The sequence below is a fragment of the Bacillus sp. RZ2MS9 genome (assembly GCF_001816185.2).
Classification (GTDB): Bacteria; Bacillota; Bacilli; order Bacillales; family Bacillaceae_G; genus Bacillus_A; species Bacillus_A cereus.
Window position 1 is genome coordinate 3,578,405 of record NZ_CP049978.1, and the last position, 230,686, is coordinate 3,809,090.

Sequence of the window (230,686 nt, forward strand, 5' to 3'; positions counted from 1 at the left end):
AGGTACATTTGTCACATCAAATTCCGCACGACGGTTAGTCGCAGAAGTACCAATTGGCATATTTCTATCCCCAAAACTTCCAACTGTATCTAAATTTCCTAAATAATTATTTACCTGTGAAGCAAAAAAGTTGTTTATTAAATTATTAGGTCCTGAAAGTCCAGTACCATTTAAGTTAAATCTATCACCTGTCGCATCTGTATCACCATTAATTGCCATTGTAAATACACGAGCAGTAACCGGCGATACAGCTGGAGTGATGAAATTTGAAATCGTCGCTGTCTCACCCAATGTAGAAATAAGTAAACCAGTATATAAACTAACATTCCTGACAGGATATAAATTATCACGATACACAACAACTAATGCCCATCCTACTCCTGTCCCTTGCGCTGGTGGATTTGCCGTTGGTATTCTCTCTACAAAATAATCTCCTGTTGCTCGGTTCGAAAGTCCCTGTAAAATACTTGTTACATTTGCAGTACGTGTATAAATGGTACCTTGAAATGTGCCGCTTGATCTAGTCTCTCCCCATGTTGGAACACTCGTAATTGTATGGATAACTCCATCTGGCGTTTGAAGAGTAGGCATATTATTATTTACCACTGTCTCTGTCACAGTTGCACTCAATGTTCCTTGCCATACTAGCATTGCAAAGTCTACAGTTGCTGTTGCTGGTACATCTGTTAATGAAGGATTAAGCCTTGCCCAAGAACCATTTAATGTCCAATCATTTGTCGTTCCTGCAAAAGTTAATGGATCTGCCGAAGAAGGAACTCCTGCAAAGCTTAAACTTGTATCTCTTGTTATTAATGCATTGTACTGATAAGCCGTCGCTATTGTAATACCACGCATACCAACTGTATTCCCTGTGTGTGCCATAAATAAAGAGTCCGTTTTCGTATATGTTTGTACAAAAGCCAATAATTCCACTTCCCTTCCATATAAAATAAATATTTATTCGCTATTTCATTTAATGCGAACAAGGAAAAAAAGTTACATTTGTATACGTAACGCAAAGAATAATTTAGGCAAAAAAAAAGCCTTTGCCTATTCCTATCCATATAAATTTGAATAGGATGCAATGACGAATTTATTTTATACTAATATTTTCACATAGTATTGTTTCTGGATGATAAAATAATACTGTTTGTAAATATTCTATTCCTTGACCGGATTGAAATTTATACAGAAAGGACGAATCGAATGGCAATAGCAACAATAGGAAGTCGTTTAACCTATACAATCGTTGTCCAAAATACTGGAACACTTCCTGCCCAAAACGTTACATTTACAGACCCCATACCAGCTGGCACCACTTTCGTTCCAAACAGTGTAACTGTTAATGGTACTCCAACAGCCGGCGATCCTTCAACTGGAATTCCTATTAATAATATTCCTGCTGGTGGTTCTGTTACAATTACTTTTCAAGTAGATGTAACAAGTATTCCTACCCCACCTGTCGCCAGTAACGTAGCATCATTTGGATACGAATTTCAACCTGCACCTAACGCAACCACTATCACACGTACAACAACAAGCAATATAGTTGATACAGATATTTTCACAGCTAATGTCGCATTAACAAAAGCAGTAGATAAAACAATTGCTACGATCGGTGATACGATTACGTATACAATTACTGCTACAAATGAGGCTCCATTAGCCGCTAATAATGTTATCATTACAGACACACCTCCTGCCGGCACATCGTTCGTACCGGGTAGCGTTACAGTGAATGGTACTCCTACTACGGATAATCCTGCTACTGGAATAAATGTAGGAACGATTGCTGCAAACGGGAATGCTACAATTACGTTTCAAGTTCGAGTTAATACTCTCCCTACACCAAACCCTATTCCAAATAGTGCAACTTCAAGCTTTCAATATAATCCACCAAACCAACCACCAATTAACAGAAACTCTACAAGTAATATAGTCGAAACACAAATTAATGCTCCTATCATTAATCCGGCTAAAAGTGCAAACCAACAAATTGTGAATATCGGTGACATCATTACGTATACGATTACTGTCCCAAATAACGGTAATATTTCAGCAACAAATGTTTCTATCACCGATCCTATCCCTACTGGCACCACTTTTATTCCAAACAGTGTTACAGTTAATGGAGCGACACAATCTGGTGTAACACCAACAAATATTCCGCTAGGTACGATTCCTGCTGGTCAAACTACAACTGTCACATTTCAAGTTCAAGTCACTTCTCTTCCGGCTAACGGAACGATTACTAACGAAGCAAATATAACATTTACATCGCAACCAAACCCGTCTGAACCCCCAACGACTACTACGACAACACCACCTCCAACAACTACTTCTGTACAAACTGCAATTGTAAATCCAACAAAAACTGCTAGTCCACAAATTGCTGATATTGGTGATATTATTACGTATACAATTACTGTACCGAATACAGGAAACATCGCTGCGACGAACGTTATTGTAACTGATCCAATTCCAAATGGTACTACATTTATTCCGAATAGCGTCACAATTAACGGCACTTCACAACCAGGTGTAAATCCTGCTGGCGGTATACAAATCGGAACAATCGCTGCTGGTACAAATGCTATAGTTACATTCCAAGTTCAAGTTACCTCTCTCCCAGAGAATGGCTTAATCCGAAATATCGGAACGACAACATTTACGTATCAACCCGATCCAACAAAACCACCTATTACAACAACAGCCCCTACACCACCTACTACTACTCCTGTTAATACCGCTATTACAAATCCTGTTAAAACGGTGGATAAAACTGCTGTTGATATCGGTGATATTATTACGTATACGATTACATTTACTAATGATGGTACAATCCCTGCTACGAATGTAGTTTTTAATGATACAATTCCTGCTGGGACAACATTCATTCCGAATAGCGTAGTCTTAAATAATGCTCCCGTTCCAAATTCAAATCCAGCACTAGGAATTCCAGTTGGAACAATTAATCCTGGTGAAACGAAAACACTCTCGTTCCAAGTTCTTGTTACACAAGTACCTGCTGGCGGTGTTATTACAAACGAAGCTTCAACGACATATACGTATCAGCCAGATCCAACAAGGCCTCCTGTTACAACAACTGAACCGACAGCACCTACTACAGTCACTGTTAATACCGCTACAGTTAATCCTACAAAATCTGCTAATCGTACTTTTGTTGACATTGGTGATATTATTACGTATACAATTAGTTTACAAAATAACGGCACTGTTTCCTCAACGAATATTGTACTAACCGATCCTATTCCAAACGGTACAACATTTATTCCAAATAGCGTCACGATTGATGGTGTCTCACAACCTAACAGTAACCCTGAAAACGGTATATCAATCGGCACTTTAATTCCAAATCAGGCAAAAACAATTACATTCCAAGTTCAAGTTACAAGTGTGCCACCAAATGGCCTTATAGAAAATCAGGGTATTGTATCATTTAATCATATTGTTAATCCAAATGAACCCCCTGTTACAAAAACGACCCCAACTCCTAAAACAGAAACTCAAGTTGGCACTGTTGTTACTACGCCTACAAAATCTGCAGACAAACAAGTTGCTGATATAGGAGATACAATTACCTATACGGTAACTTTTATAAATAATGGGACAGTTCCAGCTACAAATGTAGTCGTTACAGACCCTACACCTAACGGGACTATTTTCGTTCCAAATAGCGTTACGATTGATGGCGTTTCAAATCCTGGCTCCGATCCAGAACTCGGAATACAACTTGGCACTATTTCTGTCGGGGAAACAAAAACAATCACCTACCAAGTGGTCGTTACAAATTTACCACCTGACGGGATAATTAGAAACCAAGCATCCTTCACTTATCAATATCAACCGAATCCGAGTGAGCCTCCCGTTACAACAACTACTACGACTCCAAGTGTGAACATCCCAATTAACAATCCAAATCCGACGACTACAAAATCTGCCGATCGACAAATTGCCGATATAGGAGATACGATTACTTTTACTGTAACATTCCAAAATAGAGGAACTGTACCCGCTACAAACGTTATCGTAAAAGATACACTTCCATCTGGTGTTTCATTCGTTCTAGGTAGCGTTGTTGTGAATGGAACATCAGAACTTGGAGAAAATTCTGAAATCGGCATACCAGTTGGCACTGTAAATCCTGGTCAAAGTATTACAATTACGTTCCAAGGTGTAGTAAATAGCATCCCGCCCGGGGGAATCATTAGAAATCAAGCAAATATAACATTCACATATGAGCAAAATCCGAATGAACCTCCTGTTACGACAACTATTACAACTCCTGAAACAGAAACGGCAGTTAATACTGCAACACTAAATCCACAAAAAACAGTAGATCGTTCCTTTGTTGCATTAAATGATATCATTACCTATACGCTCTCATTTCAAAACACCGGTACTGTCCCTGCTACGAATATAACAGTAGTGGATTCTATCCCTGCTGGTACTATATTAGTTCCAGACAGTGTTACGATTAATGGTATTCCTCAACCAGGATCCAATCCAGCATCTGGAATTTCACTTGGAACTTTAGCACCATCCGAACGAGCGACCATTACTTTCCAAGTACGAGTAGTAAACATCCCTGCTAGTGGAGAAATACGCAATCAAGGAAGTGCAACATTTAATTATCAACCGGATCCAAACTTACCTCCAGTCACAAAAACAGAAACGACTCCCGAAACAACGACTCCTATTCAAACTGTAGTCATAAGCCCTACTAAAACCGCAAATCTTACGTTTGCAGAAATTGGTGATATCGTAACTTATACTGTCACTTTTACAAACCAAGGAACTATACCTGCTACAGGTGTAACAGTTACAGACTCTTTGCCACCTGGTACAACTTTTATTACTGATAGTGTTACAGTAAATACTATCCCTCAACCTGGTGTAAGCCCCCTTACAGGCATTTCTGTCGGTACTGTTAACCCTGGGGAAACCGTCACAGTTACGTTCCAAGTACAAATAAATGCTATTCCACCTAACGGGAAAATAGAAAATACGGCAGTTGTAACCTATATTTCTCAACCTAATCCTAGTGAACCACCTATTACAACGACGGAAACAACTCCTACTGTTACTTTACCGGTTCATACCGCTAACCCGAATCCGCAAAAAACAGTAGACCGTGAGTCTGCAAGTATTGGTGATACGCTCACTTATACGATAACCCTTCAAAATACTGGAAACATCCCTGCAACCAATGTTATTATTACTGATTCTATCCCTACTGGAACTACATTTATCCTTGGTAGCGTTACGATTAATGGTATTCCACAACCTAATTTGAACCCTGAAACAGGAATCCCGATTGGCACATTAAACCCTAGACAAATAGTGACTGTTACTTTAGAAGTACAAGTAACTACTCTACCACCAAATGGAATTATCTCAAATGAAGCAAATGTCACTTACACATCTCAACCAGATCCTACTCTTCCGCCTATTACAACAACCACACCTACTCCAATTGCAGAAACAATTGTACAAAATGCAGAGTTAGAGTCAACTAAAACAGTAGATTTATCAGTTGCTAACATTGGAGATGCACTCACGTATACAATCACGCTTGAAAACATCGGAAATATTCCTATGACAAATGTATCTGTCATTGATCCACCACCAGTAGGTACACAATTTATTGTGGATTCCGTTACAGTAAATGGTATTTCACAACCAGGTATTGATCCAAGTATTGGAATATCTATCGGTACAATACAACCGAATCAAATAGTAACCATCACATTCCAAGTAACGATTACAAATATACCGCCTAACGGGGTTGTTACAAATGTTGGTTCAGTCAACTTTACATCTCAACCTAATCCAAATGAACCTCCTATTACAGAAACAGAGACAACACCACCAGTTAATACTGAAATCATTAATAGTATTATTAATCCATCGAAAACAGCTGATCGAAACAACGTTGATATAGGTGATATTATTACGTACACCGTTACCTTCCAAAACTTACAAACTGTACAACTGACAGACATCGTTTTTACAGACCCCATCCCAACAGGTACTACTTTCATTCCAAATAGCGTTACAATTAATGGTGTACCAACTAGTAATCTTGACCCAGCTCTTGGCATCCCTCTGGGCACATTAAACCCTAGTCAATCAGTTGTTTTAACATTCCAAGTTCGCGTTGTTTCCATACCACCTAACGGAATTATTGTAAATGAAGCTACTATCACCTACACATTCCAACCTAATCCTGGAGAACCACCAGTAACAGTAACTACTCCAACGCCCCCTACTACTACAAATGTCAACACAGCAACAACGAATCCTACAAAATCCGCTGATAAAGTATTTGCTTTATTAGGTGACACAATCACTTATACAATCTCCTTACAAAATACAGGAACTGTCCCTGCCACGAATGTACTTGTAACCGATCCTATTCCAGTTGGTACTACTTTCATTCCAAATAGTGTAATGATTAATGACGTGCCACAACCAGGTACCGTCCCTAGTTCTGGAATTCTTATCGGTACATTAGAACCTAACACCTCGGCCGTCGTAACTTTCCAAGTTCAAGTAACTTCGATACCGCCGACAGGTTTTATTGAAAATGAAGGGACCGTTTCATTCCAATATCAACCAGATCCTACTAGACCACCTGTATCTGTTACTACGCCTACACCTACTACAAAGACCCAAGTAAGTGAAGTTACCACTAATCCTAACAAACAAGCTAGCCCTCAAGTTATTAATCTTGGTGATACTGTCACATATACAATTACATTCCAAAATGTCGGGAATATTAATGCGACAGATGTTATTATTACAGACCCTACTCCTGCAGGTACTACTTTCATTCCGAATAGCGTTACGATTAATGGCGTCTCTTCGCCTGGAGAAAATCCAAATAATGGTGTCAACGTCGGAACTGTTACTCCAGGACAAATTATTACGTTAACTTATCAAGTTACTGTAACTGCACTCCCGCCAGACGGTATTATTAAAAACATAGCAACTGTCACTTACACATTCCAGCCAAACCCTAGCGAACCCCCTATTACCATTACAGATCCTACACCAACTGTTGAAGTATCCGTTATTACACCTACACCTAATCCAAATAAACTAGCAGACAAACAAATTGTAGATATAAATGAAATCATAACGTATACTGTAACCTTCCAAAATCGTGGATCAGTCCCTGCAACTTCCGTTATCATTACCGATCCATTAGTAAATGGGCTAACATTTATTCCAGGTACCGTTATAATAAATGGTATTCTGGATCTTGGAGCAAATCCTGTAGCGGGTATACCTGTAGGTACAGTCAATCCGAACGATACAATTACGGTTCAATTCCAAGCAAGAGTAACAAGTGTACCACCTGGTGGTATCATTCGAAATCAAGCAACTGTTACTTTCACATATGAACCATTTCCTGGTGAACCTCCTATTACCATTACAGACCCTACTCCAATTAACACAACGAATGTAAAGACAGCTATATTAAATCCACAAAAAAGAGCTACGCCGGAAACAGTTACACTAGGTGATATTATTACGTATACGATTTCACTCCAAAATACAGGTACCATTCCTGCTAATAATATTGTTGTAACTGATACAATTCCTGTCGGTACTTCGTTCATTGAAGATAGTGTTACTATTAACAATGTGCAGCAACCAACCGCAAATCCGTCCACAGGCATCCCGATTTCAACACTTGCTCCTTCTGAATCCGCAACGATTTCTTTCCGTGTCCTAGTTACTTCAATTCCACCAAGCGGAGAAATTCAAAACCAAGGTAACGTTTCCTTCCAGTATCAACCTGATCCTACTAAGCCACCTGTATCCGTTACTACACCTACTCCTACTACAATTACCCCTGTAAACGTTGGGACTATCAATCCGATAAAAACCGCTGATAAATCCATCGTTTCAGTAGGTGATACGATTACATTTACTATCACATTCCAAAATGAAGGTACGATTCCTGTTACTGACATTTCTGTTACAGACTCACTTCCTGTCGGCACATCATTCATTCCAAATAGTGTCACAATTAATAACATTCCCGTTCCAAACACAAATCCATCCACAGGCATCCCCGTCGGAACTCTTAATCCAACAGAATCAGTAACTATTTCATTCCAAGTACAGGTTATTACACTTCCAGCTAATAGAATGATTACAAATATCGCTTCCATTACGTACACTTCTCAACCTGATCCGACTAGACCACCTATCACAACAACGACAACAACACCACCAATTACGATAGAAGTAAACCCTAATGAGCCAAACACATTTATTAAGACTGCGAATGTAAATCGTGTAGAACTCGGTGACTTCATCACATATACACTTACCTTTACTAACAATGGCGCTACTCCTGCAAATAATGTACTCATTACTGATTCACTGCCTCCCGAAGTTACTTTCTATCCGAATTCAGTAACAGTAAACGGAGTAATACGTCCTGGAACTAACCCAACTATCGGTATTATTATTGGAACTGTTAATCCAGGTGAATCCGTTGATGTTCGGTTTATCGTTCAAGTAACAGCAGAACCACGAGACGGTCTCATTCGCAATACCGCTCGCATTCGCTATACACTACGACCTGACCCTACTAAACCACCAATTTCCGTTGACGAAACTTCAGACCCAAACATCATTACGTTTATCGGTCCATTCGTATCACCAAATTTAAATTGTTTTTTTGATGGCACACGGTTTATACGCCGAGGCTGGGACAGTGAGTGTTAGCACTATAAATAAAAAGACAGCGTCAAAAACGCTGTCTTTTTATTTGGTACATATACAGTTTTTAAGTTAGCTTCATATCTTTTTCATTATAAAAACCATCTTCTTTTTCCATTTCCTTCTGTAATTTCGTAAAGGAACGATACATTGCAATTCTCCATGACACAATCATCGCAAACGCAAGTAAGAAGAACATGCCACTAAGTTGTCCTAAATCAAGAGATTGACTTAAGTAGGTTTTAAATACAATCCGCACTACAAGTAATCCAATTAATATGAAAACAAAGGCTTTTGAACGCTTCAAATAAATCTCTTGTCCTCTAATTTCAAATTTAGATGTTTTAATAAGAAAAATAGAGAAAATCAAACCGACACCAATTGCTTCTAACATTTCTGCTGGAGTTAATCGAAATTCAGGAAAAACATACATCAATGCACCCGTACTCATAAAAAATGGTGGAAGTATAATTTTTTTCAATGTTGCAGGTTTCTTAGCTGCTTTTAAACGAATAAACATCGCACCGACAGCCATACAAACAGCAACGATACTTGATAAAAGAACTATGTTCATATTTTCTCATCCTTTTTTGTGGCTATATGCAAAATATACTTTCATTATATGCTTTTCCGTTAGTATTTCCAACATTTTCGCAGAATAATACTAAAAACCAGTAAAACCACCAAATAAACTTGAGAAATATACGATAATTTTCGTCATCCAGTTAAAGTATAGGAAGACACCCATAACAATCATAATATATCCTCCGACTTTCATGAAGGCCATACTATTTCTTTTAATCCAAGACATTTTCGTAATAAAGAATGACAGTACGAAAAACGGGATTGCAAATCCAAGTATGTAAGCAATCATATATATCATTGCTGATTCTGGATTTGTTGCTGCTAATCCAATTACAGACACTAGAATTGGTCCGGTACATGGCGTCCACCCTGCTGCAAAAGCTAATCCGATTAGTACTGATCCAAAATAGCCACTTGGACGATTTTTAAATGTAAATTTACGGTCTTGCATTAAAAATTTCGGCTTAAACACCCCGACAATAATTAAGCCGAACACGATGATAAATATACCACCTAACTGTCTGATTAAATCTTTATAGTCAGTAAAGATTCCTCCAATAAAACTTGTACCAAATCCAATTGCAATAAATATAATTGAAAATCCAAGTAAGAAAAACGCTGTATGTATCATACTTCTTTTGCGAAGCATTGCATTTTCTTCTTTCAATTCAGAAACCGACATACCTGTTATGTACGATAAAAATGCCGGATAAAGCGGTAAGCAACATGGGGAAATAAATGATAAGAACCCGGCGCCAAACGCTAAAAAAATACTAATATCTTGCATCATTCCACTCCTCTCCCTAAATATTGTAACAAAAACACATAAAAATACTATGAACAATTCGTGAAATCACTTTTACAACGTGGCAATAAGAAAAACCGCACTTCCTCACAGTTTCTAATAAAACGTTTTCATTTCCTTCTATTATATAGAAAAAACCCAAATGGATTATAAAACTCCTTTAATTGTTATTACCATAACAAAGGTAACATAGTTTCTCAAATAATTAGCACGTTACTAGTACGTCTATATACATATTGGTTTAAAAAATATTTTTTTCAAATGCTATCTCTATACAATGCAAAGTTTATTTTATAATACTTCTACTATTAAAAATTTCAAGATTATGCATAAATATCATACTTTTATTATTATTCTATAAAATGTCATACTTTTCTTTCATTTGACCCTTTATTTCTAATTTTGTATACTTCCCTCTAGTTATATATTTTCGATACGGAACAACTTCATATAGATGGGAGGAATTTTTCATGCTTCGTTATTCTCTTTTAGTTTTATTAGGAGCGTGTAGTTATGGAATTTTAGCTATTTTTGTTAAGCTTGCATATGCAGAAGGATTTTCACTTGGAGAGGTAATTGGCAGCCAATATTTGTTCGGTTGGATTATTTTGCTTGCTATTACACTTCTATTTTCTAGCCATCGCGTTCCTTTAAAGCAAGCATTACTTTTATTCGTTGCAGGAACATCTGCAAGTTTTACCGGAATTTTTTATTATGCTTCATTAAAAACTGTACCAGCTTCTATTGCAATTATTCTTTTATTCCAATTCGTTTGGGTCGGAATTATCATTGAAGCAGTCGCAACAAAAACATTACCTTCAAGAGAAAAAGTTATTTCTGTTATTTTCTTACTTGTAGGGACATTTTTATCAAGTGGTTTACTTGAACAATCAGTAGGTGCTTTCGATACGACTGGGGTCATTTTAGGTTTATTATCTGCTGTTACATTCGCAACATACATTTTCGTAAGCGGAAAAGTTGCTGTTGAAGTACCTTCATTACCGCGCGGTGTTCTCTTAATGACTGGTGCTTTAACTTTAGTCATGATTGTATTCCCACCAACATTTATTTTTAATGGTGCCATTTCTCAAGGTCTTTGGAAATACGGTTTAGGATTAGGAACATTTAGTATCGTTATTCCATCTATTGCCTTTACAATCGGGATTCCAAAAATCGGTTCTGGCTTAGCGACTATTCTTGGTGCAGCGGAACTACCAGTTACAACAATTATGTCAGTATTCGTTTTAAAAGAGGCTGTACTATCTTCACAATGGTTCGGTGTATCACTTATATTAATTGGGATTGCAATCCCGCAAATTGCATACGCAATGCGTGGACGTTATCGTAAACATCATACGCATAAAAAAGTCGCAGCATAAAGTGAAACTTTAATTAGTTGAACCAATCGGGCTTTTATGGGATAAACGAGAGAGGATTTTCATTTGAGAATCCTCTCTTTTATTGTTGTATACTTATGATAAATATTTTGCTGAAGAAAGAAGGCATACTACATGGTATCTATTTCAAATCAACTAAAAGAAAAACTTATTTCCATCCGTCGACATTTACATGAGTATCCAGAACTATCATATGAAGAGTTCGAAACAACAAAAGCAATAAAAAATTGGTTAGAAGAAAAAAACATTACTATCATTGATTCCAATTTAGAAACAGGAATTATCGCTGAAGTGTCTGGTAATAAAAACGGACCAATTGTAGCAGTTCGTGCTGATATTGATGCCCTTCCTATTCAAGAAGAAACACATTTGTCCTATGCATCTAAAGTACGAGGGAAAATGCATGCTTGTGGACACGATTTTCATACAGCTGCTATTTTAGGTACTGCTTTCTTATTAAAAGAAAGAGAATCTTCCCTAAATGGAACGGTTCGCTTCATATTCCAACCAGCTGAAGAAAGTAGTAATGGCGCTTGCAAAGTTATTGATGCTGGACATTTACGTAATGTGCAAGCGATTTTCGGCATGCATAATAAACCTGATTTACCAGTAGGTACAATTGGCATTAAAGATGGTCCACTGATGGCCGGAGTTGATCGATTTGAAATTGAAATTCACGGAGTTGGTACACACGCGGCTGTACCAGATGCTGGAGTAGATCCTATTGTCGCATCCTCTCAAATTGTGATGGCACTGCAAACAATTGTAAGCCGAAATATAAGTTCATCTCATAATGCAGTTGTTAGTGTTACAAATATTCATGCAGGAAATACGTGGAACGTGATTCCTGAAAAAGCTACGTTAGAAGGAACGATTCGCACATTCCAAGCTGAAACACGTGAAAAGATTCCAGCACTCATGGAGCGTATTATTAAAGGTGTATCTGATGCATTAGGTGTAAAAACGAAATTCTGTTTTTATTCAGGTCCTCCTGCTGTTCACAACGATAAAGCTCTTACAGACTTATCTACTCAAGTTGCCACAAAGATGAATCTTAATATCATCTCGCCTAGTCCGTCAATGGCTGGAGAAGATTTCTCATTTTACCAACAGGAAATACCAGGTTCATTCGTCTTTATGGGAACGAGCGGTACACATGAATGGCATCATCCTGCTTTTACAATTAATGAAGAGGCACTGCCTATAAGTGCAGAATACTTTGCTTTACTAGCCGAAAGAGCACTTAAACAATTCTCATAAAAAAAGCCGTTCAAAGTGCATCTCAGCACCCTGAACGGCTTTTCTTATTAAGTTAAATCACGTTTTAAAAACACAGTATATGAAATACATAAAAATACGAACAAATAAAGTAACAACATACATGATGCAAACGGGAATGTTACTCCATCAATAAAACTTCCATTCTTTGAAATACTATATAAATCTGTGTTTGCTGGCAATAAATATTTCGCCCAGTTATATCTAGTGGCTGCTAATAGCGCAATATTGCCTGATAAAGCAAGGAATAGTGAAATACCAATTGCACCTCCACTAGATCTTGTTAACACAGAAATCATAAATGCAAACGATGCGTACACAACCGTTGGTAACCACGATAAAACATAATATTTACTTGCTTCTACAAAAATGTTTTGTTTTATTATATTTCCATCTTGGAAAATAAACTCACTCCATGCAGGCTGTTGGAATTTATAAATAACAAGTCCACATAAAGCGGAGAAGATCATATTAAATATAAATAATAAAGCTGCAAATATAACAATTGCTAAAAATTTTGCTGTTAAAATTTTAAAGCGACTCGCTGGTCGTATCGTTAAAAATTTATATGTTCCCCAGCTATATTCATTCGCAAAAATTGTACTTGCATACACGAGGATAAATGGGAGCAAAATTGGAAATACGATAAAACCTGTATCTCTCATGAAAGAAAGTGGAGAACTGCTTGCCGGTGCTGTATCCGTATCTAAATGCTTCATCTTAAGCTGGTATTCTTTTACAAGCTCATCCCCTGATTTTTCTGCTAAAATAGCTTCTTTTTTCATGCCAAGCTTTTTCTCAATTTCTACAGTTCGTTCTGTATAATCTACTTTCCATCCTTTTGTTTCCGGTTCAAAATACTTTACCGTAACCCATCCTAATCCGATTATTAATACTGCAATAACTGCAAATGGAATAATCGTTCGCTTCCGCTTAAATATTTTATACAGTTCGTTATATACTAAATTAAACAATATCTTTTCCCCCTGTTAATTCTAAAAATTGCTCTTCTAACGTTTTTCTTTCTTCATATACACGATACACTTGAATATTTTTCTCAAGCAATGTACGAATAACATTTGGGATTTCTTCATCTTTTACATTAATAAGTAATTCATTATCTTTTACTAAAACATCATGCCCTAATATTTCTGCTGCTTTATTCGCATCATCTACACGTATACGGATCGTCTCCATCTCTTCGCTTTGGCTATGCTGAATATTTTGCGTAGCCACATATTCCCCGTGCTGAATAATGATAACTCTGTCACACATTAATTCAACTTCTGAAAGTAAGTGACTTGATACAAGTACAGCTTTTCCTTGTTCATGTGCAATTTTTTTTATGTACATTCTCATTTCATGTATTCCACTAGGGTCTAATCCATTTGTCGGTTCATCTAGTATCAACACGTCTGGATCGTGAATAAGTGCCTGAGCGATTCCTAAACGTTGTCTCATGCCGAGTGAATACGCTTTTACTTTGCGATCAATTACTTGTCCCATCCCTAACAATTTCACTACTTCATCGATACGTTCTTCGGTCACATTACCATTCATTCGTCCGAAATATGTTAAATTTTCATAGCCGCTCAAAAAAGGATAAAATTCAGGTGTCTCAATTACCGCTCCAATTTTCGCAGCTGTTTTTTCGAATTGCTGTTTCACAGATTGACCATCAATCCATACTTCACCTTCTGTCATACGGATCATACCAACCATCATTCTCATTAAAGTCGTTTTTCCAGCACCGTTTGGTCCGAGTAAACCGACAACCTCGCCTTTTTTCACTTCAAAACTAATATTTTGTACAAGTGTCTTTGATCCGATTCGCTTCGTTAACCGATCGACTTTTACAATTGATTGTTCATTTGTCATTCTATACAACCTTTCCTTCCCATTCTTTGTCAGGTCTTTTCACTGTAACATGATTATTTTTATGTGTAAAATAGAAAAAAGCATGATTTCTCATGCCCTTTCTTTAAACCGCAACGAATTTTCATCTTTTAAATTTCGAACAAATCGATAACATTGCATCATCGATATTAAAACGACAGTCATCATAATTACACTAATAATTACAACTGCATATATTGTAATTGGCGCACTATTTATTCCTTGTATCCCTGCGATTTTCATAAAGATAACCGTGAATAATTTCAAAAATAGCATCCCATTAATTAATCCAAAAACAAATGCTGCTCCATAAATGAATAATTGCTCCTGACATAATACACATAGTACCTCTTTTCTTTTCATATTTTCTTCTACATAAGATATAAACTCCTCCCTCCTCACATGCAAAAGGGAGTACATCATTTTATATGTAGTAAAAATACATATGAAAATTAGTACAATAAAAAGTGTGTAAAAGTACATTTGAAATACAAATGCATTCCCTACTTTCAAAATAGCTCCTTCATTAAATTGTAACGATATCACAAAAAACAAAATCATAGTACTCATAGCAATCCACATAAATTGCTTCATCCTTTTGGTAGCAAATGTTATAATATTTTTTCTCGCTAACCGACATAAAGACATAAAATTCTTCCCCTACCTTATTACATACGCATTCTATACTACTAGTGTATAAAAATATGACATTTTAAACATCGCACTACAATCGGAATTTCTTCTAAGTCTTTAGTCCTAGAAAATGAAATGATAAAAAATCACATTTAGAATATAATTGTAAAAAGGAGGAGGTTGCATGCGTATAAAATTACTATCAATCTTGTGTTTATTATTACTCACAAGTTGTAGCCAAATAAAAAACAATGAAGTTGCCATTGTTGAGCCATACAAATTAACAAAAGAGCAAGCTTCTATTTTACAAATGACTCCTTTTCAAGAAGGAAATAGCATATTTTATAACGTTACGCTTAAAAATGATAAAGATGAAATAAATGCTACAATTGATTATTATAACAATGGTAAGAAAACAAAAGAAATTGCTAATATAGCTACCTCACATTTTTCAAAAAAGAAAGTAAAGCTTTCTTTTTTACCACCACATTTCCAATTTGATAAAGATATACAAGAAAAAAGGCAGTGGTATCTGAATATTGAAGGTGGTTCAACACTTGTTCCTGAAGAAGCGCCACCAAGCGTAAATAGCTCTGCAACTACTACAATCCAATCTATAAAAAATTTAAAATACAATCAAAAAACAACTTTAGCTGCTGTAATCCAAACCAGTCAAGAAACTGTAAGCGTCCCTACAATTGACGAAGAAAAGGGTATTGATTTACTCTTAAAAGAAAATGAACACGTTTATCTATTTAGTATCGAGCTAAAAAAAGAACAATAAAGCGGAAATGCAACTTAAGTTGCATTTCCGCTTTATTGTTTAATAAGGTGTACTTTTATGGATTTGAATCAAATCCATTTTCTGTTACTACTATTACTCATCTTCTACTTCTATTCTATTACTCATCTTCTACTTCTATTCTTTTCTTCTCTCTTGCAATTTTTAAAAACTCTAGCAGCTCTGGATTACTATTCATTTTTTTGTAAGCCACTGACATTTCTGCAACGAAATTAGAATCATATAACTCTTTATATACAACTTCTGTTTTATATAACTTATTTGCCGACACGGGTATTACTGTAATTCCAATCCCTGCTGCTACAAGCCCCATAACTGTTTGATACTCTGTTGCTTCTTGTACAATACGTGGACTAAATCCAACTTCTCTACAAAGAGATAAAATTGTATCATACAAAGCTGGCCATACTGGTCTCGTAATAAATACAAACGGCTCATCTCGTAAATCTTCTATATGTATTTCATCTTTCTCTGCAAGTGGATGTGCCTTTGGTAAACACAAAGTGCAAGATAACCTTTGAATTGGCTCTAATTCTAATAATTGCGTTGGAATTGGTGGACGTAAAAAGCCAATATCGATACGGTTATCATGAAGTGCATGAACTTGATCTGGTGTTGACAATTCATGTAATGCAACAGACACTCTCGGAAATTTCTTTCTATATTCCCTAACAATTGATGGTAAAATATCATATATCGCCGCACCTACAAAACCAATTGAAAGTGATCCTACTTCTCCCCTTTGTGCACTTTGTGCAACTTCTACTGCTTTTTCAATTTGTTCAAACGCCTTTTTTACTTCTTTTAAAAACATTTCTCCTGCTTCTGTTAGTTCAACCTTTCTTTTCGTTCTTGAAAATAATGTAACTCCCATTTCTTTTTCTAATTGCTGTATTTGTTGACTAAGTGGTGGTTGTGTCATTTGTAAACGAGCAGCCGCCCGTCCAAAGTGTAACTCTTCTGCCACAACAACAAAATATTGCAAATGCCGTAATTCCATTTTTGGACACCCTTTTCACTTTCGATTAATATGTCTTATATATTAATAACATATAATTTATATATTAGACAAATATTTTGAATGAACGTATAGTAGAAATTGTTAATTCTTTTTTACAATTTTTATGTAACAAAAGAAAGAGGTGGTTACTGTATGAAATGGTGGAAGTTAAGCGGACAAATTTTATTACTATTTTGTTTCGCTTGGACAGGTGAATGGATTGCAAAACAGGCACACCTCCCAGTTCCAGGAAGTATAATCGGTATTTTCTTATTATTAATTTCATTAAAATTTAACCTAGTTAAAAAAGAATGGATACAGGACGGAGCAGATTTTTTATTAAAAGAACTTATTTTATTTTTCATCCCTTCTGCAGTCGCTGTCATACGTTACAGAGATACACTAACACAATATGGAATCGATCTCATTTTAATTATTATGATTAGCACTCTTTGCGTTACCTTAGTTACAGGACTTTTAACAGAATTGCTACTAAAGCGGAAAGGATCAACGCAATGATCGGATTTCTTTGTTTACTATTAACACTATTCACATATTGGCTATCAAAAAAAATGTATCAACGCTGGAATTGGAGTCTACTTTCTCCTCTTCTCGTCTGTCCCATTATTTTAATTGCTTTATTGCTCGGATTAGATACACCTTATGAAACATATGAATCTGGTGGTCATTGGTTAACTGAATTATTAAAACCCGCAACAGTTGCTTTTGCATGGCCAATCTATAAATACTTTGATTTATTAAAGAAACATGGAATGGCTATCTTACTTAATGTCATTGTCGGTTCGTTTTTATCAGTCATTACTTCAGCACTACTAGCAAATTATTTTCAAATTGATTCATCACTAGAACATAGTTTAGCGCCACATATCGTAACAACACCAATCGCAATGGCTATTTCAGAAATGATTGGTGGCATGTCACAATTAACTGCTGTATTTGTCGTTTTAACTGCCTTAACAGGAGCATTGCTCGGTCCTTCTCTCATACGTATTTGCCGTATTAAAACAGCAATCGCAAAAGGTATTATGTTAGGAACAAGCGCAAATGGAACCGGTACATCAAAAGCATTCGAAATCGGTCCTGTGGAAGGAACAATTGCAAGTTTATCTATGCTTTTAACAGCAGGCGCTAGTTTAGTTATCGTTCCGCTTTTCTTGTCTTGGATACATTAAAGAAGCAAGTATTTACATACTTGTTTCTTTATCTATATATTGGCACAGCAATTCATAATCCTCTGGAAAAGCTAAACACAATTGTTCAACTTCATGTATCCCTTTCCAAGCAATTTCATGTATTAACTCATCAGGATCTTGGATTTTCATATTACCGCCTATTTGTTTAACAAAATAATAATGGACATACACTGGAACACCGTATGTAATACCCTCTTTTTCATATATTTTATTTACAACTTCCACATTGTAACCTGTTTCTTCCCAAACTTCCCTAATACAACATTCTTCTAGTGTCTCTCCCTTTTCAAGTCCTCCACTTGGGACAGACCACCTTTTTTCTTCTCCCTCTTTGCCCTGCAGTACCATTAAAACTTCCTTTCTTTCATTTACACATACCGCTGCACTACCTATCCATCTCTCCATAAACATCCCTCCCCTACTAAAATTCGCCCTCTTTTTTATTTTCCCCTTGAAAAAAAGAGGAAAAAAATAAAACAATGACGAAAGATTACATCAACTTCATAGGCAATCCCTTCTTAGAAATTAAAACTGGAAGGATGAAAATATGATTTCTAATTATGTTGTGGAATGTGTCTTTTGTGAAGAAAATCGAAAGCCTCGCCAAGCTATTGTCACAGTTCCCGCCACTACTCAGCTACTAGCCATTGAAAAAGTGCGTGCGGAATGCAAACGTCGCTTCGGAAAAACTGTATTATTACAAACAGAAATTAAAGAAAAAATTGTTTTTGAACAAAAAGAAAGCTGACCATCAATTGGTCAGCTTTCTTATCCGATCATATTTTCACATGAAGATTAGGGGCATCCTCTTTAAGGATCGGGATTTTCCCATTATGTACGTTCCATAATGGTCATCGAACAATATATTTCTATACAATTAACTATTGAATAGAATAGGGCAAAACTTGTTCGCATTTTTAGAAAAGGGATAGGGATATAATTCAAGTAGTACTTCGAATACTCGAACTTTACACTCATAATATTAAAACAAATCCTTTTATATGGGAAATATGAATTACCTACATAATTCATTCGTAAAATATATTAATAGTTTGCTATATTAATTTTATCCCGCTATTTGTAAGCAGTAACCCCCTACTTATTATAATTTCACCTTATTCCATCAATAGCATACATCCAGCTAAAACCGGTGTCATAATCATCGAAAACCTCAAAAGCATTCGCGGTGCATAATTTGTAAACTTCGCGCCAATATATGCCCCTAACATGGTCCCGATTAATACTTGCAATAACAATATATAATCTAAATATCCTTCCGAACTATATCCTAGCCCACCTCCAATTGCAATCGGTAATATAACAAGCATCGTTGTCCCTACAGATTGCTGAATCGTTAGTCTCAATAGAACCATTAATCCAAGCTGAATAAACGGTGCAGAACCAATCCCAAATGAACCAGCCATCATTCCAGTAACTAATCCAAGGCATATACATTTCAACAAGTAGTTCATGGAAAACTCTTTATGCTTATATAAAGATGACTGTTCTTTGTTTTGGAACATAATTAATTTAATAAACATAAAAATTGCCGATAAAAATAACATCCCAGCTGTAAACCAATGAAGAAGATGTGCTGGTATAAGTGAACCAAATTTAGAACCAATATAAGAGCCAATTGCGCCAAATCCTCCAACAATCCCGCCTATAATAAATGCAACATTGCCTTCACGGTAATGACTGACAACACCTGATAATGTCGTAAATGCCATTGCAGTTAAAGATGTTGCAAGAGCAACATGAATAGGAATATGAAATACTAAAGTGAGTATCGCGATAATAAACCCAGCTCCTCCAGCTCCAACAAATCCTAATAAAATACCCATTACTAACATTGTTATAATAATTGCCACAGACTTTCCCTCCAGTAACACAATTATCCATCATATTTATCCTTACATACAAATAAAAAGCATCCTAGACGGATGCTTTTTATTTCAAAAATATGTACTTAATCTTGATTAATCAAAATAACCGCTGGACCAGCGACCACTACTCCAGCTACTTCTATTTTTTCAAATTCCTTTACTGTAATAGATATAACTCCTTCTCTTTCCATCAATTCTTTACTCAGGACATCAGTCGGGATTGCTTTCACCGTCTTACCTCCTTTTCATTTATACAATATGATAAAGTAAAACTTTAATGAGTGGGGTTTTTGTCCGTACTTATTAATTATTACCCCTCACCAATCGGACTAATAATCACCCAATGCATCTATATATATGCATCACCTCCGCTTTCATTCCTTATTCCACTCAAAAACCTTCTCCCCCTTCCGTGACATATTGAAAAATAAAAAAGAAGCTATAACATATAGCTTCCCTCTACGTTTCTTTAATCTTTATGCACCGTATATTCCATGACTTTTCCATCTCTATCAAATTGGAAAACAAGCTGTTCGCTATCTATTGGAATAAAGCCACGTTCAGTCCCAAGATAATACAAAGTGGTAACTCCTTCTTCCCCACTTCTCGTTTCCGTTGGAGCTCCTAACAATTGTATAATTTCTTCATTTGATTTCCCTATTAATTTATATTTTTGTAATAGATCATCTACCATATATACCCGCTTATCTGCATGATTTAACCATCTATTTTGATTAAACTTTGATGTATATTCATTTACACTTAGTTGTACAGTGCACACTATTAATGGTATGAGTGCTACTATTAAAACCCCCACCATTTGCTTCTTTTCTTCATTACGATTTTTAGAAACATATAAAATAGCCCTTTGAATCATGACTAATAAAACAAATGGTATGAATACTACAAAAATGCTCCTTACACTTAAGGGTATATGGACCATATCAATGACGAATATAAATAGAATGTACATTACTATATACAAACAAAAATAGACATACAAAATGCCACGTAGCATAGCGTTCAGAAAGATCTCCCCTTTTAACTCACTATATAATTCATCCGGCTAATCATTTCTCGAATCTGTTCTAATTCTTGCACTGTATATACTACTTTCCCTGCTAAGATTTCATTTCTGAAGAACGTTACAATTTGCTCCCGATTTTTTAATCTAGGTGTTTCCTCACTAGAAAGATCTATTATTTCTTTTCCATTTTCATTATAAAAATATACAACTGGTTTTACCTTTTCTTTTATACTATTAGCCTGCATTTCTTTCAAACAATTGTATAAAATTTGAGATAGTTTCTTCGCCTTATATACTGGATTTCCTTCATTTTTCACTTGTATAGTTGACGAATCTTTACCTACTATATATTCAAATGTCTCTTCTTTTTCAACTTCTTGTTGATACTTACCCATTTCATCAATCATAAATGAATATATACCAGCATTTTCTTTCGTTAAACCATGAATTAATTTCTCTTCCCATTCTTTCGTCTCAAGTAGATAAATACCAGTTTTGCACAAGATGAGATGATGGATTCGATTATCGTTTATTTCACTATTATTTTTAATAAAAACATTTGGCATGATTTGAATTTCAGCATCTAATATGATGCCTTGCTCTATGAATCCTCGCTTCATATAATGTAATGTTTCGTACGTATTCATTTCAGCACCGTTTTTAGTATATTCTCGTAAATTTGCAATTAATTTTTGAAACATATGTATTTCGTTATTATGTTTATTTTGTATTTCACTACGTTCTTTACTATGCTGCATAGCTAATTGATTTTTCATCATACGCATATTTTCAATTTCTCTATTTGCACTTACTTGTAAATCATTGTATTTTTTCTGTTCCATATTTTTTAAATTATTTTGTTGTTCTTTATGCTCTATCACTGTAGCTGCAATTTCATTTTTATACGTTTCAATCGCTTGTTTCTTTTCAAATTCTACTTGCTGACTCTCTGATTCTAACTGTTTATTTTTATAAAACAGCACAAATGCTACAGCTAATAATATTAAAATCGCACCTATTAGCACATAATTCATATTTTTACTCCTTTATTTCATTTTCGATTATTTTTTATAAATATATCTACTATAGTATACTATGGTTTCGATATAGACTTTGTAAAAGTTGTATATTTTTAATAAAAGGCACCTCTGACGGGGCACCTTTTATTTTCACTCTATTGTACACCATACTGAATATAACTCGGATCGTAGTATATCCATTGATTTGTCCCTAAGCAAAGCCATCCATCTTGCTTACTCCACACTCGATACGATTCACCCTGATGTAACTGTCTTATAACATTTCCATTTAATGATGGAGCATCACGCAAATTTACATTATCACCAGTAATAGTCGCCACATAATGTTTATACTGAATATAACTCGGATCATTATATACCCACTGATTTGTCCCTAAACAAAGCCATCCATCTTGTTCTCCCCAAACTTCATATGTTTCGCCACGATTCAATTGGCGAATTACACTAGACTGTAAAGATGGTCCACTTCTCAAATTCACATTATCTCCATTAATTATAGCAACCCCGTACACTGGAGTTGCATTATTAGGCGGGGAAACATTACCTCCACCACTTGCTCCATTCCCTTTTAAAGCTTCTAATGAAACTGCAGCTGATACATCACAATTTCCTACGCCTGAAATTTGTCCAGAATCTGTGTACTGCCACGCTGTCCACGCTGTCCATCCACCAGCATCAGCAGGCGGTGTACTCGAGTATTTAGCAATCCAAAGCGGTATATCACTTAATCCGCTAATGCCGAATTCATTAATATACCAAACTCCTGTATATAACATTACATCTTTTCCAGTAGCCTGTTTCACATAATTTATAAAGCTTCTTGCCCAATTTGATATAGCGTTACCAGTTAAATTACTGTTGCTCGGATCTGTTGGTGATTCTAAATCCAGAACTGGCATTAAGTCTGTCTGGTTACTTTGTAATATACTCACAAAATATTTCGCCTCTGAAATTGCATCATTTTGTTCTGGACGTGCAAAATGGTATGCACCAATTAATACATTCGCACTTCGGGCTCCTTGTACATTTTTAGTAAAAGTAGGATCAATGTAGTTTACACCTTCTGTCGCTTTTGCATACGCTGCTGGAATTCCAGATGCCTTCACTGCATTCCAATCAATATTCCCTTCCCAATGAGACACATCAATAAACGTAACATTTGAACTTGATCTGTTTTGCATATAAAATCTCCTATCAATTTTTTTACTTCGTATACATACAATATGTACAAGTTTCATAAGAGGACACGACATTTATGCTATAGAAACAAAGAGTAAACATATTTTGTATACAAAATAAAAAAGACCTTGTATTACAAGGCCTTTTGCAAACTCACTTTATTTTGTAGCAAGTACATATTATAATACAAACCTTGCTCACTTAGTAATTCTTGATGTGTTCCTCTTTCTACTATCTCTCCATCATGCATCACAAAAATTTGATCTGCATCTTGAATTGTAGATAACCTATGCGCAATGGCTATCGTCGTTCTACCTTTTCGCATTTGTTGCAACGCTGTTTGAATAGCCTCTTCTGTTTCTGTATCGATATTAGCTGTTGCTTCATCTAATACTAATACTTTCGGATTCGTTGCTATCGTTCTAGCAAAAGCAATTAATTGTCGTTGACCGCTTGAAAATGCTGCACCTCTTTCTACTACTTCTGTTTCATACTGTTTTGGTAACTTTTCAATAAACGTATTCGCTTGCACAAATCGAGCAGCTTCTTTTACTTCTTCATCCGTAATTTCTTCATTATACATACGAATATTTTGCTTTACATTTCCAGCAAATAAAAATGCATCTTGCAATACGAGTCCTATTTTCTTTCTAATTTCTCGTTCTTCAAATTTTTCTAAATCTACACCGTCTATTACAATATTTCCTGACTTAATATTATAAAATCGCATTAACAAATTCATAATCGTACTTTTTCCGCTACCAGTATGCCCAACAAAAGCAACCGTTTGCCCTTGTTTCACGTGAAATGATACATTTTTTAAAACGTCACGCTTTCCATCATATGAAAAAGTAACATTTTTAAATTCAATATCCCCATCCACGACTTGAGGATTCTCATTGCCTTTTTGAACCGGTGCTAAATCTTTCTCGTCCATTAAATGAAATACACGTGATGACGAAACAAGTGCCTGTTGGAAAAAGGACAATTTCATCATCATCTCATTTACAGGTTGGAAGAAACGATGTATATAGTTAACAAAAGCATATAAAACTCCTACTTCAACAGGGCTCTTTAAAGCATCAATCCCAAATAAACCTAGTACTAACGCAATAGCTACAATATGCACTAAATCCGTAGCTGGTCGTAAAAGTAATGCGTCTAACTTCAAAGTACGTCGCCCTGCACTATAATGTTTATTATTCACTTCTTCAAACTCTTTTCTCATACGTTTTTCTTGTCTGAACACTTGAACAATATTCATTCCTTGTATGGACTCGTTCAACTTTGCATTTAACACGCTTAGTTGATTACGTACTTCTAAATAAAAAGCTGCACTTTTCCGGCGATATAATACCATAATCGCAAACATTATCGGAATTAATACGAGAGAAAATAGCGCTAATTTTACATCTAATAAAAACATCGCTACTAAAATACCTACTAAAAAGACTACATTTTTCACAAATGTTGATAATACACTAACATAAAAATCTTTAATCGCTTCCGTATCATTTGTTATACGCGATACAAGTGTACCAATCGGCGTACGATCAAAGAAACTTAATGACAGCTTTTGAACATGTTCATATACTTCAACTCGCATATCTTGAACAATCTTAAAAGCAATGTTCTGAAAGTACAATAGATTTAAATACGTAAATAATACTTTTAATAAATGAGCAACTATGTAAATTACAAATAAAGTAACGAGCGCTGATCGTTCAAAATCCCGCGGTACTAGGTGTTCATCGAGGAATTGTTTAATTAAAAAAGGACCCATCATTTCCGTTACTGTCGCACCAACTAAAAAGATAAATGCTAAAGATAGCAACCCTTTATATGGCTTCATATAGGAAAGTAATCTACTTAAATCACTTCGCTTCTTCTCTACCATCATACGCCTCCTTTCTCGACTAAAGCTTCTAATTGCTGGCTTTCATACATTTCCTTATACCAGCCGTTTTCCTTCATTAATTCCTCATGTGTACCTCTTTGTACAATTCTACCTTCATCAACAACAAGAATAAGATTGGCATGCTGAATTGCACTTAATCGGTGTGCAGTAATAATCGTCGTTTTCCCTGCTCTTTCCCTCTTTAAGGCACTTAAAATCGTCTCTTCTGTTTTTGCATCTACTGCTGATAAACAATCATCCAAAATTAAAATTTCAGCATTTGTTAATAAAGCACGAGCAATAGAGATTCGCTGTTTTTGACCACCAGATAACGAAACACCTCTTTCCCCTACTACTGTTTCATATCCTTCTGAAAATTGGAGGATGTCATTATGAATACAAGCAATCTCTGCAGCTTCGGTAATTTCATTATATGTAGCATCCGCCTTTCCGAAGGCAATATTCTCACCAATACTTGCTGAGAATAAAAAATGATCTTGCGGCACGTATGAAATGGCAGAACGGACACCATGAAGTGTTATATCTCGAATATCTCGCTCCCCAATTTTTAATTCACCATTAAAATGATCATACTCACGGATTAAACATTTTAATAAAGTTGTTTTCCCTGCGCCTGTACGTCCTACAACTCCTAGCGTTTCGCCCTTCTTCAAATCAAAGTGAATATCGTTTAAATGTAACAATTCATTTTTCTTATACGAAAATGAATCAACGGCAAACAAAACATTACCGCTCGCTATTGTCTGTACAGCATTTTCGCTATTTACTACATCTGATTTTTGTGAAAGAATTTTTTCTACACGGTCATATGAAGCACGCCCACGCTCCATAATATTGAATAACCATCCAAACGCTAACATTGGCCAAACAAGGGTACCTAAATACGTCGTAAATGTAACGAGATCACCTACTGTTAATTCACCTCTTACAACTAATACCGATCCATAACATACTGCGATTAAAAAAGAAAATCCAACGATAAGAGAGATTGTCGGATCAAATAACGAATCAATACGTGCAACTAACACATTTTTATGTACAACATCTTCTGATTTTCTTCGAAACGCCTGCAAATCTTCTTTCTCTTGTCCAAGCGAGCGAATCACTTTCATTCCACTCATACTCTCTTGCACTTTATCATTGATTTCCGAAAACGATTGCTGTGCTTTATGAAACCTTTTATGTAATAAAGTTCCATAATAATTTGTCGAAATAGCTACAATCGGCATTGGAATTAAACTTAATAATGTTAACTTCCAGCTAATTGTAAAACCCATCGCTACGAGTACACATCCTCCGACAGCTAATGAGTCAACAAGCGTCAAAACACCTGCTCCAGCAGTTTGCTGGATCGCTTGAATATCATTGGTCGCATGTGCCATTAAATCACCTGTTCGATTTGACTGATAGAAAGATGGACTCATCTTTGTAAAATGTTCATATAAATTTTTTCGTAATTGGCGAGCTAATTTTAATGAAGACCCGAAAATCATAATACGCCATATGTAACGTAATATGTACATCGTAATGCCTACAATTACTAATAGTACAACCCATTTTAGTAACTTATCGGTCGTCAATGTTCCATCATTAATTTCATCTACAACGATTCCAATTACTTTTGGTGCTACAAGTTCTAAAAGTGCAACGCCAAACAATAAAATAATTCCAGTTATGTACGCTCGTTTTTCTTGTTTAAAAAACCACGCTAAATTCATAAACACTTTCATTTTTTTCCTCCTCCCTTAAAATGAGCGATGTTTTCAGTTTACCAAAAATACAGAATTTTTAAAAGTTTTAAAAACTATAACTAACAAAAAGAAAGACACTCTTAGCGAGTGTCTTTTAGCGCTTATTTCATTTGTTGCTTGTTCATTGCGCTCATCATTTGATTGATTTTCTTTTGGGAAGGTTTTTGTCCCATTTGCATCATCATCATTTTTAACATTTGTTCGTTAATTGGTGGATTTTTTTGTAAGTAATTCATCATATATTTGCGGGCAATGAAAAATCCTAACGCCACGCCTGCTACTAGTGCTACTACGCCCACTAGAATACCTAACCAAATTGGCATATATTTTCCTCCTTCATGTTGTCTACCTTACAGTGTACTAAAACCTTTTCAATAAGACAAGATACAATTCGACATTTTTTACACATATGTTCGTACTTGTTTTAGAGGATTCAGCCATCCGTACTTTGTATTTTCATAATCCATAGCTAAAAATGTTAATTCACACTTTCTTAACACCTCAAAGAATGTTGTTTCCATAGAGACATTTCCAGAGGTATTCATACGAATATAGTGCGGTTTCACCATTATTTCGCCGTACTCCGCTCCCGTATAAAGTGTATGTGTATGATGTGTTCTATCATATTTACCAAGAACGCGCAAAGCTTGTTCTAATTTATGATGAATTTTCATTACTTGCAATGGCATCGTTATATACATCATTTGCTTATATAACACTTTTTTCTCCGAAAGGGACCCAGATTCTGAAAATCGAGCAAATAAATCAAAAAACAAATATTCACGACCAAAATAAGCTTTCGCAATATCCTCTTGAATTAAATACAATTCATACGTTTTCATTTTTCCACTCCCAATCTGGACAACCTTTTCTCTTCATTATATATAAGAAAATTTGCAATGATTGTCTGACTGCGGAGAGATAAAAAACTTTTTCTGTCGAAAAAACTCATTTACATAGAAAAACCTCTCCATGCCGGAGAGATTTTTCTGAAATCATTAAAGCATTTCTTTTACTTTACGAACAACGTTCTCTACAGTAAATCCATACTCTTCCATAATCTTCTCACCAGGAGCAGAAGCACCGAACGTATCGATACCTAACACATCTCCTTCAAGACCTACGTAACGGTGCCATCCGAATGTAGCACCCATTTCGATTGCGAAACGTTTTGTTACTGCTTTTGGTAATACAGATTCTTTGTACTCTGCAGTTTGAGCTTCGAAGCGATCCATAGATGGCATGCTGACAACAGCTGCGTCAACGCCGTCTACTGCTAATGCTTTTTGAGCTTCAACAGCTAGGCTTACTTCAGATCCAGTTGCAAGTAAGATTACATCAGCCGTTTCTTTCTTGCTTGCAGAAACTACATATGCACCTTTTGCTACTTTTTCATACGTATCATCTTTTGCACCTTCTAATGTTGGAAGGTCTTGACGAGTTAATACTAAAGCAGTTGGTTTGTTTGTAGATTCTAAAGCAAGTCTCCAAGCTGCAACAGATTCGTTACCATCAGCAGGACGAATAACAGAAACGTTTGGCATTGCACGAAGCGCTGCTAATTGCTCGATTGGTTCATGTGTTGGACCATCTTCACCAACAGCGATACTGTCATGTGTGAATACATACGTTACTGGCAATTGCATTAATGCTGCAAGGCGAATTGCTGGACGTAAGTAATCAGAGAATACGAAGAACGTACCACCATAAGTTTTTAAACCACCATGTAGTGCAATACCGTTCATTGCTGCACCCATTGCGAACTCACGTACACCGTACCAAATGTTTTTACCGCTGTAATCATCTCTTGTAAAGTCTTTTTCGTTATTCATGTATGTTTTGTTAGAACCAGCAAGGTCAGCAGATCCACCGAAGAATGATGGTACAGACTCTGCAATTGCATTAATTACAGCACCAGAAGAATTACGAGTTGCTGCTTTTGATCCTAATTCATAAGTTGGTAGGTTTTGCTCCCAACCTTCTGGAAGTTGACCGTTCATTGCTGCTTGGAATTCGTTTGCTAATTCTGGGTATGCTTGTGCATATTCACCTAGCATCGTGTTCCACTCAGCTTGCGCAGTTTCACCAACATCTTGTACTGTTTTACGGAAGTTGTCATATACTTCTTCTGCTACGTGGAAGTCTTGCTCAGCAGTCCAAGCATATGCTTCTTTCGTTAATTTCGTTTCTTCTACACCAAGTGGAGAACCATGTGAAGCTGATTTTCCTGATTTGTTTGGAGAACCGAAACCAATTGTCGTTCTTACTTCAATTAGCGTTGGGCGTTTTTCGTCAGCTTTCGCTTCTTCAATTGCTTTCGCGATTGCTTCAATATCGTTTCCATCCTCAACACGGATTACTTGCCATCCGTATGCTTTGTAACGATCTTCTACACTTTCAGAGAATGAACGATTTAAATCGCCATCTAATGAAATATCGTTTGAATCATAAAGCACAACAAGACGACCTAATTGTAAATGAGCAGCTAATGAAGATGCTTCAGCAGAAACGCCCTCCATTAAATCTCCATCACCACAAATAGCGTATGTATAATGATCTACTACACTATACGCATCACGGTTATATTTAGCAGCTAAATGTCTTTCAGCCATTGCCATACCTACAGCAGTTGCAATACCTTGTCCAAGTGGCCCAGTCGTTGCATCTACACCAGCTGTATGACCGTACTCAGGATGTCCTGGAGTTTTGCTTCCCCATTGACGGAAGTTCTTTAAGTCATCCATTGTTACATCATAACCAGATAGGTGAAGTAGGCTGTATAATAACATTGAACCATGACCTGCAGATAATACGAAACGATCACGGTTAAACCACGTTGGGTTATTTGGATTGTGTTTCATAAATTGAGTCCATAATGTATAAGCCATTGGTGCTGCACCCATTGGCATTCCTGGGTGACCAGAGTTTGCTTTTTCAATCGCATCGATGGATAATGTGCGAATCGTGTTGATAGAAAGTTGTTCGATTGAATGTGACATGCTATTCTTCCCTTCGCTTATATTAGTAAACGTTTTATACATTTATATGATAGCTTCCCACGCAAGATTATACAACATGTATCGACAAATATGTTGATATTTTTTTGATTTTTTATAAAAAATTCAATGTTTCCGTGAATGTATGGGCATTCAATATGACATACTTTTTCATTATTTTTATTTTGAAAAGAAAGGGAATTATCTGCATATTTATACAAACTTCTTCTATACTTACTTTTTTTAATACGTTTTTAAAAACACAAAAAGCATCTAACTTCGATGCTTTTCAAATAAGTTAAACAATCCGTTTCCGAATCGAACTTGAAATCCAATCAATTATAATTACCATTAAAATGATACCTAATAAAATAATACCAACACGAGACCAATTCCGTGAACTCAGCGCAAAAATTAAAGGTGTACCAATCCCTCCTGCTCCAATAACCCCTAAAATCGCAGCGGATCGTACATTAATTTCAAATCTGTATAACGTATACGATAGAAAATCCGGTAACACTTGTGGTAACACTGCATACCAAAGTATTTGAAAACGGTTTGCTCCTGTTGCTAGTAACGCTTCCGTCGGTCCTTTATCTATGTTTTCAATTCCTTCTGAATATAGTTTCCCTAACATTCCAATAGAATGTAATCCTAAGGCCAATACTCCTGCAAAAGAGCCTGGACCAACAGCTTTTATAAATAAAAGAGCCATAACTAATTCAGGAAACGTACGAACAAAACTAAGTACAAATTTCCCAGATCCTGAAGTTAATTTTCCACTACTCATATTCGTTGCCGCCCAAAAGGCAAACGGAACAGATAAAAATGCAGAAATAAATGTACCTAATATTGCAATTGCCAACGTATCAATTAATCCATGTAATAAATCTTCACCATCTGGCAAAGATACATACGACCAGTCTGGATTCAATATCCCTGTCATAATTGCTTTCGTGATTTCACCTGCTGTGTCCTTTATCCCCTCTAATGGTACTCCTGAAAAGGCCCATACATATACAACTGTAAGTGCTATTAAAATAATCCAGCGATATATACTCGGTTTCTTCGGTTTTGGCACAATCATCGTCGTTCTATTCATTATAGTTTCTCCCGTAACAATGTACTAATGTAGTCAATTAACAAAACAACAATAAGGGTATAAATAATTATAGAAGCAGTTTGTTTATATTGTAAAAATCCAAGTGTACGATCATAATATAGTCCAATACCACCTGCTCCTACTAAACCTAAAACAGCTGCTGCACGTACGTTCACCTCAAATGTATAAAGAACATAGGAGACAAAATGTGCTTTCACTTGCGGAATTACCCCATAAACAATCCATTGCACCTTATTAGCTCCTACCGCTGTCATCGCCTCTAACGGACCTGGATCAATTGATTCAATTGACTCATACAACAATTTCGCTACAAGTCCAATTGAAAAAAAAGTAAGAGCCAAAATACCTGGAAGTGGCCCAATTCCAAAAATCGCTACGAAAATTGCCGCTAATAATAAATCTGGTATCGTTCGTATCAAATTTAAAATCATTCGAGCTAGACTGTATAAAAATGTGTTAGTAAACACATTACTTGCTGCAAACAGTGCAAGTGGAATAGCTAAAATCGCTCCTAAGGTCGTCCCAATAATCGCCATACGTATTGTATCTAACATCGCTGTTGTAATAACTTGAAAATAACTCCAATCTGGCGGCACCATTTCTTTTAACAAATCCATCATATTAGGAAAACCAACTACTAGCTTTGAAAATGATGCGTCGACCTGTATACTACTTCCCCACAACAGTAAAATGACTAGAATAAACGTTAACATATGTTTTAACTTACTCGGCGGCTTCGGTATCGATTTCGAATATATCGTTACGTCACTCATTTAACTGCCACCTCTAACAATTCATTTTTCTGTGCTACATCTCCATAAATTTCAGCAAATTTTTCATCTGTCGCCTCTTCTACTGAACCATCAAAAACAATTTCTCCTGCATGTAATCCAATAATACGTGTCGCATATTGCCTAGCTAAATCAATAGAATGCAAATTCACAATTGTTGTAATTCCAAAATCTTCATTGATTTTTTTCAAATCATTTAATACTTGCTTTGTCGTAAGTGGATCTAACGATGCAACAGGCTCATCTGCCAATATGATTTTTGCTTCTTGTGCCAATGCTCTAGCTATTGATACACGTTGCTGTTGTCCTCCTGATAATTCATCAGCACGTGCATATGCTTTTTCTAAAACATTCACTCTTTTTAACGCTTGAAATGCGAGCTCCACATCTTCTTTCGGAAACAAACCTAACGTTGTACGTAATGTGGAATGATATCCAATACGACCAGCTAATACATTTTTTAATACTGTTGATCGCTTTACAAGATTAAAACTTTGGAAGATCATACCGATATCCCGGCGCATACGCCTTAATTCTTTTCCTTTCGCAGCAGTAATAGACTCACCTTCAATAATGATTTCTCCTTCGGTAATCTCATGAAGACGATTTACGGATCTGAGAAGTGTAGATTTTCCAGCTCCAGACAGCCCTACCATTACAACAAACTCACCTTTTTGAATTTTCAAGTTTACATTATTCAATCCTTTTGTACCATTTGGATACACTTTGGAGACATTTCGAAACTCTATCACACATCTTACCTACCTTCTATGTATTCAAAACGGCAAACTAACTGAAAACATCCCCTTTCAGCTAGCTGCCATTTCCATATGTATTATTGCGTTTTTACTTTCTTCCCATATTCACGAACGATATCAAATTTACTATCATCAGATTTAACATATCCTTCATGTGAATATACTTCTTTAATGATTTTGTGACCTTCCTCATTCTTTCCAATTTCAATGAAAGCATCTTGTAATTTCTTGCTCCACTCTGCTTCTAAATCAGATCGTACAGAAATTGTATCGTTCGGAATTTTCTCAGTAAATTTCACTATTTTCGTTTGATCAAATATATTCGGATAATCTTTTTTTACAATATTACGAGCATCTTGGAATACAACAGCCGCATCTACGTCACCATTTAAAAGAGCAATAAGCGACTGATCGTGACCTTTTAATGTAACAGGTTTCACATCTTTTAACGGATCAATTCCCTCTTTTAATAGAACAGCTGCAGGCCATACATACCCTGCTGATGATGTTACATCTTGATAACCAATCTTTTTACCTTTTAAATCTTTTACACTATTTATATTAGAGTCTTTTTTAACAACAAACTCAGATTTATAAAAGTCTACTAAATCCTTTGTAGGGGCTCCCGTTTCATCATCTACTCCAAAACGTTGTGCTTGTAAAATTACATTTGCAGCCTTCTTTTCATGTGCTAATACGTACGCTGTTGGCGGTAAAAATCCTACATCTACTTGTTTAGATGCCATCGCTTCTACAATTGTATTGTAGTTCGTTGAAATACTAACTTTTACTGGAATATTTAACTTATCACTTAATAGCTTCTCAAGCGGTTTTGCCTTCGCCTCTAACGTATCCGCATTTTGAGAAGGAACAAATTGAACATTTAAAGTCTTCGGTACATACCCTTTTTTCGTATCTTCATTTTTACTTGCACTTGACTCTTTCGTCCCGCAGCCACTTAATAATCCCGCTGCTAGTACAACTGTTGTGCTCATTGCAAAAACTTTTTTCAACATATTAATGCCTCCATTTTTCATTGTTATAAAATAACCTTTCATAAACATGAAGAAATATATCACATATTTTTACAAATAATTGATTATTTACAGAATCTTTACACATTCTATACACTCACATTAAAATTCTCTTCACATATTTGATATGATGAATTGGAAGATAACAATAGAAAAGGTGAGTCATATTGGAACAAAATCAAACTGTAACTTTAAACATCTTATTAACAAGCGATATACATGGCACTGTTTATCCTATTCACTACCAAGATAACTCCTCAGCAGAACTTGGTTTAGCTAAAATTTCTACTCTTATAAAAAAAGAACGTTCCAAAAATAGAAACGTTCTTTTAATTGATAATGGCGACTTTATTCAAGGCACACCATTTACTTATCATTATGTTACATACGAAAAAAACAAAAAAAACCCAATGTCCTTATTAGCGAATTACTTACAGTATGACGCTGCAATTATCGGCAATCATGAATTTAATTACGGGATGGATATATTAAATAATGCTGTGACTACTGCGAACTTCCCGTACCTATCAGCAAACATTTTAGATAAAAACAGTAAAAAACCTTATTTCGGGAAACCATATGTAATAAAACATATTGAATCAAATATAAAAATTGCTATTTTAGGGGTAACAACGCATTACATTCCCAATTGGGAACAACCCCATCACATTAAAGATTTACTATTTGAAGATGCATTAAAGACTACAAAAGAATGGGTTTCTTATATTCGCGAACATGAGAAACCAGATTTACTAGTCGTAGCGTATCACGGGGGAGTTGAACGAGATTTACAAACCGGGGTACCGACTGAAGTGTTAACAGGAGAAAACCAAGGATATGCAATGTGCCATGAAATTGAAGGCATAGATATCTTATTAACAGGCCACCAACACCGGGAAATTTCTCACACAATGGCTAACGGTGTAACAATTTTACAGACCGGATGCAATGGACACTCATTTGGAAAAGTAAAAGTAACATTTGAAAAAACGAAACATAAATGGGTGAAAAAAGAGAGTTCTTCTGAATTATTATCTGTACAAGGATTTGAGGCGGACCAAGATGTACTTTCATTGGTAGCCGATTACGAAGAGAAAACACAAAAGTGGCTTGATCAACCTATTGGAATCATTCAAGGGGGCATGCAAATTTCAGATGCTATGCAAACTCGTTTGCATGATCATCCTTTTATCGAATTCATAAATAAAATACAGATGGATATAGCTAATGTATCAATTTCTTGTACAAGTTTGTTCCATAATACATCTCCAGGTTTCCCGGAACATGTAACAATGCGTGACATCGTTTCTAATTATATTTATCCAAACACATTAAAAGTAATTAAAATAACTGGAGCAGATATAAAAAATGCTCTTGAACTCTCTGCTTCTTATTTCACATTAAAAACAGATAGATCAATCACCGTAAGTCCTACCTACATAGAACCAAAGCCACAACATTATAATTATGATATGTGGGAAGGGATTTCATACGTATTAAACATTTCAAAACCAATTGGTGAAAGAGTAGAATCTTTACAGCATAACAGTGCTCCTCTTAATATGATTGAAGAATATGACGTTGTAATGAATAATTATCGTGCAAGTGGCGGGGGGAATTTCTTTATGTTTCAAAATAAACCAGTAGTAAAAGATATACCCACAGATATGTCTGAACTTATCGCTAATTATATATTGGAACATAAAACGATAGAAGCAACAGTTAATAACAACTGGAAAGTTATTAAATAACGATTTTTACAAATAAAAAAGATGGGCTTCGCCCATCTTTTAATTTAATTTTGCATTATCTTGCTTTTTTAAAGCTTTTAATTTCGTCGGTGTAACATCTGTACCTTCTTCGTTAACAACTTTAATACCTTTAAGTTCGTTTAACATATTTTGACGAAATCCTTTTAAATATTGTTCACGTAGCGATTGACGCTCACGTTGCTCTTCTTCAGTTAAACCTTCAGCTTTTGCTTTTTTCGCTAAGAAGTTAATGCGTTCAACGAGTTCGTGATTAATCATCTCGAATCCCCCTTCTAATCAAAACTGATTATTATCATACAATAGTTACTCTTCTTTATCAAGCAATTGCTTCGTATACTCTACATATCTACGATGTACAGTCGCCTTTGAAACATTATGACCAAATCCACGTAATGTTGCTGCAATTTCTTCAAACGTGAGTTCACTTTTTCGCAAACGTACAATTTCCTCAATTGGCACTTCTTTTTTCTCTCTTCCTACACTTAAATGACGATTTTTTAAATTTTTTTCTGGACGATAACCTTTTTCTACTGCACGTTGCATACCTCGTTTAATTTTCATATTATGAATCTTTCTTTGATATTCTTCAACAATACCAATAATATCTAATACCATCGAATCAGAATCCGACAATTGTAATTCACCGTTATGTGTATGCGTATATACTTTTATGCCTTCTTTATGTAAACAATGCATTAACGCGATCTTCGCATTTCCTCTACCAAGACGCGTTTCATCTTGTATAAGTAACACATCAATTTGTTCGTCTCGAATTGTATCCAACACCTCTAATATACCGTCACGTTCAATTGTATATCCACTAGCCTGCTCTTCAATCACCTTAGTAACATTCATTTGATAGCGCTCAGCTAAATGCAATAATTCATCTTTTTGACGTAATAATGATGTTTCTTGCGCTTCTTTCGTTGTACTCACACGTGCATAAATAATTGCATTCATTTTGAACCCCTCTTTCTCCCTATTATTTCCCTATAGTGTAACATAAATCCGCCATTTGTTCGAACTTATGTTTGTAGAATGTTTTTTCACATGTTATACTTATTAATAAGAAAAATGAAAGAAAACGAGGTGTTAGAAAACATGGAAAAGTTAACGAAACGCCAGCAAGACATTCTCGACTTTATTAAGCTAAAAGTACAAGAAAAAGGATATCCACCTTCCGTACGTGAAATTGGTCAAGCAGTCGGCCTCGCTTCTAGTTCTACAGTGCACGGACATTTATCACGATTAGAAGAAAAAGGATACATTCGACGCGATCCAACAAAACCACGTGCCATTGAAATTTTAGGTGAAGACCGAATGGATACGGAAACACAATCTGTTATTCAAGTTCCAATTGTCGGAAAAGTTACTGCTGGTTTACCAATTACAGCGGTCGAAAGCGTAGAGGAACATTTCCCACTTCCAGCTAGTATTGTTGCTGGAGCAGACCAAGTGTTCATGTTACGTATTTCTGGAGATAGTATGATTGAAGCTGGTATTTTCGATGGAGATTTAGTTGTTGTTCGCCAACAACAGTCTGCATATAATGGTGAAATTGTAGTCGCTTTAACAGAAGATAATGAAGCAACTGTTAAACGTTTCTATAAAGAAAAAGACCATTTCCGTTTACAACCAGAAAATTCTTCATTAGAACCTATCATTTTAAAACAAGTGTCAGTTATCGGGAAAGTAATTGGCGTATATCGTGATTTACATTAAAAAATAATAAAAAGAAGATAATTACCTTATTTATATACGGTAATTATCTTCTTTTTTGTATTTTGATAGATTTCCATGCATTCTATTTCTTATTAACGAGTTTTAATCGTCACATCTCCAGCAGCCGTTTTACCACTAATCTTTTTACTACCATTTCCAATTGTTACGTTTTTATTTTCTTCATTAAAAATTGTTACATCTCCGGCAGCACTTTGCCCAGTAATTACCGCATCTTGTGGTTTTTCCGATAAAGTAATATCTATATCTCCCGCAGTTGAACTTGCTTCTAGATTATACTTAGAATCATGATCTTGAATATTTATTTCCCCACTTGTTGTTTTTGCGGTCACTTTCCCTAATACCTTCTTAAAATTCACCTCACCAGCTTTTGTCGATCCCTCCACATTCTTAGCCGTTATTTGTTTCAACTCTACTTCTCCAGCAAGTGTTCTAACACTTACGCTATCACTTTTCACATCACTCATTTCGATTTGTCCAGCAGATGAATTTACTTTTACATCTTGGTAAGAGCGTTCGGGCACAAGGAGAGTCAATTTAGACGTTTGAAACCTAAAATCGTAAAAAGAAAAATCAAATGAAGCACCTTTTTCTCTTTCCCCAATAACTTTTAATGTGTCACCATCTTCTGCGATACGAATCTCTTGTTTACGTACATCTCCTGATTGCTTGATATAAAAAGAAGAGTCAGGAGATTTTTGGACAATAATATCCCCGGCATCTAACTTAACTTCTATATTTTTTAATGTTTCGTTTTTAATTACATTTTCTTTATCGCCTTTTTTAGCAGTTTGTACTGCTTTTTCATATGTTTGGGAAATTCCTATTACTCCAATAATGATACAAGCAATAGCGATTAAAAATAGTTTTTTCATCATTTACTCTCCTTTTATCATTTTGAAGTTCCATATTACATATCGTACACACAATCTCTTAAACCACTTTGTACTATAAAAAGCGATAATACATAACAATAAACCTACTCCAACAAACGTTATACTAACGAAAAGATCCAACCATATAAAAGTACCCATAAATACTTTTCCAATAACGAAAAATGGTGTTACTACACTAGCAATACCACCGATCCAAAAAGAAAATATAAAAGCAATAATTGCGACTAACGGTCCTAACACAATAATAAAATTAAACAAACTAAGTCCAATCGCTGCCATAACAGCTCTTGTCACATTTGAAGTCGATGGATTTTTTTTCATTTCATCGAAGCGATACATCGCAAGTAATTCTTTCGCTATTACTTTCGGAGAACCAAGGCCTTGTATTATTTCTGATTCAGTTTTCCCCTCTTCTAGTCCAAACTGAAAGTGCTCTTCATAATCCAATAAAATATCTTGCCTCTCTGCCTCTGGTAACTTTCTAAGATAACTTGATAATTCTTTAAGAAACCCTTCTTTACTCATCCCATTCCACCCCTTCAATAATTTCTTGTACCCCTTTCGCAAAATCACACCATTCTGTTACTAACAAATGAAATTGCGTCTCCCCTTGCTCTGTTAATTGATAATATTTACGAGGTGGCCCTTCCGTAGATTCCTTTAAATACGTTTGAAAATACCCTTCTTTCGTCAAACGACGTAATAAAGGGTATACTGACCCTTCCGATATTAAAAATTTATTAGAAATTTGCTGAACAAGTTCATAACCGTAACTATCTTTACGTTTTACAAGTGCTAATACACAAAGTTCAAGCACACCTTTTTTAAACTGAACGTTCAAGTGCCATCCTCCTTTCCTATCTTAGTACTGTTCAATGCACAGTACCTATCTTATCCATAATATACCACTCGGTATTGTTTATTGCAAGGTACTAAGCTATATTTATTGCCTAAATTTAGAAAATGAATAAACGAACTCCTGAATAAGAACGTATTATCACTAAACATCATTCAAGGTTTCATTTTATTTACATTAATATTGGAATTCATTCACTCTTTCCTCTTGAAGAATCAAACATAACCGTATTCACTATAGATTAATGAGAAAAAGCCCCAATACTTAGCGGTATTAGGGCTTTTTCTCATTAGTATATATTAGTCGAATTTTTACTGGGAAACCTGCATACGCGACAAATAATTTAATATTATATTTTTATTTCTCATCCCCGTTTCCCAAGATTTTTTGTTTAACATCCGATAAATCTCTCGACAACGAACTAAATGCTTTTGCTTGTTCTTCAATGACCTGTTGATTTTTTTCAATAACTTTTTGATATTGTTCTTCACGCTGTTCATTCTTTTTTTGCGTAGTAAACAGCATCCACACAAATAAAGCTGCGAATGCTCCTTGTTGAATCATTGAATTTAAGATCTGCTCTTCTATTATTCTCACTCCTTTTCTAATCTAAATAATTACTCATTCGAGTGACTCTAATCTTTTATCATCTTTTAACACCAATATGTCCTTATCGCTATCTCTCTGTCTTATAATTCTTACTAAAGCTATCTTTTATGTCATAACTTTATAGAATACAAAAACAGTTACTACTGAAGTTTTTATCGCATATCTACAATGTCAAAGTGTTTCTCTGGTGCCCAACGATTCCCACCAATATCAATCCAGCCTTCTTTACGGAAGAATACTGTAAGTGGTTCTTTTGAGTTAATACTGCCTTTGTATGCGCCATTAATTCCATCACAATAGCTTACTTCATATCCTTCTGGGAATTTTGATATTGCTTTGAAAGTTCTCCAATAATAATGCTCTGCTTTTACCCAACGGCTTCTACCTAAATCTAACCATACATCATTATCTTCTCCCCAGTACGCATCCCAATATAATACTTCTGCTGCTGTCGTAAAGTCCCCCAGATAATTACCGTGTGGTCCATCGTAATAGTTAATGCCATATCCTTCCCAGTATATTGATTTTGCGAACCCAATCCCTTCTGGTTGCGGTGCACCAACAACGCCACCCTTACCTGTAAACCATTCAAGAGATTTTTTACTGTTTAAATAATTTAAATCTACATTACCAGTTACGCCTGCAAGACTACCTGTTTCTGTATACTGCCATAAATCACAACTATAAGCTGGTTTATTTCCATAACGTGGAATCCAAAGGAAATCCGCATTCACAGTATTAAGTCCATAGCTTGTATACATGTGGTGTGATACATATAGACCCACTTTCCAACCTGCTGCACGGCACGTATCAATAAATGCCTGCGAAGCTTTTGCTAAGTTAGCCGCTCCACAACTTGCTAAGGTATCATCTTCTACATCTAATACTAAAAATTTTGCTTCTTTATCAGCGCGCGCCATAAAATCATTTGCTTCTACAATAGCATCCTGAACACTTACATAACATCCATAAGCATAGTGCCCAAATGGGACACCATATTCTTTACAACCTTGTACATACTCTTTATAACGTGTATCAATTGTCCTTGATCCATATTGTACACGTATAATAGCAAGTTCAAGCTCTTTACTAGCTGCCGCCCAATTTATTGAACCATTGTGATGAGATAAATCTGCAATTTTCTTCATTTCCATTCGCCTTCTTTCTCCTATAAAAATTTTAGACTAAAAAAACAACTCTTAGCAGAGCTGTTTTTTTATCGAATATCTACAATGTCAAAGTGTTTCTCTGGTGTCCAACGATTCCCACCAATATCAATCCAGCCTTCTTTACGGAAGAATACTGTAAGTGGTTCTTTTGAGTTAATACTGCCTTTGTATGCGCCGTCAATTCCATCACAATAGCTTACTTCATATCCTTCTGGGAATTTTGATATTGCTTTGAAGGGTCTCCAATAATAATGCTCTGCTTTTACCCAACGGCTTCTACCTAAATCTAACCATACATCATTATCTTCTCCCCAGTACGCATCCCAATATAATACTTCTGCTGCTGTTGTAAAGTCCCCAAGATAGTTACCGTGTGGTCCATCGTAATAGTTAATGCCATATCCTTCCCAGTATATTGATTTTGCGAACCCAATCCCCTCTGGTTGCGGCGTACCACCAATGCCACCTTTTCCCAAGTAGTCTAACGGATTCACAGCATTACTCTTATTCATATTCCAGCTGCCTTTATGCATTTCAAAATGTAAATGCTGACCATAGGCTTGTCCTGTTTCTCCCATAACCCCGATTGTTTGTCCTTGTGTAACATAATCACCTTGTTTAACTGTACGAGAACCACTTCGCATATGAGCATATACGGTTTCCCATGTAACTCCATTAATATTATGGACAATCATAATACACTCACCGTAACTAGTTGAAAAATACGAACGACTAACTTGCCCTCCTGCTGCTGCATAAATTGGATGATAGCCTGCTTCGGCAAGGTCTATCCCATGATGATCTGGTCTGTCACCCCTAAAACCACTCGTTACTCTCGTTGTATCTGTTGGATAAATAAATGTTGCCATATAAATCTTCCTTTCTATTTCTATATTTATTATTTTTAAATATATTGTAGGTTTTCCAACCTTAAAATGAACAAGACAGAACATTTCCCTATTGTTATCTACTATTAAAATATCTATCTTGTAACCATAAGTTAAATGTCACTGAAATTAGTCAAAAATATCGAAAGCTATTATTCTATATAACTAACTTTTCTTGCCTAAAACACCGTTTAAAGATAAAAAAACAACTCTTAACAGAGCTGTTTTTTTATCGAATATCTACAATGTCAAAGTGTTTCTCTGGTGCCCAACTATTCCCACCAATATCGATCCAGCCTTCTTTACGGAAGAATACTGTAAGAGGTTTTTTTGAGTTAATACTGCCTTTGTATGCACCGTCAATTCCATCACAATAGCTTACTTCATATCCTTCTGGGAATTTTGATATTGCTTTGAAGGGTCTCCAATAATAATGCTCTGCCTTTACCCAACGACTTCTACCTAAATCTAACCAAACATCATTATCTTCTCCCCAGTACGCATCCCAGTATAATACTTCTGCTGCTGTCGTAAAGTCCCCCAGATAGTTACCGTGTGGTCCATCGTAATAGTTAATACCATATCCTTCCCAGTATATTGATTTTGCGAACCCAATTCCTTCTGGTTGCGGAACACCGCCTGCGGTAAAATCTACATATTGTTTTACAATTTCAGCGTAGAAAAAATTCCCGCCATTTTTATATCGATAACCGCCATTGTACGCCACTGCGATAGGATGACTATATCGAACCATTGTACCATTTGTATTACCAAGAGATGGTGCAACGACGGTTTTAGAATACAAGTCCGCCACAGATAATGAATGCTGTTTATTATTATTTGCTAACCATCGAATGTACGCACGTCCAAAATTATACGATTGCACAATAGCACTTAAATCAGTAATGCCGTAATTCTTTGCATCTGCAAACGCTCCTTTTAGATGCATTACTCCGTAGTGAATGGATTCCTTCGGATTGTTAATTGAATTCGCAGGTCTCCCTTGGGATTCACTTGACTGCATAATATCGGGAGTCGTTTCAGAATCCCCACCACTCTCCACCATAATAATTCCAAGAACATAAGGCACTAACTCTGATACACCTTGTGCATTACATTCTTCTTCTACCATTGTCTTCCATCTCAAAACCTTTTGCGGCAGATTCACTGTTGTAGCTAAAGCGACTAATTGATCCATTACTAAACATCTCCTTATTTTTCTATTATTTTCATCTAAAAAAGTACTACTTTACGAAATATGACTATCAGCCAAATACCAATTAATCTATAAAATCACTACATGTTGCTCACCTTCTTTCACAACAAAAAGAGCAACCATAAAAATAGTTGCCCTTTCGTCGAAATCTTATATTACTACTATAAATCACTTTTTCAATACTTTCTGTACACTGCATGTATCCTACAAAAAAGTAACACTAAAATCCATCTAAAAACTTGACAATCTTCCTTATTTCAGCATGTTTTCGGCGTATATAGCCTGTACTATAATGTAATTCAAACGCAATTTGCTCTAAAGTCATTCCATCAACATATTTCATTTTAAGTATTTGATGATCCAGTCCTGTAAACTTATTAATCAAAAGCTTTAAATCACACTCTTCATTCATTTTATGAGCTAATTCATATTCAATTGCTTCAATACGCCCTTCTACCTTAGCCCCTTCCGATTCAGCGGTTAATCTTACATTTTGCAAATCACCGCTAATCCAACGCTTCAATTCGGCTTTTGATTTATCTAAGTTGTATTCTAAATAAGCAATTTCTTCTTCTAACTTCTTATAATCTTTGAGCCATTCGAACACTTACTGATTCACCCACTTCCATTCTTTTTACAAAGTCTCTTAATACTAATTTAATAGAATGAATATGCTTATTAGCCTTTTCAATCTTTATTACCTGTAAATTATCTTTCATTTTATAAACACAACCCTTTCCTAACATTTTTGACCCTCTATTGATAAGTTCATTACATCTTTAGAATTCCGATATCGTAATTAATTCCTGAATCCTTTTGAAAAAACTTCTAACAGTCCCCATAGAACCTTAAGAAAGAAAATGAAATTACAAATGGTTCATACTTGATCCAAACATTCACTACTACCTTTATAATACTGTTCACTATGCATTGGGAATCTTTAAAGAATATAATTGTATTATTATTTTATTAACATAATATATTTTAAAATAACAAAATCACCTAACATTTTTTCTTATGACTTATATTTATTTAACACTTCTTGTAATCTCTCACGCTCTTCATCAATAGACTGCACGGTTTTTCTTTCCCCTTCTGGATTTGTTGATTCATCATCTTTATATAACCAATCGGGTACAATCTCTTTTCTATTTGAATACTTCCTACCTGTCCCGTTATATTTCTTTTTCTTGCTCATTTCGAAACGTCTATCTAGTGTAGCCACATCAACTAATGTTTTAACTTCTTGCTCCTTCCAATTCCTCAATATAGCCTTAATGTAGTTCCATCTTGGTGCATTCTCATCAACGGCTTTATTAATTGCATGCTGAATTAACTCATCACTAAACAAATTACAAAAATCCCCCAACTCTGCAATTGCAATTTCACTTAACGGAATGCCCATCCCCTTAATAAAGTTACAACTTACTTTAACCCTCTCATTGATGAATACACGAGATTCTAATTTATCCATATCATCATAATGATTAGTATTTCGTTTATTAGTAGTTAGTCTATTAGTATTTAGTAGTTTCTGATTTTCCTCATATGGCTTTACCACATCTTGGTTTTCCACTTGTGGCATGTTCCTTTGTGGCGTTTCGTAAATTTCCGTATCCCACCTTGTAATTTTTTTCGTATTCCCATCACGAACAGGATAACGTTTTACATAACCTAATTCTTTTAATTCCTTAAAACCTGTACGGAGTGAATCTTCTCCATCCTTAGCATGTCGAGCTAACTCGCTAATATGAAAAGTCCAATCGTCTGGTAATGTAAGCGCATAGGCTAAGATCCCCTTCGCTTTCCATGACAACCTTTCATCTTTTAAACCAGTATTATTTATAACGGAATAATTACTATCTTTTTTCACTCGAATAATCCCCATACTAGCCACCTCATAAATTCTCAAAAACGGTATTCAATGTTATACTTATCTAGAGATATTTTTTCTTATAGAATCCGCTGCAACGGATTCTTTTCTTATGCATTCATTCAAAACAATCATGCTATCCATATCTATTTTCTTCTAAACCTCTCTTATTCCTCAAATTCAACATCCACTTGAATTTCGATATTCATTGGAATTTCTTGTGTTATACGAATCACATTTTGACTCATTCCTTTTTGAATAAGCTTTCTAACCTGCTCTTTTGCATCTTCTTTTGTTTTAAATTCACTGACAGTTGGTAACCCTGCTAAACTGCTAGTAATCACTAAAATCTTTCTTTGCATGTTCTTTCCTCCTACTGAATGTCTGCCATATTTATTTGTGAGTTTTTAACTGTAATTTCTTCATTTAAAACAGTTGGAATTGAATATTCTTCATTAATAATTTGTATTGCTCTATCCAAATGATGACGCTTAATAGCTTTATAACTATTCACACCAAATTCCCGATGTAACTGACTGTAAATGTCTCTATATAACTTCCTTCTAAGGCCGATATCCTGATAAGAATTTGAATTTTTACCTCCCAATAATATAACGCCTAACCTTTTTACAGCCCTTGTTATTTCTTCACACTCGATAGCATAAAGCGGCATATTTTCTCGCAATCCCTTCACCTCAGACTTAATCTCTTGTATCTCCTGAGTATGTCCTTCTAACGCAGCAAATGTTAACTTTAAAACCCCCATTGGATCCTTTGGCACATTTTGTTGATTTTGTATATACTGCTTCATTCGTTTGAACTCTTTCATAAATTTAATTTTCATTCCAACCGCTTCTCTACTGGTATATCCCATAACAAGTAACGTGAATGCTTCTTCTGTTAAATCATATTTAGAGATTCGCCTGTTCTTTGAATTAACATAAGTGGACTCGTGAAAATTTTCTCCTCCAAACTCTTCACCTACATATACAATTTGTTTTCGAACTTCCTTCAAAACGTCCAAGTGATTTTTTTTGAGTATCTTCGCAATTACCAAACTATCCGTTACTACTTTGCCATTAACTTCAAATACTAATGAACTATGTACTGATGAGTCAGTTAATTGCCTCATCCTCATCTCCTCCTCACTACTAATTTTGGGCTATCTTTATTGCATTGAGATAATTTCGCACTACCCATAATTCGTTACTTTCTTTTTACAAATTAACTAGTTATCGGAATTTAAATTAAATACTTTGATATGAACCCTCTTATTAAATCATCATTTAATAATTCGATTATAGCGTTACATTTTAAGTAAATCTCCTCCGATTTCAACTCGCTTCATTTTCTTCAAATTCAAAAAGATATTCCAAACTATGTTCTGGAAAAAAAGTTTTCTTAATTTCAAAAGCTTCATCATAATAAAAACGAAATTTACCATTTATTTTGTCGCTCACTGTTGCGTGGCGAAGTTTCAGATGCGAAGAAATTTGTGTAATCATAATTCTTTTTCTCGCCATCTCTGCACGCAAATTCGGATACATTGACTCACCACCTGTTCCCCTTGTACGATATTGCGTTCATTTCCATTTAAATATAAACTCAATTCCGTATTTAGTCAACAAAAAAACGTATTTAAATACTCAATTTCGTATATATTTCTATTTACTAACAATTTTAGTTAGGTTATGATATATACAGAAATACGCAATATCGTATACATTTTAATAAGAAAGATGGTGAAAGTAATGAAAAAAGCAGAGGTTGTAACACGCTTAATAAAAGAAGCTGGCTATAGCAAAAGAGCCTTCGCCGAAAAAATAGGTCTCCCCCCCACAACACTGCAATCCATGTTATCAAGAGGGATTGGTAAAGCGTCTGTTGATAATGTCATAAAAGTTTGTAAGGGATTAGGAATCACTACTGATGATTTAGAAAGACTCGCAACTCAAGAGGACAATACTGTTAAAGAAGAAGTTTCTATTTATGAAACCATCCAAAACGATCAATCAAACATTATTCATATTCCTATCATTGGTTCTGTAGCAGCTGGTACACCTATATTCGCCGAAGAAAATATTGAAGGCTATTTACCCATGCTGAGTACATTTTTAAACAAGCGTAAAAAGTATTTTTATCTTACTGTAAAAGGCACTAGCATGAATCTCGAATTCCCTGATGGTTCTTATGTTTTAGTAGAGGAAACTCCTTATGTTGAAAACGGACAAATTGCTGTTGTAAAAGTCAATGGTTATGATGCTACCGTGAAAAAGATTTCAAAATCCGGAAGCATCATTACTTTAATACCATTGAGTAATGACCCTATCCACGAACCAAAAACTTACGACCTTTCAGCTGAAGATGTAAAAATAATTGGTCGCGTTGTACAGGCAGTAAAGAATTATTAAGTTATAGCACAAGTGATTTAAAAAAAGATAAAATTAATTCTTTTGAAAAGATTTTCTTAGTAACATGATTCAAAATAACCAAAAATAATCCATTACCTAGTAGTTAATATATCCAATAACTTCACTAAAAAAGCCCTGATACCGTAGTATCAAGGCTTTTTCATTTCACAAATTATATAAAACTTACGTTTATCTGATAATGTTTTTCTATGATATCACTACTTGTTATTAATTCGTGGCTTTTATGTGGCTTTTTTCATTTTGCAACCACATAAAAGTGTAATAATTGGGAATTAAAAAACCCTTGATACGAGTTGTATCAAGGGTTCAAGCCTCTTAGTATAGAGACATATATTGATCGCGTTCCCATTGGTGAACTTGTGTTCTAAATATATCCCACTCAATCTCTTTCGCTTCGATGAAGTGCTCAAGTAAGTGTTCTCCTAGTGCACCGCATACTACTTCATTAGATTGTAATGTAACTAATGCTTGCGCTAATGTTGCTGGTAAGTCAACGATACCTGCTTCTTCGCGCTCTTCTTTTGTCATTACATAGATGTTACGATCTACTGCTGCTGGTGGAGTTAATTTGTTTTTAATTCCATCAAGACCTGCAGCTAATAATGTAGCCATTACTAAATATGGGTTTGCAGCTGGGTCAACACTACGTACTTCTACGCGTGTACTAATACCACGAGATGCAGGGATACGTACTAACGGACTACGGTTTTGTGCAGACCATGCTACGTAACAAGGCGCTTCATATCCAGGCACTAGACGTTTGTATGAGTTTACAGTTGGGTTTGCTATCGCTGTAAATGCTGGTGCATGTTTTAAAATACCTGCGATGAAGTGACGAGCATCATCACTTAATTGTAAGTCACCGTTTGCATCAAAGAATACGTTCTCACCATTTTTAAATAATGATAAGTTACAGTGCATACCTGAACCGTTCACACCGTATAGTGGTTTTGGCATAAACGTTGCGTGTAAACCATGTTTACGAGCAATTGTTTTTACAACAAGTTTGAATGTTTGAATGTCATCACATGAGCGAATTGCATTTGCATATTTAAAGTCAATTTCGTGCTGCCCTGGAGCAACCTCATGGTGAGATGCTTCAATTTCAAATCCCATTTCTTCAAGTTCAAGAACGATATCACGACGACAGTTTTCCCCTAGATCCATCGGCGCAAGGTCGAAGTATCCACCGTTATCGTTTAGTTCTAATGTTGGATTTCCTTTTTCATCAACCTTAAATAGGAAGAATTCTGGCTCTGGTCCAAGATTGAAGTCTGAAAATCCTAAAGCTTCCATTTCTTTTAACACACGTTTTAAGTTGTTACGTGGGTCTCCATCAAATGGAGTGCCATCTGCATTGTAAATATCACAGATTAGTCGAGCTACTTTACCTTTTTCAGCTGTCCAAGGGAAAATTACCCAAGTGTCTAAATCAGGATATAAATACATATCAGATTCTTCAATACGTACGAAACCTTCAATCGAAGATCCATCAAACATCATTTTGTTATCAAGAGCTTTCGTTAATTGTCTCACTGGAATCTCTACGTTTTTAATTACCCCTAAAAGGTCCGTAAATTGTAAACGGATATACTTTACATTCTCTTCTTTCGCCAAACGGAAAATATCTTCTTTTGTGTATCTAGACATTATAAATTCCTCCTTAGTCCCTCTAATCGCCTTCAGAATCAGTTATCTTTAGTGAAAAAATCTTGAAATGTCACCTTGTCGCAATGAAGTTCGATTGAATCTACCTGTATGTTGTAGTTCATCTCGAAGTATTTTGCGAAGCTCAGTTTTTGAAATTTCTTTCGTTTCTTCTTTTACTTTCACTGCTTCTGTTTGATTTTCTTTCATTAGTAACACTTGTTTAATACCAGCCATATTCAAGCCTTGATCTAACAAATCTTTAATTTCTAACAACTTATCTACATCGTTAAATGAAAATAATCTACGATTCCCCTTTGTACGGGTTGGAGAAACAAGATTATGCTCTTCATAGTAGCGAATTTGACGTGCAGACAATTGTGTTAAATCCATAACAATACCAATAGGAAACAGCGGGGCAGAACGTCTATCTTCTTTCATTTTTCAGTTCCTCCTTCGCCTTAACTGCTTCTCATTTTATACTATGTTATGTTTAGTGTCAATAGATGTTAGCTTTTCTTACATGATTTTTTATAATTTTTTTTATGAATTTTTTCATTCTTTTTTCTAATCGCATAAATCATTACTTTTATACGAAAAAAGCTGCCGAAATCGACAGCTTCCCTTAAGAAATTGTTAATAATTCTTTTTCAATTAATGCATCAATTGCAGAACAAATCGCAATCTTCACATGTGAATAAGTTAACCCACCTTGGACGTAAGCAACATAAGGCGGACGAATTGGACCATCAGCAGACAATTCAATACTTGCACCTTGAATAAATGTTCCCGCAGCCATAATTACATCATCTTCATAGCCTGGCATATAGTTTGCATACGGAGTAAAATGCGAATTAATTGGAGATGCATATTGAATCGCTTGGCAGAAGGCAATCATACGGTCTTTATCATCAAATTGAACAGATTGAATTAAGTCTGTTCTTGGTGCATTCCACGCTGGTGACGTGTTCATTCCTAACTTTTCTAAAAACGCAGCTGTAAAAATTGCACCTTTCAGCGCTTGTCCTGCAACATGTGGCGCTAAGAAGAACCCTTGATACATTTCTTGCAGACTGTATAAAGACGCTCCAGCTTCCGCGCCAATTCCCGGAGATGTTAAACGATATGCACACGCTTCAACATACTGTTCTTTCCCGACAATATAACCACCAGTTTTAACAATTCCACCGCCCGGGTTTTTAATAAGCGAACCCGCCATTAAATCTGCACCAACATGACATGGCTCTTGCTCTTCAATAAACTCGCCATAACAGTTATCTACAAACACAACAACATCAGGTTTAATTTCTTTAACAAACGCGATCATCTCTTTAATTTGAGAAATAGTAAACGATGGACGAGTAGCATAACCTTTCGAGCGCTGAATACCGATCATTTTCGTATTATTATGAATCGCTGCTGCAACAGCCTCAAAATCAACAAGCCCAGCTTCAGTTAGCGGAACTGCATTGTAACCTATATTATATTCTTTAAATGAACCTACACCTTTCCCACGCACACCAACAATTTCCTCTAACGTATCATACGGTTTCCCAGTAATATACAATAACTCATCTCCCGGGCGTAAAATACCAAATAACGCTGTAGAGATAGCGTGAGTACCTGAAATAATTTGCGGACGAACAAGTCCAGCTTCCGCCCCAAATACATCAGCATACACTTTTTCTAACGTATCACGGCCAATATCATCATAACCATAACCTGTTGTCGGGATAAAATGCGAGTCACTAATTTTATGTTTACGAAAACTTTCTAATACACGAAACTGATTGCTTTCAATTACTTCATCCGCACGTTTATGTACTTCTGTAATCTGACTCTCTACTTCTTTTACGATTGGAGCAATTTTTTCTCCATTTTTCAAACGATCAAACATTTTTATTTTCTCCTTCTTCCACTAAAAATCTCTTTAATTGCACATTAAGCGATGAATGAGTAAAAATATACCCTGCACAATCATATACAAATTTATCTTCTAGAAACTCCATCTTTGCTAATAGAGTTTCCGTCTTTAAAAGCGTTAACAACTTACCTTCACTCGGAGGGATTTCCACTCGATAACGATCCATTTCTTTCTTCATCTTCGTTTCTATCGCTTCTTTTATACGCAATAAATCACTTTCTTCAAAAGCACTAGTCATTAAGAAATCACTTTTCGGAAACGGAATAAAGTTTTGATGTAATTCATCTTTTTTATTATATAACGTAATAACAGGAATATGGTTAATTTCAAGTTCTGATAATAATCTTTTTACTGTTTTTTCATGCCCTATGTAGTTAGGATCCGCGGAATCAACTACATGTAAAATGACATCTGCTTCCCCCGCTTCTTCCAGTGTTGAACGAAAAGCAGCGATTAATGAAGTAGGTAAATCTTGTATAAAACCAACAGTATCAGTTAGTAATACTGTATAACCAGAAGGTAACGGCATCTTCCTTGTCGTTGGGTCTAATGTTGCAAACAGAAGGTTTTCTTCAAACGTATCAGCTTCCGTTAATCTATTAAACAGTGTCGATTTCCCTGCATTTGTATACCCTATTAATGACACTTGAAATACTTTATTATCTTTTCTTCTCTCACGATATCTTTTTCGATGTTCCACAACAACTGCAAGTTGTTTCTTTATTTCATCAATACGCGATCGAATATGACGACGATCCGTCTCTAATTTCGTCTCACCCGGTCCTCTTGTTCCAATACCACCACCAAGACGCGATAAGGACAATCCTTGCCCCATAAGACGCGGCATTGTATATTGCAACTGAGCTAATTCTACTTGAAGCTTACCTTCCCTCGACTTCGCACGTTGCGCAAAAATATCCAGTATTAGTTGCGTTCGATCAATTACTCTTGCATCTAATACTGAGGATAAATTCCGAATTTGACTCGGCGTTAATTCATTATTAAATACAATAACATCCGGCTCTAACTCTTCAGTTAACATTGTAAGCTCTTCTAATTTCCCTTTACCTATGTAAGTTGCCGGATGAAACTTTGGTCGTTTTTGCGTTGTTGACACTAACAATTCTGCTCGTGCAGTCTTCGCTAGTGATGCAAGCTCTTTCATGGAATGCATAAATTTTTCATCATCATCTTGTGGCAATTGACAGCCTACTAATATGACTTTTTCTTTTTCTTCCATCAAATATGTTCACTCATCCTTTTCGAAATTTAAACCTTCTAATATAATAGCAGAGGAAGCACATTTCATCTAGTTAGCGGGGGAGAAAATTCATGGCATGGGAGATTTTTAGCATCATAGGCACAATCGCTTTCGCACTAAGCGGAGCCATTGTTGCAATGGAAGAGGATTATGATATTTTCGGGGTGTATATTTTAGGAATGGCAACCGCATTTGGGGGAGGTGCCCTTCGTAATTTATTAATCGGTTATCCGATTGTCGCGTTTTGGCAACAAGACATGTTATTCCAAATCGCACTTTTATCAATGACTATTATTTTTCTTTTTCCAAATAAGTTAATTAGACATTGGAAAAAGTGGGAAAATATCACTGACGCTATCGGCTTATCGGCATTTGCTGTACAAGGAGCATTATATGCCCAAAAATTAAATTTACCAATTAGCGCCACAATTGTAGCAGCTGTTTTAACTGGTATCGGCGGCGGTATCATTCGCGATCTTTTAGCCCGCAGAAAACCTCTCGTTCTTCGAGCTGAAGTATATGCCTTTTGGACAATTTTAGCAGGTTTCTTAATTGGAGCTCAAATTATTGTTAGCGATTGGGCTCTTTACATTCTATTCATTTTAATTGTTTGCTTCCGCATGGTTTCTATTCATTACAAATGGCATTTACCGCACAGACGTATCGAAACGAAAGAACGTTCAATGCATAAATAGCAATCTAACCTCTTTACATATCGTAAAGAGGTTTTTCTTTTCTAACGATTTTTTCTTTATATAATGTTTATACTAATTTTTAAAGTGAGGTGAATACAAATGACAAACCACGTTAATAAAGGAGCTCAAAAAAGCTCAGTAAATCAATTTGGACACGATCCTAATTCAGCACACGAAAAGAGCGCTAAAATGGAACACTTCCATAAAACACACCAAGAAAAAGCAAAAAAAGAGTAAACGAACTTATACACAAAAATTGACGCACAGTTTATGTACTGTGCGTCTCCTCTTCGAGCATCAAATCCATACTCGATATTCCAATTAAATCATTTTTATCATACGCATCTTCTTGCAACAACCGCATCGCCTGTGTACGAATTGATTTTTCAACAATATTCCGTACATATCGCCCATTACTAAACGATGTAATTTGCGACGAATACTTCACCGCATGTAAATGATCCCTAAATTTCCATTCAGCTTCTTTTGATAACTGATATTCACGATCTTCATACATTCTCTTCCCAATTTCCAATAGCTGATTTACCGAGTAATCCGCAAACTCAATAATAAATGGAAAACGAGATTGAAGCCCTGGATTTAATGAAAGAAAGTGATTCATCTCTCTTGAATATCCAGCTAAAATCAATACAAAACCATGTTGTTTATCTTCCATATGTTTTACAAGCGTATCAATTGCTTCTTTTCCAAAGTCCTTCTCTCCTCCTCGAGCTAAAGAATACGCCTCATCAATAAACAAAATACCTCCCATTGCTTTTTTTATTAAATCTCTTGTTTTTTGGGCTGTATGGCCGATGTACTCTCCTACAAGATCAGCACGTTCAGCTTCAACCAAGTGACCTTTCGATAGAATATTCATCTCAAACAGCAATTTTCCTATCATTCTAGCAACAGTTGTCTTCCCTGTACCTGGATTCCCTTTAAACAGCATATGAAGTACTTGCTTCTCTGACTTCAATCCCTTTTCTTGTCTTTTTTTATTCACATAAATCCAAGCATATATTTCTTTTATTATCTTTTTTATATCCTCCATCCCAACAAGCTTCCCCATCTCTTCTTCAATTCTCTGCAGCATTTCATGTTTAATTGCAGTTTCATTTGAAATTACCGTTTTATTTTCTGCGGCTGGCAAAGAAATTTTCTTTCGATGGTTTAACACAATATTAATTTGATTGTTGTTTTTCTTTCGCATCGATTGTTCCATACAATCACCTCATTTTATCCACTCACCAAATATTATTATTCCTGTCCCCCTTGTAAATGCCTATTTTCAGAAAAGTTTGCTATAATATAAGAAATAATTAAGGTGGTGGGACTATGGAGACAACGGAATTCCATGATACAATACAAGCCTTTTCTATTTTTTTATTGAATAAAGGCCGAAAACCCTCAACTATTAAACGTTATGTTTATGACATTGAAGACTTCGGACATTGGTTAGAAAAAAACAAAAAGCTCCCTTCCAGTAATATATGGGCTACACTTTGTACAAAAGACTACGAAGATTACTTTTCCGATTTAAAAACGAATCGACATTACTCAGAAAAAACGATGCATCGTGTATTTATTGTACTAAATAGAATGCATCATTTTCTAAACATTCCTAATCCATTGAAGAATATGGAAATATCTATTCAACCAGACCGTACACTTCGTAACGAAGATTTCATTTCACCTGATGAAGAAAAAAGGTTAAAGTATATAGTCACTTCATTAGAAGGACTTTCAGAAAAACAACTTCCTGTGCGCCCTTTATTAACGGATCGCAATATTGCTATTTTAAATCTATTGATTGACTACGGTTTATCCTTACAGGAACTTACAGCATTAACAATGCATCACGTTCACTTTGAAACTAATACATTATCAATCCCAGCAACCGCAGGTGTAGAAAGAACAATTACATTAGCAAAAGAAGACAAAAAACAACTATATAATTATTACAAAAGCATCCCAGAACCAGTTCGTCCTAAATACCATAGTGATGATCCATTATTTGTCGCATTCGATTTTAACCGTGGAACATACAGGTGGGTATATGAAAATGATGCACCAAAGGCATTAACGGAAATTGCTATACAAAAAATGATTCGCCTCGAAGTGGCTAGAGCCAATTTACGTAAAGGAATTTCCGGACAACATTTTCGTAACACCTATATTTTAAACTTAATAAAAAAAGAAACTCCTGAATCAGAAATTATAAAACTCGCTGGATTCAAATCAAAAATTTCCTTAAAGCGATATTATCAATACGCAGAAAATAGAAAAAACGCCTTATTGTAAGGCGTTTTTTCTATTTTTTCTTTAAACAAACGATTTTACTATGACCATTTAACTAATTTCTGCATCTACTATGATGAGTTTCGTTCACATTTTCGTGAGAAAGGAGAGATTTAATGTCTCGTTATAACGACAATCAAAACAAATTCTCCAAACCATGCTTTCCAAGTAGCGCCGGACGAATCCCGAATACTCCATCAATCCCAATTACTAAAGCTCAACTTAGAACATTTCGTGCGATTATTATTGATTTAACAAAAATAATCCCAAAACTTTTCGCAAATCCATCTCCCCAAAATATTGAAGACTTAATCGATACATTGAACCTACTGAGTAAATTTATTTGTTCACTAGACGCTACTTCCTCCCTGAAAGCACAAGGGTTAGCTATTATTAAAAACTTAATAACTATATTAAGAAATCCAACCTTTGTAGCAAGCGCTGTATTTATTGAGCTTCAAAATCTCATTAACTATTTACTATACATTACAAAATTATTCCGAATTGACCCTTGCACACTTCAAGAGCTCCTTAAATTAATAGCAGCATTACAAACTGCTCTAGTTAATTCTGCTTCGTTCATTCAAGGACCTACCGGACCTACTGGACCAGCAGGCGCTACTGGTGCCACTGGGCCTCGAGGTAACACGGGCGCTACCGGCGCTACTGGGCCTCGAGGTAACACGGGCGCTACCGGCGCTACTGGACCTCGAGGTAACACGGGCGCTACTGGCGCTACCGGTGCCACTGGACCTCGAGGTAACACGGGCGCTACTGGCGCTACTGGACCTCAAGGTAACACGGGCGCTACTGGCGCTACTGGACCTCAAGGTAACACGGGCGCTACTGGCGCTACCGGTGCCACTGGACCTCGAGGTAACACGGGCGCTACTGGCGCTACTGGACCTCAAGGTAACACAGGCGCTACCGGTGCCACTGGGCCTCGAGGTAATACGGGCGCTACTGGCGCTACTGGGCCTCAAGGTAACACGGGCGCTACTGGTGCCACTGGACCTCAAGGTAACACGGGCGCTACTGGTGCTACCGGTGCCACTGGGCCTCGAGGTAACACGGGCGCTACTGGCGCTACCGGTGCCACTGGGCCTCGAGGTAACACGGGTGCTACGGGCGCTACCGGTGCCACTGGGCCTCGAGGTAACACGGGTGCTACGGGCGCTACCGGTGCCACTGGGCCTCAAGGTAACACTGGTGCTACTGGTATAGGAGTTACCGGACCTACTGGACCTTCTGGCGGGCCTCCTGGACCTACTGGACCTCAGGGACCTCAAGGTAACACAGGTGCTACTGGTGCTACTGGACCTCAAGGCGCTCAAGGTAACACTGGTGCTACTGGCGCTACTGGTGCTACTGGACCTCAAGGTGTTCAAGGTAACACAGGTGCTACTGGTGCTACTGGACCTCAAGGTGTTCAAGGTAACACAGGTGCTACTGGACCTCAAGGTGTTCAAGGTAACACAGGCGCTACCGGCGCTACTGGTGCTACTGGACCTCAAGGCGCTCAAGGTAACACAGGTGCTACCGGCGCTACTGGACCTCAAGGCGCTCAAGGTAACACTGGTGCTACTGGACCTCAAGGTGTTCAAGGTAACACAGGTGCTACCGGCGCTACTGGACCTCAAGGCGCTCAAGGTAACACTGGTGCTACTGGCGCTACCGGTGCCACTGGACCTCAAGGTGCTCAAGGTAACACGGGTGCTACTGGACCTCAAGGTGCTCAAGGTAACACGGGCGCTACCGGACCTCAAGGTGTTCAAGGTAACACGGGTGCTACTGGACCTCAAGGTGCTCAAGGTAACACGGGTGCTACTGGCGCTACCGGTGCCACTGGACCTCAAGGTGTTCAAGGTAACACGGGTGCTACTGGCGCTACCGGTGCCACTGGACCTCAAGGTGTTCAAGGTAACACGGGTGCTACTGGCGCTACCGGTGCCACTGGACCTCAAGGTGTTCAAGGTAACACGGGTGCTACTGGCGCTACCGGTGCCACTGGACCTCAAGGTGTTCAAGGTAACACGGGTGCTACTGGCGCTACCGGTGCCACTGGACCTCAAGGTGTTCAAGGTAACACGGGTGCTACTGGCGCTACCGGTGCCACTGGACCTCAAGGTGTTCAAGGTAACACGGGTGCTACTGGCGCTACCGGTGCCACTGGACCTCAAGGTGTTCAAGGTAACACGGGTGCTACTGGACCTCAAGGTGCTCAAGGTAACACTGGCGCTACCGGACCTCAAGGTGTTCAAGGTAACACGGGTGCTACTGGCGCTACTGGACCTCAGGGACCTCAAGGTAACACGGGCGCTACCGGACCTCAAGGTGTTCAAGGTAACACGGGTGCTACTGGTGCCACTGGACCTCAAGGTGTTCAAGGTAACACGGGTGCTACCGGTGCCACTGGCGCTACTGGTATAGGAGTTACCGGACCTACCGGACCTTCTGGCGGGCCTCCTGGACCTACTGGACCTCAAGGTAACACTGGCGCTACCGGACCTCAAGGTGTTCAAGGTAACACGGGTGCTACCGGCGCTACTGGTGCCACTGGACCTCAAGGTGTTCAAGGTAACACGGGTGCTACTGGACCTCAAGGTGCTCAAGGTAACACAGGTGCTACCGGCGCTACTGGACCTCAAGGTGCTCAAGGTAATACGGGTGCTACTGGCGCTACCGGTGCCACTGGACCTCAAGGTGCTCAAGGTAACACGGGTGCTACTGGTGCTACTGGACCTCAAGGTGCTCAAGGTAACACGGGTGCTACTGGCGCTACCGGTGCCACTGGACCTCAAGGTGCTCAAGGTAACACAGGTGCTACTGGCGCTACTGGACCTCAGGGACCTCAAGGTAACACGGGTGCTACTGGACCTCAAGGTGTTCAAGGTAACACAGGCGCTACCGGACCTCAAGGCATTCAAGGACCAACGGGTGCTACTGGCATAGGAGTTACTGGACCTACTGGACCTTCTGGTGGACCTACCGGACCTACTGGGCCTACTGGACCTAGCTTCCCTATAGCAACAATTGTTGTAACAAACAATATTCAGCAAACAGTACTGCAATTTAATAATTTTATTTTTAGTACTGCAATTAACGTAAACAATATTATCTTCAACGGCACAGATACAGTTACTGTTATTAATGGTGGTATTTATGTAATTAGCGTATCCATTTCTACAACTGCGCCAGGATGCGCTCCACTCGGAGTAGGAATTTCAATTAATGGAGCAGTCGCAACTGATAATTTCTCTTCAAATTTAATAGGCGACTCACTTTCATTTACTACAATAGAAACATTAGCAGCTGGTGCAAGAATTTCTGTTCAATCTACTCTTAATGAGATTACGATCCCTGCGACAGGAAATACTAACATCCGCCTTACTGTATTTAGAATCGCTTAAATTTCATCATATATTGTTTATGACAAATAAAAAAGAGCGAGGAAACTGAACTGCACCCCAATTGTTAGACACAGTCTAACAATTGGAGGTGCAGTTTTTCTATGGCTAAATTTACAGCTGATGAAAAAATACAAATCGTTCTACGTTATTTGAACGGGAATGAAAGTTATCGAGAAATGGGCAGATCGCTCGGTATAAGTGACACAATCATTTTGAATTGGGTAAACCAATATAAACAGAATGGTCTGGAAGCTTTTCTAAAACGATGTACAAATTACACACAACAATTTAAACTAGACGTACTAAACTTTATGATTGAAAACGGTATGTCCTTATTTGAGACGGCAGCTATTTTTAATATTCCTGCCCCTTCAACGATTTCTGTTTGGAAAAAACAGCTCGAAACACAAGGAATTGATGCCCTTCAATCTAAGAAAAAGGGGCGTCCATCCATGAAAAAAGATTCAAATAAACAATTAAAACAACCTTTAGCTGAAGGGTCAGTCGAAGCACTTGAAGCACGCATTAAACAGCTTGAGATGGAAAATGAGTACTTAAAAAAGTGAAATGCCTTAGTTCAAAACAAGGAAAAATCACAAAACAAGACAAAGCGCAAGTAGTCTATGAATTAAGGCATAAATATTCGGTGAAGGCACTTGTGGAGCTAGCTACTATTCCTCGAAGCACGTATTATGATTTAGTAAAGAAAATGAATCGTCCAGATGTAGATGCCGATTTGAAAGCTGAGATTAAAGCGATTTATGAGGAAAATGAAGGTCGTTATGGTTACCGTCGCATTCGTGATGAATTAACGAATCGTGGCCAAAAAGTGAACCACAAGAAGGTTCAGCGCATTATGAAAGACTTGGGTTAAAGTGGGTCGTGCGTATGAAGAAATATAAATCCTATAAAGGAAAAGTCGGTAGAATCGCACCTAATATTTTGGAGCGTAATTTTCATACAGATGCACCGAATCAAAAGTGGGTAACAGACATCACAGAGTTTAAATTGTTTGGAGAAAAACTGTATGTATCACCTGTATTAGATTTGTATAATGGTGAAATTATTACCTATACAATTGGTTCTAGACCGACGTATTCGCTTGTTTCAGACATGTTAGAGAAAGCATTGGAACGTTTACCTGAAACCCACCAGCTACTGATGCATTCGGATCAAGGATGGCATTATCAAATGGGACAGTACGTCCAGACACTTGAATCAAGAGCTATCGTCCAGAGTATGTCTCGAAAAGGCAACTGTTACGACAACGCAGTAATAGAAAATTTCTTTGGGATTATGAAGTCAGAGTTCCTATACATAAAAGAATTTGAAAATGTAGAGCACTTTAAAATAGAATTAGAAAAATATATAGATTATTATAATACGAAACGGATTAAGGCAAAATTAAAAATGAGCCCGGTACAATACCGGACTCACTTTTATCAAGCTGCCTAATGAAATAACCGTGTCTAACTTTTAGGGGTCACTTCATACAAGTTCTTTTTTCTTTAAAGCGATTACACGGGACACATAAATTATCTCATTATTCATAACGGGGAAAACATATTGATTACGGCTTGATTTCATTATATAACAAATATTAAAATCCTGAATTTTAATGTTTGAAAATTACGTAAATTAATAAATATAGGCCCACCCTTCCTCTAAAAATCTCATTTATTGATTTTATATAGACTGGTTTTAAATCAACGTTGATATCATAATAGATTAATTAAATATTATAATATGAATTTCATTTTATAACTAAATGTAATTTTCGAATATATGTTAATGGTGTTTTCTTCTGTTTTTTACTTATATGATTCAGAAGTTAGTTATGAGAAAATGAAACAAACATTTGTTTAAAATATTTTAGTTATGAAACAATGTTTGAGATATGTGAAGAATGGATTTACGGGTTCAATGGTCCGCTTTGTTAAATTATGCTTTTACTATATAAATTTTATATAACAAAGAAAAAGAACATATTTTCATAGTTGCTTAGGTAACCAGATAAACTAAGGCCCTCTTGTCCACTATAAAAAAATTTTGATTATTAATTCGCTAATTAGGAGGCATCATACATATCTATCAACTTAAGAATTTTATAACGTCCCAAAACAAAAGATTGTACATTTTTACCTGACATGTCAATTCTTTTATTTTGGGGTATTTGCGTTTCTTAAGCTAATGGACATGAAAGGACTAGTAAAAACTAAGTATACAATAGTTCATCCGGAATTTTAAAGAAAGGGAATGCGAATGATAAATTACTTGTCCTTGGCAGAAGCGATCTTACCCTATTATCGTAGTCAATTATTTATGCTCCCATTACGATACCCTTTTTCTGATAAAACAAAAAACGGATACTTCCATCATAGGAGCGTCCGCTATAAATATACTTCTATATGGTTAGTATTTTTCCACCCTAAAAATTCCTAAAAAGAATCTACTATTAAATCCTCGATACCTCTTACCTTACTCTGAAAACCCCTAAAAGGGAGTTTTGTTATTGATATTATTTTAAATAAAATACGTCTGTGTTAAACGTTCCTAAATATACAGAACCTGAAGATGTTGTTTTGTACGTATCAACTTTCAAATGATATTTTCCCTTTTCATAAATGCCTACGCCATCATAATTGACTTTACCAATATCAATGTTCATTCCTACATATTCTCCAGGTACAAACCAAGAAATTAAAGGTTTGTTCACATTTTCCCACTTGCCATTTGCACGCTGAATTTGTGGTTGCATACGAAGCTCAACTTCATAAGCCTTGTTGTTATTTTTAATTTTAATATTCATATATGCATCTGTACCAACATAATAATTTGCCTTTGTTGTATTTACGCTAGCTCCGTAACCTGAAGCCGCAGCTGCTTTTGATACGGGGTTAACTAATTCTAGAGTAGCTACACCTCCTAATGCGATTGCTGAAGCCAACATTGTCATACCCATTTTCTTTTTCCATGGTTTCATGTGAAATCCCTCCCAATTTTCAATGATTTTATCGTGTTAATTTTACTGACTCTGTTTACATTGTATCAATTGAACCAGCAGCATTTTCAACTTTCACACGGAAAGTACCTATTTCAGCGATTGATTAGCCATTGCCTGTTGAAACAATAATTTCTTTATTTGTACAAGCTGGTAACATAGCCCCCCCTTCCAGATTCATTCCATTACGTCGAAATTAAGGGTATTATTTCTATTAATATGCTATAAATCTCATTTTAAAATCCCATTATAATAATATTAATTTTCTCTCTTCTTTGCATATTTACAACATGGAGAATACAGAGACAACTCTTTCAAAACTTTATTAGGGGAAAGTTTTAAAAAAATCATTATAATAATATTTACATAAATGTAATATGTAGTAAATTGATACAATAAATACTAACTATTCTTAATATTTAATAATCTTATTCTTTGCACTACAAAGAGCAACATTAACATTTCAAAAAACAAGCAAAGTACGTTCAGGTAAGGACATCTAGATTTTTCCTTATTAAAAATAAGTCAGCTCTTTTATATAAAAAGGATGTAAGGTTTGTAAATTAGTCAAATGTAACTCCTCAATATTCTATGCACCAAAGAAATTGACATATTCCCAATGTATAGATCCTCCCCCTATCAGAAAAGAAGAGTTCCATACAACAATGATGAAAGTGAACTAAAGTTTATAAAGGTATACCTTTAAGAACAAAATTTTAATCCATATAAAATCAAGGTTTGTCATGTTTATAAACATGTCGCAAAATATTAATAAACATTTATTAATCCCTATTAACCTTTATAAACTTCTTAACGTACCATTTTCTTAAAATGATATGGTGACCCTTATAAGCCGAAAATTATGTTCTTCACATAAAGAAAAGACACCCAAAGGCGTCTTTTCCGACAGTTTTTTAGCAGAAGCAGCTGCACCCGATAATGATTAATAAGATAAAGAGTACAACAAGTAAAGCAAACCCTCCAGCGAAACCACAGCCACCGCAACTACCACCATATCCCATAACAATAGTTCCTCCTTTAAGTAAGAGGGAAAACAAGGGTGTACGCATATAATTTGACGGATTCAATTTACTTTATGTTTTTGCGAAGAAATTGAGCAGGTTCTTTTTAATAAAAAAAGACGCCATAAAGCGCCTCCCATTTGGGTAAATAAGAAGTAAGATTTCAAAGATAACTGAAAAAAATAGAACAGTTGCTTAGATTTTATCACTATTTTTTTCTGAATGAACATGCATTATTACATATCATTGTAAATCCCTCTATTTTTCATTTGATAAAATACATTACAAATATTGACAAAGTTCAAATAAATATTTCTACAAATTCAAAATATTTACAATAATTTTGAAGGTGGTACATTTAAGGGGCAAGTTATAAAAAATATTTAAGGGGGATTTATTATGTTCAAGAAATTAGTAGTTGGAGCATTAGCAACTGGTATTGCATTGACAGGGGGGATTGGGGCAGCTTCAGCAAGTACAGAAAGTACAGAAAGTTCCGTAAACGAAATGGCACCAATATGTGAATCTTATTACTATATTGGTAATGGTAAGTATGAAAGATACATTTATTATTCTGATGAAATCTATCCTGATTCTTTTCAAGAGTACACTTGTCATGGGTTAATGCAGTGGCATTTAAAAAATATTGATGGATCTGGAGTAGCTCGTTATGAAGGAAGGGTACAATAGAGAATAGATATCTGTATGAAAAGCCTCAATATCTGAGGCTTTTTTCTTTGTGTAGGTTTTTTTTATGTATAAAGAAAAGACACCCTAAGGTGCCTTCCTCCGACTTGAACCACATTCATTTTGTATAAATTTATCCGTATTATCCCTTTGTTTATACGTGTAAACACATCCTATAAAACAGAATCGTCTATATACACTAGATTGTTAGTTTACAAAGCATAAGAGATTTGAGATCAGTAATAGAGTGAAGGCATATCTTTTATAATGGTCAATATGTTACGTCTTTTAAAAGAATCTGCTTTATAGAACATGTCCACAATTTATATTTTACTACATGTAATATTTATTTAGTGTAAACTTTATATATATGTATAATTACATAAGATTTATGAGAAATAGAAAGTATAAATTGATATTGTGTAATAAAGATAAGGCCCACCTACGGAAATAGGTGGGCTTTTTTATTGGGTACTACTATCTCATTGCACAAAAGGGACTTTGCATTAAAATAATATCATATTCTTAAAGTTGTTATATTGAGAAATAAAGAGAAGACACCCTAAGGTACCTTCCGACTTGAACCACTTTATTTTTAATAATATAGTGCTAAGTTTAAAAACTATAGGGATTTGTAGGTAGTTTTTACGAAATTATGAGTGTTTTTCATTCTGTATTTCAATAAGTTTTTCTTTAATCATTTGTATATAATGTTATTTTTCTGTTAATTCAAATATAAATAATGCTTTTTTCATGTTATTAATAACAGCTTCTTCATTAGGTTGTTTAAGTTTTAATAAATTCGAAGCTTTAAAATAGTATAATTCACCTAATAGATAGAGGGTATTTAGATTAATAGCTATTTTCATGCCCTTATCACTGTATTTTATTGATTCTTCATATTGATCCATTAGATTTAAACATTTTGTTAAATTAAAAACAACTTTTAATTTAATTTCTTTATCTCTAGGGAAATCCAAATTATCGAAATTTTTTAAACATTTTTTAATATATTAATAGATTTTTCATATTCTTTAATTTCCGCATATAATATAGCAATTGATTGCATAATATCTATTTCTCTTTCTGATAAACAATCAACATTCGTTACAGTTATTTTTAATGCATTATTTAAAAGAGTTAATGCCAATCTTGTTTCGTTATTTACACGATATATAGCAATTGCTTCATACCATAGTAGAAATTGTTTATCTTCTCTTGATTGGAAATTATTTTCGTTTTTCTCTTTTTTGACTATTTCATAAAGTTCTTTATATTGTTTTTGCTTTGTACAATCAATCATTACATATTTTATATTTTGTACGTATTTTAATTTTTTGTTTTGAGTTAGTGCAAATATATTATTTTGATCAACACCAAGTCTTTCTGATAATTGATATAACATTTATAGCAATCGCTTTTCCGGCACTAGAAATACAATCCCAACTAACATCACGAAGTGATTCATTAGGGTTATCCGCTACAGCTGTTAAATTATCACCATCTGCTATAAAAGTATATCCAGCAAACTCAGATCCTTTATTTTCGTTTAACCATTCAACCCCAGAATCAATTCCTGAATTCGCTACAGCATCTGGCATTTTTTCTACTAACTCTAAAAGTGGAGATAAAGCTTCATAGTCTTCAATTTCTGATTCTATTTGTTTAGTTTCATTCTTCGTTGTTTTAACTTCTGTATTTGCTACCGGAAAACTAAACATAGTAGAAAACATTAAAAACGAACAAAAAAGAATACCTAACCTTAAAAAAACTTTTGACATACAAAAACATATACCTTATTTTAATTTTAGGATTCTGGGGTTTTGCACGTATAAGCAAAGAACAGAAAAAAACAAATAATATTTTAAATAGATATAAAACAGCGGATTCTTCTTTCTTTGATTATAAAACGCATATTGCGATGAATGAAAAACGCATCATTACAGCTGCGGTAATTACAGCGGATGAAACGAGCGATGGAAATAGATACAGTTATTGGAGATACTGCTTATTTGGAGGAAAATAATATTCAATATGCCAAAATCAATTACAATTAGTATCGAAATTAAATCCCATTGTGACACAAGAAATCCGTAAAAAAGAAGATGAATTTAAGTTTAATAAAGATGCAGGTTTATTTGTATGTCCAGCGGAGCATTTAGCAAAAAGAAAAAGTAAAAAATCAGATTTACATCCAAGAGCAAGTGCAAGAATGTTTATTATTTGATGTTGAAAAATGTAAGGTCTGTCCACTCCAAGAGTTTTTTTAAGAAGGGGCAAAAAGTAAAACCTATTCAGTTGCCATTAAATCAGAGGAACATTTAGACCAACAAGCTTTTCAAGAAACGGAAGAATTTAAACGCTTAACTCGAGAACGCTATAAAATCGAAGAAAAAAATAGTGAGTGAAAGCATAAACACGGGTACGATCAAGCATCGACTGTGGGTTTATTTGGCATGCAAATTCAGGAAGCAACGCCGATATTCCTTATCAATCTAAAAAAATCTTAAAGCTTCTAAATGAAGAAGAGTAATAAATAGGCAAAAAAATAGGGCGTTTCCTGTTCAAAATTGAACAAGAAGCGCCCTATTTTTCTCTAAAATGAATTTTTTTATAAAAAATGCAAGTTTTTCAGTGCTCTCATTCAATACCGGACTCATGCCCAGAAAGTTACCTAGCATTCGTGTCTAACTTTTAGAGTTCACTTCAACAGTCTAAGGATCAGGGGTACAGTTTTTTATGCCTAAATTTTCTTTAAAAGAAAAAATATAAGCAGTAAGACAATATTTATATAGTAATTGGTATTGAGAATCTACAAGTAAGCAATATGCTGAAAAACAGGAAACTTGCAAAAGCTATTATTTGCTTATAACTAAATGATACTCTCTTACTCCAATTCCTGTATTTTTTTCAGCTGCTCCATGTCTTCTTTAGAAGCATCTCCTAATTTATTTTTCACATAATCCCCCTTCTTCTCATCTATTACTACGTATTCTATATCATTTTTAATATAACTTTTAACTTTCCCCGTTTTATACCCTATAACATTATCTAATATAGTTTCTCCGCTATTTTTTTCATAGAGATTATAACTTACTGGTGGGCGGCCAATAACATATTTATTATTAGAAAATCCAACTACATCATCTCTTCCTAATCCTGTAGCAACACCCCAAATGAAAATAATTTGAACGATAGAAAAAGCAACTACGAAACACAATATAACTATTATCATTGATTTACCAATTAATTTTAACAAATTATTTTTCACAATTTTCTATCCTCCTTTTATTATTTATCCTCTCTACTATTTTCAAGAACTGTATTAAGATTATCATATTTCAGAAAACATTTGCAAATTAACATCTGGATATGTTAATATAAAGGAGTTGATATTTCCTATAAATGTCTTATTAGTATATTTATAGTATATATTAAACATAAAAAAGGGGTGTATAATAATTGAAAAAAATTTTAAGAACAACTTCAATTGCTGCTTTACTTATGTCGGTATCACTCAGTCCTATCACTTCATTTGCCGCCGAACCTAATGATACAAACCATGTAATATCAGAAGGATCAACTATTAAGAGTCCTTGGGATGGCAAATCTCAGACTTTTAAAGTTACTGAGCCTGTAGAAACAGGTTCTAGTAAAGTCGTATATGGTGATGAAGCTAAAGCAATAGGTGATAAACTAAAAAAATCTCAAGCTAGCGCTGCTGAAAACTATGATATTATGAACCAAGAATCATCTTTAAATTCTGTAAATAACACACAGTCTAATATGGCACCTATACAACGAGCTGCCTTAAACTCCAAATCATGGTATCGTTCTGAATTCAATGCATTAGCAATTGCTATGGGAACATTAGATTGTCCAACCGCTGGTAACTTTTTAAAGCATTCTTTACAAGATAACCCTAGTGATAGAGAGTACCCTGTAGGTAGTTCTTTATCTAATGCGTTCTCCTTAACAAAAATCTATACACAGATATCAGTAGAAATGGCTCAACAAATTAAAAAGACAAATAGTCAGGGTGGAAATGTAATTGGCGGTATGGGTAAAAGTGCTGCAACTAGTATTGGAAATTCAGGATTAGATTTTTATTTAACAGTCGGTAAATTTTCATATGATTGGATGGCAGAAAAACAACCTGGAAAAAGTTCTTGGAAAGTATATATTGGAATTCATGATACATATGACTATGATAAAGTAGATCCTCTACCTTCAGCTTTTCCTACTAAATATATTACTCTAGTAGCAAACCATGCAGCAGATGCTCAACAAGCAGGAGCTATTGTACCATATTACGTGAACATGTTTATGGAACAAACTTTTACTCCTTAAACAATACAATTAAAATTCTTAAGATTTTTTAAAGCTAATAGACCTAGTAGGGATCACCATATCATTTTAAGAAAACTGTACGTTTGAACACAATTTGGACACATTTCAGCTGGTTCCCTGTACTTTACGGAACCGGCTACTTACTTTACTACCTTTTTATGATTATGAAATTAAAAAAGATAGAGTAGAAATCATGTATGAAATACATGTAAGTAACACAAAGAAGAATATAAGCATGATATTGAATACACATCGTTCTATTCTTTTTTTCATTTAAACTTACTTTATTTTTTTAATTTGGTAGGGTCAATTTGAAGTTGTGCTTTCCAAGAACCAGATACTTTTCCAATTCTTTTTATATTTACATCTAACGTGAGCGGTTGTTTGAAAGGGTTCTGGTGCAAAAACAATTCACTACAACCATAGAAAGGCAATATCCTGTTAACAGAGAGATTAAACAGCTAATTCAAACAATCTATGAATGAACTCAGCTTCATTTCGGGCAGATTTCACCCTTTGGTGAAGTTGCCCATTTTTCATGTGATCTTCTTTTATCCGCATAAACGTCGCATATGTATCTGTTTTCGAAAAGCTACTTCTTTCTTGAAATATTTTTTTGTGAGCTTCGTATTTTACTTTGCGTGGAAGAAGATTCTTTTCTCACTGGTGTTTTGCTTTTTTCATCGTTTTATTTTTCGGTTCATCTTGCAGGCGCTTTTCTAAGTTCTGAATGGTTTGTGTAATTTTTTCAGAAGTGACTGGATGGACATCTTTCGTTTGCATTTCTTCTAATTCAGCCTTCGGATCTTCCTTACTTGCTTGTTCAATTGTAGCGACAATCTTTTGGTACTTCTCATCTAGTTTTTGATCATATTTTTCTGTTGATTTTTTTCACACAAACGTATATCGATTGGCATTTGCCTCGATTTTTGTGCCATCTAGAAAACAATCTTCGGTTTTGACAAGTCCTTTTTGTTTCAACAGGTCGATAAGAGAGAAGAACGTTTCATAAATCACGTCTTTCATGCGCTCTGATCGAAAACGATTGATTGTACGAAAAACTGGTGTTTTTTCATCAGAAAGCCACATGAAATGGATATTTTCATGGAGTTGTTCCTTGATTTTTAGAGAAGAATAGATTCCTTTTGTGTAGGCATATAAATAAGACTTTCAACATCATTTTTGAGTGATAAGAGAATAAAGAAATCCATAGCTTCTACAGCTGTATGAACCACGCGTGAAGGATGATGTTCAGGAATATGAACCTCAACATCTAATGGAAAAGTAAGTTGTTTTTTGTTATAGTCTATAAACATAAGAGAATCGTTCTTTTTTTGATGATTTGGTTGTGGTGACTTAATTATAGTAAAATTGGACGATTCTTTTTTTATGTAAAGAAAGAGGTTGTCCCAAAAGTAGCTATTTAGCTACTTTTGGGACAACCTCTTTTCTAATACAAACGACATACATAGGATGAATATACACAATATTATCAGGATGGTGCGCTTTGTTTCTCCTTTAGAATAACACAAAATACCTCATTTTTGATTAATAACCCCAAATTATAAAACTTTATCAACATTAAAATATTTCATTTAAAGTAAACGAACAAAAATAAACTCAACGAAATATTCACTTATAGGATTAGCATGGATAATTCATGTTTTTACATTAAAAAATAACCTATTGATTTAATATATTTATTAGATCAATAGATTATTTTTTTAATAGTTTATTTTTCAATAACCTGTATCTTTATTTTTCCCACCTATTATTAAAATATCACTACCCTCTAGCATTTCTTCTGGTGGAATATTATTTAGAATCATCTTTCATCTCTCCCTAATATTAATATTTAATACATACAAAAAACTAATTATTTAAAAGTTTATTAATATTAAATTTACTGTATACTTTTAATTAATCCTTCAATTTTTAGTTTTATAAGGATACATTTTTACTAAAAAGACTAATGTGACTATAAACTTTATTTCTTAGATTTTTTTGCTATATAAGCATAATGGTGTGTATTAGACCAATGATTCATATTAGAAGGGTAAATGTTAATTATTTCTACGTCAAAACCTTGGTTTCTTAATAATGCCTCGTCTTTATTTTTATGTCGGTATAAAGAGTAATATTTTACTTTTAAGTGCTCTGAATATTGATTCACCTCGACATCTTCTTCTACCCCTGATTGTTGTTTAACAATTAAATAGCCATTGTCAGCTAGCATATGTTTACAATTATTATAAATATTCTCTATTATCTTATCACTCTTAATATACTGAAGCACACCTATTATAAGAATTACATCATATTTTTTATCATCACGATATTCTGAAATATCTCCTACTATAGTTTCAAAGTTTTTCCCACCTTTTGAGAATTTCAATAAACCAGGCTGCTTATCAACTCCACGTATATAAGACGCATAAGGTATTAATTCATTTGTTAAAGTACATGTACCACATCCAAGATCTAATATTCTTGCATTATTAGGAAGATATTGTTTTACCAACGCTACATCATAAGATAAGCTATCATCTTCTCTAAATTGTGTTGCAAGGCGTGCATCTTCAATCTTAGCTCTCCCTTCCCAAAACTCGTCAACAATTTTATTTTCTTCCATAAAAAACACTCCTCTTATTTTTTATATATAAATACCTTTATTTTGAAATAAAAGTTTATACTTCATATTTTCCTAAAACTATACATCAGTAATTTCTATACATATCAAAACTTATTAGAAGTCATCTTTAGTAAATTAAAATCCATGTTTTTATTTAATCTAAATTATCTAAGATAATCTTTTTAACAAAGAATCATGACACTGTGTAATCATCCTTAAGCAATATATCTTCAAAAAATTCATATATTCTTCTTTTGTAAAGAATATAAACCAAAGAAGACATCCCTTAGGTACTGCTTATAAATGGAATATCAATTCGGATATCACGTTGATCATTGGGTGGTTTCAGGAACCTTTGTGTTTTTCTCTTGGATTGTAAGTGCTTAATCCAAGCATCAAGCATCAGTTCTCCATCTTTCCATTGAGTAACTTCGGAAAAGACAGTATAACCGTCTCCTTCACCACTAGCCATAAAATCAGTAGTTGTGATAGTAAAAATGTCCTTTGAAAATTCTCCATCAACATAAATAGGTGTGCTATCCCAAAGTTTTATTTTAATAAATCGGTCACCTATTGCCCTACTTCCATCCCATTCTACTTTTAAACCAGAAAACTGCATTGCTGGTAGTCCAGTGTACTTGTCCGGTACTTCCAATACCTTTTTTAATTGCATCGCATTCATTTTCCCTATTCGATTATAATTACCTAAGGGGAGGATTGAATATAAATCCTTATATGTAACCGGACCCGCTTTTTCAATTTCCGCTCGTATCGTTCCAACATTTACAAATGCTATATCCGTCTTTTCATGCTCACGCATTGCGTCTGCAATAAGATCACCCAATGGGTTTACACCATCACGCGGAATATTTCCATTTATTTCATAACGATAGGAATGACCCCATATAGGTTCTATCGTTTCCGTAATTACATTGTTCATTTTAGCTTCTAGTCTTTTTTTGTGCTTCTTTACAATTGAACAAACAACTGAGTCCCCATCCGTTAATTTGGTATGAGTCTCAACTAAATTCATTTTTGAAAAAACCACAGATTGCTTATTAGAATCAAAGAACAATTGTATATGTCCAAGAGCTTGCGTCATAGATTCTGCTATAATCACAGGAATATCATTTATTTTCTTTGTAAATCTTTGGTGAACATGACCCCCAATAATTGCATCTACACTTCCACGCTGCAAACTACCTGCTAAATCCACTAGTTCTCCTTGATCTGCTTCAGTCACATCCATTTTTAGTTTAATTCCCTGATGTGACAGAATTATTATTATTTGACAACCCTGTTCGCGTAATTGGCCGACGATCTCTTGTGCAATAATTGCAGGCTCTATAAATTTTAGTCCTTCAATGTATTTACTTTTTGTTGTCGTTACAGTTTCTGTCGTTACTAAGCCCATAATTCCTACCTTTAGTTCATCACGCTCTAATATGATATACGGTTTAGACCAAGGTACTTTCTGTCCAGTTATAGAATCTACTATATTTGCTGCTAAAATAGGCACCTTTGATTGTTTGATATTGTTTATTAACGTCTCAATTCCAAAATCAAAATCATGGTTGCCAAGAACAGAGGCATCATATTGTAAACTCTCCATAATTTGAAGAATCAGCTCGCCATTTGAAGAATTTGACAACAACGTCCCTTGCCAAGCATCTCCTCCATCTAAGACAAACGTAGCATTAGGGTTGAGTTTACGTCGTTCATTAATGAGTCCTCCAATAGTCTCCATGCCACCTAACTGAATTTGGTTTTGATTATCAAACATAACCTCAGTTTTACCATGAATATCATTTGTAGTGAACAAGTCGATAACCTTAAATGTGAAATATTTCAATATTTCTACTGCCTCACTCATTGCTATTTTAATATGAGGATTATAAATCTTGTCAGGGCTGAGAGGATATATCCCTCTTAATAAAACATATCCTACATACGGACGTGCAAATTCTGATATACGATTTGAATCAATAAAATAATTTAAAATCTTACTACTAACATCAGGCTTTTGTCCTTTATGAAGAGTACTAGCTACCAGTACCGCCATTCCTTCTCTTGTAACCCAATCATTTGTTTTAACACCAATTTTTACACATTCTTCTTTAAGCCAAGCTTCCTCACAAAATTTACTTTTTTCAATCATACTTATTACATCTTTGTACTTTAAAGTCTGTTTCAAAAGCTCACTATCCAACTTCGTGCCCTGGGGTAAAAAACCATTTTGCACAGCAAGTAGGAGATCAAAATTCTCCATCTCAATCATTCCTTATCTACAAAAATTCAACTTCCTTCTCCTAATCATTTTCTATCTCCCAAACTGTTCATACGAATATTGAGGAAACATAATTAGGGGGGGTAAACATTGAGATAACGAGTACCCTCTTAAAAATTTTCTTAAAAATGACAATGGTGTATTCTCTTTTTTATCTATTAAGCTATCAAATACCATTTTCTTGCTTATTAGTCTTAAAGATTTATTTTATTTCGTTTTTTAAACGCTACTTTGCGTTACAACATCTACAGGCTTTTGTGCATGATATCGTCTTAATACATTGTGATAAAGAAGGATAGATATAACTCCTAATAAAATGAAGAAAACACTCATGCCCCAATATGGCATAATAGCCCCAATACTTACTGATAATGGAGCTATTAATGAAGCTCCCCGATACGACAAGTTATTTACAGCCATATATGAACTTCGATTTTCCGACGGTGTGATATCCGCTAATACTGATTGTTTTATTGTTACATAAGTCAATTCACCTAATGTAACAAACACCATAACAAACAGTAGTGCCCACGGGCTGTTACTATAAGCTAAGAAACCATATCCAAATGTATAGACTAGTAAACCCGTAAATAATACAAATCGGTCACTTAACCGTTTAATTGCCCAACTAACAAAAACTCCAAAAATTAAAACAGTTAAAGTGTTTACGATATAAATTAATGAATATACCTGATATCCATCAACCGAAAAGGAATAATCTCCAAATCTAAATAAAGATTGGGTATCAATCTTTTCAACCAAACGAACAGAAAGATAATTACTAGCTTGAATTTCAATAGACATTTCAAGGAAAGAAGCTAGCATAAACAAAGCAAATGTAGTATCTCTAATAACAGTTTTGTAGTTATACCATAATTCTTTGAAAACATTAGCTTTTGGTTTTTCATCCGTATCCCTTTTATCCAATGTTTCACTAATGAAAAATTGAAGGAAAATTAATGATAGTAATGATGCTCCCGTCAAGCCCAACATTAACTCCACTTTATGGCTTTTAAAAAGAATTCCTCCTACCATCATTCCTAATAGCAATGCAATATTGTTTGACCAATAATCAAAACTAAAAATAAATTTACGATTTTCTTTAGTACTAACATCAATTAACATGGCTTGCCCTGCCGGCTTACCAAGTCCACTACAAACTCCCACAATTATCAACATAACTAATACTATAATAGGAGATTCTATCCATGGGGATATGGCCAATGTCATAATGATATATGCCAAAAAACGTACATATTCAGCTATTAACATAATAAACCTTCGACCATAGCGATCTGCCGAATAGCCACCATAGAAATTACTCAGCACTGTCCCCATCGCTACACATGCCATAGCAATTCCTCCTAACATTGCCCCCCATTGTTGAACAAAATATATAATCATAAATGGCATAACCATATTTCCTGCAATACGTGAAATCAATTGCTCAATCAAACGAAGTTTTATATTTCTATGCAACTCACTGAATACCAATTTAATTCTCCCTTCAAATCAAAACTTTATATTTCCTAATTATGTTAATAAAAGATTATACACTTCTTCAATTTCTTCATCTGTAAGACCTTCGAAATCTAATTCTTCTACTTCAAAAGCACCCATCTCTTCTTCAAATTCATGATTTGTCATTTTTAGTTCTAAATCTTCTACTTCTTTAATTTCTATCGCTAATTTTTCTATTGTAGGCTTTTCAAAAAACACATGCATTGGGATATCTTGTAGGAACCTTTCCTTAATTCTTGAAATAATTCTAATTGCTAATAAAGAGTGCCCACCCATTTCAAAAAAGTTATCTCTTAATCCAATGTTATCCATCTTTAATACTTCAGAGAAAATTTGACGAATTTCTTCTTCTCTCTCGGTAAATGGACGAGAGAATGCCTCTTCAGATTTTTTTTCTTTCTTTGGCACTGGTAATGCCTGTTTATCCACTTTTCCACTTGGATTAAGAGGAAGAGAATCAAGTTGCATGTAGTAGTTAGGAATCATGTAAGATGGCAATATATTTCTACATAAAGAATTAAGCTCGTGTACAGTTGGAATTCTATTTGAATCAGCAACAAAATAGATAACTAAAGAATGTTCCTGGTCTACATTTTTTATTGTCGCTACAGCTTGTTTTATATCAGGATGGCCAAGTAATACATTTTCTAGTTCTCCTAGTTCAATGCGATATCCACGTAGCTTAACTTGTTGATCAATCCGGCCCAGATATTCAATTTCTCCTGTTTTTAGGCGTCTTACTAAATCTCCCGTTTTATAAAACTTTTTGCATAAAACTCCTTGAATTTCATGTAATACAAATTTTTCAGAAGTTAATTCTGGACGGTTTAAATAACCTAAAGCTAGCCCATCACCACTAATCCATAACTCTCCTGAAACCCCTATAGGAACAGGCATACCATACTTATCCATTACATGTAGTTGCATATTATCAATAGCATTACCAATCGGAACGATTTTCTGATTACTATTACGTTGACAAACCCAAAAACTTGCATCAATACATGTTTCAGTGGGTCCATAAAGATTGATTAATTCAGCTTGCATACATGAAAAAAATCGTTCTTGTAAAGCCAATGGTAAAGGTTCCCCGCCACAAAATACATACTTGAGACTAGTACATTCTCTAATTTCATCTTCCTCCATGATTAGTTGCAGCATAGTTGGAACTAATTGCAGAACTGTGATTGAATTCATACGTATGGATTTAATTAGCTCTTTGGGATTAGTATGAAGGTTTGGCAGTGCCATAACCAATTCTGCTCCATTTAACAGAGGTGCGAAGAATTCCCATATAGACGCATCGAAACTAAAAGGGGTTTTTTGTAAGATACGATCCCCCTGTTGCATAGGAAACTCATTTTGCATCCATATCATATGATTAAGAATAGCTCTGTGTGGTATTATTACACCTTTTGGTTTTCCTGTTGAACCAGATGTATAAATTACATATGCAGGATCTTCAGGCTTAATTATTCTATTTACCTTCTCTACTATACTTTCTGGTAACCTTTCATCTAATTCATCAACAACTATCGTTTCCCAATCTCCCTGACTCAAATTTGACTTCAGCTTCTTTGTAGTTAATAAAGCAGCTGACTTTGAGTCATTTAACATATAAGAAATTCGATCTTCTGGATATCCTGGATCGATTGGAACATATGCATGTCCTGCCTTGAGCACAGCTAATATTGAGACAACCATTTCTATAGAGCGTTCCATGTAAATGCCTATTAATAAGTTACTTTCTGAAACTCTACTCATTAAAACATGTGCTAACATATCTACTTGTTCATTTAGTTCCAAATAAGATAATGTTTTATTTTCAAATGAAAGAGCGGATGCATGCGGATTTTCTTGCACTTGTTTTTCGAATAATTGAAGCACATTTTGATACGGTGAACGAACTATAGCTTTCGAATTCCACAATTCCAGTTGGTATTTTTCCTCTTCTGTTAAAATAGATATTTCATTAATCTTAATTTCTGGGTTTAAGAGAAAGCCCGTTAATAACTGTTTCCAATGTTGCGCTAACCGCTCTATTGTTTCTTGCTTAAATAATTGACTATCGTACTCAAATCTTCCAGTTAATTTCCCCTCGTTCTCGTCTACCAATAATGACAAATCAAACTTAGACGTTCCATTATCTATGTTAATTACTTCAGACTTGATATTCTGTAAATCCCATTGATCCATATTATTATTTTGTAGTACAAATGCCACTTGGAATAATGGATTATAGTTTAATCTACGCTCAGGTCGTAAATGTTTAACTAACGACTCAAAACGTATATCTTGATTTGCTGCTGCTTCTATAGTAGTTTGATTAACACGTTCAAGAAGTTCAGAAAAACTATTGTTTCCCTTTAAATTTGCACGTAAAACTACAGTATTTACAAAATAACCTATTTGTGATTCCCACTCAAGAAGATTTCTCCCTGCAAAATGTGTCCCTATTAAAAAATCTTCTTGTTTTGAATAACGTGCTAATAATACTTGAAAAGCGGTAAGCAATACATTATAAACAGTTGTATTTTTACTTTTAGCAAATTCTTTTATCTTTTTACTTAATTCCCTATTTAGTGGTAAGTCGTAAGTGCCACCTTGATAAGTTTGAATCTTTGGTCTTTGGAAGTCTGTTGGTAGCTCTAATAAATAAGGTACATCTTCTAATTTTTTTTTCCAGTAAGCAAGTTGATTTTCCCACTTGTTAAGTTGATTCTTTTCATTTTGCCATACTGCAAAATCAGCATATTGATGTTTTAATGAAATAAGATTTGGTTGCTTTGATTCACATAATAAATCATAAAATTTTGAAATCTCTTCACTAATAATTCCCATTGACCATCCATCGGTAACAAAATGTGGTAGAACCAATAATAATAAACTTTCTTCTGTAGAACGGTGGAAAATGTACACTCGAAGCAAAGGACCCTGATACAAATTAAAAGGTTCTCTTGCCTTCTCTCTCATAATAGATATACTATCTTCTTCAAATGCTTGTTTGGTTTTATGCTTATCTACGAAATCAAACTCTTCCCATTCAAAATCACAATGATCTTGTACCTTTTGCCAATACTGTTCTTCTTGAACTACTATCGTACGTAATATCTGATGCCTTTGTACAAGTAAAGAAAAACTATCTTGTAAAGCTTTCAAGTTTAATGGACCGTTTAAACGAATAACGTTAAAAACGTTATATGTTCCTAGATTAGGATACATCTGGTCCATTATTAACATCTGTTCTTGTGGTAATGATAATGGAATCTTATCTTCTCCTGAAACATTTAGTATAACCAATTCTTCTTTACTAGTCTTTGAATGAATAAGTTGTTCGATTTTCTCTGCTAATCCTTGAATTGTTCCCGGTTCGAAAAAATACTGGATTGAAATTTCAATTCCAAAACACTCTTTAACACGTGAAATAATTCGTGTCGCGATTAAGGAGTGTCCACCCATTTCAAAGAAACGCTCATTGATTGGAATATCTTCAATAAAAAGAAATTCTCCCCAAATATCTGCCAGTATTTTCTCTGTTTGAGTCAATGATTCAAAAGATTTTTTATTTTTCTTTTCTCCATTAGTCAATGGAAATTTATTTCTATCTATCTTCCCGTTTTCATTTAATGGAAATTCTTCCATTTGAATAAAACGAGCGGGAATCATATATATAGGAAGTTTTTTTTCTAAGTAACTTCTTATATCATTACTATTTAATTCATGATGAGAATCATAAATTAAATAAGCAATTAACTGCTTATCAAACTCTCCAAAATCTTTAGCATCAACAACTACATTCTTAATCCCGGGATATTGCCTTAAACATGATTCAACTTCACCGAGCTCTATTCGATAACCTCGAATTTTAACTTGTGAATCGATTCTTCCTAAAAACTCTAAATTCCCATTTGGCAATTGTCTTACTAAATCTCCAGTACGATAAAGTTTACCTAACTGGGTTCCAAAAGGGTTCGAAACAAATTTTTCTGCAGTTAACTCTTTTCGATTTAAATACCCTAGGGCTACCCCATCTCCACCTGTATATAATTCACCTGCTGTTCCATTATTGACTGGTTGCATATTCTCATTCAAAATATATACTTGGGTCTTAGATATAGGCTTTCCAATAGGCACTCTCGTTCCAACTTGAGATTCTTCCTCCATTACATAACAAGTTGTAAAAGTCGTATTTTCTGTAGGACCATAACCATTAATAACTCGAATTCCTGGAAATGCATTTAATACCTTTTTTACATGTACTGCCGAAAGTACGTCTCCTCCAGCCAATAAATATCGTAGAGATTGTAAGTCTTCCATATGGTTCTCTACCATTTGATGAAATAATCCCGCAGTCAACCAAAGAGTTGTGATACTCTTTTGTTTAATAACCCGCCCAAGTTCTTCTAGTGAAGAGAGTTGTGTCGGAAAAAGCACTAAACGAGCACCATTTAATAAGCTTCCCCAAATTTCAAAAGTTGCGGCATCAAAAGAAATAGAAGAAAATTGCAAAAAGACTTCACTTTTGGAAAAATTAATGTATTTTTGATTTTTAACCAATCGAACTATACCTCTATGAGATAACATTACTCCTTTAGGTTTTCCAGTTGATCCAGAAGTATAATTGACGTATGCTAAGTCGTCAGAGTTCCCTTCTATTTGTGGGTGTTGATCACCTTCTCTTTGAAAAAAAGACTCTGTTCCATCCATATACAATAACTGGCCTCTAAAAGTATCAAGAGGAAGGTTCTGTGTTTCTAACATAGTTAGAATTATAGATAGTTTCCCATCTTCTATCATAAAATTTAAACGCTCGTTAGGATAAGAAGGATCAAGAGGAAGATAAGCAGCTCCCGCTTTTAAAATACCGATTATGCCAACAATCATTTCAAGCGAACGGTTCATACATACACCAACTAACATCCCACTTTTAACTCCCCGTTTAAGTAGTCCGTTTGCTACTTGATTAGCTTGTTGATTTAATTGACGATAAGTAAGCGATTTCCCCTGAAACTCTACAGCTATTTCATCAGCATTTCTCCTTACTTCTTTTTCAAAAATTTCATGTACTCTTTGATGGGACAATATAATCTTCCTTTCTAAATAATACTTATTTCTCATTTAACACTTCAGAAATTTTCTCCATAATTTTAGTAGCTACCATTTGAACATACGGCTCCTCGACAAGTTCATGATGTAAAGCATCCAGTGAATATATCTCCATTGGCTTTGAAACTATTTCATTCCATCCCATTGATGAATTATCTTTTTCTCTTTGTGAACGGAAGAAAAGAAATTCACCGTGATACTGATCATTTGGTTTCTGATATAGTTTCCATGCTGTTAGATGCTTAACGTATACTGAAAGTACTCGTTTCAGCTGTATAACATCCATATCCACGCGATAATAATTAGCTGTTTTTCCAATATCAAGAATAAATTTTACTTTCTCATCACCATATAACTTATTCATTTCTTGAATTTGATTTTCACTTAATTGAATACGATCCTTTACATATTCCAAAATCAACTCTGCTTCATCTATTTCATTGACTGCATCAGAAAAAGGGGTAAGGAAAGTATCTAATAATGCAATTGAACCTACTTTATCTCCTGATTTTTGTAACTGTATCGCCATCTCAAAAGCGATACTACCACCAAGGCTATGTCCAACTAAGAAATATGGACCTTTAGGCTGAATTTTCTTTATTTCATTAATATAATGTTCTGCCATCTCTTTTATAGAACTAAAGTCCCCAAATGGATTGGAAATTTGCACCCCATATACTGAGCATTCATTGCCTAAAATCCTTGTTAAGTGTCTATATCTAAAGCAGTATCCACCAACTTGATGAATAAGGTATATCGGTGTTTTACCCTTATTCTCCTTAAGTGCAATTATTGGTGGCTGATCTGTAAAATTTACTCCCTTTCGAATAAGGGCTGCCATCTCTTCAATTGTTGCGTTTTGAAGCATATCTGTTAGTGGTATCTCTTTTCCAAATTGTTTCTTTATCTTAGCTTGCAATTGAATCAGTGTAAGAGAGTGTCCACCAATTTCAAAAAAATTATGTTTCAAATTAATCGAGTATGGCTGTTGTAAAACACTTTGCCAAATACGTTGCATTTCAAACTCAAAACTATCGCGAGGTATACTTCCTTCCTCATCTGTCATGTCTATTTGTTCATGAATTTCATATTTTTCAAGAGCAGAACGATTTAATTTCCCATTTACAGTTTGCGGTAATGAATCTAACCAAACAAAAGTTGATGGAATCATATGAATAGGCAATACTTTCTTTAAGTAATTTCGAATTAACTGTGTATCTGTTCGATTTTTTTCAGCAGCTACCAGAAAAGCAACTAATTTCTTGCTACATTTCCCATCATCTTTAGCAATAACAGCTGCGTCTTCTATCAAAGGATGACTTAATAGAACAGAATTTACCTCTCCCAACTCAATGCGGAATCCACGAATTTTTACTTGGTGATCGATACGTCCCAAATATTCGAGACTTCCATCCACTAAATAACGGGCCAAGTCACCTGTTTTATACAACTTTTCATCTAATCGATTACTATATGGATGGATAATAAAACGCTCTGCTGTTAATTCTGGCCGATTTAGATATTCCCTTGCTAAGCCTGCACCACCAACATAAATCTCACCTGCTACACCAATTGGCACAGGTTCTAAACTTTCATTTAAAATATAAACCTCTAAATCTGGGATTTTTTCTCCAATATTACTTTGGAATCCTTTTTCTAAATCTTCCATCCTAATACGACGATATGTTACATGTACAGTTGTTTCTGTAATGCCATACATATTCACTAGGCTAGGAGACTCATCCCCATGCCTTTCAAACCATGGTCGTAGACTTTGAAAATCTAATGCTTCGCCTCCAAAGATAATTTGTCTTAAGGCCAATGCATTTTGTCTATCTACTTGTTTTTCATCCTCACGAATTAATTGTTGAAATGCAGATGGTGTCTGATTAAGTATAGTTACCTGTTCTTGGCATAATAATTTATAAAATGCTTCTGGAGAGCGACTAACTAAATAAGGAACAACCACTAGACGTCCTCCAAAACAGAGTGCCCCAAAAATTTCCCAAACCGAGAAATCAAATGCATAAGAATGAAATAAGGTCCATACATCATTATTATTAAATTGAAACCAGCCTTGGGTAGAATCGAACAACCGGACTACATTTTGATGTGAAATAACAACACCTTTTGGCTTTCCTGTAGAACCTGACGTATAGATGACATATGCCGCATTACCTGACAATACATTAACTTTAGGATTCTCATTAGATTCCTTTGAAATTTCGTTCCAGTCACCATCTAAATAAATAGGGTGTACTTTTGAAAGTTCCGGTTCATTATCCATATCCTTCTGTGTTAATAAAATTGATGCCTGTGCATCTTCTAATATGTAATTTATACGTTCTTTTGGATAAGCTGGATCAATTGGTACATACACTCCTCCGGCCTTCAAAATACCTAATATTCCAACAATTACGTTTGATGAACGCTCTAAGCAAATGCCTACAAATTTCTCAGGACCTATCCCTCTTTTTTGTAAATAATATGCAAGTTGATTTGCTCGCTGATTTAGTTCCCTATAAGTAATTTGAATGCCTTCGCATACAATTGCCACAGAGTCTGGTTGTTGAGCAACCTGCTCTTCAAATAATTCTTGTAATGTTGTTTGTCTTTCAATTCCTGATATCATAGATTCACATGCTGTTAACATTTTTTGACGTTCTTCTTGAGTTAAAATTTCTAATGCTGAAATTTTTTCCTCTGGATTTTTAATAATAGATTCTAATAAAACTATAAAATGATTTGTCATTCGAGAAATAGTAGACTCGTCAAATAAATTAGTATTATATTCAAAAAAGCCCTTTACTTCATCATCTTCCTGTTCTTCTAGTAACAAAGATAAATCAAATTTCGAAACTCCATTTGTAATTACCTCTGGATAAAGCGTCATTTCCGAAAAAGTAATAGGAGATAGAACTGCTTTATTTAGTGTAAACATGCTCTGAAAAAGAGGATTATAACTTGGATTCCGCTCAGGCTTTATTTCTGCTACAAGTCGTTCAAAAGGAAGTTCACTATTAGAAAAGTCATCCAATACACCTTTCCGAACATTTTGAATCAACTCTATAAAGCTTTGTTCTTTTCTACACTGCGTACGTATTACTAAAGAATTCACAAAAAATCCTATCAGAGATTCTGTTTCAAGTTTGCTTCGTCCAGAAACTGGAGTTCCTATCAAAATATCTTGCTGACCGGTATATCGGTAAAGTAGAGTATTAAATGCTGAGAGCAGTACCATATACAAGGTTGCATTTTGATTATTAGCAATTTCTTTTAATTTAATCGTTAATGATTTTGGTATTGATAGATAATGACATGAACCCTCATAGGTTTGTACTGCACCCCTTGGGCGATCCATAGGAAGGTTTAGTATCTCCGGAGCTCCCTTTAACTTTTCTTGCCAATATTTTAACTGGTTATTAAACTGAGCACCTTGACTCCAATGTTGTTGCCAATTTACATAATCTGAATACTGCCAAGTTAATTTCGGTAACTTAGCTGGAACCCCATTTAAAATTGAATCGTATACAGAATGAATTTCATTCATTAAATTTACGCCTGACCAAGCATCAGAAATTATGTGATGGAAGACCATAATGATACGATGTTCTTCTTTATTTAATTTTATGACAGTTATTCGAAATAGGGGAGCTTGACTAAAATCAAATGCAAAATTTGCTTCTCGTTCTATAATTTCATTAACTGTTTTTTCTTTCTCAGAATGAGGTAATTCTTCTAAATCTATGAACGGTATTGAAATTTTGACATCTTGAAGTATCATTTGTACTGGTTTACCATTTACATTTACAAATTTTGTTCTTAAGGATTCATGTCTAGCTACAATTTCATTGATTGATTTCTCAAATATTCTAAAATGAAATTTACCAGTAGAACGAATTGAATATGGAATGTTATACGTTTTCCCACCCAATTCCAAAGTATGTAAAAACCAAAGACGTTGTTGTGCAGATGAAAGATGTTTTACCTTTTTATTACTGCCTTTAGAAAAAAACAACTCTTTTAATTTTTCTCGTTTTTGATCCATTGTATGTTCCATCATATCTATACTCCTTGACATTAATAGGTTAACCGCATCAATTATCTGACCGTAAAACTTACTGTTATACCTTATTTCTTTAAAAGAACAAACACATAACTTTTTTTGTGATTAAATTATTGTATTTCGAATTTAAGTTGTGCTCTTTGAAAATCTAATTCATCATCAATTTCAACCCAAGATAAATCTCCTATATCAATCACTTTTGGTTTCCAACCTTGAAGTAAATATTCTTGAAATGCCCTTTCATAATAGTCATTTAGCATTCCTTCTTTAATCATTTTATCCAAATAATAAAAGATTTCAGTTACATCCTTTGTTGTAATCCTGCATAAACCTATTGACTCGCCTTCCCCCTCAAAAATACTAATTTCTTTAGAAAGCTTATTTATAAAACCATTTTCATTACGTGTAAACTTCATTGCCTCTGCATCTAATTTGGATTGCATATCAACTGCTACTAAACTAGTTTCTTTAGAAGTATTATCTCCGTAGACAATTCTCTTTAATATAGTTGTATCCAATACAAGATCACCATCACATAAAACAAATGCATTTTTTATTACATCTTTTGCACACCATAAAGAATATCCATTATTTGTTTTATAAAAATTCGGATTATGAACCGCTCTTATACGTAATCCGTTTTCTCTTTGGTTCCATCCATCTATAAATTCGTTTATAGTCTCACTCATATATCCTGTTAAAACAATGATATCTGTAAATTCTCCGGTTTCTTCAGCTTGTTCGAGTAATCTTTCCAAAATAGTCTTGCCATCAATCTCTATTAAGCATTTAGGCCTTTCCTTAGTCAGGTCTCCTAATCTTGAACCCAATCCTGCTACTAAAACAACAAAATGCATTTTTACCTACTCCCTGTAATCTGTAAGTTTTGTGAATGAATAACACCCTCTAACAAATCTAAAAATCTTATTAAATGTTGTTCTGTAATATGTCCAATGTTAGCAATTTGGAAAGCTTTTTCAAAATATGGACCCTTTCCACGGTAAACTACAAAATTTTGTTCTTTCAAATACCTGTGAAATCCTTCTACATCCCAATCCTCTGGATAATACACTGTTGTTAACACACGGGACATATACTTTTCAGGTATTACAAATGACATCCCTAAATTTTTTAATCTGGCTCGTATTATGGATGCAAATTTACCATACCTTTGAATCCGCTTTACTATCGAATCACTTAATAGTTCATCTAATGCTGTTTCTAATGCAAAAAACAATGATACTGCCGGTGTATTAGGTGTTTGTTGCTTTAATTCTTCAAATTGATAAATATTATATAAATCCAAATATCGCGTACGAGCTGGAGTACCTTTTAATGCCTCAAAAGCAGCCTTTTTCCCACATATAAAAGATAATCCGGGCAAAGATGCCAGTGCCTTATTTGCAGATGCTGTACAAAATGTAATTTTTGCTTTTTCCACAGACAACTCTTCTGCTCCTATAGAGGAAACTGCATCTACCAGAAAATCAACTTTTAATTCATTCAAAAGCTCACCTATTAAATAAATAGGATTCAACATACCAGATGAGGTTTCATGATGTACCATCATAACTGCATCTATTTTCGTTTTCTCGATAATATTTTTAACATATTCAATATCAATTGGATTTCCCCATCCAAAATCTACAGGGATCACATTGACCTTATGACATTTTGCAATATCAACAAGTCTATCCCCAAATTCACCATTTGTTAAAATTGCTATCTTTTTATCTGGCCCATATGAAGAAAGGAGGCTTTCATTCGCAGTTGTACCTGAACCTGTTAAGACAACACTTGTATAATTTAATGAATCCACATCAAAAACTACATTTAACTTCTTTCTAATTCTTGTTAGAAGTTCCACAAATTCATTTTCACGATGACCAATATCAGTATGCATTAAAGATTGTTTAACACGTTTTGAGACCATTACCGGACCTGGGCAAAGTAATATTTGCTCTGATATGCCTGATGTCTCACCATTTGTGACAAAAGGGGGTGCTACTTGGATATAATGATTAACTAAATCATTCGTACCCTCGTCTACTATATCAATTTTTTTAAAAGTAAATGAACTAATATTACTCATGCGGCAAATAGCATCTTGATAGTGATAGTGAAGTTGTGTTTTTTTTTGTAAAATAACTTTAAGTGTAGCAAAAAATACATTAGAGGTCTGACTATCAAATTTAGTAATCCCTATATATTTGCCAATCGATTGACTCAATTCAAGTGACTTATTCAGAATAACTCTATTTCCTTCTATCCCCAATTTAAGTTCTTCTTTTGAAAAAATAGACTTATCCTTATAAAACAAAGCTGGACCTTTTGTATTAATCAATTGTTGCATAGCTTGATCACTTAATATAGTTTCTCCATCTATCAATAAAAAGGATTTTCCTCTTAATTGTTTGACTGCTGCTAATACAGACATTGCATTACCCGTGTAATTACAGTTATGATTAAATACAAATTTAACTCTAGGTATTTGGCTAATCGAGCGAACGAGTTTAATTATTTGATCAGCTTCGTATCCTACGGCTAAAATAACTTCTTCAACCTTTAATTGTCCTAATTGTTTTAACATTCTTTCCAGCACTGTATGCGCACCAATTGAAACCGAAGAATTTTGGGCGCTATGTGTTATAGAAGATAATCGACTCTCGTTTCCCTCAGTTAATATAAACGCTTTCACAATTTAATCCTCCAAAATGATTAATACTCTTATCTCTCTACTAGACAGTTATGTAAACACGCTACGTTTTTTCTTAGAAACCTAAATCAATTTAAATTTCTAAATTAGTTAGTAATATTATTATATATACATCTAAAATTCCTCATTCAATAATCCTAGATTTGAATATATAAAATAATCAGACAATTAAACCTATCATAATATATAACTAACAAAGATTTATAACGCTTAAAGGATATTGGTCCTAAATGCAACAATTATTCATTCTACATAACTTACCAGAAAATCCCTAAATGTTACATGAATTAATTTTATAGGGAAAAAATGAAATGTCAATCGTTTATTCAAAAAAATTCCAAAAATCACTATTTATCACTATTTAAAATTAATTAAAAATTTCAAGCCTGATTGTAGCAAAAAAACACACGCATTGGAAATGATTTGAAAAATATGCAAAATTGCATATTTGTATATTTTTTCAAAAATTTATAATATAATAATTTGAAGTTATTTTAATAATTAAAAATTCCATATAATTTAAAATATAGGTGATTAATATTTTGGGAGGTATTATAAATGGGTGAATGGCTAACAGTATTTGATCAACAAGGAAAAAAAGTTGGAAAGAAATTACGTGATGATATTCATCGTGATGGAGATTTGCATGAAACGTTTCATTGCTGGTTACTAGAACCAAAAAAAGAAAGCATTTACCTGTACTTTCAATTAAGAGCATATGACAAAAAGGATTTCCCTGGTATATGGGATATTACAGCGGCTGGCCACATTATGCATAATGAAGATATATTAACAGCTGGTCTTCGAGAAGTAGAGGAAGAATTAGGACTTCGTTTCTGTGAAACAGACCTTGTATATACAGGTATTTATAGAATAAATAATGAACATCCCCCTCTTATTGACCGTGAAATGTGTCATATGTACTTTCATATTGTCACAGAACCACTTCCTTTTGCACCTGGCGATGAGGTTGAGGATATTCTAAAAATTGAGGCTACTTCTTTGTTAGAACTTTTAAAGGGAGAGCAATCATCTCTTACAGGTATTTCAGTACTATCTAAAGTAAAAGAACCAATTGTCTTAACTAAAGAAGATTTTTACCCTTATGATATTGCATATTATGACTTTGTTGTAAGACAAGCTATTGATTTAATAAAAGCTTAGCTATTGATGTTGTTATTAAGCAGATTGCATTTTTTATATAGTAATAATGATTCTTCAATGTTAAATAATTATAAAGTTATCTCCCATTCTACTAAGAGTTAATCATGAATTAATAAAAAAAGACACTCTTACAGGTGTCTTTTTTATTATAAAAATGCTGAAAGTAGCGATTCAAATTTCATGATTTTCAATTTTCCTGCTCATCATTCTCAATGTAGCAATGAACCCTTCTAGACTAAGGTCTGTTCCTTTAGGATATGTAATTGAATATATATATTGACCAAATATTACGGAAGCTGTACAATATTGAGAAAAGTTTTGATGATAACTATATACAATACCATTACTAATCTCAATTTTATTAATTTCATAGATTTCTAAAGAAGTTGTAAGACCCGTCTTTAGAATTTTCGATAAAGATTCCTTAGCAGTCCAGAAAAGAGTATATATAACCTCATCAGGATATGATAGTAGCGTAGTTAATCTCTTTTCTCCCACTGTCATTTGGGCTTCCAATGTATCTTTGTTATCAATGCTTATTCTTTCAATATCAATTCCCATAGGTGCTTCTTCTGAGAAAGCAATTGCAACTCCAAAACTATCACAATGACTTATACTTACTTGCACATTCATTAAACTAGAATGTTTTACAATTGGTTGATTGAAAATCCCTGAAGTAATTTGTATTTCATGCAATCTTTCATTTTTAATAGATGCTGAAATAGCCATTTTAGCCGCGTATCTACCTGCTAAATAGCTTTCCACCCTTTTTTCAAACTTAAGCGTAAGAAAGTATGCTCTTTCATTTAAATGCAAATATTTTACTGTTTCTAAGTATTGATTAATTGATGAAGAATAACAAATGCACACATTCGTTTTATACAGCTTATTTTTTTGTTTTAAAACTAATTCACTCGTAAATGACTGAGGAAGTCGGTTTTCAAAGCTTTCTTTCTTCTCTTCAAAAGATCTTTCAATCATACAAAGCCACCTTTAACCCTAAATTTTCCCAACAAAATACACACAACAACAAATTCCGCATGATTATATCATAGTTTTCTTAATAACCAAAGAAATTCTCCCTTCCAAAAGAAACCGTTCAGTCTCTTGTTTGCAATAAAAAGTTGAGAAACTACAGTATTAAAACTCAAAAAAATAACCAACCTGTAAAATCACGTGTTTTAATTAAAGTGAAATATTCCAGTTGTATCGAAGTACATTTGCGAGACAATCTACACTCCTCTACAAATATTTCTATTTTGGAAAGCATAAATGATGTACAAGAACAAATAATTTCAGCTTTAGGCATTCATGATATAAGACTAAAATTGCTACAAGATTCCCACTGTTTTTTATACGGACATGATGGTACAATCCGAGAATTTTGCTATGGAGAATCAGAACCAATCAATTTAGATTCCGGCCACTTAGACCAAGACTTCTTAAAACTCACTCTAGACTCCACTCCAGATATTACTTTTGATGTAAGTATCCCATCACCATCAACTTATTTTGAAGAATCCCCAAAGCGATAAAAATGAACTTCTTTCTATAAATGACACAATTTTTTCGTTTTAAAGCATTATAAAATTTAAACTTGATAACGACGGGGTATCGCCACACATCCATCAACTTAAAGATTCGTTGTAGTTTTAAAATAAAGATTGATTAAAAAAGTACGAATGGATAATTTTCTCCAGTTATAGAATGGTCTTTAATGATTATAAGTATTATTTTAAACATTACTGCAGTGATAGGTTTATCACTACACGTTTTTGTATACCAACCTATGAAAAGATTTGAAACGAATTTAAAAGAGACCTTCAAATAAAATAATTATAATTGAGGTAACACCACATCGCTATCGAGCTAAAAAATGTAGCCATAAAAAGAAAAAACACGCTATTCTTTCTGTAGAATCATAGGAAAGGATGGCGTTTTTTATGTTTGTTTCTGTGTCTGATGAATTACAACTATTTGCCCAAGAGATTCAAAGTTTTTTATCTCCAAATACCTTACGGAATCTTGCTAGAGATGTTGGTTGCGTACAACAAACCAATAAGTAGCAAGCAAAAGATTTAATAATTTTATGTGTATGGGTAAGCCAAAATGTAGCTATGACTTCTTTAACTCAATTATCTAGCTGTTTAGAAGCATCAACAGCAGTACTTATCAGTCCTGAGGGACTGAATCAACGATTTAATAAGGCGGCCGTCCAACTTTTACAACACCTACTAGCCGAACTATTAAGCAAAAAATTGACCTCATCTATGCCAATTTCTTCTCCATATACTTCTGTTTTCAAGCGTATTCGTATTTTAGATTCAACTGCATTTCAACTTCCAGATCCTTTTTCATCCGTTTATCCAGGTGCGGGGGGATGCAGCCATACAGCGGGAGTAAAGATTCAGCTTGAGTATGATTTATTAAGTGGACAGTTCCTTCATATTCATACGGGTCCAGGGAAACAAAATGTAATTAAGACATACTTCATAAATATACCAACTTTTTTAGAGGTTGTTTTTTTGCATAATTTCATGCAAAATGACGGAGTATTTTTTTCCTAACAATGGGATACAACACAAAGCCCCCCCTATTGTGGTGTTTATAAATTTTTTAAATAAATTCTGGTACATGAAATTATAAAAACTAAGTTATCCCTTTACTTTTCTTCTAAAATTCATATAGCATTCTATATGAATCTTATGTTATTATAGAGATAGAAAATTTGTTTCCATTGTTTATACTCTATTGTACGTAGCGTGAAGGACAAACCTTACGCCCAGTTAACTCGGGCTAGGTTTGTCTTTTTTTTACTTTAAGGAGGAATTTACTATGAAAAAAGTCTACAAAATTGGAGCAGTTATAACAACTTTATGTGTTATTGGTATAACGATCTTTACTTTAACTAAAAATGAATCAGTCAAAACAGAAACCATAACACCAGAAAAAACAATTGTATCTGCTGCCAATGTAAAAGAAACACCTGAAAATATAAAAGATATTTCAAAAGATGAATTAAAGCAAAAGATACAATCCGATGAAGAGTTCATTGCGTATTACTATCAACCTACCTGTCATTTTTGTAAAAAAGCTGCACCAGATATAAATGGTATGTCAAAAAAGCATGATAGAACCATCTATCGTATTGATATCTCTACACCAGAAAATCAAAGTGCCTTTCAAGAGTTCGACATTCCAGGTACTCCAGTTGTTGTAGCTTATAACAGGGGTGAAGAAGTTGAACGTCTAGAAGGAGCCGTGTCAGCTGCTACATATGATGGATTCTTTGCAAGACGTAATTCGAGCGCTATCTAGTATAGTGCTCGTTTTTCTTTGTACGAAAGGAGAATTAACATGCAACAAAGCACTCGTATTCATTCTTTAGACATAATAAGAGGTATTGCCATACTATGTATCTTATTTGCTAATCTACCTACTATGACGGGACTTGATCCCTTTAATCAAGTAGGGTACTCCGGTACAGATAAAGTAATTCGTTTTTTAGTAGATTTGTTTATACAAGCAAAGTTCTACACTATTTTCGCATTCTTATTTGGAGTAGGATTTTATATCTTTATGAAGAGTACAAAAGCCAAAGGATATCCCATGTATAGGCTATTTACCCGGAGACTGTGTATTTTACTAGTCTTCGGTTTACTCCACTTCACCTTTCTATGGTATGGAGATATTCTACATGCGTATGCTATAGCTGGATTTATTCTATTGTTCTTTTATAATCGATCTACTAAGCTTATTTTTATAGCTGGTTGTAGTTTCCTAACGGTTAGTTACGTATTACATATTATTGTATTTTCACGAGCAGGTTCTTCTATTCCTGAAGTGCCAACTTACTATCAATATATGTTTACAGGCAATACTATCAACCACACGGTAAATCTATTTACACATTATTTATATCAAGTAAAAGCACGTTTGCTTTTTCTGATGATAGAGGAACCCCAACAACTACTAATTGGGATTCCGGAATATATAGGCTTATTTTTAATCGGTTTATGGGCTGGTAAGAAAGATATTTTTAAAAGGGTACCGGAATTATTAAAGCACATTATATTTTTACAGTGGAGCTCGTTATGCATTTCATGTCTTCTCTCTTGTCCCATTATCTACTACTTTATAAAAAAGGATGTCTATTACTCTTACGATATACAACTATGGATTCTATTTGGAGGGAAAATGCTAGCTATATTCTATATTTGTACCCTACTTAGAATTTGTGAGAATAAAAATTATAGAGAGTGGCTGTACCCCTTTATGAACGTAGGTAAGTATGCTTTAACGAATTACATTAGCCAAAGTATACTAACGCTTGTCATTCTTTCGTTGTACTTTAAAGATGTCTCACACATATATTACTGGCAACTATGTACCTTCGGGATTTTAATTATCCTTGCCCAAATTATATTCAACTCAATTTGGAGTAAATATTTCCGCTATGGTCCTATTGAGTGGATATGGAGAAAAGGAATTTATAAAAAATAGCCTATTTTTCTCCATTTACATGCAATTAACTGGAAAAACGATAAAATGTTATATTAAATGTTAAAGATATATTTGTGGCTTTGAGATTATGTTATTAAAATTACATTGGTTCAAGACGAATGACGGCACCTTAGGGTGTCTTTCTTTATAGAATTTAGTATTAACATGTATAACAAATTGTACGTGTTAATCTGCCGCCTTATTATCCTATAAAAGAAAAAATTTAAATCCCATAGATATCTATCTTATAGTTAATTACATACATCAATCCATGATATAATTATATCTATATATTTAATTTAAAGGGTGATAATAATGAATTTATACACAAATAAGCAAAAAATAGTATCCCTTATAATTGCTTCATTTATCTTTTTCAGTTTTGTATTAACGGGTATATACAATGTTATAAAATCAAATTTCTTTTACGTAAATTTAGCAGGTTTAATCCTCAACAGTTTCATGTTATTTGTAGCAGCTAAAGCATTAATGAAACAGATTAAAGAATAAGTATATAACAATGATAAAATAAATTTAAGCTTATTTGAAGTATCGACACATCACAGTCAAGTAAATTCAATGCAGATGGAGGATTCAACATGAATAATCTAAAAAACTACTTAAACGAGAATCGTTTTATGAAATATTGTCTATATATAATATTAGGAGCTGGATTAATAAGAACAGGTTATGAATTTGGCTATTTCGTTACAAATTTCATGCAATAAAACAATAAGTGGTGTTAATAACAAATAACACCACTTATCAATATATTTTTCATCATATAACTTGAAACATAACAATTATTAAATTCATAATTGCATGAACAAAAAATGATACTAGTAACCTATTAGTACGCACATATACCACAGCGAACACGATTCCAATTAAAAAATATCCGAATATAAATGGAAAGTCAAAATGCATAATAGAAAAGAACAATGAACTTATTAATATACTCCAAGTTTGTGTAAACCTTCGCGTTAAAATATTTATGGCCGCATAACGAAAAACAAACTCTTCTACTAAAGGTGCAAGAAGAACAATTGAAATAAGTGCCACAGGAGATATTACCGCAGCAGCAACTGTACGAGACGTATTTACTGATTGCGTAGTTAGCTGGAATACACTCTTATCTAAAAGACTTCCAACCATCTGCCCAAGAAATACTAATATGATCCCAATTAAAATCCATACAAATAAGTTTCTTGATAATTTAATTGATAACTTTGTATCTTTCATTAACTCTTTTCTATATATATAAAAAAAGATTATCAACGTAACTGAAAACCCAATTAGTTCCCAATGTACGAGAAGTTGTTGGATTGCTTGCTGTTGATTTCCCTGAATATCATACCAACCTGTCTTTGCAAGCAATTGGAAACCTATAATCCCAACAAATTGAGTCATTATAAAATATATAAGTATGATATAACCTGATTTATGTAAATTACTATTATTCATGTTTATGTATTTACCCTTCACTTTTTTTATTTAATTAACGATTTTGGTTTACTTTTGCTCCATCCATTTTTTCTGCGTCTTTCCGCTAAACACATTTGTCCAGAAAACCTCATATTGTTGAACAGGTTTATCGACTCTCAACTTGAAATTTTTTATTTTTGAAGATGTAACCACCTATAATGAAAATATACTTTTTCCAAAGGAGGAATCTAATGTATATATCAAACAGGGTTGGCTTAATTAGCTGGATTGCAACTTGCCTATACTTTTTATTTGAACCTTTCTTTATTTTCACTTCTACAGCACCTTATAACTATTATCGCCACGCAATGAGTGATCTAGGTGTAACAACCTGTGGAGAATTCACCTACGAAATAGCTCCTTATGAAATATGCTCCCCTAATCATTTTTGGATGAATTTACTCTTTATTATTAATGGAATAACATTTTTTATTGGAGTACTGTATATTTCACAACATCTAGAAAAAACAAGAATTAATACAATAGCAACATTTTTTATACTTATAATAGGAATCTCCACTATAGTTTCAGGATTAATTCCTGCAGATGTAAACCTAATTGGACATTCTATTCTAGTTTGGATAGGTATGCTTACTGTATTTCCAGGACTATATATTTTTGCTAAGAATCTTAAAAAAGCTGGAAAATGGACATATTTCTGTTTACTAAGTTTAATAGTAATAACAATACTTATCTCACTTGTTTTTCTTTTCCCCTTACCTGCAGGTCTACTACAAAGACTTTTCTATTTGGTTCTTTTCGTTTGGGGAACTGTATCAACCTACAAATTAATAAAATAAAAAATTTGTTCACTTTTTTGATACATTTATGAAACATTCATATGTTATCTTCGATATGTTCTTTTCTCTTTATAATGCCGTGTGAGATATACTCAGACTTGAAGCCCTAGACCCCCTAACTCTAGGGCTTCTCTATTCAAATAAGGATTTTTTTAGTTTTGTAACAACTCATTTGTGTAATTAACATCCTCATTTGTATCCCTCCATATATATCTTACCTTAGCGATATATATAAATTTCTTTTAACCATGGCTTTAATTCGTTGTAAAATTTAGAATATTTAATTATTTTTTTAAAAGGGTTGTGTTTTTCTCCACAACCCTCATTTTCTTCTTAATCCACAGGTACTTCTTCTTGTCCATGTGGAATTTGTGCAATTGGAGTTACAATTTGTGCATATTGGTTTACCTGCACTTTAAATTGTCGTGGTTCTAAAAAGTTTACCTGTTGAATTAAAACTTCAATATGAAACGTATCTACTTTTTTTTCCACGGTCGATTTTGGTAATTCGCGCATTGTAAAACTTATCCCCATTTAGGAAATATCGTTGTACAGCTTCTGTAGCCAGCATACGCTCATTACTTGTCATTTTCATTGGTTCAATACCAAATCCAGCCTTTGTAAACAAATACGGGACATCATAACTACTATTAGAAATTTTTCGTAGTAAGTCCTCTACAGTTTTTGTTTTCGCGATATATTCCTCCTCTTTTGTATCAAATCCCTTTGGCTTATCTCCGAGCATTTCTATTTCATCTTGGTTTACTTGTTCTTCCTCTTGCACTTGTGATTTCATCATATAACGATGAATAGTATTATAAGTAGCAACACCTGCCACTAGTACGATAATCCCTAATATGACCAAGTACTTACGAGGCATATTGAATAAAATATTGATTATTTTCTTCATCTACTCTCATCCCTTATCAGTCTATAACATTACGAATTTGCGTCATATGTTGACCTCTTGCCGTATAGTTTAGACCTGTTATTTGTACACCTTTGTTATCACCAATATGAATCATTTTTTGATTCCCCATGTAAATTGCAACGTGCCCTGGATTTTCATAGAAGATAAGATCCCCTGGTTGTGCATGATTGATATCTGGTACTTGTTTACCTTGTCCGACTTGAGCACCTGTCCAATCTCCAAGTTGTACACCTATGCTTGTTCTAAAGACATACTGCGTAAATCCTGAGCAATCTGAAGAACCACCTGGTGGATTACGGTCTCCTAATACATATCTGACTTTTCCTTGCCCTAGCCATTTTTTCGCTTCTTCCAGTACCTTTTGTCGTTTAGCATTTGTCATTGTAGGAGAACCACCAGATGATAATCCTGGGTCATCATTTTTCTTGAAGAACTTCATTGGATCCGTCGGTTGGTCATTTATACGAATTTGGAAATCTAAGTGGACTGCGTATCCAAGCATATTCAGAACACCACTAACGTAGTTAGAACCACCCATTTCCCCGATAATTTGTCCTTTTGTTACCATAGTTCCTGGTGTAACCGAAATTTTACTCAAATGTAAGTAACGAGATACAACGCCATTACCATGGTCAACATAAACACCTAAACCACCATAGTGAACTGCACCCCAATTGTTAGACACAGTCTAACAATTGGGATGCAGTTTTTCTATGGCTAAATTTACAGCTGATGAAAAAATACAAATCGTTCTACGTTATTTGAACGGAAATAAAAGTTATCGAGAAATCGGTAAAGCAATCGTTATAAGTAGAACAATCATTTTGAATTGGGTAAGCCAATATAAACAAAATGGTGTGGAAGCTTTTCTAAAACGATGTACAAATTACACACAACAATTTAAACTAGACGTACTAAACTTTATGATTGAAAACGGCATGTCCTTATTTGAGACGGCAGCTATCTTTAACATTCCTGCCCCTTCAACGATTTCTGTTTGGAAGAAACAACTCGAAACACAAGGAATTGATGCCCTTCAATCTAAGAAAAAGGGGCGTCCATCCATGAAAAAAGATTCAAATAAACAATTAAAACAAGCTTTAGCTGAAGGGTCAGTCGAAGCACTTGAAGCACGTATTAAACAGCTTGAAATGGAAAATGAGTACTTAAAAAAGTTGAATGCCTTAGTTCAAAACAAGGAAAAATCACAAAACAAGACAAAGCGCAAGTAGTCTATGAGTTAAGGCATAAATATTCGGTGAAGGCACTCGTGGAGCTAGCTGGCATTCCTCGGAGTACGTATTATGATTTAGTAAAAAAAATGAATCGTCCGGATCAAGATGCCGATTTGAAAGCTGAAATTAAAGCGATTTATGAGGAAAATGAAGGTCGTTATGGCTACCGTCGCATTCGTGATGAATTAACGAATCGTGGTCAGAAAGTGAATCACAAGAAGGTTCAACGCAGTATGAAAGAGCTTGGATTAAAGTGTGTTGTGCGTATGAAGAAATATAAATCTTATAAAGGAAAAGTCGGTAAAATTGCACCTAATATTTTAGAGCGTAATTTCTGCACAGATGCCCCGAATCAAAAATGGGTAACGGACATCACAGAGTTTAAATTGTTTGGAGAAAAACTGTATGTATCACCTGTATTAGATTTGTATAATGGTGAAATTATTACCTATACAATTGGTTCTAGACCGACGTATTCACTTGTTTCAGAGATGTTAGAGAATGCATTAGAACGTTTACCTGAAAACCATCAACTACTGATGCATTCGGATCAAGGGTGGCATTATCAAATGGGACAGTACGTCCGTACACTTGAATCCAGAGCGATTGTCCAGAGTATGTCTCGAAAAGGTAACTGTTACGACAACGCAGTAATAGAGAATTTCTTTGGGATTATGAAGTCGGAGTTCCTCTATATAAAAGAATTTGAAAGTGTAGAGCATTTTAAAATAGAATTAAAAAAATATATAGATTATTATAATACGAAACGGATTAAGGCAAAATTAAAAATGAGTCCGGTACAATACCGGACTCACTTTTATCAAGCTGCCTAATGAAATAACCGTGTCTAACTTTTAGGGGTCACTTCAAATTCGCTCTTTTTTTGTTATGTACAATAATTCATTACTATTCTAATTCAATTGAAACATTTTTTTGTGGTACAAATGTAGAAATTGCATGTTTATAAATAAGCTGTTGCTTACCTTCTGTTTCCAGCAGGACTGTAAAATTATCAAATCCTTTAATTAGTCCACGAAGCTGGAAACCATTTAATAAGTACAGCGTAACAAACGTATTTTCTTTACGGAGTTGATTTAAAAACTGATCTTGAATATTGATTGATTGCTTCATGTCGAATCCTCCTCTTTTTCTCTACTTACTATTATTCGACTTTACTTGTAACTTTCCTTCTATGTATCGTAAAATTTCTGACGTTTTTTCACCGTTTGTAACATCAAACCACGTGACATCCATTTTATTACGGAACCACGTTAATTGACGCTTTGCATAACGACGCGAATTCGTCTTTAATTGTGATACCGCATCTTCTAAAGAAACTCGATTCTCAAAATAATCATAGATTTCTTTATATCCAATCGCTTGAATAGATTGACAATCTCGTATCCCTCTATTATACAGCCCTTCTACTTCCTCTAATAGGCCTTGTTCCATCATCAAATCCACTCGTAAGTTAATGCGATCGTATAGCATTTCTCGATCCATTGTCAAGCCAATTAATGAAACATCATAGAGTAACTCTTTTTCTTGTTTCTCAATTTGTTCACTCATTTTTTCACCCGACGTGTGGAAAATTTCTAAAGCCCGAATGACACGTCGTACATTATTTGCGTGAATACGCTCCGCACTTTCTGGATCTACTTCTTGCAATTTTTTATGTACATATTCCACACCGCGTTCTAAAGCTAACTTTTCCATTTGCTCTCGGTATATCACATCACCAGCATCATCTGTAAACTGATAATCGAATAAAACAGATTGTATATAAAGACCGGTCCCACCAACTATAATTGGTAATTTACCACGTTCTGTAATTTCTCGAATATGCTTGCGAACACGTTCTTGAAATTCCGCGACAGAAAATGAATCTTCCGGATTTTTTATATCGATCATATAATGTGGAATTCCGTCCATCTCTGCTTTTGTTACCTTTGCAGTTCCAATATCCATCGTTCGATAGATCTGCATGGAATCACCACTAATAATTTCACCGTTCAACGCTTTGGCAAGATTGATACTTAACTTCGTCTTTCCAACAGCAGTTGGTCCAATGATGACAGCAACTTTTTCACGTTGCACTTCTCCCATATCATTCAACTCTCTTTATGTAATATACTCCATCTATTGATTATACCCAATCTTACCAATTTTAACGGCATGATTGCAAGTTCTTTCATTTCGGTACATGAAATTATACAGAAAAAAGAACATAGTTTGTTCAATTCTGCATATACATGATAAAAATAGTTTCGAGAGGATGAGTTAACTATGAAACAATCCACCATCAATTTTTCATCTTTGACAAAAGACCTCATTTTAGCTACTTCTATAAAAGAACAAAATTGTTCACAAGAGGAATTATACTTCGCCCTAAATTGTTTACTACGGGCTTTTCATTCTACCCTCCATGAAACAACATTACATCCAGAAAATAAAAATACAGAATATATACAAACGCAATTTTGCAGTGCATATAAAATTATTACAGGTAAAACTATTTATCCATTTCAATAATCCATAAAAAGCGGCTGCTTACATAATTTCAAGCAACCGCTTTTTATATTAATATCGATAACCTATTGTATAACTTTCACTTTTACAGATTTGCGCCCCCAGCTATTAGCACTACCATCTGAACCGACTAATACATCAATACGATTTCCTTTAATCGCACCACCAGTGTCTCCAGCAATCGCTTCTCCATATCCTTCTACCCATACTTTTGATCCAAGCGGAATTACTTTCGGATCAACAGCAATTACTTTCATATTTGGATTTGCTGTTAAATCATGCCCCATTGCAGTTAATACACGACCACCATACGAACCATTCTCACTCGGATCTGCTGTATATGCCGTCGCTTCTACTGTAATTTCACGACCACCAGTAGGCGCACTTGTTTCAGTAGATTTTGCAACTGGTTTTGCAGCCGGTTTTTCTTTTACCACAGGTTTACTTGATTCTACATTCTTAATAGAATCGTTACTCTTAACAGACTCTTTATTCTTAACTACTGTATTATTTTTAACCGGCGTATTTGTTCTAGCTGGCGCTTCTTCTTGAGCTACAACCTCTTTCTTTTCGATTACAGGTGCTGTTCCTGTTAAAAATGGCACGTGAACATATCCAACTTTTCCATTGTAGTCAAATTGTAACCATTCATTTTGAACTTGATTCGTCGTTTCAATCACATCATTTTTATTAAGTTTACCTAAAATTTCAGAATCAGTATTCGCTCCAGCACGAACATTTAATACGCCCGCCGTTACATAATATGTGCTCTTTGTAAAATCGGCACTTACAAACGCTTCCTTACCGTTCAACTTAATTTTTGTCCATCCATTTTCTGTATTTATAACATCTAGTGTATTCCCACTTAACACTTTACCTACAAGCTTTGACTCTACATTTGGGTTTTCTCTAACATTTAATACGTCTGTTGTTACAATTGTTTCCGCTTTAGCAGAACCCGCAAAAATCCCAAGACCAAAAACTGCTGCTGTTGCTATACCTAATAATTTTTTCATGAATAGCCTCCATTTGCTTTGTTTTCGTATTTTCATTATAGCAACAGATTTTTAGAATTTTTAGAAATCACACAATTACAAAGCATTCGTAATATACGATTAACGAGTTGTAACATAAATTTCCATATTAATAAAATGTATTTCTCATACAATCTCCAGTGGTTTTCATATATTTTTCATATACGAGCACAAGAACTTTTTTCCAGAAAAAATTACAGTGTTACTTTTTTGTTACAAAAAATTCACAATTCGTTACATCTTTTACCAAAAAACATCAATATTTAATTGTTAACCTATTTTTTTGTAATAAAAAGAGAGCAGCTACTAAAAGCTGCTCTCTTTTCATTTGTTATTGAACTTTCTTTTTCCAAACACCTAGCATAATAGCCGAGACAATCGTTCCAATTAATATAGAGAAAATATATAGTAACGGTTTATTTACTAACGCTATTACAAATAATCCACCATGCGGTGCTGGTAATGTAATTTGGAATAACATAGATAACGCACCTGCAATACTTGAACCAACAACACAACTTACAATTACTCGAACCGGATCTGCAGCTGCAAACGGAATCGCACCTTCTGTAATGAACGATGCTCCCATAATATAATTTGTTAAACCAGATTTACGTTCCGCTTCTGTAAACTTTGATTTAAAGAATGTAGTTGCAAATGCAATCGCAAGTGGCGGTACCATACCACCAGCCATAACTGCTGAGTGCACTCCAAAATTCTGTGCTTCTATTGCAGCAATACCAAACGTAAACGCCGCTTTATTAATTGGACCACCCATATCAATTGCCATCATACCACCTAAAATAAGACCTAGTAATATAGCATTCGTACCGTTTAAACCATTTAACCACCCTGTCAACATTTCATTTAATGCTACTACAGGCGGAATCACTGCTTTTTGCATTACAACTCCTGTAATCAATAATCCAAAGACTGGATATAACAAAACAGGTTTAATCCCTTCTAATTGTACTGGTAGTCCTGAAAATAATCTTTTCAACCCTAAAACAACATATCCAGCTAAGAAACCAGCAATTAATCCACCTAAAAAGCCAGCATTCGCATTCGCCGCTAAAAATCCACCTACAACACCAGGCATAAAACCAGGACGATCAGCAATAGAACTTGCAATAAATCCAGCTAAAATTGGTACAAGGAATAAAAACGCACCTGTTTTTCCTCCACCAATTGACATGAACAATTCAGCTAAAGGACCTTCCGCCTTTATACCACCAAACGAAAATGCTAGCGCTATTAAAATCCCGCCGCCAACAACGAACGGAAGCATATTACTTACGCCATTCATTAAATGCTTATAAATTCCTAATCCTTTTTCTTTTTCCGTACTTTCTGCCTTTCCATCTTCTTTTACACCTTTAAAAATTGGTGCATCTTGCTTTACAGCTCGATTAAGAAGTGTTTCCGTTTTTCTAATCCCATCAGCGACTGGTACTTGAATGACATGTTTACCAGCAAAACGATTCATTTCTACTTGTTTATCCGCCGCAACAATAATAGCTGTTGCACGTTCAATATCCTCTTTCGTTAAACCGTTTTTAATACCTGTCGATCCGTTTGTTTCAACTTTAATCGCTATTCCTAACTCTGTCGCTTTTGCTTTTAAGCTATCCGCTGCCATATATGTGTGAGCGATTCCAGTTGGACAAGCTGTAACAGCAAGTACGTACGGTTCATTTACTTCTGGTTTTGCGACTTCAATCTCTTCTTCTTTTTCATTCTCTTTTTCATCAAATAGTTGAAGAAGCTCACTTTCATCCTTTGCTTCTAATAGTTGCTTGCGAAATCCTTCATCCATTAATAATGTCGATAAACGAGACAACGTTTCTAAATGAGTATTATTCGCTCCTTCACTTGCAGCAATCATAAAGAATAAGTGTGCTGGCTGTCCGTCAAGCGACTCATAATTGATACCGCTTACACTTCTACCAAAACAAATCGATGGTTGTTTAACAGCCTTTGTCTTCGCATGAGGTATTGCAATACCTTCCCCTATTCCAGTCGTACTTTGGGACTCCCGCTTTAAAATAGCTTCTTTAAATTCCATTTTACTATTTAAACGATTTGCCCCATTTAATTTCTCAACTAATTCATCTATGACAGCTTCTTTATTTGAAGCTGTCAAATCCATAATGACTGTATCTCTTTTTAATAGTTCTGTAATTTTCATATGTTGCTTCCCCCTATCGCTTAGCTACAATTACTTGCGACAATAATTCTTCTACTTTTTCCTTCTTACATAAATCAGCTGAAAATGCTGTTGCACTCCCTGTTGCAACGCCGTATTGAAATGCCTTTTCAATATCTTTTGTCTGTTCATATTTGCCTACAAACCCTGCAACAAGAGAATCTCCGGCCCCAACTGAATTAATTACAACACCTTTTGGAACAGTCGCTTCATATATACCTTCTGCCGTAAATAATAAAGCTCCCTCTCCAGCCATCGATACGATAACGTGTTTTATACCTTGTTCAATTAATTTTCTTCCATAAGGTAAAACGTCCTCTACTGTTGAAAGCTCCACTCCAAACAACTCACCAAGTTCATGATGGTTTGGCTTAATTAAAAATGGCTTATTTTTAATTACATGCTGCAGTGCACTTCCACTCGCATCGACTACTACTCGAATACCTTTTTCAGCTCCGAGCGCTGCGATTGATTCATAAAAGGTAGTTGGGATAGATGCAGGTACACTTCCAGCTAGCACAACGCAATCTCCCTGCTTCATACTTTCGATTTGTTTCATTAATTGTTCAAATTGCTCATTTGTCACATTAGGACCTTGCCCATTTAATTCTGTCTCTTCTTGCCCTTTTATTTTCACATTAATTCGGGAATCTCCGTCTACTTGGATGAAGTTTGTCATTACGCCTTCCGCCTGTAATACACCTTTAATAAATTGACCGGTGAATCCACCAGTAAATCCAAGTGCTATATTTTCCACACCTAAACGATGGAGAACGCGAGAAACATTAATCCCTTTTCCTCCAGGAAACTTCATATCTTTCTCTGCTCGATTGACTGCGCCTAAATCAAAGGAATTAACTTGTACTACATAATCAATAGATGGGTTTAAAGTAACTGTATAGATCATTGTTTATCAGCCTCAATTACATTGGTTTGTCTTTTATATTTTTCTAAATCAATTTCTAAATGGTTTGTAATAATATTTGCTTCTTCAACATTTGCAATTTTCGCAAATGCAACTTCTGAAAACTTACTTTCATCAATTAAGAAATATCCTTCGTTTGCTAATGTTAATGCCATTTGTTTTAAGAGCGCTTCTTCTGGATCTGGCGTTGTAAAGCCAAGCTGTTCATGTACACCATTTGCACCTAAAAAACATTTATCAAAACGATACTTCTGCATACTTTCCTGTGCCATAGCACCGATTAAAGCTTTCGTCCTACTCTTCATCATTCCACCTAGTAAATACGCACGAATATTATTTTCAACTAAAGCTTCAATATGCATAAGTCCATTCGTAACGACAGTCACATCTTTATTTATTAAAAATGGAATCATTTCAAATGTTGTACTTCCTGCATCTAAATAAATACAATCACCTTGTTCAATAACGCTAGCCGCATAATTAGCAATTTGTTGTTTTATTTGAATGTTTTTGGATGATTTTTCAACCATCGTTGGTTCTTGCCCTTTTCCTGTTAAAACAGCGGCACCACCATGAACTCTTTTTAATAACCTTTGCTTTTCCAATTGTGCTAAATCACGGCGAATTGTCGACTCAGAGCTTTCTGTTCTTTCAACTAATTGCTGTAATTTTACAACTTTCTGTTCTTTTACAAGTTGCAATATCATTTGATGACGTTCAGGAGTTAACATTTTATTCACCTCTTCTTTGATTACAGTATAATGAAAACGGTCACAAAAATCAACCACAAACAATCAAAAATAATCAAAAACACCCATAAACATTTATAAACAGCAAAAATAAACCTATTCGATTAAACAATCAAATAGGTTTCTTTTCTAAATTCACTTATAAAGAAGCTTTATATATACTTAAAACATCATCTTTATTTAATTTTTTAAAGTTACCAAATTCACCATACGCCATCGCTTTATTAGCCATTATATCAATTTCATTTTCTCCAATACCGTAATCAGCTAATGTTGCTGGCGCTTCAATTGAAGTCCAAAATTGACGCAGTGCCTTAATTCCTTCTAAAGCCACTTCTTTATCTGTTTTGCCATCTGTTTCTATATCAAATACACGAATAGCGAACTGTTTAAAACGACTTACATTTTCCTCTACAACATGTTTCATCCAGTTCGGGAATAAAATCGCAAGGCCACCCCCGTGTGGTATATCATGAACAGCAGAAACTGCATGCTCAATATTATGAGTCGCCCAATCTCCTTTTACTCCCATCGCTAAAATACCGTTTAACGCCATAGTACCACAATATAAAATAGTTTCTCTATGCTCATAATTTTCTAAATCACTTAAAAGCTTAGGTGCTGTCTCAATTACTGTTTTTAAAACAGCTTCACAATAACGATCTTGTAGTTCTGTATTCGTTCCATGATGGAAATATTGTTCTAATACGTGCGACATAATATCTACCATACCGTAAATTGTTTGATCTTTCGGTACAGAAGTAGTATGAACTGGATCTAAAATTGAAAACTGCGGGAAAGTAACTGGGCTACCCCATCCATACTTTTCATTCGTTTCCCAGTTTGTAATTACCGAGCCTGCATTCATTTCAGATCCTGTTGCTGCAAGAGTAAGTACAGTACCAAATGGTAATGCCTCATTAGCAAATGTTTTTTTCGTTACAATATCCCATACATCTCCATCGTACTTACTACCAGCTGCAATTGCCTTCGTACAGTCGATCACACTTCCTCCACCAACTGCTAAAATAAATTCAACACCATTTTCTTTACAAATTTGAATCCCTTTCTTTACAGTTGATACACGTGGATTCGGTTCAACACCTGTCAATTCAAATACTTCTGCATTTATATCCTTTAAAATAGAAATTACATTATCATAAATACCGTTTCTTTTAATGCTGCCTCCCCCGTATACGAGAAGAACTTTTTTACCGAACTGTGGAATTTCCGTTTTTAACTGCTCTAATTGACCTTTACCGAAAATAAGTTTCGTTGGATTACGAAATACAAAATTTTGCATATTCCTTTACCATCCCTTCTATATGAAAAGCAACTATACTTTTGTATACCATATTTTTTTCATTTCACAAAAATATTTGCTTAATAAAAAAATCCCAGCCTACAGGCTGAGATTTTTTATTGGTAATAAGGTGAGATCATTAAGTAAACAATAACACCAGATAAACTTACATATAACCAAATCGGCATCGTCCAACGTACAATTTTACGATGACGTGTTAATTGATTTGTAAAACCAAATACAAGTGCAAACAATGCAAGCGGTACAATAATTGCCGCCAGGATAATATGTGTAATTAAAATGATGAAATACACATATTTAATGAATCCTTCTCCGCCAAAATGTGTTGCTGGCGCTAAGTAATGATAAGATAAATAAGAAACACAAAATAGCAACGTCGTTGTAAATGCTGCCAGGATGAAACCACGGTGCATTTTCACATTCTTCTTAATAATAGAGTATAGAGCTGCTAATAAGAATACGAACGTAAAGCTATTAAAAATTGCATTTAACATTGGTAAAATTGTTACATCAAAATGTAATTCTCCTTCATAGCCAACAGGTCCAAAGAACAAAAATAAAATAATCGCATTTACAATTACAGAAAGCGTTATCACAATAGGAGCATAGCTTTTCTGATTTGTTGATTGATCCACCAAAATGGTCACTCCCTCTTCCTTCAAATATGTATACGTAACCTCACTATTTTAACATACTATTCACAGTGTAAATGTGACAATAGTTTGACACAGCAAGATAAGACAAAGAAAAAATCCTTCTTAATAAAACTTCTTAAGAAGGATTTTATCGCTTTATTATTCAAATAGCAACGCGATTAGTTTTTGTTAAAAAATGTATCGCTATATGCTTGAAAAATTTCAGACACTTGATATCCCATTAAAGAAATTGCTGTTAATGAAAAGAAACCAATCATAAGAAATCGAAACCACATATAAATCTCCTCCTTGTATTTAGCTTAAAAAACATTCGCTATATTACAAGTTGAGTGGCACTCTTCATCGTCACTTTCCTTTTTCCTTACAATTGCTGTAATAAATCGAATCATAAAGAAAATAACAAAAGGAATTTGTTCGTAATTCACATTGGCATAGTTTAGCAACGGCTCGCGCTGCATATCGAACGGGGATGAGAAGGAATAGAACATACCTTGCTCTTCCATATATACAATTACAATTTTCATGCAAAATACGATTCCTAGAAACGAAACAATATCTTGCCATTCTGTCGTATATAACAGGTTATACAGCTCTAATACGTACTCTTCCATTATCATCCCCCCTTCCTTTTTTACCATTTTGCTCGCCTTCGTATAAAAAGTCAAGAAAAAAGTTTATATCCACTATGACAATAGTAATTACTTGTTTCTATGATTATATATGATTCTTTTATAGCAATGACTGGGTGTAACTCTCTTCGAAAATTAGAAAATTAGAATCGAACAGATTCCTCATTCTTACTTTTAGGATTCAAAACTGTGCTATTTTTATTTCTATTAAAAATAAAATAAGAAAGTATGATAAGAACAGTAACAAACATTGTTAAAAGTGCTTGTGAACGTAAAGTATCAATTGCGAACATCGCAACTAAAACTGCTATAATAGCAACAATTGTAACATACGTTACATACGGAAAAAGCCACATTTTCACTTTCAAATTTTGTTGTTCCACTTTCCCCATTTTTTTACGCATCTTTAAATGCGAAACTGCAATAACGAGATAAACTAGTAACGCAATCCCGCCAGATGCATTCACTAAAAACAAAAAGACTTTATCTGGAGAAATGTAACTAAACACAACGCCAATATAAGCGAAGAAAGTTCCAAATAAAACGGCCCGAACTGGAACACCACTACTGTTCAATTTCAAAAACGCCTTTGGAGCATCTCCTCTTTCTGCCATCGAAAAAAGCATTCTTGAGTTTGTATATAAACCCGAATTTAAACAAGAGAGTACAGCTGTTAAAACGATAAAATTCATAATTTGTGCCGCAGCTGGTATTCCTATATGTTCCAATACAGCTACAAATGGACTTTTTAATATGTTTGCTGAATTCCATGGCAGTAGCGTAACAACTACCGCTATAGACCCAATAAAAAATACAAGAATACGCCAAATCACACTGTTTGTTGCTGTTTTTACTGCTTTTACAGGTTCTGCAGATTCACCTGCGGCTACCGCTACAATTTCTGATCCCATAAATGAAAATATAACGACAGTAATTCCAAGCAGTACCGAACTTATACCGTTTGGCATAAATCCACCTTGTCCAATTAAATTCGAAGTGCCGGGTGCTTCTGTTCCTGGAACAAATCCTAAAATAACAGCAAGACCTAGACAAAGGAACAAAATAATACTTATTACTTTAATAAAAGAAAACCAATATTCAAACTCTCCAAATGATTTCACCGAAAAAACGTTCGTCAGCGTTAATAAAATTGTTAATATTAAACTTAATAACCAAAGCGGTATTTGTGGAATCCAATATTGGATAATACCAGCACCTGCTGTGGCTTCTATTGCAATAACAATTACCCAAAAAAACCAGTATAACCAGCCTATTGTATAACCCGCCCAAGGACCAATCGCTTCTCTTGCATACGTTGCAAATGAACCACTTGTCGGATTAACAGCTGCCATTTCTCCTAGCATTCTCATGACGAAAATGACTAGAAGTCCTGCTAATGCATATGAAACGATAGAACCTGGTCCTGCCGAATGTACAACTGCACCACTTCCAACAAACAAACCAGCCCCTATTACACCGCCAATTGAAATCATTGTAATGTGGCGTATTTTGAGGTCTTTCTTTAGATTTTTATCCAAATCTTGTACATCCCCTTCCAAACTAAATTTTGAAATTTATGTAAGAGTACTGTGCGAAAGATTTTGTCCTATACTTTAAAATATATCAAAATATTCTGAATTCAACAATTAAAATTCAACCTCCTTCAAAAATTATTACATTAGGTTTAATACTTTCCCATACACAATTGTTGAGAAAATTATAGTCCCTTTACAAAAGAAAGAATTTTCAGATATTATTAAATAAACAAGATTATACATCTAGACAACTTTTTGTATAGGAGTGTTGATATGTTAAACAAGTTCAAATTTTTTTGTTGTATTTTAGTAATGTTCTTACTTCTACCGTTATCCCCTTTCCAAGCACAAGCAGCAAACAATTTAGGTTCAAAATTACTCGTTGGATACTGGCATAATTTTGATAACGGTACTGGCATTATTAAATTAAAAGACGTTTCACCAAAATGGGATGTAATCAATGTATCTTTTGGTGAAACTGGTGGTGATCGTTCCACTGTTGAATTTTCTCCTGTGTATGGTACAGATGCAGAATTCAAATCAGATATTTCTTATTTAAAAAGTAAAGGAAAGAAAGTAGTTCTTTCAATAGGTGGACAAAATGGGGTCGTTTTACTTCCTGACAATGCCGCTAAGGATCGTTTTATTAATTCCATACAATCTCTGATCGATAAATACGGTTTTGACGGAATAGATATTGACCTTGAATCAGGTATTTACTTAAACGGAAATGACACTAACTTCAAAAACCCAACTACCCCTCAAATCGTAAATCTTATTTCAGCTATTCGAACAATCTCAGATCATTATGGTCCAGATTTTCTATTAAGCATGGCCCCTGAAACAGCTTATGTTCAAGGCGGATATAGCGCATATGGAAGCATATGGGGTGCATATTTACCAATTATTTACGGAGTGAAAGATAAACTAACATACATTCACGTTCAACACTACAACGCTGGTAGCGGGATTGGAATGGACGGTAATAACTACAATCAAGGTACTGCAGACTACGAGGTCGCTATGGCAGATATGCTCTTACATGGTTTTCCTGTAGGTGGTAATACAAATAACATTTTCCCAGCTCTTCGTTCAGATCAAGTCATGATTGGACTTCCTGCAGCACCAGCGGCAGCTCCAAGTGGTGGATATATTTCGCCAACTGAAATGAAAAAAGCTTTAAATTATATCATTAAAGGAGTTCCATTCGGAGGAAAGTATAAACTTTCTAACCAGAGTGGCTATCCTGCATTCCGCGGCCTAATGTCTTGGTCTATTAATTGGGATGCAAAAAACAACTTTGAATTCTCTAGTAACTATAGAACATATTTTGATGGTCTTTCCTTGCAAAAATAACAAAGTAAAACTATAATTAGCCCTCATCAATCGGACATTTATGGGCAATCAATGCAGGATAAAAACAACAATAGGTCCCTTTATAGGTCCTATTGTTGTTTTTTACTTATGAAAATTACTTTGTCACATCTAAAGTTTTAAGAAACTCTTTTCCATCGACCAACATCGCACGTTCCTTGGAATCATATTGTTAAATATTCTAGTTACTATTTTGCTTCAACACAAAAATTGAAAGTTCAGGTACACTACAAAATCTAACAGGCATCCTAGTAGTCCCAATGCCACGATTTACATATAAATATAACGGCTTACTCTTCCCCTCTACTTCATACATACCTTCAACGTAGTGCTCAGCTAGTTTGGTAGTAATTAACGGACCTACAAAAGGAATTTGGACTTGTCCTCCGTGACTATGTCCTGACAGTTGAAGATCAACTGGGTAACGATTTATTTTGGTTACAACATCCGGCTCATGTACTAATAACATGTTGAAATCATTTTGTTTCAAGTTTTTTAAAGTTGAATCTATTTGCGGCTTCCCTAATAGAAAATCATCCAAACCTGATATTATAATATATTTGCCGTTTTCCACTTTAATTTTCTGCACTTCATTTACTAATACAGAAAAACCAGCTTCTTCCATATATTTTTTGTAAAATAAACTACCGCCCCCGCCCCTATCATGATTCCCAAACACAGCATATTTCCCTAAGGGAGCGTAAATTTTCTGCAAAATAACCTTCGCTTCTTCTCTTTCCGCACTATAAGACCCAAATTTATCTATTAAATCTCCGGTAAAAACTACTATATCTGGATGTAATTCATTCATCTTCTCCACTAAATGTTCAAGTTGTTTCAGTGTAAACTCTGGTCCTAAATGTACATCTGAAAACTGCAATATTTTTTTATTATTAAACTCTTTAGGAATTGTAGAAGCTTCTATTTCATTCCACGTAACTGTTACTAGTTTTCGTTCTATTTCTGTCGCATAATAATACAAACTTACTGGTATCATTAATATACTTATAAAACTAATAATAAATATCTTTACGATTGATTTTTTTCGTTCTTTTTTTACATGATTCGTATTCATGTTTTCACCTCTAGAAACACTTTAAATCCTTATTGTTACATTCATGTGACAACATGAACAATGTTATCAATATGTAATTCCCTCTCTATTCACTTTGACAATTTTATACAGAAGTCATAACATATTTTTATAATACATAGATTTTCGAAATTTTTTCTATTCATTCCATCATTTTATTACGGAGGGGTTATTCATGTCTGTATTTACACCAGAAGAAATTACGGAACTTGCTGCGAATTCCGGAAGAAAAAAAGCTCATTTATCATTACTCCCTATGTTAATTCTCGGTTTTTTTGGCGGTGCTTTTATAGCATTAGGGTATTTACTCGATATTCATGTTATTGGAACAATGCCAAAGGCTTGGGGATCATTTACTAGTTTTCTAGGCGCTGCTGTATTCCCTATTGGCCTTATTCTCGTTATTCTTGCAGGCGGTGAACTAGTAACTGGTAACATGATGACAGTTTCTATGGCCTGGCTTCAAAAGAAAATTACTTTATTTTATTTCATACGAAATTTAGTTATTGTTACATTTAGCAATTTCATAGGGGCTGTATTTGTAGCCTACTTTTTCGGTCATATCGTTGGCTTAACTGAAGGAGCTTTTTTAGCAAAAACTATTTCTATCGCTCAAGCGAAACTACAAGATACACCATTGCAAGCATTTATTTCTGCAATCGGATGTAATTGGCTCGTTTGTTTAGCTGTTTGGCTCAGTATGGGAAGTAAAGAATTTATCGGAAAGATTATCGGTATTTGGTTCCCGGTTATGACTTTTGTTGCGATTGGATTTCAACACGTTGTAGCCAATATGTTTGTCATCCCAGCCGCCATTTTTGCCGGTCATTTCACTTGGGCTGAATATTTTCCAAACTTTATTTTTGTTTTCTTTGGAAATTTAGTAGGAGGTATGTTATTTGTAGCACTACCTTACTTCATATCTTATAATAAGAAACTACCTGCTCATCAAGAGAAGACTGAAATGAAGAACAAATCTCTGTCCGCTTAAATGGAATGTCTATAAAGTGCCCTAAAAAATATTACAAATTTCATTTTTTTTGCGAATATATGTACGTACACTTGTTCTCGAATGTTTTATACGTTATAATAACAACTTAAATAGCATTATTTACATATGAGGTGAAAAACATGAACAAAACAGAATTAATTAAAAACGTAGCACAAAATGCTGAGATTTCTCAAAAAGAAGCTACTGTAGTTGTACAAACTGTAGTAGAATCAATCACTAACACTTTAGCTGCTGGTGAAAAAGTACAACTTATCGGATTCGGTACATTCGAAGTTCGTGAAAGAGCTGCTCGTACAGGCCGTAACCCACAAACTGGTGAAGAAATGCAAATCGCAGCTTCTAAAGTACCTGCTTTCAAAGCTGGTAAAGAACTAAAAGAAGCTGTAAAATAATGAAAAATATCCTTCTCATTTATGAGAAGGATATTTTTTTCATAACATAATTAATAAAAATCTGACCATTATGTTGTTTCTTTTGTTCTTTTATGCAAATAAAACCTTTACTTTCAAAAAAAGGTTTTGCGGTAATGCTCGCCTCTGTATATATCTCCCTATGCCCTAGGTTCACTGCTTCTTTTTCTAACTTCTGTAGTATGTATGAAGCGACTCTTTTCCCTTGATAATCTTTATGCGTAAATAAACGATCTACGTAACGATTATCGTTATAATCCCCAAACCCCACAATCACACCTTTATGATCCGCTACATAGCTAATATTCTTTTCTAAAGACTGTAACCAATTTTCTCTATCTAGTCGCTCCGGTGCCCACGCCTGTAGCTGTAACTCATTATAATCTTTTGCATTAACCGTATGAACTGTTTCATAGAACAATTGTAATACTTGATCTAAATCTTCTTTCTGGAATGTTCTAATTATAATATCTTTTAACATATATAAGTCTCCTTACGAAACTACCTCTTAACTTTTCTACTACATACGATTCTATATTTCTGCTTTATTATATCGTTTTAATTTCTATACGAACAAAAAAACAATACTTATTCAAAGTATTGTTTTTTAATTCTATTCAATTACTTAATGTAGCTCTTTAAGATTTTAATTTAACTCTTTGTAATCGTAATGCATTTAATACAACGGATACAGAACTAAATGCCATCGCTGCTCCAGCAACCCAAGGGGCTAAGAAACCTAATGCCGCAATTGGAATTCCTAACGCGTTATAAGCTAATGCCCAGAATAAATTTTGTTTAATATTTCTTATCGTCATTTTACTCATAAAGATCGCATCAGCAATACTATTTAAGTCACCGCGGATTAACGTTATATCCGCTGCTTCCATCGCTACATCCGTTCCCGTTCCAATTGCCATACCAATGTTCGCTGTAGCAAGAGCAGGAGCATCATTTATCCCGTCTCCAACCATCGCTACTTTCTTACCATTTGCTTGCAGTTTTTTCACTTCTTCTGCTTTTCCTTCTGGCAATACTTCTGCAATTACGTGATCAATACCAACTTGCCCCGCAATTGCCTGAGCAGTTTGTGTATTATCTCCTGTAATCATCACAACGTCTAGACCCATTTTTTTCAGTCTTGCGATAGCTGCTTTTGAAGTATCTTTTACAGTATCTGCAACGGCAACTATACCAGCATATTCTTTATCGATTGCAATAAGCATTGCTGTTTTTCCTTCTCGTTCTAGCGCTTCCATTGATTTAGAAACTTCTTCAATATCAATATTGAATTTCTTCATTAATCGACGTGTACCAATTAATAAGTGTTTTCCTTCTACAACTGATTCGATACCAAATCCCGGAATCGCTTCAAACGTTTCTGAACTTGGGATATCAATTTTCTTTTCTTTAATTCCTTCTACAATCGCTTCTGCAAGTGGATGTTCAGAATTTCTTTCTGCTGCCCCTACTAATCTAAGCAGTTCATTTTCATTGAATCCATCTGCTACAATTACATCTGTTAACACCGGCTTCCCATTTGTCACTGTACCCGTTTTATCTAAAATAACCGTATCTAATCGGTGCGTTGCTTCTAAATGCTCTCCACCTTTAAATAAAATACCATACTCTGCTGATCTTCCTGATCCTGCCATAATAGATGTAGGCGTTGCAAGACCTAATGCACATGGACAAGCGATAACAAGTACTGCTATCATTTTCTCAAGTGCTCCGCCAAAATCACCAGGTGTAACAAATATCATCCATACTGCAAATGTGATAATCGCAATCACAACTACAACCGGTACGAAAATACCTGAAATTTGATCTGCTACCCTTTGAATAGGAGCTTTTGAACCTTGTGCCTCTTCTACTACTTTAATAATTTGAGCTAATGCAGTATCTCTTCCTACTTTAGTTGCTTTCACTTTTAAAAATCCATTTTTATTTATTGTCGAACCTATTACTACATCCCCAATTGACTTATCAACAGGAATACTTTCACCCGTTAACATCGATTCATCAATTGCTGACTTTCCTTCTACAATCTCACCATCTACTGGTATTTTTTCACCAGGCTTTACATAGACGATATCACCAGCTACTACTTCTTCAATCAAAATTTTTATTTCTGTTCCATCTCGCACAACTGTAGCTGTCTTCGCTTGTAAACCCATCAATTTTTTAATTGCTTCTGATGAGCGCCCTTTTGCTTTCGCTTCAAATAATTTACCTAAAATAATTAATGTAATAAGTACCGCACTCGTTTCAAAATATAAATCTGTCATATGTTTCGAAGAACCAATAGATTGAATACTTAAATATACACTATAGAAATACGCGGCCGACGTTCCAAGCGCCACGAGAACATCCATATTCGCACTTTTATTACGTAACGCTTTATAAGCTCCAACATAAAACTGTCCACCAATGATAAATTGAACAGGGGTTGCAAGTGCTAGTTGCACCCAAGGGTTCATTAACATATCCGGTAAATAAATAAACGACGTAAATGAGAAATGACTAACCATTGCCCACAATAATGGGAAAGATAAAATAAACGAAATAATAAACTTCTTCTTTTGTCTTTCAATTTCTTGTAATCGATGATCAGTTGATGCATCTTGATCATCTGGTTTCACTTCTAATTTATATCCTAGCTTCGTAATCGCACTCTTCATTTCATTTACATTAACTTCATCAGGATTAAAGTCTACTGTAGCTGCTTCTAAAGCAAAATTTACTGTCGCTTTGTTCACACCATCTAACTTATTTAAACGCTTTTCAACTCTATTTGCACATGCTGCACATGTCATTCCTGAAACAGTAAATTCAGCTTTATCACTTACAATTCCATATCCTAACGATTCAACTTTTTCTTTAAACTGTTGCGGATTTGTTTTAGTTGGATCGTACATTATTTTTGTTTTTTCAAGTGCAAAATTTACATTCGCCTCATGAACACCTTCTACTTTTTTTAGACCTTTTTCAATTCTATTTGCACATGCCGCACATGTCATTCCTGATATTTGAAGATTGGCCTCTTTTTTTTCATTCATGTCTCTCACCTCTATATACCCTTATGAGGTATAATTATTAGCAAAATAAATCGTACTTCATTTAAAGTACGATTTATTTCCATATCTAAAAATAATTATTGAACATCGTATCCTTGGTCTTCGATTACAGCAACGATATCTTTTAATGTTACGGCAGACGAGTCGATAGTAACTTCAACAGTTCCTTCTGCTAATTGAACCTTCACTTGTTCAACACCGTTTAGCTCTTTCACACTGCTTTCGATAGCATTTACACAATGTCCACAAGACATACCTTCAACTTGTAATGTTAACTGTTCCATTTAAAATCCTCCTCTTGTTTCTTCATTCTTTGTTAATCACAATTACATCTTACCATACCCCCCTAAGGTAATCAATGGTTTTGTATCATGATTTTTCAATTATTTTCTAAAAGTTTATTTTACACACACTTTTTCACATCAATACCCCGAAACCTTATTATGAAGGTAAACAAAAAAAAACAAGCCAGTGACATACTAGCTTGTTTTTACGCTTTTGAAAAACGTTCAAATACAGTCATTAATTCTTCAATTGCTTCGTCACCATTGCCATCTTTAATAGCACCTGAAACACAATGACTTGTATGGTTTTTTAATACACCCATTCCTACTTTTTTCATCGCTGCATTAATCGCTGAAATTTGCACTAAAATATCCACGCAATAACGATCATTTTCAATCATATTTTGAATACCGCGGACCTGTCCTTCAATTCTCTTTAATCTATTTATAATTTGTTCTTTTTCTTTTTCTGATCTATGTGTTACCGCTTCATGCTCTTTATGACCCATATTATCACCTTCTTAAAGTTTCTCTTCATCCAATAAAACAATTGCTTTTACGAGTATACCAATTATAGCATTAATTATCTATGTATGATACCCCATATGAGTATATTTCCGCTTTATGATTATTCTTAACAACGCATTAGCTTCTTAATCTCAATTTTCAGTATACCCTTTCTTTTTTTCAAAAAAATCATTATATCTCTCATTAAAGTTCAATAAAATGAAACAAGAATAAGCGGGGATTACCCGCCCCCGCTTATTCTTTGTCTATAATATTAAAAACTTAATTTTCAGCTATTTAATCCAAGAGTTTTTTCTTTCCATATATGATTATTGCTGATCGCATACTTTTGTATCATTCACTACTGAAGTTCCTTCAACGGTTACCGTATGAAAACAGTCATTTACTCGAACTGTTACAACATTATCTTGCCGGTCAATGATATGATATTCATTAAAATTTTTATTCAGAGCACTGCGAATTTGTTCTCCTTCATAAATTGGGATGCCATGCGATAGAACCCAAATAAGTCCAGCGATAGCAAGAATAGTTTTCATACGATCTACCTCCTTGGGAATATAGTGAACTTTTAATCCATACTTTTTCAGCTCTACAAATCATGATCGGAATAAACCGAGCCTTTTTGGAAATAAGTTCATTTCGTCTATTTTATGTTTATGCTAATTGTGACCGTTTTGTGACAACTTTTTGTCTCTTTAGACGAAAAGTTGAAACAAAACTTTCAAAAAGGACAATTCTACATATCAAAAAAGGTTATGGAATGTTTCATCCATAACCTTTTTTCCTATATGTAACTAATAAATCTCAACCCTTTACTTAAAGACGTCGGCACAACAGATGCATGATTCTCCCCTTCAGCTTCATAAAACTTAAATTTAAGTTTATCGTGGTTTACTTGGAGAAGGCGCTCTGATAATTCATTTGCACCTACAACCATATGCTCTCGTTCTAGTGACCCAACTGTAAGGAACACTCCTGTTTCAAACTTAGCATTGTTTAATTCATTTATAAGGTTCTCTTCTTTTTCAAGTACGGATTTATTATTCCACCATATAGATGGACTACTAATAAAATAATTTTGAAAAGCATTTAAGTTTGTAAATAGTATATGGAGAGCAAATAATCCACCTAAAGAATGCCCAAATAACGTTTGCTTACCTTTATCAATCTCAAAATTCTTTTCAATTTGTGGTTTCAGTTCTTCTTCAATAAAAGTAAAGAAATTATGTGCTCCTCCTGTTTTAGGCCACGGTTTACCGTCTGGTTTTAAAGGGGCATCTTTTGAAATTACGCTAGGCGTAAAATCATAACATCTTTCTTCCCCTGAAAATGCGCCTTCAATTGGATAACCCACTCCTACTATAACAGCTGGTGAAACACCAGTTTTTTCCGCTCTTACTGATTGTATTTTAACTGCTTCATGAAATGTTTGAAAAAAGGCATTGCCATCTAATACGTAAATGACAGGATATCCTGAATCCGGTGCTGGTTGCCTCGGCTTTGAAATATGAATTTGATATTCCTTACCTTCTAATTTTGAATACATTTTCCATTGTTCTGTATTAGATATTATAATCTGCTGTTTTTCAACTGTAGTATTCACCCTATCCCCCCCTTTTTAACTTGTTACATATATTTCGATTTTTTCTTCTTGAGATACAACGCTATCATAACCGAAACAAACAGGAGCCCCGTTATACGGATCAATCATGACACGTGCATCAATATGAAATACTTCTTTTAATACTTCATTTGTAATGATTTCTTCTGGGCTACCAGTTGTAACAATTTCTCCTTCCTTCATTGCAATAATTTCATCTGAAAATCTTGCTGCATGGTTAATATCATGTAATACCATAACAACCGTACAATTATGTTCTTTATTTAACTTCTCCACAATTTGTAATACATCTAATTGATGAGACATATCAAGGTATGTAGTTGGCTCATCTAATAGCAATACTTCTGTCTCTTGTGCTAATGCCATCGCTAGCCATACCTTTTGTCTTTGACCACCTGATAAATTTGCAATTTGTCTCGTTCGAAATTCAGAAGTTTTCGTTATATTTAATGCCCAATCAATCATTTCTTTATCTTTTGTCGTTAACTTATTTACGTTATTTCGATGTGGATAGCGTCCATAAGAAATTAATTCTTCCACTTTAAGTTCACCTGGTGCAATTGGAGTTTGCGGGAGTAAAGCTAACTGCTTCGCAATTTCTTTCGTTGAAATTGTATGTAAATCTTGCCCTTGCAAATATACTTTTCCGCTTTTTTGTTTTAAAATTCTTCCCATTGTTTTTAACAATGTCGATTTACCGCAACCGTTTGGACCTATAATTGTCGTTACTTTTCCTTCTTGTATTTCCACATTTAAATCGCGAAACACTGTAAGCTTTTCATAACTTGTTTCTAAATTTTTTGCACTTAAAATACTCACTTTTATTCCTCCTCTTACGCTTTCGCCTTATAAAGTAAATATAAGAAATACGGTACACCGACAATAGAAATAACGATTCCAACTGGTAACTCTACAGGTGTGAAAACTGTTTTTGCAATAAAGTCTGAGGCAATTACAAGAAACATTCCGATTACGCCGCACGTAGGAATTATATACTTATGTTGAATACCGACAAGTCTTTTCGCTATATGCGGTGCCATTAAGCCAATAAAACCGATACTCCCTGAAACAGCAACACATGCACTCACAAGCCCGATACTGCTTAATAATAAAATCGATTTCTCTCTTTCTACTGAAACACCTAAACTTGTAATACTTGTTTCTTCCAATTGGAATAAATCTAATAAATAAGCTTTCTTTTGTATAAGTGGAATTAAGATAATAAGCCATGGTAACATAGCCACAATATACTTCCAGTTCGCACTATATATGCTTCCAGACACCCACACTGCAGCCATCTCGAAATCAGTTGACTTCATTTTGAGTGATAAGTACATAGAAAAAGCTCCAAATCCCGATCCAATTGCAATCCCTGTTAATAAAAGTCGCTGCGAATCTAATTTACCGTTTTTCCAAGAAAACAGATAAATGATGATAGCTGCACCTAATCCACCTACTAAACCAAACATTGGCATCATCATAATAGAAACCCAGTCTGTGCTTTTTAATTGTCCTTGAAAGAAAAACATAAAAATGACAATCGCTGTTCCCGCTCCGGCATTTACTCCTAAAATACCTGGGTCCGCCAATCCATTTCTCGTAATCCCTTGAATAACAGCACCTGCAACACCAAGGCCTAATCCTACTAATCCAGCAATTACGATACGCGGAAGACGAAACTCAAAAATAACTAAATCATGTTCTGGTACTGGATCAATTCTAAAAAGTGTTTTAAATACATCTGTAATCGTAATGTCGAACGTACCATTTGTTAAACTAATATAGATAGCACATAGTATGAAAAATATAATAATCCCCATCGTCATTCCGAAACGTTGACTTGAACTTTTAAGCATGTCTCTCTCCTCCTCTAGTACGGATTAAATAAAGGAAGAAAGGAATTCCAATTAAGGAGGTAACGACTCCAATAGGTGTTTCAAATGGATAGTTTACAAATCTACTCAAAACGTCACATAACGCTAAGAAAACGCCACCAATAACACCTGCACATGGCAAAATCCACTTATAATCTACCCCAATTATAAAGCGGGTAATGTGCGGAATAATTAAACCTACAAAACCAACTTTCCCCACTAAAGCAACTGCTGTTCCTGTTAAAAAAATTACCGATAAAATTGCCATCGCTTTAACTAGTTTTGTACGCTGTCCTAAATTAATAGAAACCTCTTCGCCTAATGAAAGAATGGTAATAGATTTTGATATTAACAATGCTAAAATTATTCCAATTATCCCAAACGGTATCGTGATTTTAATTATATTAGGATCTACTTGATCTAACTTTGCATTAAACCAAAAACTAACATTTTGAGAAATTTGGAAATACGAAGCCATTGCAGCCGATACACTGCTTAAAAATGTTCCAATAACTGTTCCTATAATCGCTAACCTAACTGGTGATAAGCCATTTTGAAGGAGCGAACCAAAACCAAACACGATACCGGCTCCGAGTGCAGAACCAATCATTGAACATATAACCATACCAATTGATGACATTCCTGGAAGAAAAATCATACAAAGTGTAATAACAAAGGCAGCACCATCCGTCACACCCATAATAGAAGGGGATGCAAGATAGTTTCTTGTCATCCCCTGCATAAGTGCTCCTGATATGGCTAGAAATGCTCCGACTAAAAGAGCTGCAACTACCCTTGGTAAACGTGAAGTAATAATAATATTATGATTTACATCACTTGAATCAAAATGAAATAATGCGTTCCACACTGTTTCAGCATCAATACTTTTCGCCCCATACAAAATCGAAAGTATAACTGTAAATAAGATGAGTATGGGTGCTATACATAATATAGTTACTGGTACTGCATTTGTTTTCTGCATATCATTCAACGCACCTTACTTATTGTATTATTTAGATAAATTTTTCACTGCTTCTTTTAAGAAGGCAGTTTTACTCCAAGCAGTACCACCTTGCGCCATTGGATCTACAACGTTTACAAATACTTTCTTTTCCTTCGCAGCATTCATACTTTGCCAAATTGGATTACTTTCAATTTCTTCTAACACTTTTGGATTTTTATTTTCACTTGCCTCATATTGTAAGAAAATATAATCTGGGTTAAGTTCAGCAAGTTTTTCAAATGAAATTTTCTCTTGTGCTTTTACAGTTTTCAATTGTTCTGGAGCAGTTAGTCCAAGATCTTTATAAATTACAGGGTTGAAGTATACTCCTTCTGGATATAGGAATAATTCGTTTGCTCTTAGTCTAATGACAAGTACTTTTTTATCTTTTAACTTATCTCCTAGTTTTGCTTTTGCTTTTTCAGCGTCTGAATTGTAGTCTTTAATAATTTTTTCTGCTTTATCTTTTTTACCAGTTAATTCTCCCATTAACTTTAAGTTATCTTCCCAATTTGTTGAAACGTGTGATACCGGGAATGTAGGAGCTACTTTCGTAAACTTTTCAGCTGTTTCTGCTGGGAATTTCGTACTTGATGTAATCACATCTGGTTTTAATTGTAGTAATGTTTCGAAATTGGGTTGCATTTTCTCACCAACAGATTTCGCACCTTCTAACTCTTTTTCCAGGTATTTTGGTAGTTTACCACCTACAGTAATGGCACCAACTGGTTTAATTCCAAGTACTGCCGCATCTTCCATTGACTCTAAACTAGCTGTCGCAATTTTATCTACTTTTGCTGGCACTGTATATTCTTTACCTAAATATGTAATTTTTCGTTTTTCATCTTTTTTCGTTTCCGTAGCTTTTGTCTGTTGTTTTTGCTCGCCTGAAGTTTTATCCGCACTATTACATGCCGCTAAACCTACACTTAAAACTGTAACCATCCCTAAAGTAAATAATTTCTTGTTCATCTTTATATGTCTCCTCTCAAATTTTCAAACTATATTCTCAATAGAATTTAACTATATGAATCTTATCCCATATATATATTTCATTAGATTAATAATTTTATCCAGAACTCATTCACGTTCACTTCCCCTAGACTATAATTCTTTTACGCCTTCATCACTTGATAATCATTTTCACTGATAATGATTATCGTTACTAAGTATATATTTAATATGAAATTATTTCAAGAATGATTTGAAAAATTTTAACAAACTGAATTAAAAAAAGAAGTATCTCCCTAATATTAGGGAGATACTTCTTTTTTTAGAAATTTATATGCAATTCAACTGGACAATGGTCTGATCCCATCACTTCACTATTAATTTTCGCTTCTGTTATTTGGTCTTTCATTCTTTCCGAAACAACAAAATAATCTAAACGCCATCCGATATTTTCACCTTTGTAATCTTGCTCTTACATTTATGAATACATACATACGCACTTTATTCAGGTTATACTAATTTCAGAGGTGATGTTCTTTGCACAATGAAGGAGTTATATTAACAAATGAGTATTGGCAAGCAATTATTCATAACGATTCTTCCTATGATAGCAAATTCTTTTATGCTGTGAAATCAACTGGAATTTTTTGCAGGCCATCATGCAAATCAAGAATACCGAATAGAAACAATGTACGAATTTTTCATCATGCAGAGCAAGCATTAAGCGAAAACTTTCGCCCGTGCAAACGTTGTAAGCCAAATGGGATCACTTTACCTAATGAAGAGTGGGTAGAACAAATTAAAGACTATATCGAAAAGCATTATGACGAATCCTTAACTCTCGACATGCTTGCGGAAATGTGTCACGGTAGCCCTTTTCATTTACAGCGTACTTTCAAAAGAATAATAGGGCTAACTCCTATAGAATATATACAACAATTCAGGGTTCTTAAAGCAACCAAATACCTTTTACACACAAATCAATCTATTAAAGAAATTAGTACTGCTGTCGGGATAGAAAACCCAGAGTATTTCGCAACTTTATTTAAAAAGAAAACCGGATTTACTCCTACTGAATATCGAAAAAAGAACGAAATGAAAGAGGGATACGATAATGAATTCCTACAAAAATAATTATATATATTGGACGCTACTTACACATAAAAATTGGCGATTTCATATTGCTGCAACTGAAAATGGACTATGTTTCATTGGATCACAAGACGAAAACTTTGAAGAATTAAATATATGGGCTAGAAAAAAACTGCCCCAACATATATTGATTCATAGTCCAGATTACTTGCAAATATATACGCAAGAAGTTATCGAGTATTTAGAAAATAAGCGAGAAACTTTTACATTTCCTATCGATGCTTATGGAACTAATTTTCAATTATCTGTTTGGAATACGGTACGTGAAATTCCTTATGGAAAGACATATTCTTATACAGAAATTGCTGAAAGAATTCAAAAACCTAAAGCTGTGCGCGCCGTTGCTTCTGCTATTGCTGCTAACCCTCTCCTTATTACTATTCCTTGTCACCGTGTTATTGGGAAGAATGGGAAACTAACCGGATTTAGGGGTGGATTAGAAATGAAGAAAAAATTGCTTACATTAGAAAAGTTACAGGTGGAATTCATATGACAGCAGAATATAATAGCGCATTATCTATAACAGTTCCAAAAGAATTTTGTTTCCAAGAAAATTTACGTTATCTATCACGTTCTAACAATGAATGTATGTTTCATATTGAAGATAACAAAATTTATAAAGTTATCCCTGTTCAAGATGTAAATCCTTTAGTTGAAATTAGTGTGAATACAGATGGCAATATTCAAATATGTTGTTTAGAAGAATCATATACATCTGAAAAATCGATACGTGAAGCTGTAGCTAACTATGTAAAAGAATGGTTTGATTTAACTACTGATTTAGCTCCCTTTTATACATTAGCTAAACATGATTTACTCCTTCAAGGACCAATTGAACAATATTATGGCCTTCGTACTTTAGGTATTCCAGACTTATTTGAGGCACTTTCCTGGGGAATTATCGGTCAACAAATTAACTTAACATATGCTTATACGCTAAAAAGAAGATTAGTTGAGCAATTTGGCAGTTATGTAGAATGGGACGGTAGAAAGCATTGGATATTCCCATTACCTGAAACAATTGCAAATCTACATGTAGAAGATCTCCAACAATTAAAAATGACGACTAGAAAATGTGAATATTTAATCGGTATTGCGAAGCTTATTACAGAGAGAAAACTATCAAAAGAGGATTTACTGCAAACACAAGATGTAAAGGTTGCTGAGAAACAATTAACCGCTATCCATGGTATAGGACCATGGACTGCCAACTATGTTTTAATGCGTTGTTTAAGATTTCCTTCAGCTTTTCCAATTGATGATGTTGGTCTGCATAATGCAATTAAATTTATAACAGGCTCCGAAAATAAACCGACTAAAAATGAAATAAAAGATTTCGCGGCAAACTGGGCTAATTGGGAGTCTTATGCGACTTTTTATTTGTGGCGAGTACTATATTAAAAGAACCAAGTAGCACATTCGTACTACTTGGTTCTTTTTTAAGCTTGCTCCTCAAAACGTCTTGCAATTTCCACAATAACTTGAACAGCTTTTTCCATAGTATCTACCGAAACATACTCAAATTTACCGTGATAGTTTTCACCACCAGTGAAAATATTCGGCGTCGGTAATCCCATATATGATAATTGTGATCCATCTGTGCCTCCACGAATCGGATGAATATTTGGTTCAATGTCTAAACTTTTCATTGCTTCATATGCAATATCAACAATTTCTCTTACCGGTTCAATTTTTTCAAGCATGTTATAGTATTGATCATTCATTTCTAAAACGACTGCATCTTCGCCATATTTTTCTTGCATAGTCTTCACAATATTTTTAACGTTATTTTTACGTGCCTCGAAATTTTCACGATCAAAGTCTCGAATAATATAATACGCTTTACTTTGCTCAACATCACCATTTAAAGAAAGTAAATGATAGAATCCCTCATAGCCTTCTGTATATTCTGGCGCCTCTTCTACTGGTAAATACCCGTTAAACTCCATAGCTAGTTTAGTAGCATTGCGCATTTTATTTTTCGCTGTTCCAGGATGTGTATTCGTTCCGTTAAACGTTAACTTAGCACCTGCAGCATTAAAACTTTCATACTCTAAACCACCTAATGGACCTCCATCCATCGTATAAGCGAATGATGCACCAAACGCTTCTACATCAAAATGCGCTGGCCCACGACCAATTTCTTCATCCGGTGTAAATGCTACTCTTATTTTCCCGTGCTTAATTTGCGGATTATGTATTAAATGGTTCATTGCAACCATAATTTCTGTAAGACCAGCTTTATCATCTGCTCCTAGAAGTGTTGTACCATCAGTTGTAATAATGGTATGTCCTTTATATGATGGTAATTCCGGGAACTGCTCTGGTGTTAACACAACATTTAGCTCTTCATTTAACGTAATTGCATTACCATCAAAATTTTCATGAATTTGTGGTTTGACGTTTTTCCCTGTAAAGTCTGTTGCCGTATCTAAGTGGGCTAAAAATCCGATTACAGGAACATCCTTGTCCGTATTAGCTGGAAGTGTTGCCATTACATAGCCATTATCATCCATCGTTACTTCTGTTAAACCAATTTCTTTTAGCTCTTCCACTAATAACTTACCAAACTCAATTTGTCCTGGTGTTGTTGGTACTGTATGGCTTTCTTCATTTGATTGCGTATCAATTTTTACATATCTCGTAAATCTTTCAATAAGTTCTTGTTTCAAGTTCATTCACTCCCTTTTATGTTTCTCCCTCCATTATAATCCTTAAAACGAAATATTTTAACTTTTTTGACTGTGAAGATGTATATTTCATTTACATTGTTAACACTTTTACATACTTTACATAACAAAAAGAAAATTAGTGAACATATTTAAAGTACAGCTTAATACAAATAAATTCACCCTATTTACGACTCTCATCGCAAATAGGGTGTTTCTGTTTTTATCTCGCAATTTAAGAATATATACTACTCATTTACAATAAAAGTATATACATCATCATAAATACAGCCATTTACTTTAATCACATACTTCCCAGGTTTATTAAAACTAATTGTGTATTTATTTAACTGAATTGCTTCTTTATCTCCAGAAAGAATATCAATACTTCTGCCACTTAATACATACAATTCATTTAGATTCATCGTTACATCAATTGTATTGAAATTTTCCACTCTCACTTGCTGTGCTTCCGCAACGCTTACACTTGGTTCTAAAAACAGTAGTCCACTTAATCCAATCGTCCCCGCTAAAGCAACTCCCGCAAACTTTTTAATCTGTTTCATTACAATGACCTCCTTATAGATTTTGTGTAAAGGCAATGTCCCCCTTACACCACAAAGCCTATATGTAATGAAATGAAAAGTAAACGGGGACTGTAAGACAAAATTCTACATCTTTTTCTCATATTGAATATAAATCCAACGTTTAGAGTTTTGACACATTTAAAATTGTTTCCCTAAACCAATTTCCTCATACTTTATTCAAATACTGAATAATTACTTATTGATTCAACATTCTAAAAATAGTTGATAAAGATACTTTCTATTCAAAAAAAAGATTTTGCTATAAAGTAACTTTTACAACAAAATCCATGTAACTAATTTTATTCCTCTTTCCATAATCTCTCCACATTCATTAATTGTTCTTCTTTAAACTCTATCTTATATATATCCGGTTTTGACGTATTCATTAAAAATTCAAAACCATATTGTTTATCAAAATAATTTATCATTAATGTCATGACAAGCCCATGTGTACCAATTACAATTTTGCGTCCTTGAAAATCCAATAAGATTTCTTTTAATACTTTCACTACTCTTCTCTGGCAATCTGCATATGACTCTCCTTCCGTTCGTGCAAAGTCCGGATTAGAGAACATCTTCTGTACAAGTGGATACACCTCTTTGTCTGATATAACCTGATCCTCACTTGAAAACATACACTCTTTAAGATTTTCATATACTACTATTTCTTTTTCATGGAAATTAGCTGACTCCTCTATCGTTAGCATAGTCCGATTATAAGGACTTGAAATAAAAGTATCAATCCTCTCCGCTTTTAATATGTCAGTTACTCTACGGGCATCCATATGTCCCCTCTCAGTTAACCCGCGCATTCTTTCATTTCCTTCTAGTTTTGGTGATTCACCATGTCTAACCATATAAATATATGTGCTCATAATTTCTCCTTAAAATTTTTTATAAAGTGAAACTTTAATTAGCCCTCACTAATCGGGCTTTTACAGGCAGCCCGCCCCCACCTAATTTCTTTGCTTCCGCTAAATTTTGAGGTGGGGGTCTTACTGCCCGGCAAATAGCGAGATAAGTTAATAAATCACGTTCATTTATCCCATTTCAACACTTAGGCGTAATACTAAAATACTTTATAAACTGTGCTGATTTGTTCGTCTAATCCATTCTCCTACTAAACTCTCAAATAATTCAGGCTGCTCAATTTGCAAATTATGCCCTGCCATATCTAACACTGCTAATGTTGCTCTTGGATATTCTTCAATAATTTCTATAATATTTTGATAACCTACTGATATATCTTGTCTTCCAGTCAGTAAAAGAACGGGATTTTCATATTTTTCACGCTGAAAATCCATAGTAAGAGAGTAATTCTTTTGCAACCTTTCAATAAATTCATCATTAGCAACATCTAACCCAGGCTTAATTTCTTCTTTAAATCGCTTATATGTATATTCATTTGCTATTACAGCTAACTCACAAAATTCCTCTCTTTCTGTGGAAGTGAGCGTATTTAAAAATTCCTCATCTTGTACAATTACCTGTTTATCTGGAAGAATCCTTTTTTCTGGCTCCGCTACAACAACAGGACATACTAATAGTAATCCGCTAACTCTCTCAAACATCTTTGCAAGTATACCTTTGGCTAAATAGCCTCCATATGATTCTCCTACCAATAAAAATTTTTCAGTAGAAATGATTTCCTCAATAAATGTGATAAGCACTTCTACTATACGATCTGAACTATTTATCCAATTTGGAGCATTCGATTTTCCCATACCAGGTAAATCAATATATATTCGCTTATAACCTTCATACTTCTGAAATACTGATTCCATACATTTCATCATTAACCTATGGTCAGGGGAGCAGCCATGTATGATAATGACTGGTTTACCCTCTCCCACAATTTCATAGTATATTTCTGCATCTTTAATTCGATATATCATAAAAAAGCCTCCCTATTTAGTGGCAATACTATTCCACTCTGTAAGAATACACGTTCTTATTTTATATGCAATTTTGCATCTCCACTTACAAATCACTAAAAAAACTTTACAATTCAAAGGATGACTAAATATACAATTTCTATTTAAAGTCTTGATACAGTCTATACTATCAACCGCAATATTTTTTCAACCTTAAGAATACTTACACTCTTTAACACTTTCTTATAAACATGATTTTTATAAGGAAATCTGATACAATTCTTAAATAATATTATTATGTATAGATATAACGAACATAGTGCATAATTAAAGAAGGTGATTTCATTGAAATTAAATAAAAATTTACAATTATGTATATTAATCGGAACATTGATATGCTATTCAATCTATTTTATGTTTTTCTATCTGTTCCCTACTCATTTTTCAAATTCAGATGTACGCTTCGCTTCACTTGTCGTTGAAGCCATTACATTTGTATCACTGATTTACTCTATATATTCTAAGAAAGTCAGTTCAAATCCGTTTTGGATATGTATTACAATAGCAATTGGTAGTTTTTTATTAGGAAAAATAGTATATACATATCAAGATAGCTTCTTCGAAATTCCAATACATCGTTTTACGGTTTCTGATGTATTTTACATGTTTTTTCTATTTTTCTGTCTTATCGCTTTCTGCTATAAAATCTTAAAGGAATGCAATAAATGGGAAAAAGCGTTCTTTATTTGTGATATATGCATAGTGCTTACTTCCATATTCACATTAGAATGGTATTTATTTAATCAACCAAATTTAAATATATTCGCTCTTTCACTAGGAGATGTTTTCCTTTCATTTTTATACCCAATTGCAGATTTATTATTTCTACTGCTAGGTGTTAGTCTCTTTTTCCGTCCAACAATTTTTAATTCCAAACGGAAAATTTATATCTTTATTTTTGTATTAATAAGTTCTGCAACTTTTAACTATATTTATTTTTACTTAAATAACCACTTATCAACTGAAACTATAATATTATTACGTCTTTTATATAGAATACCTATATTACTTATTGCAATAGCTGGCTCTATTTCAGAAGATCATAATAGCCATAAAAATTATTTCCTTGTAAACCCTATAATAGGAAAAAAAGCTTTAGTTGTATTTCCCTATCTTGCTGTTGCAATACTAATCGGGTTTACATTAAAAGAACAAACATCCTCTTCAACTCTCATTACAGGAAATTGTATTACTTTTATTTTCGTACTCATTCGTCATTCTATCGTACGTATGCAAAACAATTCCTTAACAAAACGTTTGCAGGCATTTAATGCCCAACTAGAAGAAAAAGTTACTTTACGGACGTCTGATTTAGTTCATAAATCAGAGGCTCTTTCTCAAAAACAGCAAAAGTTTAAATCATTATATGAATATCATCCTGACCCTATCTTCACCATTGATTTAAATGGAATATTCTTAAATGTAAATAAGGCTGGGAGTGTACTACTTGGGGCACCAACGGATGAGTTACTAGGTGAAACTTGTTTTTCGATCATTTTAGATGAAGATAAGCATAAGCTAGCATTGGCATTAGAAAAAGTGAAACAACAAGAATCGGCATTCTTACAACTTAGTTCTCAATATAAAGATGGCTTTACTTATTTTTTATACGTTACAATCATTCCTATTATAATAGACGGACAAATTTCAGGAAGCTATATTATGGTGAAAGATATTACTGCACTAAAAAAACAGCAAGAAGAAATAAAATATTTAGCATTCCATGACACTGTAACGAAAATTGGGAACCGTGCCTTTTTCCATAAGAAATTAAAGAGAGTTATAAAAAATGCTAAAATAACAGAAAGCGAGTTTGCATTATTATATTTAGATTTAGATCGCTTTAAAGCAATTAACGATACACTTGGACATTCATCAGGAGATTACATATTAGAAGAAGTAGCAAAGCGATTCCAATCATGTCTTCCATCACATACTCATCTTTCAAGAATCGGTGGCGATGAATTTACAATCATAATTGAAAACTATACTGACGAAGATTACTTATTCCAATTATGTAACCAATTATTTGAATGCATGAAAAAGTCATTTATCATACATGAGCATAAATTAACTTTATCACTGAGTATCGGCATCGCTATTTATCCACATTCCGGAATCGATACCGCTACACTTCTGAAAAACGCTAATGTTGCAATGTATGATGCAAAAGCAAAAGAGCTTAACTCTGTCTCTATTTATGACGATGTAATCGCTAAAAAAATTGAAAGACGATTACGATTAGAAAAAGATTTACCAAACGCACTACAAAATGAAGAATTGTTCCTTTTGTATCAACCTCAAGTTGATAGTGAATCTAATAAAATTATCGGTGCAGAAGCTTTAATTAGGTGGAATCATCCTGAATTAGGTATTATTTCTCCATACGAGTTTATTCCGATTGCAGAAGAAACACTACAAATTATTTCAATAGGAAAATGGACATTAGAGCAGGCTTGCAAGCAAATGAAACGTTGGCACGCACTCGGATATTCACATTTAAAAATAGGTGTAAATTTATCTGCTAAAGAATTTGAACAAGAAGATTTTGTAAAATCTATTTCTTCTACTTTAACAAATACAGGTTTACCAGCAAGCTCTCTTGATCTTGAATTAACAGAGCGAATTGCAATGATGGATGAGCGAGAAACATTGATAAAACTGCGTACACTAAAAAGTTTAGGGATTCACATTTCTATCGACGATTTTGGTACAGGTTATTCTTCGCTAGCCTACTTACCTTTGTATCCAATTGATACGTTAAAAATCCCGAGAGAATTTATTACAATGTCTGAAACATGTGATGATGGAATGGAAATTATTAAAACGATCATCACATTAGCAAATACATTAGGAATGTCTGTCATTGCTGAAGGTGTAGAAACGAAAAAGCACGTAAATTTCCTTCAAAAAAATAAATGTCAGTTTATTCAAGGTTATTATTACAGTAAACCTATTCATATTCATGCATTTACTGAGCTATTAGAAAACGGCATTCACCGATAGTACATAACTAATTAGAATAAATAATAATGAATTTGAACAAATATAGTAAAAAGGAAAGAAGATACCTTCTTTCCTTTTTACTATATTTACATTTCTATTACTCCACCACTTCATTTATTATATCTATTATTTGATGAATTCCCTCATCATTTGTTTTCTTATATCCATTCATGTTTTGAATATATTTCTCCTTATTTGTATACAACTTATTTACTGCATGTATAAATGTATTCGTACTTACTCTGTCTTGGAGTATAACTTCCGCATATCCTTGCCGTGAAAAATATTCAGCATTTAAAACTTGATCTCCCCTGCTGGAACTGTTAGTTAACGGGATAAGCAACATCGGTTTCTTCAAAAATAACAATTCAGAAATAGCAGTAGAACCCGCTCTGGAAACTACAACACTTGCCATATTTAGTATATGCGGCAACTCGTCGCCTATATATTCAAATTGCATATACCCCTCCATGCCAATAGATGGGTCTACCTTCCCTTTACCACATATATGAATAATATTAAAGTTTAATAGTATTGTATCTAAACATTCCCTTACCATATCATTTATCCACTTAGCACCTTGACTCCCACCCATAATTAATAATACTGGTTTATCTTGCTGAAATTCACAATATCTTCTTCCTCGTAATACGTTACCCTTCTCAATTTCTTCCCTTACAATTGGTCCTACATAAACCTTCTTCTCATTACTTACATTTTCTCCTGTCTGAGGAAATGTTGTGCATAGCTTTGTAGCAAAAGGTAATGCTATTTTATTGGCAAGTCCTAATGTGCTATCTGGTTCACGTATAATTATAGGCACACGATTTAACCATGCTCCTATAGCTACAGGAACTGAAACAAATCCTCCTGCTGAAAAGATAACGTCAGGCTTTGTTTTCTTAATTAATTTATAACTTTGTAAACAACCTCGTATAATTTTAAAAGGATCTTTAAAATTTTCCCAATCCCAATATCTCCTAAGCTTGCCCGTTGAAACACTATTGTATTTAACATTTTGCACTAATGATTTTTCAATTCCATTTTTGGATCCAATATACTCGACTCTCCAGCTTTTCTCTATAAATTTAGGAATTAATACAATATTAATCATAACGTGTCCGGCTGTACCGCCCCCAGTAAAAAGAATCGTTTTGCTCATAACTTATACCCACCTTTATTATTAAAAATCTAGCTTTATATTTACCTTTTAAATGTAAATAAAATTATTATTTTTTATATAAATCTTTAACTCCACCTCTATATCTTGTAAAAGATCTTTAATGAGTTCATAAAAATCATTTCCATACTCACTACACTCGTATTGAGCAAAGATTTGAATCACATATCTAGTTTCCGTCTCTAATGCTGACTTTATTTGATTAACCCTTTTTTCTTCTACATACGCTTGATATTTATGTATTGCCTCATAAAGACGCAATACATGCGCTTCTTCATCTCTCCAATCCAACGCATCAACAATTGAAAGAAATAGCGTATTTTGATTATCTATTATTTCATAATCATTCATATATTTCTTACACCCTTTTTTGTTTTTCATTGCATGCAGATGTCACTACACTTCGCATACTCAAGTACATCTTTTAATGATTGATGAAATTCAATTTCTGGGATCCAACCTAACCTTTTTATTTCCTCTATTGCTAAACTCTCATTTGAGTCGCTCCCACTTTTCTCTGTTTCCTCTATAAAAAAATTTAGCTGTGTTAATTCTTTATATTGTTCTAGTACATTTAACAAAGATCGTTTTACTCCTGATCCGATATTATATTGTTTTCCATTTATTCCATCTCGTAATAACACGTGATACGCTTTAATCGCATCACGTACATCTAGAAAATCTCTACTATCTTTCAAACTGTTTACTTCAATAATGGCTTTACTTCTACCTGATTCTATATCTATCATTTTCTTTGCGAGAATCGAACAAATGCCATTCGATTCCCCTGGACCAATTAAGTTTGAGGGCTTTGCAATGATAATATTTGAATCCATTAATCCTCCCCAAGCCTCTGCAATAATAACTTGCATCGTTTTACTTAAACTATATGGATTTGAAATTTTTATTTCGTTCATACTATCTGCTTGCAAAGCAGATCCTATAACTAATGTTCTACAATGCGAGGCTTCTTGCTTAATTGCTTCTAATAAATATAATGTTCCTATTACATTAACCTCTATATATTCAAGGGCAGCTGTCCAAGATTCTATAACCGAATTCCTTCCTGCTAAATGCAATACGTAGTCTGGCTTTATTTGTTTCATTACCTTCATTACTTCGCTCTTATTAGTTAAATTACAAGTAATACCATTTCTAATTTTTTCTCCATATGCACGATTTTGAAACATAGGAATTACATGAAAGCCCTGCTGTAAAAAATAGTGGCAAGCATGGCGTCCTGTGAAACCATTTGCACCAGTTATTAAAAGGCTCGCATTTTTTTTCATCGCAAAAACCCTCCTTTTAATAGCATTTGTTTCACCTCATGTTTTGCAAGTAAATCTTGTTGAGAACTAAAACTCTTCACATCCACTAGAGGATAGCTTGAATAATATTGTTGAAGTCCTTGTATAGGAATAGTCGGTAGTACCACAAAATAATTTTGATCAAAACTTATACTTGTTTTACTCTCTACCTCAGATAGAAGCATTTCACTTAATTTTTCACCCGGTCTTATCCCTACCTCTTTTACCTTAACATTTTCTTTTCCGGAATCTTCAATTAATACTTCTGCTAAATCTGTTATTTTACATGCCGGCATTTTCATAACAAAGATTTCCCCGCCTCTACCTTGAGATACGGCTTTAAATAACAACCCAACAGCATCTTCAACTGTTAAGAAAAATCTAGTCATATTCGCATCGGTAATCCCTACTTGTGAAGATTTTTTAATTTGTTGTTTAAAAAGTGGTACTACACTTCCACTCGTTCCTAAAACATTTCCACCACGAACACAAATGAATTTTGTTTTCTTCGTTTGTATATTCGCATGAACCATTAATTTTTCACCAATTGCTTTTGTCATCCCATACGTATTTGATGGATCAGCTGCTTTATCCGTTGAAACATATATAACTTTTTCAACTTGCATCTGTATAGAGGCTTCAATTACATTTTGCGTACCATGTATATTGGTTTTTATAGCTTCATAAGGATAATACTCACATACTGGAACATGTTTTAAAGCTGCAAGATGGAACACATAATGTACACCTTGGCAAGCATAGACTAGTTGATCTTTATCACGAATATCTCCAATAATAAATTTTAACCTATCATCATTTATAAACTGTTGCTGCATTTCAAACTGAACCGTTTCATTTCTTGAAAAAATTCTAATTTCTTTCGGTGATTTTTCTAATAGTTGTTTTATAAGTTCATGCCCCCACGAACCTGTACCACCAGTAATTAAAATTATTTTATTTAACATTCTTCTTCCTCCTACGAAACATCTCAATTTAAATAATATTTATTGAATTATTTTCAATTGATTCAAATCATAATCGTCGTTTGTTACATTTAATTGACAAAATAAAAAAACAGAAACTATTAAACGTAGTTTCTGTTTTTCATTTCATCTCACAACAGTAAGATTTTTTATACTGTTTGCATGATAAATAAATTCCTTGTAAAAAAACACCGCTCATTTATTTCTTATACTCGTAATAAAATAAATAGAATGATTCATAGCTAATAATCATGTTTAAATTTATAAAAAAGGGAGGTAACGGAATGGACCGAAGCAATTCAAATCATACATATAACGGACCTTCCAAAGCACTGCCTCTCTCCCTATTCGACGTAAAAAATGAATTGAAACAAAAAAGCAAACTTATTCCTTCTGACACCATGTATAAATTAACGAAAGAAGAACAACTCATCATCAACAAAATAAAAATACAAACAGAACAACTAAATAAAAATAATGTTACAAGAACACGCGCATACTACCAATTTTACATTCAATATCCAGAAATACATTGGGCACTGCTTGGGCATATGGTATCACGTAACGGCGGTTGGAATATGACTGATTTAAAGGGCGATTTATATACGAGAATTTTATCAGAGAAAGATCAATTCATATTTTTTTCTTTTTTAGAAAGAGGGAATTGGCTTATTTTCCAAGATGTATACCCTCAATTTTTACTTTACGAACAAAGTGTAAAGAGATCACAAAAGTTATTTCACCTTCTCCCTCACCTAAATGTTTCTACATTTATGGAAACGATGTGGAACCATTTTTGGAAAACAGGTAACAAAAAAACTTTAGCAATTGCAACTATTATTAATGAACAAAACTACTTAGAAAAAAGAGTAATTCAAAATGTACAATTTAAAAAGACTGTACTAAATAGTATTGGATTTAAACTCTTTGATTTCTTTCAGTTTAATCATATCCTTTTCCCATTCTACGAAAATGATAAGAAACAAAAAGTATTACTATTTGGTAATACAATGAAACATTTCACTTCCTTACATGAACGGATATTAATTGGAAAAAGATTGTACTCATTATTATTTCGAGATACACATGTTTTATCTCAAATAATAAGCTGGGCTCAACACCATCCACATACAGGATCTAGGAAAGATTACTGGCCCCATTTATTTTCAAGTGTAAATGAATCTTTTTCCCGTGAGTTTTATAAGCGCCGAATTAAGAAATGCCAGTTACGAAATGGCGCTTATCGTATATACAGCCCTGCACTCATCTATGCATGGCGAGATATGAAGCATGAAGAAGTTGACAGTGAAGATTGGTTTACCGATTGGCAAGTTGTAAATTACTTAGTTGATAAGGAGGAAAATATAAATGGACAAATTACAGAAGACTACTGCAAAACACTCGAAAAAATTGAAATCGCCATTCTCGCAAAGAAAAATGTCCTCCTCCGAGAAGAAGAATGAGTTTCTAGCATTAGTAGTTACAATCTTTCTCTCTTCTATTATTGCAACTTGCTTAGATGCCTTTTTTGTTCATAAACAAATATATTCCTTTCCGGCTAGGCCCTTCTCATCCACATTTTCGGTTAATATAGCTTTTACATTGTTCGTACTGCCGATTTTAACAGTTATCTTTATACACATTTCAAAAAAATTATCTAAAGTTTCTAGAATTTCATTTATTATTTCAATCGGTATTTGTGCTAGCCTTTTTGAACAGATTGCTGAAAGTTTAGGTTTATTTGTACATAGTGCGAATTGGAACCATACATATTCTTTATTTGGTTATATAATTTTTCATTCTTTTATTTGGAACGTATATAATTGGATAAAAAAATAAAGAGACCATTATAGGTCTCTTCTTAAGCATACTCTTCCGTTATTACTAATGGTGTCAATGTTTGAAGGCTTTTAGAGCGTAAACGATAGGCAACGACTTTCTTCTTATATTGCTTAATGACATCAACATGTTCCTCATAGCTATATAGCGAAAATCTAATCTCTTTACTCCCTTTCTTCGTATCAATGACTATTGGTGTCCCTTCTCCGTGCGGCGGGAAATAATGTTTATCTAAAAACAACGCCTCATTAAATTCATGAATAACTTGTAGTTTCATTTCTCCCTCTATATTTTTTCCATCTATCGATATAGAAGTATTTTCCGCCTCAAGCTTTTGATGCAATTCAAATCTACTAATAATTGATTCTACAACAGAAGTGGGCATGCTAGAAACTAATACTTTAATAGCTCCAAAAACAAATAATGTAACTATAAACCATGTTGTCATTGTTATCATCTCCATTACATTTAAAAAATAAATTTCGTTCCATACGGTATTAGTATACTAATAAGTATTCCAGTTACAATCATCGTTACCGAACCGATAGTCGCTTCTTTCTCGCCTTCTTTCACTAAACGACTCACACCGATAATATGTGATGCACAGCCCATTCCAACTCCTTTTCCAATCGTACTTGTTATACGGAAAAACTTAAGTACTGTTGGTCCGATCATAGCACCTGTTATTCCTGCAACAACTACAAAACTAGAAGTCATAGATGGAATACCACCAATTTGATCCGCTATTGAAAGGGCAATTGGCATTGTCGCTACCTGTGGTAAAGTAGTTAATATAAGTTCCTTATCTATATTTAAAATTCCGCCAATCACTACATTCATGCTCGTTACAGCCACTATACCTATCACTACTCCGATTAGTATCGATGAAAAATTTTTCATCAGTATCTTTCGCTCTTTAAATAGAGGTATGGCCAATGCTACAATTGCAGGGCTCAATAAGCTTGAAAGAATGTTTCCCCCATTTTCCCTATACTCATGATGAGAAATACCAAAAATCAAAAATAAACAAATCATAATTGCCGTAACTGTTAACACTGGTAACGTAAATGCAAACGTAAATTTTTTATATAGCTTTGTCGCCAAGAAATAAATTGCTACAGTAATAATAATTAAGACCATTTGAATCGTGCACCTTGTCGATTTTATTTTTTTGATGTGACTAATAATTGACTTATATACCCTGAAACAATCAAAGTTACTACAGTGCTTGCAACTACTAAAAGGAATATAATACTTCCCTTACTGAAAAGAAAAGACCCGTATTCCATGAGCCCTGTTGTCGAAGGGATTAAAAATAACGGTAAAAATACGATTAACTTTTCCGAACCTAACTCAAACCATTTTAACGGTAAAACGCGAGTGGAAAGGAGCAGGAACAGTATTAACATCCCTATTAAATTCCCCGGTATTGATAGATGGAATATTTCCTGAATCCACGTACCCACTAGGCTAAATACATATAGCACGCCTACTTGAAGTAAAAGCGTCACGTACTTCATTTCTTTCCCTCATTTCACTATCACACATCCATATTATGAAATCTCATTTAGCGTGTCGGCAAACCGTTTAATTCCAAGTTGAATTTGTTCTATATTCGCTCTACCAAACGTAAATCGTATATATTCATTTTTCGAACCTAAAACACTGCCCGGAACAAATGCGACACCATTCCGTATAGATTCACCTAATAAGTGATATTCATCAAACTTTCCTGTTACTTTACACCATACATGTATTCCACCCTCTGGCACGAAACATTCAACTCGTTCTCCCAATGTTCCTTCAAGCTCTGCAATTAATTCATCTCTTCTTTGCTTCAATTGTCCACGAAGTATCGTAATATGTGTATGGAAATCCTTTGATTCTAAAAATTGATTTGCTACCCACTGCGTAAATACACTATGGCCAAAATCAACTTGTTGCTTTGCATCTGCTAAACGCTCAATTACGCGTGTAGGACCAATTATCCATCCAATACGTAATCCTGATGCAACAATTTTTGATAGTGAACTTATATAAAGAACATTTCCATTTTGGTCCATTGATTTTAATGTCGGGTTCACTTCTCCATTAAAAGAAATTAAACTATACGGATCATCTTCTACAATTGGTATACCGAACTCAGAAGACAGTTCTAAAATTTTTTTACGTCTCGCTAATGAAAGCACAGTACCCGTCGGATTCTGATAATCTGGATTCAAAAACACCATACGAATGCGATGCTTTTTGTGCAAATCGATTAAGTCATCTGGATTCATTCCATGCTCATCAACAGGTAAATGAAATATGTTTAAACCGGCCGATTTAAACATTGGAAGCGAAAAACAATACGAAGGATCTTCAATCGCAATCGCATCGCCAGGTTTTAATAAACATTGAACGATAAGATTAAGCGCCTGTTGTGCTCCAGATGTAATAAGAATAGAGCTTGAATCTGCTTCAATTTGTTTATATTGCTGAACATGTGCTGCAATTGTTTTTCTCAACATCTCATTTCCAAGTGGATGGTCATAACCGAGGTTTTCCATAAATGTTTTCTCCGACAAAATTGTTCGAAATCTATCACTTGGAATTAATTCTGGTGACAGTTCACCGCTTGCTAAATTAATTAAATCATCTTTTTGTGTTTCCGTTCGAATTTGTTGAACGAGTGGTACGTTAGGTAAGAACGATCCATCCTCCACGTACCTACCCCAGTTCGGTATTCGTTTATGTGAGACACCCCATATGTCCGTATTGACCCGTGTTCCGCTTCCCTTTTGTCGTTCTACTACTCCAAGTGATTTTAATTCTTCATACGCAGCTACTATTGTACTCCGGTTCACCTGTAATTCCTTTGCTAACATACGCTCAGAAGGTAACTTACTATCAGAAGGAAATTCGCCTGAAGAAATGCCTCTTTCAATATAATCTGCAATTTGTTTATATACAGGTGTCTTATCTGCACGATTTGGTTTCCATTCCATATAGTTCCCTCCTTTCAAAACGAACTATCCTCATTTTTTACTAACAGTATTCACCGTAAAAATAGTATTAATTAGTCACATTTTCTTATCCGTAAATGGATATATCCAAAATGGTTCTCTTTCTGATTACTCAATAGCTTCTGAAATTCCAACTTCATACTCTCATTTCAGTTCTTTTACAAACTATTAAATCATTACCGCATACCATGTTACCCCGGCCAGTAGAACAAAAAGAAGAAGAATATAGATTGCAGATAAGTTTTTCACATTTCTTTTTGTAGACTTACCGTAATTCTCCTCCACGTTTCTTGCAACTAGTACAGTCCCAAATAGCGATACAATTACAATAATAACGACTAGTGAAATTGCAAAACTCATTGTCTTTTCACCTCTCTAAGACCCATCTATTTTAATTAAAGAACTTACATAAAAACCTTCCTCTTTAAAACGTTGATAACATACTACCTTTCTTCTCTTATCATAATAGATGTTTGTAAAAAGCGGACCAACCACTTTCGTGTTTTTTTGCTCATCCACTTTAAAAATAAAAAGAAGCGATATATTTTATCGCTTCTTACTCTCATCATCTTTATTCTTTTATTAATGACTTATTCGCTCTTATAACTTCTTGATACAATAATGGTGACCACTTTTCATTTATGTAGTCTTGAATTACCCAGCCCACTCTCAAAGGATTCTTTTGTTTTATATAGTTTGCAATTTCAGGATTTATATAAGAGGCATAGTAATATGGACTATTCCATGCTGTACCACCAGAAGACAAGCTTGTAAAATTAATATATAGATGATTTAAATCCTCGCTATTGTTCATCGTTTCATCCATCGTATCTTTAATAGATTTTACTTTCTCATCATAGCTCACTTTATATTTATCTTGTACTGTTACATTTGCATTTTGGTTTACAGTTGTGGTAAACGTCTCATTATCTGGCCAATAAAAATTATTATATCCTCCAGGTTCATTACTACCACTATATCTTTTTAGTAGTACAATTTTCCCACGAGCATCTCCAAGCTTTATATTTCCTTCTGTTTTTAAAAAAATAGGATCAACAAAATATTTTTTTTCAAACGTGCTACTAAATGAATCTTCTGCCCCTTTCATATCCTCATACTCTTTTTTTAAAGACATAATAATTGTTTCACTCGGGTTATCTTTTAAAAATTGTTTCGCTTCATTTATGAATTCATGCAGTGTTACGTAAAGATATAATGGCCCATGATGAAGAACTATCGTATTATCATCTGTTAAACGTCCTCTTATATCAAAAATGCGAGCTCCATGGTCCATTTGATAGCGAAAATCATATTCTTGCGTCATTCCCCATACTTGCTTAATCGGATTTTGCAACTTGAACGTCCCACTATCGTGTGTTCCTGGAATTGAAATTCGTGCTAACGGGATATTATCAGGTATAGGTTGCATCCATTTTGACAAATTTTCAAGCTCATTAACAGAGCTAGCTGCAACTACTCTCTTATCATGTAAAGCAAATACAAATGTGATAAATATTGTACTACATATGAATAATTTCAAAATTAACTTCTTATTGCTCATTATTATCCCTCTCTCTTTCTGTTTTTATATCAAACTTATTGAATATAATATAAGCTAGCTCAGAAAAAATAAATAACATTTCATCAATATGAAATATTGCATAGAAGTAAAGTTAAAAAATCATTCACATATACTAAATTAGAAAAATTAAAAGGAACTTCATCTGAAGTTCCTTTTACTTATTTTATGTTCAATACGTATGAACCATTTTTATTCTCATATTTATAGACGTATAAATAATATTTACCTGGCTTTGCATTATAAGTTCCTTTAACTACATTGCCTTCATTTTCACCATATGCTACATAGTTATTTAAATCTGATTCATGATGAAGTACCCATGTCATTCCAATATTTTGTTCATTTAGTAGAGAAATATTAATATTTTCCGGCGAATCAATTTGGAAAGTAAATACATCTACTCTATCACTATTATGTAGAGTTCCTTTCACCGGTGTATGAAAGTTAACTTTATTTGCCTGTCTAGGCTCATTATTTGGTTCATTTTCTGTTACTTGTAATTCATTCCCACCGTTTGGTTTTCTTTGTTCATAGCCTAAGTTTGCTAGTATAGACTTCAAATCTGGTAAAACACCAATTTTATCTGCATATGGATCTTTAGATTTTGTTCCTGTGCTCTGGTTACTTAATATTGCTCTTAGTTCACTTGGTCTATATGGTTGTCCTAAATTTTCTTTAGCAATGCTTTGTACTAAAGTCGCTGCCCCAGCAATAATTGGCGAAGCACTAGATGTTCCGCTAAAGCTTGAAGTATAAAGATTTACAGCACTTCTACTTTGCTCGGCTGTAGTTGTATCTACATTTTCTCCCCATCCGTACACATCAATACGGCTTCCATAATTCGAAAACCACATACGTTCATGAGGGAAAGATGAAGAGCCAGCTCCTACCATAATTGCACCCGAATCTTTAAAATCTTTACTATTACGATTTAAGACTTGCTTACCTTTTCTATCTTTGAACTGGTCTAAATCATTCCACCCATTTGCTCCGGCCTCTATAATTACAATTCCCTTATCTGTACCAGCACGAATTGCATCAAAGATATCTGGTTGTACTTCAACAGGTAAATATTTATCACCATATCCATCGAAAGATGCTTGTGCCTCTAACAATAAAACATCCCCAGCTTCTAACTGATTTACAGCGCTTAATATTGCATCAGCCGTATTATACTGTCCGTTATCTCTTATTTGAGAGATAACCTTTGCTTTCGCTTTTGGCGCAATCCCAATATTCCCAACTTCATTGTCCTCAGAGGATACAATTCCTAGTACAGACGTCCCATGACCGACATGCTGATCTATATTTCTTCCAGACATTAACTCAATTTTTTGATGTAATAAATCCTCATGATTTAATAACCATCCGTATTCCATATCAACAAAAGTGATACCATTTCCATTACCGCCTTGAATTCCCCAGGCGAAAGGCGCATTAATACCGTATGGGGCCGCTTCAAGATAACCTTGTTTTTTAAATCTAGGATTGTTACTAGGATTAAGAGCTACACTTGATGATTGCACTTCAGGTGGCATTATTTTCTCTTGTTTCTTCATATACGCATCTTCTATTAAAGAAGATGCCTTTAACTTATCTACTATTTCTTCTTCATACCCACTATTTTGATTTTGAAGAATATAGTAGTTTAATAAACTTGTAGATACATGATTAGGTGCTTTCACTTCAAGGTTTTGTATTTGTTCCGGGCTTACAGATGTGAATAAACGAGTAAATGTTACATCTGGATATTCTGTCAAAAGATCTTTTATTACTTTATCATTCGTTTGAGATTGTATTTGTTTTTCAATACCATCTTCATATGGCAAATCCAAATCCGCTTTAAATTTTACAATGATTTGCTTATCTGTTTCTTGTTCTATCCCTGATTTAATCTGCTGTTCTATAGAATCAGCATGTACACTATTGATAGTACCCCCTGTTCCTAAAAGTGTTGTAATGATTACAGTTGACGCACACATTTTTTGAAATATTTCCATTGCATTAATCCTCCTATTAATAATTAATCATTATATTAATCTATAATGATTTCGTTTCTATAACGTATTCCCTTTCTACTAAATAGATTATAGTAATCAGAAATATGAACTTCAATGTATTTTCATATGCAATATTTCATATTCGGACTCTACACTACACGAATATGAAACTTATAGTGATTATTTATTTTATATGTGCTAATATACTTACATTAATATATTACGCATATATACATTTCAAACTACATTACTTAATAGTTTCACCTTAATTTTTTCTTAGGAGGATTTACAATGAAATTACTAAAACTAAAACATATAATCCCTTTATCTGCAGTTGCAATTACATTCGTATGTAGTCAAAGCACAGCTGAAGCTTCTACCATTCATACAGTAAAAAAGAACGATACACTTTGGGGCATTAGTAAACAATACGGAGTTTCAATACAATCCATTAAACAGGCTAATAATAAAGGAAACGATCAAACCTTTATTGGCGAACAGTTACATATTCCAGGGTCCGTGAAATCAAATGAAATCACTGTTCCTCAAAACGCCAAGCCTGCGAACATTTCTGGACAAATTATTTATCAAGTACAACCGGGAGATTCATTAGAAACGATAGCAAGGCGTTACAATGTCACTGTCCAATCTATAAAACAAATGAACAATACAGTCGGAAACAAGCTTTATACAGGACAACATTTAAAAATCAACTCAAGCATTTCACAAAAAGAAAAAGACTTAATGGCACGCTTAGTTACCGCTGAAGCAGGTGGCGAATCCTATAAAGGAAAAGTAGCAGTAGCAAAAGTTATACTAAATCGTGTAAATGCAAAAGGTTTTCCAAATACAATAACAGGCGTTATTTATGAACCTATTAAATACGGATATGCATTTACTCCTGTTACAGATGGAAGAATTAATCAGCCTGCAAGCGCAGAAGCAAAAATGGCTGTAGAAGAGGCTATCTCCACAAATGGAGTACATTCTGACTGGCTTTATTTCTACAATCCAAAAACATCAACAGACAAGTGGATTACGACACGTCAAACAGTAGCAGTAATTGGTAACCATGTATTTGCTAAATAAGATTTAAAATCATTAACAGACCTCTTCACTTAAAAGGTCTGTTTTTTTCTATGTAAGATGTTATTAATCATATGACATAGTTATTTTTTAAACTGTTTCTTCTTTCAAATAAAAATTTTTGTATTTACTCCGCCACTCGTAGAAATTAATAAAGCATCAAGTTCAAAAACTCCCACTTTATTAATAAAAGCTATTTCTTAACTTCATAAAATTGTTATACACTAGAAAAATAAAAAACAAACTATTCGTTAGCAGGTGGAAGAATATGTATGATGTTACAATTATCGGCGCTGGAGTAAGTAGCATTTTTATGGCTTATTCACTAGCTAAAAGTAACAAAAAAGTTTTAATTCTTGATAAAGGTAAAGCGCTAGAAGATCGCCATTGTCCTTTAGACGAAGGAAAAGTGTGTAATTGTACTACATGTGATAAATATTTCGGGTTTGGTGGTTTAGGAAAATCTGAAGGGAAATTTAATTATACAAACGGATTTGGCGGAGAACTTGAGAAAAAAGTCGGTAAAGAGGGTTTTATACAACTCATGGCTGAAGTAGATGAAATTCTATGTCAGTTTGGTGGAAGTTCGGTTTCAAAATATTCTACTGAAAATTCAAGTCTCACTAAGAGAGCTGAAGCGTGTGGTTTACAAATGCTAACAACAGAAGTAAGACATCTTGGTACTACACTTTCCAGTAACATTTTTCAGCAGCTCTATGAATTTTTACTGACGAAAATAAAGATCCAATTTCATATAGATGTACAACATATTCTGAAACAGGAAGATCATTTTACAATAGAGACAAATCAAGGAACAGTTCAAACTAAGCAACTTGTATTTGCAACTGGGCGCTCTGGGGCCGATTGGTTAAAAGAAATATGCAGTTCCCTAAATATTTCTCAGGAGCAAACACGTGTAGATTTAGGAATTAGAGTAGAAATGAAAGAACATCAATTACGTTCTATATTAAAAGATACTTTTGAAACAAAACTTTCTTATCAAGGTGAGCATTTCACAGCAACTACTTACTGTATGAATCCACAAGGCCGCATCATTCGAAAGTACGAAGAAGGTTTAGTTATGCCTGACGGTCAAAATTTTCGAGAACAAGGAACTGGCACTTCTAACTTAAATTTCACTTTATTTATTCCTTGCTATTTTCCTACTCTCAAAGAAGCAAATGTATACGCAAGTTCAATTATTGAAGGCATTAACCAAGGGCGAGATCGGATTGTTATACAGCGCTTAGAGGACTTACTAAAGAAACAACCTACGGTGGAAAACAGCATGGAGCATAATCGTATACAGCCTACACTACAGGGGGATTATGGAGATTTGAATCAAGAAATCCCTCAATTATATATTGAAGGACTCAAAGAGTTTTTATTACGCTTAGAACAATTTATACAAGAACCGATTGATAAAGATACTTTGTTATATGGAATTGACGGAAAGTTCTATGCTCCTACGATAAAACTCAATAACTATTTTGAAACTAGTATACATGGGCTATTTTTAATTGGAGATTGTTCAGGCGTTACGCATTCATTATCTCAAGCAGCTGCAAGTGGTCTGTATGTTGGAAAGTACTTATCTGACATTTAATTTCTATCATTAAAATATCAGTCAAATATTTTCAATTTCAAAACACTTTACTTATATATAGTAAAAGTATATTAATAAGACCCCTATCCTTCCCTGCTAATGATTAACCGACAAAAAATCGGGATTTTACAAAATACATATGTAATATAACTGTATATTTAAAACGATTGGCATTCAATTCTAATAAATTGAATGTCAACAGTTTTAAAAGTCTCTATCCATTTTCACTTTTATTTGTTCGATATTTTGTAACATCATCATAGTGTTTAATATGGTAGGATGTCTATAAGTCAATTTCACTACAACTATGACTTTTTCTGCCTGTTTCTCAAAAAAGAGTTATATTTATGCTACTACGCTTTAAAAATCCCCATTGTATATATATGAATACTTCAAATTATTCCCTTTAGAAAACAAAGTCTAAATGGTTCATTACAGTCTAATAGTTATAAAAACATAATATATAACTTTAGTTAAATAAATTATATAAAGAAGGTGTAAAAATGAAGAACAAAATAAATTTACAAATGCAAAATATAAGTTTTGTTATAATAATGGCTTTAGCAGTATGGTTAAAAACATATCTTATTACGCGATTCAGTTTTGATTTAAAAATCGAGTCTTCAACGCAAGAGCTCATTTTGTTTATTAGCCCTCTAGCCGCATCATTAGCATTTGTTGGATTAGCATTATTTGCAACTGGTGAAAAGCGAAATTATATAGCGCTCTGTATTAATTTCTTATTAACAATCGTGCTTGTTGGAAATGTAATGTTCTATGATTTTTATAGTGATTTCGTTACATTACCAGTACTTGGACAAACCTCAAACTTTGGCCAATTAGGCGGCAGTATTATAGAAATATTAAACTACAAAATTATACTCGCATTCGTAGACATTGTTTTCTTCTTTATTTTATTAAAAAAGAAATCATTGGTCTTTAAAACAGAACGTGTAACTCATTCTACGCGCTTGTTATACTTTCTTTTAACGATTGGTGTATTCTTTGCGAATCTACATCTTGCAGAAAAAGAGCGCCCTGAATTATTAACAAGATCATTCGACCGAGTCATGCTTGTCAAAAATTTAGGCTTATATACTCACCAAGTATATGACTTAACACTGCAAGTAAAAGCTGGGTCACAAAAAGCACTTGCTGATAGTAGTAAATTACAAGAAACTGAAAACTACGTAAAAGCAAATCAAAGCGAGCCAAACCCTAATATGTTTGGTGCAGCGAAAGGAAAAAACGTAATTGTCGTCACTCTTGAATCCTTGCAGACCTTCTTAATAGGCGCATCAGTGAACGGGCAAGAAGTTACACCATTCCTAAATGAATTCATAAATGAAAGTTATTACTTTGATAACTTTTTCCATCAAACTGGTCAAGGGAAAACATCCGATTCAGAATTTCTAATCGATACGTCGTTGTATCCATTAAATCGAGGAGCTGTATTCTTCACACACGGTAACAATGATTATACTGCAACTCCAGAAATTTTACGTCAGCAAGGTTATTTCACTTCTGTATTTCACGCGAATAACGCAACATTTTGGAATCGTAATATCATGTACTCTGCTCTTGGTTATGATCGTTACTATAATGAGCTTGATTACAAAATTACACCAGAAACAAATTTAAATTGGGGATTAAAAGATATCGAATACTTTGATCAATCAGTAGATATATTAAAAACTGTTAATCAACCATTCTATGCTCGTTTCCTTACTTTAACAAACCATTATCCATTTACGTATGATGAAGATACAAAATTCATTGAACCATACAACTCTGGTAATGGCGTATTTGATCGTTACATCGTAACAGCACGTTACTTAGACGAATCCATTAAAAAATTTATTGAACGTCTAAAGGCCGAGGGGCTTTACGATAATTCTATTATTGTGTTATACGGTGATCATTATGGAATTTCCGAAAAACATAATCGTGCAATGGCACAGTTTTTAGAAAAAGATCAAATAACAGAATTTGATACTTTAAATTTACAACGTACACCTTTATATATTCATATTCCTGGACAAACAGAAGGTCAAACTATTTCAAAGCCTACGGGACAAATCGATATGAAACCTACGATTCTAAATTTATTAGGTGTTGATTCTACGAATGATATCCGTTTTGGCCATGATATGTTTTCAGATGAATATACTGGCTTTGTTGTTTTACGTGATGGTAGCTTCGTTACAGATAAGTATGCATACAAAAACAACACTTTCTACGACCGTATAACAGGTGAAATTGTAGATTTACCAAAAAAAGAAGCTCAAGCCCTCATTAAACGTGCACAAAATGAATTACGAATGTCTGACAAAATTATTGAAGGCGATTTATTACGTTTCTCAGAAAGCAATAAAATTAAAACTGGCGAAGTACAAACTAAAATTAAAGAAACAGAAAAATAATCTATATGAAAAAGGAGCAACTTATTACAGTTGCTCCCTTTTACTTTTATTCTACACTTGTTTCTAAAGCTACATCTGTATAGGTATTATCATCACCTATATTTAAAATTACTTCACATTGACGCAATCTCAATTCAAAGAGCATGATAGAATCATGATAAACTTCAGGATTTGATTTCATTTTATGTAACATCTCTTGTTTTTCTTGTATTTCTAATTGCGTATTTTCTACAGCTTGCTTTAAGGAGTTAAATGGATTCCTAAAGAATATATGAATATCCCTCTCTTGTGTGTTTTCAAACAGCTCAAATTGCAAGAAAAATTTCTTCATAATAGAAGCCGTTACTTCAGTATAATCTTCATTTTCTACATACTGTTTATATTTGTTATATAGCATAGATTTATTTTTAGGAAGAACTCCAAATAATTTACCGGCACTTTTTAGTAAAAATTGTGCTGGCGTAAATCGACGTAAAATATTTACTTCATCCATTTGTATTCTAGTCGTCATCCTGTCAGTATCTCTGCGCCAGTCATCAAGCACTTTAAAGTCACATTCTAACTGTATTTTATTTTCTCCAAATAGTGAATTAAGCCCTTCACTAAGTTCTTCTAAATACGTTTGACTTTGAAGAAGCTCATTATTAGAAGTTGCAATCCAATTTTGCATAGAAAGAGCAAGATTAGGTAATACAGTTTGTTCTAAATATTTATGCACTCTTTCATTCATTGCTTTATTTAGTTCCGTATCCATGTGCCCGAAATCACTTTCTTCACTAATTAAATTAGAACAGCTCTTTAATATCTTCGGAATATTTTCGGTAAGATCATTTGTAATTTCAGTCTTCATTGAACGATATGATTGTGTAATGAAATGAATTTTTTCCCTTTCAAATGCAGTAAGGTTATTAATGCTACCGTTTAGTTTCACTAGCATATCTTCATTCCAATTAATAGCATCCACCAGGTTATTTTCTTTCTCAACACGTTTATCCAAAAGATATATAATTGTTTTTCGAATGAAAAATAATAACTTTTCAGTACGTTCTGCATCGATATTTTTATGATTAAAGTTAAAATGAATAAACTCAGTTAAACCATTTAATTGTTGACTACTTGTATATAACGAGGAATAAGGGAAAATTCTCGCATACGGGAAATATGTGTTTATTCTCGTTGCCGTATCATGTAATACCCTTTTCACTTCTGCTTCACTGTAAATGTTATCGATTTTATTTAATAAGAAATGAATTTGTAAATTTGGCGTATGTTCTTGAATACTTAATAAAATATCACGTTCTTTATCAGTAAAAGGTGAATCCGCATTCAATACGAATAGTAATTCGTCTACAGAATTTAAATATTCGAATATTTCATCTCTAGTGTCGTTATTTCTATTAAAGCCAGGTGTCACTACAAATGTAAGTTTATTTTCATTTAAAAATCTGCATGGTAATTTAAATTCAACACACGCTCTATCTCTATATGTTTGATGGTGCTGAGACATCATATTATGGTAATCAGAGACATCTTCCGTTGTTGTAATTGCTGAGTCTGTTATAGCGTTTATTTCTATATGAGCATCATTTTTTAAAACTACTACATTTGAAATTGATTTTTCTAATATATTTTCTCCTAATATAGAGTTAATAAATGTAGTTTTTCCGTTCCCTGAAGTTCCCGTTACTAAAATACGATTTGTTCTTAAATCTGCGAGCTCGTCAACTAACCATTTAAATCGGTGACCTATTTCTATATTCTGCTTTTGTGCCCACTGTGTAATAGATTCAAAAAGGTGTAAGCTGTACTCTAAGCCATTTACATGATTAATAGAATGTGACAGTAAGTTTTCCGCATGTTCTATATTTGCTGAATCTATTTTGGAAGGGAAAATCTCATCCCATGCCAATACAGCTGCAGATGGAAATACAGCATAAGATGGATTGACTACCTTTAACCAGTTTGCTAACAGATTTGGTATGATATCGTCTAATTGTCTAAGCGTATATTGACCTTGAATTAATGTAAAGTACGTTTCTTCGTAAAGAGCAGAAACTTTGTTCCATATATCGGACGAATGTATTTCAATATGTAAGAAAAATTCATTTATTGTATTAAGCCATAATAAATAATTTGGTTCATCTTTATAACTGTTCCAAAGTGCTGAAACCATTTGTGTAAATTGTACTTGATCTACATTATTTAATGTAGCTAATGCATCATAAAAATAGTCTGGTGAAATATGTTTAGTAAACCCTTTATCGATATATCCTTTTAACACCTCAAACCACGGATACGACTCTATTCGAATTAACTCATTCACAGCAAGCTCTACTGCACTATCAAAATCTTGCTGTTCCTCATAAAAGGAACGGGCAATTTTTGTGACGTTCGGATAATCAGGATTTAAAGAAACTGCTTCTTTAATAACACCGAAAGCTGAATCAAAATTATTTTGCTCAATGTAAAGAGAAAGTAATTGTAATCTAATTTCGGTCATCAATATTTTATTATCAGTAGTAATGGAAGTATAAATATTTTCAGCATATGGTAATTGATTAAGTTCGAAATAAGCATCCGCAATATTTTTTTGTGCCCATGGTGCTAATTCATTACTAACCTTCTCCCATTTAAAAATAGCTGCTTCAAAATCTTGATGACGATAATAAAATTCACCTTGTGCAAAACGAATATAAGACCCATCAGAAATCTCATTTTTTTCTTCGTTTACATAAGCTTGTCCAAGTACGTCAAGAGTTGGTTTTGTTTCATTCTCCATTAGGAACGTTTCATAATACATCTTTTTTATTAATTGTTTTTCTAATCTCATCTTTTCCCCCACTATATCTTGAAAATAAATTTTTAAGATATGTCAATGCTTTTTGTATGTATGCTTTTTATCTTAACAAAGAATATCTTTTGGAAAATTTCATTTTCCTTTCATTTTTCAAGTTAGATTGAATTTTTATGAGAAAAGTTTCAGTTTTTTTTCAATTCCCTTTCAGTTATGAAACAGCATTAGATGTTCCTAATAACCTAATAACACTATAATATTCCACATTATATTATCAGGAAAACCCCATATAAACCATATTATAAAAACAATCTATAATGAATTTATATGCATAATTCACTGTGCTGTTAAACAAAAAAATAACAATAGGAGCCAACATCTATTCATACCATTTCTTTCTCAAATTGTTTTCCTTTAAAATGTTTCATTAGTTATGTAATTAAATTCCATTAACCTATATAAATAACTAGTCCAAAAAATATCTATATGCATATCATGTTATAGTAAAGAATTTAGGAGATCCTAAAAGGAGGCATTTTCATGTTTGAAGATAAATCTAAAATAAATTACCCATATGAATTTACTGAAACTACAACAGTTCCTCTAAAGAACCCCATTGACAAAAAATTCAAGAACGGCACAGGTACACATAACTTCCCAATTAAGAAGCACTATAAAGAGCAAGTTCTATACACTGAAAAAATTAATAATAATAAAAATAAGTAATTGTATAGATCCTTATGACAATTGGCTAAATAAGAAGCAACATTTGGCCATGCATAGTTATTTAGTTAGTAATGATACAATTCATGCACCTTTTAAAAAGTGCTGTATACAGCGCTTTTTTATACATAGATAAATTTAAGTTAACGCAACCAAGAAATACACTACAAAATTACTCCACCATATTCTCGTTTACAATTAAATCTACATATTAAAAGGGAGCAACAGTAAATGTTGCTCCCTTTTGAAATGTAATCTATTCACTCTACATAACCCTCTTAAACATCTTCTCCAACTCATAAGTAGAATGATGCACAAGAATTGGTCTTCCGTGCGGGCATGTGTACGGGTTTGTTGTTGTACGTAGTTCTTCCAGTAAAGCAAATATTTGATCGTTCGTTAAATATTGATTCGCTTTAATAGATGCTTTACAGCTCATCATGATGGCTGCTTCTTCACGTAACTTTTTAATATCAACTTTTTTTAGTTTAACAACTTGCTCCATCATTTCATCGATGATTTCTGTTTCTTGTCCTTTCGGGAACCATGTTGGATGCGAGCGGACGATAAAGGATTGATGGCCGAATTGTTCTAAAAATAGCCCGACTTTTTTTAGTTCTTCTAACTGCTCTTCGACACGTAAAAATTCAGTAAGAGATAGATCAATACGGTACGGTACAAGTAACTCTTGTACTTCTTGCGCTACTCTTCCTACTTTATCACGGAAGTATTCATAATTAATACGTTCCTGCGCGGCATGCTGGTCAATCATATATAATCCTTTATCATTTTGAGCGAAAATATATGTTCCATGCATTTGTCCAATTGGATAAAGCGGTGGTAAGTCATTCCCGTTCATCTCAATCTCTTTTATTTCCCGAACTTCTTCTTCTAATTCCTCTAGTTCAAAGTCCTCTTCATTACTGTCCCACGATTTCTCTTCTTGAATTGGCTCTTCGATTATCGGTTTAGTGGATGGTTGCCAACTTTGTTCTTCTCTCACGAGCGACTGTGGTGGTTGCCATTCTTGCTTCGGTGGTTGCCAAAGCTGCGCAGGCTGTTTCACAGCCTGCGGTTCTTCTTGTTTTGCATCCATGCCAGTCGGTAAAACGATGTCCGGCATAGATGGTTCTTTCGGCTTCGCATGCTCAAACTGGAACTGTTCTTGCACACTTTCGTCTTTTTCTTTTTTCTTCGTTGTTACACCTGCATCTGGAATAAGCTGTATTTTTTTAAATGCAGCTTGCAATGTTTCTTCGATCAGCTTTAGCAATTCTTGTTCTTTACTAAAACGAACTTCTAATTTCGCTGGATGTACGTTAACGTCAACTAGCATTGGATCCATTTCAATCGATAAGAAACCAATTGGATACCGGCCAACTGGCAGTAATGTATGGTATCCTTGCTGAATTGCTTTCATTAATACAAAGTTTCGAACGTAACGACCATTTACAATCGTTGACATATAATTACGAGATGCTCTCGTTACTTCTGGTAATGTTACATAACCTTTAATTGTAAAGTCTAAAGATTCAGCTTCAATTGGAACAAGCTTCTTCGCAACTTGAATACTGTAAATCGATGCAAGTACTTGTCTTACATCACCGTTACCTGACGTATGAAGCAATTTCTTTTCATTATGAAATAGTTTTAACGATACTTCTGGATGTGACATTGCAATACGATACACGATATCTGTAATATTTCCGAGCTCTGTATGAATGGTTTTCATATATTTAAGACGTGCTGGTGTATTAAAGAATAAATTTTGTACTGTAATATCTGTTCCTTTTCGGCTCGCAGTCTTCTCTTGCTTTATAATGTCTCCACCTTTAATAATAAGGTGTGTACCAGGCGCATCACCTGTGCTAGTAATTAATTCTAATTCACTAACTGAGGCAATACTTGGCAATGCCTCACCGCGGAAACCGAGTGTTCTTATGCGGAACAGATCGTTTTCATCTTTAATTTTACTCGTTGCATGGCGTTCAAAAGCGACGATACAGTCTTCTTCTGCAATACCATCACCATTATCAATGATACGAATTTTCGATAACCCAGCTTCTTCTAAGTGGATTTCAATAGATGTACTATTCGCATCGATAGAATTTTCCACAAGTTCTTTTACGACTGAAGCAGGGCGCTCTACTACTTCCCCTGCCGCAATTAAGTTAGAGAGTTGGTCATCGAGTTTGCGAATTTTCCCCATCTACTTACTCATCCTTTCTTTAACTTTTTCTGTAAGCGATACAATTCGTTCATCGCTTCTAAAGGTGTCATATCAAGTAAATCGATTTTTTTAATTTGCGCCAGTACTGCTGTTTCTTTTTGATCTAGCAGAGGCTTTTCTTGTTTCTTCGAAGACTGTTCTCCTCCAAAGAAAGATAGTTGCGATTCTTCTTCAGTCTCTACTTTCGTTTCCTGTATTTCTGCTATTTCTTCTTTTACAACTACAGATTCTGGAGTAGCTTCTTGTACTTTCACTTCTACTCGCTTTGGAATAATAATTTCTTCCTGTCCTTCTAGCTGTGCTAACACTTCTTTCGCACGAGCGATTAGGCTATCTGGAAGCTCCGCAAGTTGCGCAACGTGAATTCCGTAACTTTTATCAGCTGCTCCATCTTGAATTTTATGAAGGAATACTACTTTTCCATTCTCTTCAATTGCTGAAACGTGTACATTTTTCAGTTGATTTAAACTCTCTTCTAACACCGTCAATTCGTGATAATGCGTAGAGAATAACGTTTTTGCACCAATTTGGTCATGAATATGTTCAATAATCGCTTGTGCAAGTGCCATACCATCATACGTAGATGTACCGCGTCCAATTTCATCGAATAAAATTAAACTTCTTTCTGATGCGTTTGCAATTGCATTTTTCGCTTCTAACATTTCGACCATAAATGTACTTTGACCTGAAATTAAATCATCCGCTGCACCAATTCTCGTAAAGATTTGGTCAAATACAGGTAATACTGCTTCTGTTGCTGGTACGAAACAACCGATTTGCGACATAACCGTTACAAGTGCTAATTGTCTCATATACGTACTTTTACCAGACATGTTCGGCCCTGTAATTAAAAAGACATCCATATTCTCTGGCATAATACAATCATTCGGTACATACAATTTCCCGTTCAATACTTTTTCAACAACAGGATGACGACCATCTTTAATAAAGATTTCGCGCTTCGTTGTCAGTACAGGTTTTACAAACTGTTCTTCTTCACTAACTGTTGCAAAACTTTGCAGTACGTCTAATTCACTAATTACTTTCGCTAAATGTTGTAATTTCGGAATAAATACTTTTACTTCTTCACGAAGTGCTGTAAATAAATCGTATTCTAGCTGTACAATTTTTTCTTCAGCTTCTAAGATTAACGTTTCTTTTTCTTTCAGTTCATCTGTAATGAAACGTTCAGCATTAGCAAGCGTCTGTTTACGCTCATAGCGACCTTCTGGAAGTGCTGCAAGATTCGCTTTCGTTACTTCAATGTAGTAACCGAAAATACGGTTGTATCCGATTTTTAATGATTTAATTCCGGTAATATCACGTTCTCTTTTTTCAAGCTCAGCAATCCACGTTTTCCCGTTTTTACTAACGTAACGATATTGATCAAGCTTGTCATTATAACCATCTTTAATAATATCTCCATCTTTAATCGAAAGCGGTGGGTTTTCTTGAATACTTCTTCCTAGTAATTCTGTTAAGCTTTCACATGGATCTGCACCTTGAATTAATCTCGATGCATAAGCGTTATCTAACAAACTAATTGCTTCTAAAATAGCTGGTACTTGAAGCAATGAACGTCTTAATTGTAATAAGTCTCTTGCATTTACGTTACCAAATGCAACTTTTCCTGCTAAGCGTTCTAAATCATATACTTCTTTTAACTTTTCCTTTAAATCTTCACGTAAGAAGTAATCATTTACAAACGTTTCAACCATTTCTAAACGCTCTTCAATTCTTTCTTTCTGTATAAGTGGACGTTCCATCCACTGTTTTAACATACGACCACCCATAGCTGTTTTCGTCTTGTCCAATAACCATAATAGTGATCCTGTTTTTTCTTTCGTTCGAAGTGTTTCTGTCAGTTCTAAATTTCGCTTTGAATGTACATCAATTTTCATAAATTGATTCGTATAATAAATTTCTACTGGTTGCAAATGATCTAAAGAACGTTTTTGCGTTCTTATTACATAGTTAAATAAACGTCCAACTGCTTTAATTAATTTTGCTTGTGAAACATTTTTCACAAGATGTTCTAATCCTTCCGGAATTGCCGTTGCATCTTCATACGAAATCGTCATTTTCAATGTTTCAGTTAACTTGTTTAGTTCATCTTTAGAAAATGAAGAATCAACAACAATTTCTTTCGAACCAGTTGCATACACTTCTAATAAAATATCTTCTACTGAACCAGTCAATAACGTTACTGTATTTTGTCCAGTCGTTAAGTCGTTACAAGCTAATGCATATGATCCATCTTCAAAATGTGTTAATGCGGCTAAGAAGTTATTTTCTTTCTCATCAATTGTACGCCCTTCCATCATCGTTCCTGGCGTAATTAATTGTACTACTTCACGACGTACTACACCTTTAGCTGTTTTCGGATCTTCTACTTGCTCACAAACAGCTACTTTATATCCTTTTTCAACAAGTTGTTCAATATAGTTTTTAGCCGCATGATACGGTACACCGCACATTGGTATACGTTCACTACTACCGCCATCTCGGCTCGTTAATGTAATTTCAAGTTCATGAGCTGCTTTTACAGCATCCTCAAAGAACATTTCATAAAAATCGCCTAAGCGAAAAAATAAAAAGGCATCTTGATAATCTGCCTTAACCTTTAAATATTGCTGTATCATAGGCGTATATTGAGTCATACTTTTCCTCCATAATTCTTACATGATAATCTATTTTCATATATGTCGCATTTCACGGACACTCTTATCTCCTATTTCAGGAGTCTTTCTTCATTATAACATATTTCATAAAGAATCATGTTCATTCAGCCCCACTTATGTAAAGTAAAAAGCTAGGAAGAACTTCTCCCTAGCTTTCTATTACTCTTCTTCTGCATCAACGATAAAGTTCGGATCTAATTCTTCAAATTCATCATCAGCAATTTGGAAATCATCATCTGATTCTACGCAGCCTTCAGGATTTACACTTACACAAATTTTCGTTTCTCCAACTACTTCTGTTACAAATTCACGTTCTACAGTTACAACAATTTTATTACCATTTGGTGATACAAGTGCTTCTAAACAATTTGGCGGCTGAATAACACGAGCAATAATTTCTAAATCGTCACCAGAAAAGTTTTTATCACGATAACCAATACTTACTTCGTCCGTGTAGTTCACACGTTCTGTTACAACTTCAGTCTTTGTATTTCCATCAAATGAATACCAAGTGTTCACATCATAGAAACCTTCAATTTCCACATGTTTTCCATTCTTTCTTGCTTCGTACGAGTGGTTAATTACCCAGCACCCTAAAATACTTGTTGGCTCATTATTCGATTCACATGTATGCGTTGACTTTGTATACTTACGTCCTTTTCCAACCACTGCTTTTGTAATAATCTCTCTAAATTCGGACATTCGTAACCCTCCTCAATCACTATTCACTTAATCATATGCGTGACAATAGCGGAATGTGTCATTCTTTTTTTGAGAAGAACTTACGTTTAACCCACAAAAAAAAAGAGATGTCAATATGACATCTCTTTAACAACCACAATTTCCTTTTTTACTTTCTACCGCTGCGCCAGTTTCACCCTTTAGTACATCGCCACCAGTTGAAATTAATATTTCATCTGTTACGTTGTTAGAAATTGTACTAGCAACTAACTGTAATAAGTCATTTACGTATGTTTGTGAAGATTTAAATTGTTGTACGACTGGAATACTGTCTAACTTATCTTGCAATGCATCAATTTCAGCTTCTACCTTTTTTAAAGCTTCCCATTTCCCGTAATGTTGCAAGTTTACTGCTTGTTTTTGCAGTGCTTTAATTTCATCGATTGCGCGCTTTACATTTTCATTTTTATGAATTTGCGCCTCTGCTTTCTTAAAAAAATCAACTTCTTCTGTTTCAGAAATCATTTTTGCTAATTCTTTCGCTTGTTCAACAATGTCATCTTTCGAATATACTTTCATCTATTATTTCACCTCAATCGGCTCTTCAACTAATTCCCCGTTAAGAGACCAAGTTTTTGCTTCCGTTATTTTCACTTTCACAAGCTGACCAATTAAAGATTTTGAAGCGACGAAGTTTACAAGTTTATTCGTACGAGTATAACCTGCAAGTACTTCCGGATTATTTTTACTTTCCCCATCAACTAACACTTCTACAATTTGACCTTTGTAACGACTATTCTTTTCAATTGCCAACGTATTTACTAGTGTATTTAAGCGCTGAAGACGTTCTTTCTTTACTTCCATCGGTACATTATCTTTCATTTTTGCAGCTGGTGTACCTTCGCGAGGAGAATAAATGAATGTAAAGGCAGTATCAAACCCTACTTCACGATATAACGACATCGTTTCTTCAAATTGCTCATCTGTTTCATTTGGAAAACCAACGATAATATCTGTTGTTAATACTACATCTGGAATTGCTTCTTTAATTTTTCTTACAAGTTCTAAATAATGCTCACGCGAATATTTACGTGCCATAATTTTCAGCATATCTGTACTTCCAGATTGAACTGGTAAATGGATATGTTCTACTAGGTTGCCACCTTTTCCAAGCACTTCAATTAAGTGATCATCGAAATCACGTGGATGGCTCGTTGTAAAACGAATACGGGCAATATCAACTTTACGAAGTTCGTCCATTAAATCGCCAAGACCGTATTCTATATCTTCAAAGTCTTTACCATATGCATTTACGTTTTGTCCAAGTAAAGTAATTTCTTTATAACCATTTGCAGCTAAATGACGAATCTCTTGGATAATATCTTCTGGACGTCTACTTCGCTCTTTTCCGCGTGTATACGGTACAATACAATACGTACAGAATTTATCACAGCCATACATAATATTTACCCACGCTTTAATATCACCACGACGTACTTTCGGAAGGTTTTCAATTACGTCACCTTCTTTTGACCAAACTTCAACTACCGTCTCTTTCGCGAACATCGCATCTTTTAGAATGTACGGTAATCTATGAATATTATGCGTTCCAAATACCATATCTACATGCTGATTTTTTTGCATAATTTTATTTACAACAGATTCCTCTTGAGACATACAACCACATACACCAATTAAAAGGTCTGGATTTCTTCGTTTGAGTGACTTTAAATGGCCTAGCTCACCAAACACCTTATTTTCAGCATTTTCACGAATTGCACAAGTGTTTAATAAAACTACATCTGCATCCTCAGTTGAAAAAGTTGGTTCATATCCAAGTGCTGTGAAAATACCTGCCATTACTTCCGTATCATGCTCATTCATTTGACAACCATATGTACGAATATAGAACTTTCTTCCTGTACCAAAATTGCGAAACTCTTCAGGTAAGCCAAAATCCCGTTCAATTTTAACTTCTTCTTTTCCACGCTTTTTCGCATCCTTTAAGGAAGGTGGTTGATATACACTTTCAAAGTATTTACTATAATCTTTCTCTTCTTTTTTCGTAGAGGAATTTGCTTGTTGACTTGCTAATCGTTGTTGCTCGTTCATCGGTAATCTCCTTTCACCCTTAACTATACACACTCTATAGTCCATTTTAATGCGCTTAGACTCACCTCAAAAATGGTTAGATAGCTTGAGAGATAACTTGTCCTTTGAAACTTGAGTAATCAATCTAATCATTCATAAGAATGAAGTCTTCCCCACGCAAATAGACATTCCCTTTTTATCATTTCTTGTTGTCCTACCCAAAAGCATATTGCTTTATCCCTATAAACATTACCATAGTATGACGTGTTTCGCCAATTTTAACAATACAAAGGACTTTTATTACCTTACATTTCATAAGCAATGAACTTGCCATTTTCATACAACGATTTATATATTATTTTATCATTCTGAATTTTCTAAGTAAATAAGACTACCCTATATTTTTGTACATAAAAAAAGGTTGCCAAATCGGCAACCTTTTTTTCTTACATTACATAAATTCAGCAACAAGCTCATCAAACATTTTCTGATCCATATTTAAATCCGATTTCACTAAAGGCTCTTCACTATAGCCTTTAACAAGTTCTTGATATGATGGTTGCTTAGTATTTTGATAAATTAACCCTGTTACTAAACCGTTATTTTCCATTAAAGTTTGCATAGCCATCATGCGATTAGATGGATCATATCCCTCTACTGTGCTTAGTTTCGTTAAGTTCTCTTTAAACCAATCGTAAGTATTTACTTTATTGTAAGTAACACATGGGCTAAATACGTTAATTAATGAAAATCCTTTATGGTTAATACCAGCTTCAATAATTTGTGTTAATTCTTTTAAATCACTCGAAAAGCTTTGCGCCACAAATGTCGCACCAGCTGTTAAGGCCATTTCCATTACATTTAGTGATGGTTCAATTGAACCTTGTGGTGTGCTTTTCGTTTTAAATCCAGCTTCACTACGTGGTGAAGTTTGCCCTTTTGTTAATCCATAAATTTGGTTATCCATTACGATGTACGTAATGTCGATATTACGACGAATAGAATGGATTGTATGTCCCATACCAATCGCAAATCCATCACCGTCACCACCTGAAGCGATAACTGTTAAATCACGATTTGCCATTTTCACACCTTGTGCAATCGGAAGGGCACGACCATGAATACTATGCACACCATATGAATTAATATAACCTGAAATACGGCCTGAACAGCCGATACCAGAAATAACAGCAAGTTCATCTGGATTTAGGCCAACGTTAGCTGCCGCACGTTGAATTGCAGCTTGCACTGAGAAGTCTCCGCAACCTGGGCACCAGTTTGGCTTTACACTGTTACGAAAGTCCTTAAATGTTGCCATTTAATACAACCCCTTTTTTGCATTCGTTGTAAATCTCTTTCGGCAAGAATGGGTTTCCATCATATTTTAAAAGACTAGAAATTTTCTCACCATTACCAAGATTCATTTTCATAATGTTAGCAAGCTGACCTGTTGCATTGTTTTCTACTACTACAACACGCTTCGCCTTTTTCACAAGTGGATCGATTTCAGCTGTTGGGAACGGGTGAATTAAACGCACATGAGCATGGTTTACTTTCATACCCTCTTGTTCTAAACGCGTCATTGCCTCTTCGATCGCACCACGAGTTGAGTTAAATCCAACAAGCAATACGTCTGCTTCTTCATGCTTAACATTTTTATAAACAGGGGTATTAAACTTCAAGTTCTCCATTTTACGGAAACGTTTGTCCATTTGATCTTTACGGTTTATTGCTGATTCCGATGGTTTTCCAGTTTCATCATGTTCTACACCTGTAACATGGTGAACACCATTTTTCATACCAGGTAAAACACGTGGTGAAACCCCGTCTTCTGTTACTTCATAACGCTTGAAGTATGCTTTATTTTCACGTTCTGGTAATTCTGCTTCTAAATCAAGCTTACCACGACGAATTTCCACTTTATCTAATTTAAGTGGTTCTACTGTTTGTTTTCCTAACGAAAGCTGTAAATCTGTTAAGAAAATAACAGGAACTTGATATTCTTCAGATAAGTTAAATGCTTCTACAATGTCATAGAAAGCTTCTTCAACTGTACTTGGCGCCATTACGATTTTTGGAATTTCACCATGCGTACCGTAAATCATCGCCATTAAGTCAGACTGTTCTTGTTTCGTTGGTAATCCTGTACTTGGGCCGCCACGTTGTGTATCAACAATTACTAATGGGGTTTCTGTAATACCTGCTAAACCGATTGCTTCCATCATTAATGAAAGACCAGGACCAGCAGATGCCGTTAATGTACGAACACCAGCATAGTTTGCACCGATTGCCATTGTACAAGCTGCGATTTCATCCTCAGTTTGGATTACTGTTCCACCGACTTTCGGTAATTTTTTAATTAAGTATTCCATAATTTCTGATGCAGGTGTGATTGGGTATGCTGACATAAAACGAGCACCACCAGCTACCGCACCAAATGCGATTGCATCGTTTCCAATCATAAACATGCGTTTTTTACCATCAGCTTTTTCAAGCTGCATCATGTTTACTTTCTCACCTAGTAATTCTTTCATATATTGAGAGCCGCGTTTAATTGCGTCCATATTCTTTTGAACGACTTGCTCTCCTTTACGACCAAAGATTTCTTCAACAACATCTAAATAAGCTGTTTCATCTAATCCTAATACTGCACTTGATGCTCCTACAGCAACCATGTTTTTCATTAATGATGTGCCTAATTCTGAAGCAATATCTGTAAACGGTATCACATATAGATTTACATCTGTATTGTCAGGTATTGTTGGATTAAATTTCGCATCCGCAACTACAATTCCACCTGGACGTAGTTCGTGGAAATTAAAATCAATTGTTTCTTGGTCAAAAGCAATTAAAATATCTAAATCATCTGAGATCGCTCGTACTTCTGTTGTACTTACACGAATTTTATTATTTGTATGGCCGCCTTTTATACGTGATGAGAAGTGGCGGTAACCGTATAGGTAATATCCTAATCGGTTTAATGCAATACAGAAGATTTCTCCTGTACTTTCAATTCCTTCACCTTGTTGGCCTCCAACTTTCCATGAAAGTTGACTAATCATCTCCTACACCCCTTTTGGCTGCATTCATTGTAGTGTATTTTTTTACAGTAATAGTTTAGCATTTTTTATGCAAATAAACTACAACGGACGCAAATTATGCCTCTTCTGATTTCCCTGAATCTTTAGTATAAAGCTATTTTGTTTTTCATTCTAGTATTAGGTCTTAAAAAAAGCAATAAAATCAAATGAATTAATTTTGATTTTTCTGAATTTTAAATCAAAAACTTAAAAACTTATATGTTCAACAAAATTATTATATAAAAATCGTTCTGCAGTTGATGCAGCATAGTGTTTACAAAGCTCATTCATTACATTTTCATAATCTCGATAAGCTGATACATTTACAACTGTATCTACAATCCCATCAAAATCTGAACCAAACCCTATATTGTTTTCTCCACCTAGCGAGCAAATATATTCGATATGTTTTATTATATCTGTTATATTTGCTTGCCCTTCGCTTGTTAGAAATTGCGGTACAAAAGTGACACCGATCATGCCATTTTTCTTTATAAGAGCTTTAAGTTGTTCATCATTCAAATTACGTGGGTGCTCGCAAAGTTTCATACAATTTGAGTGGGAAGCAATAGGATTTTTTGCAATCTCTATAACATCCCAAAAACTTCTTTCATTCAAATGAGACACATCAGTCCATACATATAACGTATTCAGTTCTTGTACAACATGTTTACCAAAAGTCGTTAAACCCGCCCCACGTGTCTCTAGCGCACCATCAGCTAAGAGATTGGCATAATTCCATGTTAGTCCAAAAGAACGTACTCCTAGGCGATACAACAACCGTAATTTCATTGCATCTTTTCCAATTGTTTCGCATCCTTCTATTGTTAATATCGCTCCAATCTCGTCCTGTTTTAATATGTTAATATCATCTTTTGTCTGAATAAACTTCACACCTGGTAAGGATAAAATTTCATTATAAAAAATATCTACCATTTGTAATGCTACTTCAAATCGGTTTTCATATGCCACTGTTTCTGGTACATATATAGCAAAACATTGTATACTTCCTTTTCTTCTCTTTAACTGTTCAAATGTAATATGTAATTGTGAATCATCTTTAAAATTCCTTTTCCCTTGTGCACTCCATAACTGAAGAAGCACGTCACAATGAGCATCAAAAATTTTCATTTTCATTCCTCCATTATAAAAACAACCTGTTTGCATACTGCAAACAGGTTGTTTAAACTTAACGAGGTTCTACAATTAATTTTATTGCTGTACGCTCTTCGCCATCAATCATAATATCTGTAAACGCTGGGATACAAATCAGGTCCAAACCACTAGGCGCTACAAATCCTCTTGCGATTGCTACTGCCTTTACAGCTTGGTTCAATGCACCTGCACCAATAGCTTGAATTTCTGCTGTTCCGCGTTCGCGAATAACACCTGCAAGTGCACCAGCTACAGAATTAGGGACCGACGTTGCTTTAACTTTTAATATTTCCATTCCGCGTTTCCTCCTCGTTTCTTTAAAAAGTATTAGCAATTATTTCACTTTAACTTATATTCACGAGGAATGGCGCGTATTCCTGCTAAATTTCTGTAATTTTTCTAAAAAATTAAAATATAATAACTTATCTAAAATTTAACGGAAATTTACTCAAAAAACGGTTGATCGTCATTAATTAAAATACGTTCAATTTTCTTTGCTTTTCCTGTATTTGGATCCACATCAATTAACACTGCGCTTAATTGCGTTCTACCATTTGTTACTTCAAATCGTACTGGTAAGTTTGTTAAAAACTTCTTCAATACTGCTTCTCTGTCCATACCTAATATTCCGTCATACGGCCCTGTCATCCCAACATCTGTAATGTATGCCGTTCCGCTTGGTAAAATACGGTTATCCGCTGTAGGGACATGCGTATGCGTACCTACTACTGCTGTAGCACGTCCATCTACATACCAACCTAGCGCTTGTTTTTCACTTGTAGTCTCCGCATGGAAATCAACAAATATAATATTCGTACGTTTTTTCGCAATATTAATTAATTCATCCACTTTACGGAATGGACAATCAATTGGAGGAAGGAAAGTACGTCCTTGTAAATTAATAACTGCAACTTCTGTTCCATTACAGTTCACAAAGATAAGTCCTTTTCCTGGAGTTCCTTCTGGGAAGTTAGCTGGTCTTGCAAGATATTTTGCATCATCGATGAATTCAAATACTTCACGATTATCCCAAGCGTGGTTTCCAAGTGTAACTGCCTGCGCCCCACACTCTAAAAAGTTTCGATATATTTTTTCTGTAATCCCACGGCCACCTGCTGCATTTTCTCCATTAATGATTGTTACTGTAGGTGTATATTTTTTCTTTAATGCCGGTACGTATTGTTGAATCATACCTCTACCAGGAGATCCTACTACATCCCCAACAAATAATATTCTCATATGTCTTACCCTTTCTATGTACTGCATTTTTTATTGCTATAGCATCAAGTAAATTCCTTATAATATCTTTATTATAAGTTTGCTTCACTTTTATGCTATATAACTAACTGTCTTTATTTTATCCAATTCCAACACAAAAAAATAAAGTGGTGTTTCACCACTTTATTTTGCGTATTCCACTGCACGTGTTTCACGAATAACAGTTACTTTAATATGTCCTGGGTAATCCAGTTCATTTTCAATACGTTTTCGGATATCACGAGCTAAACGATGAGCTTCTAAGTCATCGATTGTATCTGGTTTTACCAAAATACGAACTTCACGTCCTGCTTGAATTGCAAATGATTTTTCAACGCCTTCATAAGACTCTGAAATCTCTTCTAACTTTTCAAGACGACGAATATAGTTTTCAAGTGTTTCACTACGAGCTCCCGGTCTTGCAGCTGATAAAGCATCTGCTGCTGCAACTAAAACTGCAATGATAGAAGTTGGTTCTGTGTCACCATGGTGAGATGCGATACTGTTTATAACTACAGGATGCTCTTTATATTTCGTTGCAAGTTCAACACCAATTTCAACGTGGCTTCCTTCTACTTCATGGTCAATCGCTTTTCCGATATCATGTAATAGACCTGCACGTCTTGCTAGTTTTTCATCCTCGCCAAGCTCTGCCGCCATAAGTCCAGTTAAATATGCAACTTCCATAGAGTGTTTTAAGACGTTTTGACCATAACTTGTACGGTATTTTAAACGACCTAAAATTTTAATTAAATCTGGATGTAATCCGTGAACACCTACTTCAAACGTTGTTTGCTCTCCGACTTCGCGAATATACTCGTCCACTTCACGTCTTGATTTTTCGACCATCTCTTCAATACGCGCTGGGTGAATACGTCCGTCCTGTACTAGTTTATCAAGAGCGATACGAGCTGTTTCACGACGAATTGGGTCGAATCCAGAAAGGATTACCGCCTCTGGTGTATCATCGATAATTAAGTCAATACCCGTTAACGTTTCTAACGTACGAATATTACGACCTTCACGCCCGATAATACGTCCCTTCATTTCGTCATTTGGAAGATTTACAACCGAAACGGTTGTTTCAGCAACATGATCAGCTGCACATCTTTGCATTGCAAGAGATAAAATCTCTTTTGCTTTCTTATCCGCTTCTTCTTTCGCGCGAACTTCACTTTCTTTTACCATAACAGCGATTTCATGAGAAACTTCACTTTCTACTTTACCAAGAATAATTGCTTTCGCTTGTTCGCGTGTCAGATTGGAAATGCGCTCTAATTCTGTTTGTTGCTTTTGAACTAACTCTCCCACTTTGCTTTCCAACTCTTCAATCTGTTGTTGTCTCGCTACAAGAGATTCCTCTTTCTTCTCTAACTGTTGCTCGCGTTTATCGAGCGTTTCGTCTTTACGATCAAGGTTCTCTTCTTTTTGCATTAAACGATTTTCTTGTTTTTGTAATTCGCTTCTACGGTCACGAATTTCTAATTCAGCTTCTGTACGAAGTGTATGAATTTCATCCTTTGCTTCTAAAAGCGCTTCTTTCTTAAGTGCTTCAGCATCACGATTCGCTTCGTCTAAAATACGTCTCGCTTCATTAGCTGCACCATTAATCTTCGCTTCAGCAATAGACTTTCGAACAAAAAAGCCAACAACTGCACCGACTGTTGCAAGCAAAATGGAGATGAGTATCCAAACTGTACTCGTCATGATTTCACCTCCCCTTGCTATGAATGAAAAAAGACTGTCGGCATGTACATTGAATTACAACATACAGCAAAGACCGTCGTCCCGCTTTTTTAAGGGACTTTCTTCATTTCACAATTAAAATGTCATATTATTATTTCGGTAAGATTTAAACCTTACTCCGAATATTACTTCTCTTCTTGAGAAGAGTATATTGTATATAAGAAAAAATATACATTCTCATTGTATCTATCGTAATTTTCATTGTCAAGCGTTGTCTACTTTTACTTTCTTTACCTTCAGCCTTGAATGTGACCTAAATTTAAAAAGTAAGGAGCCTACTATACTGGAAAACCTTAGTAATTCCCATTTCTTTTCCTTAAAATATTTAAATATCCCTCTTTACACAACCCATTTGAAGTAAAAAAATATTTTTATCTATAGTATTATGCTCCTTAATAGTAGATAAAAAAATAAAAGACACGAGGCCGTGTCTTTTATTTTTTTAATCAAGAAGAGTTGAATCTTCTGCGCCCTCAGCACCAGAATCTTCACTAATTCCGTGATGCTCACGAATAAAGAAGGCAATTTCTTCTCTTAAATCTGTATTTTCTTTTAAGAACTGCTTCGAATTTTCACGACCTTGTCCTAGGCGTTCTTCATTATAAGAATACCAAGCACCGCTCTTTTGAACAATATCAAGCTCAGAAGCCATATCCAAGATTTCACCTTCTCTTGAAATACCTTCTCCGTACATAATATCAACTTCCGCAACACGGAATGGTGGTGCTACTTTATTTTTCACTACTTTTACTTTTGTTTTATTACCAACGATGTCGTTACCTTGCTTTAATTGCTCCGCACGACGCACTTCAAGACGAACAGTTGAATAGAATTTCAACGCACGACCACCTGGAGTTGTTTCTGGCACTATCTATAGATTTTCCATCTCTATAGTCTGGACTATCTCTTCATCTCTTTACAGAGAGCCTTGCACTTCCAGCAGTAGCCTATCATCTGCCGTACCCTACTCAGTTAACTAAAAGTCCTTTTCGGTAGTCTCTACACCTTCCCCATATCACTATGGAGCTTGGCACGGTATTACCCTAAATAATGGTGGGCTTCACCGTTAGCAACTATATGGATAGTTACACCCTTAGGCAATAAGGTTCACAAGGTTTTTTAACATGCTATCACTAGCAAGGGAAACCCATGGTAAACTCCTTAATCTTTTCGATTAAGCAACTTGTAGTTGATTTCCGAACATAACCCCAACTTTTTCACGAATTTGGTTAATAAAGATTGCAATTGTTTTTGATTTGTTGATTGCTCCTGAAAGCTTACGAAGTGCTTGTGACATTAAACGCGCTTGTAAACCTACGTGTGAGTCACCCATGTCGCCTTCAATCTCTGCTTTCGGTACAAGAGCTGCTACAGAGTCAATTACGATAATGTCAACCGCACCACTTCGTACAAGTGCTTCCGCGATTTCCAATCCTTGCTCCCCTGTATCAGGCTGTGATAATAGTAATTCATCTATGTTAACGCCTAATTTTTGTGCATATACAGGATCCATTGCGTGCTCCGCATCGATGAATGCTGCTTGTCCACCTTGACGTTGTACTTCTGCAATTGCATGTAATGAAACTGTCGTTTTACCTGAACTTTCAGGTCCGTAAATTTCGATAATACGGCCACGTGGATATCCGCCTACTCCTAGTGCCACATCAAGTGCTAAAGAACCACTAGAAACCGTAGAAACTCTACGCTCCGCTTGTTCTCCTAATTTCATAATTGAACCTTTACCGAATTGCTTCTCTATTTGTTTTAACGCCATATCTAACGCTGCTTGACGATCACTCATTCAAAATTCCTCCTTAACTGAATTGCTAATCTTATTATACCTATTTTCAATTCAATTTGCCAATAAAAATCGAACATTTATTCGATTTTTTTATTTTCTATCAAATAATATCTAAATTTAACCGTAAAAAAACTAGAAGAAACTTATATCTCTTCTAGCTTTTTATATAAATGATAAAATCCATATTTTACTGTTCGTTCTCTAATTTGTTGACGACTTCCGCTTAAATTAAGAGGAAAGACTACAGTTGGCTCATCCTTAACCGAAAGCCCAACAAATACTGTTCCTGGTTCTTTCTGTTCTGAAGCATCTGGCCCTGCTACCCCAGTGAAACTAATTCCGATATCCGCTTTTAATACATCCTTAACATTTTCAGCGAGATAACGAGCACATTCTTTACTAACTGCACCATCAGTATGCAATACTTCTTCAGGCACACGTAAAACATGTTGCTTCACATCATTATGATAACAAATGACACCGCCTTTAAACACAGAAGAAACACCAGCGTTTTCAGTTACTTGATTTCCAAAAAGACCACCTGTTAAACTTTCTGCACACGCTAAAGTTAACCCTTTTCTCTTCAATAACTCGATTGCCTTATAATGCAAAAATTCTTGGTCATATCCGTAGAAAAATTCTCCTACTCTTTCTAAAATCAAATCTTCCACATGTTGAATTAGTTTCTCCGCTTCGCTAACATTTTGATGCTTAGCGGTTAAACGTAATGTCACTTCTCCATCATTTGCTAACGGGGCAATTGTTGGGTTTGTTTGTCCATCAATTAAATCTTGCACTTTCACCTCTAATTGGGACTCCCCAATACCAAAAAAACGAAGCACACGAGAATAAATGTTTTCTCCTGTTGTAAAATTACGTAAAAAAGGCTCTACGTAACTTACATACATTGGTTTCATTTCTTTTGGCGGCCCTGGTAATAAAACATAAACTTTTCCGTTCTTATTTACCCCCATACCAGGCGCCATACCGTGGTTATTTGCAAATACTGTTGCTCCATTTAAAACGAGCGCTTGCTTTTTATTATTCTCCGTAAATTCACGGCCTGTACGCTTAAAGTAATTACTTATTAAGGCTAATGCCTTTTCATCATACACAAGCTCTTCATCTAAACTAGCAGCTATCGTTTCTTTCGTTAAATCATCTTTTGTCGGTCCTAAGCCACCTGTAAAAATAAGTATATCAGCACGTTCTTCCGCAGCTTCAATCGCCTTTTGCAGTCGCTTATTATTATCACCAACAACAGTATGATAGTACACGTTAATTCCGATTGAAGCTAACTTTTCAGATAAAAACTGGGCATTTGTATTTGCAATTTGTCCAAGTAATAATTCAGTTCCAACCGCAATAATCTCAGCATTCATCCCAATTCCCCCATAAACTTCTATTTTGAGTTTACAAAAGCAGCTCTATTTTTCCAGAAATAATCCCATCCTGAAATAACAGTAAAGATTAATGCAATCCATATGAAGATATCCGCAACTGGAATATGGATTAAATTTAAAGGTACATCGTGTAATAAATATGCTGCAATCGCAATAATTTGTGTCCATGTCTTAATTTTCCCTAGCTGATTTGCTGCAACTACTTCCCCTGTTCCAGCAAGTACAAGACGTAAACCAGTTACCGCAAACTCACGACTGATAATTACAATAACAATCCAAGCCGGTACATATTGCATCTCTACCAATGTAATAAGTGCTGCCGAAACAAGCAATTTATCAGCTAACGGGTCAAGAAACTTCCCTAAATTCGTTACAAGATTATACTTTCTTGCGTAATGTCCATCAATCCAATCTGTAGCTGAAGCAATGATAAAGATAAGTGCCCCCACTAAATGTTGAATTGGCAAATCAACATCACCAATTTTGTATGAACCCCAATCAAAGGGCGCTAACATAATTACCATAAAAATTGGAATTAAGAAGATTCTAGATATTGTAATTTTATTTGGTAAATTCACAGCTATTCCTCCATCATATCAAAAACATTTGTTCATCGAAAAAAAGTCATCGAAGCGATGACTGTTATTGTGCTGGTTGCTCTATCCCTTGGTTTTTAATCACCAATCTTTGGTGATATTCTTTTTGTGGATCTAACGGGAAAGCAAGCACTTGGCCATTCAGTTTAATTTCAACATTCGGTGCACTTCCAATATTAAGTCGTACTTCTTTTAATGTTGATACATCGCGTTTCTCTGTTTGACCGCTTTGTACTGTAGTATTTAGAATTTCGTTACCCGCATCATCCTTAACATCTACATAACTTGTACCCTTAGCTGAAATTTCCAGTTCTAATGTTTTATTATTATGAATTTCCAAAGTAGATACCTTTCCAGTTGTTCCAACTACTTTCACTTCTTGCTGTCCAGTTGGTTGTGCTGGTTGCTCCTCTTTCTTTGGTTCTTCTTTCTTTGGTTCCTCTTTTTTTGGCTCTTCCGCTTTCACTTCATCTTTCTTCGTATCTAACGGAGAATCTTTCGCTTTTTGAACTTCAATTTTCTCACTTTGAGCGCTTGGAACTTTTTCATCATCTTTTCCAGTTAACGCTTGAAACACAAACCAGATTACCACTCCAACTGCGATGACTAACAGCGCAACTAAGATTTTCGGCATGTGATCTGCAATTGGCCATGATGAAGATTTTTGCATTGTTTCTTGTGTTTTTTGTCCCGTTGATACTTGCGGAACTTCACGCTTTTCAGATTGTGGTATCGTACTCTGATGTTCTACAAGCAGTTCCTCTCCATTTAATCCAACCGCATCTGCGTATTGTTTAATGAATGCACGCGCATAAAAAGCTCCTGGCAATACATCATAATTGCCTTCTTCAATTGCCACTAAATGGCGTTTTTGAATTTTTGTAATCTCATGCAGCTGATCAATAGACAAGCCTTTCGCTTCTCTTGCTTCTTTCAGCTTTTGTCCCAATTCCGTCACTACTAACACCTCAATATTTCTTTAAAAGTCAAACATAGAGAAATTATTTTGCGTACCTTGCTCAATTTCATCTACTAAATTATATTGTATTTCTTCATCATAATCGTTACGCAACTCGATAATATAATCAAAATCATCCAATGTGTATTCTGACTGACTCACAAATACATCAGGATGTTCCACAACTTTCGTTGCAGGCAATCTCATAATTTCACGAACGAGCTGCCAATGTCTTTCGTTAGCACGCTTCGTTGACACAATTCCATCTAGGATGAAAATATTGTCATCGCTATACTCATCTTCAATTAATTGACTGCGAACAGTTTGCTTAATAAGAGTAGATGATACAAATAACCACCTTTTATTTGCACAAACACTTGCAGCAACAATGGATTCTGTTTTTCCGACACGAGGCATTCCGCGTATCCCAATTAGTTTATGGCCTTCTTTTTTCATGATTTCTGCCATAAAGTCTACAAGTAAGCCTAATTCATCACGCACAAATCGAAATGTTTTCTTATCATCTGCATCTCGTTGTATGTACCTACCATGCCTAACCGCTAGCTTATCTCTTAGCTTGGGCGGACGATATTTCGTTACCGTTATGTTATCCATCGTATTTAAAATTGATTCAAGTCTAGAGATTTGCTCTTGATTATCACACATAAGAAGTAACCCACGTCGTGCATTATCTACACCATTAATTGTGACAATATTAATGCCGAGCATACCGATTAACGAAGAAACGTCACCAAGCAAGCCAGGTCGGTTTTTATGTATTTCATATTCAAAATACCATTCAATCATCCAAGATCACTCCCCTTGCTTACTTTACACCTACGTACTATATTATATGATTTCACCCTAATAGGGAAGCTAAATGTATAATCTATCCTGTGTAATTATTATACAAAAAAAGTAGAGAGGAGAATCTCCTCTCTACTTTTACTTATGTTGTACGAACTTAACCATTAAATTTGCAATTGTATGTTGCTCCTGTTCATCAGCAACTTTCCAAAGCTCAGCTAATAATTTCTCTTGGTCATTGCGTCCTTCTACTTCATTAGCAAGATAGTCGCCAACACGAAATGCCATATCTGATACCGCACCGCCATCTAAACCTTTGTCTTGCGCTTGCTCTAAACGTTCTCCTAAAAAGCTCTTCCACTGATCAAAATTATCTAATACTGACATAATTAAGCACCTCACTATTGAGTAATAAAATCATCCTTAATTTGTGCAACTATTCATTTTTTATGTAAGAATTTTTTAGCAGTGCCAACCGCCATTCACTCCGATAATTTGTCCAGTTATGTAAGACGCTCCTGGTGATACGAGAAATGAAACTGTTTTCGCTACTTCTTCTGGTAATCCTATTCTACCTAATGGTATATCTTCAGCAATTCCCATTTTATCTTCTTCAGAAAAAACACTTAACATTTCCGTTTCAATTGCTCCTGGTGCTACTGCATTCACACGTAATCCACTTAAAGAAACTTCTTTCGCTAAAGCTTTCACATATGAATTTTGCGCCCCTTTTACCATTGAATAAAGTACTTCACAAGAAGCCCCTATTTGTCCCCATATAGATGAAACAATTACAATATTACCACTTCTTCTCTCAATCATAGGCGGAAGTGCCATTGAAAGTAATTTATATACGTTCTTCACTTGAAGTTCTACCATATAATCTAATTCATCGTTTGTTACATCTGTTACTAGTCCAAAAATACTCTTCCCAGCTGCGTATACAATAACATCAATAGGATGTTCAATTTGTCCCCACAATTGCTCTGCTCCATCACTAGAAGCTAAATTAGCTTGAACAGGGATAACTTCTCCCCATGCCTTCTGCAATTCCAATACCTTTTCTTCACTGTTATTGTAATGAACATAAACTGTATATCCATCTTGAATTAATTGTTTCGAAATAGCAGAGCCAATCCCTCCGCTCCCTCCAGTTACTAACGCATACTTTTTCATAAATTCCCTCTCTTATCTCTACAAGTTCAATTTTCACACAACTAAATAATACCCTCATCTTACAATTTTTCAATGATAAGATGAGGGTATCTTTTTAATTTTATTTTTTCGGTAACACCTGACAAATACTCATTTTTTCTTCTGATAACAATAATCCCGCTACTTCTTGTAAGTCTTGAACGGTTAGTCCTTCTAATACAGTCAATGCATCAAATAGGCTAGATTCATTAAACGCGTATCGTGTAAATTGATTTGCAATATATTCTGGTGAATTTAACGAGCGTAAAAAACCACCAATTTTCTTTTTCTTCACTCGTTCTAATGCCGCCGCATCTAATTGATCATAATCTGTTTTTAATAAAATATCTTTTAAACGATCTGCCAATTCATCAGGTTGTTTCGTATCACCACCAACCATTGCAAAACCGAAGTTATTTTCTTCTGTATAGTCATACGAGAATGAATCATCAATAAGTCCTTCATTATATAAAGCTTCGTAATGAACAGAACTTTTTCCAAATAAATAATCTAAAAGTAACGTAAGCGCAATTTCTTGTTTTAAAAGCGCTTGCCCCTTTTCTTTTAAATTAGTCGCTTTAATACCAACTAAACATTTCGGTGTTTGCACAGGCATTGAAATAATTTTTTTCTTTTCATTTACCTCATTTGGTTCTTCTTCAAATGAACGCACAATTTCTGGCTGGTTTTTATAATCTTTTTTCGCTTGATTTTCACGTACTAAATCCATTGTTTTCTCTGGATCAATTGCACCCACAACAAATAATAACATATTGCTCGGATGATAAAATGTTTCATAACATTCATATAATAAATCTTTCGTAATTTTACTAATAGATTCGATTGTCCCCGCAATATCAATTTTAATTGGGTGTTTTACAAATAAGCTATCAATTAACCCAAAGTACAAACGCCAATCTGGGTTATCTTGATACATTTGAATTTCTTGCCCAATAATCCCCTTCTCTTTTTCAACCGTTTTTTCAGAGAAATAGGGCTCTTGTACGAAGTTTAGCAATGTATTTAAATTTTGTTCTACGTTTGAAGTACCTGAAAAAAGGTAAGCTGTTCGTGTGAAGGATGTAAAAGCATTTGCCGATGCTCCTTGTTTACTAAACAATTGGAAAGCATCATGATCTTCTTTTTCAAATAATTTATGCTCAAGAAAATGTGCAATCCCATCTGGCACACGAATCATTTCTTCTTTCCCTAATGGTACAAATGTATTATCTACAGAACCATATTTCGTCGTAAACGTTGCAAATGTTTTATTAAATCCTTGTTTCGGTAAAACATATACATCTAATCCATTAGGAAGTTTTTCATAATAGAGTGTTTCTTTTAATTGCTCATAAACAATTTTCTCCACTTACTCTCCCTCCGTTCCTTGTAAAAAGTAAATTGTATCTAGTTCAATATTTTTAGCAACTTTTACAATTTCTTCTTTTGTCACACTTTCTATACCTGTAAGCCATTCTTCAACTGGACGTGTACGATCTGAAATAATACCATGATATAGCATTTCTACAAAGCCACGTGGTGTATCAATTGCCTCTAATATTTGATTTTGGATGACACTTTTTGTTTGATGTATTTCTTCTTCAGAAAACTCTCCGTTTTGCATCGCAAGCATTTGTTCTTTAATAATCTCAACTGCTTTTTCATAATTTTTCGCTTCAATTCCTGACATAACAAATAATAAACCTTTATGACTTTCAAAGCGCGATGCTGCATAGTACGCTAAACTATTTTTTTCACGCACATTTACGAATAACTTCGAATGAGAAAAGCCACCAAACAATCCATTGAACAATTGCAATGCAAAATAATCTTCATCTTTATATGTGACAAATGTACGATAACCGATGTGTAATTTACTTTGTTTTAATTCTTGTTTTTCAACAACTTCTTTTTCTTCATTATTTCGTCTATGAAGGAGTACATTTCTTTCTCTCACTGGACGAGCTGAAATAGAAAAATACTTACTTACAAGATCAACGGCGTTTTCTGAAATATCACCAATAATATATAGATCCATTTCATCTTCCGCTAACACCTTTTGATAATATTGATACAGACTTTCATTTGTAATAGACATAACACTCTCTTTTTTTCCATTTGCACTTAAACGATACGGTTCTACTTTGCACATTTCTTCAATTAAACGCTCGTTTGCATAACGCATTTTATCGTCATAAGTAGCTTCAATTCTCTGTAACAGTGCTCTTTTTTCACTTTCTACGATAGAAGATAGGAAACCGTTGCCCTCCGTTGCTGGATGTAACACAATATCTGACAACATAGAAAGCGCTTTTTCAAATAACGGTGGTGCATCATGTAAGTAAACTTCATTTGCAATGTCTACATAAATGGAGATAATATGGTCTTCCCCTTTTTTACTTACATCTACCGCTAAAGAAGATCCGTATAATTCTTCTAAATATTGACGAAGACGAATTACAGAAGGTAATTTTTCTGTCGCACTTTGCAATACGTATGGCAATAAGGCACGCTCTGTCACCGTCTCCTCATTTAAAGGCGCTTTAAAACGAAATACAAAGGTATTCGTTTTATATTTATCAGTCGGAATAATATGTACGCGCAAACCATCTAACTCATGTAGTTGTTGTTCCATTAGTTTCATTTATAGCCCTCCTTTACGTATATAGGAATATTCCTCTTCAATATACAGTTTTTAGAAATAAAAAATCAACTTTTCTCCCTTATTATGCTTACATATGATTCTTTCTAAAAACTTTAATATGTAAGGAACATAGTAAAATTCCGTATTAAATATATTCTATGTAAAAAAGCCCACACTAATGTGCGAGCTTTTTTATACTTATAAAATACTTATCGTTTTCCTTTTTCATAAGGAGTTCCTAATGCTTTCGGAGCTTCAGAACGACCTACAAAACCAACAAGCGCTAATATTGTGAATACATATGGTAATATCGTTAATAAAACACTTGGAATTTGATCTAGTACAGGAATTGTTCCGCCCGTTACACTTAGAGATTGCGCAAAACCAAAGAATAGAGCTGCACCTAATGCGCCTAGTGGATTCCACTTCCCAAAAATCATAGCAGCTAAAGCTAAGAAACCTTGTCCTGTAATAGTTGCCCCTGAGAAGTTATTAGAAATTGACATTGCAAAAATCGCTCCACCGATTCCAGCAAACACTCCTGAAATACAGACTCCAATATAACGCATTTTATATACATTAATCCCCATCGTATCCGCTGCCATTGGGTGTTCACCAACAGCACGTAGACGAAGACCGAACGGTGTTTTATAAATAACATACCAAACAACGAATGCTAAAATAATGGCAATATACGACGTTATTGGTACGTTCGAGAAAAATATTTTCCCTAAAACCGGAATATCCGAAAGGCCTGGAATATCAATCTTTTCAATACGATACTGAATAAAGTCAGTCTGCCCTTTATCAAAAATCTTCTTAATTGCAAATACTGTTAAACCAAGAGATAAGAAGTTAATGGCTACACCACTTACAACTTGATCTGCTCGGAATGTAATAGAAGCTACCGCATGAAGTAATGCAAATAATCCACTACCAATTGCCGCAAATAATAACGCAATCCATGGAGTCATCGTTCCCCAAGTATCACCCATTAATAAGTTTGTAACAACTCCAATAAATGCACCAAATAGCATTAGTCCTTCTAATCCGATATTTACAACACCCGATCGTTCACTAAATACACCACCTAGTGCTGTGAAAATGATAGGTGCCGATGTATATAACGTACCCGTCACAAGAATGGCTAATATATCTAAAAAGCTCATTTATTTCCCCTCCTTGCTCATGCGTGTAAGCGCCCATCTTAACACATAACTACATGCAACAAAGAAGATGATACATGCAATAATTACATTAATAAGCTCTGACGGTACATCTGCCTCAAAGTTCATTTGAGGGGAAGCACTTTTCAAACCACCAAATAATAAAGCTGAAAGGATTATACCAAACGGATTATTCCCTCCAAGTAATGCTACGGCAATCCCATCAAATCCTACTCCTGTAAACGAAGACATCGCTGTCATACTCTGGAATGTCCCTAATCCTTCCATCGCTCCACCAATCCCCGCAAATGCACCAGCAATTGTCATAGAGAATACTACATTACGAGAAACTTTCATACCTGCATATTGAGAAGCATGCTGATTAAATCCTACAGACTTTAATTCGTAACCTAAAGTTGTTCGATCTAATAAGAACCACATTAAAATAGCGATTAAAATTGCTACAATAATTCCCCAGTGTAGACGTGAACCGTCAGTAATAGAAGCAAGCCAGTCTGAAGATAGTGACGCACTCTCTTTAATATCATACGTTTTGTCATTACCCGCATGTAAGAAACGCTTAATGATGTCATACGTTACATACAACGCAATATAGTTCATCATAATAGTTACAATAACTTCATTCACTTGAAACTTCCCTTTTAAATATCCCGGAATGAAGCCCCAAATTCCGCCCACCAATGCGGCAAATAAAATCGATAATGGAATATGAAGGAACGCTGGTAGTGAGACTGCATAACCGAACCAAACCGCCGCAAGCCAACCAACTAACAATTGACCCTCTACCCCGATATTAAATAAACCTGTACGAAATGCAAACGCCACCGATAAGCCAGCAAGAATAAGCGGTATCATTGTACGGAGCGTTTCACCAATCGCACTTGCGCTGCCGAACATTCCTGTCCAAAGTGCACTATAACCAACAATTGGATCATAGCCACTAACTAGCATTACAATCGCTCCTACAAGTAAGCCGAAAATAACGGATAGTACTGGGACTAAAATATTTATCGTTCGTTCTGTTAAAAGTTTTTTAGCCATTTGTACCCACCTGCTCCTTCTTTGTTCCTCCAGCCATTAACAATCCAAGCTGTTGTTCATTCGTTTCTTTCGCATCAACTATTGCTACAATTTCCCCTTCATAAATAACAGCAATTCGATCGCTAACATTTAAGATTTCATCTAACTCTAATGATAAAAGTAATACACCTTTTCCTTTATCCCTTTGCTCTATTAATCTCTTATGAATAAATTCAATTGCTCCTACATCTAAACCACGTGTTGGCTGTGCCGCAATTAATAAATCTGGATTTCGGTCTACTTCACGTGCAATAATTGCTTTTTGTTGATTGCCCCCAGATAGGGCGCGTGCTAACGTTTGCTCACTAGGTGTACGTACATCAAACTGTTCAATAAGAGACTTTGCTTTTTCTGTAATTTTGCTGAAATTTAAAATCCCTTTCTTTGAAAACGGATTTTTATAGTACGTTTGAAGAACTATATTATCTCTAACAGAAAAATCAAGAACGAGTCCGTGTTTATGACGATCTTCTGGAATATGACCAATTCCTTCTTCTGTTATTCTTCTAACAGGCCAATTTGTTATTTCTTTTCCTTTAATTGCAATAGAACCTGACTCAACTTTTCGTAAACCAGTAATCGCTTCTATTAATTCACTTTGTCCGTTTCCATCAATCCCTGCAATCCCAACAATTTCCCCCGCACGAACAGTTAAGTCAAGGCCTTTTACAGCAGGTAGTTGACGTGCATCGTGAACAACAAGGTTTTCAATTGAAAGTACCTCTTCTTTTGGCTTCGCGTCTATTTTTTCTGTTTTAAAATTCACTTGACGTCCGACCATTAATTCTGCAAGTTTATTTTCATCCGTATTTGCAACGTCAACCGTTCCAATCCCTTTTCCTTTACGAATAATCGTACAACGATCGCAAACTTCCATAATTTCTTTCAACTTATGTGTAATAAGAACAATAGATTTTCCTTCTTGTACAAGCTTTTTCATAATTTGAATTAGCTCATGAATTTCTTGTGGTGTTAACACAGCTGTCGGTTCATCAAATATTAAAATTTCTGCACCGCGGTAAAGAGTTTTCAAAATCTCAACACGCTGTTGCATACCAACTGAAATATCCTGTATTTTCGCATATGGATCTACAGCCAAACCGTATTGTTCAGACAGTTTTTGAATTTCTTTAGCAGCATCCTCAACAGCAATTTTCCCTTTTTTCTTCGGTTCATTTCCGAGAATAATATTCTCTGTAACTGTAAAATTATGAACAAGCATAAAGTGTTGATGGACCATTCCAATACCAAGGTCATTTGCTATATTCGGATTTGTGATTTTTACAGGTTTACCTTTAATTTTAATTTCACCCTGCTCTGGTTGGTACAAACCAAATAGTACATTCATCAATGTGGATTTCCCTGCACCATTTTCTCCAAGTAAAGCATGTATCTCACCCTGCTTTACTTGCAGCGTAATATCATCATTCGCTACAATGCCTGGGAATACTTTCGTAATGTTATTCATCTCAATTACGTATTCCATTGTGTTCCTCCTTTTAACAGGGAACATTCCCTATTACACTATTAACTTATTAAGCAATTCGGAAGTTTTATACATACAAAGGTTAGTTCTATGAACTAACCTTTGCTATTTCTCTATTTATTTTTTTAGAGAAGCTTCGTATTCTTTATACTCTTTATCTGTAGCTGGCACTTTAATTTCACCGGCTGTAATTTTCTTTTCAAGCTCTTCTACTTTTGTTAAAATTTCAGGGTTAACTTTTTTCACGTTATCAGTTGTTTTTGAAATACCAATACCGTCATCTTTTAAGCCAAACTCTTCAATTTTCCCACCTTTTAAATTCCCATCTTTTGCTTCTTTAGCTACTTTTTCTACAGCTACATCAACACGTTTAATCATTGAAGTTAATGTTACATTTTCAGGCATACCTTCTTGATGTTGGTCACGGTCAACACCGATTACCCAAACATTTTCACCTTTTTTCTTACGGTTTTTCGCTTCTGTGAACACACCGTTACCTGTACCACCAGCAGCATGATAAATTACGTCTACGCCTTGACCATACATTGCTGAAGCAAGAACTGTACCTTTTTCAGGCTTATCGAATGCTTCTGCATATTCAGATACGATTTCAATGTTTGGATTTACTGCCTTTGCACCAGCTTTAAATCCATTTTCAAATTTACTAATTAAATCACTTTTCATTCCACCAACAAATCCTACTTTATTCGATTTTGTTGACATAGCTGCTACCGCACCTACAAGGAATGATCCTTCATGATCTTTAAACGTAATGCTCGTTACGTTCGGTGCATCTACAACAGTATCTACGATTGCAAATTGTTGTTTTGACGATTCTTTTGCTACTTCTTTAATTGCACCCTCTAATTTATAACCAATTCCGAATGTTAAATCATATTTATCTTTCGAGAATTTTTTTAAATTCGGAATATAATCAGCCTCTTTTTCAGACTGAAGGTAACGATAATTTGTCTTTTCTTTTAAACCATTATCTTTACCAAACTTTTGTAACCCTTCCCAAGAAGATTGGTTGAATGACTTATCATCAACGCCCCCAACATCCGTTACGAGACCAACCTTGAAGTCTTTATTGTCTTTCGTGTCTTTCTTGTCACTGCTCGCCTTATCCGAGTTACCACATGCACCTAAAACTGTACTTGCTGCTAATGTTAATGATAATAAAAGGCCTGCTTTTTTCTTCATACTAGAAACCCCTCCAAAAATGATATATATTTATTTATTCTTACGCTGCTGTTCCTTACTTCTTGCTGTCACCTCCCTAAAAAGGAATTTACCTACATACGCTTTCTTAATACGTGGAAGCTAAATTTATCAGCTCTAAAGTAATTGATAGAATATAAGATTGGCTCATCATTTTGATCATAGTGCATTTGTTTTAATACAAGCAGTGCTGTTTCAGGCTCACATTCTAAAATCGGTGAGATTTTAGGGTGATAGCCAATTGGCTCAATGTGGGCAACCGCATATGTTATGCGCTTATGTGTGTTATTATGTATCACCGTTAATAATGATTCCTCATTGTAACCCGATAAATCTGGCAATATTTCTTTTGCAAGTTTATCGATACAATACACCACAGGTTCCCCATCTGCTGTACGTACGCGTTCAATCATCACTGCATTAAAACCATCTTCACTATTAAACTTCTCTTTTTCCTCTTCTGTTAAAGTTGTAGTAGATGATGATAAAAAGATTGTTCCTGGTGTTTTCCCCACACTAGAAATCATATCTGTAATACTAGAAAGTTGTTCTATTCCAGAAGAAAATAATGGCTTTGCATTTACAAATGTCCCTACACCATGTCTACGAATGACAACATTTTCTTCTTCTAAAATACGCAACGCTTCCCTTAAAGTCGCTCTACTTACGCCAAGTTCTTTCGCTAAATCAAACTCTGATGGTAACTTTTGTCGTTCTTTATAAGCCCCATCTTTAATTTTTTCTTTGATGTGATCAATCACCCGTAGATATAGGTGACGACTATCGGATTTTACTGACATAAGACTCCCCCGCATTTCAATTATTCGACCTCTGATGTAAGACTTCTTTTCTCTTTTTTCAACTTACAACATAGTACAAATGACTAAACACCAAAATAAGCGTAATTGTCGAATAAATAATAATAATTTTTTTTAATGAAATTTTCACTCTTTATTGCATAAAAAAAACTTTGCACCATAAACATTCCTCATTTCGAGAAAAAGTTCGGCACAAAGATCCTTTACATCCTTTGTTACACACTTTTCCCCTCATAGTCTAGCAATTCATGGTTGCCAGGTAGAAACTTATGGACCTTATCTCCAAGATTATATGAGGCAGTGATTCTTTTCGAAGTAATCTTACCACTTGCTCTCATACGTGTCAACAAAATCTAACATTTTTCTGCATTAAATATCGAACATTTACATAAAACATACTCAAAGTATTCGTATTCTAAAGAGCGCTCCTGAATGTAAGCCCTTTCTTTATTACTGAGTATAGTATATAACAAAAACACTATATAAAAAAGCCTAATTGTAAAAACAATTAGGCTTTTTTTAAGAACTTTTTTCTTGTACATCATTAATGAGCACTTCTCTCGGTTTACTACCTTCATATGGACCTACTACACCATTCATTTCCATTGCATCAATTAGGCGAGCAGCTCGCGTATAACCTACTCTAAACCTACGTTGTAACATAGAAACAGATGCTGTTTGCATTTCCACTACAAGTTGAACCGCTTCATCATATAATTCATCTTCTACTTCCTGCTTCGTATCAGGAACATCTTGCGGAATCATATCTTCTTGATATTGTGCTTTTTGCTGTCCAATGACATATTCTACAACTCTCTCAACTTCATCATCTGATAAAAATGCGCCTTGTACACGTACAGGTTTCGATGCACCAATTGGTATAAACAGCATGTCTCCACGACCTAGTAGCTTCTCTGCACCACCACCGTCAAGAATTGTACGAGAATCTGTTTGAGAAGATACAGCGAATGCAATACGTGATGGAATATTTGCTTTAATAACACCCGTAATAACATCAACTGACGGACGTTGCGTTGCAATAATTAAATGAATACCAGCAGCACGAGCCATTTGCGCTAGACGCATAATCGCATCCTCTACATCAGACGAAGCAACCATCATTAAATCTGCTAACTCGTCCACAATTACTACAATATAAGGTAATTCGGGTTGTTTCGCTTCTGATTGACTATTATGCTCTTTTATATAATCGTTGTATCCTTCAATGTTACGTGTACCACTATGAGCAAACAATTCATAACGACGTTCCATTTCACTCACAACTTTTTTCAATGCTTGCGATGCTTTTTTCGGATCAGTTACAACTGGCGTTAACAAATGAGGCACACCGTTATATACATTTAACTCTACCATTTTCGGGTCAATCATCATTAATTTTACTTCATGTGGTTTTGCACGCATTAAAATACTAACAATAATACCGTTAATACATACACTTTTCCCGCTACCTGTCGCACCAGCTACGAGTAAATGGGGCATTTTATTTAGACGGGCTAATACAGCTTCACCTGTAATATCTCGGCCAAGACCAATTAACAACTTCTCTTCCGGATGGTTATTAGCCTTAGAATCAAGCACTTCCCTCAGTGTTACCATCGAAACTTCTGAGTTCGGAACTTCGATCCCTACAGCTGATTTCCCGGGAATTGGCGCTTCAATACGAATGTCCTTTGCAGCTAAAGCAAGGGCTAAATCATCACTTAAACTGACAATTTTGCTTACTTTTACCCCCATATCAGGATACACTTCATATTTTGTAACTGCAGGACCTCTATGTACTTTTGTTACTTTCGCTTTCACTCCGAAACTTTGGAATGTACGTTCTAATTTACGAGCATTCTCATAAATTTCCGCATTTTCATTTGTAACTTGCTTATTCTTTGGAAATTTTAATATATCAAGTGAAGGAAGCTTGTAATCTTTATTTTCTACATTTGAAAATTGCATAGGAGGTGCTTGCGCTTCACTCTCTAACGATTCAACAATTTTTTCTCCACGCTTTTTCTTTGGTTCTTCAATTGGCGGAGTCTCTTCAATAAACGGTGAAGTGATCAAATCTTCTTCCTCTACTTCGATTCGTTTATCCTCTTCTTCATTTACAGGATAATTCTCAGTGAAATTCGAAATAATCGGAGGATCAATTGAAATTTCTTCCATCGGCTCAATAATTTCTTCTTGTTCTGCAGCACGTTTGCTTCTTGTGCTTCTTGTTGTTTTTTTCTTTTCTGTTTGTTCAGCCGTTCTTTTAGCTCTCCAATCTTTATAATCCCCTTGCATCACTTGAAATTGACTTCTAAGAATTCTACCAACTGGCGCTAACACTTCTCCAATATGCTTATTTGTTATACAAAGTATACCGAGAATAACTAGAATAATACCAATGATATAAGCTCCTACTTCGTCAAATAAGAAGTAACATGTTGCGAACATAAGCGCACCAAACATACCACCACCTAAATGAACGCTATCTGGCCCCTTTTTCATTTCAAGAAAGAAGTTATCTTTCGTACTCACAATAACAGAAGTATTTTGCACTGCTCCATCTTTTGTAAGAAGGTTAAATAATGTAATATGACTAAACATTAATATCGCCAATACAATTAAATAAAATCCAATTAATCGTTTATTTAAAAGGTTCGGCCATCCGCGTTTTATAACAAAGGAAACCGATAAAGCTATTACACCTAACACACCAATTATGTACCACTCACCAAAGAAGAAGCGAAAAAATAACACAAACGATTTTCCTACAACGCCTAGCTGTAAAATCGTAATGATTGAAAGTGCAAAAAGAGTTAAACCGACGATTTCATAATACAAAGTTGGCTTTATCGTACGTCTTGCCTTTGCCTTCGTCCCTCTTTGCTTTTGTTTTGCCATTTCTTCACCTCGCGTTCTACATATAAATAAAGCTCCCCTCAAAACGCTCTATTTATATGTCTGTTTTCTCTATTTTTCAGGTCTTTATATCTTCTATTTTTACACTTCTTGTAAAATGCTAAATAAACAGAAGAAAGCAGCCTACTCATGGCTGCTCAACCGTCTTGTTTTTTATATTATACCATAGCTTCTAAACAAAATCCTTCTTTTTGCTAAAAGGTTATTTTCTGACCGGGCTCAAACTCTAAATAGTGAAGTGGGTCCGTACTTAGCACACGTACAATAGAATAACATCCATGTTCCTCTTCAGAAACCATTAATTCCACACCATTTATATTTACAACTTTTTGACTTTCACATTGTGAATAATCGGCCGGATACACAAGTTGCTCTGGCATAATTGTATATAAAATCATTGTAGCATTGTCCCTTCTGTACTATCTTCCGCGCGAACATCTATTAATTCGTTTAATTTTCGAATCGCATTTCCAATACCGCCAACATCATCTATAAGACCGTACTTTACTGCATCCCCACCAATTACATTCGTCCCAATATCTCGCGTTAAATTCCCTTTCGCAAACATAAGCTCTTTAAAACGATCTTCTGTTACTTTTGAGTGCTTCGTCACAAAACGAATGACTCTTTCTTGCATCTTATCCAAATACTCAAATGTTTGTGGCACACCTATGACAAGACCTGTTAAACGAATTGGATGAATTGTCATCGTCGCAGTTTCCGCAATAAACGAATAGTCAGTAGAAACAGCAATCGGTACACCGATGGAATGTCCCCCACCTAAAACTAGAGATACTGTTGGTTTTGAAAGTGAAGCTACCATTTCAGAAATTGCTAGCCCAGCTTCAACGTCACCTCCAACCGTATTTAATATTAAAAGCAAACCTTCAATTTTCGGATTTTGTTCAATCGCAACAATTTGCGGAATGATATGCTCGTATTTTGTTGTTTTATTTTGCGGTGGTAATTGAACATGACCTTCCACTTGTCCGATAATCGTTAAACAATGAATACGTGATTCATTCATCTGTGGTACATTTGTCTGTCCAAGCTGTTGAATTTTTTCGACTATTGAAGCCTCTTTTCCAGCTTCTTTTGGCTCAGCTTCTTTTTCTTCATTTGTATATCGATCACGTTCTGTCATTTCGCATCCCCTTTCACTCGTATATAACTATTATTTCTTAAGTTATAAATTTCATTCGATAGGGTTAAAAAGAAAAAAGATCACCCATAAGGGTGATCTTTTTTATACTTCCATAATAATCGGTAAAATCATAGGTTTTCTCTTTGTCTCTTCGTACAAGAACTGTCCTAATAATTCACGAATATTTTGTTTTAACATTGACCATTCAATTGAATATTCTTTAATTGACTGCTCAACAATCATACGTACAATCTCTGTAGAACGTTCAATTAATGCTTCTGATTCACGAACATATACGAAACCACGTGAAATGATTTCTGGACCAGAGATAATTTTCTTTTCATCTTTACCAAGCGTTACAACAACTACTAGTATTCCATCTTGAGATAACATCTTTCTATCTCGAAGAACGATATTACCAACGTCACCTACACCTAATCCATCAATTAAAACATTACCAGCTTGTACTTTACCGACTAAGTTCGCTTCATCGTCACCAAAAGCAATTACATCGCCTTTTTCTACGATAAAGATATTTTCTCTTGTAATACCTACATCTTCAGCTAAATATGCATGCGCTTTTTGCATACGGAACTCACCATGTACGGGTACAAAGTACTTTGGTTTCATTAAATTTAACATTAATTTTAATTCTTCTTGGCTACCGTGACCTGACACGTGAACTTTTCTTTCGCCGTAATAAACAACTTCAGCTCCAGCTCTAAATAACAAATCAATAATTTTTGATACAGATATTTCATTACCCGGAATTGGCGAAGCAGCAATGATAACAGTATCACCTTTACGAATTGAAATTTGTTTATGTGCTTGTTTTGCCATTCTAGATAGAGCAGCCATCGGTTCACCTTGACTACCTGTCGTTAAAATAGCTACCTTTTTCTCTGGGAAGTTGTCTACTTCTTGTAATGAAATAACCATACCTTCTGGAACATCTAAATAACCAAGACGTCTTGCAATGTCTACTACTTTCACCATACTACGTCCTACTACCGCTATTTTTCGCCCTGTTTCAGCAGCTGCATCAAATACTTGTTGAATACGATGTACATTTGATGCAAATGAAGCAACGATAATACGACCTTCTGCGCCATAGAACACTTTAGAGATTTCTACACCAACTTCTTTTTCTGAACCTGTATAACCTGGGCGCTCTGCGTTTGTACTATCAGATAATAAGCAAAGTACGCCTTCATTTCCGATTTGCGCCATTTTCCCAAGGTCTGCTCCACTATTTCCAATTGGAGTTTGATCGAATTTAAAGTCTCCCGTATATACGACTGCGCCTTTTGATGTATGGAAACAAACGCCAACAGAATCTGGAATACTATGTGTTGTTCCGAAGAATGACACCGTTGTAGTGTTAAATTCTACTGTTGAATTTGAATCGATTGTTTTTAGGTCTACACGGCCTAACATGCCCGCTTCACCAAGTTTTTCTTGTATAAGTCCTACTGTTAATTTCGTTGCATAGACTGGAATAGATAATTTACGAAGTACATACACAATTCCACCAATATGATCTTCATGACCGTGAGTAATAAATAAACCTTTTACTCGCTCTTGATTTTCCACTAAATATGTAATATCAGGAATAACGATATCAATTCCAAACATTTCATCTCCCGGGAACATTAACCCTGCATCTACGATAAAGATTTCAGAATCAATTTCAACACAGTACATGTTTTTCCCGATTTCACCTACTCCACCAAGAGCAAATACTTTAACAGACTCATTCTCTTTTCTCTTCATGTTGTTGCCTGGTTTAAAAATCTTGCAAACACTGATTTCACTAAAATTGCAGAGACACCAGGGGAAACTCTACAACCACCATATTTTCACCGTCCAAGACGAATGTCCTTACCGTTATGCGATATCATGTCCTTGTTTATTTTTTAAACCAGGTTTCACCTCTCTTTCATTATATAAATCAAATATCTTATTCGATATGATATGAAAATTTAATTAAATTATAATTTTTCCCAATTTTGCTAAGCATACCCGTACTAAGCTACTTAGCCATATTATACCTGATACAAGAAATAGAACACAAGTTAAATCGTGCGAAAGAAAGAGTAAAAGAACGGAATGACAACAAAAGTATCGAAGGTATTTCCTTTATATTTACTTCGATTTTATACTCCATATTATTTTGAAGAACTAGCCATACATACGCTAAATTCATTTCATAATAGGGAGTTTCAAGATTTATTTTTCTAGAATCCAACAAAAACACTTACAAAATGGAGTTTTTTTATGAATTACGTCAAATTTGAGGGGATTTCTCTAAAAACAAACACCGTAGTTTATTACGTTTATTCCATAATATCTATCATTTTTTGACTCGGTTAAAGGAGTACGATTATTTTCTTATACACATAATGAAGAAGCGATTAATATTCTTATAAGAACACATATAGGTGAGAAAACGAGAAAAAGATTTGCATATAATAAAAAATGACCTAGTTCTACACTAGGTCATTTTTTATTAACGAGGGATAGATTGCATTACAGATTGTAACGTTACTCTTTCTTCTTCTGTTAATGGAAGAAGTGGTAAACGTACAGAACCTACATCTAATCCAACCATTTGTAACGCTGTTTTTACTGGAGTTGGACTTGGCGCCATAAATAATGAATCAGTTACTCTTACAAGTAATTGATGTAATTTTTGTGCCTTCTTAAATTCTCCTGATTGAAATGCTGTAATCATTTCTTGCATTTCGTTTCCGATAACATGAGATGCTACCGAAACGATACCTTTCGCTCCAACTGCCATAGCTGGTAACGTTAAACCATCATCACCGCTGTATACCGCAAAGTCGTCCGCTGTTTTTTCAATGATTTCTGTCATTGTTAACACATCGCCGCCGGCATCTTTAATAGCAACAATGTTTTCTATTTTTGATAAACGAACAACTGTATCAACGGAGATTTGTACAATAGATCGTCCCGGAACGTTATATAGCATAACCGGAAGCGGCGTGCTTTCAGCAATTGCTTTAAAATGCTGATACATTCCTTCTTGACTCGGTTTGTTATAATACGGTGCTACTAGCATTACTGCATCCACACCAACTTCTGTTGCCTTTTTAGTTAAGTCAATAGAAGCATGCGTATTATTGCTACCTGTTCCAGCGATTACGGGCACTCTTTTATCGACAACAGATACGACATGGCGATATAACGCTACTTTCTCTTCTGAAGTTAATGTAGGAGATTCTCCTGTCGTTCCTCCTACCACGATTGCTGTTGTACCGTTATCAATTAAATAATTTACCAATTTCGTTGTCTTTGCAAAATCGATATTCCCGTTTATATCAAACGGTGTTACCATCGCGGTTGCAATTGTCCCAAAATCTATCATGGTCTCACTCCTTATTGTTCCAGTTGCTTTTCTTTTGAAAGCTCAAACGCACTATGTAATGCATTTACAGCCTCCACTAAATCAATTTCTTTTACAAGAACCCAAATTGTTGTATGACTATCTGCCGATTGCAGGATTTGAATACCTTTTTCTGCTAAAGCTGTAACGATTTTTGCAGTAACCCCTGGGATGCCTGCCATTCCAGCTCCAACGATAGATACTTTCGCACAATGTTCTGTCACAATTGGCTCATATCCAAGTTGTTTTAGCACTTCGACAGCACGAGCTGATACATTATCATTTACTGTGTAAGCTACACCAGTAGGAGAAATGTTAATTAAATCAACACTAATGCCTTCGTTTGCCATTTCTTTAAATACATGCTGCTGTATGTCGTATGCCGTTTCTTTTGCAAGTACTTTAATTTGTGTTACGTTCGATACGTGGGCAATACCTGTAACAGGACGCTCTTCTACATCCTGCCCTTTTGTAGCACCATCGTATGCTGCAATAAGAGTACCTTCACTTTCAGAATACGTAGAACGTACACGAAGTGGCACTTTTGCATGCATCGCAATTTCAACTGCACGTGGATGAACGACTTTCGCACCTTGATAAGCCATGTTACAAATTTCGTTATACGTTACAGTTTGAAGATGACGCGCATCTTTTACAATACGAGGATCTGCAGTCATAACACCTTCTACATCAGTGAATATATCGATGTATTCAGCATGAAGTGCAACACCTAATGCTGAAGCTGAAGTATCACTACCTCCGCGCCCAAGTGTTGTCGTATCACCTTTTTTCGTTTGCCCTTGAAATCCTGTAACGACGATTACATCTACATTTGCTAATTCTTCATGTATACGATCGCAATTCATTTCAATAATCTTTGCATTCGTAAAGTCATCATTCGTTACAAAACCAGCTTGTGCACCATTTAACGCTGCTGCTTTTATACCGTTCTCATTCAACATATTAGAGAAAACAATTGCAGAGATTAACTCTCCGCACGATAATAATAAATCTTGCTCACGTTTAGAAATAGTAGATTCCTCTTGATTTACAAGACTTAATAACGTATCCGTTGCATATGGTTCACCTTTACGGCCCATAGCAGATACGACAGTAACCACTTTATAACCAGCAGCTAATGATTTTTTTATATGATGAAGCGCATGCTTACGTCCATTATCATCACGTACTGATGTGCCACCAAATTTTTGAACAATTATTTTCATATTTTGCACCTTCTCTTAGCCGTTTACACTAATTGTAATTTTACTAAGCGCTCTGCAATTTGAACAGAATTCCATGCAGCGCCTTTTAATAAGTTATCAGATACGACCCAAAGATGGAATCCTTTATCGTTATTTAAATCTTTACGGATTCTTCCAACGAATACTTCGTTTTTACCTACTGCAGTAGCTGGCATTGGATATAACTGCTCTTCTGGATTATCTTGCAGAACAATACCTTCCGCATTTGCAAGTAAGCTCTTTAATTCTGCTACTGTTACGCCTTCTTTTTCTACTTCGATGTAAACAGACTCAGAGTGTCCTGATACAACTGGTAAACGTACACATGTTGCCGCTACTTCTAATTCAGGCATATGCATAATTTTTTTCGTTTCGTTAATCATTTTCATTTCTTCAAACGTAAATCCATTATCTTGGAATTTATCAATCTGTGGAATCGCATTAAAAGCAATTTGGAAATGCTTCTTATCACCTGATACAGGAAGAACATTTGCCTTAACTTCTTCGCCATTTAAGATTGCTTGTGATTGTTCATGCAGTTCTTCAATAGCTGCCGCACCAGCACCTGATACAGCTTGATATGTGGAAACGATTACTCGTTTTAAACCATATTGCTGACGAACTGGCTCAAGAGCTACTACCATTTGAATTGTAGAACAGTTTGGATTTGCAATAATACCATTATGTTCTTTTAAGTCGTTTTCATTTACTTCAGGTACAACAAGTGGCACGTTTTCTGTCATACGGAATGCACTTGTATTATCAACAACAATCGCACCGCGTTTTGCTGCTTCTGGCGCTAATTGTTTCGATACAGATCCACCAGCACTAAATAGTGCGATATCTACTCCTTCAAAGCTTTCAGGAGTTGCCTCTTGAACTGTAAATTCTTCGCCTTTAAATACAAGTTTCTTACCTGCAGATCGTTTAGATGAAAGTAACGTTAATTTCCCGATTGGAAATTCTCGTTTCTCTAAAGTATTTAACATTTGTTCACCAACTGCGCCGGTTGCTCCAACTACAGCGACATGAAAAGTTTTTTGCTTTTCCATCACTATGCCCCTTTCTAGATACCAATCCTTCTATAACTTAGAATCAGAAGGAGTATACAATACCCCTTCTGATCTTAATAACGTTAATTTTATCATATTCTACAGTAAGAATGATGGTTTCATCAAAAATTGTCCGTTTTTTTTCGTTTTTTAATTCATATATCTGAATTTTTCTACGACCACCGGTTGCAATTGCTTCCCTTGCAGCGCTTCTAACACTGTATCTTCCAGCAGCTCCATGCGAGCTACCATTGAGTTCGGTTTTTTCTCCGGTGCATCTTGGCCGAATGGGACGAAGTAGATGTTTTTTGTTGCCATTAGGCGCATGAGATTTACCCCATTTAACCCTAAAGCATCATTCGTCGAAACCGCCAATACGACAGGCTTGCCATTTCTTAGCGTCGCTTTTGCTGCCATTAGTACTGGAGAATCTGTCATTGCATTTGCAAATTTACTCATAGAATTTCCTGTTAAAGGAGCGATTACCATGCAGTCTAATGGAATTTTAGGTCCAAGTGGCTCTGCTCCAACAATTGAATTAATTGCTTTAAAACCTGTTATTTCTTCAATCTTCTTAATCCACTCTGCTCCTTCTCCAAATCTAGTATTTGTTGATTGAACAGTGTATGAAACAACAGGACGTACTTCTGCTCCTTCAGCAATTAATTTTTCTAAGTGCGGCATAACTTCCTCATACGTACAATGTGAACCTGTAAATCCGAAACCAATTCGTTTCCCCTTCAAACTCATTTCTTTTCCTCCTCCTTTGCAATTGCATCTGCTGCTAATAACTGAGAAAGAACATTTGCTAAAATTTGCCCAGCCGTTTTTGGGGCAACAATACCTGGTAATCCAGGTGCTAGCAATGCTTTGACTCCTCTTTTTTCCGCATATCTAAAGTCAGTACCGCCTGGTTTAGAAGCTAAATCAATCACTAACGTATGAGCTGGCATTTTTGCAATAACATTCGCTGTTACAACGAGATGCGGAATCGTATTAATTACAATATCGATATTTCCTACTTCTTTCTCTATGTCTTGCATATGAAAAGGAGAAAACATCATTTCTGTAATACGTGCAATATGTTCAGATCGTCTTGCTCCAACTTTGACATGGGCTCCTAATGATTGAAATGCTCTCGCAACACTCATTCCTGTTCTCCCAAATCCTAGAACCATTACATTGGACCCATGAATTGTATAGTCGGTATGTTGAATTACCATCATTAATGTACCTTCTACCGTTGGAATAGAATTGTATATTGCTACATCATCACGATCAAATAATTTAACAAGTTTTCGATTCGTAGTAGATACGAGATTTTCCAAGTAAGGTGTACCAATACCTGAATATATAGTAAAGTGTTCTGGTGTATTTTCAATTTGTTCTTTCGTTATTGAAACTTTTTCATTTGAAAAAATAGTATCTACTTCTCCTTTGGCATTTGTACCGGCAACCGGCAAAATAATTGCGTCTACAGAAGTGAAATCTAAATTTTGTATACTTTCTTTTGCTGCCCCTGTGAAACCATGATCTAACTGATCAAAACCTATCAAAGAAAGTTTCGCATCCAATTCAACTAGCTTACGAATTACTTCTAGCTGCCTTGCATCTCCTCCTATGACAGCAATATGCATCTCAGTCAACATTCCCTAATTCACCTTCTTTTTCTGTCATTTATAAGAAAAGTGCCTACTTTTTCTTTTTCCTCCACATCATATGTAATGTACGAGTTTATGGTGATTGAAAATCCAAATGCACACATGATTTATCAGGTTTCTATGTAGATACAAAAAAAGATGACCAAAATGGCCATCCTTCACTCCGAATTTGAACGATCTATACTATCACAAAGAAGCATATCGTGTCCGACTTTCTTTATTTGACTCCATGCCACCCTTACTTCTTGTGGTTCCTTTTTAAAACCTCCCCACTTCCCTACAGGTATTATAAGTGTTTGTATTTGTCCGTCTTTCTCATTAATCTCTAAATCCATATAACCTAAGGCTCCCATTTTTTCCGCTTTTTCTATATCTACAACCTCTTTACCGCTTAATTCACTTAATCGCATACTCACTCCACTCCCCTACTAAATTTTTCATTTGCATTGTCTATAATTAGTACCTATTCTATATGTATAAAAAAAATAACCTTCTCTCATTTAAAAAGAGAGAAGGTTATTTTCAGATACATCGTAAAAGTTGATTATAGTTTTATTCCTTTTGGAAGTTTTCCATCTGGACTAATTAATGCTGCAGAGAATTCATCTGTAAACATGTTACGAATTAACCCATCTACATTTTCTTTTGTTACAGTGTTTACACTTTCGATAATCTCATCAAGTGAACGATGCTTACGAAGTAGCAATTCATTTTTACCATTACGGCTCATACGACTATTCGTACTTTCTAAACTTAACATTAAGTTTCCTTTTAATTGCTCTTTACTATTAATAAGCTCTTTTTCTGTAATACCTGTATTTTTCAATGTTTCTAATGTTTCTTGCATTGTTTCATACAGTGTATCTAATTGTTGACTACCTGTTCCACCATACAGTGTTAACATACCTGTATCTTCATAAGAAGAATGGTAAGAAAATACTGAGTAAGCTAACCCACGTTGCTCACGTACTTCTTGGAATAAACGGCTACTCATACTACCGCCTAAAACGTTATTTAATACAATTAAGTTATAAATATCTTCGTGTCCCATTTGTAAGCCTTTATATCCTAAACATAAATGAGCTTGTTCTGTTTCCTTTTTACGTGCTACTTTATTAAAATGGAAAATTGGGCTATGTACTTGTTCACGGTTTGTTGTTCCTTCATAACTACCGAAATATTGCTCTACCGTTTGTAAGAAGGCTTCATCAATATTTCCTGCAACTGAAACAACTACATTTTCAGGTGTATAATGATCCTTAATATATTGGCGTAGCGTATCTCCTGTAAACGTATCAAGTGTTTCTTCTGTTCCTAAAATAGGATATCCAAGCGGATGCGTTTCATATGTTGCTTTCGTTAACATATCATGCACAATATCGTCTGGAGCATCTTCGTACATTTTAATTTCTTCACATACGACATTCTTCTCTTTTTTCAATTCTTCTTCATCAAATGTTGAATTAAAGAACATGTCAGCTAATACATCTAAAGCATATTTAGCATGTTCATCTAGCACTTTTGCATAGTAACAAGTGTACTCTTTTGAAGTAAAAGCATTCACTTGCCCACCAATACTATCAAATGATTCTGCAATTTCGCGTGCACTACGTGTTTCTGTCCCTTTAAAGAACATATGCTCTAAAAAGTGAGAAATCCCGTTATTTTTTTCATTTTCATTTCTTGATCCCGCATGGATCCAAATACCAATCGCAACCGATCTTACAGTTGGTATATTCTCCATAACTATTCTTACACCATTTTTACAAGTATATTTTTTAATCAAAAACTTTCCTCCTACTGCCAGTTTCTCTAAATAAGTGCTATTATTTAATGATAACAAGTTTAAGGATGAATGTCATGCAAATGTATTTAATCCACACGTTTTTCATCCAGTAATTCTGTTATATTCCCTACTTTATATCCTTGTTCCTTCAATTTTTTAATCATTGTATCTAATGCTTCTGCCGTTGACGAAGTAGGATGCATTAATACGATAGCACCTGGGTGTATTTTTCTCATTACTCTCTGCAATAGTACATCTGGCTCAGGTCGCTTCCAATCGATTGTATCGACAGTCCACATAATCGTTCCCATTTGGAAATCATCAGCGATTTTCACGACTTCATCCCGAAAACTTCCACTCGGCGGGGCAAACCATCTCACCTTTTGATTCGTAGCAGCTTCAATCATTCGATTTGTTTTTTGTAACTGCTCTCGTATTTCATCAGACGATAGCGTTTTCATATTAGGGTGCGTATAAGAATGATTTCCGACTTCTTGATTTGCATCGACAATCATTTTTGCAAATCGTAAATTTTCTTTCACCCAACGTCCTTCTAAAAAGAAAGTCGCCTTCACATCATGCTTTTTCAATATTTCTAATATACGAGGCAAATACTCGTTTCCCCATGCCACATTTATTGTTAATCCCACCATCTTTTTATTCGGATGCCCCCTATAAATTGGAGCAGGTGATAAATCTTCTAAGTGGACACTCGGTGATACTTCCTTAAATTCAAGGTGTTTTTGATCAAATTCCTTTAGCTTCTTCATATTGTTATAGGATGCTTCCATATCAACTTGTCTTCCATTATATCCTGGTGTTGCTTTCCATATCTTATCAATCATCGCATTTTGAGGTGCAATCTCATATTGTTTTGCATGCTTTTGAATTTCTTCATATAAGTTATCCTGTGCAAAAACAGAATAAGAGCCTAAACTGACATATAAAGAAAATATACATATGTATGCCAATATACGAACTTTCATATAAACCCTCCCAAATTAACTATATAAAAAAACATTTTTCTTCTTATCTTTGTTAATTTGAGCGTTATAATGAAAACTATACCTATACTGACATAAAAATATATATAAATCATATTTTTACATAACAAAAAAAGCCAGTTAAACTGGCTTTCGCTTATTGCTGCTCTTGTTTGTTTTCTTCTTTAGCAGCTTCTTTTTCTTGCTCTTCTTTTAGCAATACTTTTCTAGATAGATTAACACGACCTTGCTTGTCAATCTCGATAACTTTAACCGTAATTACGTCACCGATTTTTACAACGTCTTCTACTTTACCTACACGCTCAAGTGCAAGTTCAGAAATGTGAACTAATCCATCTTTACCGCTGAATAATTCAACGAAAGCACCGAATTTCTCAACACGTTTCACTTTTCCTTCGTAGATTTCACCTACTTGTACTTCGCGAACGATATCTTCGATAATTTTCTTAGCTTTGTCGTTCATTTCTTGGTTTATTGAAGAAATGAATACTGTGCCATCTTGCTCGATGTCAATTTTAACGCCAGTTTCTTCAATAATTTTATTGATTTGTTTACCGCTCGGTCCGATAACGTCACGGATTTTATCTGGATTAATTGTCATTGTAATAATCTTTGGAGCGTACGCTGATAATTCAGTGCGTGGCTCTGGAATAACAGATAACATATGATTTAGAATGTGCACACGACCAACTTTCGCTTGTTGTAATGCCTCTTCTAAAATCTCACGAGATAGACCATCGATTTTAATGTCCATTTGTAGTGCAGTTACACCTTGTGCTGTACCTGCTACTTTAAAGTCCATATCACCTAAATGATCTTCCATACCTTGAATATCAGATAAAATTGTGTAATGCTCACCAGTTTTAACTAGACCCATTGCAATACCTGCAACTGGAGCTTTAAGTGGAACACCAGCATCCATCATTGCTAAAGTACTACCACAAATACTTGCTTGTGAAGTAGAACCATTTGATTCTAAAACTTCAGATACAAGACGTACTGTGTATGGGAAATCTTTTTCAGATGGAATTACAGGCTCAAGTGCGCGTTCTCCTAGTGCACCGTGACCGATTTCACGACGACCTGGTCCACGCATTGGTCTAGTTTCACCAACACTAAATGATGGGAAATTGTAATGGTGCATAAAGCGTTTTGATTCTTCTACACCAAGACCATCTAAAATTTGCACATCGCCTAATGCACCTAATGTACAAATACTTAATGCTTGTGTTTGTCCACGAGTGAACAAACCAGAACCGTGTGTACGAGATAAAATGCCAACCTCTGATGCTAATGGACGGATTTCGTCACCTTTACGGCCATCTGGGCGGATTTTTTCAACTGTAATAAGACGACGTACTTCTTCTTTTACAATTTTATATAAAATCTCATTTACTTGTCCTAATGTATCAGCGTCAGCTTCCTGCGCTTCGTAATGCTCAATAACACGCTTTTTCACTTCGTTAATTGCATCTTCACGTGCATGTTTCTCATGTACTTGAATTGCTGAATGCATATCTTCTTCAGCCATTTCACGTACAGCTTGGTTAAGATCAGCGTCAACTTCATAAAGTTTCACTTCTGATTTCTCTTTACCTACAGCTTGTACAATCTCTTCTTGGAATACAATTAGACGTTTAATTTCGTCATGACCAAACATAATTGCTTCTAACATTGTTTCCTCAGGCACTTGATCTGCTCCTGCTTCAACCATGTTAATTGCATCTTTCGTACCAGCTACAACAAGGTGAATATCACTTTGTTCTTGCTGTTCTACTGTTGGGTTGATAACGAATTCGCCGTTAATACGACCAACTGTTGCACCCGCGATTGGACCTTCAAATGGAATATCTGAAATCGATAACGCTAATGAAGAACCAAGCATAGCTGCCATTTCAGAAGAACAATCTTGATCAACACTCATTACGATGCTGACAACTTGTACTTCGTTACGGAAACCATCTGCGAAAAGTGGACGGATTGGACGGTCGATTAAACGACTTGCCAAAATTGCTTTTTCACTTGGACGACCTTCACGTTTAATGAAACCGCCAGGAATTTTTCCGACTGCATATAAACGCTCTTCATAGTTTACTGTAAGTGGGAAGAAATCTACATTTTTTGCTTCTTTTGATGCAGTTGCTGTAGATAGAACCGCTGTATCGCCATATCTTACTAATACTGCTCCGTTCGCTTGTTTTGCAAGCTGACCAGTTTCAACTGTTAGCTGGCGACCAGCTAAATCTATCGAGAAGACTTGCTTTTCTTGACTCATTTAAGTACCCCTCTCAATTTAAAGTATTCAATTCTTCTATGTAAATGGATAGTATATCACAATATTCTACCTCTAGTATTGCCTAAAATTAAGTAAGCTATAAAGCGTAGAAGATATATTTTTACCTAACAAAAAAGCGGGAATATTCCCGCTTCTTTGACTATCGACGTAAGCCAAGCTTTGTGATTAATTCACGGTAACGTGTGATATCGCTATTACGAAGGTAAGTTAGTAAGTTACGACGTTTACCAACCATCTTTAATAGACCACGACGTGAATGATGATCTTTCTTGTGAGTACGTAAGTGCTCGTTTAGAGTGTTAATTTGCTCCGTTAGGACAGCAATTTGAACCTCTGGAGAACCAGTATCAGTCTCATGAGTTCTAAATTGTGCAATGATTTCATTTTTACGCTCTTGTGTTAAAGCCATCCTATTTCACCTCCTATTAATTAAACCCCCAATTACCTAGCAAGCGTCGGTGAGTCGCAATGCCAAGCAATGGTTGTCATAAAGTACATAACATAGAATACTACTTTTCATTTGAAAAAGCAAGTATATTCTTTTCGCTCACAAAATATTCTTGGGCTGTTTTCTTATCTTTTGCGATTTGTTCAACTAACTCATCAATACCGTTGAATTTCTTTTCTGCTCTTATACGCATATGCCACTCTACTGTAACATTTTGATCGTATATATCTTTGTTAAATTCAAATAAATGCACTTCAATTGATAATTGACGCTCATCTTCTTTAAAAGTCGGTTTATATCCAATATTACATACACCATCGTACCATTCATCGTGAACTTTTAATCTCACTGCATAAACACCTACAGGTGGCAATAAATACTCATCACTTAAACCTACATTAGCTGTTGGAAAACCAATTTGACGTCCACGTTTGTCGCCGTGTATAACTGTTCCCGCTACAGTATAGGCTCTACCTAAAATAGATGGAATTTGCTCCATTTCGCCATTTCGAATTAACTTTCGTAATGCTGTAGAACTTACTTTCTCTTCTTGAAATTCAACTTTTTCAATCACAGTCTGTGTAAACTCCCCTCTTGCATGAAATGGTAAAGTCTCCATCTTTCCTTTTCCTAAACGTCCATATGAATAATCAAACCCTGCTACTACATGCTTTACATTTAAACCAATAATATAATCATCTACAAATTGTTGCGGTAATAACCCTGCAAATGATTCATCAAATTTAATTACATATAATATATCGATTCCTAAGCTTTCGACTATTTTTTCTTTATCGCGCATCGGTGTAATATACTCCACATGCGCATCCTTTTTTCCTAAAACAACAGATGGATGAGGATGAAATGTCATAACTGCACTTTTATATCCTCGGTCGTCCGCTATTTTTTTCGCAGTTCGAATTACACATTGATGTCCTAAATGAATGCCATCAAAAAATCCTAATGCCATTACAGTAGGTGGTAATTCTAATTTATTTTGTTCATGTGGATGAGTTAAATGAATAAGTTTCACGCTTGAATTCACCTTTTTCTGTAATAATCCTTCCAATAATTCATTATAGCTTTAGTTCTTGATTATTCACAAGTACTTTCATCGGCTTTAACATACCAGGATGTTTCGGATGATGTTCATAAATTGCTAAGCAACGATCATTTTTATCAAACACTGTAATAAATGGTGCTGTTATTTCTAATTCATTTTTTAAGAACATACCATTCTTTATTTTCTCTGCTTGCTTTTCATCTACAACCATTTTTGGAAACTTACTTAATGCTTCATCAATTGAAATGAAGATAGACTCTACTGTTCCATTTTGCACGTTTTCTTCAATTTCTTCAAATGATATGCAATCTTCTAATAAAAATTCACCAGATGCCGTTCTTATAAGGTGCGACATATGTGATGGGAAACCAAGTTTTTCCCCGATCATTACAGCTAACGTTCTTACATATGTTCCTTTACTACACGTTACACGGAAACGGAATGAAATATTTTCTCCTTCAAAAACTTCACGATCATCAAGTAATATGAATTCATGAATTGTAATTGTACGAACTGGACGTTCCACCTCTTGCCCTGCTCTTGCATATTCGTATAATTTTTTCCCGTTTACTTTTACAGCCGAGAACATTGGTGGCATTTGTTCAATCGTGCCTGTTAATTCCGCAAGGACTTTCTCTACTTCCTTACGAGTAATAGTACGATCTACATTTTTCGTTTCAACAACCTCACCAGAAGCATCTTCAGTTGTCGTTGAAAACCCTAATGTTACTTCACCTTCATATGTTTTCGTTTCACTTGTTAAAAATTGTGCAATTTTCGTTGCTCTTCCAACGCAAATTGGTAATACTCCTGTTACATCAGGGTCTAATGTTCCCGTATGACCAATTCTCTTTTCTCGCAATATCTTTCTTAATTTAAATACACAATCATGTGATGTCATGCCTTTTGGCTTATGTAATAATACTACACCTTCCATATATGTTCACCTCATCATAATTCTCTCGTAGTAAATATCCAAAACTTATTTTGCATTGAAAAAATGGATAGACAAATGTCTATCCATTATTCTTCACGTTTACCGTCTTTATTAATTTCATGTAAAAGTGTATCAATTCGATGACCATATCCGATAGACTCATCAAACTCAAAGGTAATTTCTGGTGTTTTACGAAGACGAATACGTTGGCCAATTTCTGAACGAATAAAGCCTTTTGCCTTCGCTAAACCTTTTAAAGTATTTTCTTTCTGTTCTTCATCACCTAAAACAGAAATATATACTTTAGCAATTTGTAAATCACCACTCACTTGTACATCAGTTACTGTAACAAATCCAATACGTGGGTCTTTAATTTTACGACTGATAATGTCGCCTAATTCTTTTTTCATTTGCTCGCCCACACGGTTCGCACGTAATTTCATAACTCTTCACCTCATTCAATACCATTCCAAATGTGTTATTGTACGTTCAATTTCAGGAAATGAATCGATGTACTCAAGTACACGATTCATTTCTTTCTCACAGATAACACGATTTGAGGATACGGAAACAATTGCAATTTCTGTACGTTGCCATACATCTTGGTGCCCAACTTCAGAAACAGCTACATTATAGCGCTGTTTTACACGAGTTAACACACGTTGTAAAATTGCACGTTTCTCTTTTAAAGAATGCACATCGTAAATCATACACTCGAATGAGAGTGAAGCGATAATCATCGCTTCACTTCTTCCATAATGTACGCTTCAATGATGTCCCCTTCTTTAAGATCATTATATCTCTCAATTGTAATACCACACTCATAGTTTTGTGCAACTTCTTTTACGTCGTCTTTGAAACGTTTTAACGTATCAAGTTGTCCTTCGAAAATTACTACGCCGTCACGGATAATACGTACGCCACTATCACGCGTAATTTTACCGTCTGTTACGTAACAACCTGCGATTGTTCCAACTTTTGTTACTTTAAACGTTTGACGAACTTCTGCTTGACCGATTACTTTTTCTTCGAATTCTGGATCAAGCATACCTTGCATAGCTGCTTCAATCTCTTCGATTACTTTATAAATAATACGGTGTAAACGAATATCAACGTTCTCTAATTCAGCTGTACGCTTCGCGTTCACATCTGGACGTACGTTAAATCCAATTACAATTGCATTAGATGCAGAAGCTAAAATGATATCAGATTCTGTAATCGCACCTACACCAGTGTGAATGATTTTAACTTTTACGCCTTCAACATCAATTTTACGAAGTGATGCTGCCATCGCTTCAACAGAACCTTGTACGTCTGCTTTTACGATTAAGTTAATTTCTTTTACATCGCCCTCTTGGATTTGTTGGAATAAATCTTCAAGGCTTAATTTAGATTTCTCACCACGTTGTGCAACTAACGCTTCTTGTGCACGTGATTCACCAATTTGACGAGCTTTCTTCTCATCAGCAAATGCCATGAAACGATCTCCAGCCTGTGGTACTTCGTTTAAACCAGTAATTTCAACAGGAGTTGATGGACCAGCAACTTTTACACGACGACCAATATCACTTACCATTGCACGAACACGTCCGAATGAAGTTCCAACAACGATTGGATCTCCAACTCGAAGCGTACCATTTTGAACAAGTAATGTCGCGATAGTTCCTTTACCTTTATCAAGCTGTGCTTCGATTACTGTACCAGTTGCATAGCGGTTTGGATTTGCTTTATATTCTTCTACTTCACTTACAAGAAGGATCATTTCTAGTAAGTTGTCAATGCCTTCGCCTTGAATTGCAGAAATTGGTACGAAAATAGTATCTCCGCCCCAAGCTTCTGGAACTAATTCATATTCAGTTAGTTCTTGCATTACGCGATCAGGGTTTGCAGCTGGTTTATCCATTTTATTCACAGCAACAATAATTGGTACTCCTGCTGCCTTCGCATGGTTAATTGCTTCAACCGTTTGTGGCATAACACCGTCATCCGCTGCAACAACAAGGATTGTAATATCCGTTACTTGTGCCCCACGAGCACGCATCGTTGTAAATGCTGCGTGACCAGGTGTATCTAAGAATGTAATCTTCTTATCGTTTACTTCAACTTGATATGCACCGATATGCTGAGTAATTCCACCCGCTTCGCCTGCAGTTACTTTTGAGTTACGAATAGAATCCAGTAATGTTGTTTTACCATGGTCAACGTGTCCCATGATTGTAACTACAGCTGGACGTTCTTTTAAGTTCTCTTCATCATCTTGCTCATCAATGAATGTTTCAAACTCAGTCTCGCTTACAATTACTTCTTCTTCTACTTCAATACCGTAGTCGTTAGCAATTAACTCAATTGTATCTTTATCCAAGTCTTGGTTAATTGTTGCCATAATTCCAAGCATGAAGAGCTTCTTAATAATTTCAGATGGCTCTTTGCTTAATTTTTTAGCAAGATCTCCTACTGTAAGGCTTCCAGAGAAAGTAATTTTATCTGGTGTTTCTACAATTTGAGTTTGTTGTCTACCAGCAAAGTTCTCTTGACGTTTGTCTTCGTTTCCTTTGCCTTTTTTCTTTTTCTTATTGCTGTTCTTTTTACTGCGAACAACTTTTTCTTCTACTTCAAACTCATCTGCAACAGAAGGTTTTTCAGTTTGATATTCATTATCTAATTTATTTACTACTTCATCGTCTAACATTGTCATATGATTCGAAACCTCGATATTCATTTCTTTTAGTTTTGTCATAAGATCTTTACTTGAGATATTATGTTTTTTTGCATATTCATGCACTCGAATTTTACTCATACCTTCACCCCCGGTAATTTGTATCGAGCATGCTACGCAGCTTTTTCGCAAAGCCTACATCTAACACAGCTACAACGACTCGCTCATCTCTCCCAATCGCATGCCCTAATTGTTGTCGATTTTCGACCTTTCTCATTGGTACGTTGTAGTACGTAGTTTTATCTGTGATGCGTTTTGTAGTATTTACTGACGCATCTTCAGATAGCAATACAAGTTTTGCTTTGCCACTTCGTACTTCTTTTAAAACGAGTTCTTCACCCGAAATAATTTTCCGAGCCCGGTTTGCTAGTCCTAAAAACGATTTCCAATCGGACACTTATTTCGACTCCTTCTCAACAAGCTCAAGAAGCTCTTCATATAAAGAACCGTCGATTTTCGCTTTTAGATGATGTTCCAAAACATTTTTCTTTTGAGCTTGAAGAATGCTCTCCTTGTCCTTCGACAAGTAAGCACCTCGTCCTGATTTTTTCCCAGTTAAATCAATGGACACTTCTCCCTCTTTGGAACGAACAATGCGAACGAGCTCTCGTTTTGATTTCATTTCTTGCGTTGCAACACATTTTCGTAACGGAACTTTTCGATTGCTCATACTCATCACCTCTATTCGATTTCGTCTTCCACTGAATCGAATCCAAATGCGATTACGCTATCTTCTTCTGTTACAATACCAAGTTGTTTCGCATCAGACTCACTCTTAATATCAATTTTCCAGCCTGTTAATTTAGCTGCAAGACGTGCATTTTGTCCACGCTTACCGATAGCTAATGATAACTGGTGGTCTGGAACAACTACTGTTGTCGCTTTTTCTTCTTCATCTACAAGTACTTTAACAACTTGTGATGGGCTTAATGCATTTGCAACATATTCAACTGGATCATTTGACCAGCGGACGATGTCAATTTTTTCACCTTTTAATTCGTCTACAATGCGTTGTACACGTTGCCCTTTTGGTCCTACACAAGAACCAACTGGATCAACATCAGTGTTCTCTGCATATACAGAGATCTTAGAGCGATCGCCAGCTTCACGTGCTACAGAACGAATTTCTACAGTTCCATCATAGATTTCAGGAACTTCCATTTCGAATAAACGTTTTAAAAGACCAGGATGTGTACGTGATACGTAAATTTGTGGTCCTTTTGTCGTTTTTTCTACTTTCGTAATGAATACGCGAATACGATCATGTGGTTTGTATTGCTCATTAGGCATTTGCTCACTTACAGGTAATAAAGCTTCTACTTTTCCTAAGCTTACATAGATGAAACGAGCATCTTGACGTTGTACAATACCTACCATAATATCTTCTTCACGGTCACTAAACTCAGAGTAAATAACACCGCGCTCTGCTTCACGCACTCGTTGTGTGACAACTTGTTTTGCAGTTTGTGCTGCAATACGACCAAAGTCTTTTGGTGTTACTTCAATTTCTAGTACGTCACCATCTTGGTAGTTTGGATTAATTTGTCTTGCTTCCTCTACAGAAATTTCAAGACGTGGATCAAACACATTGTCTACTACGTCTTTACGTGCTAAAACTTGAATTGTTCCCACTTCTGGGTTAAAGCTCACACGAACGTTTTGTGCTTGATTAAAATTGCGCTTATAAGCAGAGATTAAAGCTGCTTCAATCGCATCAATAATAATGTCTTTGCTAATGCCTTTTTCAGATTCTAATACGAGCAAAGCATCTAATAACTCAGTGCTCATGAAGATCCCCCTTCTAACTAAAACGTAACAGCAAGTCGCGCATTTGCGACTTTATCCATCGAAATTTGGATTTCTTTTTTACGTGTTTTAATTGTTAATAATAATGTTATTGTTGTACCATCGTAAGAAAGCAGTTTTCCTTCAAACATCTTTTCACCATCAATCGGCTCATATGTTTTAATTGCCACTTGTTTTCCTACCGCTTGCTGGAAGTCTTTTTCTTTCTTTAATGGGCGTTCCGCTCCAGGAGATGATACATCCAAAAAGTAAAGATGAGGAATTGGATCCTCTTTATCTAAAGCTTCGCTTAAACGTTCACTTACCGCACCGCATTCTTCAATGTCGACTCCCTTTTCAGAATCGATGAATACGCGTAAGAACCAGTCTTGTCCTTCTTTCACATACTCTACATCTACAAGTTCAAGATTTAACTCTTCAACGATCGGCTGCGCAAATGCTTCTACAACTTCTGTGACTTTCTTATCCATAAACAGCCTCCTTCCTGCCGTCATGTACCATTTAAAAGAAGAAGACCCCGCCACTTTAAAAACGGTCTATCTTATTCTTTCTCGTTAGCTAACAAAAGCCCCTGCTGTTCAGCAGGGATTATCTGTCTTAGTATTACCAAATTTAAGAAGTAAAACTTGTAACAAAATATGTATATACGACAGAAATCTTTTACCTATCTACGTAGAGAAAACATAGATAGTAACACGAAAGAGTGGGTTTCCCCACTCTTTTCTTTACACAATATACATGACATGGTTATCTCGGTTAATAGTATATCATAGGAAATGTTGATTTGCAAAGACTTTTCCTACCTACTAGAACAGTGATAACTGGTTTTGATCCGGTAAATCTCCTAAACAACCTTGACTATCTAAATACTCAATAATTGTTTTCGAAACCTTACTACGCTGCTGCAAGTCCTCTTTTGATAAGAAGTCTCCATTTTTACGTGCTTCCACAATACTTAAAGCTGCGTTTGTACCAAGACCAGGTACCGCATTAAATGGAGGAATTAATGTGTCTCCATCAATAATAAATTCTGTTGCATGTGAGCGGTATAAATCCACCTTTTGGAATGAGTATCCACGCTCACACATTTCAAGTGTCATTTCTAGTACTGTTAATAAACTCTTCTCTTTCGGCGCAGCATCGAGTCCCTTTTGAGCAATTTCATCAATTCTTGCACGTATAGATGCTGAACCTTTCGCCATTGCCTCTACATCAAAATCATCTGCACGAACTGTAAAATATGCGGCATAGAATAACAGTGCAAAATGTACTTTAAAGTATGCGATACGTACAGCCATAAGTACGTAAGCAGCCGCATGGGCTTTAGGGAACATGTATTTAATCTTCTTACATGAATCAATATACCAACCTGGTACATTATTATTTTTCATGTCTTCTTCCCATTCTTCCGGTACACCTTTACCTTTACGAACCGATTCCATGATTTTGAAGGCTAATGATGGATCTAGACCTTGATAGATTAAATATACCATGATGTCATCACGACAACCGATAACTTCGCTCAGCGTACATGTACCGTTATAAATTAACTCGTTTGCATTACCAAGCCATACGTCAGTACCATGTGATAGTCCAGAAATTTGGACTAACTCTGAGAATGTCGTCGGTTTTGTCTCTTCTAACATCTGTCTTACGAATTTTGTACCAAACTCTGGTATACCAAGTGTACCTGTTTTACAGTTAATTTGCTCTTCCGTTACCCCTAACGATTCTGGACCAGAGAAAATTTTCATTACTTCTGGATCATCCGTTGGGATTGTTTTCGGATCAATACCACTTAAATCTTGTAACATACGAATAACGGTCGGATCATCGTGTCCTAGTATATCAAGTTTTAATAAATTATCATGAATCGAGTGGAAATCAAAATGCGTTGTTCTCCATTCAGCACCAATTGAATCAGCTGGGTACTGTATTGGTGAGAAATCAAAGATATCCATGTAATCTGGCACAACGATAATACCGCCTGGATGCTGTCCTGTTGTACGTTTTACACCGGTACACCCTGCTACTAAGCGATCAATCTCTGCATTTCGAATCGTTAAGTTATGATCATTTGCATAACCTTTTACATATCCGTAAGCAGTTTTTTCCGCAACTGTACCAATCGTTCCTGCACGATATACATAGTCTTCACCGAACAGTACTTTCGTATAGTTATGGGCACGTGGTTGGTATTCCCCGGAGAAGTTCAAATCGATATCGGGCACCTTATCTCCTTTAAATCCAAGGAACGTTTCGAAAGGAATGTCATGTCCATCTTTTACATATGGAATATTACAAGCAGGACATTCTTTATCTGGTAAATCAAAACCAGAACCTACAGAACCATCATTAAAGAATTCTGATTGCTTACACTTCGGACATACATAGTGTGGTGGTAATGGGTTTACTTCTGTAATTTCCATCATCGTTGCAACAAATGATGACCCTACCGATCCACGCGAACCTACTAGATATCCGTCTACTAACGATTTTTTCACAAGCTTATGTGAAATTAAATAAATTACGGCGAATCCATGCCCAATAATACTTTTTAATTCTTTTTCTAAACGTGCTTCTACAATTTCCGGTAGCTCTTCACCATAAATGCTACGCGCCATTTTATAACTCATATCACGCGTTTCATCATCAGCACCTTCAATTTTCGGTGTGTATAGATCGTCTTTTACTGGATGCACATCACCAATTAATGACGCAATCTTTTGTGTATTTGTTACAACAACTTCTTTCGCTTTGTCTTCACCTAAGAATGAAAAACATTCTAACATCTCATCAGTTGTACGGAAATGTACTGGCGGTAATGAATGTCGATTTAACGGATTGGCTCCGCCCTGCGAACTGACTAAAATTTTACGATACATCGCATCCTCAGGGTCTAAATAATGCACGTTTCCTGTAGCAACAACTGGTTTATCTAACGTCTCACCTAGTTTTACTAAGTTAGAAATAATTGTTTTTAATTGACCTTCGTCTCGAACAAGCTCACGTTCTACTAAATGACGCAACACCTCTGGAGGCATTACTTCAATGTAATCATAGAACTGGGCAATTTCTTCTACCTCTTCAGGTGCCTTTTGCATCATTGCCTCGAACACTTCACCTTTATCACAAGCCGTTCCTACTAAAATCCCTTCACGATATTTTTTTAATAGTGATCTCGGCACACGTGGTACACGGTAAAAGTAATTAAGGTGAGAATATGAAACAAGTTTATATAAATTTTTCAATCCAACATCTGATGTGGCAAGTAACGTCATATGACTTGGACGGCCACGCTTATACGCATCCCCTTGTCCCATGCTATCATTTAATTGATCGTGATATTCAAATCCCTTTTCAATTACGTCTTTCAACATTTTCACAAGTAAATATCCCGTCGCTTCTGTATCATAAATCGCACGGTGATGTTGTGTTAATTCAATATCAAGTTTTTTACACATCGTATTTAATCGATGATTTTTCATTTCTGGGAATAAAAATCGTGCAAGTTCTAACGTATCAATAACTGGATTATTCGTTTTTTCTAGTCCAGCCTTTTTAAAACCTACGTTAATAAAGCCCATATCAAAGCTCGCGTTATGGGCAACAAGTGTATGGTCGCCCATCCATTCCTCAAACTTTTTAAACACTTCGTCCACTTCAGGTGCATCAGTTAACATATCATCCGTAATACCTGTCAATTCAATAATCGTCGCTGATAATGGTTGATGTGGATTTGCGAAAGATTCAAAGCGATCAATAATTTCGCCACCCTTTACTTTTACGGCAGCCAACTCAATGACTGTATCGTATACAGCTGATAAACCTGTCGTCTCAACGTCGAAAACAACATACGTTTCCTCTGCAAGTAAACGATGCGCTTCGTTATACGCTATCGGTACACCATCATTAACTAGATTTGCTTCTACACCATATATAACTTTAACACCAGCCTTCTTCCCTGCAGAATACGCCTCTGGGAAGGACTGAGCCACGGCATGATCTGTAACCGCGATAGCCTCATGTCCCCATTTACCAGCTTGAGCAACAAGCTTAGAAACTGGAGTGACAGCGTCCATTTGACTCATCGGAGTATGGAGATGCAGCTCTACTCGTTTTTCGCCTTCTGGTGCTTTATCTTTACGAGACGGTCCTGTTATTTCATTAATATCATTTGCAATCATTACTAAATCTCGAACGAATGTATCGTTTTGAACAGAACCACGCGCTTTCACCCACATTCCTTTTTTCAAGGATTGCAGCATTGGAATATCTTCTTTGTCACGCGAGAACATTTTGATCATAATAGAATCCGTATAATCCGTTATTTTTAAAGTTAATAACGTACGCCCACTACGAAGCTCTTTTGTTTCTACATGGAAGACATATCCTTGAACCGTTTTTCTTCTTTCTTCATCTTGAATTTCTCGCATCGGTGTAATCTCTTCATCTGGCTTAATAAGATACCCGAGTGTAATCGGTCCTTCATACACAACGCTGCTTTCTTCAGCTTGCTTCTTCGCCATTTCTTCCATAGCTTGTATAACACGCTCACGGTCTTCTTGCTGCGTTTGTTCACGAAACTTTTGCATTTCTTCTGTATTTTGCTGTATATGTGTGTCTAACTGAAAACGCGGGAATCCAAAAACTTCGTATTGATCCCCTACTGGTTTCGCAACGTTTTTCTTTAAAGCCGTAGACTCCAGCTCGTTATTTACATTTATTAACAACTTCACTCCATTCACCTGTGGAAGCTGCTTCTTTAAGTATGCGAACATAGGTGAAAATGTAATTCGTTCCGTACAAAGCGGCCAATACGCCCTCACTTCTTCTTCTGTAAATTGTTTATTCTCTGTTTCTAATGCAAATGTTGTTCTTGCAATATGAGAAAATGATTGCTTAAGCTTTGTTTCTAGCAATTCATATAATTCTGTAGGCAAAATACGTGGCACTTGTAAATCAAAATGCCAACTTTTATTCGCTTTATCAATAACGAGCCTTTCAATACCACCGCCTTGTAAATATTGATTTATAAGGTCGTCTGGTATTTGCAACTGCTGGAGCAAAATTTGAAATCGCTCTTGTTGTTCATTTGTTAAAGACATAAGCACTCTCCTTCCATTTGCTATTATAAATTGAAACGTACCACAAAGAAAGATTTCTCACCTCTTCTTTTACAAAATACGTTTACAAAGAAAGAGAAGGTACCCCATTACGAGGTACCTCTTCTTATTTTAAAATATTTGCAATATATGTTTGAAGTTCTTCTACTTTTACTTCTTCAGACTCACCTGTAGCACGTACTTTCACTTCTACAATACCTTCGTCTGCTTTTTTACCAACTGTAACACGAACTGGAAGACCGAATAAATCTGCATCTGCAAATTTAACACCTGCACGTTCTGCACGATCGTCTAATAACACTTCATAGCCTTGTTCTTGTAATGAGTTGTAGATATTTTCACCCATTTCACGTTGTGCATCAGATTTCATATTTACTGGAATTACATGCACATGGAACGGTGCTACCGCTTTTGGCCAAACTAAGCCGTTCTCATCGTTAAATTGCTCTGCAATTGCTGCTACTGTACGAGATACACCGATACCGTAACAACCCATAATAAGTGGTTGTGTTTTTCCATTTTCATCTAGGAATGTTGCGTTCATTGCTTCACTATAACGAGTTCCTAATTTGAATACATGACCAACTTCAATTCCGCGTGCGAAAAGAATTGTTCCGTTTCCATCTGGAGATTGGTCTCCTTCTTGAATAAAGCGTAAATCTGTATATTGACTTACTTTAAAGTCACGTTCTGGATTTACATTTACATAATGGAACCCTTCTTCATTCGCTCCTGAACATCCGTTAACAATTGATGCTACAGCGTGATCAGCAATAATTTCGATATCACCTGTTACATTAATCGGTCCTAATGAACCAACTTCACAATTTAATAATGCTTTTACTTCTTCATGAGAAGCAAGCTCAACAACTGAAGCGCCATATACATTTTTCACTTTCACATCGTTTACTTCGTGATCACCACGAACAAGTACAACTACTAATTTCTCATCTACTTTAAACACCATAGACTTAATGCACTTGTCAGCTGCAATGTTTAAGAATGCAGATACTTCTTCAATTGCTTTTTGGTCTGGTGTTGCTACTTTTTCAAGTGCTTTTTCTGCTTCGTCACTCTTCGTATACGTAGCTACAACAGGAGCCATTTCGATGTTTGCTGCATAATCAGATGTGTCAGAGTATGCAATTGTATCTTCACCAACATCAGATAATACCATAAATTCATGTGTATCTTTTCCGCCCATTGCTCCAGAATCAGCAATAACTGCACGGAAATTCAAGCCACAGCGAGTAAAAATGTTAGAGTATGCTTTATATAAGCGATCGTATACTTCATCTAAGCTCTCTTGTGTAGCATGGAAAGAGTATGCATCTTTCATTAGAAACTCTCTTCCACGTAATAAGCCGAAACGAGGTCTTTGCTCATCACGGAATTTTGTTTGAATTTGGTATAATGTTAACGGTAATTTTTTATATGATTTCACTTCATCACGCACAAGATCCGTAATTACTTCCTCATGTGTCGCTCCTAATGCGAATTCACGAGCGTTACGATCTTTCATACGCATTAATTCAGATCCGTAAGAATACCAACGACCTGATTCTTGCCATAATTCTGCAGCTTGCATAGCTGGCATTAATAATTCTACAGCTCCTGCGCGCTCCATTTCTTCTCGAACGATACGTTCTACTTTGTGTAATACTTTTAATCCAAATGGTAGGAAGCTATAAATACCAGAAGCATTTTGACGCATAAAACCTGCACGAAGTAATAACTGATGACTCTTAATTTCAGCATCAGCTGGAACTTCACGTAATGTAGGACTGAATACCATACTTTGTTTCATTTATTTGCACCTCTTCATTTTACTCTTACACGCAGTAAAACCCCTCACCTCGAGTTAGGTGAGGGATTTTATTCTACGAGCTCTATTTCATTATAAGTTTCACTTTATTTTACAAGAAAAACTTACGAATGTCATTCCAAGTTACAACTAACATAAGTAACATTAATAATGCAAAACCAATAAAGTGAACCATTCCTTCTTTTTGGCGATCAATTGGTTTCCCTCGTAACGCTTCAATTAAGAAGAAGAATAAACGGCCACCATCTAAAGCAGGAACTGGTAATAAATTAAATAAACCAAGATTAATGCTTAGAACTGCAGCTAAACTTAGTACACGCGTAAACCCATAATCTACAACTTGATCTGTTAGATTATAAATTCCTACTGGACCTGACAACTCATTAATAGAAAATTGACCAGTTACTAATTTAACAAGAGATTCAAAAATTAGTTTCGTCCATTGGTACGTTTGTTCAAATCCTGATTTAATAGAACCCATTACTGTTTTCTCTACAGGAGAGTAGACACCAATTCTACCAACTTCTTCTTTACCTTCTTTATCGAGTGTTGGCGTTACTTTCACATTAAACTGTTCATTATCACGCTTTACTTGTAACGTAATTTCTTTATTTGGGTTTTCACGTACAATAGTAACAACATCTTTCCATGTACTTGTGTTTTTCCCATCAATAGCTTGAATTGTATCATTCTCTTTCAATCCAGCTTGCTGTGCTGCACTGTTATCCATCACTTTTCCGACCATTGGTTTGTCAACAGGAACCCCTTGTACAAATCCAAGAATCACAAAAATAACAAATGCTAAAATGAAGTTCATTGCAGGACCCGCAAAGATTGTTAAAGCGCGTTGCCCTAGTTTTTTCGAGCCAAATTGTCTATTATACGGGGCAATTTGAATTTCTTCCCCCGCAGTAATAATACGAGCCTTTTCATTCACTCGGAATGTTTGAAGCTCTTCCTCGTACTCTTCATAGCCCGAAATTGTTAAATTATGCTCCAAATCAGCTTGTTCGACTTCAATAACACGAACATTTGGATACTTTTCATATCCATCAAAAACTAATTTCACAACTTCGTCTTTTTCATTTAATACAAGGCCAACCTTTTTCCCAGGCTTTAACTCAACTGTGTCCGCATCCTCGCCAGCCATTCTTACATAGCCACCAAGGGGCAGTAATCGAATCGTATACACCGTTTCATTCTTTTCAAATGAGAATATTTTCGGACCAAAACCAATCGCAAACTCGCGGCATAAAATACCTGCTCTTTTTGCGAAATATAGATGCCCTAGCTCATGGAAAAATACGAGTGCACCGAAAATTAATATAAAGGCAATCGCTGTATTCAATTCCATAACCACCTTTGCTAAATTTGTTCCATCACAAACCGTCTTGTGGCCGCATCAATTTCCAAAATTCCCTCTAAGCTCGGTCGTGCAATGACATTGTGATGGTTCATTGCTTTTTCAATGAGGTCTTCCACTGTTAAGAAATCAATTCTCTTTTGTAAAAAGGCTTCAACAGCTACTTCATTCGCTGCGTTCATTACAGCTGGCATACTTCCACCTGCTTTTCCAGCTTCATACGCAAAACGTAAACAACGGAATCGTTCTTGGTCCATTTTCTCAAAATGCAACGTCCCTATTTCCCATAAGTTTAACTGTTTTGTGTCTGAAAGAGGCAATCTATCCGGATATGTAAGTGCGTATTGAATTGGTACTCGCATATCAGGTGAACCAAGCTGCGCCATTACACTACGATCTTCAAATTCAACCATAGAATGGATAATACTTTCTTTATGTAAAACAACATCGATTTGCTCATAAGGGATACCAAAAAGCCAATGTGCTTCAATTACTTCTAGTCCCTTATTCATCATTGTAGCAGAATCAATTGTAATTTTCGAACCCATTGACCAGTTTGGATGTCGAAGCGCATCTTCTACGGTCACATGATGCAATTCATCCCTCGTTTTATCGCGGAAACTTCCACCAGAAGCCGTTATAATAAGACGAGAAATTCTTTTTTCATTTTCACCATTCAAGCATTGAAAAATAGCCGAATGTTCACTATCAACTGGAAGTAACGAAACATTATGTTTTCGTGCTGCTTCCATTACAAGATGTCCTGCAGTTACTAACGTTTCTTTATTTGCAATTCCAATTGTTTTTTTCGCCTCAATTGCACGAAGTGTTGGTAACAACCCTACGCTACCTACAACAGCATTTACTACAATCTCCGCATCTGGATGTAGTGCTACTTCTAAAAGTCCTTCACTACCATATACAATTTTTGTATTACCAGAAACAGATTGTAATTTTAAAACATCTTCCTCTCTTTGCACAGAGGCGATTTGCGGAGAAAATTCTTGAATTACCTTTACTGCGTAGTCAATATTTTTCCCTACAGAAAAAGCAACGAGACGGAATTGGTCTGGGTGCGAGCGTAATACATCTAAAGTTTGTGTACCAATTGATCCGCTTGCACCTAATAAACTAATGTTTTTCATGACTCCAACCCCTCGTTCATTTATTAATTGTATTGTAATAAGAAGTAGAGAATTGGTAAAACGAATAACCAACTATCTGTTCGGTCTAATATACCACCATGCCCAGGTAAAATTGTACCTGAATCTTTTACGCCATAATGACGTTTAAAAGCAGATTGTACTAAATCACCAATTTGTCCAAAAATAGAAATGATAATTGTCAGCACAATTAAAATTACTACATTCGATTCGACTGGGAAGAACACGTTGTAAACAAGTGCCACAATAATTCCACAAACGATGCCGCCTAATGAACCTTCAATCGTTTTATTTGGACTAATTTCTGGCCACAATTTTCTCTTGCCCAATGCTTTTCCTACGAAATATGCGCCTGAATCAGTAGCCCATATAACAAATAATGCGCAAAATACATATTTAATTCCTAATATTCTCGTTTCATTTAAATATAAGAATCCCATTGCCACATATGTCGTTGCCATCAGTAAAAATGAAGCATTATCAAAAGTAAATGTATTCTTAGAAAGGACTGTATATGATAAAAGTAATAAAACAATCACAAATGTGATTTCCAATTTACCTAATCCAATCCATGTAAACAGTTTTGATGCACTACTTGGAATTAAAAGAATCCACAATAATACTGCAGCTAAAACTGTCGGTACTGAAATAAGCGTAAGCTTATTCATACGAATTAATTCATATAAACCTATAGAAGCAAGTGCATACACTAAAACCGTAAAAGGCACGCCACCGTATATTACGATGGGAATGAATAGCGCGGCAGCAACCACTCCAGTAATAATTCTCTGTTTCACTACCAAACCCTCTCTTTCTACACGCCTCCGAATCTGCGCCCTCTATGTTGAAAGTCAGTAATCGCATTTAGCAAATGTTCTTCTTTGAAGTCTGGCCAATACACGTCTGTAAACCAAAACTCCGAATATGCAATTTGCCATAACATGAAATTACTAATACGTAGCTCTCCGCTTGTTCGGATTAACAACTCTGGATCAGGTAAAGAACTCGTCATTAAGTAGGAGGAAAGCATTTCTTCACTTACCTCTTCAGAACGAATTTTTCCTTCCTCATTATCTTTCATCATATGTTGCACAGCAGAAACGATTTCATCTCGACTTCCATAGTTTAACGCGAAATTAAGAATTAATCCCGTATTCTCTTTCGTATCTTCCATGGCTTTCTCCATCGCTCTGCGTGTATGCGTAGGAAGACGATCTTTTTGCCCTATTACTCGGACTTGTACGTTTTCTTCAATCAATTCTGGTAAAAATGTACCTAGAAATTCTTCTGGAAGCTTCATTAAATAATCAACTTCCTTTTTCGGTCTTTTCCAGTTCTCAGTTGAAAAAGCATAAAGAGTTAACACTTTCACATTAAGTTTACTTGCAAATTTTGTAATTTTCTTTACAACTTGCATACCTTCATGATGTCCCGCAATACGAGGCATTGCTCTCTTCTTTGCCCATCTTCCATTCCCATCCATAATGATGGCAATATGTTCTGGGATATATCCTTTTTTCACTTCTTCAACGAGATGATCAAACGATGTGTCCTTTTTACCTTTAAAAAAAGGAAAGTTTTTAAACATCATTCATACCCTCCAGCAAGCAGACGTATGCCTAAAAGTGTAAAAAGACCCCCTTAAGAAGAGGGTCATAATTGCGAAGTTATCGCTATTACACTTCCATGATTTCTTTTTCTTTGTTTTTTGCGATTTCGTCAACTTTTGCAATATATTTATCTGTTTCTTTTTGGATATCTTCAGTATATCCTCTTAAATCATCTTCTGTAATCTCGCCAGCTTTTTCAAGCTTCTTAAGATCATCATTTCCGTCACGACGTACGTTACGAACAGCAACTTTAGCTTCTTCAGCATATTTTTTCACAACTTTTACAAGATCACGACGACGTTCTTCTGTTAATGCAGGAAATGCAATACGAATTACAGTTCCATCATTAGAAGGATTTAAGCCTAAATCTGCTTTTAAAATTGCTTTTTCAATATCACCGATAGAAGTTTTATCATAAGGTTGAATTACTAGTAAACGCGCTTCTGGAACTGTAATGTTCGCTAATTGCACAACTGGTGTTGGTGCACCATAGTAATCAACTTGTACCTTATCTAATACAGACGCGTTTGCACGGCCAGCACGAACTGTTGCTAATTCACGAGAATAAGCAGCAACTGCTTTTTCCATTTTTTCATTTGAAGACTTCAATACCTGTTGTCCCATATTTATTTCCCCCTTACCACTGTTCCGATATTTTCGCCTAAAACGGCACGTTTAATATTACCTTTTTCCATAACTGAGAATACAATTAATGGAATATCATTATCCATACATAGAGAAGAAGCTGTAGAATCCATTACACCTAAACCTTCTTTTAATACGTCTAAGTAAGTAAGCGTTTCATATTTCGTAGCTGTTGGATCAATAGATGGATCCGCATTATATACACCATCTACATTGTTTTTCGCCATTAAAATTACATCTGCTTCAATTTCTGCCGCACGTAATGCTGCTGTTGTATCTGTAGAGAAGTATGGGTTACCTGTACCTGCTGCAAAGATAACAACACGTTTTTTCTCTAAGTGACGAACTGCTTTACGACGAATGTAAGGTTCTGCAACTTGACGCATCTCAATTGAAGTTTGTACACGAGTTTGAATTCCGATATTCTCCAAGCTATCTTGAAGAGCTAATGAATTCATAACTGTCGCTAACATGCCCATGTAATCTGCCCCTGCACGATCCATGCCCATTTCACTTCCAATTTTCCCACGCCAAATGTTACCGCCACCAACAACAACAGCAACCTCTACATCAAGTTCTGCAATTTCTTTTACTTGTTCCGCAACTGACTTAATAACAGTTGGGTTAATTCCAAATCCTTGCTCTCCAGCTAAAGCTTCTCCACTTAGCTTTAAAACGACACGATTATATTTCGGTTTACTCATAATGAACCTCCAATTGCTTACATCTTTATTTTAAAAAAGGGAACACAATGTGTTCCCTAATCTGTATTAGTTGCTACCTTTTACTTGGTTCATTACTTCTTCAGCAAAGTTGTCTTCGCGTTTTTCGATACCTTCACCAACAGCGTAGCGAACGAATCCTTTTAATGTTCCGCCTTTAGACTCAACGAACTGACGAACTTTCATATCAGGGTTTTTAACGAATGCTTGGTCAAGTAAGCAAATCTCTTCGAAGAATTTGCCTAAACGGCCTTCAACCATTTTTGCAACGATTTTCTCAGGCTTGCCTTCGTTTAATGCTTGTTGTGTTAATACTTGACGCTCATGCTCAACTTCTTCAGCTGTTACAGCATCGCGGTCGATGTATTTAGGGTTAACTGCAGCGATGTGCATTGCAACATCTTTAGCAGCAGCTTCATCAGTAGAACCTTCAAGAACTGTTAATACACCAATGCGTCCACCCATGTGTAGGTAAGCGCCGAATGCATCTGCATCAGTTTTTGATACGATTTCGAAACGACGAAGTGTAAGTTTTTCACCAATTTTAGCGATTGCTTCGTTGATGTGCTCTTCAACTTTTTTACCGTTTTCCATTGTTTGAGCCATAGCTTCTTCAACGTTAGCTGGTTTGTTAGTTAATAAGTGAGCAGCTAATTCTTTAATTAGTGTTTGGAAACCTTCGTTTTTCGCAACGAAATCAGTTTCAGAGTTTAATTCTAAGATTAAAGCGTCGTTACCGTTTGTTTCGATGAAAGTTAAACCTTCAGCAGCAATGCGGTCAGCTTTTTTAGCAGCTTTCGCAATACCTTTTTCACGTAAGAAGTCAATTGCCTTCTCCATGTCGCCGTTAGTTTCTGTTAAAGCTTTTTTGCAGTCCATCATACCTGCGCCAGTTTTTTCACGTAATTCTTTTACCATTTGAGCAGTGATTGCCATACTTTTCATCCTCCTAAAATATGTATTTATACCTTTTATAAAGGTGTTTATACCTTAAAAAAGGTGATAAAAGGCCGAACCCCTTATCACCTTTCCAACTTTGTTACGCAGTAACAGTTTCTTCACCTTGTTTTGCTTCAAGGATCGCGTCTGCCATTTTAGATGTAAGAAGTTTTACAGCACGAATTGCATCATCGTTTGCTGGGATAACGTGATCGATTTCGTCTGGATCACAGTTTGTATCAACGATACCGATGATTGGAATGTGTAATTTGCGTGCTTCAGCAACTGCAATACGCTCTTTACGAGGGTCTACTACGAATAATGCACTTGGAAGACCTTTCATATCTTTAATACCGCCTAAGAATTTCTCAAGACGCTCTAACTCTTTTTTAAGTTGAACAACTTCTTTCTTAGGAAGTACTTCGAAAGTACCATCTTCTTGCATTCTTTCGATGTCTTTAAGACGCTTGATACGCTTTTGGATTGTTTGGAAGTTTGTTAAAGTTCCGCCTAACCAACGTTGGTTAACGAAGTACATACCAGCACGAGTTGCTTCTTCTTTAATAGCTTCTTGTGCTTGTTTTTTAGTACCTACGAATAAGATGTCTCCGCCTTCAGCAGCGATGTCGCGCATCGTTCTGTAAGCTTCCTCAACTTTTTTCACAGTTTTTTGTAAGTCGATGATGTAGATACCGTTACGCTCTGTGAAAATGTAACGCTTCATTTTTGGGTTCCAACGACGAGTTTGATGTCCGAAATGAACACCAGCTTCAAGCAATTGCTTCATAGAAATTACTGACATAATATAGTTCCTCCTAAATGGTTTTTGATATCCTCCGTTTACTTCATCTCTAAGCGAAACTACAAACGTAGCACCAACACTTAAATCAGTAAACGTGTGTACTTTGTACTGACACCACTGCTTACTATATCATACTGAAATATTACAATCAAGTCGAAAATGCGAACAATGTAAAACTTTCTTTGTTCATACTCGAATTCTAGTATTACCAACCTTCATTTCTTTTAAGCAAAAAAAATAAATACAATTAATAGTTTTCCCAGAAAACACGCTTATGACACTTTTCACAAGCACCATCTATCCATTGCACAAAAAAACTCTCCTCAATCGAGGAGAGTTTTTTATAAATTAGTTTGTTTTTAATTTAGCAAGTTCCTGTAGAAACTTGTCGTTTAGCACTTTAATGTATGTTCCTTTCATACCTAAAGAACGAGACTCAATAACACCAGCACTTTCTAATTTACGTAGTGCATTTACGATTACAGAACGAGTAATTCCTACGCGATCAGCAATTTTACTTGCAACAAGTAAACCTTCTGTTCCATTTAATTCTTCGAAAATGTGCTCAATTGCTTCTAACTCACTGTAAGATAATGAGCTGATCGCCATTTGAACAACAGCTTTACTACGTGCTTCCTCTTCGATTTCTTCTGCTTTTTCACGTAAGATTTCCATACCTACAACAGTTGAGCTGTACTCAGCAAGGATTAAATCATCATCTAAGAACTCTTGACCAAGACGAGCTAATACTAATGTACCTAGACGCTCACCGCCACCAACGATTGGTACGATTGTAGTTAAACCTTGACCAAATAATTCTCTGTTTTCTACTGGGAATGCTGTGTAAGCACTGTTCACATCTAAGTTTGAAGATGTTTCTGTAATGTTGAATAAGCTTTGTGTATATTCTTCTGGGAATTGACGTTCTGCAAGCATTTGCTTCATGCGTTCGTTTTCGATTTGTTGGTGAATTGCATAACCTAGTAATTTACCACGACGGCTAACTACGAATACGTTTGCTTCGATTACTTCACACATTGTGTCAGACATTTCTCTAAAGTTTACAGGCTTCCCTGCTGCGCTCTGTAATAACGCATTTAATTTTCTCGTTTTTGCTAATAATTCCATTTCAAAAGTTCCTCCTACATGTTACTCACATATTTTTTCATCACTTGGAAACTAGGGCGAGTCACCTGATGACACTATTACAAAATAAACTGGCTCACATCTTTATTTTTAGCAATTGTTGCTAATTTCTCCTCAACGTATTGAGGTGTTATCGTTATTTTCTCTAACGTAATTTCAGATGCTTCAAACGATAAATCTTCAAGGAGCTTCTCCATAATCGTATGAAGTCTTCTTGCTCCAATATTATCTGTATCCTGATTAACTTGATAAGCAATCTCAGCAATCTTACGAATAGCTTCGTCTGAAAATTCAATTTCTATACCTTCAGTCGCTAATAATGCCATATATTGTTTAATTAACGCATTGTCAGGCTCGATTAGTATTTTAACAAAATCGTCTGTCGATAATTTTGTTAATTCTACTCGAATCGGAAATCTCCCTTGCAATTCCGGAATTAAATCCGACGGTTTAGACATATGGAACGCTCCAGCTGCAACGAATAAAATATAATCCGTTTTTACTGATCCGTATTTTGTCGCAACATTCGACCCTTCTACAATCGGCAAAATGTCACGTTGCACACCTTCACGTGATACATCTACGCTATTCGACTGCTTACCAGCAATTTTGTCAATTTCATCGATAAAAATAATCCCGAGCTGTTCAGCACGATAAACAGCCTCTTGTGTAACTTCATCCATATCAATTAAGCGCTGTGCCTCTTCATTTGTCAAGAGTTTTCTTGCTTCTTTTACAGAAAGTTTACGTTTTTTCGTTTTTTTCGGCATAAAACTTCCTAGCGCATCTTGGAAATTCATTCCCATTTGCTCCATGCCAGTTCCTTGTAACATATCAAACATGGAAGACTGTTGTTCAGTCACTTCAATCGATACAATTTCGTCTTCAAGAAGCCCTGCAGCAAGCTTTCTCTCCACATCTTGACGCTTCTTTTCGATTTCAACATCTTCTTGTGTATCAGACGTTTGATTCGAATTTTGAGTACCTCCAAAAAGCATCTCTAATGGATTTTTGAATCCAGATTGTTTCTCTGGACTCGGTACTAAAATTTCAACAAGACGTTGATTCGCTTGCTCTTCGGCTTTATCTTGAACTTTCACTACCATTTCTTCTTTTACGATACGAACCGATGTTTCCACCAGGTCACGTACCATTGACTCTACATCTCTACCCACATATCCAACTTCTGTGAATTTTGTAGCCTCAACCTTAATAAAAGGTGCTCCAACGAGTTTCGCCATTCGTCGTGCTACCTCTGTTTTCCCAACACCTGTCGGTCCAATCATTAAGATATTTTTAGGTGCAATTTCGTCACGTAAATTTTCAGCTAATTTACTGCGACGATATCGATTTCTCAACGCTACAGCAACCGCTTTCTTTGCGTCTTTTTGACCGATGATGTATTGATCTAATTTTTCCACAATTTGGCGCGGAGTAAAATGTAAATGCATATAAAATGCCTCCCTTACGATTCTACAATTCTTCAACAATTATGTTGTGATTCGTATAAACACAAATATCGCCAGCAATCTCTAAACTCGCTTTCGCAATTTGCTTCGCTGTTAAGTGTTCACTTGCATATTGCTTTAAAGCACGACCTGCAGAAAGTGCATAATGCCCACCAGATCCAATTGCTAAAATACCATCATCCGGTTCAATCACTTCTCCTGTACCTGAAACAAGGAGCATAGTTGTTTTATCCATGACAATGAGCATTGCTTCTAGCTGACGTAACATTTTATCGCCACGCCATTGTTTGGCCATTTCAACAGCAGCACGCTGCAAGTTGCCATTATACTCTTCTAATTTCCCTTCAAACATTTCAAAAAGAGTAAATGCGTCAGCAACTGATCCTGCGAAACCAGCTAAAACTTTACCTTGGAAAAGTTTACGAACTTTACGAGCTGTATGTTTCATTACAACAGCATTTCCCATTGTCACTTGGCCATCTCCAGCCATTGCACATTCTCCATTATGATGAACTGCAAATATCGTTGTAGCGTGGAAATTTCCCATAGAAAAAACTCCTTTATTTGTTTTTATAGCTTTTAAAGCAATTTATGCCCGCGGGTGATGCTTCATGTAAACAGAACGCAATCTTTCTTTAGAGACATGCGTATAAATTTGTGTCGTCGACAAATTTTCATGGCCTAATAACTCCTGTACAGTACGTAAATCCGCCCCTTCATCTAGCATATGTGTAGCAAATGTATGCCTTAACATATGGGGACTTATCCGCATTGTCAGCGAAGCCTTTTTAATGAGTTCATTTAAAACATAACGAACTCCACGACTTGTTAGCGGTTTACCTTTCGCATTTAAAAATACCATATGAGAGTCTTCGTCAGTCTTATTAACTAACTGTTTTCTCCCATTCTCTATATAAGTAATTAAAGAATCTTGCGCATAGCTTCCGAACGGAATATACCTTTGTTTTTTTCCTTTTCCCATTACTAAAATTGTTCCCACCGCAAAGTCAATATCGGTAAGTTGTAAATTGACACATTCACTCACACGGATCCCAGTCGCATACATCAACTCTAACAAAGCTTGATTCCTTTGACCTAATGGTGTTTCCGTGTCAGAAACTTCAAATAATTCCTCTAACTCTTCAGCATATAAAAACTTTGGGATTGACAATTCTTTTTTGGGGAGTGACGCAAGTGCAAACGGATTATCCTTTCGATAACCTTCACGCATCAAAAAACGATATAAACTTCGTAAGCTTGATACTTTTCTTGCGACAGATTTACGGGCTAACTTCTCATCGTGCAACGTCGTTAAGTACAAACGAACATCCGCGTATGTAACGTCTAAAAAAGAGGATATGCCTTCTCGTTCCATAAATTGCACAAAATGTTCTAAATCATTTTGATAACTTGCAATTGTATATTTTGAATAATTTCTTTCAATTTGTAAATATCCAACGAATAATTGTAACAATTTCTTCACATTCACACAACTCACCTCAATAAAGGCTACTAAATCGTATCACAACTTAGTAGCCTTTGCAAGAAATTTAACTAAATATTTACAAAATTTCGAATCGTTTCTAAAGCGCGTGCTGCGTACGCTTCATTTCGTTCTGCTTTCTTTTTAATCTTCTTCTCTAACGGTGCAAATAGACCGAAGTTCGCATTCATCGGTTGGAAGTTTTTAGCATTCGTTGCCGTAATGTAATTTGCCATGCTACCCATCGCAGTTACTGGCGGTAATACAACTGGCTCTTCACCTTGCACAAGACGCGCAGCATTAATTCCTGCTAATAATCCTGATGCTGCTGATTCAACATATCCCTCTACTCCAGTCATTTGACCAGCGAAGAATAAATCATCCCGTTGTTTATATTGATATGTTGGACGAAGCAAATTAGGTGAATTAATAAACGTATTACGATGCATTACACCATAACGTACAATCTCTGCATTTTCCAATCCTGGAATTAACTGTAGCACTTCTTTTTGCGGTCCCCACTTTAAATGTGTTTGGAAACCTACGATATTGTATAAAGTTCCCGCTGCATCATCTTGACGTAACTGAACAACAGCATATGGCGTTTTCCCTGTTTTTGGATCTTCCAATCCAACAGGTTTCATAGGTCCAAATACTAACGTCTGTCTCCCTCTACTTGCCATAACCTCTACTGGCATACAACCTTCAAAGAAAATTTCTTTTTCAAACTCTTTTAAAGGCACTGTCTCAGCAGCAATTAGAGCCTCATAAAAACGATCAAACTCTTCTTCTGTCATTGGGCAATTTAAATATGCAGCTTCACCTTTGTCATAACGCGATTTTAAATATACTTTATTCATGTCAATGCTGTCTTTTTCTACGATTGGGGCTGCAGCATCATAGAAGTAGAAATAATCTTCTCCTGTTAATTCTTTCAATTTTGCAGAAAGATCAGGAGATGTTAATGGACCTGTAGCAATAATTGTCGGTCCCTCTGGAATATCTGTAATTTCTTCATTCATTACAGTTACATTTGGATGGTTCTTTACGTATTCTGTTACTTTAGCTGCGAACTCATGACGGTCTACAGCTAAAGCGCCTCCAGCTGGTACAGAGCACTCATCCGCCGCACGAATAATTACAGAATCCATTAAGCGCATTTCCTCTTTAATAACGCCAACTGCATTTGTTAAAGTGTTTGCACGAAGTGAGTTACTACATACTAATTCAGCGAATTTATCTGTGTGATGAGCTGGCGTTTGCCTTACCGGTCTCATTTCATATAATCTAACTTGGACACCACGTTTTGCAATTTGGTAAGCTGCTTCACTTCCTGCAAGACCTGCGCCAATGACGTTTACTACTTGTGTTGTCATTTATATCACCTTTCCTTTTCTTCCCGAAAAAAATGTGAGCAGTTACGCTCACATTTGTTGTTCTTCTTCATAATCGCACGAAATACATTGTACTTGCACGCCTTTTTTCAACTTTTTCTCTACAAGCATGCCTTCGCACTTCGGACACTTACGACCAATTGGCTTATCCCAAGATACAAAGTCGCATTCCGGATACGTACCGCACCCATAGAAAAGGCGTTTCTTTTTATTACTACGGCGTTCAATAATTTGACCCTTATCACACTTTGGACAAGTAACACCGATTTCTTTCACAATCGGCTTTGTATTACGACAATCTGGGAAATTCGAGCAAGCCATAAATTTCCCGTATTTACCCATTTTAAAGACCATTGGGTGATTACATAATTCACAATCTTCCCCAGCTGGTTCATCTTTAATTTCCACTTCACGCATTTCTTTTTCCGCTTTTTCTAAACGCGGTTCAAAACCTACGTAGAAATCATCAACAATTTTTACCCAATTCGCATTTCCTTCTTCTACTTCATCAAGGCTTTGCTCCATATTGGCAGTAAATTCAATGTTAATAATTTCTGGGAAAAACTCTAAAATAAGTTCAATTACTATTTCACCAAGTTCAGTCGGAACGAAGCGTTTATTATCCAAGCCTACATACCCACGCTTTTGAATCGTTTCAAGTGTAGGTACATATGTCGACGGTCTTCCAATTCCAAGTTCTTCAAGTGTTCTTACTAGGCGAGCCTCTGTATAGCGCGGAGGAGGTTGTGTAAAATGTTGCTTTGGTTCTAAATCCTTTGAAAATACAGTTTCCCCTACTTCTAAAGGCGGCAACATCTTATCCTTTTCTTCAGCACCATCATCTTTTGACTCTACATACACTTTCATAAATCCCGGGAACTTTACAACCGATCCACTTGCACGGAACTGAACATTGTTATTAATGAGTCTCGCTGTCACAGTATCCATTATAGCAGACGCCATTTGACTTGCAACAAATCGCTCCCAAATCAATTTATATAATCGAAGTTGATCACGACCTAAGAAACTTTTTAGTTCCTCTGGCTTTCTCATTACCGAAGTAGGACGAATTGCCTCATGCGCATCTTGTGCATTTGACTTTTTCGTTTCTTTCTTCTTTTCTGTTCCTATGTATTCCGTACCATACGCTTCAGTGATGTAAGTACGAGCCTCTGTTTGAGCTGTTTCTGAGATACGTGTTGAATCGGTTCTCATATACGTAATAAGACCTACAGTTCCTTGTTTTCCAAGATCTATCCCTTCATACAATTGCTGTGCAAGCATCATTGTTTTCTTTGCTCGCATGTTTAACTTACGGGCTGCTTCTTGTTGCAAGGAAGATGTTGTAAACGGTAATGCAGGGTTACGTTTTCGCTCTTTGCGCGTTACATTTTCAACTGAAAACGCATTGTCTTTCATCTGTTCAATTATTTCATTCACTTGCGTTTCATTTGTTAATTGAACTTTTTCACCATCTACACCGTAAAAGCTTGCTTCAAATGTGTCTTTTCCTTTTACAAATTCTGTTTTAATTGTCCAGAATTCTTCAGGTTCAAAGTTTTGAATTTCCCTTTCACGCTCGATGATTAAACGAACTGCTACAGATTGTACACGTCCTGCACTTAATCCTTTTTTTACTTTCTTCCATAATAAAGGACTAATATTGTAACCAACAAGACGATCAAGTATACGTCTTGCTTGTTGTGCATCCACTAAATCCATATTAATTGCACGAGGATGTTTAAATGATTCTTTGATCGCATCTTTCGTAATCTCATTAAACACAACCCGACAATCTGATTCAACGTCCACATTTAACGTATTCGCTAAATGCCAAGCAATCGCTTCCCCTTCACGGTCTGGATCGGCCGCGAGATAGACTTTCTTTGCTTTTTTGGCCGCTGATTTTAAATCTTTTAAGACGGGACCTTTACCACGAATGGTAATATACTTCGGGGTGAAGTTGTTCTTTACTTCTATCCCCATTTGACTTTTTGGCAAATCGCGAACATGTCCCATAGACGCGACAACTTTGTATTTTTTCCCTAAATATTTCTCAATGGTCTTCGCCTTAGAAGGCGACTCCACGATTACGAGGTAATCTGACATGCTAGTGCCTCCTTAAGAGGTGGATTCAAGTCTTCATTAATCTTATTGATTTCTCTTGTTTTTGTCAATCAAGAATGAATATACCATACAGTGCCAATCTACCATTTGTCAATAATTGTTTAATAAAAACATAAAAATATAAGGTTAATTTAAAATCTCTTCCAAGATATCTTCTGCATTTCTTACTAGTTTTGCTCCTTGCTGAATAAGATGATTCGTTCCCGATGCCCCCTCTATAAATATAGGTCCAGGAAGCGCAAATACCTCTCTACTTTGCTCTAACGCAAGGTCCGCAGTAATAAGTGTTCCACTTCTCGATTTCGCTTCTACAACTAAAACACCTTTACTTATACCACTAATAATCCGGTTTCTTTTTGGAAAATACCATTTTTTCGGTGCATAGTGCGGCGGATACTCTGTCAATAACAATATATATTCCTTCCACATTTCATATAAAGGTCTATTTTCTTTCGGATACATAAAAGACAATCCATGCCCTAATATCGCAATAGTCGGGCAATGATGCCTTACTGTAATCTCATGAGACATTGTATCTATCCCTTTTGCAAACCCACTGACAATAAGCCACTCTCTTTCTAATAAAGGGTGTAAAATAAACTTCAAACTCTCATGACCATATAATGATGGTTCTCTCGTTCCAACAACTGCTAATTTATTTACTTTATTCAGGAAATCTTTCTCTCCTTTTCCATATAAAACGAAGGGAGGGTCTTGTATTTCACGTAATAATTGCGGATAATTTTCATCCCATATCGTTATATAAAAAATACGATTTTTCTCTAAATAAGATATATATTGCGGAAGATTTGAACTTTGAAGAAATTTTACTAGTTCTGAAGATTTTTTCGAGGATATTCCAGTGTAGTGTTCCATTTGTTTTTCGTTAAAATTATATATGTTCTCTAATTCTGGATCGACATATAGTAGCCTCTCCATCGCTTTCCAATAATCTGCTAGCAAGTAATGAAGATGTAATAATCTCTCTCTTTTCATCTTGATTCTCCTTACCCATAATTTTTATTATGTAAACAGAAAAAGTCTAAAAAGACACCCTCAAGTAAGAAGGTGTCTTTCAACAGATTAATAGTTTTTACAAGTCTCAAATAAACCTTTTTCTTTTAAAACAGAGATTAGCGTTTCTCCCATAACTGCTGGAGTTTCAGCTACTTTAATGCCACAAGCTTCCATTGTTTTAATCTTTTCAGCAGCAGTTCCTTTACCGCCAGAAATGATTGCACCAGCATGGCCCATACGTTTGCCAGCAGGCGCTGTTTGACCACCAATGAAGCCTACAACAGGTTTTGTCATATTAGCTTTTACCCATTCAGCTGCCTCTTCTTCTGCTGTACCGCCGATTTCACCAATCATAATTACAGCATGTGTTTCTTCATCTTCATTAAATGCTTTTAAAGCATCAATAAAGTCTGTACCGTTAACAGGGTCTCCGCCGATACCTACAGCAGTAGATTGGCCAATACCTTCTTGTGTTAACTGATGTACAGCTTCATACGTTAATGTACCAGAGCGAGATACGATACCAACATGACCTTTTTTATGAATATATCCTGGCATAATACCAATCTTACATTCATCCGGTGTGATTACACCTGGGCAGTTTGGTCCAAGTAAACGTGTATGTTTACCCGCCATATATCTCTTTACGTTTACCATATCTAATACAGGAATCCCTTCAGTAATACATACTACTAAATCAATTTCTGCATCAACAGCTTCCATAATTGCATCTGCCGCAAAAGCGGGTGGAACGTATACAACTGAAGCGTTTGCGCCTGTTGCTTTCACTGCATCTTCTACTGTATCAAATACTGGTACACCTTCAATATCAGTGCCGCCCTTACCTGGTGTTACACCACCGACAATTTTCGTACCGTATTCAATCATTTGTTTTGTATGGAATAAACCTTGAGAACCTGTAATACCTTGAACAATAACTTTTGTATCTTTATTAACTAATACGCTCATTTTTCTCCCCCGCTTTCTATTAGCCCACTAGTGAAACAATTTTTTGTGCACCGTCTGCCATAGATTCTGCTGCAACAATATTTAAGCCAGACTCATTTAAAATTTTCTTACCTAGTTCTACGTTTGTACCTTCAAGACGTACAACTAAAGGTAACTCAAGACCTACTTGTTTCGTTGCTTCAATAACACCTTCTGCAATAACATCACACTTCATAATGCCACCAAAAATGTTAACAAAGATACCTTTTACATTTTTGTCAGAAAGGATAATTTTGAATGCTTCTGTAACTTTTTCTGCAGTTGCACCGCCACCAACATCTAAGAAGTTAGCTGGGTCACCGTGGTAATGTTTAATGATATCCATTGTAGCCATCGCTAAACCTGCACCATTAACCATACAACCGATATTTCCATCTAAAGGAATGTAGTTTAAGTCGTATTTTGAAGCTTCAATTTCTTTTGAATCCTCTTCATCAAGATCACGAAGCTCTAAAATGTCTTTATGGCGATATAATGCATTAGAATCAAAGTTTAATTTTGCATCTAATGCCATAACTTTACCTTCACCTGTTGTAACAAGTGGGTTAATCTCAGCGATAGAGCAATCTTTTTCGATAAACGCACGGTATAAGCCCATCATAAACTTCACAGCTTGTCCTACAAGCTCTTTTGGAATATTGATGTTAAATGCGATTCGGCGCGCTTGGAAACCTTGTAAGCCTACTGCTGGATCAATATATTCTTTAAAGATTTTTTCAGGTGTTTTTTCTGCTACTTCTTCAATTTCTGTTCCGCCTTCTTCAGACGCCATTAAAACAACTTGAGAAGTTGCACGATCTAAAACTAGACCTACATAATATTCTTTTTTAATATCGCAACCTTCTTCGATAAGTAAGCGTTTTACTTCCTTACCTTCAGGACCTGTTTGATGTGTCACAAGTGTAGTTCCTAAAATGCTTTCTGCATATGTACGAACTTCATCTAAATTTTTTGCAACTTTTACTCCGCCAGCTTTGCCGCGTCCACCAGCGTGAATTTGTGCTTTCACTACACATACATCTGTTCCTAATTCTTTCGCCGCTTCTACAGCTTCTTCTACTGTAAATGCAACCTTCCCGTTCGGAACGCTAACCCCATAGCTTCTAAGGACTGCCTTACCTTGGTACTCATGGATATTCATGGTCCCATCCTCCCCTGTTTTCCTGTTTTACTCGAAAAGTTTTTTAATGTTTAAAAAACATTACATTGCCATTGTATAAGATGATTGGCACGCTGTCTACAATAAAGTGTCAGAAAACTGAAATCGCTTTATTCTTTTTCGGAAATAGTAATGTTTATATGCCAAAATAAAAAAATAAGCTGTATATTTACAGCTTATTTTTGAATCATATCTTTAATTGGCGCGAATGACTTTCGGTGTTCATCTAATACTCCATGCACTTGAATTGCCTCTAAATGTTGCTTTGTGCCATATCCCATATGTTGCTCAAATCCATATTGAGGATACTTCTCTCCCAGTTCTTTCATCATACGATCTCTCGTTACTTTTGCGATAATGGATGCGGCTGAAATCGAAACACTTTTCGCATCACCTTTAATAATTGATGTTTGCGGAATTGGTGTAGGAAGTTTCATCGCATCAATTAATAAATGTTGGGGTGTACAAGATAAATTCGCAACTGCATCTAACATCGCTTGTTTCGTTGCTTGGTAAATATTAATGTCATCAATAACTTGCGGCGATACAATTCCTACTCCAATTGCAATTGCTTGTACTTTTATTTCATCATAAAAACGCTCACGTTTCGCTTCACTCAACTTTTTCGAATCATTTAACCCTGGAATATAAAAATCCTCAGGAAGAACGACAGCTGCCGTCACAACAGGCCCAGCCAATGGCCCGCGCCCTACTTCATCAATACCCGCGATATATGTGACCCCTTTTTCACGCAAAGCATTTTCATACTTGGACATTTCAAAAAACTTCTCTTTTTCTTTCTGTTCTAACTCTTTTTGTTTATACCACTTCAAAACGAGCTTTTGAACACCTTTTCGATCATCTTTCATTAACAGTTGAAAGCGATCATCTTCTTCATTCATAATTTCTTTCAATACATTTTCTGCTTCTTTTATCGTTATAGTTTGCATTTATACAAGCTCCTTTTTAAACATATCCAAAAAGAAAAGACGCACAAACGCACGTCTTATACTTCTTCTATTTTTTCCACATCTTCTACTTGCTCTGCAAACTCTTCCGGTGTTTCAAACGTCATTTTTCCAAGTTTGCCACCACGAAGCTCACGAAGCACAAGCTCAGATGTCTTATCATAATCAATCATTCCGCCGCCCATTAAGCAGCCTCTATTTTTTCCAATTGCATCGAATAATTCCACAATATCTTCTGGAATCTCATTTAAATTATAGCGTTCTTTCAAGCGTTCTGGATAATGTTTCTCCATAAAACGTAATGCGTAAACAGCTACATCTTGTAAATTTAAAATTGAATCTTTAATTGCACCCGTTGTCGC

198 protein-coding genes, 11 pseudogenes and 1 riboswitch (2 of these 210 cut by a window edge) are annotated in these 230,686 nt (G+C 35.2%); of the genes and pseudogenes, 40 read left to right on the forward strand and 169 right to left on the reverse strand.

Features of this window, described 5'->3' with window-relative positions; all coding sequences use genetic code 11:
• Positions 1–924: the 5' portion of a hypothetical protein gene (locus BHV55_RS18205; RefSeq protein ID WP_070756890.1), read on the reverse strand. Its footprint begins 147 nt before the window's first position; the window shows 924 of its 1,071 coding nt (coding positions 1–924); it begins with the start codon at positions 922–924; its stop codon lies beyond the left edge, outside the window.
• A 282-nt stretch (positions 925–1,206) separates the two neighbouring features.
• Between BHV55_RS18205 and BHV55_RS18210 the strand changes: the two genes are divergently transcribed.
• Positions 1,207–8,769 (forward strand): DUF7507 domain-containing protein, encoded by a 7,563-nt coding sequence (locus BHV55_RS18210; RefSeq protein ID WP_070756891.1) that lies wholly within the window; start codon positions 1,207–1,209, stop codon positions 8,767–8,769.
• Positions 8,770–8,830: 61 nt separating this feature from the next.
• Here the strand turns inward: BHV55_RS18210 and BHV55_RS18215 are convergent, their stop codons facing one another.
• From BHV55_RS18215 to BHV55_RS27930, 3 genes are all read right to left on the reverse strand, one after another.
• Complete coding sequence (locus BHV55_RS18215) at positions 8,831–9,337, reverse strand: CcdC family protein (RefSeq protein WP_001028440.1); 507 nt, start codon at positions 9,335–9,337, stop codon at positions 8,831–8,833.
• A 90-nt stretch (positions 9,338–9,427) separates the two neighbouring features.
• Positions 9,428–10,135: a cytochrome c-type biogenesis protein CcdA gene (gene ccdA, locus BHV55_RS18220; protein ID WP_001152676.1), complete on the reverse strand. Its 708-nt coding sequence runs from the start codon at positions 10,133–10,135 to the stop codon at positions 9,428–9,430.
• A 16-nt stretch (positions 10,136–10,151) separates the two neighbouring features.
• Positions 10,152–10,301, reverse strand: a complete 150-nt coding sequence (locus tag BHV55_RS27930; RefSeq protein WP_071686460.1) for a peptidase T — start codon at positions 10,299–10,301, stop codon at positions 10,152–10,154.
• 322 nt (positions 10,302–10,623) lie between these two features.
• On the opposite strand from BHV55_RS27930, the gene BHV55_RS18225 reads away from it, so the two are divergent.
• Together BHV55_RS18225 and BHV55_RS18230 are read left to right on the forward strand one after the other, a co-directional pair.
• Positions 10,624–11,532 (forward strand): EamA family transporter, encoded by a 909-nt coding sequence (locus BHV55_RS18225; RefSeq protein ID WP_070756892.1) that lies wholly within the window; start codon positions 10,624–10,626, stop codon positions 11,530–11,532.
• Positions 11,533–11,664: 132 nt separating this feature from the next.
• A complete protein-coding gene (locus BHV55_RS18230; protein WP_000253673.1) occupies positions 11,665–12,810 on the forward strand; it encodes a M20 peptidase aminoacylase family protein in 1,146 nt (381 codons plus the stop codon).
• Positions 12,811–12,857: 47 nt separating this feature from the next.
• Here BHV55_RS18230 and BHV55_RS18235 read toward each other — a convergent pair whose 3' ends face one another.
• The 3 genes from BHV55_RS18235 to BHV55_RS18245 all read right to left on the reverse strand — a co-directional run bounded on the left by BHV55_RS18235 (position 12,858) and on the right by BHV55_RS18245 (position 15,372).
• Entirely contained in the window at positions 12,858–13,802 is a 945-nt protein-coding gene (locus BHV55_RS18235; protein ID WP_000482759.1) for an ABC transporter permease, read from the reverse strand.
• Entirely contained in the window at positions 13,795–14,706 is a 912-nt protein-coding gene (locus BHV55_RS18240; protein ID WP_000180622.1) for an ABC transporter ATP-binding protein, read from the reverse strand. Before BHV55_RS18240 ends, BHV55_RS18235 begins: the two co-directional genes overlap by 8 nt.
• A 90-nt stretch (positions 14,707–14,796) precedes the next feature.
• Complete coding sequence (locus tag BHV55_RS18245) at positions 14,797–15,372, reverse strand: ABC transporter permease (protein WP_070756893.1); 576 nt, start codon at positions 15,370–15,372, stop codon at positions 14,797–14,799.
• Positions 15,373–15,541: 169 nt separating this feature from the next.
• On the opposite strand from BHV55_RS18245, the gene BHV55_RS18250 reads away from it, so the two are divergent.
• On the forward strand, positions 15,542–16,141 hold the full coding sequence (locus BHV55_RS18250) for a hypothetical protein (RefSeq protein WP_058840273.1): 600 nt from the start codon (positions 15,542–15,544) through the stop codon (positions 16,139–16,141).
• A gap of 118 nt (positions 16,142–16,259) precedes the next feature.
• Here the strand turns inward: BHV55_RS18250 and alsR are convergent, their stop codons facing one another.
• On the reverse strand, positions 16,260–17,159 hold the full coding sequence (gene alsR / locus BHV55_RS18255) for an acetoin biosynthesis transcriptional regulator AlsR (RefSeq protein WP_000423234.1): 900 nt from the start codon (positions 17,157–17,159) through the stop codon (positions 16,260–16,262).
• Positions 17,160–17,312: 153 nt separating this feature from the next.
• Here alsR and BHV55_RS18260 point away from each other — a divergent pair, with 153 nt between their 5' ends.
• Together BHV55_RS18260 and BHV55_RS18265 are read left to right on the forward strand one after the other, a co-directional pair.
• A complete protein-coding gene (locus tag BHV55_RS18260) occupies positions 17,313–17,678 on the forward strand; it encodes a CidA/LrgA family holin-like protein (protein ID WP_000872365.1) in 366 nt (121 codons plus the stop codon).
• Positions 17,675–18,352: an LrgB family protein gene (locus BHV55_RS18265; RefSeq protein ID WP_000578965.1), complete on the forward strand. Its 678-nt coding sequence runs from the start codon at positions 17,675–17,677 to the stop codon at positions 18,350–18,352. Before BHV55_RS18260 ends, BHV55_RS18265 begins: the two co-directional genes overlap by 4 nt.
• 12 nt (positions 18,353–18,364) lie before the next feature.
• Here the strand turns inward: BHV55_RS18265 and BHV55_RS18270 are convergent, their stop codons facing one another.
• A complete protein-coding gene (locus BHV55_RS18270; RefSeq protein WP_000442978.1) occupies positions 18,365–18,778 on the reverse strand; it encodes an NUDIX hydrolase in 414 nt (137 codons plus the stop codon).
• Positions 18,779–18,920: 142 nt separating this feature from the next.
• On the opposite strand from BHV55_RS18270, the gene BHV55_RS18275 reads away from it, so the two are divergent.
• Entirely contained in the window at positions 18,921–19,121 is a 201-nt protein-coding gene (locus BHV55_RS18275) for a DUF3903 domain-containing protein (protein ID WP_000625225.1), read from the forward strand.
• 367 nt (positions 19,122–19,488) lie between these two features.
• Here the strand turns inward: BHV55_RS18275 and BHV55_RS18280 are convergent, their stop codons facing one another.
• From BHV55_RS18280 to BHV55_RS18345, 14 genes are all read right to left on the reverse strand, one after another.
• Positions 19,489–20,244: a sulfite exporter TauE/SafE family protein gene (locus BHV55_RS18280; protein WP_000974654.1), complete on the reverse strand. Its 756-nt coding sequence runs from the start codon at positions 20,242–20,244 to the stop codon at positions 19,489–19,491.
• Positions 20,245–20,342: 98 nt separating this feature from the next.
• Positions 20,343–20,489 (reverse strand): BC1881 family protein, encoded by a 147-nt coding sequence (locus BHV55_RS18285; RefSeq protein ID WP_000644411.1) that lies wholly within the window; start codon positions 20,487–20,489, stop codon positions 20,343–20,345.
• A gap of 239 nt (positions 20,490–20,728) precedes the next feature.
• On the reverse strand, positions 20,729–21,277 hold the full coding sequence (locus BHV55_RS18290; RefSeq protein ID WP_000943752.1) for a hypothetical protein: 549 nt from the start codon (positions 21,275–21,277) through the stop codon (positions 20,729–20,731).
• A 23-nt stretch (positions 21,278–21,300) separates the two neighbouring features.
• Positions 21,301–22,320, reverse strand: coding sequence for an NERD domain-containing protein (locus BHV55_RS18295; protein WP_001110268.1), 1,020 nt, complete (start codon positions 22,318–22,320; stop codon positions 21,301–21,303).
• Between the two features lie 140 nt (positions 22,321–22,460).
• Positions 22,461–23,507, reverse strand: a complete 1,047-nt coding sequence (locus BHV55_RS18300) for a GH25 family lysozyme (RefSeq protein WP_070756894.1) — start codon at positions 23,505–23,507, stop codon at positions 22,461–22,463.
• Between the two features lie 131 nt (positions 23,508–23,638).
• On the reverse strand, positions 23,639–25,402 hold the full coding sequence (locus tag BHV55_RS18305; RefSeq protein WP_000229522.1) for an ABC transporter ATP-binding protein: 1,764 nt from the start codon (positions 25,400–25,402) through the stop codon (positions 23,639–23,641).
• The gene (locus BHV55_RS18310; RefSeq protein WP_070756895.1) at positions 25,402–27,153 is read right to left on the reverse strand and encodes an ABC transporter ATP-binding protein; all 1,752 of its coding nucleotides are present in this window, start codon (positions 27,151–27,153) and stop codon (positions 25,402–25,404) included. The genes BHV55_RS18305 and BHV55_RS18310 overlap by 1 nt, the downstream gene beginning before the upstream one ends.
• Before the next feature lie 122 nt (positions 27,154–27,275).
• A complete protein-coding gene (locus BHV55_RS18315) occupies positions 27,276–27,497 on the reverse strand; it encodes a YneF family protein (protein ID WP_001123317.1) in 222 nt (73 codons plus the stop codon).
• Positions 27,498–27,575: 78 nt separating this feature from the next.
• A complete protein-coding gene (sirA, locus tag BHV55_RS18320; protein WP_000860645.1) occupies positions 27,576–28,016 on the reverse strand; it encodes a sporulation inhibitor of replication protein SirA in 441 nt (146 codons plus the stop codon).
• A 156-nt stretch (positions 28,017–28,172) separates the two neighbouring features.
• The gene (tkt, locus tag BHV55_RS18325; protein ID WP_000019782.1) at positions 28,173–30,173 is read right to left on the reverse strand and encodes a transketolase; all 2,001 of its coding nucleotides are present in this window, start codon (positions 30,171–30,173) and stop codon (positions 28,173–28,175) included.
• A 295-nt stretch (positions 30,174–30,468) separates the two neighbouring features.
• Positions 30,469–31,272, reverse strand: coding sequence for a phosphonate ABC transporter, permease protein PhnE (gene phnE, locus BHV55_RS18330; RefSeq protein WP_001082389.1), 804 nt, complete (start codon positions 31,270–31,272; stop codon positions 30,469–30,471).
• Positions 31,272–32,066 (reverse strand): phosphonate ABC transporter, permease protein PhnE, encoded by a 795-nt coding sequence (gene phnE / locus BHV55_RS18335; RefSeq protein WP_001286373.1) that lies wholly within the window; start codon positions 32,064–32,066, stop codon positions 31,272–31,274. Before phnE (BHV55_RS18335) ends, phnE (BHV55_RS18330) begins: the two co-directional genes overlap by 1 nt.
• Entirely contained in the window at positions 32,063–32,836 is a 774-nt protein-coding gene (phnC, locus tag BHV55_RS18340) for a phosphonate ABC transporter ATP-binding protein (RefSeq protein ID WP_070756896.1), read from the reverse strand. The genes phnE (BHV55_RS18335) and phnC overlap by 4 nt, the downstream gene beginning before the upstream one ends.
• 83 nt (positions 32,837–32,919) lie before the next feature.
• Positions 32,920–33,858 (reverse strand): phosphate/phosphite/phosphonate ABC transporter substrate-binding protein, encoded by a 939-nt coding sequence (locus tag BHV55_RS18345; protein WP_000915051.1) that lies wholly within the window; start codon positions 33,856–33,858, stop codon positions 32,920–32,922.
• A 185-nt stretch (positions 33,859–34,043) separates the two neighbouring features.
• On the opposite strand from BHV55_RS18345, the gene BHV55_RS18350 reads away from it, so the two are divergent.
• Positions 34,044–35,627, forward strand: a complete 1,584-nt coding sequence (locus BHV55_RS18350) for a bifunctional metallophosphatase/5'-nucleotidase (RefSeq protein WP_069605134.1) — start codon at positions 34,044–34,046, stop codon at positions 35,625–35,627.
• 39 nt (positions 35,628–35,666) lie between these two features.
• Here the strand turns inward: BHV55_RS18350 and BHV55_RS18355 are convergent, their stop codons facing one another.
• Together BHV55_RS18355 and BHV55_RS18360 are read right to left on the reverse strand one after the other, a co-directional pair.
• Positions 35,667–35,906, reverse strand: a complete 240-nt coding sequence (locus tag BHV55_RS18355) for a DUF896 domain-containing protein (protein WP_000607015.1) — start codon at positions 35,904–35,906, stop codon at positions 35,667–35,669.
• A 45-nt stretch (positions 35,907–35,951) separates the two neighbouring features.
• A complete protein-coding gene (locus tag BHV55_RS18360; RefSeq protein ID WP_000991472.1) occupies positions 35,952–36,608 on the reverse strand; it encodes a YneB family resolvase-like protein in 657 nt (218 codons plus the stop codon).
• Positions 36,609–36,749: 141 nt separating this feature from the next.
• Between BHV55_RS18360 and lexA the strand changes: the two genes are divergently transcribed.
• A complete protein-coding gene (gene lexA, locus BHV55_RS18365) occupies positions 36,750–37,370 on the forward strand; it encodes a transcriptional repressor LexA (protein WP_000413738.1) in 621 nt (206 codons plus the stop codon).
• 92 nt (positions 37,371–37,462) lie between these two features.
• Here the strand turns inward: lexA and BHV55_RS18370 are convergent, their stop codons facing one another.
• From BHV55_RS18370 to BHV55_RS18430, 13 genes are all read right to left on the reverse strand, one after another.
• Positions 37,463–38,266: a DUF4097 family beta strand repeat-containing protein gene (locus tag BHV55_RS18370; RefSeq protein WP_000976240.1), complete on the reverse strand. Its 804-nt coding sequence runs from the start codon at positions 38,264–38,266 to the stop codon at positions 37,463–37,465.
• Positions 38,267–38,809, reverse strand: a complete 543-nt coding sequence (locus tag BHV55_RS18375; protein WP_048567461.1) for a DUF1700 domain-containing protein — start codon at positions 38,807–38,809, stop codon at positions 38,267–38,269.
• Entirely contained in the window at positions 38,802–39,125 is a 324-nt protein-coding gene (locus BHV55_RS18380; RefSeq protein ID WP_001102627.1) for a PadR family transcriptional regulator, read from the reverse strand. Before BHV55_RS18380 ends, BHV55_RS18375 begins: the two co-directional genes overlap by 8 nt.
• Positions 39,126–39,497: 372 nt before the next feature.
• Positions 39,498–39,728, reverse strand: coding sequence for a BhlA/UviB family holin-like peptide (locus BHV55_RS18385; protein ID WP_030027264.1), 231 nt, complete (start codon positions 39,726–39,728; stop codon positions 39,498–39,500).
• Between the two features lie 173 nt (positions 39,729–39,901).
• Positions 39,902–40,897 carry a GH25 family lysozyme gene (locus tag BHV55_RS18390; RefSeq protein WP_030027266.1) on the reverse strand — a complete coding sequence of 332 codons (996 nt, stop codon included), beginning with the start codon at positions 40,895–40,897 and terminating at the stop codon, positions 39,902–39,904.
• Positions 40,898–40,965: 68 nt separating this feature from the next.
• Positions 40,966–41,787 carry a M23 family metallopeptidase gene (locus BHV55_RS18395; protein ID WP_030027267.1) on the reverse strand — a complete coding sequence of 274 codons (822 nt, stop codon included), beginning with the start codon at positions 41,785–41,787 and terminating at the stop codon, positions 40,966–40,968.
• A gap of 247 nt (positions 41,788–42,034) precedes the next feature.
• Positions 42,035–43,003, reverse strand: a complete 969-nt coding sequence (locus BHV55_RS18400; RefSeq protein WP_030027273.1) for a lysozyme family protein — start codon at positions 43,001–43,003, stop codon at positions 42,035–42,037.
• A 238-nt stretch (positions 43,004–43,241) separates the two neighbouring features.
• A complete protein-coding gene (locus BHV55_RS18405) occupies positions 43,242–43,628 on the reverse strand; it encodes a DUF1492 domain-containing protein (protein ID WP_000464424.1) in 387 nt (128 codons plus the stop codon).
• On the reverse strand, positions 43,603–43,767 hold the full coding sequence (locus tag BHV55_RS18410) for a hypothetical protein (RefSeq protein WP_000900735.1): 165 nt from the start codon (positions 43,765–43,767) through the stop codon (positions 43,603–43,605). Before BHV55_RS18410 ends, BHV55_RS18405 begins: the two co-directional genes overlap by 26 nt.
• Positions 43,768–44,036: 269 nt before the next feature.
• On the reverse strand, positions 44,037–44,909 hold the full coding sequence (locus BHV55_RS18415) for a DnaD domain protein (RefSeq protein WP_069605450.1): 873 nt from the start codon (positions 44,907–44,909) through the stop codon (positions 44,037–44,039).
• 152 nt (positions 44,910–45,061) lie between these two features.
• Complete coding sequence (locus BHV55_RS18420; protein WP_001189064.1) at positions 45,062–45,256, reverse strand: hypothetical protein; 195 nt, start codon at positions 45,254–45,256, stop codon at positions 45,062–45,064.
• An 11-nt stretch (positions 45,257–45,267) separates the two neighbouring features.
• A complete protein-coding gene (locus tag BHV55_RS18425; RefSeq protein ID WP_069605451.1) occupies positions 45,268–46,026 on the reverse strand; it encodes an ORF6C domain-containing protein in 759 nt (252 codons plus the stop codon).
• Between the two features lie 202 nt (positions 46,027–46,228).
• Entirely contained in the window at positions 46,229–46,441 is a 213-nt protein-coding gene (locus BHV55_RS18430) for a hypothetical protein (protein WP_048567457.1), read from the reverse strand.
• Between the two features lie 204 nt (positions 46,442–46,645).
• On the opposite strand from BHV55_RS18430, the gene BHV55_RS18435 reads away from it, so the two are divergent.
• Positions 46,646–47,305, forward strand: coding sequence for a LexA family protein (locus BHV55_RS18435; RefSeq protein ID WP_033683142.1), 660 nt, complete (start codon positions 46,646–46,648; stop codon positions 47,303–47,305).
• Positions 47,306–47,641: 336 nt separating this feature from the next.
• Here BHV55_RS18435 and glnA read toward each other — a convergent pair whose 3' ends face one another.
• The 4 genes from glnA to hflX all read right to left on the reverse strand — a co-directional run bounded on the left by glnA (position 47,642) and on the right by hflX (position 52,137).
• Positions 47,642–48,976 carry a type I glutamate--ammonia ligase gene (glnA, locus tag BHV55_RS18440; RefSeq protein WP_000092763.1) on the reverse strand — a complete coding sequence of 445 codons (1,335 nt, stop codon included), beginning with the start codon at positions 48,974–48,976 and terminating at the stop codon, positions 47,642–47,644.
• Between the two features lie 48 nt (positions 48,977–49,024).
• Positions 49,025–49,414, reverse strand: coding sequence for a transcriptional repressor GlnR (glnR, locus tag BHV55_RS18445; protein WP_000656783.1), 390 nt, complete (start codon positions 49,412–49,414; stop codon positions 49,025–49,027).
• A gap of 184 nt (positions 49,415–49,598) precedes the next feature.
• The gene (locus BHV55_RS18450; protein ID WP_000460289.1) at positions 49,599–50,870 is read right to left on the reverse strand and encodes a methionine gamma-lyase family protein; all 1,272 of its coding nucleotides are present in this window, start codon (positions 50,868–50,870) and stop codon (positions 49,599–49,601) included.
• Complete coding sequence (gene hflX, locus BHV55_RS18455) at positions 50,863–52,137, reverse strand: GTPase HflX (protein WP_000391395.1); 1,275 nt, start codon at positions 52,135–52,137, stop codon at positions 50,863–50,865. The genes BHV55_RS18450 and hflX overlap by 8 nt, the downstream gene beginning before the upstream one ends.
• Positions 52,138–52,229: 92 nt before the next feature.
• On the opposite strand from hflX, the gene BHV55_RS18460 reads away from it, so the two are divergent.
• Positions 52,230–52,853 carry a trimeric intracellular cation channel family protein gene (locus BHV55_RS18460; RefSeq protein WP_000312267.1) on the forward strand — a complete coding sequence of 208 codons (624 nt, stop codon included), beginning with the start codon at positions 52,230–52,232 and terminating at the stop codon, positions 52,851–52,853.
• Positions 52,854–52,952: 99 nt separating this feature from the next.
• Positions 52,953–53,090, forward strand: a complete 138-nt coding sequence (locus tag BHV55_RS18465; protein WP_000181501.1) for a hypothetical protein — start codon at positions 52,953–52,955, stop codon at positions 53,088–53,090.
• 31 nt (positions 53,091–53,121) lie between these two features.
• Here the strand turns inward: BHV55_RS18465 and spoVK are convergent, their stop codons facing one another.
• Entirely contained in the window at positions 53,122–54,078 is a 957-nt protein-coding gene (gene spoVK / locus BHV55_RS18470) for a stage V sporulation protein K (protein WP_000438175.1), read from the reverse strand.
• Positions 54,079–54,191: 113 nt separating this feature from the next.
• Between spoVK and BHV55_RS18475 the strand changes: the two genes are divergently transcribed.
• The 3 genes and pseudogenes from BHV55_RS18475 (at position 54,192) to BHV55_RS18485 (ending at position 60,019) form a co-directional block, all read left to right on the forward strand.
• A complete protein-coding gene (locus BHV55_RS18475; protein WP_050309128.1) occupies positions 54,192–55,157 on the forward strand; it encodes a tyrosine-type recombinase/integrase in 966 nt (321 codons plus the stop codon).
• Between the two features lie 113 nt (positions 55,158–55,270).
• Positions 55,271–58,564, forward strand: coding sequence for a Gly-Xaa-Xaa repeat protein (locus tag BHV55_RS18480; protein WP_168369342.1), 3,294 nt, complete (start codon positions 55,271–55,273; stop codon positions 58,562–58,564).
• A gap of 101 nt (positions 58,565–58,665) precedes the next feature.
• Positions 58,666–60,019: pseudogene (locus tag BHV55_RS18485) on the forward strand (IS3 family transposase).
• A 1,063-nt stretch (positions 60,020–61,082) separates the two neighbouring features.
• Here BHV55_RS18485 and BHV55_RS18490 read toward each other — a convergent pair.
• Together BHV55_RS18490 and BHV55_RS18495 are read right to left on the reverse strand one after the other, a co-directional pair.
• Entirely contained in the window at positions 61,083–61,547 is a 465-nt protein-coding gene (locus BHV55_RS18490; RefSeq protein WP_048568748.1) for a hypothetical protein, read from the reverse strand.
• Between the two features lie 932 nt (positions 61,548–62,479).
• On the reverse strand, positions 62,480–62,587 hold the full coding sequence (locus BHV55_RS18495; RefSeq protein ID WP_080481858.1) for a YjcZ family sporulation protein: 108 nt from the start codon (positions 62,585–62,587) through the stop codon (positions 62,480–62,482).
• Positions 62,588–62,986: 399 nt separating this feature from the next.
• On the opposite strand from BHV55_RS18495, the gene BHV55_RS18500 reads away from it, so the two are divergent.
• Positions 62,987–63,277, forward strand: coding sequence for a hypothetical protein (locus BHV55_RS18500; RefSeq protein WP_048568747.1), 291 nt, complete (start codon positions 62,987–62,989; stop codon positions 63,275–63,277).
• A 710-nt stretch (positions 63,278–63,987) separates the two neighbouring features.
• Here BHV55_RS18500 and BHV55_RS18505 read toward each other — a convergent pair.
• Both BHV55_RS18505 and BHV55_RS18510 read right to left on the reverse strand, forming a co-directional pair.
• Positions 63,988–64,679: pseudogene (locus BHV55_RS18505) on the reverse strand (transcriptional regulator).
• Positions 64,645–64,995, reverse strand: coding sequence for a hypothetical protein (locus BHV55_RS18510; protein ID WP_223277240.1), 351 nt, complete (start codon positions 64,993–64,995; stop codon positions 64,645–64,647). Before BHV55_RS18510 ends, BHV55_RS18505 begins: the two are co-directional and overlap by 35 nt.
• Positions 64,996–65,147: 152 nt before the next feature.
• Between BHV55_RS18510 and BHV55_RS18515 the strand changes: the two are divergent.
• Positions 65,148–65,784: pseudogene (locus BHV55_RS18515) on the forward strand (transposase); the annotation flags it as partial.
• A 377-nt stretch (positions 65,785–66,161) separates the two neighbouring features.
• Here the strand turns inward: BHV55_RS18515 and BHV55_RS18520 are convergent.
• Complete coding sequence (locus BHV55_RS18520; protein ID WP_048568752.1) at positions 66,162–66,509, reverse strand: hypothetical protein; 348 nt, start codon at positions 66,507–66,509, stop codon at positions 66,162–66,164.
• A gap of 227 nt (positions 66,510–66,736) precedes the next feature.
• Between BHV55_RS18520 and BHV55_RS18525 the strand changes: the two genes are divergently transcribed.
• Positions 66,737–67,624, forward strand: coding sequence for a hypothetical protein (locus BHV55_RS18525; RefSeq protein ID WP_223277239.1), 888 nt, complete (start codon positions 66,737–66,739; stop codon positions 67,622–67,624).
• A 284-nt stretch (positions 67,625–67,908) separates the two neighbouring features.
• Here BHV55_RS18525 and BHV55_RS27935 read toward each other — a convergent pair.
• From BHV55_RS27935 to BHV55_RS18565, 9 genes and pseudogenes are all read right to left on the reverse strand, one after another.
• Positions 67,909–68,022 (reverse strand): annotated as a pseudogene (locus tag BHV55_RS27935) (DUF4179 domain-containing protein); the annotation flags it as partial.
• Positions 68,023–68,146: 124 nt separating this feature from the next.
• Positions 68,147–68,940: pseudogene (locus BHV55_RS18530) on the reverse strand (transposase); the annotation flags it as partial.
• A 671-nt stretch (positions 68,941–69,611) separates the two neighbouring features.
• Positions 69,612–70,256, reverse strand: coding sequence for a class I SAM-dependent methyltransferase (locus BHV55_RS18535; RefSeq protein WP_048568745.1), 645 nt, complete (start codon positions 70,254–70,256; stop codon positions 69,612–69,614).
• Positions 70,257–70,542: 286 nt separating this feature from the next.
• Positions 70,543–72,525, reverse strand: a complete 1,983-nt coding sequence (locus tag BHV55_RS18540) for a bifunctional metallophosphatase/5'-nucleotidase (RefSeq protein WP_162200569.1) — start codon at positions 72,523–72,525, stop codon at positions 70,543–70,545.
• A 237-nt stretch (positions 72,526–72,762) separates the two neighbouring features.
• Positions 72,763–74,037 (reverse strand): MDR family MFS transporter, encoded by a 1,275-nt coding sequence (locus tag BHV55_RS18545; RefSeq protein WP_048568743.1) that lies wholly within the window; start codon positions 74,035–74,037, stop codon positions 72,763–72,765.
• A 39-nt stretch (positions 74,038–74,076) separates the two neighbouring features.
• Complete coding sequence (locus BHV55_RS18550; RefSeq protein ID WP_048568742.1) at positions 74,077–79,146, reverse strand: non-ribosomal peptide synthetase; 5,070 nt, start codon at positions 79,144–79,146, stop codon at positions 74,077–74,079.
• A 25-nt stretch (positions 79,147–79,171) separates the two neighbouring features.
• Positions 79,172–83,233 carry a non-ribosomal peptide synthetase gene (locus BHV55_RS18555; protein ID WP_070756898.1) on the reverse strand — a complete coding sequence of 1,354 codons (4,062 nt, stop codon included), beginning with the start codon at positions 83,231–83,233 and terminating at the stop codon, positions 79,172–79,174.
• Between the two features lie 113 nt (positions 83,234–83,346).
• Entirely contained in the window at positions 83,347–84,093 is a 747-nt protein-coding gene (locus tag BHV55_RS18560) for a phosphocholine cytidylyltransferase family protein (RefSeq protein ID WP_048568741.1), read from the reverse strand.
• A gap of 2 nt (positions 84,094–84,095) precedes the next feature.
• Positions 84,096–85,934, reverse strand: coding sequence for an aminotransferase class V-fold PLP-dependent enzyme (locus tag BHV55_RS18565; protein WP_048568740.1), 1,839 nt, complete (start codon positions 85,932–85,934; stop codon positions 84,096–84,098).
• Between the two features lie 576 nt (positions 85,935–86,510).
• Here BHV55_RS18565 and BHV55_RS18570 point away from each other — a divergent pair.
• Positions 86,511–87,116 (forward strand): NUDIX hydrolase, encoded by a 606-nt coding sequence (locus BHV55_RS18570; RefSeq protein WP_048568739.1) that lies wholly within the window; start codon positions 86,511–86,513, stop codon positions 87,114–87,116.
• Between the two features lie 171 nt (positions 87,117–87,287).
• Here the strand turns inward: BHV55_RS18570 and BHV55_RS18575 are convergent, their stop codons facing one another.
• Positions 87,288–88,097 carry a 4'-phosphopantetheinyl transferase family protein gene (locus BHV55_RS18575; RefSeq protein ID WP_048568738.1) on the reverse strand — a complete coding sequence of 270 codons (810 nt, stop codon included), beginning with the start codon at positions 88,095–88,097 and terminating at the stop codon, positions 87,288–87,290.
• Positions 88,098–89,059: 962 nt separating this feature from the next.
• Here BHV55_RS18575 and BHV55_RS18580 point away from each other — a divergent pair.
• From BHV55_RS18580 to BHV55_RS27690, 5 genes and pseudogenes are all read left to right on the forward strand, one after another.
• Positions 89,060–89,590, forward strand: a pseudogene (locus BHV55_RS18580) (IS4 family transposase); the annotation flags it as partial.
• Between the two features lie 361 nt (positions 89,591–89,951).
• A complete protein-coding gene (locus tag BHV55_RS18585) occupies positions 89,952–90,434 on the forward strand; it encodes a thioredoxin family protein (protein ID WP_069604779.1) in 483 nt (160 codons plus the stop codon).
• 39 nt (positions 90,435–90,473) lie between these two features.
• The gene (locus BHV55_RS18590; RefSeq protein WP_048568736.1) at positions 90,474–91,619 is read left to right on the forward strand and encodes a DUF418 domain-containing protein; all 1,146 of its coding nucleotides are present in this window, start codon (positions 90,474–90,476) and stop codon (positions 91,617–91,619) included.
• 315 nt (positions 91,620–91,934) lie between these two features.
• Positions 91,935–92,129 (forward strand): hypothetical protein, encoded by a 195-nt coding sequence (locus BHV55_RS27570; RefSeq protein WP_048568735.1) that lies wholly within the window; start codon positions 91,935–91,937, stop codon positions 92,127–92,129.
• 89 nt (positions 92,130–92,218) lie between these two features.
• Entirely contained in the window at positions 92,219–92,347 is a 129-nt protein-coding gene (locus BHV55_RS27690) for a hypothetical protein (RefSeq protein ID WP_255448474.1), read from the forward strand.
• Between the two features lie 52 nt (positions 92,348–92,399).
• On the opposite strand, the gene BHV55_RS18595 is transcribed toward BHV55_RS27690, so the two are convergent.
• Complete coding sequence (locus BHV55_RS18595) at positions 92,400–93,083, reverse strand: CPBP family intramembrane glutamic endopeptidase (protein ID WP_048568734.1); 684 nt, start codon at positions 93,081–93,083, stop codon at positions 92,400–92,402.
• A 212-nt stretch (positions 93,084–93,295) separates the two neighbouring features.
• Here BHV55_RS18595 and BHV55_RS18600 point away from each other — a divergent pair, with 212 nt between their 5' ends.
• The gene (locus BHV55_RS18600; RefSeq protein WP_048568733.1) at positions 93,296–93,904 is read left to right on the forward strand and encodes a DUF998 domain-containing protein; all 609 of its coding nucleotides are present in this window, start codon (positions 93,296–93,298) and stop codon (positions 93,902–93,904) included.
• 333 nt (positions 93,905–94,237) lie between these two features.
• Here BHV55_RS18600 and BHV55_RS18605 read toward each other — a convergent pair.
• Positions 94,238–94,814 (reverse strand): annotated as a pseudogene (locus tag BHV55_RS18605) (hypothetical protein).
• A gap of 16 nt (positions 94,815–94,830) precedes the next feature.
• A pseudogene (locus BHV55_RS18610) lies at positions 94,831–95,505 on the reverse strand (NlpC/P60 family protein); the annotation flags it as partial.
• A gap of 43 nt (positions 95,506–95,548) precedes the next feature.
• On the opposite strand from BHV55_RS18610, the gene BHV55_RS18615 reads away from it, so the two are divergent.
• Positions 95,549–96,903 (forward strand): IS3 family transposase gene (locus tag BHV55_RS18615; protein WP_139147402.1). Its coding sequence is split into 2 segments (ribosomal slippage): positions 95,549–96,002 and positions 96,002–96,903, totalling 1,356 coding nucleotides; the frame shifts between segments, so codons are not numbered across the junction.
• A gap of 73 nt (positions 96,904–96,976) precedes the next feature.
• Here BHV55_RS18615 and hfq read toward each other — a convergent pair.
• Entirely contained in the window at positions 96,977–97,201 is a 225-nt protein-coding gene (gene hfq / locus BHV55_RS18620; RefSeq protein ID WP_000813896.1) for an RNA chaperone Hfq, read from the reverse strand.
• Between the two features lie 21 nt (positions 97,202–97,222).
• A complete protein-coding gene (gene miaA, locus BHV55_RS18625; RefSeq protein WP_000504957.1) occupies positions 97,223–98,176 on the reverse strand; it encodes a tRNA (adenosine(37)-N6)-dimethylallyltransferase MiaA in 954 nt (317 codons plus the stop codon).
• Between the two features lie 180 nt (positions 98,177–98,356).
• Here miaA and BHV55_RS18630 point away from each other — a divergent pair, with 180 nt between their 5' ends.
• Positions 98,357–98,602 (forward strand): hypothetical protein, encoded by a 246-nt coding sequence (locus tag BHV55_RS18630; protein ID WP_000814426.1) that lies wholly within the window; start codon positions 98,357–98,359, stop codon positions 98,600–98,602.
• Positions 98,603–98,664: 62 nt separating this feature from the next.
• On the opposite strand, the gene entD is transcribed toward BHV55_RS18630, so the two are convergent.
• The 8 genes from entD to gabP form a co-directional block, all read right to left on the reverse strand.
• Positions 98,665–99,615, reverse strand: coding sequence for a cell wall-binding protein EntD (gene entD / locus BHV55_RS18635; protein ID WP_000734613.1), 951 nt, complete (start codon positions 99,613–99,615; stop codon positions 98,665–98,667).
• A 349-nt stretch (positions 99,616–99,964) separates the two neighbouring features.
• Positions 99,965–101,821 (reverse strand): PTS fructose transporter subunit IIABC, encoded by a 1,857-nt coding sequence (locus BHV55_RS18640; protein ID WP_000704599.1) that lies wholly within the window; start codon positions 101,819–101,821, stop codon positions 99,965–99,967.
• A 13-nt stretch (positions 101,822–101,834) separates the two neighbouring features.
• On the reverse strand, positions 101,835–102,746 hold the full coding sequence (gene pfkB, locus BHV55_RS18645) for a 1-phosphofructokinase (protein ID WP_000640830.1): 912 nt from the start codon (positions 102,744–102,746) through the stop codon (positions 101,835–101,837).
• Positions 102,743–103,495 carry a DeoR/GlpR family DNA-binding transcription regulator gene (locus BHV55_RS18650; RefSeq protein ID WP_000957286.1) on the reverse strand — a complete coding sequence of 251 codons (753 nt, stop codon included), beginning with the start codon at positions 103,493–103,495 and terminating at the stop codon, positions 102,743–102,745. Before BHV55_RS18650 ends, pfkB begins: the two co-directional genes overlap by 4 nt.
• Positions 103,496–103,652: 157 nt before the next feature.
• The gene (locus BHV55_RS18655; protein ID WP_001179092.1) at positions 103,653–104,816 is read right to left on the reverse strand and encodes an iron-containing alcohol dehydrogenase; all 1,164 of its coding nucleotides are present in this window, start codon (positions 104,814–104,816) and stop codon (positions 103,653–103,655) included.
• Between the two features lie 116 nt (positions 104,817–104,932).
• A complete protein-coding gene (locus tag BHV55_RS18660) occupies positions 104,933–105,475 on the reverse strand; it encodes a DUF420 domain-containing protein (protein ID WP_000228314.1) in 543 nt (180 codons plus the stop codon).
• Between the two features lie 317 nt (positions 105,476–105,792).
• A complete protein-coding gene (locus BHV55_RS18665) occupies positions 105,793–106,131 on the reverse strand; it encodes a hypothetical protein (protein WP_002005644.1) in 339 nt (112 codons plus the stop codon).
• 134 nt (positions 106,132–106,265) lie between these two features.
• Positions 106,266–107,660 carry a GABA permease gene (gene gabP, locus BHV55_RS18670; RefSeq protein WP_048567529.1) on the reverse strand — a complete coding sequence of 465 codons (1,395 nt, stop codon included), beginning with the start codon at positions 107,658–107,660 and terminating at the stop codon, positions 106,266–106,268.
• A gap of 270 nt (positions 107,661–107,930) precedes the next feature.
• On the opposite strand from gabP, the gene BHV55_RS18675 reads away from it, so the two are divergent.
• The gene (locus BHV55_RS18675) at positions 107,931–109,013 is read left to right on the forward strand and encodes a chitinase (protein WP_069605130.1); all 1,083 of its coding nucleotides are present in this window, start codon (positions 107,931–107,933) and stop codon (positions 109,011–109,013) included.
• Positions 109,014–109,212: 199 nt separating this feature from the next.
• Here BHV55_RS18675 and BHV55_RS18680 read toward each other — a convergent pair whose 3' ends face one another.
• Positions 109,213–110,106, reverse strand: coding sequence for a metallophosphoesterase (locus BHV55_RS18680; RefSeq protein WP_001095345.1), 894 nt, complete (start codon positions 110,104–110,106; stop codon positions 109,213–109,215).
• A 193-nt stretch (positions 110,107–110,299) separates the two neighbouring features.
• On the opposite strand from BHV55_RS18680, the gene BHV55_RS18685 reads away from it, so the two are divergent.
• The gene (locus tag BHV55_RS18685; RefSeq protein WP_000110530.1) at positions 110,300–111,115 is read left to right on the forward strand and encodes a formate/nitrite transporter family protein; all 816 of its coding nucleotides are present in this window, start codon (positions 110,300–110,302) and stop codon (positions 111,113–111,115) included.
• Between the two features lie 140 nt (positions 111,116–111,255).
• Positions 111,256–111,528, forward strand: a complete 273-nt coding sequence (locus BHV55_RS18690) for an HU family DNA-binding protein (RefSeq protein WP_001043904.1) — start codon at positions 111,256–111,258, stop codon at positions 111,526–111,528.
• Positions 111,529–111,547: 19 nt separating this feature from the next.
• Here BHV55_RS18690 and BHV55_RS18695 read toward each other — a convergent pair whose 3' ends face one another.
• The 11 genes and pseudogenes from BHV55_RS18695 to BHV55_RS18745 form a co-directional block, all read right to left on the reverse strand.
• On the reverse strand, positions 111,548–112,027 hold the full coding sequence (locus tag BHV55_RS18695; RefSeq protein ID WP_048567528.1) for a GNAT family N-acetyltransferase: 480 nt from the start codon (positions 112,025–112,027) through the stop codon (positions 111,548–111,550).
• 157 nt (positions 112,028–112,184) lie between these two features.
• Entirely contained in the window at positions 112,185–114,605 is a 2,421-nt protein-coding gene (locus BHV55_RS18700) for a heavy metal translocating P-type ATPase (protein ID WP_070756901.1), read from the reverse strand.
• Positions 114,606–114,700: 95 nt separating this feature from the next.
• Entirely contained in the window at positions 114,701–114,907 is a 207-nt protein-coding gene (gene copZ, locus BHV55_RS18705) for a copper chaperone CopZ (protein ID WP_000436973.1), read from the reverse strand.
• A 206-nt stretch (positions 114,908–115,113) separates the two neighbouring features.
• Positions 115,114–115,416, reverse strand: coding sequence for a metal-sensing transcriptional repressor (locus BHV55_RS18710; protein WP_000509876.1), 303 nt, complete (start codon positions 115,414–115,416; stop codon positions 115,114–115,116).
• A 327-nt stretch (positions 115,417–115,743) separates the two neighbouring features.
• Positions 115,744–115,971, reverse strand: coding sequence for a hypothetical protein (locus BHV55_RS18715; protein ID WP_000849103.1), 228 nt, complete (start codon positions 115,969–115,971; stop codon positions 115,744–115,746).
• Between the two features lie 248 nt (positions 115,972–116,219).
• Positions 116,220–117,038, reverse strand: a complete 819-nt coding sequence (locus BHV55_RS18720) for an alpha/beta hydrolase (protein WP_001098697.1) — start codon at positions 117,036–117,038, stop codon at positions 116,220–116,222.
• Between the two features lie 15 nt (positions 117,039–117,053).
• Positions 117,054–117,875, reverse strand: a complete 822-nt coding sequence (locus BHV55_RS18725; protein ID WP_000025773.1) for an ABC transporter ATP-binding protein — start codon at positions 117,873–117,875, stop codon at positions 117,054–117,056.
• Positions 117,876–117,889: 14 nt separating this feature from the next.
• Positions 117,890–118,912 carry a FecCD family ABC transporter permease gene (locus BHV55_RS18730; RefSeq protein ID WP_000920436.1) on the reverse strand — a complete coding sequence of 341 codons (1,023 nt, stop codon included), beginning with the start codon at positions 118,910–118,912 and terminating at the stop codon, positions 117,890–117,892.
• Positions 118,905–119,912, reverse strand: coding sequence for a FecCD family ABC transporter permease (locus tag BHV55_RS18735; protein ID WP_001173053.1), 1,008 nt, complete (start codon positions 119,910–119,912; stop codon positions 118,905–118,907). Before BHV55_RS18735 ends, BHV55_RS18730 begins: the two co-directional genes overlap by 8 nt.
• Positions 119,913–119,939: 27 nt before the next feature.
• A complete protein-coding gene (locus tag BHV55_RS18740; protein WP_001035506.1) occupies positions 119,940–120,905 on the reverse strand; it encodes an iron-hydroxamate ABC transporter substrate-binding protein in 966 nt (321 codons plus the stop codon).
• Between the two features lie 301 nt (positions 120,906–121,206).
• Positions 121,207–121,344, reverse strand: a pseudogene (locus BHV55_RS18745) (exodeoxyribonuclease III); the annotation flags it as partial.
• A 77-nt stretch (positions 121,345–121,421) separates the two neighbouring features.
• Here BHV55_RS18745 and BHV55_RS18750 point away from each other — a divergent pair.
• From BHV55_RS18750 to BHV55_RS18760, 3 genes are read left to right on the forward strand one after another with little or no spacing between them, the layout of a single operon-like run.
• Positions 121,422–122,018: a bifunctional transcriptional activator/DNA repair enzyme AdaA gene (locus BHV55_RS18750; protein WP_000551300.1), complete on the forward strand. Its 597-nt coding sequence runs from the start codon at positions 121,422–121,424 to the stop codon at positions 122,016–122,018.
• A complete protein-coding gene (locus tag BHV55_RS18755; RefSeq protein ID WP_001089839.1) occupies positions 121,999–122,529 on the forward strand; it encodes a methylated-DNA--[protein]-cysteine S-methyltransferase in 531 nt (176 codons plus the stop codon). The genes BHV55_RS18750 and BHV55_RS18755 overlap by 20 nt, the downstream gene beginning before the upstream one ends.
• Positions 122,526–123,437: a DNA-3-methyladenine glycosylase 2 gene (locus BHV55_RS18760; protein ID WP_048567525.1), complete on the forward strand. Its 912-nt coding sequence runs from the start codon at positions 122,526–122,528 to the stop codon at positions 123,435–123,437. Before BHV55_RS18755 ends, BHV55_RS18760 begins: the two co-directional genes overlap by 4 nt.
• 38 nt (positions 123,438–123,475) lie before the next feature.
• Here the strand turns inward: BHV55_RS18760 and pepT are convergent, their stop codons facing one another.
• The 4 genes from pepT to BHV55_RS18780 all read right to left on the reverse strand — a co-directional run bounded on the left by pepT (position 123,476) and on the right by BHV55_RS18780 (position 127,187).
• The gene (pepT, locus tag BHV55_RS18765; RefSeq protein WP_000807014.1) at positions 123,476–124,708 is read right to left on the reverse strand and encodes a peptidase T; all 1,233 of its coding nucleotides are present in this window, start codon (positions 124,706–124,708) and stop codon (positions 123,476–123,478) included.
• Positions 124,709–124,953: 245 nt separating this feature from the next.
• Positions 124,954–125,271, reverse strand: coding sequence for a hypothetical protein (locus BHV55_RS18770; RefSeq protein ID WP_000809497.1), 318 nt, complete (start codon positions 125,269–125,271; stop codon positions 124,954–124,956).
• Positions 125,272–125,591: 320 nt separating this feature from the next.
• Positions 125,592–126,167 (reverse strand): histidine phosphatase family protein, encoded by a 576-nt coding sequence (locus BHV55_RS18775; protein WP_070756902.1) that lies wholly within the window; start codon positions 126,165–126,167, stop codon positions 125,592–125,594.
• Between the two features lie 204 nt (positions 126,168–126,371).
• A complete protein-coding gene (locus tag BHV55_RS18780; RefSeq protein WP_000640342.1) occupies positions 126,372–127,187 on the reverse strand; it encodes an alpha/beta fold hydrolase in 816 nt (271 codons plus the stop codon).
• A gap of 324 nt (positions 127,188–127,511) precedes the next feature.
• Between BHV55_RS18780 and BHV55_RS18785 the strand changes: the two genes are divergently transcribed.
• Positions 127,512–130,232: a putative bifunctional diguanylate cyclase/phosphodiesterase gene (locus BHV55_RS18785; protein WP_065703392.1), complete on the forward strand. Its 2,721-nt coding sequence runs from the start codon at positions 127,512–127,514 to the stop codon at positions 130,230–130,232.
• Positions 130,233–130,329: 97 nt separating this feature from the next.
• On the opposite strand, the gene BHV55_RS18790 is transcribed toward BHV55_RS18785, so the two are convergent.
• The 4 genes from BHV55_RS18790 to BHV55_RS18805 are packed head-to-tail and all read right to left on the reverse strand — an operon-like array spanning position 130,330 to position 133,684.
• The gene (locus BHV55_RS18790) at positions 130,330–131,394 is read right to left on the reverse strand and encodes an undecaprenyldiphospho-muramoylpentapeptide beta-N-acetylglucosaminyltransferase (protein WP_070756903.1); all 1,065 of its coding nucleotides are present in this window, start codon (positions 131,392–131,394) and stop codon (positions 130,330–130,332) included.
• Positions 131,395–131,442: 48 nt separating this feature from the next.
• Complete coding sequence (locus BHV55_RS18795) at positions 131,443–131,793, reverse strand: DUF6572 domain-containing protein (RefSeq protein WP_002101267.1); 351 nt, start codon at positions 131,791–131,793, stop codon at positions 131,443–131,445.
• On the reverse strand, positions 131,790–132,701 hold the full coding sequence (locus BHV55_RS18800; RefSeq protein WP_000739083.1) for an SDR family oxidoreductase: 912 nt from the start codon (positions 132,699–132,701) through the stop codon (positions 131,790–131,792). Before BHV55_RS18800 ends, BHV55_RS18795 begins: the two co-directional genes overlap by 4 nt.
• Positions 132,698–133,684, reverse strand: coding sequence for a UDP-N-acetylglucosamine 4,6-dehydratase family protein (locus tag BHV55_RS18805; protein WP_000932591.1), 987 nt, complete (start codon positions 133,682–133,684; stop codon positions 132,698–132,700). Before BHV55_RS18805 ends, BHV55_RS18800 begins: the two co-directional genes overlap by 4 nt.
• Positions 133,685–133,986: 302 nt before the next feature.
• On the opposite strand from BHV55_RS18805, the gene BHV55_RS18810 reads away from it, so the two are divergent.
• Positions 133,987–135,165 (forward strand): DUF2515 domain-containing protein, encoded by a 1,179-nt coding sequence (locus tag BHV55_RS18810; RefSeq protein WP_048567521.1) that lies wholly within the window; start codon positions 133,987–133,989, stop codon positions 135,163–135,165.
• Complete coding sequence (locus BHV55_RS18815; protein ID WP_033667178.1) at positions 135,140–135,541, forward strand: CBO0543 family protein; 402 nt, start codon at positions 135,140–135,142, stop codon at positions 135,539–135,541. Before BHV55_RS18810 ends, BHV55_RS18815 begins: the two co-directional genes overlap by 26 nt.
• A gap of 22 nt (positions 135,542–135,563) precedes the next feature.
• On the opposite strand, the gene BHV55_RS18820 is transcribed toward BHV55_RS18815, so the two are convergent.
• From BHV55_RS18820 to BHV55_RS18850, 7 genes are all read right to left on the reverse strand, one after another.
• Positions 135,564–135,989: a YfmQ family protein gene (locus BHV55_RS18820; protein ID WP_000214645.1), complete on the reverse strand. Its 426-nt coding sequence runs from the start codon at positions 135,987–135,989 to the stop codon at positions 135,564–135,566.
• 20 nt (positions 135,990–136,009) lie between these two features.
• Entirely contained in the window at positions 136,010–136,681 is a 672-nt protein-coding gene (locus BHV55_RS18825) for an LrgB family protein (protein WP_000242946.1), read from the reverse strand.
• 23 nt (positions 136,682–136,704) lie between these two features.
• Positions 136,705–137,061 carry a CidA/LrgA family holin-like protein gene (locus BHV55_RS18830; RefSeq protein WP_000878485.1) on the reverse strand — a complete coding sequence of 119 codons (357 nt, stop codon included), beginning with the start codon at positions 137,059–137,061 and terminating at the stop codon, positions 136,705–136,707.
• 33 nt (positions 137,062–137,094) lie between these two features.
• Complete coding sequence (gene pdxR, locus BHV55_RS18835; RefSeq protein WP_070756904.1) at positions 137,095–138,528, reverse strand: MocR-like pyridoxine biosynthesis transcription factor PdxR; 1,434 nt, start codon at positions 138,526–138,528, stop codon at positions 137,095–137,097.
• A 186-nt stretch (positions 138,529–138,714) separates the two neighbouring features.
• Positions 138,715–138,906, reverse strand: a complete 192-nt coding sequence (locus BHV55_RS18840) for a hypothetical protein (protein ID WP_000006458.1) — start codon at positions 138,904–138,906, stop codon at positions 138,715–138,717.
• Between the two features lie 211 nt (positions 138,907–139,117).
• Positions 139,118–140,107 carry a phosphatidylinositol diacylglycerol-lyase gene (gene plcA / locus BHV55_RS18845; RefSeq protein WP_000066292.1) on the reverse strand — a complete coding sequence of 330 codons (990 nt, stop codon included), beginning with the start codon at positions 140,105–140,107 and terminating at the stop codon, positions 139,118–139,120.
• A 179-nt stretch (positions 140,108–140,286) separates the two neighbouring features.
• Complete coding sequence (locus BHV55_RS18850; protein ID WP_000402321.1) at positions 140,287–142,128, reverse strand: S8 family peptidase; 1,842 nt, start codon at positions 142,126–142,128, stop codon at positions 140,287–140,289.
• Between the two features lie 291 nt (positions 142,129–142,419).
• Between BHV55_RS18850 and BHV55_RS18855 the strand changes: the two genes are divergently transcribed.
• The 3 genes from BHV55_RS18855 to BHV55_RS18865 all read left to right on the forward strand — a co-directional run bounded on the left by BHV55_RS18855 (position 142,420) and on the right by BHV55_RS18865 (position 147,243).
• Positions 142,420–143,217, forward strand: a complete 798-nt coding sequence (locus tag BHV55_RS18855) for a cell wall hydrolase (protein ID WP_070756905.1) — start codon at positions 142,420–142,422, stop codon at positions 143,215–143,217.
• Between the two features lie 265 nt (positions 143,218–143,482).
• Complete coding sequence (locus tag BHV55_RS18860; RefSeq protein ID WP_070756906.1) at positions 143,483–144,820, forward strand: NAD(P)/FAD-dependent oxidoreductase; 1,338 nt, start codon at positions 143,483–143,485, stop codon at positions 144,818–144,820.
• 503 nt (positions 144,821–145,323) lie between these two features.
• The gene (locus BHV55_RS18865) at positions 145,324–147,243 is read left to right on the forward strand and encodes an LTA synthase family protein (protein WP_000791028.1); all 1,920 of its coding nucleotides are present in this window, start codon (positions 145,324–145,326) and stop codon (positions 147,241–147,243) included.
• Positions 147,244–147,289: 46 nt separating this feature from the next.
• Here BHV55_RS18865 and BHV55_RS18870 read toward each other — a convergent pair whose 3' ends face one another.
• On the reverse strand, positions 147,290–150,073 hold the full coding sequence (locus tag BHV55_RS18870) for a dynamin family protein (protein ID WP_048567517.1): 2,784 nt from the start codon (positions 150,071–150,073) through the stop codon (positions 147,290–147,292).
• A 504-nt stretch (positions 150,074–150,577) separates the two neighbouring features.
• Here BHV55_RS18870 and BHV55_RS18875 point away from each other — a divergent pair.
• Complete coding sequence (locus BHV55_RS18875) at positions 150,578–150,763, forward strand: hypothetical protein (protein WP_000461138.1); 186 nt, start codon at positions 150,578–150,580, stop codon at positions 150,761–150,763.
• Between the two features lie 262 nt (positions 150,764–151,025).
• Here the strand turns inward: BHV55_RS18875 and mutL are convergent, their stop codons facing one another.
• The 70 genes and pseudogenes from mutL to ylqF all read right to left on the reverse strand — a co-directional run.
• A complete protein-coding gene (gene mutL / locus BHV55_RS18880; protein ID WP_000516463.1) occupies positions 151,026–152,969 on the reverse strand; it encodes a DNA mismatch repair endonuclease MutL in 1,944 nt (647 codons plus the stop codon).
• A gap of 8 nt (positions 152,970–152,977) precedes the next feature.
• Complete coding sequence (mutS, locus tag BHV55_RS18885; protein ID WP_070756907.1) at positions 152,978–155,650, reverse strand: DNA mismatch repair protein MutS; 2,673 nt, start codon at positions 155,648–155,650, stop codon at positions 152,978–152,980.
• 180 nt (positions 155,651–155,830) lie between these two features.
• Positions 155,831–156,373, reverse strand: coding sequence for an outer spore coat protein CotE (gene cotE, locus BHV55_RS18890; protein ID WP_001288799.1), 543 nt, complete (start codon positions 156,371–156,373; stop codon positions 155,831–155,833).
• A 126-nt stretch (positions 156,374–156,499) separates the two neighbouring features.
• Positions 156,500–156,931 (reverse strand): YlbF/YmcA family competence regulator, encoded by a 432-nt coding sequence (locus BHV55_RS18895; protein WP_000870461.1) that lies wholly within the window; start codon positions 156,929–156,931, stop codon positions 156,500–156,502.
• 3 nt (positions 156,932–156,934) lie between these two features.
• Entirely contained in the window at positions 156,935–158,464 is a 1,530-nt protein-coding gene (gene miaB, locus BHV55_RS18900; protein ID WP_048567515.1) for a tRNA (N6-isopentenyl adenosine(37)-C2)-methylthiotransferase MiaB, read from the reverse strand.
• Positions 158,465–158,894: 430 nt separating this feature from the next.
• Positions 158,895–159,761: a 2-oxoacid:ferredoxin oxidoreductase subunit beta gene (locus BHV55_RS18905; protein WP_000190155.1), complete on the reverse strand. Its 867-nt coding sequence runs from the start codon at positions 159,759–159,761 to the stop codon at positions 158,895–158,897.
• Positions 159,748–161,505, reverse strand: coding sequence for a 2-oxoacid:acceptor oxidoreductase subunit alpha (locus BHV55_RS18910; RefSeq protein WP_000625417.1), 1,758 nt, complete (start codon positions 161,503–161,505; stop codon positions 159,748–159,750). Before BHV55_RS18910 ends, BHV55_RS18905 begins: the two co-directional genes overlap by 14 nt.
• A gap of 225 nt (positions 161,506–161,730) precedes the next feature.
• Positions 161,731–162,654, reverse strand: a complete 924-nt coding sequence (locus tag BHV55_RS18915) for a dipeptidase (protein ID WP_048567514.1) — start codon at positions 162,652–162,654, stop codon at positions 161,731–161,733.
• A 58-nt stretch (positions 162,655–162,712) separates the two neighbouring features.
• Entirely contained in the window at positions 162,713–162,973 is a 261-nt protein-coding gene (gene spoVS / locus BHV55_RS18920; protein WP_000404341.1) for a stage V sporulation protein SpoVS, read from the reverse strand.
• 149 nt (positions 162,974–163,122) lie between these two features.
• Positions 163,123–163,917 carry a TIGR00282 family metallophosphoesterase gene (locus BHV55_RS18925; RefSeq protein ID WP_001221095.1) on the reverse strand — a complete coding sequence of 265 codons (795 nt, stop codon included), beginning with the start codon at positions 163,915–163,917 and terminating at the stop codon, positions 163,123–163,125.
• 162 nt (positions 163,918–164,079) lie between these two features.
• Positions 164,080–165,642, reverse strand: coding sequence for a ribonuclease Y (gene rny, locus BHV55_RS18930; protein ID WP_000204911.1), 1,563 nt, complete (start codon positions 165,640–165,642; stop codon positions 164,080–164,082).
• A gap of 481 nt (positions 165,643–166,123) precedes the next feature.
• Positions 166,124–166,546: pseudogene (locus tag BHV55_RS18935) on the reverse strand (recombinase RecA family protein); the annotation flags it as partial.
• Between the two features lie 327 nt (positions 166,547–166,873).
• Positions 166,874–167,482 (reverse strand): annotated as a pseudogene (gene recA / locus BHV55_RS18940) (recombinase RecA); the annotation flags it as partial.
• Positions 167,483–167,625: 143 nt separating this feature from the next.
• Entirely contained in the window at positions 167,626–168,864 is a 1,239-nt protein-coding gene (locus tag BHV55_RS18945; RefSeq protein ID WP_048567512.1) for a competence/damage-inducible protein A, read from the reverse strand.
• 20 nt (positions 168,865–168,884) lie between these two features.
• Positions 168,885–169,463: a CDP-diacylglycerol--glycerol-3-phosphate 3-phosphatidyltransferase gene (gene pgsA / locus BHV55_RS18950; RefSeq protein ID WP_001052967.1), complete on the reverse strand. Its 579-nt coding sequence runs from the start codon at positions 169,461–169,463 to the stop codon at positions 168,885–168,887.
• Between the two features lie 64 nt (positions 169,464–169,527).
• Positions 169,528–170,439 (reverse strand): helix-turn-helix domain-containing protein, encoded by a 912-nt coding sequence (locus tag BHV55_RS18955; protein WP_048567511.1) that lies wholly within the window; start codon positions 170,437–170,439, stop codon positions 169,528–169,530.
• Positions 170,440–170,460: 21 nt separating this feature from the next.
• The gene (locus BHV55_RS18960; RefSeq protein ID WP_000574107.1) at positions 170,461–171,246 is read right to left on the reverse strand and encodes a DUF3388 domain-containing protein; all 786 of its coding nucleotides are present in this window, start codon (positions 171,244–171,246) and stop codon (positions 170,461–170,463) included.
• Between the two features lie 138 nt (positions 171,247–171,384).
• Positions 171,385–171,633: a DUF3243 domain-containing protein gene (locus BHV55_RS18965; protein ID WP_000114450.1), complete on the reverse strand. Its 249-nt coding sequence runs from the start codon at positions 171,631–171,633 to the stop codon at positions 171,385–171,387.
• 75 nt (positions 171,634–171,708) lie between these two features.
• Positions 171,709–172,422, reverse strand: coding sequence for an elongation factor P 5-aminopentanone reductase (ymfI, locus tag BHV55_RS18970; protein WP_048567510.1), 714 nt, complete (start codon positions 172,420–172,422; stop codon positions 171,709–171,711).
• 100 nt (positions 172,423–172,522) lie between these two features.
• Positions 172,523–173,809 (reverse strand): EF-P 5-aminopentanol modification-associated protein YfmH, encoded by a 1,287-nt coding sequence (yfmH, locus tag BHV55_RS18975; RefSeq protein WP_048567509.1) that lies wholly within the window; start codon positions 173,807–173,809, stop codon positions 172,523–172,525.
• Positions 173,810–175,084, reverse strand: a complete 1,275-nt coding sequence (yfmF, locus tag BHV55_RS18980) for an EF-P 5-aminopentanol modification-associated protein YfmF (RefSeq protein ID WP_000772405.1) — start codon at positions 175,082–175,084, stop codon at positions 173,810–173,812.
• A 209-nt stretch (positions 175,085–175,293) separates the two neighbouring features.
• Positions 175,294–176,253: an ABC transporter permease gene (locus BHV55_RS18985; RefSeq protein WP_000008857.1), complete on the reverse strand. Its 960-nt coding sequence runs from the start codon at positions 176,251–176,253 to the stop codon at positions 175,294–175,296.
• Positions 176,254–177,312, reverse strand: coding sequence for an ABC transporter permease (locus tag BHV55_RS18990; RefSeq protein WP_001085254.1), 1,059 nt, complete (start codon positions 177,310–177,312; stop codon positions 176,254–176,256).
• Positions 177,305–178,837 carry an ABC transporter ATP-binding protein gene (locus BHV55_RS18995; protein WP_000456909.1) on the reverse strand — a complete coding sequence of 511 codons (1,533 nt, stop codon included), beginning with the start codon at positions 178,835–178,837 and terminating at the stop codon, positions 177,305–177,307. Before BHV55_RS18995 ends, BHV55_RS18990 begins: the two co-directional genes overlap by 8 nt.
• Positions 178,838–178,954: 117 nt before the next feature.
• Complete coding sequence (locus tag BHV55_RS19000; protein ID WP_000725771.1) at positions 178,955–180,040, reverse strand: BMP family lipoprotein; 1,086 nt, start codon at positions 180,038–180,040, stop codon at positions 178,955–178,957.
• A gap of 92 nt (positions 180,041–180,132) precedes the next feature.
• Positions 180,133–180,858, reverse strand: coding sequence for a GntR family transcriptional regulator (locus BHV55_RS19005; RefSeq protein WP_000114182.1), 726 nt, complete (start codon positions 180,856–180,858; stop codon positions 180,133–180,135).
• A 232-nt stretch (positions 180,859–181,090) separates the two neighbouring features.
• Positions 181,091–181,192: riboswitch (purine riboswitch) on the reverse strand.
• Between the two features lie 203 nt (positions 181,193–181,395).
• Entirely contained in the window at positions 181,396–183,777 is a 2,382-nt protein-coding gene (locus BHV55_RS19015) for a DNA translocase FtsK (protein WP_001118776.1), read from the reverse strand.
• 212 nt (positions 183,778–183,989) lie between these two features.
• Positions 183,990–184,193, reverse strand: a complete 204-nt coding sequence (locus BHV55_RS19020) for a YlzJ-like family protein (RefSeq protein ID WP_000605020.1) — start codon at positions 184,191–184,193, stop codon at positions 183,990–183,992.
• Positions 184,190–184,939: a translocation-enhancing protein TepA gene (tepA, locus tag BHV55_RS19025; RefSeq protein ID WP_000139806.1), complete on the reverse strand. Its 750-nt coding sequence runs from the start codon at positions 184,937–184,939 to the stop codon at positions 184,190–184,192. Before tepA ends, BHV55_RS19020 begins: the two co-directional genes overlap by 4 nt.
• 102 nt (positions 184,940–185,041) lie before the next feature.
• A complete protein-coding gene (locus BHV55_RS19030) occupies positions 185,042–186,712 on the reverse strand; it encodes a ribonuclease J (protein WP_070756908.1) in 1,671 nt (556 codons plus the stop codon).
• Positions 186,713–187,448: 736 nt separating this feature from the next.
• Positions 187,449–188,327 carry a 4-hydroxy-tetrahydrodipicolinate synthase gene (gene dapA / locus BHV55_RS19035; protein ID WP_070756909.1) on the reverse strand — a complete coding sequence of 293 codons (879 nt, stop codon included), beginning with the start codon at positions 188,325–188,327 and terminating at the stop codon, positions 187,449–187,451.
• Positions 188,328–188,338: 11 nt separating this feature from the next.
• Positions 188,339–189,571 carry an aspartate kinase gene (gene dapG, locus BHV55_RS19040; RefSeq protein ID WP_070756910.1) on the reverse strand — a complete coding sequence of 411 codons (1,233 nt, stop codon included), beginning with the start codon at positions 189,569–189,571 and terminating at the stop codon, positions 188,339–188,341.
• A gap of 23 nt (positions 189,572–189,594) precedes the next feature.
• The gene (gene asd / locus BHV55_RS19045; RefSeq protein ID WP_016080543.1) at positions 189,595–190,641 is read right to left on the reverse strand and encodes an aspartate-semialdehyde dehydrogenase; all 1,047 of its coding nucleotides are present in this window, start codon (positions 190,639–190,641) and stop codon (positions 189,595–189,597) included.
• 150 nt (positions 190,642–190,791) lie between these two features.
• The gene (gene dpaB, locus BHV55_RS19050; protein ID WP_000053596.1) at positions 190,792–191,391 is read right to left on the reverse strand and encodes a dipicolinate synthase subunit B; all 600 of its coding nucleotides are present in this window, start codon (positions 191,389–191,391) and stop codon (positions 190,792–190,794) included.
• Positions 191,388–192,290 carry a dipicolinic acid synthetase subunit A gene (dpaA, locus tag BHV55_RS19055; RefSeq protein ID WP_000954735.1) on the reverse strand — a complete coding sequence of 301 codons (903 nt, stop codon included), beginning with the start codon at positions 192,288–192,290 and terminating at the stop codon, positions 191,388–191,390. The genes dpaB and dpaA overlap by 4 nt, the downstream gene beginning before the upstream one ends.
• Before the next feature lie 170 nt (positions 192,291–192,460).
• Complete coding sequence (locus BHV55_RS19060; protein ID WP_001239756.1) at positions 192,461–192,712, reverse strand: YlmC/YmxH family sporulation protein; 252 nt, start codon at positions 192,710–192,712, stop codon at positions 192,461–192,463.
• 134 nt (positions 192,713–192,846) lie between these two features.
• Positions 192,847–194,088, reverse strand: a complete 1,242-nt coding sequence (locus tag BHV55_RS19065) for a M16 family metallopeptidase (protein ID WP_000592989.1) — start codon at positions 194,086–194,088, stop codon at positions 192,847–192,849.
• Positions 194,089–194,174: 86 nt separating this feature from the next.
• On the reverse strand, positions 194,175–195,074 hold the full coding sequence (locus tag BHV55_RS19070) for a polysaccharide deacetylase family protein (protein ID WP_000868232.1): 900 nt from the start codon (positions 195,072–195,074) through the stop codon (positions 194,175–194,177).
• Positions 195,075–195,228: 154 nt separating this feature from the next.
• Complete coding sequence (pnp, locus tag BHV55_RS19075; RefSeq protein WP_070756911.1) at positions 195,229–197,367, reverse strand: polyribonucleotide nucleotidyltransferase; 2,139 nt, start codon at positions 197,365–197,367, stop codon at positions 195,229–195,231.
• A 160-nt stretch (positions 197,368–197,527) separates the two neighbouring features.
• Positions 197,528–197,797, reverse strand: coding sequence for a 30S ribosomal protein S15 (gene rpsO, locus BHV55_RS19080; protein ID WP_001229392.1), 270 nt, complete (start codon positions 197,795–197,797; stop codon positions 197,528–197,530).
• 100 nt (positions 197,798–197,897) lie between these two features.
• On the reverse strand, positions 197,898–198,869 hold the full coding sequence (ribF, locus tag BHV55_RS19085) for a bifunctional riboflavin kinase/FAD synthetase (protein ID WP_000766702.1): 972 nt from the start codon (positions 198,867–198,869) through the stop codon (positions 197,898–197,900).
• Between the two features lie 43 nt (positions 198,870–198,912).
• Entirely contained in the window at positions 198,913–199,836 is a 924-nt protein-coding gene (truB, locus tag BHV55_RS19090; RefSeq protein WP_000399348.1) for a tRNA pseudouridine(55) synthase TruB, read from the reverse strand.
• 86 nt (positions 199,837–199,922) lie between these two features.
• Positions 199,923–200,279: a 30S ribosome-binding factor RbfA gene (gene rbfA / locus BHV55_RS19095; RefSeq protein WP_000776437.1), complete on the reverse strand. Its 357-nt coding sequence runs from the start codon at positions 200,277–200,279 to the stop codon at positions 199,923–199,925.
• A 15-nt stretch (positions 200,280–200,294) separates the two neighbouring features.
• Positions 200,295–200,576, reverse strand: coding sequence for a DUF503 domain-containing protein (locus BHV55_RS19100; RefSeq protein ID WP_000582363.1), 282 nt, complete (start codon positions 200,574–200,576; stop codon positions 200,295–200,297).
• Positions 200,573–202,633, reverse strand: a complete 2,061-nt coding sequence (gene infB / locus BHV55_RS19105; RefSeq protein ID WP_000036343.1) for a translation initiation factor IF-2 — start codon at positions 202,631–202,633, stop codon at positions 200,573–200,575. The genes BHV55_RS19100 and infB overlap by 4 nt, the downstream gene beginning before the upstream one ends.
• Positions 202,634–202,637: 4 nt before the next feature.
• Positions 202,638–202,949: a YlxQ family RNA-binding protein gene (locus BHV55_RS19110; RefSeq protein WP_001286524.1), complete on the reverse strand. Its 312-nt coding sequence runs from the start codon at positions 202,947–202,949 to the stop codon at positions 202,638–202,640.
• Positions 202,950–203,222, reverse strand: coding sequence for an RNase P modulator RnpM (rnpM, locus tag BHV55_RS19115; RefSeq protein WP_000071127.1), 273 nt, complete (start codon positions 203,220–203,222; stop codon positions 202,950–202,952). It abuts the gene before it with no gap.
• A gap of 11 nt (positions 203,223–203,233) precedes the next feature.
• A complete protein-coding gene (gene nusA, locus BHV55_RS19120) occupies positions 203,234–204,340 on the reverse strand; it encodes a transcription termination factor NusA (RefSeq protein ID WP_000102604.1) in 1,107 nt (368 codons plus the stop codon).
• A gap of 17 nt (positions 204,341–204,357) precedes the next feature.
• Positions 204,358–204,828 (reverse strand): ribosome maturation factor RimP, encoded by a 471-nt coding sequence (gene rimP, locus BHV55_RS19125; protein ID WP_000359096.1) that lies wholly within the window; start codon positions 204,826–204,828, stop codon positions 204,358–204,360.
• A 336-nt stretch (positions 204,829–205,164) separates the two neighbouring features.
• Positions 205,165–209,466 (reverse strand): PolC-type DNA polymerase III, encoded by a 4,302-nt coding sequence (locus tag BHV55_RS19130; protein ID WP_000060005.1) that lies wholly within the window; start codon positions 209,464–209,466, stop codon positions 205,165–205,167.
• 124 nt (positions 209,467–209,590) lie between these two features.
• Positions 209,591–211,291, reverse strand: coding sequence for a proline--tRNA ligase (locus BHV55_RS19135; protein WP_000814333.1), 1,701 nt, complete (start codon positions 211,289–211,291; stop codon positions 209,591–209,593).
• A 109-nt stretch (positions 211,292–211,400) separates the two neighbouring features.
• A complete protein-coding gene (rseP, locus tag BHV55_RS19140; protein ID WP_001090245.1) occupies positions 211,401–212,657 on the reverse strand; it encodes an RIP metalloprotease RseP in 1,257 nt (418 codons plus the stop codon).
• A 17-nt stretch (positions 212,658–212,674) separates the two neighbouring features.
• Positions 212,675–213,817 (reverse strand): 1-deoxy-D-xylulose-5-phosphate reductoisomerase, encoded by a 1,143-nt coding sequence (gene dxr / locus BHV55_RS19145; protein WP_070756912.1) that lies wholly within the window; start codon positions 213,815–213,817, stop codon positions 212,675–212,677.
• A 23-nt stretch (positions 213,818–213,840) separates the two neighbouring features.
• Complete coding sequence (cdsA, locus tag BHV55_RS19150) at positions 213,841–214,632, reverse strand: phosphatidate cytidylyltransferase (RefSeq protein ID WP_000813594.1); 792 nt, start codon at positions 214,630–214,632, stop codon at positions 213,841–213,843.
• 17 nt (positions 214,633–214,649) lie between these two features.
• On the reverse strand, positions 214,650–215,426 hold the full coding sequence (gene uppS, locus BHV55_RS19155; RefSeq protein WP_070756913.1) for an undecaprenyl pyrophosphate synthase: 777 nt from the start codon (positions 215,424–215,426) through the stop codon (positions 214,650–214,652).
• 85 nt (positions 215,427–215,511) lie between these two features.
• Entirely contained in the window at positions 215,512–216,069 is a 558-nt protein-coding gene (frr, locus tag BHV55_RS19160; RefSeq protein ID WP_000531501.1) for a ribosome recycling factor, read from the reverse strand.
• 2 nt (positions 216,070–216,071) lie between these two features.
• Entirely contained in the window at positions 216,072–216,794 is a 723-nt protein-coding gene (gene pyrH / locus BHV55_RS19165; RefSeq protein ID WP_000042668.1) for a UMP kinase, read from the reverse strand.
• A gap of 66 nt (positions 216,795–216,860) precedes the next feature.
• Complete coding sequence (gene tsf, locus BHV55_RS19170) at positions 216,861–217,748, reverse strand: translation elongation factor Ts (protein WP_001018578.1); 888 nt, start codon at positions 217,746–217,748, stop codon at positions 216,861–216,863.
• Positions 217,749–217,851: 103 nt separating this feature from the next.
• Positions 217,852–218,553 carry a 30S ribosomal protein S2 gene (gene rpsB / locus BHV55_RS19175; protein WP_000111485.1) on the reverse strand — a complete coding sequence of 234 codons (702 nt, stop codon included), beginning with the start codon at positions 218,551–218,553 and terminating at the stop codon, positions 217,852–217,854.
• Positions 218,554–218,901: 348 nt separating this feature from the next.
• Positions 218,902–219,681, reverse strand: a complete 780-nt coding sequence (codY, locus tag BHV55_RS19180; protein WP_000421290.1) for a GTP-sensing pleiotropic transcriptional regulator CodY — start codon at positions 219,679–219,681, stop codon at positions 218,902–218,904.
• Between the two features lie 77 nt (positions 219,682–219,758).
• Positions 219,759–221,150 (reverse strand): ATP-dependent protease ATPase subunit HslU, encoded by a 1,392-nt coding sequence (gene hslU, locus BHV55_RS19185; protein ID WP_000550087.1) that lies wholly within the window; start codon positions 221,148–221,150, stop codon positions 219,759–219,761.
• Positions 221,151–221,172: 22 nt separating this feature from the next.
• Positions 221,173–221,715: an ATP-dependent protease proteolytic subunit HslV gene (hslV, locus tag BHV55_RS19190; RefSeq protein ID WP_048567505.1), complete on the reverse strand. Its 543-nt coding sequence runs from the start codon at positions 221,713–221,715 to the stop codon at positions 221,173–221,175.
• A gap of 42 nt (positions 221,716–221,757) precedes the next feature.
• Positions 221,758–222,657, reverse strand: coding sequence for a tyrosine recombinase XerC (gene xerC, locus BHV55_RS19195; protein ID WP_001101241.1), 900 nt, complete (start codon positions 222,655–222,657; stop codon positions 221,758–221,760).
• A gap of 65 nt (positions 222,658–222,722) precedes the next feature.
• Positions 222,723–224,027, reverse strand: a complete 1,305-nt coding sequence (gene trmFO, locus BHV55_RS19200) for an FADH(2)-oxidizing methylenetetrahydrofolate--tRNA-(uracil(54)-C(5))-methyltransferase TrmFO (RefSeq protein ID WP_000213002.1) — start codon at positions 224,025–224,027, stop codon at positions 222,723–222,725.
• Positions 224,028–224,075: 48 nt separating this feature from the next.
• Positions 224,076–226,154, reverse strand: a complete 2,079-nt coding sequence (gene topA / locus BHV55_RS19205) for a type I DNA topoisomerase (RefSeq protein WP_001286963.1) — start codon at positions 226,152–226,154, stop codon at positions 224,076–224,078.
• Positions 226,155–226,298: 144 nt separating this feature from the next.
• On the reverse strand, positions 226,299–227,168 hold the full coding sequence (gene dprA / locus BHV55_RS19210; protein ID WP_000818039.1) for a DNA-processing protein DprA: 870 nt from the start codon (positions 227,166–227,168) through the stop codon (positions 226,299–226,301).
• Positions 227,169–227,255: 87 nt separating this feature from the next.
• The gene (sucD, locus tag BHV55_RS19215) at positions 227,256–228,158 is read right to left on the reverse strand and encodes a succinate--CoA ligase subunit alpha (protein ID WP_000115178.1); all 903 of its coding nucleotides are present in this window, start codon (positions 228,156–228,158) and stop codon (positions 227,256–227,258) included.
• A gap of 19 nt (positions 228,159–228,177) precedes the next feature.
• Positions 228,178–229,338, reverse strand: a complete 1,161-nt coding sequence (sucC, locus tag BHV55_RS19220; RefSeq protein ID WP_001020791.1) for an ADP-forming succinate--CoA ligase subunit beta — start codon at positions 229,336–229,338, stop codon at positions 228,178–228,180.
• Between the two features lie 194 nt (positions 229,339–229,532).
• The gene (locus tag BHV55_RS19225) at positions 229,533–230,306 is read right to left on the reverse strand and encodes a ribonuclease HII (RefSeq protein ID WP_001193513.1); all 774 of its coding nucleotides are present in this window, start codon (positions 230,304–230,306) and stop codon (positions 229,533–229,535) included.
• 56 nt (positions 230,307–230,362) lie between these two features.
• Positions 230,363–230,686: the final stretch of a ribosome biogenesis GTPase YlqF gene (gene ylqF / locus BHV55_RS19230; protein ID WP_000236702.1), read on the reverse strand. The gene runs 567 nt beyond the window's last position; 324 of the gene's 891 nt are visible here — the last part of the coding sequence; its start codon lies off the right edge, out of view; it ends in the stop codon at positions 230,363–230,365.

Bases quoted from the DNA above. Each gene is read 5' to 3' on its own strand.
- BHV55_RS18210 (WP_070756891.1), top strand. From the start codon at position 1,207: ATGGCAATAGCAACAATAGGAAGTCGTTTAACCTATACAATCGTTGTC.
- BHV55_RS18215 (WP_001028440.1), bottom strand. From the start codon at position 9,337: ATGAACATAGTTCTTTTATCAAGTATCGTTGCTGTTTGTATGGCTGTC.
- ccdA (WP_001152676.1), bottom strand. From the start codon at position 10,135: ATGCAAGATATTAGTATTTTTTTAGCGTTTGGCGCCGGGTTCTTATCA.
- BHV55_RS18225 (WP_070756892.1), top strand. From the start codon at position 10,624: ATGCTTCGTTATTCTCTTTTAGTTTTATTAGGAGCGTGTAGTTATGGA.
- BHV55_RS18230 (WP_000253673.1), top strand. From the start codon at position 11,665: ATGGTATCTATTTCAAATCAACTAAAAGAAAAACTTATTTCCATCCGT.
- BHV55_RS18240 (WP_000180622.1), bottom strand. From the start codon at position 14,706: ATGACAAATGAACAATCAATTGTAAAAGTCGATCGGTTAACGAAGCGA.
- BHV55_RS18245 (WP_070756893.1), bottom strand. From the start codon at position 15,372: ATGTCTTTATGTCGGTTAGCGAGAAAAAATATTATAACATTTGCTACC.
- BHV55_RS18250 (WP_058840273.1), top strand. From the start codon at position 15,542: ATGCGTATAAAATTACTATCAATCTTGTGTTTATTATTACTCACAAGT.
- alsR (WP_000423234.1), bottom strand. From the start codon at position 17,159: ATGGAATTACGGCATTTGCAATATTTTGTTGTTGTGGCAGAAGAGTTA.
- BHV55_RS18260 (WP_000872365.1), top strand. From the start codon at position 17,313: ATGAAATGGTGGAAGTTAAGCGGACAAATTTTATTACTATTTTGTTTC.
- BHV55_RS18265 (WP_000578965.1), top strand. From the start codon at position 17,675: ATGATCGGATTTCTTTGTTTACTATTAACACTATTCACATATTGGCTA.
- BHV55_RS18270 (WP_000442978.1), bottom strand. From the start codon at position 18,778: ATGGAGAGATGGATAGGTAGTGCAGCGGTATGTGTAAATGAAAGAAAG.
- BHV55_RS18275 (WP_000625225.1), top strand. From the start codon at position 18,921: ATGATTTCTAATTATGTTGTGGAATGTGTCTTTTGTGAAGAAAATCGA.
- BHV55_RS18290 (WP_000943752.1), bottom strand. From the start codon at position 21,277: ATGCTACGTGGCATTTTGTATGTCTATTTTTGTTTGTATATAGTAATG.
- BHV55_RS18295 (WP_001110268.1), bottom strand. From the start codon at position 22,320: ATGAATTATGTGCTAATAGGTGCGATTTTAATATTATTAGCTGTAGCA.
- BHV55_RS18300 (WP_070756894.1), bottom strand. From the start codon at position 23,507: ATGCAAAACAGATCAAGTTCAAATGTTACGTTTATTGATGTGTCTCAT.
- BHV55_RS18305 (WP_000229522.1), bottom strand. From the start codon at position 25,402: ATGGTAGAGAAGAAGCGAAGTGATTTAAGTAGATTACTTTCCTATATG.
- BHV55_RS18310 (WP_070756895.1), bottom strand. From the start codon at position 27,153: ATGAAAGTGTTTATGAATTTAGCGTGGTTTTTTAAACAAGAAAAACGA.
- BHV55_RS18315 (WP_001123317.1), bottom strand. From the start codon at position 27,497: ATGCCAATTTGGTTAGGTATTCTAGTGGGCGTAGTAGCACTAGTAGCA.
- sirA (WP_000860645.1), bottom strand. From the start codon at position 28,016: ATGAAAACGTATGAATTGTATTTAATTCAAGAGGATATTGCGAAAGCT.
- tkt (WP_000019782.1), bottom strand. From the start codon at position 30,173: ATGTCACATTCAATCGAACAACTTTCTATCAACACGATTCGCACATTA.
- phnE (WP_001082389.1), bottom strand. From the start codon at position 31,272: ATGAATAGAACGACGATGATTGTGCCAAAACCGAAGAAACCGAGTATA.
- phnE (WP_001286373.1), bottom strand. From the start codon at position 32,066: ATGAGTGACGTAACGATATATTCGAAATCGATACCGAAGCCGCCGAGT.
- BHV55_RS18345 (WP_000915051.1), bottom strand. From the start codon at position 33,858: ATGTTGAAAAAAGTTTTTGCAATGAGCACAACAGTTGTACTAGCAGCG.
- BHV55_RS18355 (WP_000607015.1), bottom strand. From the start codon at position 35,906: ATGATTAATCACGAACTCGTTGAACGCATTAACTTCTTAGCGAAAAAA.
- BHV55_RS18360 (WP_000991472.1), bottom strand. From the start codon at position 36,608: ATGAATGCAATTATTTATGCACGTGTGAGTACAACGAAAGAAGCGCAA.
- lexA (WP_000413738.1), top strand. From the start codon at position 36,750: ATGGAAAAGTTAACGAAACGCCAGCAAGACATTCTCGACTTTATTAAG.
- BHV55_RS18370 (WP_000976240.1), bottom strand. From the start codon at position 38,266: ATGATGAAAAAACTATTTTTAATCGCTATTGCTTGTATCATTATTGGA.
- BHV55_RS18375 (WP_048567461.1), bottom strand. From the start codon at position 38,809: ATGAGTAAAGAAGGGTTTCTTAAAGAATTATCAAGTTATCTTAGAAAG.
- BHV55_RS18390 (WP_030027266.1), bottom strand. From the start codon at position 40,897: ATGAAGAAAATTGCAGATTTATCTCATCACAATGGTTCAATAAATTGG.
- BHV55_RS18395 (WP_030027267.1), bottom strand. From the start codon at position 41,787: ATGGCAACATTTATTTATCCAACAGATACAACGAGAGTAACGAGTGGT.
- BHV55_RS18400 (WP_030027273.1), bottom strand. From the start codon at position 43,003: ATGGATCAATTAGTCGCTTTAGCTACAACAGTGAATCTGCCGCAAAAG.
- BHV55_RS18410 (WP_000900735.1), bottom strand. From the start codon at position 43,767: ATGTTAGGAAAGGGTTGTGTTTATAAAATGAAAGATAATTTACAGGTA.
- BHV55_RS18415 (WP_069605450.1), bottom strand. From the start codon at position 44,909: ATGGGGATTATTCGAGTGAAAAAAGATAGTAATTATTCCGTTATAAAT.
- BHV55_RS18420 (WP_001189064.1), bottom strand. From the start codon at position 45,256: ATGCAAAGAAAGATTTTAGTGATTACTAGCAGTTTAGCAGGGTTACCA.
- BHV55_RS18425 (WP_069605451.1), bottom strand. From the start codon at position 46,026: ATGAGGCAATTAACTGACTCATCAGTACATAGTTCATTAGTATTTGAA.
- BHV55_RS18430 (WP_048567457.1), bottom strand. From the start codon at position 46,441: ATGTATCCGAATTTGCGTGCAGAGATGGCGAGAAAAAGAATTATGATT.
- BHV55_RS18435 (WP_033683142.1), top strand. From the start codon at position 46,646: ATGAAAAAAGCAGAGGTTGTAACACGCTTAATAAAAGAAGCTGGCTAT.
- glnA (WP_000092763.1), bottom strand. From the start codon at position 48,976: ATGTCTAGATACACAAAAGAAGATATTTTCCGTTTGGCGAAAGAAGAG.
- glnR (WP_000656783.1), bottom strand. From the start codon at position 49,414: ATGAAAGAAGATAGACGTTCTGCCCCGCTGTTTCCTATTGGTATTGTT.
- BHV55_RS18450 (WP_000460289.1), bottom strand. From the start codon at position 50,870: ATGTTTGATCGTTTGAAAAATGGAGAAAAAATTGCTCCAATCGTAAAA.
- hflX (WP_000391395.1), bottom strand. From the start codon at position 52,137: ATGGAAGAAAAAGAAAAAGTCATATTAGTAGGCTGTCAATTGCCACAA.
- BHV55_RS18460 (WP_000312267.1), top strand. From the start codon at position 52,230: ATGGCATGGGAGATTTTTAGCATCATAGGCACAATCGCTTTCGCACTA.
- BHV55_RS18465 (WP_000181501.1), top strand. From the start codon at position 52,953: ATGACAAACCACGTTAATAAAGGAGCTCAAAAAAGCTCAGTAAATCAA.
- spoVK (WP_000438175.1), bottom strand. From the start codon at position 54,078: ATGGAACAATCGATGCGAAAGAAAAACAACAATCAAATTAATATTGTG.
- BHV55_RS18475 (WP_050309128.1), top strand. From the start codon at position 54,192: ATGGAGACAACGGAATTCCATGATACAATACAAGCCTTTTCTATTTTT.
- BHV55_RS18480 (WP_168369342.1), top strand. From the start codon at position 55,271: ATGTCTCGTTATAACGACAATCAAAACAAATTCTCCAAACCATGCTTT.
- BHV55_RS18490 (WP_048568748.1), bottom strand. From the start codon at position 61,547: ATGAAACCATGGAAAAAGAAAATGGGTATGACAATGTTGGCTTCAGCA.
- BHV55_RS18495 (WP_080481858.1), bottom strand. From the start codon at position 62,587: ATGGGATATGGTGGTAGTTGCGGTGGCTGTGGTTTCGCTGGAGGGTTT.
- BHV55_RS18500 (WP_048568747.1), top strand. From the start codon at position 62,987: ATGTTCAAGAAATTAGTAGTTGGAGCATTAGCAACTGGTATTGCATTG.
- BHV55_RS18510 (WP_223277240.1), bottom strand. From the start codon at position 64,995: ATGTTTAGTTTTCCGGTAGCAAATACAGAAGTTAAAACAACGAAGAAT.
- BHV55_RS18520 (WP_048568752.1), bottom strand. From the start codon at position 66,509: ATGATAATAGTTATATTGTGTTTCGTAGTTGCTTTTTCTATCGTTCAA.
- BHV55_RS18535 (WP_048568745.1), bottom strand. From the start codon at position 70,256: ATGGAAGAAAATAAAATTGTTGACGAGTTTTGGGAAGGGAGAGCTAAG.
- BHV55_RS18540 (WP_162200569.1), bottom strand. From the start codon at position 72,525: ATGGAGAATTTTGATCTCCTACTTGCTGTGCAAAATGGTTTTTTACCC.
- BHV55_RS18555 (WP_070756898.1), bottom strand. From the start codon at position 83,233: ATGATGGAACATACAATGGATCAAAAACGAGAAAAATTAAAAGAGTTG.
- BHV55_RS18560 (WP_048568741.1), bottom strand. From the start codon at position 84,093: ATGCATTTTGTTGTTTTAGTAGCAGGATTGGGTTCAAGATTAGGAGAC.
- BHV55_RS18570 (WP_048568739.1), top strand. From the start codon at position 86,511: ATGGGTGAATGGCTAACAGTATTTGATCAACAAGGAAAAAAAGTTGGA.
- BHV55_RS18575 (WP_048568738.1), bottom strand. From the start codon at position 88,097: ATGATTGAAAGATCTTTTGAAGAGAAGAAAGAAAGCTTTGAAAACCGA.
- BHV55_RS18585 (WP_069604779.1), top strand. From the start codon at position 89,952: ATGAAAAAAGTCTACAAAATTGGAGCAGTTATAACAACTTTATGTGTT.
- BHV55_RS18590 (WP_048568736.1), top strand. From the start codon at position 90,474: ATGCAACAAAGCACTCGTATTCATTCTTTAGACATAATAAGAGGTATT.
- BHV55_RS27570 (WP_048568735.1), top strand. From the start codon at position 91,935: ATGAATTTATACACAAATAAGCAAAAAATAGTATCCCTTATAATTGCT.
- BHV55_RS27690 (WP_255448474.1), top strand. From the start codon at position 92,219: ATGAATAATCTAAAAAACTACTTAAACGAGAATCGTTTTATGAAATAT.
- BHV55_RS18595 (WP_048568734.1), bottom strand. From the start codon at position 93,083: ATGAATAATAGTAATTTACATAAATCAGGTTATATCATACTTATATAT.
- BHV55_RS18600 (WP_048568733.1), top strand. From the start codon at position 93,296: ATGTATATATCAAACAGGGTTGGCTTAATTAGCTGGATTGCAACTTGC.
- hfq (WP_000813896.1), bottom strand. From the start codon at position 97,201: ATGAAGCAATCAATCAATATTCAAGATCAGTTTTTAAATCAACTCCGT.
- miaA (WP_000504957.1), bottom strand. From the start codon at position 98,176: ATGGGAGAAGTGCAACGTGAAAAAGTTGCTGTCATCATTGGACCAACT.
- BHV55_RS18630 (WP_000814426.1), top strand. From the start codon at position 98,357: ATGAAACAATCCACCATCAATTTTTCATCTTTGACAAAAGACCTCATT.
- entD (WP_000734613.1), bottom strand. From the start codon at position 99,615: ATGAAAAAATTATTAGGTATAGCAACAGCAGCAGTTTTTGGTCTTGGG.
- BHV55_RS18640 (WP_000704599.1), bottom strand. From the start codon at position 101,821: ATGAAAATTACAGAACTATTAAAAAGAGATACAGTCATTATGGATTTG.
- pfkB (WP_000640830.1), bottom strand. From the start codon at position 102,746: ATGATCTATACAGTTACTTTAAACCCATCTATTGATTATGTAGTACAA.
- BHV55_RS18650 (WP_000957286.1), bottom strand. From the start codon at position 103,495: ATGTTAACTCCTGAACGTCATCAAATGATATTGCAACTTGTAAAAGAA.
- BHV55_RS18655 (WP_001179092.1), bottom strand. From the start codon at position 104,816: ATGCAAAATTTTGTATTTCGTAATCCAACGAAACTTATTTTCGGTAAA.
- BHV55_RS18665 (WP_002005644.1), bottom strand. From the start codon at position 106,131: ATGGTAAAAAAGGAAGGGGGGATGATAATGGAAGAGTACGTATTAGAG.
- BHV55_RS18675 (WP_069605130.1), top strand. From the start codon at position 107,931: ATGTTAAACAAGTTCAAATTTTTTTGTTGTATTTTAGTAATGTTCTTA.
- BHV55_RS18680 (WP_001095345.1), bottom strand. From the start codon at position 110,106: ATGAATACGAATCATGTAAAAAAAGAACGAAAAAAATCAATCGTAAAG.
- BHV55_RS18685 (WP_000110530.1), top strand. From the start codon at position 110,300: ATGTCTGTATTTACACCAGAAGAAATTACGGAACTTGCTGCGAATTCC.
- BHV55_RS18690 (WP_001043904.1), top strand. From the start codon at position 111,256: ATGAACAAAACAGAATTAATTAAAAACGTAGCACAAAATGCTGAGATT.
- BHV55_RS18695 (WP_048567528.1), bottom strand. From the start codon at position 112,027: ATGTTAAAAGATATTATAATTAGAACATTCCAGAAAGAAGATTTAGAT.
- BHV55_RS18700 (WP_070756901.1), bottom strand. From the start codon at position 114,605: ATGAATGAAAAAAAAGAGGCCAATCTTCAAATATCAGGAATGACATGT.
- copZ (WP_000436973.1), bottom strand. From the start codon at position 114,907: ATGGAACAGTTAACATTACAAGTTGAAGGTATGTCTTGTGGACATTGT.
- BHV55_RS18710 (WP_000509876.1), bottom strand. From the start codon at position 115,416: ATGGGTCATAAAGAGCATGAAGCGGTAACACATAGATCAGAAAAAGAA.
- BHV55_RS18715 (WP_000849103.1), bottom strand. From the start codon at position 115,971: ATGAAAACTATTCTTGCTATCGCTGGACTTATTTGGGTTCTATCGCAT.
- BHV55_RS18730 (WP_000920436.1), bottom strand. From the start codon at position 118,912: ATGCTTAAAAGTTCAAGTCAACGTTTCGGAATGACGATGGGGATTATT.
- BHV55_RS18735 (WP_001173053.1), bottom strand. From the start codon at position 119,912: ATGCAGAAAACAAATGCAGTACCAGTAACTATATTATGTATAGCACCC.
- BHV55_RS18740 (WP_001035506.1), bottom strand. From the start codon at position 120,905: ATGAACAAGAAATTATTTACTTTAGGGATGGTTACAGTTTTAAGTGTA.
- BHV55_RS18755 (WP_001089839.1), top strand. From the start codon at position 121,999: ATGAATTCCTACAAAAATAATTATATATATTGGACGCTACTTACACAT.
- BHV55_RS18760 (WP_048567525.1), top strand. From the start codon at position 122,526: ATGACAGCAGAATATAATAGCGCATTATCTATAACAGTTCCAAAAGAA.
- BHV55_RS18770 (WP_000809497.1), bottom strand. From the start codon at position 125,271: ATGAAACAGATTAAAAAGTTTGCGGGAGTTGCTTTAGCGGGGACGATT.
- BHV55_RS18775 (WP_070756902.1), bottom strand. From the start codon at position 126,167: ATGAGCACATATATTTATATGGTTAGACATGGTGAATCACCAAAACTA.
- BHV55_RS18780 (WP_000640342.1), bottom strand. From the start codon at position 127,187: ATGATATATCGAATTAAAGATGCAGAAATATACTATGAAATTGTGGGA.
- BHV55_RS18790 (WP_070756903.1), bottom strand. From the start codon at position 131,394: ATGAGCAAAACGATTCTTTTTACTGGGGGCGGTACAGCCGGACACGTT.
- BHV55_RS18795 (WP_002101267.1), bottom strand. From the start codon at position 131,793: ATGAAAAACAAAAAAGGGTGTAAGAAATATATGAATGATTATGAAATA.
- BHV55_RS18800 (WP_000739083.1), bottom strand. From the start codon at position 132,701: ATGAAAAAAAATGCGAGCCTTTTAATAACTGGTGCAAATGGTTTCACA.
- BHV55_RS18805 (WP_000932591.1), bottom strand. From the start codon at position 133,684: ATGTTAAATAAAATAATTTTAATTACTGGTGGTACAGGTTCGTGGGGG.
- BHV55_RS18810 (WP_048567521.1), top strand. From the start codon at position 133,987: ATGGACCGAAGCAATTCAAATCATACATATAACGGACCTTCCAAAGCA.
- BHV55_RS18815 (WP_033667178.1), top strand. From the start codon at position 135,140: ATGTCCTCCTCCGAGAAGAAGAATGAGTTTCTAGCATTAGTAGTTACA.
- BHV55_RS18820 (WP_000214645.1), bottom strand. From the start codon at position 135,989: ATGACAACATGGTTTATAGTTACATTATTTGTTTTTGGAGCTATTAAA.
- BHV55_RS18825 (WP_000242946.1), bottom strand. From the start codon at position 136,681: ATGGTCTTAATTATTATTACTGTAGCAATTTATTTCTTGGCGACAAAG.
- BHV55_RS18830 (WP_000878485.1), bottom strand. From the start codon at position 137,061: ATGAAGTACGTGACGCTTTTACTTCAAGTAGGCGTGCTATATGTATTT.
- pdxR (WP_070756904.1), bottom strand. From the start codon at position 138,528: ATGGAATGGAAACCAAATCGTGCAGATAAGACACCTGTATATAAACAA.
- BHV55_RS18840 (WP_000006458.1), bottom strand. From the start codon at position 138,906: ATGAGTTTTGCAATTTCACTAGTCGTTATTATTGTAATTGTATCGCTA.
- plcA (WP_000066292.1), bottom strand. From the start codon at position 140,107: ATGAGCAATAAGAAGTTAATTTTGAAATTATTCATATGTAGTACAATA.
- BHV55_RS18850 (WP_000402321.1), bottom strand. From the start codon at position 142,128: ATGGAAATATTTCAAAAAATGTGTGCGTCAACTGTAATCATTACAACA.
- BHV55_RS18855 (WP_070756905.1), top strand. From the start codon at position 142,420: ATGAAATTACTAAAACTAAAACATATAATCCCTTTATCTGCAGTTGCA.
- BHV55_RS18860 (WP_070756906.1), top strand. From the start codon at position 143,483: ATGTATGATGTTACAATTATCGGCGCTGGAGTAAGTAGCATTTTTATG.
- BHV55_RS18865 (WP_000791028.1), top strand. From the start codon at position 145,324: ATGAAGAACAAAATAAATTTACAAATGCAAAATATAAGTTTTGTTATA.
- BHV55_RS18870 (WP_048567517.1), bottom strand. From the start codon at position 150,073: ATGAGATTAGAAAAACAATTAATAAAAAAGATGTATTATGAAACGTTC.
- BHV55_RS18875 (WP_000461138.1), top strand. From the start codon at position 150,578: ATGTTTGAAGATAAATCTAAAATAAATTACCCATATGAATTTACTGAA.
- mutL (WP_000516463.1), bottom strand. From the start codon at position 152,969: ATGGGGAAAATTCGCAAACTCGATGACCAACTCTCTAACTTAATTGCG.
- mutS (WP_070756907.1), bottom strand. From the start codon at position 155,650: ATGACTCAATATACGCCTATGATACAGCAATATTTAAAGGTTAAGGCA.
- cotE (WP_001288799.1), bottom strand. From the start codon at position 156,373: ATGTCCGAATTTAGAGAGATTATTACAAAAGCAGTGGTTGGAAAAGGA.
- BHV55_RS18895 (WP_000870461.1), bottom strand. From the start codon at position 156,931: ATGAAAGTATATTCGAAAGATGACATTGTTGAACAAGCGAAAGAATTA.
- miaB (WP_048567515.1), bottom strand. From the start codon at position 158,464: ATGAACGAGCAACAACGATTAGCAAGTCAACAAGCAAATTCCTCTACG.
- BHV55_RS18905 (WP_000190155.1), bottom strand. From the start codon at position 159,761: ATGGCAACATTTAAGGACTTTCGTAACAGTGTAAAGCCAAACTGGTGC.
- BHV55_RS18910 (WP_000625417.1), bottom strand. From the start codon at position 161,505: ATGATTAGTCAACTTTCATGGAAAGTTGGAGGCCAACAAGGTGAAGGA.
- BHV55_RS18915 (WP_048567514.1), bottom strand. From the start codon at position 162,654: ATGAAAATTTTTGATGCTCATTGTGACGTGCTTCTTCAGTTATGGAGT.
- spoVS (WP_000404341.1), bottom strand. From the start codon at position 162,973: ATGGAAATATTAAAAGTTAAAGCAACGTCGGTCCCTAATTCTGTAGCT.
- BHV55_RS18925 (WP_001221095.1), bottom strand. From the start codon at position 163,917: ATGAGAATATTATTTGTTGGGGATGTAGTAGGATCTCCTGGTAGAGGT.
- rny (WP_000204911.1), bottom strand. From the start codon at position 165,642: ATGACGAGTACAGTTTGGATACTCATCTCCATTTTGCTTGCAACAGTC.
- BHV55_RS18945 (WP_048567512.1), bottom strand. From the start codon at position 168,864: ATGAATGCTGAGATTATTGCGGTTGGAACTGAATTATTACTTGGACAA.
- BHV55_RS18960 (WP_000574107.1), bottom strand. From the start codon at position 171,246: ATGATTGAATGGTATTTTGAATATGAAATACATAAAAACCGACCTGGC.
- BHV55_RS18965 (WP_000114450.1), bottom strand. From the start codon at position 171,633: ATGTCAGTATTAGATAATTTTGATCAGTGGAAGAGCTTTTTAGGAGAA.
- ymfI (WP_048567510.1), bottom strand. From the start codon at position 172,422: ATGAAAAAGTATGCGTTAGTAACTGGAGGGAGCGGAGGGATTGGCTCT.
- yfmF (WP_000772405.1), bottom strand. From the start codon at position 175,084: ATGAAACTAATGGAACAACAACTACATGAGTTAGATGGTTTGCGCGTA.
- BHV55_RS18985 (WP_000008857.1), bottom strand. From the start codon at position 176,253: ATGAGCTTTTTAGATATATTAGCCATTCTTGTGACGGGTACGTTATAT.
- BHV55_RS18990 (WP_001085254.1), bottom strand. From the start codon at position 177,312: ATGGCTAAAAAACTTTTAACAGAACGAACGATAAATATTTTAGTCCCA.
- BHV55_RS18995 (WP_000456909.1), bottom strand. From the start codon at position 178,837: ATGGAATACGTAATTGAGATGAATAACATTACGAAAGTATTCCCAGGC.
- BHV55_RS19000 (WP_000725771.1), bottom strand. From the start codon at position 180,040: ATGAAGAAAAAAGCAGGCCTTTTATTATCATTAACATTAGCAGCAAGT.
- BHV55_RS19005 (WP_000114182.1), bottom strand. From the start codon at position 180,858: ATGTCAGTAAAATCCGATAGTCGTCACCTATATCTACGGGTGATTGAT.
- BHV55_RS19015 (WP_001118776.1), bottom strand. From the start codon at position 183,777: ATGGCAAAACAAAAGCAAAGAGGGACGAAGGCAAAGGCAAGACGTACG.
- BHV55_RS19020 (WP_000605020.1), bottom strand. From the start codon at position 184,193: ATGATTTTATATACAATTATGCCAGAGCAACTTGTGTATCCGGCCGAT.
- tepA (WP_000139806.1), bottom strand. From the start codon at position 184,939: ATGACAGAACGTGATCGATATACAAATGAAGAAAAAGAAGCTGAGCCA.
- BHV55_RS19030 (WP_070756908.1), bottom strand. From the start codon at position 186,712: ATGAAGAGAAAAGAGAATGAGTCTGTTAAAGTATTTGCTCTTGGTGGA.
- dapA (WP_070756909.1), bottom strand. From the start codon at position 188,327: ATGATAGATTTTGGGACAATTGCAACCGCGATGGTAACACCGTTTGAT.
- dapG (WP_070756910.1), bottom strand. From the start codon at position 189,571: ATGAAAATAATTGTTCAAAAATTTGGTGGCACATCAGTACGTGATGAT.
- asd (WP_016080543.1), bottom strand. From the start codon at position 190,641: ATGGAAAAGCAAAAAACTTTTCATGTCGCTGTAGTTGGAGCAACCGGC.
- dpaB (WP_000053596.1), bottom strand. From the start codon at position 191,391: ATGAGTTTGAAGGGGAAACGAATTGGTTTCGGATTTACAGGTTCACAT.
- dpaA (WP_000954735.1), bottom strand. From the start codon at position 192,290: ATGTTGACTGAGATGCATATTGCTGTCATAGGAGGAGATGCAAGGCAG.
- BHV55_RS19060 (WP_001239756.1), bottom strand. From the start codon at position 192,712: ATGCGATTAAGTGAATTAAGCGGTAAAGAGGTTGTAGATATAGAAAAA.
- BHV55_RS19070 (WP_000868232.1), bottom strand. From the start codon at position 195,074: ATGAAAGTTCGTATATTGGCATACATATGTATATTTTCTTTATATGTC.
- pnp (WP_070756911.1), bottom strand. From the start codon at position 197,367: ATGAGTCAAGAAAAGCAAGTCTTCTCGATAGATTTAGCTGGTCGCCAG.
- rpsO (WP_001229392.1), bottom strand. From the start codon at position 197,797: ATGGCTTTAACACAAGAGCGTAAAAATGAAATCATTGCACAATTTAGA.
- truB (WP_000399348.1), bottom strand. From the start codon at position 199,836: ATGGAAGGTGTAGTATTATTACATAAGCCAAAAGGCATGACATCACAT.
- rbfA (WP_000776437.1), bottom strand. From the start codon at position 200,279: ATGAAATTACGTGCGAACCGTGTGGGCGAGCAAATGAAAAAAGAATTA.
- BHV55_RS19100 (WP_000582363.1), bottom strand. From the start codon at position 200,576: ATGATTATCGCTTCACTCTCATTCGAGTGTATGATTTACGATGTGCAT.
- infB (WP_000036343.1), bottom strand. From the start codon at position 202,633: ATGAGTAAAATTCGAGTGCATGAATATGCAAAAAAACATAATATCTCA.
- rnpM (WP_000071127.1), bottom strand. From the start codon at position 203,222: ATGAGCAATCGAAAAGTTCCGTTACGAAAATGTGTTGCAACGCAAGAA.
- nusA (WP_000102604.1), bottom strand. From the start codon at position 204,340: ATGAGCACTGAGTTATTAGATGCTTTGCTCGTATTAGAATCTGAAAAA.
- rimP (WP_000359096.1), bottom strand. From the start codon at position 204,828: ATGGATAAGAAAGTCACAGAAGTTGTAGAAGCATTTGCGCAGCCGATC.
- BHV55_RS19130 (WP_000060005.1), bottom strand. From the start codon at position 209,466: ATGTCTTTAACAAATGAACAACAAGAGCGATTTCAAATTTTGCTCCAG.
- BHV55_RS19135 (WP_000814333.1), bottom strand. From the start codon at position 211,291: ATGAAACAAAGTATGGTATTCAGTCCTACATTACGTGAAGTTCCAGCT.
- dxr (WP_070756912.1), bottom strand. From the start codon at position 213,817: ATGAAAAACATTAGTTTATTAGGTGCAAGCGGATCAATTGGTACACAA.
- uppS (WP_070756913.1), bottom strand. From the start codon at position 215,426: ATGATGTTTAAAAACTTTCCTTTTTTTAAAGGTAAAAAGGACACATCG.
- frr (WP_000531501.1), bottom strand. From the start codon at position 216,069: ATGGGACAACAGGTATTGAAGTCTTCAAATGAAAAAATGGAAAAAGCA.
- pyrH (WP_000042668.1), bottom strand. From the start codon at position 216,794: ATGAGTAAACCGAAATATAATCGTGTCGTTTTAAAGCTAAGTGGAGAA.
- tsf (WP_001018578.1), bottom strand. From the start codon at position 217,748: ATGGCAATCACTGCTCAAATGGTAAAAGAATTACGTGAAAAAACTGGC.
- rpsB (WP_000111485.1), bottom strand. From the start codon at position 218,553: ATGTCAGTAATTTCTATGAAGCAATTGCTTGAAGCTGGTGTTCATTTC.
- codY (WP_000421290.1), bottom strand. From the start codon at position 219,681: ATGGAATTATTAGCAAAAACGAGAAAATTAAATGCGTTATTACAGAGC.
- hslU (WP_000550087.1), bottom strand. From the start codon at position 221,150: ATGCATTTACATTTTACTCCGCGCCAAATTGTGGAAAAATTAGATCAA.
- hslV (WP_048567505.1), bottom strand. From the start codon at position 221,715: ATGGGAAATTTCCACGCTACAACGATATTTGCAGTTCATCATAATGGA.
- trmFO (WP_000213002.1), bottom strand. From the start codon at position 224,027: ATGACAACACAAGTAGTAAACGTCATTGGCGCAGGTCTTGCAGGAAGT.
- topA (WP_001286963.1), bottom strand. From the start codon at position 226,154: ATGTCAGATTACCTCGTAATCGTGGAGTCGCCTTCTAAGGCGAAGACC.
- dprA (WP_000818039.1), bottom strand. From the start codon at position 227,168: ATGAAAAGAGAGAGATTATTACATCTTCATTACTTGCTAGCAGATTAT.
- sucD (WP_000115178.1), bottom strand. From the start codon at position 228,158: ATGAGCGTATTAGTTAATAAAGATACAAAAGTTATTGTTCAAGGTATT.
- sucC (WP_001020791.1), bottom strand. From the start codon at position 229,338: ATGAATATCCATGAGTACCAAGGTAAGGCAGTCCTTAGAAGCTATGGG.
- BHV55_RS19225 (WP_001193513.1), bottom strand. From the start codon at position 230,306: ATGCAAACTATAACGATAAAAGAAGCAGAAAATGTATTGAAAGAAATT.